Here is a 230686-nt window from a genome sequence, read left to right on the forward strand (position 1 = left end):
CTCGACAACGGCAAAGGCGTCGGCGGCGTAATGATCCATGTCGTGACCGTCGGCCACCTGAGCGGAGCGGCCATGGCCACGCCGGTCATGGGCGATCACGCGAAAACCCTGCGACAGGAGGAACAGCATCTGTGCGTCCCAGTCGTCCGACGACAGCGGCCAGCCGTGATGGAACATGATCGGCTGGGCATCCTTCGGGCCCCAGTCCTTGTAGAAAATCTCGACGCCCTCTTTGGTGGTTACAGTGCTCATGGTCTTGTCTCCGTGTGTCGGGTTGATGGTCGCTGGGGTGGTTGCCGCCATGATCGGGCGGGTGGGAAATGCGGCTGCGGCTGCGATGGCGCCTGCCGACAGCAGGGCGGCGCGGCGGGTCAGCTTCAAGAGATCGTTGTTCATGTCGTGCCTCTCCATGTCCGCCGCTCCGGTTCGAAGCGGCGCCGGTGTTTGTCTGATGAGGAGATATTGGCGGGAAACAACGCTGCCAACAATTGCAACAATATTTGCGATTGAATTGTGATTTATGAAATAATTGAAGCGGAGAGCGATACATCTCCGCTCCCCGCTTCATCATCATGCCTTGCCGGGCCGGTTGATCGTCAGGAAGTGACGGACAACGGGCTTTTCAGAGCCTGTGTGGTAGGCGAGAACCTTGCCTTGCAGGTCGGCGTCAGCATTGGAGACACGCTTGTGTTGTCTCAGATGCTCAGCCCAGGATTCCACCATGAACCATTCCACCATTTTCTGCGGATCAGCCGAGTCTTCCGTTACACCCCAGCCATAAGCTCCGTCCCGGCGACGCTCCTGCGACAGGTCGTCAAGGGCATGCAGGAAGGCAGTACGGTGATGCTTTTCAACATTGTATTCTATCAGGATCAGGACAGGACCACGGTCATGGGCAACGGGTTCTGCGACAAGGGGTTCCGGCCAATGGTTGGACGGCACCATATCCGCATCACCCGTCGGCAGTTTCACACGGTGCATGATGACACCGGCAACCAGCAGTCCGGCAGCGCCGATAAGAAGCGTGGAAGGCACGCCGACAGCTTCACCGACCGCACCCCAACCGAGGCTGCCTGCCGTCATCGCTCCGTTGAAAACAGTCAGGTAAACGGCAAGACCACGGCCACGCACCCAGTTCGGCAACACGGCCTGCGCCGTACCATTGAGTGTGGTGAGCGCGGTGATCCACGCAGCACCGAGAAGCAGCAGGACGAGGATCGCAACCCACTTCGGCGGAGCAAGCGACAGGGTTCCCATGACAAGGGCGGTGATGACAGCCGCCCCCAGAAGCAATCCATCGGCATCGAAACGTTCACGCAGTTTCGGCATCACCAGCGCGCCACCGATGGCACCGGCACCGACCGCACCGAGCAGAATGCCATAGAAGCTGGCGTCTCCACCGAGCAACTGACGGGCGACCAGCGGCAAAAGCGCCCAGACGGCACTTGCGAAAGCGAAGAAGATGGCAGCCCGTAGCAGGACGACATGCAGCGGCTTGCTGGCACGGGTGTAACGAAGACCGGCGCGGAAGGCACCGAAGAAGTTTTCCTGCAACGCGTCGTTCGCATTCTTGGCGCGGGGCCACCAAATGAGCGCCGCGATGACGACGAAGTAACTTGCGACATCGGCACCATAGGTGAAGGCGGCGCCAAACGCCGCCAGCAGCAGGCCACCAGCCGCCGGACCGATGGAGCGGGCGATATTTATGCCCAGCGAGTTGAGGGCCACTGCACTCTTCACATCCTCACGCTTGACCAGCTCCGGCACGATTGCCTGCCAGGTTGGCCCCATCAGGGCGGCGCCGATGCCGCCGAGGAATGTCAGACCGATCAGCGCGCTGACCGACAACATTCCCGTGTGTGCCAGAACCATCAGGGAGATGCTGACCGAGGCAAGCAGCAACTGAACGGCAATCAGGAACTTGCGTCGATCAAGGATGTCCGTCAGCACGCCGGCGGGAATGGCCAGAAGAAAAATCGGCAGGGTGCCAGCGGCCTGCACCATGGCAACGGCCGCGGGCGAGGCTGAGAGATCCGTCATCAGCCAGGAACTGGCGACGTCGCGCATGAAGCTGCCAGTGTTGCCAAGCACTGTCGCCGCCCAGAGGACTGCGAAAACGGGCTGAGCGAGGGGAGCAAAACTGCTCACGGAGGATTTTGCGGCACTCATTTGCCTGCTCCTTTTGCGAGGTCGATAGATGCGACGATGACGAAGGCACCGGCAAGGCCGAGGTGCTCAAAGAACGCGTTTGTCGCCATCATGCGTTCCATGCCAGGCGCGAGCTCCCAGAAGCGAAGTGCGACAAGCGTGGCAAGCAGGGTGAAACCCGCGAGCGCCAAGGCACCTAGCCAGCGCAGGAAGCCGAAAACCACCATGGCGGAGGCTGCAAGCTCAAAGGCGATGACGACGACAGCGAAGACCGCCGCCGGCTGAAGACCGAAATGGTTCATTTCGGCGATTGCACCGGGAAAGTCGAAAATCTTGGTGAGGGGGCCCTGAATATAGGCGGCGCAGAGCGCCAGAAGTGCTAGGGTCTTTGTTGTGGGTGCCGTGACGATGTCCGCGACAAGCACGCGGCTGAGAACTGGTGGAGATGGGTCGGTCATTGTCTGCTCCTGCGATCTGGGCCGGTCCGTTCGAGCGGCTGCTGTTCATCTGATGGAGCGATATTCGCCGGAAACATTCACGACAACAATTGCATCAATTATTCAGATTTAATTGCTTATTTTTGCAATAATTATTGCTGATTAACCGCCGGTTCCTAACTGACGTGAGAACCGGGCAACGGCCAATCGTTGCCCGGGTATTTCGTTTACAGGCAATCCAAGGCTGGCCTAGACAGCCCAGCAAGAGCAGCCCAAGGCGCCAAAGAAACCCTTGAGATCGGAAATCGGCAGCTTCGAGGTCCATGCGCCCGCATGGTCATGTCCGTGAACGCCGCAATCGCTGGCGCAGCCGCAGGAGGTGATGGCGGTGCGGCGCAACGAGCGGGCACCGGCACCTTCCGGCTCACCCCAGGCAGCATAACCACCAAACCTGCGGACAGGCGACCAGTCCGGCATGGCCGGAGGAACGTTGCTCTCATCAAGCGCTTTGAAGTCACCGGCACCGTAGACGATCTTGCCGCCAACCATGGTCAGATCGGAGGTCAGGAAGGAAATTTCGTCCTCTGCGCAGGCAAAGTAGTCCTTGTCCGGCACGACGAGATCCGCGAACTGGCCCTTTTCGATGCGGCCCTTCTTGCCTTCTTCATTGGAGAACCATGTGACCTTCTCTGTCCACATGCGCAGCGCCGTTTCGCGGTCGAGGCAATTGGCACGCGGGTAAAGCTGCATGCCACCGACCGTCTTGCCGGTCACCATCCAGAACAGCGAGACCCAAGGATTGTAGGAGGCAACACGGGTCGCATCCGTACCGGCCGAAACATTGACGCCCTTGTCGAGCATGCGGCGGATCGGTGGTGTGGCTTCAGCGACACCGTGACCATACTGCTCGACGAAATATTCGCCCTGATACGCCATCCGGTGCTGGGTCGCGATACCGCCGCCAAGCGCGGCAATGCGGTCGATGGAGCGCTCAGAGATGGTTTCCGCGTGATCGAAGAACCAGTTGAGACCTTCCAGCGGAATGTCCCGGTTGACCTTTTCGAAAACGTCGAGCGAGCGCGAGATGGTTTCGTCATAGGTGGCGTGCATCCGCCAGGGCCAGCGGTTCTCGGCTAGAACGCGCACCACCTCTTCCAGCTCGCCTTCCATTTCCGGCCCCATTTCCGGGCGCGGCTGACGGAAATCCTCGAAGTCGGCGGCCGAAAACACCAACATCTCGCCAGCGCCATTGTGCCGGAAATAGTCGTTGCCCTGCTTGTATTTGACATTAGCCGTCCAGTTGAGGAAATCTTCCTTTTCCTGCTTCGGCTTCTGGGTGAACAGGTTGTAGGCAAGACGAACCGTCAGCTGGTTCTCGTCCGATAGTTTCTGAATGACCTCGTAGTCATCCGGATAGTTCTGGAAACCACCGCCAGCATCAATGACGCCGGTCACCCCAAGCCGGTTCAGTTCGCGCATGAAATGGCGGGTGGAATTGACCTGATAGTCAAAGGGCAGCTTCGGTCCCTTCGCAAGCGTGGAGTAAAGAATGCCCGCATTCGGCTTGGCGAGCAGCATGCCGGTCGGATTGCCGTGGGCATCACGGGTAATCTCGCCGCCCGGCGGGTTCGGCGTATCGCGGGTGTAGCCGACAGCGCGCAACGCAGCGCCGTTCAGAAGTGCTCGATCATAAAGATGCAACAGGAAGACCGGGGTATCCGGCGCTATTGCATTGATCTCCTCGATGGTCGGCAGACGCTTTTCGACGAACTGATGCTCGGTAAAGCCGCCAACGACGCGGACCCATTGCGGCGCTGGTGTAATCGCCACCTGGCGTTTCAGCATGTCCATCGCATCAGCAAGCGAGCGAACGCCATCCCAGCGCAGTTCCATATTGAAGTTCAACCCGCCGCGAACCACGTGCGTATGGTTGTCGATCAGGCCGGGCAGGACGCGCTTTCCCTTCAGATCGATGATCCTGGTATCTGGCCCGGCATGCGTCATGACATCTTCGTCACTGCCAACGGCCAGAAACTTCCCGTCCTTGATGGCAACGGCACTTGCCGTCGGATTGGCGCGATCGAGCGTGGTGAAAAGACCATGGTGGAGAACGAGGTCGGCGAACATATGTCGGCTCCAGGCTGCTGTTTCGGAATAAAACGGATGTTTTACGGTGGCGATCTGTTGCCACCGCACGTATCAAAGCGAATCTCCCCTTGGGGAATTAGCTATCAGATTTCGCCGGGTTCTGGCGAGCTACCGCAACGTCAGTGCGAGCTTCTCCCTTCGGCATGTGGCCGAACATGTGAGGCTTGATCTGGTTGATCCAGGAGATTGCAGCGGGTTCCTTGCTCCACAGCGTTTTGGCAAAGGGAACGATCTGTTCTCCGACCAGAATGCCAAGCAGACCAATGAGAGCGATGATTGGCGGAGCCGGGGAACGCACGTTCAGCAGGCTGTAGACAATGCCGACCAGCAAGCCAGCACCCAGAGACATGAGATAGAGTTTCATGATGGTGATCCTTGAGTGTTGAGACGACCGCTCCGAAGACGTTTCTGTTCGGAGCGGCGACATCTGCCGGTTACTTCGCGGGGTTTGGTCCGATGCGCTTGCCGTGCTTGACGCGCTCAGCGCCGCCGTGGACGTGGGTGACGGCATAATCGATGCCCATGCCGTAAGCGCCGGAATGTTCCTTCACCAGCGACGTCACCGCATCGTAGGTTTCCTTGCGGGCCCAGTCACGCTGCCACTCGAGCAGAACCTGCTGCCATGTCACCGGAATGACACCGGCCTGAACCATGCGGTCCATCGCGTATTTGTGCGCATCCAGCGACGTGCCGCCGGAAGCATCCGCCACCATGTAGATTTCGTAGTCGGCGACATCATGCAGCGCAGACAGGGCAAACGTGGTGTTGCACACTTCCGTCCAAAGACCGGAGACGACGATCTTCTTGCGGCCATTGGCGGCATTTTTTGCCAGCGCATCGCGGACGTTCTGGTCGTCCCAGGAGTTCATCGAGGTGCGCTCGAGAATGTCGTTCTCCGGGTAGACAGCCAGAAGTTCGGGGAAGGTGTTGCCGGAGAAGCTTTCCGTCTCGACCGTGGTAATGGTGGTCGGGATGTTGAAGATCTTCGCAGCCTTGGCAAGACCGACGACGTTGTTCTTCAGCGTCTGCCGGTCGATCGATTGTACGCCAAACGCCATCTGCGGCTGCTGGTCGATGAAGATGAGCTGGCTGTTGGCGGGGGTCAGGACTTCGAGCTTCGACATGATGGTTCTCCGTAAGATTGATGAGCCGTCGAACTGTTTCTCCAGGATCGTTGCCGCTTGCATCGCAGCCAGGATCGAGGCGATCCGGCCGTGGACCCCGAGTGATGCCAGCTGGTGCCCCGGCGGCTTGCCAATGACGACCTTGCCCCGTTGAAATAATCCATTTTGAAATAAGTTCTGGCCGATTGAGGCGACCAGAGAATGAAGCGCAAGCGTTTCACGGACGAACAGATTATCGGGATATTGAAGAAGCATGAGGCGGGCACGCCCGTCTTGGAGCTTTGCCGCAAGCACGGCGTCAGCGATGCCAGCATCTATAAATGGAAAGCGAAATTCGATGGTATGGAGGTGTCCGAGGCCAAGCGGCTGAAGACGCTTGAGGACGAGAACGCGAAGCTGAAGCGGCTTCTGGAGGATGCCATGCTCGACAATGCTGCTTAAAAAAAAGTCCAATTGGGAAAGAAGTGGTGACGCCCGCAGCAAAGCGGAACGCTGGGGCGTATCCGATGCACTCCCATCAGATGAGTGAAGGGCGGGCGTGTAAAGCCAGCGGCCTTTGCCGAATGACGGTCCGTTACGAAACCAGGCGTAGCGGCGATGATAGTCTTCGGGCGCGGATGAAAGCATTGGCGCATGAACGCTGTCGCTTCGGTTATCGGCGTATCCACGTGCTGCTCAGACGCGAAGGACACCGTGTGAAACACAAGAAGCTCCTCCGGCCGTATCGGGAGGGGAAGCTGACTGTGCGCAAGCGCGGCGGCCGCAAGCGAGCGATTTGCACGCGAGCGCCGATGCTGGTCCCCATGGTGCCCAATGATCGCTGGACTTCGTGTCGGATCAGCTCACCGATGGCCGCACGTTCCGCGTCCTCACGATCGTCGATGATTGCACCAGAGAATGCCTGGGCCTCGTCGCCGATACGTCGCTCTCCGGTCTGCGGGTACGGCGAATGTCAACCGACTCCTCGACTTCGCTAACGAACTGGATCATTGCCTTGATACGAACCAGCGTGGACCCCAATCCTCTCTGGGACTCGATGACAGGGCGCGGTTGCAACCGGCTGGTAGCCTTATTGGCCAACAATCTACGTGGCCTTTTAACAAGCCAACGCCGGTCCGTCATTGAAGGACGTCAGCTATCGGGTGCGACCGGATACTCGCCGATTTTACCTGCATGGGATTAAAGATTGTTGGCCAAGCGCCGTCGTCGGTCTCGGCGGTTAATCGTAAGCCGCACTGACGGGCGTCAGTTGAGGCGGATCGCTGTGCTCCTAAAGTTCCGCGATGAGAGTCCAGGAGACCTGGCGATTCCTCCCTCTGAAGAGGGGAAAAGGCAGGTACACAGACTATCAGTCTGGCGCAGGAGCCCGGCAAACAACCCAAGGCTTGCATAGACGAGCGTTGAGGTGAGCCCTCAAAGCGTGCTCTAGAACGCGGGAGCTTGTTCCCCTGCGCCGGCAAAACGGCTCCCACTGCACACGGAAGAGGTCGCTCACCCAACACAACGATAGAAAGGAACTCGATCATGGCAGAAGACACTCTCAAAGGACTCAATGTGGCCATCCTGGTCACTGACGGATTCGAGGAGGTCGAACTCACCGGACCACGCAAAGCTCTGGACGAAGCCGGCGCCACGACCAAGATAGTATCGCCCAGACGTCAAAACGTACGGGCGTGGAGTTTCACGGACTGGAGCATAGAGTTGCCGGTCGATGTGGAACTCGATCAGGCCAAGCCGGAAGATTTCGACGCTCTGCTGCTGCCGGGCGGTGTTATCAATCCGGATTCGCTTCGCACTCAGCCAAATGCGGTTGCCTTCGCGAAAGCGTTCTTCGATGCCGGAAAGCCGGTTGCAGCCATCTGCCATGGTCCCTGGACCGTGATCGAAACCGGCGCGGCGCGCGGCCGACGCATGACTTCATGGCCCTCGCTCAAAACCGACATCAAGAACGCCGGCGCAGACTGGGTGGACCAGGAAGCGGTCGTGGACAAGGGGTTGGTCCCGAGCCGCAGTCCCGATGATCTTGCGGCATTCAACCGGGAAACGATCAAGCTGTTCCGCAGTGCCCGCGGGCAACGCCATGCCGCATAATGCCAGGCGCAGTGAGCGGACCAGCATCGGGAAGCGGGGGAGATTGCTGACGCACTGGCGTTGGGTCTGCGCCATCCCCAAAACGTCCAGCGTCGAGCATGTCGAAGAGAATGCCGTCGCGTCCGAAATGCAATTCTCGCAGGCCGAGATCGCGCGGATTGATGCCGCCTTGCGTGGTTCGCGACGCCGCGGGCTGCCAATGATTTGACGGTCAAGCCCGAGGTCTCTGGCAACGAGGGACGGGCCGATCCCGCTCTCAGCTCTTCGGGCCAAGCCAACGATCGAATGGCAGTTCCTAACCGTCAGCAAACTTTAGAGGTGGAAGCAATACTGACGACTATCAAGGCTTGCCGATGTCTTCTTCGCTTATTCTGCTTCACCGCAGGGCATCGAATGTTTCAGCGGCAAAACCTCATCGCTCCCAGGGAGATTAGCTATGTCAGTAAGAAATCGTGCGATCACTTTCTTAGAACCCCACAAGATGGAACTCCAGGACACAGAGTACCCGAAGCTTGAGGACCCGCAGGGTAGGAAGATCGAGCACGCAGTCATCCTCAAGATCATCACGACAAATATCTGCGGCAGCGACCTACATATCTATAACGGCCGCTTCGCGGCCCCGAAAGGGATGATGATGGGTCATGAGAACACCGGCGAGGTGGTCGAGGTGGGCTCACATGTTGAGCGCATCAAGGTCGGCGATGTCTGCTCCGTGCCCTTCAACGTGTCTTGCGGCACATGCCAGAACTGCAGGGAACGCCATACGGAAGTATGCCTCAATGCGAATGAGGAACTCGGCTTTTGCGGCGCTTACGGCTTCAATCTCGGCGGTTGGCAGGGCGGGCAAGCCGAATATATGCTGGTACCGTGGGCGGACTTCCAGTTGCTGAAATTTCCCGACAAGGACCAGGCAATCGAAAAGATCCGGGACCTCACGCTGCTCTCCGATATTTTGCCCACCGGGTATCATGGCTGTGTCGTGGCGCGGGTTGGAACGGGTTCCACCGTGTACATTGCAGGCGCCGGGCCGGTCGGTCGCTGTGCGGCTGCGAGCGCGCAGCTTCTTGGGGCGTCTTGCATCATCGTCGGCGACCATAACGCGGCCAGGCGCGATCTGGTGAAAAAAGCCGGCTACGAGGTCGTGGATCCGTCAAGCACCACCCCAGTTGCCGATCAGATTGAGAAAATTCTCGGCACGGGCTCCCGCTGGGTCGACGCGTCTGTTGATTGTGTTGGCCTCGAGTGCCACGGTTACGGGCCCGACGGCAGCTCCAAAAACGTTGAGGAAGCCGTCATCAACACGTTGTTGGAAGTGACCAAGCCTGCCGGCGCCATGGGCATCCCCGGTGTCTACACCAGCATGGATCCCGGTGCTCCTACCGAACTCAACAAGAAAGGCTACATGGCCCTTGGCCTTCCCTCAGCCTGGGTAAAATCGCCGACATTCACAGCCGGTCAATGTCCGGTCATGCACTACAACCAAGATCTGATGAAGGCCATCCTGTGGGACAGGATGCCCTACCTGACGCCACTCATAAACACCGAAGTGATATCGCTGGAACGGGCGGTCGAAGCCTATCAAATCTTCAATGACGGATCTCCCAAGAAATTCGTGATCGATCCGCACAACATGACCAAGCTGATGTCGACCGGTTGAACTGGCGAGCGCGTGAAAGTTCACGCCTCAGCACGCGAACGATAGCGGGACCCGGTCGCTGCGTGCTGTCAATTGCGATGGAGAGCGTGCCCTCCCCATCGCAGGCGATACGGCAGCCGGCAAGAAGATGGTCGGACAATGCCCGGCCTGCCGCGGCCAAGCCGGGATCGACGGGATGTCCGGCGTGCCGAACCTGGCCGGTGAGCGTTGCGGTCGGCGCCGACTGCGTTCGCTTCCATGGCAGCGGTGTCGAAATCTTAAGAAACGGACAGTCATCAAGTTCTTCGAAGCCGTCGCGGTGCTCCGCCGGAATGGCCCGCACACGCGCAGGCAACACGATGGCTCCCGACTGGAAGGCAGCGGGGTTGTTTGTACAAGCCAACGCCTGATCGAATATCTCCTCACAAAACCCTCCAAACGGGAACCCGACCGTCCGCAGATAGCCCCATATCAGCTGTTGCGCAGATGACAAGCCGCCGCACGTCGCTTAGTAATTTCAGCGTGTTAGGTCAAATCAAACGACTAGGCCGAGCGTTCGATTCATTTTAAAGAGCGGTGGAGTTTGGAGCCGAATTTAGAAGCAGTGGAAACACCTCACCAACGCGTTGTCGCGGTGATTCGCCTACGGCATTGTTCTAGGATATGGCCGCAAAGCTTAAACGAAAATGCCTTCGGCAAACCATGCGCGGTTCTCTCTAAATGAATGGCCTTGATGGATCGGCTTGAGGATGCCATCGGCAAACCACAACTTCAAATCCGGCCACAACTAAAAGGCGCAAAAGCTTTTTTCTGAAAATTATAGGTTGACGTCCCGGTCGCGGTCCCCTATATGTCAATCATCGATCTTTTGCTTGTCGAGCTTTGTCTAACGCGTGATTGGCACCGCGTTTTAAGCGAACTTCTCTTTCAAAAATAGTCGGTTTTCGTCTGCGTGGCGCCTGCTTCGCGGCTTCTCAATCTATGCTTTGAAAGGGTTCATCATGACCACTGGCACAGTAAAATGGTTCAATTCCACCAAGGGCTTCGGCTTCATTCAGCCTGACAATGGCGGCGCTGACGCCTTCGTCCATATTTCTGCCGTCGAGCGCGCCGGTATGCGCGAACTCGTCGAGGGCCAGAAGATCGGCTTCGAACTCGAGCGCGACATGAAGTCGGGCAAGATGTCGGCCTGCAATCTGCAGTCCGCTTAATCGATATCTGCTTCCCTTTGACCACGGATGTACTGGCACTGCCGGGAGCAATTATCAGTTTGAGGCCAGGCAGTTCGCCTGGCCTTTTTCGTTTTGCCTCACAGCCAACGTCGAGGAAATTCAATGACAAAGACATATAGTAAATCTCGCCAGCAGGCCGAGGCTGCCTTCGGCAGTCTTCAGACAGCGTTCTTCGCCAAGAACAATGCGGCGGAAGAGCTCGAATCCGTGGCTCAGGCGCGCGATGCCAAGACCGTCAGGCTGCGCGAAGCGCGCCTCGCAAAGGAGGAAGCGGACCGGATCTCTGCGACAGCCGCGCTGCTTGCCAAACGATCGAAGGCCAGCGGATTATCCCAAATGCAAAAGTCAGGATAGAGACTTGAGATACGCCAGAAATAACGACCTTACCAACCGGCGCTCCACCGCTGTAGACGGCAAAGCAGTTCCTCTCACGGCATACCGGGCAGCAAAGACGGCGGGCGAACCATCTCAACCCGCCAGACAGGCAGAGCGCATCTCGCTTGTTGAAGCCCGCGAAGCGCGTCTTGCGCAACGGGAATGACTGAAAGTGCACTCGCCTAGAAATTCTTGCGGCGTAAGATCAGGCAGCCATTGAGGCAGTCGCCGCGGCCGAGATTGCGGCGCGAAAGTCCGGCGAGATCGCCCGGATATCCCGAGTCTTTGACGACGAAGCCGACGGCTTAACGTTGAGACGCTCGGGTGCTAGTGCCGTGGAAAAGATCAACGCATGATTATAGTTGCGGCCAAACTTACTCATTCCTTAGGAGCCTCTTATGGCACAGGACACGAACGAGTTGCAGGCAATCAATACGGCTTGGCAGATAGCGATCCAGGAAATCCTGCGCATGGTTATACGGGACATGTACCATGGTGCTGGCGAAGCGGCCTTCACTTCCCACATCAAGCGGATCGAAGAAGCGGCCGTCGACAGCATCCAGACAGACCTCAGGCTTCGAGGTACCAACGAGTGGACCGAGATGCTTGTCAAGGAAAAGGCCAGCAACTTCGTGACCGCACTTCTGACGTCCTTCACCTACGACCGGGCCTGACGAAGCACGTTAGTGCACGGATTTGCTCACCAGCGGGTAGGGCTGAACTTCCTTGAATCGCGCAATCACCGCCGTCGCCTGTCGCAGTGACGCTTTTCAAGGCGCCCGCAGGCTGAACACCGCTCGCAAGAAGCCGGCGGACTTATTAGGCGCGACCTTCGCTGAGGTCGCGTGACCGCGATACCTCATGTCGCGGCCATGGCCCGCGAAAAGGCTCCCGGCGGCATTCCCACGTGCCGATTGAATGCAACGCTGAAGGCACTTGTCGACCCATAACCGACCCGTTGGGCAATTTCCGCCGTGGCGACATCCTCGCGGATCAACTCTTTCGCCAGTGCCATGCGCCATGCCGTTGCATACTCCATCGGTGCCACGCCAACTTCCTTGCGGAAACGATCGAAGAAGGTTGAACGAGACATGGCGGCTTCGCGAGCAAGTGTCTCCACCGTCATGCTCCGACCCGGATCTGCGTGAATGCGGCGCAAGGTCGGTGCCAGCAGTGGATCGGCCATCCCACGCAGGAGACCGGGCGGCGCCTTGGCAATTGCTGCCGATCGCAGTGCATCGATGAACAATACCTCGAGGAGCCTTTGAAGAACCATCTCGCGGGCGACACGGTCAGCTCTTGTCTCCTCGTTTATCATCCGAACCAGAGCCATCAGCCGCTCTTCACCGTGAACATGGATAACTTCCGGCAGCAGGGACACGAGAAGAGCCTTGTCATCTGAGCCGAACGTACAATGTCCGACCAGTGCCCTGATTTCCGCGGGCGCTTCCGGGTCGCCCAGGCGGAAAACCCCGGGGCTGGTCTCCAGGCGCGGGGCAAGTGTGCTGCGGGGCGGAGGCTCCATGCTGCTCATCGTGAACGAGAAGATCTTCGGGACCAGGACGAAGTCGCCCGCAGTCAGTACCATCGGCTCACGACCGGCAATCGTCATCAGGCAGCGGCCTTCGACCACGGCGCAATAGAAAGGGCTTCCAAGCTCCGCTCGTTCAACCCGCCACCGCCCCCCGCCCGTGACCATCTTTGAGATCGACGGACTTGGTTTCAGCATGGAAACGACTTCAGCGACTGGATCGGTCATGAATTCGGACTCCTGCTAAACAATCTTGGATATTCTCATATAGAAAGTCCGAGGCCGCAAGTCCATCTTCACGCGAGCTAATCGTTAGGAGACAGAACATGCCAAAGATCCTCGTTACCGGCTGCTCTTCCGGTTTCGGCCTCTCAATCGCGCAGAAATTCATGAACGCAGGATGGGACGTGGTCGCCACCATGCGCGTGCCGCGCTACGACCTTCTTCCATCGAACGACAGGCTCGAAATCCTTCCACTTGATGTCACAAGCGTGGACAGCATCGCAAAGGCGGTCGACGCCGCCGGCGCGATCGATGCTCTGGTGAATAATGCCGGCGTCGGCATGCTCAATGTGCTCGAAGGCTCGGAGATGCCGAACATCCGCGAGCTTTTCGAGACGAATGTCTTCGGCGCGATGGCGATGACGAAAGCCGTCCTTCCGCATATGCGGGCCCGCCGCTCAGGCGTCATCGTCAACGTCAGCTCCACTGTCACGGTGAAGCCGCTGCCCGCGCTCTCGATCTACAGCGCGAGCAAGGCAGCACTGAATGCCTTCACCGAGAGTCTGGCTATCGAGGCGGCTCTTTTCGGCGTCCGTGCCAGACTCGTTCTGCCTGGTTCGGCGCCCACGACTGGGTTCGGCAAGAATGCCGTCGCCCGGATGGGGATGGAAATCCCGGAGCCGTACGCAGCCTTCGTCCACCATTACCTGACGAAGTTACGTTCCTCCGCTGAGGTTACGACGGCGGATGAGGTCGCAGAGGCCGTCTGGCGGGCTGTGACAGAGATCGACGCGCCAATGAAGATCCCTGCCGGAGCCGACGCGCAAACCTCGTTCCGTGAGGCGGGCCACTAGCTCGCCTGAACCACGAAATTCAACATCCGAACCATGAACAGTCTCATCAATCTCGCAAAACATATCCCGATACCTGAGGCCTCTCTCACTGTCGCCTATACCCCGATCCCACTGCCGATGCCCGGCCGCCAGCCACTGGAGCTGCGTCTGATCGCGCTCGCAACCGGCAATAGCCTGCCCGTCGTGCTGCTGTCGCATGGGTTCGGCCCCTCTAACTATATATCCCTTCAAAGGACGGCTACGCTCCACTCGCCCAATTCCAGGCTGAGAGAGGGTTCGTCGTCATCCAGCCAACGCATGCGAGTTCGCGGGTCGGCGGCCTTTCCTCGGATGCACTCGGTGCGCCGTTCTTCTGGTGCGAGCGCGTCAAGGAGATGAGGGCGATCCACCACCATCTGACCGAGATCGAGCGGCAGGCTCCAGCCGTCGCGGGCCAGATGGATCATTCACGCCTCGGCTTAGTCTGGTATTCCCTCGGCGGCCATACCGTCGGGTTCCTGCTGGGCGCGCGGTTGAATGGCGAGGATTTCTCAGACCCTCGCATTTCTGCGGGCAGTCGCCTGGCAACGCCGGGGCGCGGCGGCAAGGACATGACCGATGAGAACGCTGCCCGGTTTCCGTTCTTTGATGTTGATTTCTCGACATTGACGACGCGTAACCTGATCGTTTGCGGTGATATGGACAACCCGCGGCCCCGAATGGCATGCGGATGCGTTTCATGATGCGCCCGGCGCGGGGGCTCTATTGATGATGCACGCCGTCGGACACGGTCTTGGTGGGATTGCCGCCCTGGAGGCGAAAGAGACAGAGATCGAAGCACCAGACGTCCTGGAAGCCACACGGCGTCTCAGGCTCGCCTGGCTTCAGACGGCACTGAGCGCGGATGATGGCGCATGGTCGTACGTGTGCCTCGCCCTCAAGGGTGAAGCATTCCCGCTTGCGGATGTCACCCAAAGGGGGCATCGGCGAAGAGATAACCCGATCTCCGTTTTCGAAGATTTGAGCCGGGCGCAAGAAATTCGGCGTCGTGCCCGGCAACTTAAACGGAAGGCTTTCGGGGCCAACGTTCCAACCGGCTCACGAGCGGCGACGCCCAAGGAGCGTCACCACCGGCAGGATGATCGCTAGAGCTGAGAAACAACCAAGGACATCAAATGACCACCAAGTTTGCACTCTTCTCGACGCCATAAGGCATCGTCCCGGCGCTGCTTGCATATCTGAACTCGCCCGACGTCGGGCCATGCTGGGATTCTGCAATCCGGAAGGATTGATCATCGACGCCGCCGGGTTCGCCCATGTCGGCAGGAGGCCATCTGCGAGGAGGTTGCAAAGTACTTCAGCCTAGGCCTCCAGATGGCGTTTACGCAGCGCCATCTGTTCGTCGCGGGCGACGTGTTTAGTCCCACGGTGTGATGGCGTATCATTATCGCGATCACAGAGGGGCACTCTATGGGCCGATTTCTTCATGGCAGGGCCAAGACCACGCACGCCATTCGAGCAGAGTCACAGCGATCGAAAGCTCCAGCCGCGACGCTCGCGCGGCGGTACGGCATCAACGAAAAAACAGTGAGGAAATGGCGATCTCGGCTAGGCGTCGAGGATGACGCGATGGGTCCCAAAGAGCGCAGAAGTACGGTCTTGTCGGCGCTTGAAGAAGCCGCGATTGTTTCATTGAGAGTTCAGGCTCAGTTGCCACTCGACGACGTCTATATGACAGGCGGACAGAACGTGGGTTCGTTGATCACATCTTCGGGGCGATATGCGCAGCAAACGATATAGAGCACCGTCAGACCAAGCCTTATCATCCATGGACCAATCGGCAGGCTGAACGCATGGTCAGAACGATCAAGGATGCGACTGTGAAGTCTTTCCATTACGCCTCGATCGCTGACCTGCGGCGTCATGTCCGGGACTGGCTACTCGCCTGCAAGTACGCCAAACAACTCAAAGCCCTGAGATTCAGAACACTGTTCGAAGCCATCGGGCAACTCAACGATAAAAAGCCGGAAATCTTCATTCGAACCCCAAGCCATGACATGCTGGGACCAAACAACTAGGGGATAAAGCGATGTAACGTCAATAATTGAAAATCTCCAGCTCGCAGGGAGACGGTTCAGATGACTTACAAGATCTTCTGAATGCCGTGAAGCTTGTTCCTCGCACAGCCGCTGTTTCACAGGGTAGCTGACGTCCGGCTTACGCCGTTTCCGTTCGTCGAAAGCGAGATTTTTTGGGTACTATCAGCTGCTTTTGAAGATGCGGACCAGCTCCTGAATGATCGTCCGCTCGGCATCGGAGAGAGCCCGATCTGACGAGAAGATAATCGACAGGGCGCCGGGGACTTCGTCTCTTCTTATAGGCACGGTCGCCAACAGGCCGGCCTCGACGTCCTTGCGCACGGAGGAGGCGGGAAGGACGGTGCACAGGCGCGAACTGCGGACCATGGCGATGGCAAGCGCGAGCGAGCCCACCTCGATGACCGGCGTGATACTGATCTTCCTGGCCTTTGCGGCCTGCGCGAAGATCTGGTGGATGCTCAGCTGCTCGGCTCCTAGGACCAAGGGGAGTCCGCATACCTCTGCAACGCTCATCTCGTGCCGGTTCGGAAGCGAAACGGAGGGATGGGCCACCACTGACAGCGGCTCGCTCCGTCCGAGCGATATGCGCGACGCCTGCGCCTGGGCCGCGCCGACGATCGCGAGGTTGAGTTCGCCGGCCCGGACTTTCTCGTGAAGCGTCAGGTTGGAGCCCTCGCTCACCTGAAGCTTCCAGGTCGGGTAGTTGCAGTGAATGGCGGTGATCGCCCTTGCGATCTTGTCGGTCAGGGCACTGTCGTGGCCGGAACTCGGAAGCGTGCCGATCTTGATGCTTGACTGCGTGTGGGCCGCGATATCCGTAGACTGCCTTATCAACCAAGATAAGCGCTCCTCGATCGCCAGTGTGAAGGGCAGAAGTCTGGAGCCGGAGGCCGACAACGTCTGGCCTTCCTGGCGGCGCTGGAGCAGACGCCCGCCGACCGACGTTTCGAGCTTGTGGATCTGAGCCGAGATTGCTGATTGCGATCCGTGCGCCGCACGCGCCGCCGCGGCTATGCCACCGGTGCGGTGGCTCAGGTTGAAATACTGGGCTTGCCGGATGGTCATCCTTGGATCGAAATCGACGCTGCGCTCTTGCGAGTCGAGCTCTTGTTTCAGGAGTTCTAGGAACAGCTGCCCCTTTCCTGGTTTTGCGTGGTTGAGGAAGCCGTGGAGCGGAGAAACCAGAAAGGGAGAAAGTGGTGCCCAATCCAGCCGCGACAGGCCCATGCGATCGGCGATCAGGCTTGCCGGCATTAGAAAGCGGGTTTGCGGAAACTCCTGGAGCAGACGTCCCAGCTGGCTGGGATCGTCCTCGACAAACTTAAGCCGGCCATTGAGGGAATGCTGTTGCGCATAGGACGAGATCGCCTGCAGCAGGTGCGGCCGCATCCTCATAACGATGATCGGCGCATCCACTTGGGAGAGCCTGATCTCCCGGCTGCCGGTGATGATCCAGGGATCGTTGGCCAGATGAAATGGCTCGCCCGCCGTGCCATCGGGCTGCTGATAGGATATCGAGACGGTTTCGCCGGTGCCCTCGAACACGACGCTCGATTTTTCCGAGAAGATATCGTCCTGAGGACTTTGCTGAAGGCCGACGAAGCGCCATTCCACGAAGGTCTCCGGGTGCCGTTTCGTCAACTCCAGCGTCGCACGCACCAGCGCCTTTGAAAAGCGGCCGATCGCGGGGCTGAGGTCCAAGCAGACGACCAGCCGATCGAGCGCGGAATGCGGCACGGATAGCGTGCCACGCGCGTAGGATTCCAGATAAAGGAGCTGGCAGGCGTTGCGGAACAGCCAGAAGGCAGCCGGCAGCAGCCCGAGGAAGGTTCCCTGGCGCACGAACAGCCGCAGCCCGAAACGTTCCTCCAGATTGTGCAGGGCCGTGCTGAGCGCCGAAGGCGTAAGGCCTAAGGCCAATGCGGCTTCCGAAACCTTGGAATGCTGGCAAGCCGATACGAAATTCGCGAGTAGCCGCAGTTCAACGCTGATCTTGTCCATGCCGGCAAAGATACGCGTTGCCATAGGTCCTCTCAAGTACCGATTTTCCGATTTCGCGTAGTCCTTGCAAGCGGAGCGCATGGAAGCAGGGCTCACCGGTGGGAGAAAGGGGCATGCCGCCCCTTTCGGCTTGGCTCATTCAGCGTAGCGCGCCGATCGCCGCTTCGACCGTGTCTAGGACCTTGCCGTCGGTGACCATCGCGAAGGCTGGCTTGATCTGCTTCTGCATATAGCCATCGCCGTCCTGTAGCGGTATGACCGCGGCAAGCGCGTCGTAAAGGGCCTGAGTGCCCTTGCCGAGCTTGAAGCCGCCGAGCGGCTGGCGGGTCAGGAAAATCGCCTTAGTCGCCAGCAGGCATTCAACGCCGACGATCTTGGGCAGGTTGTCGAGAACCTGCTGGGACTTGCGGCATGACCAAGCCGCCATCGACACATGGTCCTCTTGGCTGCTCTTGGTGGGGATCGTGTCGGCCACGGACGGGAAGGCGAGCGTCTTGTTCTCTGATGCCACGGCTGCGGCGGCGGTCGAGATGATGCCGTAGCCGTAGTTCAGGCCGATCGGCTTGCCGGCAAGGTTCGGCGGCAGGCCGTAGTTAAGCGTGGTGTCGCAGAGCGCGAAAAGCCGGCGCTCGGAGATGTTTCCGATCTCGACAAGCGCGATGGTCAGGAGATCCATCGCAAAAGCGATAGGTTCGCAATGGAAGTTGCCGCCGGAGAGGAACTCAAGCGCGCCCGTTTCATTCCAGAAGACCAACGGGTTGTCGGTGGCCGCGTTCAGCTCGCGGGTAATGATCGTCTTGGCATGCTCGAGCTGGTCGCGGCAGCTCCCGTGGACCTGGGGAAGGCAGCGGAAGGAATACTGGTCTTGCACGCGCGGATGGTAGGTGGGGTGCAGGATATCGTCCTCAAGATGGACAGCGCGTGCCGACTCGGAAGCCCGCCGTGATCCCTCGATGAGACGACGAATATTCTCGGCAGTCAGTATCTGTCCGGGCTGCTTGCGGACCTCGTGGATGCGGGCGTCGAAGGCCGCCTGCTCGCCGCGGATCGCTTCCAGACTGAGCGCGCCGATCGCATCAGCGGTCTTCATCAGCCGCTCGGCGTCGAACAGCGTCAGCGAGGCCATACCGGCGCAGAGGCTGTTACCGTTTATCAGCGCGAGGCAGTCCTTCGCCTTTAGCTCGAAGGCAACCGGCGAGATGCCGGCCAGTTCGAGCGCCTTAGGCGCAGGCATACGCTTGCCCTTGTAGAAGGCTTCGGCTTCCTCATATCCGATCAGGACGGAAACCATATGAGCCAGGGGCGCAAGGTCGCCCGACGCGCCGACCGAACCTTGGATAGGCACGACCGGATGAACGCCCTTGTTCAGCATCTGCACCAGTCGATCGACGACTTCCATGCGAAGGCCCGAAACGCCCACGCAGAATGCGTTGATGCGCACCGCCATCATGGCGCGAACGATTTCCTCCGAAGCCGGCTCGCCGATGCCCGAGCAATGCGAAAGCACGATGTTGAGTTGGAACTGCTCGTTATCAGCCTGATTGATCTTGTAGTCCTTCAGCTTGCCGACGCCGGTGTTGAAGCCATAAGTCGCCGGCGCGTTTTCGGTCAGCCAGTTTTCTTCGATATAGGCGCGTTTCTTGGAGATTTCGGCACGCGCGGCAGGCGCGATCTCGACCTGCGCGTTTTGGCGGGCGATCGTGACGACCTGCTCGATTGTCAGGCTGTCGCCGTCGAGGATGATGGTTTTCATTTTTCGGTGTCCTTTAGATGATGGGGAATCGACGTTGCGCTGTCGAGGGTTTAGGGATGTGTAAGGGCGCATCGGGCTGTGTATCCAGCCACACAAGCGTGTGGGTGAGGAGGTCAGCTGCGAGCGCAATGGCTTCGGTGTCGGTCCACTCCTCCGGAGTATGGCTTTTGCCGTCTTTCGACGGCACGAAAATCATTGCTGCAGGGGCAAGCCGGGCCACGAAGGCGGCGTCATGACCGGCGCCGGATGCGAGCGGCAAAGTGCCAAGCCCAAGGTCGTCGGCGCTGGCTTCTATCACGCTGCGAAGCGTCGGATCACAGGCAACGGCAAAGGTTCGGCTCAATCGCTCGACGGCGATGACTCTGCAGCCTTCCTGTAATGCCGCATTCTCAGCGAGTTTCTCGGCAAGCGCCAGGAAATCGTCCATCGCCTGGTCGTTCTCGGCGCGGATGTCGACGATTGCTTCGGCCGCGCCGGGCACCACGTTGGCGCCACCGGGTTCGAACCTGATGATGCCGATCGTGGCGGTGAAATGGCCTGTGCTTTCGGCGGCTCGCGCGGCATCGCGCAGTTGGACGACCAAGGCCGCCATCGCAATTCCCGCATCGGCGCGCATCGTCATCGGTGCTGTGCCGGCATGGGCTGCCTCACCTTCGATGCGGATACGCAAGCGGGCTATGCCGGCGATAGCGGTAACGACGCCGATCGGCACCCTACTCCGCTCGAGAACAGGCCCCTGCTCGATATGGATTTCGATGAAGCTGCCGATATCCGTTCGCTGACACTGACGGATACGCTCGGGAGCGCCGCCGACGCGGCGGATCGCATCGCCGAGCTCCTCGCCTCCGGGACCCTTCATGCCTAGGTGTTCCGGACCGAGCGCGCCGGCCATGCCGCGGCTGCCGATGCATGACAGGCCCCATTCGCTGGGCTCCTCGGCGAGGAAATCGACCAGTTCGATAGTATGCCGCGGGCGGTATCCTGCCTGGCGCAGCGCCCGAATGGCAGCGAGACCGCAGAGGATGCCGGCTATGCCGTCGAAACGGCCACCGCTCGGAACGGTGTCGCTGTGCGAGCCAGTCATCAGCACCGGTAGGGTCGGGTCCGTGCCCTGCCAACGGCCGATCAGGTTGCCGGATGCGTCGAGCGTGGTGGTTAGGCCTTCCTCGGCGAAACGCTTCTCAAGGTAATCGCGGCCCTTGAGGAACATCTGCGTGAACGACCGCCGGGTCCAGGGGATGCCTGGCTCGGTGATATCAGCCAGCGCATCGAAGTCCTGCTGCAGGCGGTCTCTTTCTGTCTTGTGAAAGGAGGTCATTGGAGTGTCATGCGGCCGGTGTCAGAGCATTGACGCTCGGGCGGATGAAACGGCCGGCGCCAGGCTTTGCCAAGACGTTTGTGCCGTCGAAGATCATGCCGCCGCGCTGGAAGGTTGCGATCGGCGCGTGGCGGATGCGACGGCCTTCATAGGGACTCCAGCCGACGACGTTGTGGCCGCTGGCCGCCGGATCGTAGAGGCGCGGGCGCTCGGCGAACACGGCGATATCTGCATCGAGCCCGATTGCCAGTCCGCCCTTCTGGTCGGTGAGGCGGAACAGGCGAGCCGGGTTGGAGGCAAGCAACCGCGGCGCATGCGTCAGCGGCAGCTTGCGGTCGGTCAGGCCGTCGAGCAGCAGGCTCGGCAGTACTTCGAGGCCCGGCATGCCGGAGGAGTTTTCCAGCATGACGTCGGAGGATTTGGCCGAGAGGCTCCAGGAGACATGGTCGGTGGAAACGATGGTGACGTGACCGGCGGCCAGATGTTCCCAGATCTTCTCGCGCTCCTTGGCCGAGCGGATCGGCGGATTGCACTTGGCGCGACCGATCAGCCGCGAGACATCTTCCTCCTCGCTGCAGACGAGGTAATGAATGCAGGCCTCGATCGTCGCGTCGACGCCCTGCTGGCGATAGGCCTGCGCCATCTCGTAACCGCGGCCCACCGAGCAATGGACAATATGGGCGGAGCAACCAGTGGCTTCGGCAATCTCGTAGACCTCGGCGATAGCGAGCGTCTCGGCGATCGCAGGGCGGGAATCTCCGTGGGTGCGGTAGTCGGTCCGTCCCGTCGCCTTGACGGCCTCGCTCCAGACCTTCACGCATTCGTCGTTTTCGTTGTGCACACCGGCAATAAGCCCGGTTTTGGCGACTTCGGAGAAAGCTGCATGGAGCAGTGGCGTAGGAATCCGGGGGAAGCGGTTTGGATCCGTTTCAAAGGTGGAAAACTTAAAGCCGATGGCGCCGGCCTTTGCCATATCGGCAATATGTAGCGCCCCTTCGGCGGGACGAATGGTGCCGTAGAGCGCGAAATCGACGCGCGCCTGCTCAGCGGCGCTGTCAGCTTTTTCCTTCAGGAGATCAGCCGTGCAGATCAGCTTGCCACCGGCATCATACGGCATGTCGACGATGGTGGTGACGCCACCAGCGGCGGCAGATCGTGTAGACCAGATGAAATCCTCTTGGTCCTTCTGCGAACGCGAATGGACCTGGCCGTCGATGGTGCCTGGTAGTACCAGAGAATCACCGAAATCATGCGTCTCGCGGGCCGCCGGAGGCGTGCCGGCGCCAAGCATGGCGATCTTTCCGTCACTGATGGCAACAAAACCGCCTTCGGTAACTCCGTCCTCGTTGACGAGTGTGCCGCGGATCACTGTGTCGAAATCGCTCATGATGTAGTCGTCTTTCTTACTGGATCGAGATTGGTATGCTGGTGGTCGGGCGGGCAGGCGATCTTCACGAGCCTGGTGATGACCGCGTCGAACAGAGCGAGGCAGTCACGCCGCTGTTCGCTGGGGACACCGCGCTCGGTGAGGTAACGGTCAGCCAGATCAGGCTCGCGTTTTCCCGCAACGGAGCTGACCGGAAACGCTTCCGTCAGGCGAGCGATATGCAGCCGTTCAGCCTGCAGTTCGACACGCTTGATGTCTTCACGCAGGGCGGTCTCGGCGCCGGCGTCGCAACGGCCTTTCATGGCGCGCCGAATGGCTCGCAATGGCCGCACGACAAGCTCGCGCCACGTTGCCGCGTCCGCCAGGAACCTGTCGAAAGCCTCATCCTCGCAAGACATCCCATGTCGGTCGGCAAGCACGAGAAGCAGAAGAACCGGCACGTCGGCGTCGAATTCGTCCTGTAGGGACAGGCAGAGCTGCGCTACCTTGTTGTCCGCGTAAAGCAGGATCATGTTGGGCCAGACATGAGCGGCGAAGCCTGTTTGCTGCATCGAACGCTCCTATGCCGTCTTTGCCGTCATGCCGGGCGCAGCCTCGTCATGCGGAAAGTGACAGGCGACCAACTGGCCGCGAGGCGCCTGGGTCAGGGTCGGCTCTTCGTCTGCACATAGGGCCGCGGCACGCGGGCAACGGGTCCGGAAGGCGCAGCCGGTCGGCGGACGGATGCGCGACGGGATCGCCGCGCGTTCGGCGTCAGGCTCGATCTTGCGGCTGGCATCGACGACCGGAACGGCTTCGAGAAGCTTGCGGGTATAGGGATGCGCCGGGCGATCGTAAATCTCTTCCCCGGTGCCGACCTCGACGATGCGGCCCATGTAAAGCACGGCGACGCGGTCGCTGACGTTCTTCACGACCGCGAGATCATGCGAGATGAAGATTAGCGCGAGATTGCGCGCCTCGCGGATATCCTGCAGCAGGTTGATGACATGCGCCTGCACCGATACGTCGAGCGACGCCACCGGCTCGTCGCAGACGATCAGTTCCGGCTGTACCGCGAGCGCGCGCGCAATGGCGATGCGTTGGCACTGGCCGCCGGAAAACTGGTGCGGCCTGCGGCCGGCGACGTCTGCAAGGGCAAAGCCCACATCGGCAAGCGCCTGCTCGACCCGTGCCCTGCGTTCGGCTCTTGGAACACCCTGGATGACGAGGCCTTCGGCGACGATATCCTCCATCTTGCGGCGTGGATTGAACGACGACACCGGATCCTGGAAGATCATCTGCAAGCGGCCGCGCGTACGACGCATGTCGCGCTTGGAAAGCTTGGCGATATCAGTGCCCTCATATCGGATCGAGCCGTTCCACTGCGTATTGGCATCTGGCAGCAGCCGCAGCACTGCGCGACCGATGGTCGTCTTGCCGCTGCCGCTCTCTCCGACGAGCCCAAGCGTTTCACCGGGTGCCACATGGAGCGAGACATTGTCCACGGCGCGCATCAGCTTGCCGGAGCGGCTGAAGTGCACCGAGAGATGGCTTATATCAAGCAGAGGCGAGGGGACCTCGCTTTCGGTTGTCGTGTTCAGGTTCTCAGCCATGTGCAAGCCCACCCTCTGAAATGACGTCATGCTCGGGTGCCCGGCCAGCGGTTGTTTCCAGCGGGAAATGGCAGGCGAAGCGATGGCGGTCGTCGGTGCCGGTGGCCATCTCGGGCATGGAAACGTGGCATGGCCCCTGGGCAGCGCCGCAGCGTGGCGCAAAGGGACAGCCGGCCGGCTGGTTCGCGAGGCTCGGCGGCTGGCCCGGAATGGTCCTGAGGCGTGTATGTGCCGGCTGGTCCATCTGCGGCATGGCCGAGAGAAGCGCCTCGGTGTAGCGGTGCCGTGGATTGCGGAACACCTCCGAGGTCGGGCCGTATTCGACGATGTGGCCACCATAGAGCACGAGAATCTCGTCGGTGCGCCCGGCGACGACGCCGAGATTGTGCGACACCAGGATCATCGACATCTGCCGCTCCTGCTGGATGGTCTGCAGCAGATCGAGAACTTCCTTCTGTACCGTCACGTCGAGCGCGGTTGTCGCTTCGTCGGCGATCAGAAGATCGGGGTGGCAGATCAGGCCGGCGGCGATCATGATGCGCTGCTTCATACCGCCGGAGAAATGATGCGGGTAATAGTCATAGCAGTCTTCCGGGTCTGCGATGCCGACAACGGTAAGGAGATCGATTGCGCGCTGGCGAGCCTCGCTGCGCGTGAGGCCTATGTGCTGCTGGCAGGCCTCGGATATCTGCCGGCCGATCGGCACATAGGGATTGAGGGAGGTCATCGGGTTCTGGAAGACGATGCCGACCTTGCTGCCGATGAAACTTGCACGCTCACGCGGCTTCATGGCCGATAGGTCTCGCCCGTCCACCGAAATGCGCCCATCGACCTGGACGCTGCCCGGCGCGATGCCCATGATGGACTTGATCAGCATGGATTTCCCGGCGCCGGATTCGCCGACAATGCCGAGCGCGGTGCGACGGTTCACGGAAAAACTGATATTCTGAAGCACCTTCAATGGTTGCGGTCGCGCCATGATCTGGCATGACATGTCGTCGCATGCGAGAATGGGCTGGTCTTGATGTTCGATCATCTCAGTTTCCCCTCTCGCGGCTGTTGAGGCGTTGGGCGAGGTAGTCGCCGACGGTATTGAGGGCATACACTGTGAGCACGATCGCCATCGTTGGCCCGACGATCAACACCGGGAAGCGACTGAGCAGGTCAGTCGAACTGGCGATCATGCCGCCCCAGCTCGGCGCCGGCGCCGGAATGCCATAGCCGAGAAAGCTCAACGATCCCTCGGTGATGATCAGGCCGGCCATCAGCGTCGGCATCACGGCCGTCAGCGCCGGCACGAGGTTCGGCAGGATCTCCTGCGTCATGATGCGGGCGTCCGTGGCGCCCATGGCGCGGGCAGCCAGCACATAGTCGCGGTTGTTCTGCGAGATCACGCCGGCCTTTGCCACGCGGGCGTATGTGCCGATGTCGAGGATACCCAGAATGAGGATTATGGCGCCGACAGACGTGCCGGTGGCGGTGACAAAGGCAAGAACCACCAACACCGAGGGGAGGGCCGACATGGTGTTGGCATAGAGATCGACTATACGCTCGAGCACGCCCCGGTAGTAGCCGGCCAGCATGCCGAGCAGCAGGCCGACGGACACCGAAAGACAGGTGGCGACGCCGACGATCATCAGCGACGCGCGAGCACCATAGAGTACGCGTGACAGGATGCTGCGGCCAATGTCATCGGTGCCGAAGAGGCCGTTTAACGTCAGATCAGGCAGCTGCGAGAAATCGCCATACGGGAATTTCGGGCTGGCGAGACCGGGGATGAAGTCCACGAACAGGGCGATCAGCACGAGAAAGACCAGGAAAGCCGCGGCAAGCATTTCGAAGACGGTGCCGCCGGGCAGTTTGAGCCTGCTGGTGGCCGGCATTGCGGCGCGGGCGATGCCGGCCAGCGTGGCGGCTTCGCTTGCAGGGGATTGGGGCGTAGCAGTCATGATACGGTGACCCTCGGATCGATGATGGCATAGCCGATATCGACGAGCATGAAGACGATGACGAAGATGACGACGGTCAGCGACAGGATCGCCTGGACGAGTGGGATGTCATGGCTCTTGACGGCCGTCAGCACGGTCCAGCCGATGCCGGGCACCGCGAAGTAGCTTTCGACGACGAAGGAACCGGCCAGCATGTAGGTAAGCGACAGACCCATGACGGTGAGGATCTGCGGCATCGCCGGGCGAAGCACGTGGCGGAACATGATGTAGCCGAGCGACAGGCCGCGAGCGCGCGCCACCTGCACGAAATCTTCCTGCAGCGTCGTGATCATCTCGTTTCGCGCGACGCGATAGAGATATGCGGTCTGGTGCAAGCTGAGACAGATGACCGGCAGCGCCACGTACCATAGATTGGCCAGCGGATCGTCGCTGAAGTTGGCCCAGCCCGTGGCAGGCAGCCAGCGCAGTACGATTGCAAAGACGTAGGACAAAAGTACGACGATCACGAAGGTCGGCACGGCGAGCAGGATCGAGGATATCGAGCGCAGGATGCGATCCAAGAGTTTGCCGGGATGGCTTGCCGTATACATCGCCGCCGGAATTCCAATCAGTGACAGGGTCATCGCCACGAAGGCGATCTCGAAGGTCACTGCGGCGCGATCGAACACCACGCTGATGACCGGCTGCTGACTGAAGAGGGTCTGTCCAAGGTCGCCGCGCAGCAAATTGGCGAGCCAGATCAGGTAGCGTTCCCACAAAGGCAGATCATAGCCGTAGGCACTGTTGAGTGCGGCGATCTGTTCGGGGGTAGCGTTATCACCCAGGATCAGCTGCGCGGCGGAGCCTGGCGCCAGGCTGGAGAGAGCCGTAGCGCCGAAGGTGACTAAAATGAAGACAGGGATCCCCGCCAGGATTCGTGTCGAGATGGCCTTCGCATAAGGCTTCAACCCGGTCATCAAGCGCCAAACTCCTTCTTCCGTATGCGTTGATCGATCATGGAGCGCCGGCGGCTATCGCCAGCGCTTTTGTGTGCCCGTAGCCTTAAGAGCCGCGGGCTGATCGGTGTCAGATCTTCTTCCATTCGTCTTCAGCGGCCATCCAGCCGATGTCGCGCTCCAGCAGTTCACGCTGCTCGGCCTTGCTCAGGCCGCCCATCGTATGCTCGTCGGAATAGCGCGTGCTCTGCTCCTTGAAGACGCGATGGCCGAAGTCCATCATGCCCCACATCGAACCCTTTTCGAGGTAATGCATGGTGACGAGGTTGAAGCCGAGGGCCGCGATGTCTTCGAGTTCGACGAAGGCCTTGCCGTCCTGCGTGGCGACATCGCCGAACATCTTCCAACCCGGGAGGACCTTGGCCACCCTCTGGCATTCCTCAAGCGTACGAAGGCCATGCACGTAGGTCATCTCGCAGCCAAGTTCTGCGGCGCGCAGGCAGCGCTCAATGGCGTCGTCTAGGCCGAGTTCCAGCTTGGATTCTGTACGAGCGATGACCACGCAGTCGGTGCCTTCGCAGGCATCGAGGGCCGCCTTGAGTTTGGCCAGCCACAGTTCTTTCGAAATTACGGGGTGCTCGATGTTGCCGTCCAGCTTACCGGCAAGCGTCGCTGCTTCCATGGCGCGGCCGAAGCGGGCATAGCCGCGCTCGTTGGGCGTGTCTTCGAGGAGGATGGCGGCGGCGCCGGCCTTGGCGAGACGTCGGCACGTACGATAGGCCTGCGCCACGTCGCCGAAACAATCGTCGGCGTCGATGATGAGGGGCAGCGGCGAGTAGTCCGAGATTCGGTCAGTCGCCCAGATAAGCTCTTCCTGGTTGTGAAGGCCCATATCAGGAACGCCTGACATGCTGAAGCCGAGCGACGCGCCTGAGAGCAGGATCGCCTTGAACCCCGCCATCTCGGCCGCCTTGGCGGAATAGCAGTCCCAGACGCAGGGCGTGAAGACCTGCCCGGCCGACATGAGGTTGCGGAAGGTGGTTCTGGGCCTTTTGTCAAACATTGAATGTCACCATCGACGAGGTTGTGGGGGGCGGCCGGGACCGCTCGGTGTTTCCGGCCGCAGGTTACGGCCGACGAGGGAGGGTGGCCCCGCTCTCTGGCAGGACCAAGCGGTGTTTACTTCGTCGTGCAGGCGTCCTTGCAGACGAACAGGAACTGTTTCTGCAGGATCCCGCCGTTGGACGGCACGATGCCACCGGTATTGTTGCGGATAAGCAGATTGCGAGATTCCGAGCCGAAGATGTAGAGGGGCAGGTCCTGGACGACCAGCTTCTGAACATCGGCATAGGCCTTCTTCACAGCCTCTGGATCCATGGTCGCATTGGCGGCGGCAAGCGCCCTGTCCATGTCCGGGCTGTTGTACTTGCCCCAGTTGTCGTTGCCCTTGGAGCTCAGGAGGTTGCTGATGATCGGCTCGGCGCCGTTTGCCACCAGCACGCCACCATCGATGCAGAGATCGAAGTTGCCCTGCACCTTGCAGGTGGGCGATAGCATCGCCTGGTCTACGAGTTGGAGATCGACCTTGACGTTTTCGTAGGCGCTCAAGCTCTGCTGGAGATAGGAGCCCATGCGCTTAAGGTCGGAGTTCGAATAGGTGACGATCTTGATGTCGAACGGCTTGCCGTCCTTGGCGAGCGCATCGAACAGCTCCTGAGCGTGCTCCGGATTGTATTCCGGCAGCTTGTAGGTGGCATCGTAATAGGGTGAATCAGCCGTGAAATAGTTCGTCGGCATCACGTAGCCGTCGATCTGCGTGTAAGCCTTCATCAGCCGTGGGCGTTGCAGCGCTTCATAAAAGGCTTCGCGGGCGCGATGGTCGGTGAAAACGCCCCTTGCTTGGTTGAAATAGGCCCGGTAGAGCCCGGACAGCGGAATCTCGTGTGTGGTAACGCCTTCGGCCGTCGCGTTCGAACCGAACTGATACATGTAGCCCGCCATCATCGTGGCGCCACCCTGTACGACTGTCGAAATACGGCTGTTGGTCTCCGGAATGACGACGAACTTGAGCGTGTCGAGATAGGGGCGCGGCTGGTCCCAGTAGCCGGGATTGCGCTTCAGGGTCATCGACACGCCCTGGTTCCAGTTTTCAAGCACGAAGGCGCCGGCGCCGACCGGCTTGATATCCGTCTTCTTTTCGGCTGCCTTCAGTGCGGCGGGCGAGGCGATGAAGGGCGAAAGGTTTGCCAGCGTCGAGCCGAAATTGCGGTCCGGCGTGGCGAGCGTGATCTCGATCGTTAGAGGATCGACGATCTTGATGCTCTTGTTCCAGCCGGACACGAAAACCTGGGCCGGAGAAAGCGTGGCGGGGTCGGCGACGCGATCCCAGTTGAATTTGACGGCTTCCGCATCATAAGCGGCGCCATCCGTGAACTTGACGTTGGGGCGCAGCTTCAGGGTCCATACCTTGGCGTCCGAGCTTGTCAGGCTTTCCGCCATGCCGCCCTGCACCACACCCTTGACGTCGACGTAGACGATGAAGCCGTAGATCGCATCGAGCATGTCCATGGGACCGCCCGGGAAGGTGGAATTGGTGATTGCCGGATCCCAGCTCTTGATGTCGGATCCGTTGATGATGGTGATTTCGCCGCCCTTCACGGGCTGCTCCTCGGCCACCGCCTGAGTTGAGCTCAATGCCGACCCGCACAGCATCGCCAGGGCGAGCGCCGCGGCGCGAACCGTCTTCGGGCTATGTGTCCTTACGGTGAAAAATCTGTCAGTCATGAAAATTTCTCCAGTTTTTGCCGCTGCCTTTGTCAGTCGGCGATCCCCTTTTTTTGTCCGGGCCGAGACTTTCGCCACGACCAGACTGCGCTTCCGCCGGTCTCCCTAGGAAAGATCTCACTTTTTCCAGCGGCGAACGTTCGGATGGTCGATATCGAAGAGATCGAGCGCGCGTCCAACGGTCTGGTTGATTAGGTCGTCTATCGTCTTGGGGTGCGTATAGAAGCCCGGCACCGGCGGCATGATAATGGCGCCGTTCCGCGTCGTCTGATCCATCAGCGCGATATGGCCGGCATGCAGCGGAGTTTCCCTCACCATGAGCACGACGCGACGGCGCTCCTTCAGGCAGACATCGGCCGCGCGCGTGATGAGATCGTTGCTGTAGCAATTGGCAATGCCGCTCAGCGTCTTGACGGAACAGGGCGCCACCAGCATCCCGTCGCATTTGAACGAACCCGAGGCGATGGATGCACCGATGTCCTTGTGGCTGTGATAAACATCGGCAAGTCCGCGGATCTCGTCGGCATCGTAGCCTACGTCTTCCTCGACCGCTGTGCGCAGGCCCGCAGGCGACATGACGAGGTGCGTCTCGAAGCCTCCCACCTCGCGCAGCATCTCGAGCGCGCGAATACCATAGCAGGTGCCGGACGCGCCGGTTATGGCGACGATCAGTCTGCGCATGAGAGAGCTCGAAACATCCGGGCGAGCGATGCGACCGCGGGAGTGAGGCAATCGATCAAAATGACACTCCAGGCACGATTTCGGCAAGCAGCTCCCGCATGCGATCGTAGGAGGCGGCTGGCGGCTGGGCCTTGTCATAGCCCTCTTTTCGATCGCCCGGCTTTCGGGTCGCATCGTATCCGATCTTGGTAACGACGAAGCCGTCTTCCTGTGGCTCCGAACGATCAGCGGGCATGCCGTCGATGATCAGAATATCTCGTTCCGCGCGCATGCGTGTGGACTTCGCCAATTCGACAGAGGCGATATCCCAGGGATCGACATCGGCATCGACTATCGTGACGTTCTTGATGATGCTGACGGCGCCCCAGCAGACCGCCATGGCGCGTCGGGCCTGGCCCGGTCTCGGATTGTTGATCTGCACCACGACATTGTTGCGCCCGCAGCCGGAAGCGGTGACCGCGACTTCGCCGACATTGAGGATGGCGCGCGCAAGCTGCGCTTTCAGGCTCGCGGCGATTGGCACGGCACCGAGATAGATATGCTCGGCATGATAGCCGGGCTCGATGACCTGGAACATTGCATCGGATCTGGATGTCATCGTGTGGAAGGTCGCCAGAACGCCGCTGCCATAGTCCTCGTACATGCCGTGATATTCGGAGACGAGCCCCTCGACGATCGGCTTGTCGGCATGAATATGGCCCTCAAGGACGATCTCCGCTTCCGCCGGTACGAGAATGTCGCTTTTCAGGCAGCGGGCCATGCGGACCGGCTCCTTGAAGAGTGCGCCTGCGCAATGCATTTCGTCGTCGCCGAGGCCAAGGTAAAGGCAGGCGGTCAGCTGGATGATGGGATGGGCTCCAAGCACGACGGCAAAGGGCAGCGGCTTTCCGCTTTCGGCCGCCTTGCGTGCCATGATCGCCAGATGATGATTGGGCGCTATGCCGATTAGAGCCTCGTTGGGGCCTAGAACCTTCAGGCGCGCGTAAGACGCATTGCCGAGGCCCGTTTCCGGATCGCGGGCGATCATCAGGCCGGCGCTGATATAGGGGCCGGTTTCCTTGTCGAAAAAGGTCGGGACCGGCAGGCGCAGCAGGACGTCGTTGTCGAAAACCTCTTCCTGCACCGGTGCCTCGTCGACCACGATAGGTGCTATCGGCTTGCGGATCGACTCGATCAGGGCCGATTGGATGTTTTCCCGTGGCACGTTCATCGCCATGGCGATGCGGTCGAGATCGGAAAGCATGTTTCCGAAGACTGGCAAGTCGTAGCCCTTGATACGGTTCGCCCGAACCGCAAAAGTTTCATGCGTGAGCGACAGCAGGGCCGAAAGATCGTAGACTGGATCGATTTCCTGATCGACGGTCAGCAGCTTGCCTTGGCCGGCAAGCTTTGCAAGCAGCGAACGGCAGGACTGGTCGGTCTCAACAGAAATCGAAGCGGATCCAGACGCGGTTCGTTCGGCCAAGGGTGGGATCTCGCAGGTCAATCAAAGCTCCATAACAACTGTGTGCAGGTGATGGGATCATGGCGATAACTTTCCATCTTGTACACGCGCATAAAATCCAACTAGCACATCGGAAATTTTGAAATCATTTACCATTGATTGTATTGTGCGATAAATTTTAATCTCATAAAGTGCATAACTAGCCGTTCGTTAGATCGGTGAGATATGAAGAAAACGCAATTTTTTCAATTGGTAAGATGGTATTCAGAGTTGCAAACCGGATTTCCGAGGGCGATGTTTGCTTAAAATAATGGCATCGCGGCAGCAACGAGCGCCTACGATGTGTTTGCCCAGGTGCACGATAGCGGAAACTCCTTGCGCGACGTCGGCCAGAGGCAAAGGGTCGAGAATATCGCCCATGACGCCTTCCACGCCCGCAGGGAACTTCTTGCCCGCCCGGAGCAGGACACGGCAAGCATAGCCGGCCTTTACCAATCGGGGCAGGAGTCGCTCGCCGACAAGCCCGGTGGCTCCGGTGATCAATACGGTCATTGGTTCAATCCTTTCGCAACAGGGACTGCAGTCGTTCCGTGGCTGTTTGGAGGACACGGATGGTCGTGGCCACATCGGCCTCGTTGGTCCCGCCGAAGGCAGCATCGTGAATTGAAGAAAGGTCAGGGATCTGGCACCACAGCGCCTCGCCCGCAAGTGTCAGCCTCGGCAGACGTTGCCGCTGATCGCTGCCATCTGCAGTCTGCGCGACCAGATCCTTGCGGACAAGCGTGGTAACGATTCCGCTGAGGGTCGCGCGTTCAAGTTCAAGCGCGTGGCCAAGGTCTCGCTGGAAGGACGGGCCGTTGTTGGCGAGATACCAAAGGACATACCATTGCGTGGATCCGAGATCGAATGGCCGCAAGCGCTCGTCCATGAGAGCCCGCCCGCGAAGTAGCACCGCTTCGTCCATGTACTCACAGTCAGATTTTGGGTGTCCGCATGAAAGAGCATGGAGAAGCCTCGGGCATTTTGTTAGCTACCATACGATAATCGCAAGGTAGCGAACGAATATCTTACCACGATTGGGCTTTGCCGCTCACGACGAATTGGCCAAGGAGAAGGTCGGCGACAACTGTGACGTCTCGGAGGATGGCTCGCCACGTTCATCGCTTCCAATCATAAGCACGACAAATTCTTCTGAACCCATTTGGCAGCGGCGAACCACCCCGGTGCGCCACTTCAGCGTGACCTGCCTATTTCCCGGATAAGGTCGATAAAGGCTCTCAGCGGTGATGGTATGTGACGGCTGCGAGGGTAATAGAGTGCTAAGCCCGCCATTGGCGGGCACCAATCGTCGAGGACGGTTACGAGTTGGCGGGACGCCAGAAATGGCCGTGCGAAATGGTCGGGTACATAGGCTATACCGCGCCCGTCCACCGCCGCCTGGACGAGAAGATCATTGTCATCGAGGGTGAGATTGCCCGGCACGTCAACTGCGATTTCGGCATCTCGTTTTGAGAACTCCCAGCGATAGCGTTTGCCGCTCGGCAGACGCTGGCGGATGCAGCAATGCGCATAAAGGTCGTCAGGTGTCTGCAGTACGGCTTTGCCGTCGAGATAGGACGGCGCCGCCACGGCGATAAAACGGACATCGCCTCCGAACTTCACTGCGATCATGTCTTTCGGGACTGCTTCCAGCAGACGGATGCCTGCGTCGAAACCCTGTTCCACGATATCGACAAGCCGGCCTTCCGATACAAGATCAAGCTCCACGTCGGGATAGAGATCCATAAAGCGCGGCACGACGTCTGCAAGGAGAATGCGGGCGCCGCTTTTGTTGGAATTGATACGCAGTGTGCCGCTGGGAGTGCCGCGTTCCTCCGAAAGCGTATCGATCGCCTGATCGAGATCCTGCAGAACCGGGTCGAGTCGTGCGAGGAGGCGAGCGCCGGCCTGTGTCAGCGATACGCTGCGTGTCGTCCGATTGAAGAGGCGGACGTCCAGCTTTGCTTCCAGTCCAATGATCGCGTGACTGAGGGCTGAGCGCGAGACCCCCATGATGTCAGCCGCCCGACGGAAGCTCATGTGATTTGCGACCGCTGCAAAGGCCGCAAGGTCATTCAGGCTGGGGCGCGTCATTCGTGAATTATCCTCACCACGCTATCTCACATTGCCAATCTTATATCACCAATATTTCAGCTCTACATCCGGAGACGAACAAACGAGGAAAATTACATGACAAAGACATGGTTCATCACTGGCGCATCCTCCGGGCTCGGTTTCGAGATGACGCAGCAACTGCTTGCGCAGGGGCACACCGTGATCGCAACGCTTCGCCGCTCAGGAACGCTGAGGCAACTTGAGCAGGAATATCGCGAGCGCCTAGACGTCGTTCAGCTTGATCTGATCGACCCGGAGAGCATTGTCTCGGCCGTCGAAGGAGCGTTCCAACGGCACGGCCGCTTAGACATGATCGTCAGCAACGCGGCCTACGGCCTGTTCGGCGCTGCGGAAGAGCTCACGAATGAAGACATCGACCGACAGATCGCCACCAATCTTACCGGATCCATCCATCTCATCCGCGCGGCACTGCCTCTTCTTCGAAGGCAAGGCGGCGGACGGATCGTCCAGGTCTCGTCTGAAGGAGGGCAGATCGCCTATCCGGGCTTCAGCCTCTATCACGCGACCAAGTGGGGTATCGAAGGTTTCATCGAAGCCGTCGCACAGGAAGTGTCTCCCTTCGGCATCGACTTCATCATTGCAGAACCGGGGCCGACCGGCACCAACTTCGGATCCAATCTCGTCCGCGCGGAACCCATGGATGCCTATGATGAAACCCCTGCTGGCGCCGTCCGCAGGGCGATCACCGAGGGCAGCTTCAAGATCAAGGGTGACGCGGCGCGCACCGTAGCCGCAATCATATCAGCCGCCGAGAGCGAGACGCCGCCATTGCGACTGGCGCTGGGCAGTACGGCGTATTCCTCCATCTCGCAGGCGCTTTCCGCACGCCTGTCCGCTCTTGAGACGCAGCGGGAGATAGCGAATTCCGCCGATCGGCAGGACCTGTGAACCGCGACAGCGGCCTAAAGACAAAGGTCATGAACAGGAAAGGAAACAACATGTCCATTCGACCAGCTATATTGGCTCTCGCCTTCAGCATTTCGTCGTCTGCCTTGGCACAGACCGCCACGGAAAATCAGGTCGTAGGCACCTGGCGCATGATGTCGGCAACGATTGACCCCGGAGGAAAAAATATCGCTGCCTATGGAGACAAACCCAACGGTCTTCTCGTTTTCACTCCCGACATGCACTTCGTTGAAGTCCTTACCGACGCCGACGTCCCACGGTTTGCTTCAAATGCTCGCGGTGAGGGAACGGACGATGAAAACCGCATGGCGATGTCACGCAGCATCGGGTTCTTCGGCATCTACACCGTCGATGAGAAGGGCGAATTCAGTGGAAATCGTGTCGAGGGATCGACCTTCCCGAACTGGGTTGGCAGCGTACGAACAGGTGATGATTTAATTATGGTTGTTGACGGCGACCGGATGACTGAACAATTCCGCAGGCCGGAAGGCACTGAAATCAGGATCGAATGGCAGCGCGTCAAATAAGGCGCTGTGACGCTGGTTCCTGTAATGTCTCGGGCTTCAGGTTGCGCCGTCAGTCATTCGTCTCCCAGTCGTAGCCTCTCATATGATCGAGAAACGCACGCATCGCCGCACTCGGGAGGCGCCGGCTAGGATAGTATAAAAACCAATGTGGCAGGGTGGGGCTCCAGTCCGGGAGAAGCTCCACCAGCCGGCCGGTTTGGATATGCGGCTTGGCGTAGTCATCCAAGACATGGGCAATCCCTCTGCCTGCCAGCGCAGCTTGCAGTTCGTTGTGCGCCGAGCTGACCGTTAATCGGCCCGTCGGCGTGACGTCAATCTCTTCGTCCCCCTCGTCGAACTGCCAGGTAACGAGCGTGCCCCCAGGGAAACGACGTCTTATACAGTCGTGATCAACGAGTTCGTGCGGTGTCTGCGGCTCTCCGCACCTTTTTACGTAGTCCGGCGAAGCGACGATTGCATAACGAAGCGCGGGGCCAAGCGGGAGCGCGATCATGTCCTGAGCGAGCTGCTTGCCGAACCTGACGCCCGCATCGAAGCCCTGTTCCACGATATCGATAACGGCCGCATCGCTGATGATCTCGATCTTCACCTCCGGGTAAACATCCATGAAGTCGAACACGAGCGGACAAAGAAAATGATCGACGGCCGGAGCTGGCGCGTTGATCCTGAGGGTTCCGGATGGGCTGTCGCGCAATTCATCAACTTCTGCGATGGCGAGCCTGATGTCGCTCAATGCAGGTGCCAGACGCTCAAGAAGGCGCTGTCCAGCCTCCGTTGGAAACACGCTCCTCGTCGTTCGGTTGAGGAGCCGGATGCCCAAAGCCTCCTCAAGAGTATTCATTGTTTGGCTCAGCGCCGATGAAGAGATCCCTCGCTCGAGTGCGGCCGCGCGGAAACCGCCGCAACGCACGATGGCCACGAAAACGTCGAAGCTGTCCAGACGAAGAGGGTTCATTGAGAAGCATTTCTAATCAAGCTGATAAACTTAATGCAGCTTATCAGATCAATTGTCCGATGTCATGGTTGGCGTAGAGTTCAACGCCGCGCTCCATCCGGTTCCTTTGCCGGTCATTTAGGCCCCTGCGTAGCGAAGCCGGGCGTGGCCAATGCGAAAGGGAAGACCGATGAATGCCTTCACCCTCAACAGACGCGCTGTCATGCTGTCCGCCGTCGCAGGCGCCTCAAGCATGCTCATACCCGGCCTGGCCGGTTCCGGTACAGCCAACGCCCAGGCCACGCCCGCCTTCGCCGGCAATGCCGGGCATTACCGCTTTCGCGTCGGGAATATCAGCGCGACAGTGTTGAGCGACGGCGTGATCGGTGGCCCGCCGCGCGTCTATGCAAGCGATGCGCCGGAAGCCGAGCTTCAGGAGGTCCTGCGGCAGGCCTTTCTTCCGGCCGATCACATGACACTCAACCTCAACACGCTGCTGATCGAAACCGGCGGCCGGCGCATTCTGATCGAAGCCGGAGCCGGCAAGACCATGGGCCCGAACGGTGGCCAGATCTTTGATAACCTCGCGGCTGTCGGCCTCGCGCCAGCGGACATCGACGCGATCGTTATCTCCCATACCCACCCTGACCACGTGGGTAATTTGCGAACCGCGGATGGCGGCAAGGCCTTTCCCCGCGCCACGGTCTTCGTCCCGAAGGCGGACTGGGACTTCTTCGTCCGTACCGATCCGGATCTCTCCTATATGCCGGTGCCGGAGGAGTTCCGCCTGCGCTTCGCCGCAAACATCAAGAACAGCCTCGCGCCGTTCATGAACGATGTGGAGCTTTACGAAGCCGGCGCCGAGATCGTGCCGGGCCTGACGACGATCGTCGCATCCGGCCACACGCCGGGCATGGCTACCTTCCTCGTCCATTCCGGAAACGACCAGCTGCTGCTGACGGCGGACCTGGCCTATCACCCCGTCGTCAACGTCGACAGGCCGTGGCTTCCAGGCCCGGACCGCGACAAGGAAACCGCTCTTGCCTCCCGTCGGCGCATCTTTGACAGGGCGGCCGCCGATCGTCTCCCGGTTCTCGGCTTCCATTTTCCCTTCCCAGGCCTCGGCCGGATGCTGAAAACCGACGGCGGTTACGCCTGGGTTCCCGCCAACTGGCAGTTTTGACGATTAAGGAAACAGGAGAACTCTCATGGACCAGTCAAAGATCAACAGGCGCGGTTTCCTCGGCACGATGGGCGCGGCGGCGACAGGGCTGGCACTTGCCAGCCACGCTGCGGCGCAAACCCAGGAAACGAATGCGGCGTCGCCAACCGCAGGATCAAACCCGGACGTCCTTACCCGCACCTTGCCGCGGACCGGCGAAAGGGTCACGGCGCTGGGTCTCGGCACTTTCCTCACCTTCGACCTGAAGCCCGGTGACCGACGCGACGCCTTGCGCCAGGTCTTCGAGCGGTACGTCGCCGCGGGTGGCCGTGTGGTCGATACATCGCCGCTTTACGGCTCGGCCGAGGTCAGCGTCGGCCAGTTCATGGGAGAGTTCGACGGTTCGGACGAGATCTTCCTCGCCAACAAGGTCTGGTCGACGGGAGAATATCTCGGCGACGAAAGCCACGCGATGGAAAGCTTCCGCCAATCGCGCATGCGCACTTGGCGCGACACGATCAATCTCATGCAATGCCACAGCATTACCAATGCGCCGGTCGTCGTCCCGCTCATGAAGGCCTGGAAGAAGGAAGGCCTCATACGCCATGTCGGCGTGACCCACCACGAGTCGGCGGCGCAGGACCAGCTCCTGGCGATCGTCCAGCGTGATGATGTCGACTTCATCCAGACGAACTACTCGATCTTCAACCGCGACGCCGAACGTCGTCTTCTTCCCGCTGCGGCCGACAAGGGCGTCGGCGTTCTGATCAATCTGCCGCTCGAAAAGGCCCGCCTGATGAAGGTGGTCGAGGGCCATGAGCTTCCCGGTTTTGCAGCCGAGTTCGGAGCGACGAGCTGGGCGCAGTTCTTCCTGAAATGGGTCATGGCGCATCCTGCCGTCACGAGCGTCCTCTGCGGCACGTCCAACCCCGACCACATGAGCGACAATGTTCAGGCGATGACAGGGCCGCTTCCCGACGAGCGGATGCGCGGCCGCATGGTCGCCCATATGGAAACGATTCCCGGCTTCGGTTCCATCGGCACGATGCCTTGGTATCCCGGCAAGGAGAACATGTATGCCGGCCTTATCCGGGAGGCGCAGGCGAACGCCGCGCAGCGCCTGCAGTAACGCCGGCTCGATGAACCCGCCATCACGTTGGAACAATCAGTGGGAGACCTGCCTTGCCTACCACCAGACGCTCGCTTCTGACCGCCTTTCTGACGCTGCCTTTCATCGAGGCGGCAAGAATGAGTGCATTTGCGCAGTCCGGTCCTGCCCCAATCCGGATGTCGGCCATGGAAGAAGCGGTGCTGCAGCCAATTTGCGCGATGAAGCTCCGAGGCTAGTGGCACTCCGGCATCCGGAAAGCTCCGGATCGTACCGATAAGTCCTTCGACCATCAGGTAAAAGACCCAGATGCATCCGATCGCACTCCCTGTCGAAGTCTTCGTCGCGTGATGCGATAGACGGCTGCGGGTGGAATATTGGCTAGGGTGCAGCCGACATAGGTTGCTTTCAGGCCCAGGCGGTCGAGCAAGGGTCTGGCGATCGGGCATCGCGGTCCGTAGGTGAATTGGTAGAATGCTCCACCATGGTGAAGATGCGAGAACGCCCCCTCCAGGATCGCATGCACCTTGCGCAACGGCATCGATAGAAGAGGAAGGCCACTCACGACAGCGCCCACGGGCGCTGAGGCGTGAAGCGTTAACTTGCGCAACAGAGCAGCATCCATCCGGACTGTTTTTGCGGCTGGAAAGCGATCGCTGAGTTGGTTCGCAAACTCTGCACCGTACTCGACCAGCACGAGATTTTCTTCGGCAACACCCCGTCGCAGCAATGCCTCTGTAAAGACGCCGGTTCCAGGACCCAACTCGATGACTGTGCCCGTCTGCGTGGATATCTCCGCGGTCATAAGGGAAGACAACGCGCGCCCTGATGGAGTGACGGAGGCGACGCGAAGGGGGGCGCAAAGCCACGCCCGGAAAAACAAAAGCGCATCAGCATTCCTGTTCGTCATCGCTTGCTGGCTCCAGGGTGCATGCGCATCGAATGTCTTCGCTGAAGCCGCCACACCAAGGCCGTGACTATTTCCGCGACAACAAGCAGGACCAATATCTTGAGGGCGAGCACGGATGAATTGATGCCGGGAAACGCCAAGCCAGCCAAATATCCCGCGGCAATGAACAGGCCGTTCCACAGAACGATGCCGACTGCCATGCCGGATACGAACTGCGGCGTATTGGTGCCTAACAGCCCCGCCGCAATGGGCGAGATCAACCGGATCGTGGGAATGAGCTGCGACAGGATCGTGAGCAATCCTTCCCGGGCCTGCAGGGAGGACAATATCCAGTCGATATGAGGGTGCGATAGACCTACCCATCTGCCGACCGCGTAGAGAAGCGTTGCGGATTTCTTTCTCCCGATAGCACGCACGAGAAAATAGAGGTTGAGGGCACCCATAAAACTCCCTAGCGTCGTTGCGATGACGGCGGTGAGGAGGAACCAGATACCATCGGCCGAAACACCTATGGCAACCAGAACCCCATAGGAGGGCAGGGCAGGCAAGAAACGCTCTGCAAGCCCGATCGCGAAGAGACCAAATATGCCGTATATCTCAATCCAGTCGACAAGGTTTCCAAGGGGGTCCATGGCTTACACCCCCCGTTTGATTGTTGCCTCGCCCTGACCGAAAAGCTCAGGATGAGGAACTTGCGCGTTGAACGATATACCTGTCAGCTTTTCTGAAAGCTCCCACAGCCTATGCGCCACATGCTTTTCCATCGCCTGTCGCGGAATCTGTGCCTCTGTCGGGTGTCCACGGGTTTCGGCTAGTCTATCGGGCCCGTAATATCCGCCGCCTCGGGCGTTTGGAGACGTCACCGCAAACAAAGTCGGCAACGCGCCTTGGGCAACGGGCTGAAACAGAAACCATAACACCGTCCTGAGGAGACCTTGAGCACTGTTGCGCCCAGGGGCGTTATGAAGCAGATCGGTGCGCGATACGCCCGGGTGAGCGGCCATGCTAGTGATACCCCAGCCCGCATCGTCACTTCTTCGTTGCAGTTCGAAAGCGAACATTAGACATGCCAGCTTCGACTGAGTGTAGACAGGCATCGGCTTATAATTTCGCTCCGCTTGCAGATCGTCGAAATTGATTGCGGCGCTTGCGCTTCGAACAGCAATGCTGGAAAGCGTGACGACGCGTGGGTTTTTTGCCCGCGTGAGCAACGGCAGGAGCCGACCAGTCAAGGCAAAGTGGCCAAGATAATTGGTGCCGAACTGCAGTTCAAAACCGTCGCTGGTCGTCTGTCGTGTTGGCGGCGTCATCACGCCGGCGTTGTTGATGAGGACGTCGATATGATCACGCGTTTCTTTCAGTCTTTTGGCCAGCCTCTCTATCGATGCGAGGCTGGCGAGGTCGACGATTTCCAGGGTAACTGATGCCTGCGGCGCCCTTTCCTTGATGCGCCGAACGGCTTCGGCGCCTTTCGTCGGATTGCGCCCTGCGATGATCACGTCGCCACCGGCTCGGGCCAGCGCGAGCGCATCTTCGAAGCCCAGGCCGCCGGTTCCGGTGATCAGGATCGTTCGGCCCTTCTGAGGCGGCATATCGTCAAGTGTCCAAGGTTGTGACATTGTCAGTTCCTTCTGTTTCTGCTGGAGCGAGATTGTCTGTCGAAAGACGCCTTGTTCGGAGCACGTCTTCGGTGGACAGAAGGTCGCTTTGGGCGACCTCTCACGGATCCGAAACGGGGCGGTTCCGGGTCCGAGCCGATGCGTTGGCGAGCGGCGGCTTTACCGCCACCTCACGCGTTCGCTGCATCCATGCCGGATATTCGGGGGTGATTTTACTGACGGCTTCCAATTCGGCGACATCATCCGCACTGAGCGTGATTTCTGAAGCCCCGACGCTGTCGTCGAGCTGCGTGACCGTCTTCGCACCGACGATGACGCTTGTGACGTGCGGCTGATGCAGCAGCCAAGCCAGCGCGATCCTCGCAACGCTGACCCCCTTTTCGGCGCCGATGCGTTGCATCACATCGATCACGTCATAAGCTCGATCCATGGCGACCGGCGGAAAATCGAAGGTCGTCCGTCGGCTGCCTTCCTGGCCCTGCTTGTCGCGGCCGAACTTACCGCTGAGCAGCCCGCCGGCAAGCGGGCTCCAAACCAGAAGACCGAGTTTCTCGGCCTTAATGAGCGGAACAATTTCCCTCTCGATATCGCGACCTGCCAGCGTGTAGTAGTTTTGCGAGGTTGCGATCTTCGCGATCTGAAGGTGCTCGCTGTGGCCCAACGCCCTGGCCATCTGCCAGGCCGACCAATTCGACACGCCGACATAACGAACAAGACCTTGCTGCACCAGCGCATCCAATGCCGACAGGCTTTCGTCGATCGGTGTTACGGTGTCGATGTTATGGAGCTGGTATAGATCGATGTGATCGACTTGTAGCCTTCTTAAACTGGCTTTGACGCTGTCGAAGATGTGGCCCCGGGAATTGCCGGCGTCGTTTGGCCCCTGGCCCATAGGCCCGTAGACCTTCGTTGCGATGACGACGTCTTCCCGCCGCACACCAAGATTCTTAATTGAGCGGCCGACCATCTCTTCCGACGCGCCGCTCGAATAGATATCGGCAGTATCGATAAAGTTGATCCCGTGCTCGAGTGCACGGGCGATCAGTGCCTGAGCGTCGTCCTGCTGGACGTTACCCATATTGGACCAGATGCCCTTGCCGCCGAACGTCATCGTGCCGAGGCAGAGCTCGGAGACGAAAAGGCCCGTATTTCCCAATGTGTTGTATTTCATGACGAAGGTGTCCTGCAGGAGTGGTTAGTCGCGAATCCGCTTCGGCGCGTCCATGCCGTAGCGAACATCGATCAGGCGATGCCGCCATTCGCGAAGATGTTTTGACCGTTGATCCACGCCCCATCCTGCGAGCAGAGAAGGCCGATGACATTGGCGATATCTTCGGGTTGGCCCAGCCGACCGAGCGGGGTAGCCTCCGGTATGCCGCGAAGTGCCTCTTCTCCATGCTGTCGCAAGAGTTGGGTATCGACGGCGCCTGGCGATATCGCGTTGACTGAAATGTTGCGGCCACCCAATTCCTTTGCGAGAACGTTTGAATAGATCTCTTGCGCTGCCTTGGTTGCAGCATAGGCTGCCGTTGCGGGAGGGCTCATCTTGATGATGCTTGAGCTGAGGCTGATAATCCGGCCGCCGTCGCGAACGCGGCGCGACGCCTCGCGCAGAACATTGAAGCTTCCTTTGACGTTGGTGGCCATCATCCGGTCAAAGGCTTCGTCGGTCATTTGGGCGAACAGACCGACATTCATGATGCCGGCGTTATTGACGACGATGTCGACGCCGCCGAAGGCTTCGTCATTGGCGTCGAAAAGAGCTTTGACTGCAGCTGGATCCGCAACGTCCCCTTGGCGAACGATGGCGCGACCGCCAGCCGCCTCGATGTCGCCGACGACCGCTTCGGCAAGGTCACGGTTCGTTAGATAGTTCACCGTCACGGCGTACCCGTCCCGCGCGAGGCGTCGGGCTGTCGCGGCCCCGATGCCGCGGGAAGAGCCGGTGATCACTGCGCCGCGCTGGGTGCCGAGTTGAGGGGCGGCATCGGAAGTCTGCGCCGACGCAACGCTTGTCATGGCGAGAGCTGAAGGAACAGCGGCGGCCATGGCGAGGAATGCGCGGCGAGAGTTATCGGTATCGAACATCGTAGTGTCTCCTTTGAGGAAGTTTCAAGGTGCCGCAGACGTCGTCTGCAGCCGCGTTTCGCGCTCAACGCTGGCGAAGGAAATTCGCGATGCGCTGGTTTGCTATCAGGTAGACAATCCCCGCCACGACGCTCGCCAATGGCACGATCAACAAGCCGAGCCCTAGGCCATTGGGAATGTCAGCCGCTGTGGCTGCATCACTGACGACGCCGACGATCAAGGGGCCGAGTGCCGGGCCGGCAAGACCGGAACCAATCATAACGAGGCTGGTCGCCTGTGCCTGACGCCCAGGACCGGCGATAAGATGCGCGGCGCCGAAGCCCCACGGCAGCATGAATGAAAAGGACAGCATCCCCGGCACGAAGAGTGCAATGGACATCCAGCCGGCCGGTGTAAACAGGGCCGCAGTCGTCGTTACACTGGCGATCAGGAACAGAATTGCTGGAGGGCCGAGTACCTTGCCTGTGCCTGAGCGGACGGCGTGATCAAACCATCGTCCGCCACCCAAAGTCCCGATGACCCCCATCAAACCTTGGAGCATCCCGAACGACACACCGACCTCTGTCGCTGTAAAATCGTGGGTGCGGATCAGAAACGGGATGGAGAAGGCATAGAAAGGCGCTCCTGCGAAGCCTAGGAAAATAGTACCCGTGAACAACCAGCGGAACGCCGGGGATGATAATAGGTCAAGGCCGGTTCGCAAAAACGGTTCGCTGCGTGAGGCTGTTGATGGAATAGGCGGCGTGGGCCCGGAAACCAGAATGGTCAACAGACCGATCAAGACGCCTATGGCGCCAGCACCGATCAGAACAATGCGCCAGCCGAGTACATCTGCAATTGCGCCGCCTGCCGCAAATCCCACCATGGTGCCGAGCGGGATGCCCATTGCGAACAGGCCGATTGCGAGACCGCGGCGCTCGGGGTCGATTTTGCGAACAATCAGGGCGTGGCCCGCCGGAACGGCGCCGGCCTCCCCGAATGCGACGCCGAAACGTGTGAGGCCCAGGAACATGAAACTGGCGGCAAAACCGCCCAGGGTCGTCATGACGCTCCAGATCAGGACGCAGGAAATCAGTACAAGCCTGGGAGATCCCCTATCTGCTGCGCGGGCAAGCGGCAGAGAGAGAAGCGCGTAGCAAACCGCGAAGGCGAGGCCCGTGATCAGGCCCATCTCAGTGTCGGTCAGCCGCAGGTCTGCTTTGATCTTCTCCGCCAGGATGAACGGAAGTATCCGATCAATCTGCGATAACGCGTTGATTAGCAGAAGCACGATACATATAGCGGCCATCCGTAGGCCTCTGACGTATTGCCGACTGGAGGCAGCCGGCGGCGCTCGTGTCTCTGAACGGTCTATTGACCGGGCGACAATTTCTGTCATCTTGAGGTCACTCCTCGCTTGGTTGCACCCTTAAGCTAGATGGAGTGACCGATGACCAGAATGCCCGAACCTTCAAGAAACTTGCCTATTCCTGCAGGAGAGGCGATGATGCCGGCGAGAAGCCACGTATTGCCGTGGCCCCTTAAGCAGCCGGAGCCTCGCTTGAATACCCCATTGCTCTCAGCCGTTACCGCCTACATCGAAGAACAGGGTGGGGGGGAAGGCCTGTTCCCGACGGCCATCGAAGGCTTCAACATCGTCCGCTCGTTTCAATCGATGATGCCCATGCGGAACATTTACAGGCCGTCGCTCTGCGTCGTGCTGGAGGGGGCGAAGGAGTTGCAGTTCGGTGATGAACATCTCAACTACCGCAGCATGGAGTGCCTGGTCGTCAGTGTCGGCCTCCCGGCGACCGGAAGGATCGTGGAGGCCAGCACTGCAACGCCTTACGTCGGCGTCATGATCGACTTCGACGTGGCAACTGTGCGGCAAGTTCTCGAACAATTGGATACACCGCCAGCACAATCAGAGGCGACCGGTCCTGGTGCTTTTATCGCCAAAGTGGATCAAGCACTCGCTGATTGCATTCTTCGTCTCGTTCGACTGCTGGCAACGCCGAAGGCAATCCCGATCCTGGCGCCTTCAATCGTGCGCGAGATCTGCTACTGGCTGTTGAGCGGCCCGCATGGCGGCGAGATCTGTAAGCTTGCCTGCCCGGAATCAAACATTGAGCGTGTGGTCAGGGCCGTAGCCCTGTTGCACACCAACTTCGCCGAAACTTTACGCGTTGATCAGTTGGCTGATGTCGCGCGAATGAGCCCGTCTTCGTTTCACCAGCATTTCAAGGCGTTGACCTCGATGACGCCGCTGCAGTTTCAGAAGCAACTCCGCTTATTGGAGGCGCGTCGTCTCATGGTCACGAAGGCTGCCAATGTTGCCGAAGCGGCCTACGAGGTGGGGTATGAGAGCGCGTCGCAATTTAGCCGCGAATATTCCAGAACTTTTGGCATTGCGCCTAAACAGGATGCGTTAAACCACCAGCGCCTGCACAACGAATATGCAAGTCGCACTGTACGCTCCGCGTAATCTCTTCAGGAAGAATTGCAGCTCAGGCCCAATGGCCTCCGGCACACTTGCAGTATGCTTCCAGGAGCCGATCCAAGCGGCGCAAGTTCGTCGTGCAGGGGGGCCGCACGGTCCCCCGACGTCGAACTCTCTCGAGGAATATATGCGGGAAGCCGGGGGCGCGATGAAACAGCCACCGTGGCACGCCAATTCGTTGATTTCCTTGCAGCAGAGTTCTCACAAACGCTATTTCGAATGTTTTCATTTGCAAGCAATACGTCAAACAGCGGGGTCTCGGTTTCCATTCCCATCAAGAGCTTAGCTCTCCGGCCATCCTCCGGCGGCTTTTGCCAGCCGCCGGATCGTCTGCGGAGGTTGTCCATAGTGGCGCATGAACGCATCGCGCATGCGCCGAAGATCAACGAAACCGCTTTCCCGGGCGATGTGATCCATGGGGTGCCGAGTCTCCTCGATCATCAGGCGAGCGGCCTCAATGCGGATTTGCTCGACGGCCTTGGCGGGTGTCTGGCCGGTTTCCGCGTGAAACGCACGGCTGAATTGGCGAGGCGATAGTGCCGCGACCTGAGCCAGTTCTTCGACTGTCAGCGGATTGGTGAGATGTGCCTTGGCATGGATCAGCGTTTTTTGAATCCGATCGCTGCTGGGGGAGAGTTGCAATAGTTCCGAATGCTGCGACTGACCACCCGCGCGGCGATGGTGCATCACCAGCCGTCGGGCGATGGCGCTTGCTACATCACGTCCCAGATCTTTCTCGATCAATGCCACGGCAAGATCCAGGCCCGCGGTGAGGCCGGCCGATGTCCAGACCGGCCCCTCGTTGATGAAGATACGGTCGTCCTCAACCCGTACATTTGGAAAGGCATTGCGCATCTCCTTGGCATAGGACCAATGAGTGGTTGCGCGCCGTCCTTCGAGAAATCCCATCTGCCCAAGTAGAAACGACCCTGTGCAGAGTCCCGCGACCCTTCGCGATGCCTTGGCCATCGCGCGTAAAGTCGCGAGCGTCGTTTCATCCTGCTGCGGAGGGGGTACGAGGCCCGCCAGAAGAAGAAGCGTGTCCACCTGTCCCACGTCGTTGAGCTTGGTCGTCGGCACAGCAAAACCACTGGATGACATGACAGGTCCACCTTCGACCGAGGTGATCGAAAGGGTGTAATAAGTTTCATCCCGCAACAGATTGGCCAGCTCGAAGGCGGCCTGCACGCCGAGCGCCAGAAACTGGAAGCCCGGCGTCAGCACCATGGAAACGTGAGGCATTCAACCCTCCAAACCGTATGTCTGAAAAACGTAGTTTATACGTCATATCGGACAAATGTCATCTGGTCCATAACGTCCTTGTCGAAAGCGATGGCGCTTTCCCGCAAACAAGGAACAGATCAATGACCACCAAGGGAACTGCACTCATCACCGGCGCCTCTACCGGCATCGGCGCGATCTACGCCGACCGTCTTGCCGCGCGCGGTTACGACCTGATCCTCGTTGCCCGCAACAAGGAAAAGCTCCAGTCGCTCGCCTCGGCGATCTCGGACAAGACGAACCGTGCGGTCGAAGTGCTTGCTGCCGATCTGGGCGAGGCGGCCGATCTTGCGGGCGTCGAGAAGGTGCTACGCGAAGACGCCAGCATCACGGCGCTGGTCAACAATGCCGGCATCGGCACCCACACGACGCTGCTGGAAAGCGATGTCGATCGTATGGAGGCCATGGTCCGGCTGAACGTGACAGCCTTGATGCGCCTGACCTACGCGGCAGTGCCCGGCTTCGTGGCGCGCGGCGGCGGCACGGTGATCAATATCGCCTCGATTGTTGCGGTCGCGCCAGAATTGCTCAACGGCGTCTATGGCGGGACAAAGGCTTTCGTTCAGGCGTTCACCACCTCGCTCAACCACGAACTTTCAGACCGCGGCATCCGTGCCCAGGCCGTGCTGCCCGGCGCGACACGGACCGATTTCTGGGCGCTCGGCGGCCTGCCGGTCGAGCATCTCCCCACCGAAATCGTGATGCAGGCTGAGGACATGGTCGATGCCGCCCTTGCCGGGTTCGATCAGGGCGAAACCAGCACCATCCCTGCGCTGCGCGATATCGAGCTGTGGAATGCCTATGAGGCGGCGCGTCTCGCCCTCGGCCCGCAGCTCTCCGCCACCCAGCCAGCTCCGCGCTTTACGACTGCAGCCTGAAAACGTTCCAACCCTCTTAGAATGAAAGGTTCATCCCATGAAACTGACTGGCAACACCATCTTCATCACTGGCGGCACGAGCGGCATCGGGCGAGGCCTTGCGGAAGCCTTCCATCGCCTTGGCAACAAGGTAATCATCTCCGGACGGCGCACTGCACTGCTCGACGAAGTGACCGCAGCCAACCCCGGCATGGCGGCCATCGCGCTCGATGTATCGAGCCTCGACAGCATCCAGTCCGCCGCGAGGGAACTGATCGAAAACCATCCCGATCTGAATGTGGTGTTCAACAACGCCGGATTCATGCCCTTCGATGATGTCTCCGGCCCGGTTGACGACGCTGTCATGCAGGACCTGATCGCCACCAACCTGATTGGGCCCATCCGTGTGACCTCTGCCCTAATTGACCATCTGAAGACGAAACCCGAGGCAACCGTGCTGTACACCAGTAGCGTGCTTGCCTTCGTTCCGATCGCCAGTAATGCGATCTATTCGGCGACCAAGGCGGCGCTTCATTCCTTTGCTCTGTCTCAGCGCTTTCAACTGCGGGACACCAGCGTGCGCGTGCAGGAAATCGCCCCGCCATGGGTGGACACCGATCTGATCTATAAAAGCGGTGATCCGCGCGCCATGCCGTTGCCCGATTTTATCGAGCAGACGCTCGTTGCGCTTGCCACAGAGACCCCCGAAGTGATCGTCGATGCCATCAAGTCCCTACGGGACAATCCGGGCGCGAACGAACACAGCTTCTTCGAAGCCTTCAATCGCAGCATTGTCGACAACCCCATCCCGGTCAGCGCTTGAGACAAAGGCCGATGGCGCTCGATCCGATCGACATCGGCCAAAATCTGTCTGCAGATCATGACTTCACGCAGAATGCTAGGGCCTTAAGGGTTACCTCAGGACGTGACGGGATATGCTTATCCGAAGGATTAGTGCTGGGCGAGCCGTCCGGACGCGTAGTCGCGCGCGAGCGCGATAAAAGCCTGGAAGGCCGCGGAGGAATTTCGCCGATTATAATAATAGAGGCACAGCGGCACGAGCGGCGGCGTCCAGTCTTCAAGAAGGCGCACAAGCCGTCCCTCAGCGATGTCTTCGCGGACGTCGGCTTCCATGAAGTAGCCGATCCCCACGCCGTTAGTCACCGCGATCCGCGCCAGGGAGGCTTCATCAAGAGTGATCGGCCCTTCGACGTCGAGTTGCAGTTTTTCGCCGCCCTTCTCGAACCGCCATCTAAGCAATGTACCATCGGGAAGCCGCCCGCGAACGCAAGGGTAACAGAGCAAATCCTGCGGCACTTGGGGGATAGCCCTGTTTTCGAAAAAGGCAGGCGATGCGGCAATTGCCATGCGTCTCATCTTACCCAGCGGAATGGCGATTGCGTCGCCAGGCACCAGATCGGCGCTGCGCACTCCCAGGTCGAAACCCGCCGCCACCACGTCAACAAGTCGGCCCTCGGTAACGATGTCGATATGAACCTGCGGATAACGCTGCAAATAGCCGAGGACTAGTGGCGCCATGATCTCGCGCGCCGCCGTCGCGAAGGCATTGATGCGCAAGGTGCCGGACGGCGTCTCCTGCTGGGAGCGCGCCGTGTTCATCGCTTTTTGGATGCCCTCAAGCGATGGCTTGATCTGCGCGACGAATATCCGGCCCGCATAGGTGAGCGATACGCTGCGCGTCGTGCGATTGAATAATCGCACGTCGAGCTGACGCTCTAGCTTACCCACCGCGTTGCTGATGGCCGTGGTCGACATGCCGAGATCGGTTGCCGCCGCTCGGAACGAGCCGCACCGAACGATGGCGAGAACCGCCTCAAGCTCGATCAATGAATGGCGCGTCATTATCCCGATTTTCGTGATGCCTCATGGCAGTTTATCTCGCTTATCAGGCGAAAAGTCCATCGCTAACTTAGCTTCATCACTGTTGAGGAGATGAACATGACAATGAACCTACCCAAGCCAATCGCCGCCTATGTCGAGGCTAACGCCCGTCTCGATATCGACGGCATGATGGCCCCGTTTCTGCATGATGCCGTCTTTATCGACAACGGTAAGCGTTACGAGGGAATAGCGCAGATCCGCAAGCTACTTAATGACGAAGCGATCGCGGTACAGGCGATTTTTGAGCCCGACACAGTTCGGGAAGAAGACGGCGATGTCGTGCTTGAAGGTCCCGCTCATGGAGACTTCCCCGGCAGCCCGCTCCGCTTCACCTATCGCTTTACGCTGGCCAACGACGCCATCAAAACCCTGGAGACGACAGTATGAGCATCAAGGCAGATCCCAACGAGTTCGCCGGCAAGTGCGTACTCATCACCGGCGGCACCAAGGGTCTGGGCCGCGCCACGGTCGAGCGCTTCCTCGCCGGCGGAGCCCGTGTTATCACGGCCGCCCGCACGATCAAGGATCCCATAGAGGGCGTCGGATATGTGCAGGCAGACCTGACCACTGCAAAGGGAAGCGAAGCGCTGGCCAAGGCAGCGCTTGAACGGTTGGGCGGCATCGACATCCTTGCCCATGTCATCGGAGGCTCAGCTTCGCCACCGGGAGGCTTCGCCGCGCTGACGGACGATCATTGGCTTGCAGAACTGAACCTCAACCTGCTGGCGACTGTCCGTCTCGATCGCTTGTTGATCCCGCAGATGCTTGAGCGGGGCAAGGGCACCGTGGTCCATGTCACCTCGATTCAGTCCGTCCTGCCGCTGCCCGAATCCACAACAGCATACGCCGCGGCGAAGGCGGCGCTCAGAACCTACAGCAAGTCGATCTCGAAAGAGCTCGGTCCCAAGGGCGTGCGGGTCAATTCCGTCTCGCCCGGCTGGATCATGACCGACGCCACTGGAGACTTTCTCGAAATGCTTCGGACTGCCAATGGTGGCACGATTGAGGACGCGCGTCAGTCCGTGCTCGATGCCTTGGGCGGGATCTCGATCGGGCGTGGCGCCGAGCCTGAAGAAGTAGCCGACCTTATCGCCTACCTGGCTTCCGACCGGGCGGCTGCAATCCACGGCGCCGAGTTTGTCATCGATGGCGGGACTATCCGCACTGTCTAAGGGTGCGACCCGGCATTCGCGCAAGAGCGGATGCCGGGAGCCTGCCTTTGATCATAAAAAAACTCTCGCAGATTGCCGATAGAAACAGTGGGCAGCGGTCGGCGGCAATTGAAAGAGAACCCTCACACCCTCACCATACCTGACATTTTGTCCTGTGAGCGCTGTAGCTGGTCTCAAGACGACCCGCTGATGCGGGACTATCATGATGCCGAATTGGGTCTGCCACAGCGAGACCCGCGGACGCTGAGGGAAATGCTCATGCTGGAGGGGTTCCAGGCAGGGCTTGCCTGGATCACCATCCTGCCCAAGCGTGATGCCTTTCGAGTCGCCTTCGCGGATTTCGGCCCGGGTTAAGGTCGCTGCTTTTGACGAGCGGGACATTGAGCGGTTGATGGCGGATCCTGGCCTCGTGTGCGCACGGGCCAAAATCGAGGCCACGATCAGGGGCGCGCAAATCTATTGTGACATGCAGGATCGCGGCGAGGACTTCTCGGCATTCTGCTGGTCCTTCACGGAAGGGAAGCCGGTCCTTGGTGACGGTGAAAGCTGGGTTGCGAGTACACTGATATCCGAGAAGATTTCGCAGGAGTTGAAGCGACGCGGCTTCAAGTTCGTCGGACCGAACTCTACAGCAAGGCTTTAAAATGGCGGTCAAGTAGCGACATGAAAACCGAATAGCCAAGGGGACCGATGAGCCTCGCCGGCCAATTGTTTTTGTCTCCTATATGCGATCTGCTCCTGCCAGCTGGAAATCTGCAAGCGTGCTGTAGGAGGGCAATGCCCTGTTTGAGAGGATACCCTTGCGGAGAATGACGCGGTCGGAGTGTGGGCGGGCGATGACCTGATCGAGGCTCCACGCCTCCAGGATCATCAGGTCTGCCGGACGACTGATGCCGATCATGCCGGCGTCTATGCCCATGATGCTGGCCGGGACGGGACCGGCAAGTGCAGGCGCATCCGCGTAAGGGTGGTCGAGATGCAAGATGCGCACCGCCTGCCGCCAGGTGTCCAGCATGTCGTGATCGCCATAGGCAAAGAACGGGTCGCGGCAATTGTCTCCGGCCGCAGCCACCGGGATGCCGGCCGCCCGCAACTCCTGAACGGGTGTCACCCCGCGCCAGCGCGGCGTGCGGCCATGTTGACGGTCCTGAAGATACATATTGACGGTTGGCAGCGTGATGATCGAAAGGCCGGCATCGGCGATCAGAGCAATCGTATCTCGCAGTTCCTGCTCGCCGAGAAGGGCCAGCGAACAGCAGTGGCCGCAGGTGACGCGCCCCTCGTAGCCATGGCGGATGGCAGCACGCGCGACATGCGGCAAAGCATCGGCCTGATCGGCCTCGTCGACATGCAGGTCAACATCCAGCTCCCGCTCCTTCGCCAGCACGAACACTTGATCAAGCAGCAGGTCGATATCGTCAAGGCCTGATCCATGGGTGCCCCCTGAGGCGCGGGTGACGCCACCCAGCAGGCCGCCGTGGTAGGCAACGATATCGGCAAGACGCGCGCCATAATCGCCACTGTAGGCATCGAGCGGCACGAGCCCGGCGGCTTGCAAGGCGATGCAGCCTTTCCAGCGTTCGCGCACCTCGGCAAAAGCATTCCAGGTGATTTCCGCCTGCCCCTCATGGCTGTCGAGATGCGTGCGGATAGCGGCCACGCCATGGGCGTCGGCCGTCGCAAGGCCAAATTCCATCCGCCGAAGAAGGTCTTCCGCATTCCAGTGCGCAAGACGATCTGCGGTCGTTGCAGCGCGTGCGCCCGGATGCGTGCCGCCGGAATCGGGCGCTCGTCCCATCGTGTGGCCCTTGTCGAGGTGGGCGTGCGCGTCGATCAGCAGCGGCCAGACGTGGCGGCCGTCGAGCGCGACTGCATCGTCACCGCCATCGGCAAGCGCAGGGGTGATCGCCTCGATCTTGCCGTTCTCAATCAGAATATCGACGAGGGCCGAACCGTTCCGGTCCACCTTCGCACCGTCGGGCACGTCATCGGCAAGCAGGGCAACCGGCACGCACGCCTTGGCAAGACGAATGCGGCCTGGTCTCGCCAGACGGGCGGCAAGGCTGGGAAACGGAGAAAGATCGTTCATGGTGGGTCTCTATCGGATGGTTTGCCGGGCGCTCAGCTCTCGTCCAGCGAAGCAAGCAGACGCTCCTGCGCGAAATGCAGGAAATGGCTGCCGGCGGGCGAAAGCGAGCCGCGGGCGCGGTGGAGGATGTTCAGCCGTTGCAACGAGCCTGTTCCGGTCAGCGGGATAAAAACCAGCTCACCGGTCGCCATTTCTCGGTCGACATCGAGCCGGTTGAGGAAGGTAATGTGCGGGGTGGTCCGGGCGAGGCGCTTCATCAGCTCCATCGAATTGGTTTCGACGACCGGGACGAGGGTGGCACGCGCCGGGGCTGTGGCCTCGACAACCTCGCGCAGCGACAGCGACCGGTCAGCCAGAACCAGAGGATAGAGTAGGCAATCCGACATGCGCACGGTCTTGCGGGTTGCGAGCGGATGGGCGGACGAGACAACCGCTCCCAGGGCATGGCGAAATTCGGCGGCGCGTTGCAGGCGGGTATCGTCCGGCAGATTGTAGGCGATGGCGACATCGGCCTGGCCCAGCGCTACCATCTCCGCCACAGTCGTCCGGTCGCCGACCATGATCCGCAGGCTTACCTGAGGATGTTTGTCGCGGTACTCTGCAACGATCTCCGCGAGCCGGCCGGCGGCAAGTGTCGCCATGGTCGCAATCACCACCTCACCGCGATTGAGTCCTTTGAGGGACTGGATCTGCGCCCGCATCTTCTGATGCGCCTGCAGGGTCTCGCGGATGTGCTGGATAAGGATTTCGCCGGAACTGGTCAGTTTCAGGCCGCGCGGCAGCCGCTCGAAGATAGGCGCCTGCAGCTCTTCTTCAAGCTCCAGTACGTAGCGGTTCACCGCGGAGGCGGCGACATGCAATGTCTTCGCCGCCTTGCGGATGGAGCCCTGTCGGGCCACTTCGTCGATGTAGCGTAGCGCGCGTCCATGAAGCATGATGGGTCCGTTGCCTGACGGGAGTCGGATTGCTTGTTCCACGATGTCATTGCAACGGACCATCTTCAACGTCACTTCTTGGCGAAATTGGCGTTGATGCGGCGGGTCAGATATTCGCCGGCCGTGATCGCCTCGTATTTGCCGAGCGGCCCCTGCATGACGGCATCACGGTTGGCCTGGCAGAAGAAGGGCAGGGAGAGACGGCGACCCATATACTCGCCTTCGCGCGGCATGCGCACACGGTGCAATGTCGATTGCAGCTGGTCGTCCGACCAGCGCATCAGCATGTCGCCGATGTTGCAGGTGATGTAACCCTTGCGTGGCGGAACGTCGGTCCATTGCTTCAGTTCCGCATCCTTGCCTGGGCAAACCTGAAGCCCGCCTTCGCCTTCCTTCTGGTGAAGGATGGTCAGGCAATCGAAGTCCGAATGCGCACCGGCTCGCCAGGACTGGAAATCTTCCGGCTTGGCGTCTTCCATCGACATGTAGTGGATCAGCCGCAATGTCGACTGATATTCTTCCGAGGACGGATCATGAGCCTTCGTGAAGAAATCCTCGGGAAAGCCCATCTTCATCGCGAAGCAGGACAGGATGCGCATACCCAGTTCCCAGTTCTGCCGCTCGAAGCGAAGCATCTTTTCGCGGAAGCCCGGGAGATCCTCTTCGCTTGGCCAAAGATTGAGGCGGATCATGTCCGGCCGGGTAAGCTGGAAGCTTTCCTTGTTATCGGGCGTGCCGGTGGAGGGGCGAACCTGCGCCTTGAATTCCCAGCCGGCATTGACGCCCTTGGGCATGGGGGTTTTCGCCTTGACGTCGGCCGGTAGTTCGAAGAAGGTCCAGGCCGTATCGAAGGCCGCGTCGATGTCTTCCTGGGCGATCCCGTGATTGTAAACCTGGAAGAAGCCGATATCTATCGAAGCCTGCCAAAGCGCATCTGCGATTTCCTGCTTGCGGTTTTCGAAATCGGAGAGGTCGATAACCGGGATTTCCCGGTCCACAGTCGTTCCCATGCCGCCGATCGTCGCCTCCTTGGCGAGTTCGGCAAGATTGTCTGGTTGCATGTTCATAAGCATTCTCCTTGGTAATGGCCGGTGGGCCGGCGGTTGAGGAGCAATGTCCAGGCAAGAGCCCGACTGCTTCTACTCCGGAGGGGATCAGTGGTTCTTCGGCAGGCTCCATGGAAAAAGGTGCTTCTGAGCCCAAACCACAATCTGGAAGAGGAGGAGAGATATCGCCGCGAGCACAAAAAGCCCGGCCCATGCCTGGGGCAACTTGAACAGCGAGGTCGATAACTGGATGAAGTAACCGACACCCGCCTCCGAGGCACAGAACTCCGCAACCACGGCGCCGATGACAGCGAGCGTGATGGAGATTTTAAGGGCCGAGAAGATGTAGGGCACGGCAAACGGCAGACGGATCTGGGTGATCTCGCGCAAGCCGGAAGCACGCAGGCTTCGTGACAACTCGATCAGTTCCGGCGGCGTCGCCGCAAGCCCTGTGGCCGTCGAGACGACAAGCGGGAAGAACGTGATGAGACAGGTGATGACGACACGCGGCGCATCGCCGGCGCCGAGAACCACGATGATGATCGGCGCGATTGCCACAACCGGCGTCGACTGGACAACGACGAGCAGCGGATAAAGTGTCCGAGACAGCAAGGGCGAACGCATCATGATGACGGCGAGCGGAATGGCAATGACGATCGACAGGGCGTAACCGAACAACGCTACCCGCAATGTCGCACCGATATGCCCTGCCCACCGCTCGAAGCCGATGGACGAGAATGAGCCGAGGATCGAACTGGGCGGCGGCAGCAGATAGGTGGGGATCGAGAGAAGCCGGGCCGCGGCTTCCCACAACAGAACGGTGCCGATCAAGGCAATCGCTGTGGTGACGCCCGGCCAGGCAAATGCCCTTTTCAACAGGGCAGGCTGCGTGCGGGACGCTTCACCTTCACGCTGCATGACGGTTGAGGAGGAGATCGCGGAGATAGTCTGAGAGCTCATGGATCGCCTTGTCCTTTGCAGTTTCGGGGCCACGCGGACGCGTAACGGGAACGTTGACTTCTGTCAGAATGGAGCCGGGCCGGCCTGTCATCACCAGTACACGGTCTGACAGAAGCGCTGCTTCGCTGACGGAATGGGTGATGAAGACGACGGTCTTTGGACGCTCGGAGAAGATGCGCAGGAGATCAAAACCCATGACCTCGCGCGTCAGGGCATCCAAAGCGGAAAACGGTTCGTCCATCAGCAGGATATCCGGGTCCATCAGCAATGCGCGGGCAATGCCGACGCGCTGCTGCATGCCGCCGGACAGTTCGTCCGGCAGGCGTTTCTCGAAGCCGGAAAGCCCGACCATTCCCAGGAGTTCACTCGCCCGTTCGCGTTCCTCTGTCGTCACCCGGCCGGTCTTGTGGCGTGCGGGAAACACGACATTGTCTTCGACTGTCGCCCACGGAAGCAGTGTCGGCTTCTGGAAAACGATGCCGATGTCGTCACGCGGGGCTGTCACCTTCAGGCCGAAAACCTCTACCGAACCGGACGTTGGCGTCAGTAGGCCGGCGATCATTCGCAGCAGGGTCGATTTTCCGCAGCCCGAAGGGCCGAGGATCGAGACGAACTCATGCCGGGAAACATCAAAACTGACGCCGTGCAGGGCCTCCGTGCGCCCGGACCGGGTCTCGAAAACCTGTCCCAGACTGTCGAAACGGATAGCGGGGATCGCCATGGGTGTTACTCCGTGACGGCGAAAGTGCGGTTGACCATGGTTTCCGGATCGAGCTTGGCCGGATCGATGTTTTGCGCCTCAGAGACACGACGCCAGGTCTCAGCGAGGCGACCGGTTTCGAAGGTGCCGAGGCCATCCTTCTCCGTCACCTCGTTGAAGATCAGCGGCAGCGTATCCTTGAGCGATCCCTCGACATCTTCCGAGCCGAGTTCCGGAACGATGGCGGTGACAGCCGCGGCAGCCTTCTGCGAATTCTCCTTCGCAAATTCGACGGATTTCCTGTAGGCCGCGATAAAGCGGGCGGCGACCTGGGGACGTTCGGCAAGGAACTTGTCGCTGGCGATCAGCGAGGCGGAGTAAAGATTCAGGCCGGCTGCGGACCAGGGCAGGGCGAGGATCTCTTTGCCGGCCTCCTTACCCTGATTGCTGTAGCGCGTCAGGTCCGTCATCCAGGCGATGATGCCGTCGGCGTTCCCTGTCATCAGCATCGGGCCGAGTGCGCCCGGATCGGCCTTGATGAGCTTGATATCCGCCATGTCGACGCCGGCGTCCTTGAGCACCAGCGGCAGGTAGACATTCGACGACGTGAAGGGAGACGTTGCGATCGTCTTGCCCTTGACGTCGGCGACGCTTGCGATCGAGCCGCCCTTGGCGACGTAGAAGGCATGCGGTCCCTTGTTGAACAGCGACATGACGGCGGTCACCTTCACGCCTTCGTTAGCGCGGGCAGCCATCAGGGCGCCGATATCGGAGACGCCGATGTCAGAGGATGCAGCGGCCAGACGCGAGATGGCGTCGGTCGAGCCGCGACCGGAGGCGATCTCAACCTCGAGGCCGGCTTGCGAACAGAAACCTTCCTGGATGCAGACATAGATCGGCGCCTTGTCGCCGCCGGGCAGCCAGTCGAGCTGAAAGATCACCTTGTCGGTGGCGGATGCGGCACCGGCAGAAAGGGTTGCGGCAAGTGCATAGAAGGCAAGCTTGGTGCGGGACATAGGTCTACCTTTCACGATTAGTGTTCGGTTTTTAAGGACGGAAGGGGATGGGCGATGCGCTCTGGATCGAAACCATTCGCGATGAGCATTGCGGTTGTGCAATCGCGTTTCTCAGGCCGCTTGTTGCTCAGGCATGTAAAACAACGTTTCGCGCAAAGTTGATCACATCCTATGTCGGTTTCTGCGGATTTCAGGACGAAACCACTGATTTTGCCTTGCATTCTAACATCTCCTCAACAGGTTTACCCGTCGAGCAATGTCCAGAACCAAGGCTCAGACCGCTTCTACTCGCAAAATCGTTGTCTCACGCAAAAGCCGCTTTTAGCAAGGGTTTTGATGAAATGTTATGCCTGCTTGAAAAATATGCAATATTGGCCTCGGCGTGGTGCTGCAACAGTCGCGATGCTTATATTATATTGATTTAATGAGAGAATTTTTGCAAAAGCAATTTACCTGACCGCTTAGGAATTAATCGTTCTAATTATTAGGACGGAGAGAGCGGAAATCTCTTTGTGCCGCTCGCTGAAGGACCCCACGCCTTTCGCTAAGGCCCGATTGGAAGTAAGCCCAGACCGATCCACCGTATCCCGTACTGGCTCAAGAATGGCCTGAAGCTTTTCCAACTAGGCTGTGTCACCAGACGTGGTTCATGTCGGTTGCGTTGTGATCGCGTCAGCCAACGTATCCATGGCCTAGTTTGAAACGGGCTTTGATGGGATTGATACCCCCGCGGCTCGTAGGCCGGAAAGTATTTTCTCTTGGTCTTGAGGCCGCGCAATTCTGCCAGAAATCTCCCGCTCAATATTCGGCATCAACGCTGGTGCATTGGTTTTCAGCCATTGAATCTCACGCTGCGCTTGGTTTGTTTTGCCGGACGCACCCAAGATCGCGGCTAAAACCATTCGATGCATAGGATTGTAAGTGAGGTCAGACATTCGAGACCAAAGCTCAGCAGCCTGCAGGTCATCGCGCATAAAGGCGCACAGCGCCATTCCCACCTCGTAATATCCGCCTGGTCCAGCCCCCTGGCTGACCGCTTTGCTCACGAGATCACATCCCGTATCCCATTTTCCGGCCATTGAGAGCCGCAATCCATATTCTCCAGCAACCTCGGTATCGTTTGGATTTAGAGCATATGATGCGGCTCCTGCTTCCAATGCAGCAGGAATGTCATTCGTGAAAAAAGACGCAAGCATGAGTGCCTGTAAAACGCGCGCGTTTTGCGGATCGATTTCGGACGCGCGTTGCGCGAGTTGCAACGCCTTGTCGAGTCCATCTTTGGGTGGTGCTGCGCCCAGCTTGTAGGAAAAGCGGACCTGATCGAGTTTCGTCAGCGACAGCATCGCAAGTGAGGTCGCATCTTGAGGGAATTTGGCGGTGAGCGAAGTGAGACAGTTTTGTGCAGTCGTCAGCGCATCGACAGTCATCAGCCTGCGATAATTGTAATAGGCGAGTGCACAGTCGTAAGCGTCCCAACTCCCAACCATGCTCGCAGCGGATGCAAATAAGACACCGAAAGGCTGTGCGACAGCCGTCGCGATTTTTTCCGCGACCGCAGTCTCCGCCTCCAATGCTGTTTGTACGCTCAGATCAGTATCGTACGTACCAGCCCAGATGACCGCGTTATCTGATTGTCTGATAAGACGAAAACTTGATCGCACTTTTACGCCGTCTTTGCGCAGGTTACCCTCGAGGAGGTATCTTGCACTCAATGACTTCGCGTTGGGCGTTCCGGAGCCCGCGTCGATTACGACTATCTCGTCAAACTTGACGAGCCGTGCAATGATCTCATCGCTGGTGCCTTGTGCGATCCGAGAGAGGTCCTTGTCCTCAGTTGCGTAATCGAACGTACCGACCGCGATTGAAGCGCGACCGTCGCCTGCGGTGGTGGGTGCCGTTTCGAAATTTATGAAAACGGCAAGGGAAGCGATCGCCGCTATCGCGACCGGAACGGACACTATCGCTGTGAGCTTGAGCCAGGGTTTGCTGGTTGCCTTAGGCTTTTCGGCTTCATGCAAGGCAGGAACAAGTTCCCGGTCATCAGGACATACATCAATTGGATCAACTTCACGGCTCGACATGCGACCGCGCTCAAAGATGGGGACGTACCCCCCCTTCGGGATAGAAATGACGACAGGCTCCCCGGCACCCGCCATCAGGTAGTAACGCTCGAGTTCTCGTCTGATACGCCCGGCCTCGATACGAACAGCCGGATCGCTTTGAGCATCGAAATTGCGTCGCCCAAAGACGACGTCTGCGATCGTGTACGCCTTCAGGTACATAGACCGCCCTTCAAGAGTTTCGGTTACGACAAAACGAAGGAATCTTCTTGCGCGTTCGGGAAGGTTCACCCGATCACAGTTCAGTATTCGCAGTAGCTGAGTGCGAACCTCCTCCGCCGATGGTTCAGTTGCGACACTCTCATTCGATCGTGCATTCGCCATCGCCCACCCCCTGGCACTCACTTGGCATCAACACTCAACCACTGGAATATCTATATAAGCACAGGCTTATATTTATGCCAACGGCTGATAGTACGCCCGCACCCGTGCCCTCGCAATCACGTTGAGCATCGGTATGCCATGCTTGTTGGGTGTTGAAAAAAAACGCGGGAGCGCGCGCCCCCACGGTCCTGGTTCTATGAGTAATTACGTGCATTTTTCAGCACTAGTGACCTGACAGGACAAGCGTTTGCACGGGTAGGAAAAGTGCTTGCATACGCAAGATCATCGCATGGACGAGCCCGACGGCATCCACCGCATGCAGGAACAACCATTGACCAAACCCAATGTCTGGACTCGAAAGAGCATCATGGTTGTTGGTGTAGGCATTCGCGATACAACTGCTCCCCGGTGGCACTTTGTCAAGCCCACCTTCATAGAGGGGCTGGAGAAACACCGTGAGTGTACCTGGCTTACTTAACTGCTGAACGTCTACCAGTTGATCCGTCGGACGAAGTTGACCCGCAGCAATGACATCCTGCACATCCGTAACCACCAGGGGGATAATCGTGAATGGCTGACCGATGCACGTTGCCTCTGCGATCATTCCAGGCTTCATCACTTGCGCTTCGATCTGCCCGAAACCTGCAACAAGATTTCCCCGTCCTGCCTCCGTAGGCACGAGGATCCCGGCAGGGCGCAACATTGTATTGACGACATCTCCGACACGCAATGTGAACTGCTGAACCGTTCCGGACACGCCCGCACGCACCAGCGTTTTATCCAACTCTACCTGAGCTTCGGCGAGCGCTGCCTCAGCACTCTTCTTTTGGGCCGGCAGCAGCACGGTAAGTTGTGTTGAAAGCGTCTGTTTTTTGGCTATGGCAGCGCCAACGGTACCTTTGCGGGATTCTACGGTGTTGGCCAGCCTTTGAACCTCGCGCCGAGCAACCGCATCTTTTGTCAGCAGTTGAGATTTCATTTCATATTCATCAACTGCGACCTGCAGGTTGCCTTGCGCTTCCTGGATTTGGGAATCCGCCGTTGTGAGTTCGGTTTGGGCGACGTTGATCTGGGCATCGATCTCTTCAACCTGGCGCATGGCCGTCTCCACCGCAGCTTTCTGCTTGGCGTCGTCCAGACGGAAAAGTGGCGCTCCAGCCGCGACTTTCTCGTTTATACCCACATAGACCTCGTCAACGCGACCCGATGTTTCAGGCAGAATCGTAACTGTGCGAAAAACCGCTGTGACGCTTTTGGTCGAGGGGTGGAAATAGAATATCAACGTGATGAGCGACAATGTGAGCAGCAGACAGGCAGAAATGCCCCAACGCAGCTCGTACCACATCGTGTAGAGAGTTATCTCGCGCCCAATGCGCTTGTCTTGAACATAGCGGCGATAGAGGTAGTCTGGAAAAATGGTCAGGATGGAGCAGAGCAAAAGTTCCAGCATTTTTACGCTCCCTCTTGACCGTTAACGACTTTCGTGTCGCCGTGTTGCGGGTTTGAAACATCTTCTTTTGAGGTGTCATCGAGTTCCATGTGGACCTCGCGTCCAGACAACTTTCCGAGTGATTCCGCGATCGAATACAGCGGCGTGGAAAAGTCAGGGATCTGGACGAAGGCCAGCAGGAGACCCGCGATCCAGAAGAGGTGATTGTGCGTAAACAGTGAGATCAGAGCAAGAACGGCCACGACCTCCATCTGCACCTTGCTGGTGCGATGCGCCAGGCGTTCGGGTACGGCATGCAGCTGAAAGTACAGATTGCCCACGATCAGGATGGCCAAGATTACGAAAATCACGACACCGACAAAGAGATAATCTGTATGACCTGGTTCGGTTATAAATGCGGGTATGTGATCGATCGCTGAGGGATGCGTGCCTTGAGCCATCGCTATGTTCCTTTCAGAATAGCTCGCCAATCGAACCGGCCTCGCCGCTCATCGACACAGCGCGGAGATCAGCTCAGCAAGCAAAGTCTTTCTGCGACTTCGTTGCCAGAATACCCGGCATGCGCGCGTTCGTGCTCGTATCATCGTGTAGTTTACGGAGGATTCCGTTCGGTACTCCTGGTCTGTCAGGGTTCTATTCGGCGTGTTTGACGCCCAATCTTCGGATCTCGCACGGGTGAGCATTCTTCCTGTCGATGCCAAAGCCGTAGTGTGAGTATGTAGGTCAAAGCACTTCTTGCCTCTTCATTTCAACTATCGACCAGCAGCAATCTATGTTTCGTCCAAGACGGGCGCGTCATGGCTGCTTTGCGTTTCCTGCCTGGTAGGATCGCGTAAACTACGCCCCTGAGCCCCGACGCGGAGTTATATGTCTCTAAGGGCTGCCGCGTCGTTTATGCGCGTTGATCGGCGTCGAGACCGAGCGTTCCGCCATATGACCGATGAGATTTCCAGCAAATACGGCCTTTTCAGCCCGCGCGTTGTTCTATGAAACAGAATGAGGTAGAGCGGTGATGAAATCCAAAACCCTCAAAGTTGTCGCCGGATTGTCCGCCTTGTCACTCATGGCGGTATTCTCGGGCTCACCTGCATTTTCCCAAGTTCCAACACCCGCGCCGAACCCTACCGTAGCGCCTGAGCGAGCTCCCGCGCAAAACCCGCTGTTATCGGAAGACGAGATGGAAATCTTGGTTGCGAGGATTGCGCTTTATCCGGACGAGCTCGTGGCAGCGATTTCTGCAGCTTCATTGAACCCGCTGCAACTCGTCGAAGCCGACCGTTTTTTGCAGGCAAAACAAAAAAACAAGGAGCTCAAGCCTAAGGATGATTGGGATGGCAGCGTGATATCGCTCCTGAATTACCCCGACGTCGTCAAAATGATGAGCGATGACCTGACGTGGACCCAAGCCCTTGCCAATGCGCTGACCTACCAGCAGAAAGATGTTCTCGTCGCGATACAGCAACTGCGGGATGAGGCCATGGCCAAGAACCTCATCAAGACCGACGATAAAATCACGGTGGTCGTGGAAAATGAGAATGTCATCATTCGCCCTACCGATCCCGAAAAAATCTATATCCCCCAGTACCAGCCACAAATGCTCTACGAGCCGGGTTATGTGGCACAGCCGGTCTCCTATTCCAGCGCTTATCACGACAACTACTATTACCCCGGTGCGGCATTCTTTGCGGGAGCGGTAACGGGTGTTGCCTTTGCTGCCATTGTCAACTGGGATGATTGGGGCGTCTGGGGTGGCCGATGGAGGGGTGATGTCGACATCGACTGCAACAATTGTTTCAACGACCGTGACTTTAACGGAAAACTGAAGTGGAACGATGTCGACTGGACCAATGTGGACCGCAGCAAGCTCAGTATCGCGAAAGGTCAGTTCGCAAATCTTGATCGTACTGCGATAAGGGCTGGCCTCGTTTCAGACAATCGGAACGCTCTCAAAAATCAGGTTCAGGACCGCAAGGTTGGCGGTGACCTCAACAGGCAGAACATCTCCCGCCCCGAAGATATCCGCCGAAAGACATCCGATGGCTTAAAACAGTCCTTTCGGCCGACTTCAAGCAAGATGGGTGAAAATAGGCCAGCGGTAGACCGCGGAAGCCAGCCTGCCATGAGGTCGTCTGGCGAAGCGCGTCGTGAGGCTCAAACAGGCACCGCAGTGAAGAAAAAACCGAGTGCTCCCAAAATGGCAGCGCGACCGGACAACCGCTCCAAACAGCCGAACGCGCTTGGCAATGTCCAGTCTGGTCGCAGAGAGGCTGTCGCTTCGAAGCGTGGGGGTCACAGCTTGGGTGGTGGTCAGCGTGGGGCTCCTCGTGCAATCGCATCTGGTGGCGGGCGACCTATCCATCACGGGGGCGGTCGCGGCGGTCGCCGATAACATTCAGATCGGATGGGAGTGAGATTATGAGAGAAACGATTAGATTTGCATCGTGCTTGGCGCTCGTGCTCGCCGCTGTTTCAACTCCCGTAATGAGCCAAGTCCAGACCAATCTCATAGAGTTCAAAGGTGAAACACCGCGTTCCTTTCCGGACCCGTCGGCGGCTGTGAAGGAGTTTGCAGACGTTTTGAAGGCTCGTAATGTTGAGGGCCTGGCAGCTTTGCTCGGTCTCAATGTCGCAAAGTTGCGCGACAGCACAGAAGCCATGGTGAGCTTTGACGTGATCCGGGAGGGTGCGGCTAAACAATTGCGGCTTCAGGACGTCAATGAGTTCAAGGTCGTTACCGTCGGGGATACACTCTGGCCGCTACCTTTCCCTCTTGCCAGGCAGCCCGACGGCAAGTGGTCATTCGACACGGAGGTCGGACTGCAAGAGATCGTCAACCGGCGTATCGGTGAAAACGAACTCATTACGATCGAAACGATGCGCAACTATGTCGATGCCCAACGCGAATATGCGTGGATCGATGCCGATGGGGATCTGGTTTTCGAGTTCGCCCAGCGGCTTATCAGCACGCCCGGCCGACGCGACGGGCTGTATTGGCAAGCAACCGGAGACGAAGAAGAAAGCCCGGCAGGACCAATGCTTGAGCTTGCGGCTTTCAGCAAGGCCAAACAGGGCCAAGGGTATTATGGATACAGGTTTCGTATTCTCACGGCACAGGGGCCAAACGTGCAGGGAGGCGAACATAGTTACGTCGTTGACGGGAACATGATCAAAGGCCATGCGCTGATCGCCTGGCCCGTGACGTACGGCGTCACAGGTGTTCAAACCTTTCTCATCAATAATAGTGGCATCGTCTACGAATCTGATCTCGGACAGCAGACGGAAAAGAAAGCAGCGCAAATCCAGTGGTTCAATCCTGATCAGAACTGGAACGTAACGGAGGACTGACTTCTGTTTGCTTCTTTAAGGAAAATCTAGCTTTATCAGGCGCTTGATGTGGTCGTTGTAGCTCAGGAAGAGGCCGCGCCTTTTTCTGTTTGGGGGGATTCCGCTGACCAACTCCGTTACACATTTTGTTGGCGGTGCTGGAACCAAGTGACGTTGCGCGAGTTTTTGTGCGAACTAAATCAAGGCCGTTAGCATGCATTCTCGCAACGTCCGACGTGGGCGAAACAAACTCATGTTGAAATTGCCGGAGCTTCGCCAACAACTCCGTGGTCACATAGGCGACACAATAGCCGAAATCTGTGAATCGTATGATCTAGCTACTATAGCGCTCGACCAACTCCGCCGGGGTCCGTCAGTCGACCTGAACAAAGTCCACGAGTACGAAGAGCTTTGCGCTGACATAGAGCGAGAGCTCGGGCGTTACTTCGCGGAAATGAACGAAAGCACCGTTAAACTTTAAAATCAGGAGGGGGCTGGACTTCCATCGGGTTGATCGTCGTGGTCCTCTAATGAGGTCGGCGGCCAGATCCAGGCGACGAGCAATTCATAGAAAACGCCAAGAATAACAGGGCCGATAAAAAGGACCGACTAATCCGTACGTCAGGGTCCCCCCTATGACGCCAATGAGAATAACGGGCATCGGTGTCGTCAGCCCACGTGAGATGAGGACCGGCTTTAAAATGTTATCAACCAGCATTACCGGTACGATCAGCACGGAGAATAAGGCGGCGAAGTTAAACGGCCAAGAAAACCACGTCCAGATCAGCAATGGCAACAGTATGAGCCCTGGTCCAATCTGAATCAGGCAAAGAATGAAAATGCCATAGATCAAAGCGCCGCGTGCGGGCACGTCAAATGCCACGAAGATAAAGCCGCATAAGATTGCCTGTAGAAGTGCCACGCCGATAACCCCGCGTGAAACGTTTCTGACCGTTATCCCCGCGAGCCTGGCATAGCCAACTCCTCTATCCCCAGCGATGCGGCTTGCTACTGTCTGGACGGTGAGCGACAGGCGTGGTGCGACGGTGAGCAGAACGCCGCAGAGCAGAGCAGACGCGACGAAGCTCAAAATTCCGCCGCCGATGGATAATGCCTTGGTAAGAATAAATGTACCGGCTTCTCGTAGTGGTTCCTTGAACGAAATGAGTGCAGCGGTAAGGTTGCTGGCAGCCTCGTTCCACGCAGCGTAAAGCGACGCTCCGATAACCGGAACACCAATTAACTGTTCGGGCGCCTTTGGCACCGCCAAAATTCCAGCATCAGCAAATACTCCCTGTAAGGTGTCAACGAAGTTGACGGCTGCAATGGCAAGTGGGGTGATGATCACGAACAGAAAGATGGAAACAATTATAATAGCCGCCAGCCATTTTCGCCCGCCGAGCAGCCTGGCGAGCCCATTTTGCAGGGGGTAAAGCGCTACCGTCATGATAGTAGCCCACACCATGATCAAGGCGAAGGGGGCCACCAGTTGAAATGCCCAGTAGGCAAAGGCGACGATGATCCCAAGCCTGATAAAGTCGCTGATGCGAGCGTCACTGCCAGTGATCTCGAAGGCGGGTTTGCCTTTGTCCTGTACAACGGTGGCCATGGCACGAACCTCGGGTATTCGAGAACAGATCAATCACTGCTGTGCGCCGCCTTACTGACATCGGGCACGATCCGTCGAGGACTACTATCCTCGACAAAGTCACTCGGCCTCCTCTGTCTCTTGCCAAGGTCAGGAGATTTGTACGCTATGTGTTCGTAAGGAATGGACGAGAGAATATGACTGATACAGTTCACGCGCGCCCGCTTTTTATCGTTTGATGGCACAATCCACCAAGGTGCATGCTTTGAATCTGTCATTCGTAGCATATCATCGTAGACCTGAGTGTAGTCCCACCAGCGTCGATAGGATTCGATGTCCATCGGGCTCAGTTTCCATTGACGCAACGGATCCTCAATGCGCTTCTTGAACCGTCGCTCTTGTTCTTCTTCACTAACATCTAGGAAGTATTTCAGAAGCAGAACGCCGCTCTCGACGATCGCGGCCTCAAAACGCGGAGCAAGCTCCAAAAAACGTCGGGCTTTCTTTTCACTGGCAAAGCCCATGATGCGATCTACGCCGGCCCTGTTGTATCAACTGCGGTCGAAGATCACGATTTCGCCGGCAGCCGGAAGATGCGCAATGTATCGTTGCATATAAATCTGTGATTTTTCTCTCTCAGTCGGGGCGGGGAGTGCGATCACTCGAAAGACTCTCGGGCTCACTCTTTCGACAATCCTCTTGATGATGCCGCCTTTGCCTGCCGCGTCACGCCCCTCGAAGATGATCACAATGCGCGCGCCCGATTCTTTGACCCAGGCTTGAAGATGGGCCAGCTCCACTTGAAGCCTCTTCATTTCCTTGTCGTAATTCCAGGACTTCTTGTCCTTCTTTTCTTTTTCAGCACTCTCATCATTTGACCCGGTCATCCTGTCCTCCTGAATCATTGCAGATACCGATCCTCGAGGTTGTCGTGTCACAGGCCGAAACGCTTTTTCGACAGCAAAGCAACACGTCGACATCAATCCACGAAGCCTAATGCAACGCTGATGCCGGGGATCGTAATATCCTGTATCCTCTGTGTTATGGGTGAGGGGCTGAGGTGCGCGCACGACCGCATGCGGATATCTGTTTTTGGATCGATCGAGATAAAACCGTTGATACGACATGGCATTGATGGCTGTTCCCCATCTGACCTTCTGGCTGCTCGGTAAAATCGAGTAAAATACGCTGACCTGCCGCGAACCGCGCTATGATCTTCAATATCTGAACATTGAAGAATTCTCGGGAGCGTGATGGTGGGATCTGGCTCTGACAAATCGTCGAACTCACGCGGGCTATCCGCCGCGCTATCGCGTTTCCCAGGGCTGCCAAGACACATAGAGAACCTTTTTGCGGTCAACGAGGATTTCCGCGGGCTATGCGAGGATCTCGCCGACGCCGAGGCGGCGCTGCATCGATGCAAGACCTTGCCTGCCGACATAAGAGATGCGCGAAGGGTGGAATATGAGGAGCTTGTCGACAGTCTTCTGAGTGAGATTAAGCAGGCTCTATCCCGGGCAAATGTTATTCTTTTGAGACCTAAGGGACATTAGGTCGCGTGTAATTTACTCAGACATGGCAATGGCTGGGTAAACTACAGTATCTTACTTCGCTTTGGCGACCAGTTGAGAGACCCTTCAGATCGTCTTGCGGATCGATCCCGGAATACTCGGCGCTGCGTTTGGTGAAAGCACGTTCCAAGTTCGAGGCAGGTCAATTATCGCGGCACGACAGGTCGATGATCTGAAATGGGACTTGACGATGAGTGTAAACGCAACTGACGATGCCACCACATTTCGCTCGCAGGCAGTAAAAAAGGATGTGGTCGCCGGATTGGTGGCGGCCGCAGTCGTTCTCCCTAAAGCCATGGCATATGCGACCGTGGCTGGTCTGCCTGTGACCGTCGGGTTTTACACCGCATTTCTTCCTATGATCATTTACGCTTGTCTCGGCTCATCACGCGTGCTGAGTGTAAGTTCCACGACCACGATAGCGATATTGACCGCTGCGGAATTGCAAGCTGTCGTGCCCGATGGTGATCCACAAAAGCTCATCGTCGCGACTGCGACATTCACCGCTCTTACAAGTCTTCTTTTGTTGATCGCATCGGGCTTGCGTTTGGGGTTCGTCGCGAATTTAATATCAGTCCCGGTGCTGACCGGCTTTAAGGCCGGAATTGGGGTTGTGATTATCCTGGATCAGCTGCCCAAGCTGTTTGGGCTGCATATCACAAAGACAGGGTTCTTCCGGGACATTCTCGCTTTTTTGAGTCAGCTTCCCGAAACATCAATGATTACGGCAGTTGTCGGTCTGCTCGCCCTTTTCCTGTTGCTGTTGGTGGAAAAATTGCGCCCGCATTCGCCTGCCCCACTTGCTGTCGTCGCAGGTGCCATTCTCGCGTCGTGGGTTATGAACCTGGATGATCGAGGCGTTGCTATCGTCGGCGAGATACCACAATCACTGCCGACACTGACTTTACCCGATCTTGATCTGATCATGGTGTTGTTGCCGGCAGCAATCGGCGTAGCACTGATGAGTTTTACCGAAACAGTCGCGGCAGGACGGGCTTTTGCCATTGCATCCGATCCGCCCATCCGCCCCAATCGTGAGTTGCTCGCCGTTGGCGCGTCAAATCTGGGTGGGGCATTTTTGGGTGCCATGCCGTCTGGAGGCGGCACGTCGCAAACGGCTGTTGTACGTGCTGTGGGCGGGCTTACTCAGCTGGCATCTCTCGTGACGGCCGCCGTTTCGGTTGCGACGATGATCGTACTGGCTCCATTTCTCGGCCTCCTCCCGCAGGCTGCTCTTGCAGCCGTCGTTATCTCCTATTCCGTTGGCTTGATACAACCAGGAGAGTTCTGGGCAATACGCAACGTTCGCCGTATGGAATTCCGGTGGGCTATGGCCGCTTTTCTAGGGGTACTGTTCTTTGGAACTTTGCAAGGCATCATCGTTGCAATCGTAGTGTCGTTACTTGGTCTGTCTAGTCAGGCAGCGAACCCGAGAATCCACGTGATCGGCCGTGATCGACAAAGCAAAACTCTTCGCCCCGTTTCGGAAATCGATGATGAAACGATTGACGGTCTCCTCATTCTGCGCCCCGAAGGACGCTTGTTCTTTGCAAACGTGCAGCAGGTTGCAGACCGCATCAGAGTCATCGTGACCGAGAAGAAACCTGATGTCCTGCTCCCGGATCTGAGCAGGGTCTTCGATATTGAATACTCAGCGATTCAAATGCTGATCGTGAGCGACCAAAACCTTGCGACACGAGGCGTAACTCTTTGGCTTGCGAACCTCAATCCAGACGTACTCGATTATGTTCGGGCGTCGGGTCTCGCGTCGCAACTTGGGGATGGGCGAATGTTTGAGCTGGTGGATGATGGTGTCCGTCATTTTCAGAATGGCGTCGGCTTCGTTGCTCCGATCGGCTCCAACCCAAACAATTCCTGAACCGGAATTGGATCGAGTGAGGCTCTCCATCGCAACCTTGAAATCCCTTGAGAGAATGAGGTCTTTCAATGCTTTTAGTCATTCTGGTTGCCGCTGGCGTACTTTTTCTCACCATCGTCATCCACGGTTTGGTTGTGATGTGTCTTTATCACCTCTCGATTGGAAAATTTAGAAACGCGCGCGAATTATCAGGTTTTGCGAGGCTTTGCCTGAGCTACGTGTTTGTTGTGGGTTTTGTTCTGGCCCATTTCGGCGAGATTATAATCTGGGCCGCTGCTTATAGAGCCTTCGGAGCCCTCGACAGTATGGAGGAGGCGGTATACTTTTCTGCCATCACCTTCGCGACCATCGGCTACGGCGATGTCACGCTCTCGGGCGAATGGAGGATCGCGAGCGCCTTTGAAGGTGTCAACGGCATCCTCCTTTTCGGCTGGACAACTGCATTTCTGTTCAAAGTATCCGGTACCCTCTGGTTCGCAGATGGAAATTCGAATGCTAATGTTGACGGGACAAAGGAGACTATGCCGCTATGAGCGTTCGGGCCTGTCTGTAGATTACGGTATTCTACCTATACACCCGAAACGACCCAGATATCATCAGGTTACGGTTCCCGATTGCTCATCAGGAAATACCTATAATGAAAAGGCTGCTGCTCTCCCTATTCCTTCTTATAAGTGTTTTACCCGCGGGCGCTCAACCGGCGGCACCTCCCACAGAAAAGATCGAAGCACTGACCCGGTTGCTTCAGGATCCTGAGATCCAAGCATGGATCAGGCGTGCGGATGATGTGGCAAAAACTGCCCCTGCGCCAGATGACCTGACTGGAACAACAATTTCGACATGGGAAGCCGCCGTGCGCGATCGCTTGAGCCAGATCGTTTCCAGTGTACCACGGATCCCAACGGAGGTGGCAGGTGCAGTTCGCAGAGTACGAGCGGAAGCCACTTCGAGCGTATACGCTCCGGTATTGATGATCTTTACCGGTTTGGTGCTGGTTGGCATGTTCGCGGAACGACTTTACCTGACCTTGCGTGCGGTTCCGAACGACGGTGTCTCGAGAATTGTCTCCGTCCTGATATTTGCCTTCGCGATGGCTGCTCTTTTCCTTGCCATCGACTGGCCGCCCTTGGTCCGAACCGTCTTACTCATTTATCTCATCGCATTCGTGGCGTTCCGTTTTGTCTCATCATTCTTGGCAATCAGCGATATTCGCGAAGGTGTGATGAAGTGGCGCTTCTTTGCAGGCATTGCGATCTTTGCAATCGCAAATGCGGTTGCTGGCCCGCTGATAGGGATTGATCGAGGCGTTGTTGATGCTCTCTCTTACCTCAGTTCACTTGTTTTGCTCGCGTTTTTGCTCGTGATGATCTGGTCGGTGCGAGCGCAAAGTGTTCGGCGAAGACTTATGCTGACGATCGCAGTCGTATTCGTTTGGTCGTTGTGGAGCTTCGGTTTCAAGGGGCTGTTCTGGCTTGGAGTGTATTCACTCATTCTTCCGGCCACACTTCGGGCGGTTGGGCGCAGCGCTCTGCTCATCGCGCCTGATGCAAAAGGAATTCGCAGCGTGCTTCTCGTACGTGGAGCAAGAGCGATAGTTATCGCCTTGGCACTAGGATGGCTCGCCGTCGTCTGGCAGATGAATCCGGAAGGGCTTGCTCAGAGGGACCCACTCCTGTCGGCGTTCTTCTACGGCTTGCTCAAAAGCGTCGTGGTTGTGCTTATCGCGGACCTTCTGTGGCATATGGCAAAAAGCTGGATCGACAGCATGCTCGTCACAGAGGGGAACGAGGGTCTGACACCGCAGGACATCGCTCGACGTAGCCGACTACGCACTTTGCTGCCGATCGTGCGTAACGGTCTGGCAGCCGTCGGCCTCACTATTACGGCTCTTCTTGTTCTGGCCGAACTCGGTGTGGAAATCGGCCCGCTGATCGCCGGTGCTGGTGTATTCGGCGTAGCGATCGGCTTCGGCTCACAAACGTTGGTGAAGGATGTCATCAGTGGCGTTTTCTACATGCTCGATGATGCTTTCAGAGTGGGAGAATACATTCAGGCGAAGAACTACAAAGGAACCGTTGAGGGTTTCAGTCTCCGATCGGTTCGTCTGCGTCATCATCGCGGGCCCATATTTACGGTTCCGTTCGGTGAGCTCGGGGCGGTTGAAAATATGAGCCGCGACTGGGGGGTCGTGAAATTCAGAATCTCTGTTGGGTTCGACACCGACGTAGAAAAAGCCAGGAAGCTCACGAAAAAAATTGGTGCAACGATGCTCGAAGACCCGGAGTTTGGTCCTCTGTTCATCGAACCCCTTAAAATGAAAGGCGTCGAAGAATTCGGCGACTATGGAATGGTTTTGAGTTTCGGAATGACGCTCAAACCATCACCGATGCAATCCTTCATTCGTCGGCGGGCAAATCTTTTGCTCCGTGAGGCATTTATCGCAAACGGCATACAGTTCGCCCAGCCGATGGTAAATGTCGGAGGCGAAAACGCTGGCGGCGGTACGACCGCGGCAGCACTTCAGACGATTACCAGAGCGCATGCGATGGCAGCTCCGGAAACGGGAGGTGCGTGATACTCGCCATGATTTGGCGATGGAGGAACCATGGACACGCCCCCAATTATCAACGAATACGCCGAAATAATACAGACGTCTCTGGCACCGGTTTTTCTTTTAGCTGGGACCGCGGCGTTTGTTGGAATCTACAATCTGCGACTTGGCCGGGTCGCCGACAGGCTGAACGAGGTCGGTGATAAAGAGGTGCCGGGAGAAAGGGGCGAACAGTGGCTCAGTTACCTCCGACGACGCACCCTTATCCTCGAGACTGCTGTCATTCTGGGCGTTCTCGCTGGCATCTGTACTTGTGCCGCCATCCTCAATCTTCTTGCAGGAGCGCTCCATGTTCGTCTCAAGCCAGAGAACCTGCCATGGTTTTTCGGGGGAGCAATCGTATGCCTAATGCTTTCATTGCTCGCGTTCCTGACCGAACTCACCTACGCGGGACGCAGTATGTTGCGGCAGATCCGGACCCGGTCGCCACCCCCTTAATAAACGGCTTTCGTAGCACCATTCTGATTGGGAAAAATTTTGCTGCAACGCGTGAAAGCCCGCCTTTGTCCGATGCCGAAGTGCCACATCAGCTCAATTTCCCCGAGCAATCACATTGGAAGCCATCACCCGCCAGTCCCCCTCCGGCCATACCCGCCGTTCCGCGGGGACAAACTGACGTCTGCCGCTGAGCAGTTTCAGCTCGTAAGCTCAATTCACGTAACAGGGGCGAAGGTTCTAACCTGTTCATGAGCAATCCGCTCCCATTGGCTCTGCCAGTCAAGACGGATCGATTTCGACTGCTAGACAGCTATAGAACTTTAAGAGATCGCACATAGTCAGCGGATTGATGGGCATGCACGCGCGTAAACCGGATCAACTCATCGAAGTGGCGCTGCATCTTGCGGATGGATTCCGCGTTGTTGAGGACGAGATACATGCCGCCCACGAAAATGGCCGCGCGTTGTGATCCGAAGATCGTGTAAGGTACGGAAAAGCGTTCCTTTTCGTGAAACAGGAACAGGCGAAAGGATGGATAAAGTTCGTTGATGAGATCGGACATGTAACTCAGTTGTGCGGCTCTCACCTCTTTCGTCAGTCCGCTCCACATGCCATGTCCCTTCGCAAAGGCTTCCAGCGTTTCACATGGCATGCAGACCTCCATGTCGGTGCCCGGCTGTCGATTGTAATCAAGCCGAAAAGCCGTTTCACTGGCTTGCGGTCCGACGTTCTGATGCGCGCTCTCGGCTTCAAATGCGATGATTTGCGGTGTACGGAGCAAGTCCGGAATCCGCGCGGGGACGTAGCGGATCTTCGAACCGGCCGCTTCGGCGTGCCACTTCATAAGCAGCGTTTCGGTATAATCCTCACCGCCTTCCTCGATTTCGAAGCTCGGTCGCAACTCGCCCGTCAGTCCCGGATCATGCGAGATTCCGAGAAGCCAATCCAACGACACGGCATGGCGCTCGGCGATACTAAGCAGGGTTTCCACCCGCGGAAGACGGGCCGAATCACCCGACAGAAGCTGAGAAAGCGCCGACCGATCGATGCCAATCCCGGTTGCGAAGGCCGAATGGCTGGCGCCGGACCGCGTCACGAGCTCCAGTAGCCGGATGCGAAAGAGGTCCGCTAGTGCGCGCTTGTCCATAATTTACTCCATTGTTTACTAAAGTGAACATATTCTATTTTTTGTTATCAAAATCAACATTCGGTCACCATACTCTCATTGTGCGCTGCGGTGCTTGGTGAAACTCTGTCCCGGGGCATGCATCAGGGGACACGATGAACGACACTTCATTTGACAGACACGACCAGAATTCCAATCAACGCCGACAAAGGGCTCTCAAAATTGAGTGGCCGACAGTCGCTCTGCTGACCGCGTGCTACAGTCTCTGGGGAGCGGCCGGCTACCTTCTTTATCCAGCCTATCCGATTGTCGCGCTGATTCTGATGGGGGTGGCGGTGGCACTCCACTCGTCCCTCCAGCATGAGGTGCTGCACGGACATCCTACAAGAAGCGCAAGGGTGAACGAGGCGCTGGTCTTTGCGCCGCTTGGCGTCTTCTACCCTTACCGCAGTTACAAGCGGACTCATCTCCAGCACCATGCGGATGAGCGCCTGACGGATCCCTTCGATGATCCTGAAAGCTATTACCGCGGCATGAGCGATTGGGAGAAGATGCCGGCGCCAATCAAATGCCTGCTCGCATGGAACAACACGTTGATCGGACGTGTTCTGCTCGGTCCGCCGCTGATGGTAGTCGGCTTTACCGCCTCCGAATGGCGCAAGATCGTCAAGGGTGATCGCAAGGTTGCGGTCGCCTGGATCCTCCATCTCGCCGGGCTCATCCCGACACTGATGGTGGTCTCTCAAGTGTTTGCCATTCCGCTCTGGCTCTATGTCGGGGTCTCCGCCTATCTCGGCGTTTCCCTCATTGCCATTCGTTCCTATTGCGAGCACCAGTGGGCAGAGCAGCCGGACGGACGGACGATCATCGTCGAAAATTCGCTTCTTGCGCCGCTCTTCCTGTATAATAACCTGCACTTCGTGCACCATAAACTGCCCACCGTGGCATGGTATAAGCTGCCATCGCTCTATCGTGCCGGGCGCACGGAATGGCAAAGGATGAATGAGGGCTACGTATTCGCCAACTATTTCGAGGTGTTCCGCGGTTTTGCCTTCAAGGCGAAGGAGCCAGTGGTGCATCCTGTATGGCGACGCAACGAACCGGTCGCAGCCAACGATGTCTTTGTGAATGATCAGCGCGATGTCGCGGGCTATCATGCAGCCAGCGGTGCGGCAAACCCGGATCTGCCGGCGTGAGGTGGATTGCAGCCCTGCCGATGTACGACTGGCCTGAAGTGCGTGCCGAAACGGACGCAACCTGGGGGAGGATGCGTACCCGCTTCATCGCAAACGGTATCGATGCGCCGCAATATCTCGTTCGACGCAATGCCGATATGCCACCGGTGCCAGGCGGTATTCGTGGCGAGGATGGATCAATCATCGCACCGGACCCTGCAACGCTCGATCCTGATGCTTTCGATCTTGATGTCCTGTGGCGCCATCCAGCTCTCCTCATCTCCACCACCTGTTGGGGGCCGATGGAATTTGGCTTGCATGGTCAGGTCCAGGTCATCGGGCAAAGCCATTACGACGATGTCGCAGGCGGAGCAGGGGTTCTCTATTCGAGCGCTATTGTTGCCCGGAAGGAGGATGGCGCAAGCGTCATGAAGCCTGCGACTGGCGAACCGGTGTTGCTGCTCAGCCTGTTGAGAGGAAGAAAGCTCGCTTTCAACGAGTACCGTTCGATGTCCGGTCATCTTGCCTTGAAGCGCGATCTGGAAGCCATAGGCGAAAGTCTCGACCTGTTTTCCGGATTGATCGAAACCGGTGCTCATCGCGCTTCGGTCATAACCGTTGCGCGGGGCGAGGCCGACTTTGCGGCAATCGATTGCCGGTCATGGAGGCTCGCAGAACGATTCGAACCTGCGGCAAGGCATCTTCATGTCGTTGGCTGGACGGGGCAGCGCAAGGGGCTGCCCTTCATCCGGGCCAAGTCCATCCATCTCGACTTCCTGATGTAGCCGCTGTGTGATCTGACGTGGATCAATATGGAGGGACGGTCGTCGACAGGAGCGCTCTTGCCTTTTCCATGTCGGACGAGATCGGCCGATCGTCCGAATAATGGCTGAGTTGCGCGCGGAGAAGGCCATAGAGTGCGTCCGTGCAGGGTGCTCTGCGAGCCACGGTATCCAGAAAATCATGAGCCTGCGTTGCAGCCAGCCACTCGATCGCCAGGATGTACTCCGCATTGTCGATAACGGCGAGAAGCTTGTTGGCCGCAGCGGTCGGATGCGCGAGGAAATCCTCCTGCAGCGCGGAGGTCAGGCCACCATCGGTGGAGGCAGGCGCTGCGAGCCGCCGGTTCTCGTTTGCAAGAGCCGCTGCCGTATATTGCGCGATCATGAAGCCGGAATGACTTCCCGGATCGGAAGCGAGGAATGGCGGAAGCCCACTTACCAGCGGGTTGACCAGCCTGTCGATCCGGCGCTCGCTCATGGCCGCGATCTGTGCGATGGCGATGGCAAGGGCGTCAGCGGCCTGGCCCAGCGCGGGCGCGACCGCATGGGCTTCCGACCAGACGAGCGGTTCCTCCGGCGTGCCGGCCACCGCCGGGTTGTCTGTGACCGAGGCGAGTTCTCGGTTGACGGTAGCGGCACAGGTTTCGAAAAGATCGCGCGCAGCACCATGAGCATGAGGGATGGAGCGGAGGCTCAGCGCATCCTGCGTGCGTCGGCCTTTAGCGGCTTCGATAAGGCCGCTGCCCGCAAGGCGCGCGCGCAAGCTCGCTCCAACCTTGGCGATGCCATCAGAAACGCGCAGCGAAAGAACGGGCTCGCTGAAAGCAGGCATCTGGCATCCAGCAGCTTCGAGTGTCATCGCAGCGATGGCATCGGCCCAGTCTAGCAATTGCGCGGCGCGATCCAGCGCCACGCTGGAAAGGCCGGTAGCGCAGGCCGTCCCGTTGACGAGGCTGAGGCCTTCCTTGGCGCCGAGAACCAGCGGTTCAAGGCCGATCTTGGCCAATGCATCTTTGCCCTTGAAAGCTCGCCCGCCGATATGGGCAGAGCCTTCTCCGATCAGTACGAGTGCCGTATGGGCGTTATGGGTGAGATAACCCGCCGATCCGCGAGAGGGGACGTCCGGGATGCAGTCACGTTCAAGGAAGGTGCTCAGATGGTTGACGATCTGCCAGCTGACGCCGGAATATCCATGGCCGAAATTCGCGATTTGCGCCGCGATGATTGCGCGCACTTCACGAGGTGGCAGAAGCGGACCAACGCCGCAGGCGTGGCTGAGAACGATACTACGCGAAAGCTTACCCTGGGCGGCACGATCCACCACCGTGTCCGATAAGGCGCCGACGCCGGTATTGATGCCATAGGCACGGATTCCGCGCTCGATGATGGTCTCCACGATCAGTTGAGCTTTTCCGATGCGCTGAAGGGCAGCCTCCGAAAGGGCTAATGTCTGTCCCTTGCTGACCTTTGCCACGTCCTGCCAAGTCAGCCTGTCATCGAGCAACACGGTCATTCGAGGTTCCTGATATTCGTTGGGGAAAAGGAGTGTTCGTTCGGGTGCAAGGTGGAATTCATCCCCGAACGCAGGATCACGTGCTGTAGAGACGATAGCGACTGCCCGGGTAAAGCAGACGAACAGAGGAAATCACGCCGGCCTGCGACCAGGTGCGCCGGCGAACCAGAAGGCAGGGTTCCGTCTTGGAAATTGCCAGCAGCTTACACTCCCAGGGCTGGGCCGTCACCGCTTCGATATGCTGTTCGGCCCTGACGATGGGTGCCACCGATGTGAGATATCCATTCGGTGTGTTTCTGGCAAAGTCCTGGTCGATATATTGCGGGACGATCGCGTGGTTGACGAAGCGATCCTCGATCTGCATCGGAACGGAATCTTCTGCATGCATTATGATCGAGTGGGACACCGGGCTGCCGATTTCGACTGCGAGCGCCTCTGCCAGTTCGGCATCGCAAGCCTCCATGCGCAGCATGATGACATTGGCAGTGTGGACCCCGCCATTGCGTGTGATCTCGTCGGCAATGTTGGGAACGCTCTGAAACTGCGACGTCCGCTTCTTGCTTGCGACGAAGGAACCCTTGCCCTGCACGCGAACGACGAAGCCTTCATCGGCCAGTTCGCGCAGTGCGCGGTTTGCGGTCATGCGGCTGACGCCAAGCAGTTCGACCAGTTCGTTTTCCGACGGCACCCTTTGCCCGACCGACCATTCGCCGGTTTCGACACGGCTTCGAACATAATCCTTGAGCGTGACATATAGCGGTTTGTCGGATGTCTGGTCGTCCCGCCTCTTCTCGACCTGTTTCTCTACCGTTTGCATGAGGCTCCAAAAGACGAACCACAACGGTTCGGTATCTGACGCGTTCTTGGGCGCGTATGCGGGTATGGTGAGTGCCATACCCGCAAACAGCAGTCAGTTCAACTTGTGTGTCGTCAGCCAGTCTTCGGCAACCACATCGAAGCTGTCGTGATTGGCAAGACGACCGTTCATGACGATCAGGTCCTTGGTCGTCAAGGCAGCCGAAACCGCATCCAGCGTCTTCGTGACCGTGTCGTTGACCTTGGCCTTGGTCATAACGGGCACGATGTTCTGAGCGGGGAACAGGTTTTTGACGTCTTCAAGAATGATCAGGTCGTTGGCGGCAATCGCCGGATCCGTCGAGAACAGGTTTGCCACCTGAACCTGGTCGTTCAGGAGTGCCGACAGGGTCAGCGGGCCGCCCACATCGAGGGACTTGAACGACTTGAACTCAAGGCCGTAAAGATCCTTCAAGCCGATGATGCCTTCCTTGCGGGTCTTCCACTCCGGCGGTCCGCCGAGCACCAGTCCGGACGCGACCGGTTTAAGATCGGCGATCGTCTTCAGCTTGTACTTCTCGGCCGTCGCGCGCGTCACCGCAACGCCATCGGAATCCTGCGCCTGGGACGGTGTCAGCATGGTGACGCCTTCCGGCAGGGCGGCCTTCAGAGCCTTCGCAACATCGTCCGGTGAGTGGGCAGTGGCGTTCTTGTCCAGATAGCTCAACGTCGCACCGGCATATTCCGGCAGGAGGTCGATCGAGCCGTCGAGAAGCGCCGGCAGATAGACCTCGCGGCTGCCGATGCTGAGCTTCGTTTCAGCTTTGACGCCCTTTGCAGCAAGCGCCTTCGCATAGATGGTGGCCAAGAGCTGGCTCTCAGGAAAGTCCGCCGAGCCGACGATGATGGTGGTGGTGTCCGCGCGCTGAGCCGGAGCAGCCCCGAGGGGATCGGTCTGGGCAAGCGTCGTGGTGGCGGAAAGCGCGATCAGCGCAAATGCGCCAGCAGCCTTTAAGATACTGAATGCCATGCAAGCTACTCCTTTAGGTTTAACGTCTTCAGAATGAAAATGCAGTTGCGGTTAATGGCCCGCCTATAGCCGACGGGTCAGTCCAGGTGAGACCGTAAGTCTCGATATGATGCCGATCACCAAGTCGACCATGAGTGCAAGCGCGCCGACCAGAACAGCGCCGGCCGCCATCTGGTAGTAGTCGTTCTGCGCGCGGCCATCGATGATGAGGCGTCCAAGCCCGCCAAGCGAGACGTAGGCAGCAATGGTTGCCGTGGAGATGATCTGCAGGGTGGCGCTGCGCAGCCCGGAGAAAATCAGCGGCAGGGCGCAGGGAAGTTCAACGTCAAAGAGAACGTCGAGCGGGCGTTTGCCCATGCCACGCGCTGCGTCCACCGCTGCCGGATCCACCGCAGCAACACCGGCATAGGTCGCGCTCATGATGGGCGGAACGGCCAGCAGCACGAGAACGATGATACTGGGCACGATGAACGCCAAATCCGACGCAAAGATCGGTCCGAAGAGAATGACGAGCAGGACGATGAGACCGAGGCTCGGCAGGGCGCGCAGCGCATTTGCCAGACCGGCGATAAGGACCACGCCGCGGCCTGTGTGTCCGACATACAGGCCGACCGGCAAGCCGATCAGGCAGGAAAAGAAGAGGGCAACGCCGCTATAGATCAGATGCTGGATGAGGAGCGAAAAGACGCCATCGGTACCTGTCCAGTGTGCCGGGTCGGAAAACCATGCGATCATCGTTCGGCACCTCCCGGCTGCCATGGGGTGAGGCGTCGCGTTGCAAAGAGCACGAGCCCGTCTAGCAGTGCAGCGAGCAGCACGCAAAGAACGATGCCAGCGATGATAGGCGTCAGGAACCGCAATTGAAGCCCTTGCGTGAACATAAGGCCGAGCTGCGGCGTGCCGACGAGCGCTGCGACGGAGACGATGCTGACGTTGGAAACCACCGCGACACGCAGGCCCGCAGCAATCACCGGGACGGCAAGCGGAAGCTCCACGAGAAGAAGTTTCGGCAGCGTGCGATAGCCCATGGCATTGGCGGCCTGAATGACATCGGGTGGCACTGAGTCGAGACCGTCATTGACGGTGCGGACCAGAAGCGCCAGCGCATAGATCGTCAGCGCGACGACGACATTGAGCGGGTCGAGAATGCGCGTGCCGAGAACGAGCGGAAGAAGCACGAAGAGAGCGAGAGACGGAATGGTGTAAAGCAATCCGGCGGCGCCGAGCATGGCGGAGCGAAAGAAGCCGGCACGCTGCGCGAGCCAGCCGAGAGGCAGGGCAAGCAGTAACCCTATGACCACGGGGATCACGGAAAGCCAAAGGTGCCAGAGAAAGAGTTCGGCAATACGGCCGGACTCGCGGTACAGCCAGTCGAACCTCATGCTTGGGCCCCCAGACGACCCGTCCGCGCCGCCTCAATGGCTGCCGCGACATGGGACAAGGTAACAGTGCCCACCAATCCGCCTGCCTGCCCGACGATCACGCCGCGGCCCGATGGCGAACTGAGTGCGGCATCGAGGACATGCCGCAGACTGCTGCCTTCTACGGCGAGCGTGCCGCTGAGATTGAGGTCCCCGTCCCGCAAGGGGCTTTTGACGCTTTCGACATCGACCCAGCCGAGAGGACGGTTCTGGGCGTCCGCGACGAGCACCCATCTGTCGGTTGCGATCTGACGAAGGGAATCTGGCGTCGCGCCCAGCGCGGCTGTCGGCTCCTTGCCGAGCGGAACGCCGTCATTGTTGAATTCCGCAAAGCCCAAGATGCGATAACCGCGGTCGCGTCCGATAAAATCGGCGACGAAGTCGTCGGCGGGTCGTGCCAGAAGTTCCTGGGGCGTAGCGATCTGTGCCAGCGTACCGCCTGTGCGCAGGACTGCCACCTGATCTCCAAGCTTCAGAGCCTCATCGATATCATGCGTCACCATGATAATGGTCTTGCCAATTTCGCGCTGGAGGCGGAGGAACTCGTCCTGCAACTGGGCCCGGACGACCGGATCGACGGCGCTAAACGGTTCATCCATGAGCATGAATTTCGGGTCTGACGCAAGCGCTCGGGCAACTCCGACGCGCTGCTGCTGACCACCGGAAAGTTGCCACGGATAGCGCGTGGCGAAGGCGGACGAGAGTCCGACACGTTCCAGGAGATCATGGGCGGTGCGAAGCGCCTGTTCCTTTGGCGTTCCGTTCAACCGCGCCGTAGTTGCAATGTTCTGCACCACCGTGCGATGCGGGAAGAGCCCCGCGTTTTGGATAACGTAGCCGATCTTGCGGCGCAACAGGGCGACGTCCATCTTGTCTGTCGGCTCGCCATCGAGAAGAATTTTGCCCGAGGAGGGCGTGATCAGCCGGTTTACCATGCGTAGCGATGTCGTCTTACCGCAGCCCGAAGGGCCGACGAAGATCGTCAGTTTGCCGCTGGGAGCTGTCAAAGAGAGATTGTCTACAGCCGTTGTCGGGCCTCGATAGTGCTTGCTAACGTGGTCGAATGTTATCATGGCGCAGTCCCCTGTTCTTAGACTTCGGTATCGGCGCTAATCCGACGTCTTGGTTGTCTATACAAGCATGGGGATCACGGGAGCGCAAGCAGGGGTGCTTAAAAAAAATGCGGCGCTAGTTTGCGATTAAATCTTCTCCAACACTGTCAATGGGGTGGTGTCCGGGCTTTGTATTGACGGTATCGCTGCCCGTACCAAAGGTCCGGTCATCTGGCGCCAGACGTGGCCGGATTTTTTCCGACGCTTGCCGAGGCTGGGCCAAATCCGGACCGCGTCATTTTTGTGGACCCGGACAAGGAAGAGGTTGTTCTGGCAAACATGGAGGAAGGACTTTCTTTCCGGTGATTTAACACCGATGCTTGCGGCAAGGCCCCGAGGCCGGCGGCCCGCCTCGCTCTTCTTACGAATACCGATAATCGGTTCGTCCGTAAAAACGGCTGCGAGAAGTTTGCCTATTCCGAGTGGTTCTATCCCCTTGTGGGGGGAAAGCCTTTCCTCACATTCGGAATGTCAAGAGATGTTTTCATCCCAATGGCAGGTGTCGCCGAATTCACCATGGGTTTCGGGCTTTTATGGACACCCCTCGTGCGGCGACTGTCGGCCCCATCGCCCTGCTTGTCATCTTTACCGCCGCGGTCTGGCCCTTCGGCCGGATCGACCTCATCGGGCACGGCCTGATCATGGCGTTCCTTGTCGCCGTTGCCTGTGACCCAATGCCGACGAACTCGTTTTTTGCCGGCGCTGAAGATCCATGTTGCCGCTATTCCAAGCGGCATCGCCACCGCGCTTGTGGTTTTTGCGGTCTCCTACTGGGGCCTCCACCTGACGTTCTATGGCGATGACTACAGCTGATACACCGAGGCGAGTGACCGCGCGACGCATTCCTACAGCCCGGATCATCCGCATGGCCCGAGGGCCGCAACCGGTATAGGAGCGCCGCCAACCAGATAGCATGTCCGAAAAGATATCTGGCGTCCCCTCCAACACCTCTTGCATTTAAATAGGACTCCTATATATATGGCGCATGGAAACACCGAATAACCCAACTCCTATCTATCACCGCATTCGCGAAGGCTTGGCGCGCGTCGCGATGGTGATGCGTGCCGACGACTGGACCCGGGCAAAGCGGACGGGTATCAACCCGGCCCAACTGTCGATCCTTGAGTTGCTGGAAGGGCGCGAGGGCGGTTTGGGTGTGAAGGATATCGCTGTTCATCTCGGGGTCTCGCAGCCGACAGCAACGGACTCGATTTCCGCCCTTGAACGCAAGGGCTATGTTGAGAAAAGGGCAGACAAGCATGACAAGCGCGGCATCAAGGTCGCGCTTTCGGATGTCGGGCTCTCTGCGCTTCGCGCGGCAGACACCACGAAAGGCGCTGCTGATCATGCGACACGCGCGCTTGGTGACCTCGAGCAGGAAGAACTGCTTGTCATGCTGGTCAAGTTGATCCGGCACCTACAGGAACAGGATGCGATACCGATACAGCGCATGTGCGTAACATGTCGGTACTTTGCACCATTCGCCTATCCCGATGCGGCTCAACCGCATCATTGTAAATTTGTGGATGCGGCTTTCGGTCAGCGGGATCTCCGCATCGACTGCCGTGACCATGAAGCCGCCGATGCGCCATCTCAGGCTGCCACTTGGGATGCTTTCGTCGAAAAGTAGATAACACCTCCAGGCAAACAGAAAAGGAAGGAGATATTCATGATCTGCAAATCTGTCATCGGCACATTGGTCGCCGGGGTGGCCGCGCTGTGGCTGGGCGATGCGACGGCGCATTCCATAGAAGCCGCGCCTTCGCAGGCCGTACAGGCTGCGTTCGACATCATCGAAACCACCATCGTCACCAAGGGTGACGCTGCGGTATTCACGACGCGGGTGCGTGGAGAGGCAGGCAGAGATAAACCCGATGCCACGGGCAAGTTCGAGGGCTCGGATGTTTACGCATATGTCTGGCCAACGAGTCTCAACAGTGGCGAAATCGGGTTCGAAAAGGATAAGGGTATCGTCGCGCTTGCGGTGACATTTCACCCGGACTTCGATGATGCCGCTTTCGGCGGCAAGAATCGGCACATCTGGCATCCGCATTGGGTCGTGCTTGCCGAAGACAAGGCCTGCGGCGCAGGCTTGAAGGTTGTCGACATCCCCAAGGGCAGCAAGCCAACGGTTCCGGAAACCTGGCCGGGTGTTCCGCTTCTGATCGATAGTCCGGAATATCCAACCAACTTCAAGGGAGAGACAGTTGATGTGGAAATCCCTCTGTCTCTGATTGGCGGTATCAAAGGTGCGTCCTTCGATGGCGTCACCGCTGGCCTCAAGGTCAACGGTAATCTGCACGCACCACTGCTTTGTGTCAGCAACGTCTTCAAGGTTGCATCTGGAAATCTCAGTCTGCCCGGCAAAGTGACCGCGGCTGACTGATGACGTCGGTCCGGCGACTGCCATCGCCAGACCGACAAATCTCCCCCTCCAGGCAAATGAAAGGAAAGAACATGACAAGGATTACCCTCATAGACCCGCCCAATGCAACAGGAACTACGGGTGAACAGCTTTCGCAGATCAAGACCGCCTTCGGCATGGTGCCCAATATGTTCAAGACGGCTGCGAACTCGCCAGCAGCACTTTCCAGCATGTGGGGCTCGTTCCGGGCGCTGGGCAACGGCCGCCTCGGCGCCAAGCTCGGCGAGCAGATAGCCGTCGCCATCGCTGATCGCAACAACTGCAATTATTGCCTCGCAGCACACACCGGTCTTGGCCGCAAGGCCGGGGCGAGCGCGCAGGAAATGGCGGAGGCCCAGGCGGGCCGTTCGGCCGATGCACGAACGGCTGCGGCCCTGCGCTTCGCGATCAAGGTGGTGAACGACCGGGCCGATATTCAGGCCACCGATGTCGATGCTCTCAGAGGAGCAGGATTTGATGACGGGGAAATCGTCGAGATCATCGCCCACATCGCTCTCAACCTCTTCACCAACTACCTGAATGTCGCGCTCGATGTTCCGGTCGATTTTCCAGGGGTAAAACTCACGCGGGCCGCCGCCGCGTAAGTTCCTGGAGGGGGGACCGTTTCCTCTCCGGTCCGCCCATAACGTAAGGATCAAAAATTATGTCCAGCTCCACAACAACACTTGCGCCTGAACTGGCGGTGAGTGAATGGTTCAACACGCCAACCCCGTTGACCCTCGCAGGGCTCCGTGGTCGGCCGGTGTTTCTTCATACCTTTCAGGTTCTATGCCCCGGCTGTGTGGCCGAAGCCATTCCGCAGGTGCAGCGCATCGAGCGCATCTTCGCCAGCACCGACCTTCAGGTCATCGGGATCCATACGGTCTTCGAGCATCATGCGGCGATGTCGCCAGTAACCTTGCAGGCGTTTCTGCACGAATACCGGTTGAAATCACCTGTGGCAGTCGATCTTGCTGAAGAGGGCTCAGACATTCCGGCAACGATGCGGCGATACGGGCTGCGCGGTACCCCTTCATCGGTTCTGGTGGGGCGTGACGGATCCATCCTTCACCACGCGTTCGGTGTGGAAGATGACATCGTGGTTGGTGCGAGGATTGCAATGGCGATTTCTGCGCCTGTTCCTGAGATTACACCAGATACCGAGATGCATGCCGGCGGTGCGTGCACCGATGGGCGATGCTCCGTTTCTTAGACGCCGGCAGCGGACGCGCGCCGCCATGAATAAGGCCGCGTGCGTTCATTTTCAAAGACCAGCGTCTTTGCAGGCCTCCATGCAGAAAAGGCCCCGGAAATCCGGGGCCTTCTCCTGTGCTCGTCAGTTTTTTTCGGGAAGTGCGTACCCGATGACATAATCGCCGCGTTCGGGGGAGTTGCGTCCTCCTCCTGCGGAGATGACGACATATTGCTTGCCATCGCGCGCCACGTAGCTGATCGGCGTACCCTGACTGCCGACGGGAAGGCGTGCCTTCCAAGCCTCGGCACCCGTCGCACTGTCGATTGCGCGCAGGTAGAAGTCCTGTGTTGCCGCGAAGAAGACGAGACCGCCCTTTGTTGCCAGCGATCCGCCGATCGTCGGCATACCAATCGGTATCGGCGCATGCATCTTGATGCCGAGAGGGCCAGTGTCCTGAACCGTACCCATCGGAATCTGCCAGGCAATCTTCTGGGTTTTCATGTCAACCGCGGTCATCGTTCCAAAAGGAGGCTTTTGGCAAGGAATGCCTAGCGGCGACATGAAGCGGTTCTTGGCGGTGATGGCGTAAGGTGTGCCAACCAGCGGCTGGACGCTTGAAGCCGACACTTGCGCATTCTCGTCGCCGTTGCTGGCCTTTGCGTCGCCGTCGTAGGGAACGAGCTGCACTTCAAGACCAAGGCGCATATCGTTGAAGAAGGCGTAATTGCTCGTCGGATCATACGAAACACCACCCCAGTTCAAACCACCGAGCGATCCCGGCAGGTTTAACGAAGCGTCGGTGCCGGGCGGTGTGAACAGGCCCGTGTGACGCATCGACTTGAACTTGACGCGGCATACGAGCTGGTCAAAAGGCGTCGCCCCCCACATGTCCGATTCAGTAAGCGTATCTGCGCCGATCTGCGGCATGCCGACGGAAAAGGGCTGTGTGGGAGAATAAGTCTCACCGGGCATGTCGCCTGCCGGGACGGGACGCTCCTCGACCTTCGTCAGCGGCTGACCTGTGAGGCGATCCAGAACAAAAATCTGGCCGGCTTTTGTTCCGAACACCATCGCCGGACGGCCATCGAATTCGATGAGTGTCGGCTGCATCGGCACATCGAAGTCCCACAGGTCATCGTGCACAGTCTGGTAACGCCACTTTTCCTGACCCGTCGTTGCGTCGACGGCGAGCATGGTCGCGCCATATTGGCGGTCAAGTGGACGGCGCTTCACGCCCCACAGGTCAATGGCTGCGGAGCCAACCGGCATGAATACCGTGTTCGACAGGGAATCCCACGACATGGGCGCCCAGACATTCGGGGTAGAGCGCGTCCAGATCTGCCCTTCCGGGAGCTGCTTCATACCCGGTTCACCCGGATCGAAGGCCCAGCGCAATGCGCCAGTCATTACGTCGAAACCGCGGACCACACCGCCTGGCATATCGATCGAAACGTTGTCACCGACACGGCCACCCACGACGATCGTCGTGCCGGCGAGTGTTGGTGCCGACGTCGGATAGTAGTCTCCGGTCGCAGCGCCCGGTCCCATTCCGACATTCAGGTCGACAATGCCGTTGGCTCCGAAATCGGCGCAGGCAAGTCCGGTGTCTGCATCGATTGCAACAAGCTGACCCTTCGTCGAATTCATCAGCACGCGGCGGGTGCAGATTCCGCTTGCAGGTACTGATGCCTGAATGATGGGGCTGGACCCTGCTGCCGTCGGTTCGGTAACGGGCTTCGACGCATCGAAGTAAGCGAGGCCACGGCAACGCTGCCAGTCGTCGTTCGTGACGCCGGACTTGAATTCCCATTTCTTCTCACCCGTTACCGGATCGAGAGAGACGACATTGTTATGCGGAGTGCAAACATAGACAGAATCGTTGACCATCAGTGGCGTCGTCTGGTCTTCCGCACCGCCGCCGTCACTGACGGGAAGGTCGCCAGTCTTGGCTGTCCATGCGACAGTCAGATTGCCCACCGTCTCGCGATTGATCTGGTCGGCCGCGGCAAAGCGATCATGATTGTCATTGCCACCGTAACTCGTCCAATCCTGGGGGCGGGAAACGTCTGCCGCTACCTGCGGTGATGTTTCGTTCCGGATGACGCCATGCGGCTGGAACATTCCCCAGACACCAACAGCGCAACCGAGAGCGACGATAGCGGCCGTCGCCACGTAGCTGGCGCTTGAGGCGAGTTTGCCTCTCGCCCTGTTCATGAGCGGCAGGCTCAGCAGTACCACGACAGCACCGACGGAAAGTGCGAAATTGCGGGAAACAAGCGGCCAGAACTCAAAGCCTGCATCGAAAATTGACCAAGGCAGGGTAGCCAGCCACACGAGCAGGAAAAGCACGCCGCCGAGCGGGCGGGCTATCGCTGTCGCTATGCCGGACATTACCAGCGCAACACCAGCGAGTACGAAGTACCAGCTTCCGCCGAGCATCGCGAGCTTGGAACCAAGCGTGACAAAAAACAGTCCTGCGGCGCTGATCACCAACCCCAGCAAAACCAAATAAAGCCGTCCGATCATGCCGACCGGTGAAAGGCTCGAATTGTTCATGAGTGTATCCTTATTTTCAGTGGCGTCGGGTCGTGGAAACCCTGCGCCCACTTGTCGCAGGACTTACGGCGCTCACATCTATAAGACAAATCGAAATTTTGGAGATATCGATAAGGAAATCAAAACAATGAGTTTGCCTCCGATCCGTCATCTTGAGGCGTTCATGGCCGTGGCGCAGGCACGTTCGTTCAGGGTCGCGTCGGAACGGATGGGGTTATCGCAGCCTGCGCTCAGCCAGAATATCGCACTGCTGGAGAGTTCGCTTGGCGTCACATTGTTCACACGCAGTACGCGAAGCGTGAGTCTCACCAGCGATGGCGCGGGACTGCACGAGCGCCTCGCGCCACTGCTCCCGGCGCTGCGCGATGCCATCGAACTTACGCGTCGTCGGGCGGATTCGAGCAAAATGCTCCGGGTCGGCATTCTCGCCTCCGCTGCGGTCAAGTACCTGCCTGAGGCCCTGGTGAGATTTCGAGAGAAACATGCAGATGTGGCGGTTTCTGTTCGGGATGGAAGCGCAGATCAACTGTTCGAGATGGTTCATGAAGGCAAGCTGGATCTGGCTGTGGCGAGCTTCCTTCCGCATGACGACAAGGATGTTCACTTCAGGAAAATCATCGCAGATCCATTCAGGGCAGTCTTTCGCCGTGATCATCCGCTTGCGGGGAGGGCGGCCATTTCCTGGTCCGACCTTCTGGCCTACGATTTTATCGGAGCCAATGCAGGTAGCGGCACCCGATATGCCGTCGATGCAGCGATGAAAGCCCGCAGCATCACGGTGAAGGCGGTGATGGAGTTCGGCCACTATTCCGCCGTCGCGGGGATGGTGGAGGCGGAGATGGGGGTCAGTGCGCTTCCACGCATGAACTGCCCACCATCGGACGACCCGCTTCTATGTTCGGTTGAACTGGTCGAACCGCTCGTGTTTCGTGACCTGGGGATCCTTACAAACAGCCGTGACGGAGGAATCTCGCACTACGCAAAGCTCTTCCACGACGAGGTTGTCAATGCGGCAAGCCAGCTGACTGCTGATCTTGACGCAGATCGCATTTAAGGAAAACCGCTCCCAGCAGTCGGGGCGCAGCACGATCTCTGGCTGTAGGTCATCGCTGGCGAATTTCTGTCCGGCATCAAGCATCTGGTCCGTCGCGGCCCGACGATTTTCCTTGTACAATTTTTCGGAGAAAATGCGCCTCTTGCGTGACTGTGTGGGCATTCGACGACTTCACGAGGAGCGGTGTCGATGATGTGCCAACCGCCGTCTGCTTGGTTTTTGAAAGCGATGGCCATGTTCTCCACAAAAGCAAGTTTTTGATAGCCGTCGCATTCGTCCTGGAATAGTCGGTGGCGGTCGGGGTGCCTTTTCGGTGCACTACATCGTATCGCAGCCCGATTGGCTGATCGCTATGCTCTCGTGGCAGGCGCTCTTTCCTCCAACCCGGCGCGGGCCAGCGCATCGGCGGTGTCGCTTGGCATTTCGCCAGAGCGATCCCATGCGTCATTCGAGGAAATCGCGGCTGCCGAAGCTGCCCGTAAAGACGGGATCGAAGCGGTCGCCGCCATTACCGCCTTCCCAACGAGATCTATCAGGCGCCCGAGAGCTGGGGCAGGCACGCCTGCCCGAGGCTCACCTGATACAATCAGGTAAGAAAACATGGACATTCCGCCGCTTGGAAGCAGTCGACGATCGTTATGGAAAAACTGAAATATTCTTTTAAAGTCAGTAGATTAGTGCGTCGTGCCTGGTTGGCTCCGGCGATATCCTGCCGGAACATCACTTGTTCCCTCGAAATTGAACATAAGCAGTGGGATACCTTGACGTCGGGCGGGCACCAGCGGACACGTTTTGCAACACGTTTTGCAACACGTTTGGCGGCGCAAATGCAGCATGCCGGATGGCTTGAGTCGCGCCGGAAGCCTTGATTTCAGGATGAACTCACAAATTATTGTGGTTGCACTTTCGAGAAATATGTCCTTGTTTGCCCGTTCGCAATTATTACGGGAACACAAAAATGATGTCGATAAAAACAACAACGTGCGCCGCGATGCTGGTTGGCTCGCTTCTAATTGGCACCAGTTCGGCACTTGCAGAAACAGTTCTGCACCGTGGCAATTCCGGGGAGCCGCAAACGCTCGATCAGGCACAGACCTCGATCAACATCGAAGCCTTTATCCTGAAAGACCTTTATGAAGGTCTGACCATCTACGATGCTGCGGGCAAGATCGTCCCCGGTACAGCCGAAAGCTGGACGCTGTCTGAGGATGGCACTGTCTATACGTTCAAGCTGCGCGCTGATGCGAAGTGGTCGGATGGCACGCCGGTAACGGCTGGAGATTTCGTTTTCTCCTACCAGCGCGTCGAAGACCCCAAGACAGCGGCGAAATACGCCAATATTCTCTATCCGATCAAAAATGCCGAGAAGATCAACAAGGGCGAGCTGCCCGTTGACCAGCTGGGCGTGAAGGCGGTGGATGACAAAACGCTCGAGATCACACTCGAGCGCTCGACACCGTTCTTCCTTGAGCTCCTCGCTCACCAGACGGCTCTGCCGATCTCCAAGGCCAGCTACGACAAGAACGGCACGAACTTCGTGAAGCCGGGCGTCATGGTCTCGAACGGTGCCTACAAGCTCGAAGCTCATGTTCCCAATGACAGCCTGACCGTCGTCAAGAACACCAATTTCTGGGATGCAGCCAACACCAAGATCGACAAGGTTATCTTCTACCCGATCGATGACCAGGCCGCATCCGTCCGTCGTTTCGAAGCGAAGGAAATGGACCTCGCCTACAACTTCTCGGCTGACCAGATCGACCGTCTGCGCAAGTCCCATGGCGAACAGGTACACGTTTCCCCGACGCTCGCCACCTACTACTACACCTTCGACACACGCGAAGCGCCCTATAACGATGTCCGCGTCCGCCGTGCCCTCTCTATGGCCGTCGACCGCGATTTCCTCGCCAAGGAAATCTACAGCGGCTCGCAGGTTCCAGCCTATTCCATGGTTCCGCCCGGTATGGACAGCTACGGTGAGCCTGCGAAAGCCGATTTTGCGACGCTGTCGCAGCTCGACCGTGAAGACGAAGCCGTCAAGCTGATGAAAGAAGCCGGGTACGGTGAGGGCGGGAAGCCGCTTTCCGTCGAAATCCGCTACAACACCAATCCGAACCATGAGCGCGTTGCCACTGCCATTGCGGACATGTGGAAGAACACCTTTGGCGCCACCGTGTCGCTGGTGAACCTCGACGTCGCTTCGCACTACGGCTACCTGCAGGAAGGCGGCAAGTACAATGTCGCGCGTGCAGGCTGGGTTGCCGACTATGCGGATGCGGAAAACTTCCTTGCGCTTTCGGTATCCTCCAACAAGACCTTCAATTATTCGAAGTTCAACAATGCTGAATTTGATGCGCTGATGCAGAAGTCCTACGATGAGAAGGATCCTGCTGCCCGCTCCAAGTTGCTGCATGCGGCAGAAACCATCCTCATGAAGGAACAGCCGGTTGCCCCGCTTCTGACGCAGGCCGATCTCTGGCTGGTTTCCGACCGCGTGAAAGGCTGGGAAGACAATGCTGCCAATGAGCACCTTAGCCGCTTCCTGAGCGTTTCAGAATAAGCAGTGCTGGCACGGTGGCCTAAACCACCGTGCCATGCTGGAGCCTTAAAAATCATGATTTCATTTATCCTGCGCCGTTTGGCAAGCGCCGTGCCGACGCTGTTTATCGTCGTCACGATTTCTTTTTTCCTGATGCGTTTCGCACCGGGTGGTCCGTTCAACCTTGAACGCCCCCTGCCACCGCAGACTATGGAAAACCTGATGAGAACCTATCATCTGGACGAGCCATTGTGGCGCCAGTATCTCATCTATCTCGGCAACGCCGTCACCGGCGATTTCGGCCCGAGTTACATCTACAAGGACAACACCGTCGCCCAGCTGATCGGCAAGGGTCTGCCTTATTCGCTGGAACTCGGCTGCTATTCGCTGTTACTGGCGCTGGTGGGCGGCGTTCTTGCTGGCACCTTTGCAGCGCTCAGGCAGAACAGTGCCATAGATTTCTCGATCATGTCCATTTCGACGGTCGGCGTCACAGTGCCGAATTTCGTTGTCGCGCCCGTACTTACGCTTGTCTTTGCCGTCATGCTTGGGCTTCTGCCAGCTGGCAGCTGGGGCGACGGATCGCTGCGATATCTCGTTCTTCCGATGATAGCGCTCGCTTTGCCGCAGCTTGCGGTCATCGCGCGTCTGACACGCGGCGCAATGATCGAAGCTCTACGGATGGACCATATCCGCACCGCAAAGGCTTACGGCCTTCCAGCGCGTAGCGTGGTTGTGTTCCACGCCATGCGCGCGGCGATGCTCCCGGTGGTTTCCTATCTCGCTCCCTGTGCCGCAGCGCTACTGACGGGCTCGGCCGTCATCGAAACGATTTTCACCATTCCCGGTGTCGGCCGCTACTTCGTTCTTGGCGCCATCAACCGTGACTACACGCTGGTCATGGGAACCGTCGTTCTCGTCGCCATTTTCGTCATCGTGTTCAATCTCGTGGTCGATATTCTCTACGGCCTGCTCGATCCGAGGGTCAGACATGACTGATATCTCCGGCAATATAGCTCCTCAGCCAGTTGTGAAAAGCCGAAGCCTGTTCCAGCTTGCCGCCCTGCGTTTCAGGCGGAACAAGGCCGCCATGGCTGGCTCCGTCATGCTGGTTCTGATCACGCTTTTCTCGTTCATCGGCCCGCACTTCCTCTCGCACACCTATGATCAGGTGTTTTCGTCCTATGTTTCCGTCTCGCCGAGCCTTGAACCGCGCCCGGATGTGAACAATCTGCAGGGTGTCATGGAAGGGGTAGCCAGCCGTGCCCGCGTCGAACTCAAGGAATTCGCCGTCGAAGGGCAGACCTTCGCCGCAACCGTCACCTCCAGCAGCCAGATCGATCCGCGCACGACGCGCTATTTCGACCGTGCCAACGAATTCGAAAACACGAAGGTCGTTGCAACGGAGGATGATGGCCGAACGCTGAAGCTGGAGGGCGATGTCAATCGCGAATACTTCTTCTTCGGCACGGATTCCAACGGTCGCGATATGCTGGCCCGCGTGATGCTGGGCGGGCAAATCTCCATCGCCGTCGGCGTTCTCGCCAGCCTTGTTTCGCTTGGCATAGGTGTTCTCTACGGTGCAACGGCGGGTTACATCGGCGGGCGCGTCGATAATGTGATGATGCGCTTCGTCGAAATCCTCTATTCGCTGCCCTTCGTCTTTCTGGTGGTTGTTCTGGTGGTTTTCTTTGGACGCAGCTTCATCTTGATCTTCCTCGTCATCGGCGCGGTGGAGTGGCTGGATATGGCGCGTATCGTGCGTGGCCAGACACTCGCCCTGAAACGGCGGGAATTCGTTGGTGCCGCGCAGGCTCTGGGTTTGAGCGACTGGCAGATCATCCGCCGTCACATCATCCCCAATACCATTGGACCGGTGGTCGTGTTCGTTACGGTCGTTGTACCCAAGGTCATTCTTCTGGAAAGCTTTCTCTCCTTCCTCGGGCTTGGCGTTCAGGCGCCACTCACCAGTTGGGGTGCGTTGATCTCCGAAGGGGCCAACAATATCCAGTCCGCCCCCTGGCTGCTGGTCTTCCCGGCAATCTTCTTCGTGCTGACGCTGTTTTCCCTGAACTTCGTGGGCGACGGGTTGCGTGACGCACTCGATCCCAAGGATCGTTGACATGAATACGACATCTGAAACCATTCTCGCCGTCCGCGATCTCAAGGTTGAGTTCACCACGCCTGACGGTATCGTGAATGCCGTCAAGGGCATCGATCTTGATGTCAAGCAGGGTGAAACGCTTGCTGTCGTCGGCGAATCCGGCTCAGGTAAAAGCCAGACCATGATGGGCATCATGGGCCTGCTGGCATCCAACGGTGTTATCGAGGGATCGGCAAAATATCGTGGACGCGAGCTGATCGGCCTGCCGGTCAATGAACTTAACAACATTCGCGGCGCGAAAATCACCATGATTTTCCAGGAGCCGATGACATCCCTCGATCCGCTCTACAGGATCGGCGCACAGATCGCGGAACCTATCGTCCATCATCGGGGCGGCAGCAAGAAGGAGGCGCGTGCACGCGTTCTCGAACTTCTGAAGCTTGTCGGTATTCCTGACCCGGAACGCCGTATCGACAGCTACCCGCACGAGCTTTCCGGCGGTCAGCGCCAGCGAGTCATGATCGCCATGGCGTTGGCAAACGAGCCGGACATTCTGATCGCGGATGAGCCGACCACTGCGCTTGACGTGACGATCCAGGCGCAAATCCTCGATCTTCTGAAGTCGTTGCAGCAGCGCTTTGGTATGGCCGTGGTTCTGATCACGCACGATCTCGGCGTGGTTCGCCATTTCGCCAATCGAGTCGCGGTCATGCGGCGCGGGGAGATTGTTGAAACCGGTACTACGGAAGATATCTTCGATCGCCCACAGGCGGACTATACGAAGATGCTTCTCGATGCCGAACCTCGTGGGCATAAGGAGGCAGTTGGTGAAAACTCGCCTGTCGTCCTCTCCGGCCAGAACGTTACGGTCGACTATCAAATTCCGGGTGGCTTCTTGTCGAAGTCGAGCGAGTTTCGGGCTGTGGACGGCGTCAATGTCAGCCTACGCCAGGGGCAGACCATCGGCATCGTCGGTGAATCAGGATCGGGCAAATCGACGCTTGGCCGTGCGCTCCTGCGGCTTGCACCGGCAAAAGGTCGTATTTTCTTTGGCAAGACGGAAATCACCGGCCTTGATCGAAAGGCAATGCGGCCCTTGCGCCGGCAGTTGCAGCTCGTGTTCCAGGATCCCTACGGCTCGCTTTCACCAAGGCAGACGGTTGGTGAGATCATCACCGAAGGTCTTTTCGTGCATGAGCCACAGCTCAGCCGTGCCGAGCGGGACAAGCGGGCAATCGAGGCGCTGAAGGAAGTCGGTCTCGATCCCGGCGCGCGCAACCGTTACCCGCATGAATTTTCTGGCGGGCAGCGGCAGCGTATCGCTATCGCCCGCGCGATCATTCTCAAGCCGGATGTCGTCATTCTCGACGAACCGACATCCGCCCTCGACCGTTCGGTGCAGGGACAGGTGATCGATCTGCTGCGCGAACTGCAAAAGGCACATGGCCTTTCCTACGTCTTCATCAGCCATGACCTCTCCGTCATCAAGGCGATTTCGGACTACGTCATCGTAATGAAGGACGGCAAGATCGTGGAGGAAGGCGAAACCGACGCGATCTTCAACAGGCCGTCGGCTGAATATACGGAAACGCTTATCAAATCCGCGTTTTCCACGGAAGTGGCACCATAAGACAGCGCCCGGTTTTGCCGGGCGTTTTCCTGCTTACCCGCAGATCGATGAGCCCGTGTTAATTCGCGGCCACACAGGATTTGCGGGCAAATCTCGCGCTGCGTGACGCTTCAGGGGCGAATGTTTTCATGGTTTGCTATGATGGATCCGGGATCGCATTGCAGACGAAGCTGTTCATTATCCCTGGTCTCGTTGCTGAAAGCATCGAGGGATTTATAAACGCGGACCTCGGCTTCACGGATCTTTCCGTCAAGTTTCTTGTCTTCAGTCACGAAGAACGAGTAGACGTAATTCTTGTTCGTCAGACCTACGCCCATTGTGAGGTCGGTTGGATGGTCGACCACCGTGTCCTTGGTCGAGAAATAGTAGCCATCCGCTTCAAAATAGAGTTCTGCCGGCTTCGTTCCGACTACATAGGTATAATAATGGCTCTTGAGGCTCTTGTGGCTTTCAGGATCTGCGATTTCACAGAACTCCGCGCGAGCGCTCGACCGCGCTATGTCGCAAGCAAACAATGTCTGCCACGGCGGTAAGCAGTTGGCCTTGGCCGTAAAAGGAAAAAGGGCCAAAACAACAACAACGAGCAGTCGACGGTTCATAAGCGGTCCTTCTAACCTGACTATGTCCACGCATAACGAACGATATGGAAAAATACGGGCGCGGCAAAAACCAGGCTGTCGGCCCGGTCCAGCATGCCGCCATGGCCTTCGATCATGTGGCCCCAGTCCTTGACGCCGCGGTCCCGCTTGATGGCGGAGGCGACGAGGCCGCCGAAAAAGCCCATGACGCAGGAGAGAGCTGCCAACACTCCGGCTTCCAGCGGCGAGAAAGGTGTGAGCCAATAAAGCCCCGCGCCCATCAGCGACGCGCTGGCAATCCCGCCGATCAGGCCTTCCCAGGTCTTGGAAGGCGAGATGCTGGGAGCGACCTTGTGACGGCCAAAGAGCTTACCGAAGACATATTGCAGCACATCGCTGCCCTGCACCGTCGCTATCAGGAAGGCGATCAACAGCAAACCGCGCCCCTCGTTACCGGGGATCGGCAGGGTTACAAGCGCAGGTACATGGCTGATGCAGTATACGGAGAGCATGATGCCCCACTGCTGCTCGCTGACGCGCTCGAGAAACCGGGAGGTGTCGCCGCGCATTGCCGTCAGCGCGGGCATGGCTAAAAAGCAGTAGACCGGGATGAAAATCGAATAGAGCCCGTACCAATCGATCCAGATCAGATAATATTGCACCGGTATAACGATCAGGAACATGCCAAGCAATGTCCAGCGGTCCGCGTGGCGCGTATTTGTCAGCGTCGCATATTCCCTGAGGGCAGCAAAGGAAACGAAGGCGAAAAGCAGGATCACTCCGCCCGTACCGAACAGGAACGCGAAGCTGATGCCCGTCACCATGATCCACCACGCCTTGATGCGTGCGTTGAGATTGTCGAGCGTCGACGGTAACGGTTTAGGACTGCGCCAGGACAGCACGCCCGCCACGACGCTTGCTGTCACAAGCACGCTGACCAGACCGACGAAAAGGCGGGTGATGTCGTCATTCATCAGCTGGCTCTTCCTTTCTGGGTGCAAGCGCAAGAAGGGCCTGCCGAGCGCGGTTCAAGAAGTCCTTGCGGTCCTCCCCTTTGCTGAGTGCCACAGGCGCACCGAAAACGACGCGGCACAGCAGAGGTATGGGCAACAGGGCGCCCTTCGGCAAAACACGGGACATGTTCTCGATCCAGCAGGGGACCAGCTCGACATCCGGCCGGGCAACCGCGAGATTGTAGAGGCCGGAACGAAACCGCAGCAACGGCTCCTCCGTCATGTTGCGCGTGCCTTCCGGAAAGAAGATGAGCGATTGACCGGCGTCGAGCGCATCGAGCATGACCTGCATCGGATCAGCCGTCCGCTCCACCCAGTTGCGTTCGACAAGGACGGTGCGCAGTAGCCGCCGGGAGATGAACTGGCGCACGTGGCCAGCTCCCCAATAATCCGCGCCGGCAACGGCTGCCGTCCGGCTGCGCTCGACGGGAGTCAGGCAAGTCGAGACGAGAATGAAATCGCCATGGCTGGCGTGATTGGCAAAATAAATGCGCTGGCCGCCATTCGGAGCCGATCCTGCCCATATGGGACGCACCCCTGTCACCGCCCGCGCCAGAACGGCAAGTGCAGAACCGGATAAAGTCTGAAGCACGGAGGCCTTGCCCGTCATATCGAACCTCCGTTCATCGCATCCAGCAGAAGAATGCCGTAAAGCACTATGCCGACGGAAAGGGCTGACCATTGTACCAGAACAAGTCGACGGCACCCTGAAAAGCGTTGCGAAAGAGCCGCAGGGGCAGCAGGCTTCTCCCGAAGCCCCATGCGTGCCAACACGTCGTCAATCGCCATCAGGCCTGCCTCTTCGGTGTCGAAAGAAAGGCCGATGCGAAAGAGCAATGCATCGAACATGAGGTGAGCTGCGAGCGCGAGAGCCACAAGGCAGAAGGCGAGCAGCAGCCACCAACCCAGTGCCGAGGTGAAACCATGTGCCCCCGCCGTCAACGGGGCGATGGCGAGCAAAAGGAGAGCGATCAGACCACCGCCTATGCTGTTACAAAGTAATCTTTGTGCCATTCGCGCCGTTTCCGTTTTCCAGTCGCTCATCGCGCGGCCTCGTCAATTGCTGCATAGGCCGTAGATTTGAGGTGAACCGGACGACCAAGTGCCTGTAGCTGCTCGGCCGCCGCAGCAGCGTTTGGCGCACGACCGGAATACACCAGCCAACATGCTGCAACAGCCGCGCTTCGCTGGAAGCCCAGAGCGCAGCAGATAAGAAGTGGTCCGCGGACACGGCCATCGTCAATCGCGAGTGCCCCTTCACGAAGGCTCGCCGGAGAGAGCGTCAACAGGTCGAGTGATGGTATCGCTCGCCAGTCGACGCGCGGATCGCGAAGCGCCAGAAATTCCGCAGTCATGTCGACGACCCCGGCATAGGCTGACAACTCATTTCGCTTTGGAACTCGCCCGAGAAAGACGCCACCACCGATGTCGACTGCGGCTGGAAGATGGCGGGTCCACCACCAGCGGTTCAACTTCGCACCGAAACAGTATGGCAAGAGCAGCCAACGGCTTGCAAGGCTCGATGTACCGTCACTTTCCTTCTGAAAGACCTGCGGTCCCGCGCCAGCATAACCGACTGCCACCAGAGCAAGCGCCAAGCTCGGCCACAACCATAAAAGACCTGCGCCGGTATTGCGCACTGAAACCGCCGCGATCAGGAAGAAGGCTGCGGCACCGGCCATATAGATGAGTGCCAACCGCCACGCCCTTCGATCTTGCGTGAGGGAAAAGGCCGAAAGCGGCGATGCCTTATCTGCCGGAAACAGCCAGAGCGCAAACAGGCCGAGCAGCACTCCGGTCGGAATGTCTATGAAATGGTGCTGCCATGTGGTCAGCACTGAAAGCCCGATCAGAAGGCACCAGACATGCCAGCACCCGCGTAGCAAACCTTTCAGGCGGTTGCGCCAATGATCCCAGATGATCACCAGCAAGGCGATGTGCAACGATGGCGCCTGATTGAACGGTTTGTCGAAACCGCCGAGAACATCGAACATGAAGCCTGGCAGGCCATGGGTTTCCGGCCGGGCGAAAATCGCCTGCAAGGGAAATGCGATAAAGCAGAAGACCGCCACGATCTGTGCCGTCAGATAACGACGCGCCAGACGACCGACATTTTGTGGCGTGTCGTTGACGAAGAGAGACAGCGCATAAAAGGCGTTGATCGACCAATAGGGAATGATCGTCCAGGCCCAGAAAGGAATGTGCTTTTCCCAGGAGAAGGCAAGGTCCGGCACATCGGCCCGGAGCGAGGCCAGCCAGTTCGCCACGCCATAGGTAAGATAGAAGAACGGAGCAAGCAAAAGCAGCCAGAGCGCAGCGGTTCGCACGACAGCGCCGCGCGTACCAACCGGAACGGATGTCATTCCTTCCCTCATGCCTGCCCTCAGATACGCTCTGCCATCGAAACGGTGAAAATGCCCCATTTGTCGATGCGCTGTTCGATCTTGCGAAAGCCGGCAGCTGCGACCAGCTGATCCATTTCCTGCTGGGTGCGTCGACGCATGATCCAGGCCTCACCCCCACGGTGAGAGGTCAGCGCCCGTGCGATCATCTCGAGCTGAGGGTGCCATGGCTGACCGGTATAGAGCAGCAACGATCCCGGCTCCAACGCTTGTGACAGACCGCGAAGCGATGCCTCGATGGCGGCGTTGTCCGGGAACAACTCGTAAAGGCCGGAAACAACGGCAAGGGTGGGCTTGGGCTCGATCGAAGCCAGCCCCGCGGTATCGAAGGCATCGGCGCGATGGAACGTCGCGATATCTTTCAGGCCGCGCTCGGCAATGAGTGCAGTGCCTTTTTCGACATTGATCGGCGAGTAGTCCTGCAGCCGGATACTTTCCGGTTTCACATCGGATTTTGCCACGGCATCAAGGATATATCGCCCATGGCCAGCGGCAATATCGAGCACACGTAACGGTTTGCCTTCAGCCTTCAGATGCGTGAATGCCTTGCCTATCATCTCTTCCAGATGGACCTTGCGCTGCCGTATGCCGCGCCAGCCGATAGCATCCAGAAACTGCCGGTCGATTAGCCGGCCACCGGGACCGAAACCTCTGGCCTCGTCTTCATAGACATAATCGAGCGTCGAACCGGAATCGAAGCCTGTGCGCACGCCCGTTCTGATGCCATTGGAAAAAAGACCGCCGAACCGGATAGACGCGCGCGTGAGAGCCCAGTAGAGCCCGCGCGGCGAGGTGATCGGCAAGGGGGTCGCCAGCCGATCTGCCTCGTCGCGGCTGTGACCGGTTAGATGTGCCTGCCGAAGGTCGGCGACGACCGGCGCCTCCTCAAAGCGTGCCGTGATGAACGAACGTATCTTGTCCAGCGCCTTCACGCGGTCCCGTTCACCCAGCGTGTCGTGGTAGAAACCGGGCAACACATGACGCTCCTTGATCGTGCTGCCGAGGTTCTCGAAGAAGCGATGCTGTGGCGCGTGACGCACGACGAAATCGCTGCCGGAAATCAGCAACTGTGTCGGTACGGTGATCGCGCGGGCGTCGGTAACAACCCTGTCTGCGGCTTCGTAAAGCTCCAGAAGGATGTTGGATGCGATGGGCCGGGTGATCAGCGGATCACTTTCGAAGGATGCGATACGCTCCGGATCATGGGTCAGGAAACGCGCCTTTACGTAGGAGTTGACGAAGAACGTGCCTTTAAGCTTCTGCCAGAGGGCAATGCCTTCTTTGGCGAAAGGTACGTAGAGCTTGACGTCGAAAGCCGGGGACGCAAGCACCAGGGCGCGTATGTCCGGAGCGTAGTCATGCACCCAGGTGGAGGCGAGCACGGCGCCAACGCTCTGGGCCACGATGACCACCTGATCCATGGCGAAACCGCCGGTTTCGCGAATATGGCGGACGAAGCAATCGAGATCCCGCGCCGAATGCGCAAAAGAAGGCGAGTGGCCACGTTCGCCCGGAGAGCGGCCGTGACCGCGTGCGTCCCAGGCGTAGAAGGCAAAATCATCGAGACCGAGTTCTTCGACGATATGCGCTACCCTGCCACCATGCTCGTGGCCACGATGCAGAAGCACGATCGCACCTTTTGCCGTACCGGAACGGGCGGGCCAGGCGCGGTAGAACAGTTCTACTCCGTCATGACTCGCAAACGCGGATTCGATCATGCCTTCGTCACTCCCGTTGACTGTTATTTAGTCTATACAGACGCGCTCCCGGTTTTGCAGTTGATTTCCTCAACTTGCGTCTGCATGTGTGGATGCAATCAACCGGATTCGAGCTTTCATGTCGATCTACAAACTGAAATCGTCTTTTCAAGCCGTTCTTCGCCCGTTGGTCGGTAAGCTGGCGACAATGGGCGTGACCGCCAATCAGGTGACTTTGGCTGCTGCGCTCATCTCGGTGGCGATCGGCGTTGTGCTGGTTATCAGGCCGGTGCCGGAACTGTTTGCGCTGATACCGGTGTGGATGTTTCTCCGCATGGCCTTCAACGCCGTGGATGGAATGCTCGCGCGAGAGCATGGCCAGAAATCTGCGCTTGGCGGCTATCTGAACGAAATCACCGATGTCGTGTCAGACGCCGCACTTTATGTACCCTTCGCCCTGATCGCGCCGTTCTCACTGCCATGGATCGCCACCATCGTCTTCCTCGCGGTCCTTACGGAATTTGCCGGCGTCCTCGGTGTCGCCCATGGCAAGGGCCGGAACTATGAAGGGCCGATGGGCAAGAGCGACCGTGCCGCGCTCTTCGGAGCCCTGGGTTTGCTCGTAGCTATGTTCGAGACGCTACCGGATTGGACGTGGCACATCCAGCCGATGGCGTGTGTCCTGCTGATCTGGACGGTCGTCAACCGGGTGCGAGCGGGTCTGGACGATCCGGGCTGATCTGCGTCTGCAAATCGCCAACGATTCCTCAACCGTCACCTGCATCTGTCATCGCCGGGCGGCCTCACTTCCTGTTGACGATTGAACGGGCAATGATGACCCGCATGATCTCGTTGGTTCCTTCCAGAATCTGGTGAACCCTGAGATCGCGGACGATCTTTTCGATCCCGTATTCCGCAAGATAGCCGTAGCCGCCGTGAAGCTGCAGCGCCTGGTTCGCAACGTCGAAGCAGCTGTCGGTTACCACGCGCTTGGCCATCGCGCATAGCCGGGTTGTGTCGGGTGACGCCCCCTGATCGAGCGCGCGTGCTGCCTTTCGGAGGAAGGTTCGAGACACCTCCAGCGCCGTTGCCATGTCGGCGAGCCGGAACTGCAAGGCCTGGAAGCCGTCGAGGGTCTGGCCGAAAGCCCTGCGTTGCGCCATGTACGCGACGGTCCTGTCGAATGCCGCCTGTGCCCCGCCCAGCGACGCCGCCGCGATGTTCAGGCGTCCGCCATCCAGTCCGGCCATCGCGATCTTGAAGCCTTCACCCTCATTTGCAAGGAGGTCTTCCGCCGGTATACGAACATTGTCGAAAACGACGGCCCGGGTCGGCTGGGCGCTCCATCCCATCTTCTTTTCGTTGGCGCCGAAGGAAAGCCCTGCTGCTTCGCGAGGGACGATGAATGCGGATATCCCGCGCGGCCCGTTTTCGCCCGTACGTGCCATGACGATGTAAACGTTCGATGCCCCGGCCCCGGAAATGAATTGCTTCTGACCATTCAGAATGTAATGGTCGCCCTCTCGCCGGGCTCGCGTGGTGAGCGCGGATGCGTCGGACCCCGCACCCGGCTCCGTAAGGCAGTAGCTCGAAAGCTTTTCCATGCTTGTCATGGCGGGCAGCCACCGTGCGCGCTGGTCGGTGGTGCCGTAGTGATCGATCATGCCCGCACACATGTTGTGTATCGAAACATAGGAGGCAATCGATGGGCAACCGGTCGCGAGCGCCTCGATGATCAGCGTGCCGTCCAGCCTGGAAAGCCCGGAGCCACCGAACTCTTCCCGAACATAGATGCCGCCCAGTCCGAGCGTGGCCGCTTTCTGCAAGGTTGCGATGGGAAAGGTCTTTTCCTGATCCCACTCCTGCGCGAAAGGCGACAGTTCGGCAGCAGCGAAGCTTGTCGCCATCTCGTAGATGGCCGATTGCTCCTCGGTCAATTCAAAGTCCATGCGTTCCCTCCCTCAGCAACATCATACTCGTATGCTTCTTTGATCGGCATACTTTGCAAATCCAACTCTGGCTGTGCGGGAGTTCGCATGCAAGTTCTGTTTGAGTGGGTTGGTCCCGGTGAGCTCAGATGATGCCGGCGCTTACTCACCGTCTGGAGCAGTAAGCGCGCCATCCTCCGTAGTCGGTAATATCGATGCTACCGGCTTCAACCGCGATTTGCTCGCTCAGGAAGCCTTTGGCGGACGTGCCGTCCGCGAGCGCAATGGTGCCGATGCCCAGAGGTGCCGGGATGGCGGCAACGAACCGACCGAAGGCGGCCGGGGTCAGGCGCCAGATCTCAACCTCGATCCCCTTACCCTGCCCATGCCGGACCCTCACCATGCCGGGTTTGGGCGGGATCGTGCCGTCGAGGGCATGCAACCGGTAATCCGCGGAGGTTTGTGCGATGCGGGAAAACTGCGCTCCAAGTTCTATGAGTTGATGATTGAGCGGCATGCCGGAGAGATGCGCGCCTACCACGACCAGATCGATCAGTTCGTCCGGAACGGTGGATGGCTGCTGTTCCGTGGGTACAGGCAGTTTCCACCCGGTGGCGCCGAGCGTAACGCCGCTTGCGGCGTGAAGATCTCGGCCGAGCGTTGCCGTCAGCCCGTCCTTTCCGGCTGGGGCAAGCAGGGTTACGCTGGCGGGCAGTCCATCCTGTCGCGTGCCGGTCGGAACGGCGATGCCGCACAGATCCAGCAGATTGACGAAGTTGGTGTAGGTGCCGAGGCGCGAGTTCTCGCGGACCGGTTCGGCCGCCAGTTCGGAAACCGTATAGTGCCGTGGTGCCGTTGGCACACAGAAGAGATCGACGGAAGCGATGACCGGTGCGAGCTTCTTCTTCAATGCCTGCAGAGCATAGAAGCCGTTAAATGCATCGGCTGCCGAGAGCGCCTTCGCCCCGCCATAAATCTTGCGTGTTACCGGGTGAAACTTGTCTTCATGCGTGTCGAAGAAGTTCTTCACCGCTGCGTAGCGTTCGGCCACCCATGCGCCTTCATAGAGCAGATCCGCGACCGCGTAGAAATCCGCAAAGGGAATTTCGACCAGCCGATGGCCGAGTTTCTCCAGCGAGGTAAGCGCCTGTCCATACGCCGCTTCCATTGCGTCATCGCCGAAGAACCGGAGATCCGCCTGGGCGGGGACCCCGATGGTCAGTGCCGGTGGCACGGCGCCGAAACCTGTCGAGGGGATGGTTCTCGAATAGGCGTCCCGATCGTCAGGCCGGGCGGCAACTGAAAACACGGTCCAGGCGTCCTCCACCGTGAGTGCGAAAATGGAGACGCAGTCCAAAGTCCGGCAGGCAGGGATGACTCCGGTCGTGGACAATGCGCCGAGGCTGGGCTTCAGGCCGACGATATTGTTGAGCCCGGCCGGAATGCGGCCGGAACCCGCCGTGTCCGTACCAAGAGCGAAGGAAACGATGCCCTGCGCCGTGGCAACCGCCGAACCGGAGGACGAACCGCCCGGCACAAGTGCTGGATCGATGGCGTTTCTCGGAATAGGGTAGGGTGATCGGACGCCGACAAGGCCGGTCGCGAACTGGTCGAGATTGGTTTTGCCGATAACGAGCGCGCCAGCCTCCTTCAGCAGGCGGACAACCTCCGCATCCTTTTCCGGCACATAAGCGTAATCGGGGCAGGCGGCAGTGGTGGGCATGCCCGCGACATCGATATTGTCCTTCACTGCGAAAGGGATTCCATAGAGCGGTTTGGCCGGATCGAAAGCGCCGAGGCGCGTCGCTTCCGACAGGACGGCTGTCTTGTCGGCAAGGTGTATGAAGATGCCAGGGTCGTTCACCTCTGCAATGCGGGAAAAGACGGTATCGATAACCGCCTCGACGCTTCCACCTTGACGATAGAAGGCCTGCAGCGAAGCGATATCGAAGGCGGGTGTCGCGTTCGATGATGCGAAGGTCATGCCATTTCCTCTTCGAGAATTTTCACGGGTCGGTCCCACTGGATCAGCACCACGCAACCGGTGTCGCTCCAGACCGAATGTACTGTCCCGGGTGCGTTGACGATGTAGCTGCCGCGGCCATAGTCGCCAGCCTCGTCGGACTGCACGCCATCCAGTACCAGGATGGTTTCCAGCCCTTCATGCAGATGGCGCGGCACGGCAGCACCCGCCTCGTATTTCAGGAGCGCCACACCCGGATGATCGCCTTCGAAGGGGCGGATCCAGTGAATGGTGACGTCCTTGCGGAAGGGGCCGAATTCAAGCTCCTTCCAGCCACCCAGCGTCAGGAGTTCGCGGGTCGTTTCAGGCATGGGACAGTCCTTCCAGTATGTCATCGATATGGGCCGTCCAGCCGACGATTGCGCCCTGAGCGCGGATCATCGCGATGGCGGCGGCCTTGAATTCCGGGAAATAGCTTTCCGTGGCTTCTTCGCAGAGCAGGCATTCGTAACCGCGGTCGTTTGCTTCTCGCATGGTCGTCTGCACGCAGACCTCCGTTGTGACGCCAGCAAAGACCAGCTGCCTGATGCCGCGCTCCTTCAGCACGTCGCCAAGCTCGGTGGCGTAGAAAGCGCCCTTGCCGGGTTTTTCAATAACCACTTCTCCATCCACAGGTGCCAGCTCGGCGATGATTGCCGTACCCGGCTCTCCGGCAACAAGCACGCGACCCATGGGGCCGACATCACCGATGCGGAGCGTCGGATTGCCCCGGTCGCGTTTGGCGGGAGGCAGGTCGGAGAGGTCCGGCCGGTGGCATTCCATCGTGTGGATGACCGGCAGGTCCGCCTTGCGGAAGCCTTCGATCAGCCTTTTGACATCCGGCACGATTTTCGTGATGCGGGAGACGTCGTTGCCAAGACTTGCGCCGAAACCGCCGGGTTCGGCGAAATCGCGCTGCATGTCGATGACGATGAGCGCCAACGCCTCCGGTCTTGCCGGAAACGGGAAGGGTTCCGCGTTGATATCGATCGTTTCCGCAGCCATCAGTGATGACCTGCCATATGTGCACCGATCACGCCGACATCCGCCCCGCGCGCCGGAGTTTCGTAGATTAGCTTGCCTTCCGAGATCACCATGATGCGGTCTGACATCTCGAGCAGTTCGTCGAGATCTTCGGATAGCAGCAACACGGCAGTCCCGGAGTTGCGGGCTCGCATGATGCGTGCGCGGATTTCGGCGACGGCAGAAAAATCGAGGCCGAAGCACGGGTTGGAGACAATCAGCAGATCGACGTCGCCGGTCAGTTCACGGGCGAGCACGGCGCGCTGGACGTTGCCGCCGGACAGCGCCGCGATCGGCGAGGAAGAGGAGGCGGTCTTCACCTTGAAATCGGAAATCAGCGCCGTTGCCTGCTTCCTCATGCCTGCCCTGGAAAGCCAGATCGCATCACGCCCGTCCGGCTTCAGATCGAAGGTGCGAAAAGAAAGGTTCTCGCTCACCGTCATCTTTGGCGCGCAGGCATTCTGCAACGGTTCTTCGGGAATGAAGCGTACATTGTTCTTCCGCGTTTCGGCGCGTGTGGCGGCATAGGCGGCGCCGTTAACGGTAACACTCCCGGCATCCGTTTGACGCTGGCCCGCAAGGATTTCCGTCAGTTCTTTCTGGCCGTTGCCGGAAATGCCGGCGATGCCGACGATTTCGCCAGCGCGGACACTGAGATCATCGATCTCGATTGTCTTGAGGCCGGAGCGGTCCGGCGCCCTGACGCCCTGAATGTTCAGCACCGTATCGGCCGCTTCGCAGACTGGCGCGCGGCTGTCGAGTTCCGCAAGCTTCACGTCACCGATCATCATGGCGGCCATGGCGGCTGTCGAAAGCTCTCCAACCTTGCCGGTGCCGACAAGCTTGCCGCGGCGAAGAATGGACACGGCGTCGGCGAATTTGGTGATCTCGTGAAACTTGTGGGAGATCATCAGCACGGTCAGTTCACCGCGCTCGGTCATGCCGCGCACGAGCCCGAGCATCTCGTCCGCCTCGGCTGGTGTCAGCACCGATGTCGGCTCGTCGAGGACTAGGAAAGAGCGGCCGAGATAGAGCTGCTTGACGATTTCAAGTTTCTGTTTCTCGCCCGCCGCAAGCTCGCTTACCTGCCGGTCCAGCGGAATCCTGAAGGGCATGCGCTCCATGAACTGGGCGAGGTCCCGACGTTCCTTTGCCCAGTTGATCACGGTCGGCACTTCAGCGCGGCTGATGACAAGATTTTCCGCGCCGGTCAGGGACGGTACAAGGGTGAAATGCTGGTAGACCATGCCGAGGCCATAGGTTGCGGCATCCTTTGGCGAGGCGATGGCGACCTCGCGGCCATCGACAGAGAGCGAACCTGCGGTGGCGTGGTGGAAACCCATGATGCATTTGACGAGCGTCGATTTGCCCGCGCCGTTTTCGCCAAGCAACGCATGAAAGGAGCCGGCGGGCACGCTGATCGAGACATCGTCGAGCGCGGTGAAACCACCAAAGCGCATGGTCATGGCAAGCGTCTCTATGCCGACTGCCTTGCCAGCCTGTGGAAGAGGGGTATCGCGAACAATGCTCACTTCAGCTCTCCTTTTCAACGATGATGGCAACCGGGCCGCCGCCCGGCGGTCCCTGGTGCTCGGCTCCGCCCGAGACGTATAGATCGGTCATGCCAAAGACGCCGGCGAGGACGCCGCCGACAAAGGCACGCGCGTGGCGGGTACCCGCCACGTCGGAATCATCAAGCATGGTGTGACGACGGCCACCCACCTTTCCCGAAGGATCAGGCTCGGCCTTGGCAAGCACTGCAGACAGTCGCGCCCTTTGCGGCAGACGTGCGCGTGCAGCGTGGACGGCTGCCGCATCGATGGCACTTTCCATCACGGCGTGATCTATGGCGAGAGGCCCGTTCCAGGCCGTGCTCATGCCGAGCACGACGATTTCGTGGTCGGTCAGTTCCACCCCGGCTGATGTGGAGGCGCAGCGGGAGAACAGATCGTGGCGAGAACCGATAACGTCATCCGTGATTACAGCCTCGTTCACTTCGCCGAGCGCCACGGCAACGCCGAGTGCGGATGCGCCACGCGATAGTCCCATGGATTTCAGCGTGTCGCGGGTGGTAACGCTTTCTCCGGCATTCAGCGCCTCGCCAATGCGCGCCAGCGTCAGAAGCGGGCATTTGATCTGGACGAAATGCACGTCTTTCGGATCGTCTATTCCTGCATCGGCCATTGCCGCCCGGACGCCTTCGGCGACAAGTAGAACCTGTTCCCGCCTTCCGAGATGCTGGAAGGGTAGGTGAGGCGTTCTGGACACTCCGATGGCAAGCGCGGCTTCTTTTTCGGTGGTTGCGCAATGGCTCGTCGCCTCACGGGCGAAAACCGTCCAGTGCGGCGACAACGCGCCTTCCGTGCCGCCTGACATGACAAGGCAGACGTCTTTCACGCCGTGTTTGGAAAACAGCGCCTCGAAACTCGCCGTGGCATAACCGCGGGTGAAATCGTTGACGCAGCCATTCCCCTCGGTCTTGCCGAGGATGGCAACCACGTTCTGTGGATCAAGACCGGCGGCAAAGAGGGCTTCGACACCTGAGACATCGGCAGGGCCATCCGCCGGCACGCGGTGAACATGCGCTCGCATGGATGAAGCATTTCCCAAGGGCATCAGGGTAGTGCCTCGATCAGCATTTTCGAGTTCGAAACCGCGCCGAAGACGCCACCCTGCATTTTCACCATCTTGATGGCCGCCAGATGATTTCCGTAATCGGTCGCGCCGCAGCAATCCTCCAGAAGAAGGCATTCGTAGCCGCGGTCATTCGCCTCGCGCATGGTGGTGGAGACGCAGACGTCGGTGGTGATGCCTGTCAGGATGATGTTTTCGATGCGCTTCTGGTTGAGGATCAGTTCCAGATCCGTTGCGCAAAAAGAGCCTTTGCCAGGCTTGTCGATGATCGTTTCGCCTTCAATCGGATAAAGCTCGGGAATGATGTCCCAGCCCGGTTCGCCTCGGGTCAGGATGCGCCCGCACGGTCCCGGGTCGCCGATGCCGGCGCCGATACGCTGGGAGCGCCAGCGCTTGTTGGGAGGCAGGTCGGCGAGATCGGGACGATGGCCTTCACGGGTGTGGATGATGTGATAGCCCTTGGCCCGCATGGCAGCGAGGACGGCCTTGATCGGTTCGATGGGAGCCTGCACGAGTGAAAGGTCGTAGCCCATATGATCGACATAGCCGCCCGTCCCGCAGAAATCGGTCTGCATGTCGATGATTATAAGGGCGGTGTTATCGGGCCTCAGCTTGCCGTTATAGGGCCAGTGATAGGGATCGGCGTCGATGTAATGGGTCTTGGCCTCGGTCATAATGTCCATGGTTTCTTCTCCTATTCCGCAGCCGGCTTCAGGCTTTCGCCATAGCGTCGTGACGGCTTGTCGAAGCCGCAGGACGTACCGTCCGTCACCTTGATCTCGTCTTCCCACGGCAAGCGATACCTGCCGGCCGCCAGATCGTGCATGTAGCTGTAGGGCGCGTCACGGGCGCCGCCTTCGACGGCGACATAACCGCGATGGCCGAACTGGTAGATATTGTTTTCCACGCCCCAGCCGAGACGGGCCTCGCGCACGAGGTCGGGGCGGACCTCGGCGGTGATGATCTCGTTCGGCCTGCCGGAGGTGCCGTGCGCGATGATTGAGCCATCGAAATTGCAGATCATGCCTTCGCCCATGCTGTCGAACGTACCGTCCGAACCGGACATGCAGACATTGGCGGTTACCATCAGGTTGCAGAAGGCATTTGACTGGTTGGTGAAGCGCCATGCGTCGCGGATCGGGGCGGTGTAACCCGCCGTTCGGATCATGATTTCGGCACCCTTATAGGCGCATTCGCGGGCCATTTCGGGGAACATGCCGTCATGGCAGATGATCAGCGCAAGCTTCGCTCCCTTGGGGCCGTTGATTACCGGAATTCCGAGATCGCCTGGTTCCCATGGCTCCACCGGCACCCACGGGTGCATCTTGCGATAATAGAGTTTCAGTTCTCCCTGATCGTCGATGACGATGCCGGAGTTATATGGCATGCCGCCCGGGTTCAGTTCCATGATTGAGAAGCAGCCCCAGATCGCATTTTCCCTGCAGGCTTTGCGGAAAGCAGCGACTTCAGGCCCATCCAGTGTGCACATGATCTCCGGATTGATGTCCATCGAAAGCCCATGCAGGGCGTATTCCGGGAAAACGACAATATCCATGCCCGGCTGGTTGCGTCGCGCCTTGGCGACCAGATCGACGATCACCTGCGTCTGTTGTGCCAGATCCGCTTTGGTGACGGTTATCGGCAGTTGCAGTTGCACGAGGCCAATGCCGACTCCGTGTTCCGATTTGTTGAGGCCACCCAGACCGTTCATGGAAAACTCCTCTCATTTCGTCAGTGAAAGCTCGCCCGGGGCGCCAGCAAGGGCGCGGTTGGGCGAGGATGTGGCAATCAGGATGGCAAGCGTGAGCACGTAGGGTGCCGCATAGAAAAGATAGTAGCCCTGGGTGACGCCGACCGACTGCAGCGCCGGGCCGAGCGCTCCGGCACCTCCGAAAAGAAGTGCTGCAAGGAAGCAGTTGACCGGATTCCATCGGGCGAAAATCACGAGTGCTACGGCCATCAGGCCTTGGCCTGAGGAAATACCCTCGTTCCACGAGCCGGGATAATAGAGCGACAGATAAGCGCCGCCGACGGCTGCCATTGATCCCCCGAGCGCGGTTGCCAGCATTCGTACGCGGTCGGGGCTGATGCCCATTGCACGCGCCGCATCGGTGCTGTCGCCCACGACGCGCAGGATAAGACCCTGACGGGTATTACGGAACGCCCAGAACAGGAAGAGCGCCAGAGCAAGGCCGATGAAGAACAGGACGTTGATATTGAGCGCAGCCTGTATCTGGGGTACGGAAGACCAGCCGCCAAGCGGTATGGACGGAAGCTTGGGCGCGGAGGGCTGGATGAACGGCTTGCCAAGAAAGAAGGCGAAGCCGAGCCCGAACTGCATCATGGCAATGCCGATCGCTATGTCGTTAACCCGTGGGAACTTGCAGATGAAACCATGGATAAGGCCGAAGACGCAGCCGGCTGCCATTGCCGCCAGCACGCCGAGCCATGGAGAACCGGTCATGACGGCGACGGCATAGGCTGTCATCGCGCCGAAGACGAGGGTGCCTTCGAGCCCGAGATTGATGCGTCCCGAGCGCTCGGTGATCGCTTCACCGAGTGAAACGAAGATGAAGGGGGTGGAGACGCGGATTGCACCAGCGAGGATTGCCAGCGGTACGCCCCAGAAACCGATACCCGTCTCGTCCATCATTGGCTCCTTTTCCAGAGATCCGGGTTGAAGACCCTGAAGCGGCCGTAGAGGGTCTCGCAAAAGAGGATCACGAGGAAGAGCGTGCCCTGCAGGGCAAGAACCGTAGCGTCGGGTAGGCCCATACGTCGCTGGATAAGGCCGCCGGAGGCCTCGATCCCGCCGAGCAGGAAGGCGATGGGGATGATCGCCAGCGGATTGTGGCGGGCAAGGAATGCCACGAGGATGCCGGTATAGCCGTAGCCGGCGGCAAGTGCGCCATTGGCGCTACCCTGGACTGCGGCGATCTCGAGCATGCCCGCAAGGCCCGCAAACGTGCCGGCAATCGCGGTGAAACCAACGATCAGGCGACCTACCGGCAGTCCCTGTATCTGCGCTGCACGGACATTACCGCCAGCCATGCGCGCGGCGAAACCGTAGCTCGTCGTTTCAATCAGCACCCATGAGCCGATACAGGCGAAGATACCGATGGCGAGGCCCCAATGGACATCCATCCCCGGTATCGAACCGATCATGTAGTCGGCCGGCAACGGCAGCGTCGAGGGTTTGTTGAGGCTTGCCGGGTCACGAAGCAGGCCCTCGACGAGCTGGTTCATCAGGGCGATCGCGATATAGGCAAGCAGCAGGGAGGAAATCGTCTCGTTGACCCCACGATAATGGCGCAGGAATCCCACAAACCCGATCCACAGGCCGCCAACGATCATCGCGGCAAGCGCCATGAGAGCAAGGGCGGGGAAGGGGTGCAGGAGCCCGGTCAAAGGCGTGGCGACCGCCGCGGCCGCCACGCCTCCGAGGACGAGCGCGCCCTCGCCACCGATGATGACGAGGCCGAGCCTTGCCGGCAGTGCGACACAGAGCGCGGTCAGCAGGAGAGGTGCGGCACGGGAAAGACTGTTCTGGATCGAAAACCAGCTGCCGAAACCGCCGGCATACATGATCTGGAAGAGCGCGATCGGCGACTTGCCGATCGCGAGGATAAAGATGGAGAACAGTGCGAGGCCCGCCAGAATGGCGGCAAGTCCGATAACGACAGGCTCGGCGCGGCGTGCCAGCCATTCGAGAAGCGGACGGAAGCTCCGGCCGCGGGTTTCCAAACCTAGTGCGGGGCTGTTTGCCTCGACTGTCATGACGCGTCTCCCTTCAGCTGATGTCAGGATGTGGAGCCAACAACGCCTTCGACGAGATAAGCCATGCTCTCAAGGTCGACAGCATCCTCGGCATAGGCCTTGTCAGCCGCAATGACCGTATTTCCCTTGTTGTCCTTCAGCGGACCCTTGAACACGGAGAGCTTGCCGGTCATGGCCTCGGCCAGAGTTGCATCGAATTTCGTGCGGGCTTCCTGAGACACGCCCGGTCCGAGGGGGCTCATCTTGACGAAGCCGTCCTTCAGGCCGCCGCGGACAAAGTTCCCGAGCTTTTCACCCGCCTGCGCCTTCTTGATGAAGTCCGTATAGATTTTGCCCCATGCCCATTCGGCGCCGGTCAGGTATTTCTCCGGGGCAAGTGGGCTCTGGTTGGCGTGATAACCGCAGACGAAAGCACCGCGCCCGGCAGCCGTTTCGACGACCACCTTAGGACTGTCGACATGGCAGGTGACGACATCGACACCCTGATCGACCAGGGCGTTAGTCGCTTCGGCCTCCTTGATCGCGAGTGACCATTCGCCGGTGAAGATCACCTGGCACGTGATGGTCGGATCAACGGAGCGGGCGCCGAGAAGGAAGGCGTTGACGTTCTGCAACACCTGCGGGATGGGCTTGGCGGCAACGAAGCCGATTTTTTTGCTCTTTGTCGCATAGCCTGCGGCGACACCGTTCAGATATTGGCCCTGGTGGATATAACCGAAATACGAGCCGGTGTTCGCCGGGTGCTTGCCCTCCTGCCACAGGCCGCCGCAATGGCGGAACTGCGTGTCGGGGTATTTCGCGGCCATGGCCAGCATATGGGGATCGAAATAGCCGAAGGACGTCGGGAAGACGAGCGTGGCGCCGTCGAGATTGATCATCGACTCCATCGTCTTTTGTACGTCGACCGTCTCGGGAACGTTTTCTTCCTCGACAAGCGTCACGCCCGGCAGCGCCTTGATGGCTGCGGCACCCTCGGCGTGGGCCTGATTATAACCATAATCGTCCTTGGGTCCTACATAGATAAAGCCAACCGTAAGGTCGGCCTGTGCCCATGCGGGGGAAGATATGAAACCGGGTGCTGCGCTGGCCGCGAGGCCAGCGGCGGAGGCCTGCAGAAAATTGCGTCGGGTAATCGAAAGCAGTTTGGTCATCTTCATGCTCCCTCGGGGGCTGTAGCCCCATCGTTATTGGACATGAAAGTGTATGCAATGCGCGTGCCACATTTTATCACTATGTTTTTATTGTATTTTTCTTTGTCATTTTTTCTGCGTGACAAAAGTGTATGCAGTTTTTGAAGGTTACGTCTATTTTCTAGCCATTGCATTTATGAAGGCGGAGTGTGGCCGCCGGGATCGATGTTCTGCGAAGGGAATCGTTGAATTAAACGTATAAATTCAATATTTTATATGTTTTGTTGACTTGATGTGGAATGACGGGCATGTGTATGCAATGTATATTATGTTCTCGAGAGTATCGTGACACAGGCCAGACAACGAAAGGTCGTCCGTACTGGAACGACGGTGGAGCAGATGGTCCGCGCCATCGCCGATATGATTGTGACCGGAGCCATGCTGCCGGGTGAGAAACTCGACGAGCTTTCGCTTGCCGCCCGTTTTGAAGTGTCTCGAACCCCGGTGAGAGAGGCATTGCGTGAGCTTGGCGCAATGGGTCTTGTTGGCAGAGAGCCCAATCGCAGCGCGGTTGTCACCGAGGTCACCGAAGCCCACCTTCATTCCATGTTCGAAGCGATGGCGGAACTGGAAGGAATCTGCGCGAAGTTGTCGGCGGTTCGCATGACGGTGGACGAACGGCGCGGGCTCGATGTTGAACACCGGGCGTCGGTGCGACTTGTCCATTCCGGTTCGTCGGAAGATTACGCTGCCTACAATACCGAATTCCACAACCGGCTCTATTGCGGAGCCCATAATGATCATCTTCGCGAGTTGGCGATACAAACAAGGGCGAGATTGGCGCCGTTTCGTCGTGCGCAGTTCAGGCTTTCAGGTCGGCTCTCCAAGTCATATGAAGAGCACGACCGGATCGTCACCGCGATCCTTCGTGCCGATCCTGTGGCGGCCGGTCAGGCCGCCTTCGATCACGTTTCGATCGTCAGTAATGCAAGTACGGTGTTTGCTGCCCCAAATGCCCGACAATAAAGCCCGCCATGAGGATCCAGGTTTATCGGGACACGTCCTAGAGGCGTAAACGTGGACGCCGCACCAGACGCCTGAGTACGTTACGTTTTTTATGAGACCGGATGAGGTCTATATCGCTGACGAGTTTTGCGCCACCCTCGCGTCGCTCAAGCGTGATCTTTCTGCTGTGAAAGGCCTCAAGCTCTGCCCGGTGTGCCACACTCAGAATTGTGGCATCCGGTAATTCGTCGATGAGACGTTCCATGATCCTGTCCTGGCTCTTGTCGTCAAGTGCCGAGGTTGCCTCATCAAGTACCACGATGTCGGGCTTGTGCAACAGGAGACGCGCGAATGCAAGCCGCTGTTTCTCTCCACCTGACAGGGTCTGGTCCCATGGCGCTTCTTCTTCCATTTTTCCGGTCAGATGGCCAAGTCCGACCTTTTCAAGAGCTGTCTTCACCTCCTCCGGTGACCAGTCGTCCGCTGCACCCGGATAGGTGACGGCGCGGCCGAGTGTGCCGAGCGGGATGTAGGGTCGTTGCGGCAGCATGAACAGGCGTTTGTCTGGATGCAGATCGACGCTTCCGTCGCCCCATGGCCAAAGGCCTGCAATGGTCCTTACAAGCGTGCTTTTTCCCGACCCGGATTCACCAGAGACCAAGACCCGCTCGCCTTGTCCTATCTCTACCCGCGTTTCTGTCAGTACAGCTGTGCCGTCATTCAACGATACCGAAAGATCGTTCAGGCTGAGGATCGTGTCACCGTCTACTTCGCCGTGTTTGACGCGGCCGACCGCATCGCTTTTTTCCGTTTGCTCGAGCCCGTCGAGTGACACCATGAGAGAGGCGACGCGCCGCGCACAGGCATTCCAGTCGGCAAGACGGGGATAGTTGTCTACGAGCCAGCCAAAAGCGCCCTGAACGATGGCGAAGGCAGATGCTGCCTGCATCACCTGCCCCAGAGACATGCTGCCATCAAGAAATTTTGGAGCGCAGAGCAAAAGCGGGACGACCGGCGCCAGGAGACTGGAAATCTGCGATACCAGCGTTGTGCGCATATATTGTCTCGCCAGCCTTGCCCATTGGTGCAAGGCGGCCGAAAACGTCTTGTTGAGGTCATTGCGTTCTTCCTCTTCACCGCCAAGCAAGGCAATGCTTTCGCCGTTCTCTCGCACACGTGTCAGAGTGTAGCGAAATTCTGCTTCCGCCTGGTTCTTGAGTTCGGAGATGCGGACGAAATTCCGGCCGATCACCACCATCGACGTTGAGGTGATAGTTGCATACAGCAGCGCGGTGATGACGAGGAAGCCGGGAATGGTGAATGTCGTTCCACCTGTGGTGATGGTGAGCGATCCGCCGATCGTCCAGAGCACGACGATAAAGGTCGACGCGGACAGGAACGCAGACGTAACACCGGCAACAAAGTCGACGGGCGCTTCCGTTGCGATCCGCAGATCTTCCGAGATGCGTGCTTCCGGGTTTTTGTGATCTCCACCGATCAGGTTCAACTGATAATAGCGGCCGTTTGCAAGCCAGCGCGCTATGAGATCGGTCGTCAGCCAGGAGCGCCAGCGACGTTGTATCATCATGCGAAAGAAGACCTGGATCACGACGAGCGACATGCTGCCAATCACCAGAGGAAGAAATATCGCGCTGAGGAAGTAGACGGTACCGGCGTCCCGCTGCTCTATCGCGTCGAAGAGATTGCGGTTCCAGATATTGATGCCGTACTGGAAAACGACGTTGGTGCAGAGCAGCGCCACCAAGGCAATTGATAACGGCCAGGCGAGCCTTGGTCCGCGGCGGCTCCAGAACCCGCGCGCAGTTTTCCAGAACCGCGATAGCAGATATTTTCTGCGCGCCCGTTCGGCTTCCTCGGGTGTTAGCTCGGGTTCTGAAAGGGTGTCTTTCGGTGTTGGCGCGGCCTCAGTTTTCATTGTTGCGATCCGCCTTTGATGTACGAGCCTCGATTGCTAACCTGCTCAGATCGTGACCCGGTGGCATTGGCAACGGAAACGCGCTCAACCGTCCATTGAGTGCCAGGAACCTCGCCATCCCCTATATCAACCTTGCCGTCCGCAGTTCATGGCGCGCATGCATTTCAGAATGAATATCTAACGCTTGCTCCCGCACGTCGTTCCATGAGCACTCGTGACACGGGAAATTTCGCTTTTGCACACCTGTATGCCTGTCTGGAGGCATACGGCCCAGATTGATACTTCGAGATACCTTTATGATGTGGGCAAATCGACAGGCCGGCGGCTCATCGGGTGGCTTAACCGCCGGAAATCATGAGAGGCTGCGTAACAAAATCGGCTTTCGTGCGTTTGTAGTCGACATGGCTAACAACAGCACGGGAGAGATGCGAATGGCGCGTGGCGCATACATGGAGAAGGCTCGCTACGCAGCGTTTGTCAGCGATGGTGGCACGTTCGAGAAAACGCTGATTTCTCCCCCGGTTGAAGCGCGTGCCCTATGGAGTATCGGACGTGGGCAGTCGCCAATCGTTGCGACAGCCATCCATGAAGGGCACGCCATCAGGGACGATCTTCTCGACCTCTACGCAATCGACCACGATGAGCGCCTTCGAGAAGAAGATCCTTATACGGAATTCACCATGCGCGATGTGCCCAACCGCATCGTGTTCCATCGTTCGCGCTTCGAAGTGGACATCAATCGTGCGCGCGATGGTGCAGTCTACCTGACGCCAGAGCAGGCGTGGGGTCTGAGGGTGTGGACAGATGCGCTCTCACATGAGCAGGTCGACACGTCTCTGCAAGTGCATGATGCCTATTACGACATGCTGCGCAACGTTCTGCGCGGTATCGAGCGCGAGCATGGGCATTTCGTTCTGCTCGACATCCACAGCTATAATCACCGCCGAGATGGGCCGGACGCCGCACCCACACCAGAGGCGCAGGCACCGGACATCAACATCGGCACCTTTTCCATGGACCGGGCGCGCTGGGCACCGATCATCGATACCCTTATCGACCATTTCCGCTCGTTCGACATCGACGGTCGCCGGCTTGATGTGCGGGAGAACGTCGCCTTTCAGGGGAAGGGGGAACAGACGCGATTTATCCATGAACATTTTCCCCTGACCGGCTGCGCGATTGCCATCGAGTTCAAGAAGTTCTTCATGGACGAGTGGACGGGCGAGCCTGACATGCATGTGCTTTCCCAACTCAGGAACATTGTCGCGACGGCAGTTCCCGTCCTTGAAAAAGCACTGATGGACCGCTGATGAAGCAGGCTCCACTCGAAAAGCCGCACGACGACGACTGGCTGGAAGACATCGTTGCCTATCTTTCAACCGGTAAATCGATCCGACGAGATCTGCCGGGAGGCGGTCGCCTGCATATAGACCGGCCGCTCCCCTTCCTCTGTGTGCATATCGCCGAAGACGGCGGGGAGCCGGTTGCCCGCGACATTGCTCGTGCCAATGCCTCCTATCTGATCGCGCCTCACGCCGCTCCAGCAATGGTTGTTATAGAGGCCATCTCTGCCGTTCTGCGTCAGCGTTTCGGCGCTTTTGTTCTGTTCGACATAGGTGAGTTGACGCAGGACAGGTTCCTGACAGACGACGCGCCTTTTCTGCCGCCGTTCGAAATTGCCCTTTGGGCGAGCGGTGACATGGCGGATTCAGCGGAAATCTTCACCAAAGTCATCAGTGACAGCGAAGCAAAATTTCGAACGCCACGCGTGAAGCGGACTGAAACCCCACCGCTAAGGGAAGACAAGGTTCTGGGGCGGGATCTGCACTGTTCCACACTGGCTGTCAGATTTGCCCCGGTCTATCGCCAGCCTGGCAGCGCTGAGATTTATCCCGAACTGCGTGAACAGCTTGTCTCGTTGCTGTTTGACGCTGGCTTGCGGGCGATCTCCCGTTTCCTCGAAGGTCAGAAGATCCTCAAGCCCAAAACGCACAGGGCGCTGGGTCGAAAGACATTCGTTGATACGGTAACACGCGTCGACCGCAGCATAGACGAGGTTGCTTCGACCTTTGATTTTCTGTTGGCCGTGACGCCAATCAACTCTGAGGCCGCGTTTCAGGCGTTCAAGTCAGATGGGCGGCAACCGACCTTTCTTTATCGTCCTCTCGCGTTTCAGGTCGAGGCAACCAAACGAAAGCTTTTTTCGATTTCCTTCGATCACCTCGAAGACCCTGTGCTTTATCAGCTCTATCGAGAGAAGCAGCGCGAGCTCGACATTCAGCTTTCTCTTCTGTCGTCCCGTCAGAAACCACAGTTCGTCGAATTTGGACGCGCGCTCTACGGTCCCGTCGAACCATCGCTTCTCGATGAGGCGAAAACCATTCTGGCACATTCGAGCAATGTGTCGAATGACGATGACGATGATGCTCCGGAAGACAGGATTGCAGACTGTTTTCACGTCGAGCGGCGAGCCAGGACGATGATTGCGGCGTACCGCCGTCAACTGAACGAATTCGAAGTCGCGGTGGAACTGCGTGACGACCTGCCATCCGGCCTGATGGTGTCCGGTCATCGCCTGCTGATTGCCCGCTCCACGCTCATGGATAAACGCCGTGTCGAACCCCTGCTGGCACATGAGATCGGCGTGCATCTCCTGACCTATTTCAACGGATCGGTGCAAGGCCTGCGGCTGTTCCGGTCCGGCCTGGCTGGCTACGAGGGCATGCAGGAGGGGCTGGCTGTCTTTGCCGAATACCTGGCAGGAGGCATGACGACGGCACGCCTCAGGCTGATTGCAGGGAGGGTCGTCGGATGTGCGGCCATGCTCGATGGCGCAACATTCTTCGAAACATATTCCCTGCTGGTGGATGACCATGATTTCACGCCGCGGGCGGCATTCAACTTGGCGCTTAGACTCTACCGCGGCGGCGGGCTCGCCAAAGACGCGATCTATCTGCGCGGACTGCTAGCATTGTTGGGTCATCTTCGGTCTGGAGGAGCGCTCGAACCGTTTTGGATGGGTAAGATCGCTGCTTCACATTTCGAGGTGATGCAGGAACTCGCGGATCGGGGGCTGCTGCGGTTGCCATCTGTGCGTCCGCTGTTCCTGGAAACGGATGAAGGGAGAGCCCGCCTGGCACGTGCCAAAAATGGATTACGCCCGATAGAAATGATTCAACGGCAGGAGACTTGAATGCGGATTGCTTTTTTCGTGAACTCGATCGCGGATGAAACGGATTTTTACACGACGACGTCATTGGCGCTCGCTGCGATCGCGCGTGGTCATGACGTCTGTTATCTGACGCCCGGTGATTTCGTCTTGCGGCCTGACGACAGCCTCATGGTCCGTGTGACCCTTGCCAAAGGCGGGAAGGTGAAAAAAGCCGACGCCTTCGTTTCTGCCCTGCAGCACAAGGACGCCGAGATACAGACCATACCGGTCGAAGACATCGATGTTCTGTTCTTGCGCAATGATCCATCGCTGGATGCTGACGAGCGGCCCTGGGCGGCACAGGCGGGTATCATTTTCGGTCGTCTTGCCGCGGAACGTGGCGTTCTAACGGTCAATGATCCCGATGGATTGGCCAGTGCGCAGAACAAACTTTATTTTCAGGGCTTTCCGGAGGCCGTTCGTCCGACGACGCTCATCTCCAAAAGCATTGAGGAAATCCGGGCCTTTATCGACAAGCAGAAGCAGGGCGCGATCCTGAAACCGCTTCAGGGTTCAGGCGGCAAGAATGTCTTCAAGATCAACTCGAGCAAGGAAGCCAATCTCAACCAGATTTTTGAGGCCGTGAGTGGAGAGGGGTACCTGATCGCGCAGGGCTATCTTCCCGATGCGACGGCCGGCGATATTCGCCTTTTTCTGATGAATGGTCGCCCGCTTCAACGCGATGGCGCTTATGCCGCCTTTCGCCGCGTTCCCGCCAAGGGCGAAGTGCGTTCCAACATGCATGTTGCTGGCACCGCTGCTGCGGTGGAGATCACGCCCAAGATACTTGCCGTCGCCGAGATGGTGCGCCCCAAACTGGTTCAGGACGGCATGTTTCTCGTCGGTCTGGATATCGTAGGGGACAAGATACTCGAGATCAACGTTTTCACACCCGGTGGGCTGCCGAACATAGCGGAACTGCATGGCGTCGATCTGTCTGTCGATGTGATCGCCTCCCTCGAACAAAAGGTGGAGATGCGGAAAAACTATGGTGGGCAAATTTCCAACAGGGCTTTGGCGACACTCTAGGTGCTGGGAAAGCTTGAGGAAAGCAGGGAACGGAAAGCGGCTGGTCGAGTTACCTTGATGTAGCCAAAACGAGGAGTGTTGAAAATGGATCATACCAATCATGTACGTCTCACCGAACGAGAACTGACGCCTTCTGTGCTGGAAGGTGCCACCGTTTACGGAGCAGACGATCACAAGGTCGGTAAGGTAGACCACGTTCACGGTGCGGGAAGTGCCAGTACAGCAATCATCGATGTCGGCGGTTTTCTGGGAATTGGCGCCAAGCCGGTGGCGGTGCCTTTGACGGATCTGGACTTCATGCGGGATGAATCGGGTGATGTCCATGCTCGGACGACATGGACGAAGGATCAGCTCAAGCAAATGCCCGAGCATCGTCACTGATGATTGCGAGAGCCCGGCCTAACGGTCGGGTTTCTTTTTGGAGTGCGCGCGGAGGGGACATGTCCAGATCACACCTGACAAAAGAACGCGACCTTAGAGAATCTCGTCCGGTCTGGCTGGATAGCCCACGCATCTCCGTTCGCACGAAAAACAGGGCGTCATTCCAGAAATACGATGTCATCATCATTGGAGCGGGCATCAGTGGCGCGCTTGTTGCGCACGCTGTCGCACAATCGGGTAGGTCGGTGCTGATCGTCGACAAAGGCGATCCTGTCCGAGGCAGCAGCATCGCTTCGACAGCGATGATACAGCATGAGATAGATGTGCCGCTTCATCAATTACAAAGGACGATCGGAAAAGCCGACGCCAACCGGGTGTGGCGGAGATCGGCGCAGGCCGTTTTGCGTCTTGAGGACATTGTCAAATCTATGGACATTCCTTGCGGCATGCATCGCAAGAAAGCGCTCTATCTGGCAGGTAATGACTATGGCTCACGTGCTCTCAAAGTCGAGGCAGAGGCCAGAATAGAGGCGGGTGTCGACGCGCAGTATCTCGATGCACGACAGTTGCGCGAACGGTTCAATATCGAACGGACGGGCGCAATTCTCAGTAATATTTCTGCGTCCGCCAATCCCGGGCAACTGACCGCCGGCATTCTGCGACACCTTGCGAGACACAAGGTGGAGATCGTCTCCGGCGTCGAAATCACCGATATGAAGGGCTTTTCTGACGAGGTTGTCCTGGCCACCGGCAGCGGCAAGCTCCTCGTCGCCAATCATGCCGTCTTTTGTACGGGTTATGAGTTTCTCAAGGTGCTTGAGAGCAAGCGGCACGAAATCATTTCGACGTGGGCGCTGGCGAGTGGCGTTGACGTACGTCTTCCCGGTTGGCTACGCGACCACATCGTATGGGAGGCGTCCGACCCATATCTCTATTTGCGAATGGATCAATCCGGTCGGCTGATCGCCGGTGGGGAGGACGAGCACGATCCTGTCGCGTTCCAGGATAGCAAGCGGCTCCAGGCCAAGACCGATTCCATTCGGGTCAAACTTCTCGAGCTTCTCGGAAGCGATATCGGTCAACCAGCGTACCGGTGGGCTGCAGCCTTCGGCTCGACAACAACCGGCCTTCCGCTGATCGGGAAAGTCCCGGGGGAAACAAATGTCTATTCCGTGATGGGGTTCGGCGGGAACGGTATCACCTTCAGCCAGATTGCTGCCGACATCGTCGCGGCCTCGATCAATGGTGTTCGGGATCCGGATAGCCACCTCTTCGATATCGTCTGAGAAGACGTTATCATTTTTTGGTTTGCTGCTCCTGAGACATTCAATGGCTTTCAAGCCATCGCATGACGCGAATTTCGTCGGCCTCCATCCAACGATTTAGTCGCACGCTTCGGCTTGGTCGGATTTTAAGCAGAGAGCGGAGATCTCCATCCGCGAACGCATCGATAATCTTCGGGTGGATGTAGGAGTTCCGGCATACGGCGCGGGTGTTTACAAGCGTGCTCGCGACGTTATCGATGACGGAATTGATCATGCGCTTGCATTCCGTCGAACTCTGACACGGTTCAAGCTGTGCGAGTTGGATTGCTGCCATTCTTGACGCACCCCAGGTTCGAAACTGCCGTGAGCTGAAATTGCCACCGCATGCGGACCGGATATAGTCGTTGACGTCCTGGGACCTTACCGGGTGGCGTTGTCCATCTTCATCAAGGTATTGGAAAAGCTGCTGGCCCGGCAATTCCTGAAGCGTCCGTATGGCGTTTGTTATACGCCTGTCGTGGTGGCTGAGACGCCATTCCTTGCCCGATTTTCCCTTGAAGTTGAAGTGGACCGTCGAGCCGTCGATTTTGACATGGCGATTTCTTAACGTTGTCAGACCGAAAGACCCGTTTTCCTTTGCGTAGGTCGCATTGCCAACCCGGATGAAAAGTTTGTCCAGCAGCCAGACCACCGTCGCCAGGGCTTTTTCGGGGCCGGGTTTGCGCAAGCGAAGATCAGAATCCACCCTCTCGCGAATATCCGGTAACGCGGCTGCGAATTCGACCAGCTGAGAAAACTTGGTGTTGCCGCGCCCTTCGGACCAATCCGGATGATATCTGTATTGCTTTCGTCCTTTGGCGTCACGCCCGGTTGCCTGGAGATGGGATCGGGGGTCGGGCGATATGATGACGTCGACATAGGCAGGCGGAATGCCCAGGCTGGCAATCCTGTCCAGAACCGGCTTTTGCGTCACGCGGCGGCCAGCTTCGTCGTAATAAAGAAAACCGTTCTTTCCCTGCCTGCGCGAGATGCCTGTCTCAAGGCTGGAAACATAGACAAGATCGGCAAAAGCACCATCTTCGCCAGACGTGTGGTCTGTAGGGGATTTGATCTCGTTGATGTGGGTGACGATATGGTCCATTTGCCGCAGAACTCGAGATGATGGTTTTGGTTCCAGATCGTTGGTCGCTGTGGACGGAGATGGAGAGAACCTTAGCGGCGCGATGATCCCGGCATGTCTGCGGACTGGCAATGTTTTTTCTACGATAACTGTGCGCAACGCTCGGTCTTGGAAATGGTTCCCGCCAAAAACAGAAAGAAATCATTCGCTTCGGTGGCGGGCATGCTCTAGTTTGCGCACTCATTAGCTGCCTGCCGGGAATGTTGTTACTGTGATTAATTTTTCGCCGTTTGCTCAGCGAAGTCTGTTGATGCTTGCTGTGGGTGTCGCAATCCTGACCGGTATGGTCGCCATGTCGCTGTGGCTGGTACAGGTCAATAACCGGTATTCTCAGGAGACCGCCGAGTTTAGACGTGTCCGTGCGGCAATTCTCGATACTCTGACATCCATGCAAGACATCGAAACGGGGCAGAGAGGCTATCTGCTGACCAACAATGTCGATTATCTGGTGCCTTATGAGGAGGCCCTGAGCCGCCTGCCGCAGCGTCAGGCCAGGCTTTTCGATCTTTTGAAAGACCAGCCGCAATACGGGCAGGATCTCGCCAGTCTCGAGGCGGCCATCAATGACAAGCTGAAAGAAACCCGCGAAACGATTGATCTTCAGAAGACCGGACGTATTACAGAGGCGGTCGCCATCGTTCGTGACAACGATGGCAAGCGCTTCATGAATGACATTCGTGTTATTCTCGGGAAGTTTCAGGCCGATACCGATGAACGGCTGCGGGTGATTGTTCGCGATCAGCTGGATGCTGCCAATACGCTTCGTTGGGTAACGGTGGGCGGCGCATTTGCGATCCTGCTGGTGGTTGGCGGATCGATCTTTCTGGTCTTTACCTATATTCGCGCCCTGAACAGGTCGCGGGAGGATGTCTACGAGCTCAATCGCAGTCTGGAAGAGCGCGTAGAGGAGAGAACGCGTGACCTTCGCCGCGCCAATCAGGAAATCCAGCGTTTCGCCTATATCGTCACTCACGATCTGCGTGCGCCGCTCGTCAATATCATGGGGTTCCTGTCCGAGTTCGATACCTCACTGAAACCGGTCAGTGCCTACGTGCTTGCCGATGGTAAACCGCTCGCCGAGGATGTCGTCCGAGAGGCCAGGTTGGCAATCGAGGAGGAACTGCCCGAGGCCATCGGGTTCATCCGCTCTTCGACCCGCAAGATGGATCAGTTGATCAACGCGATCCTGAAGATATCCCGTGACGGGCAGCGAAAGCTGCAACCCGAGAAGATCGATATAGAGACGTTGCTGTCGTCGCTATCAGAAACGGTTCGTCATCAGATCACTGCCAACGGCGGGGAGATCAATGTCGAAACACCGAAGCTGACGGTTGTAACCGACCGTATCTCGCTCGATCAGATCCTTGGCAACCTCCTCGACAATGCCGTGAAATACCAGGCGAAGGAGCGACCGCTGCGACTGACTGCGCGCGCCTATCCTGCCGGGCGGGGCGCCATCTGCATCGAGGTGAGCGATAATGGTCGCGGCATCGGTGAACAGGATCTTGAGCGGGTGTTCGAGCTCTTCCGGCGCGCCGGTAATCAGGATCAGCCCGGCGAAGGTATCGGGCTTGCGCATGTTCGTTCGCTAATCAGAAATTTAGGAGGTGACATTAGGGTGGCTTCTGAGCTCGGCAAGGGGAGTACATTTACCTTGCTGTTGCCGAGCGACCTTAGAAAAGTGACGAAAGAAGGCGAAAAATGAAGGCTACAGGTCAAGAAGTCACGATTGTTATGATCGAGGACGACGAAGGTCATGCGCGTCTGATTGAAAAAAATGTGCGCCGTGCAGGCGTGAACAACGAGATCGTGCCATTCGCGCTTGGCGAAAAGGCTCTCGACTATATCCTTGGCGAAAGCCGGGACGGCCTTGTCAGCAAGGACCGCTATCTTCTCGTTCTACTTGATCTCAATCTTCCCGACATGTCCGGTATTCGTATTCTTGAGCAGATCAAGAGCAATGAACATACGCGCCGGCTACCTGTCGTCGTGCTGACGACAACGGATGACGAGACCGAGATCCAGAAATGCTATGACCTCGGCGCGAACGTCTATATCACGAAGCCTGTCGATTACGACGGCTTTGCCAGTGCAATCAAGAATCTGGGGCTGTTTTTCTCCGTGATTCAGATACCGTGAAGGCATGACCATTTTGCGCGTTCTATATGTCGATGACGATCCGGCTCTCGTGCGGCTTTCCAGCCGCGTTCTGGGACGTCACGGCATGGACGTCGTGCATGCCGCTTCCGTGGCTGCGGGGCTCGAAATCTTCGAGAGCGAGACTTTCGATGTCGTTGTGCTCGATCATTACTTCCAGACGACGACCGGAATGGAGTTTCTCGCTGCAAGCCGGTCGATGACTGCCCGCGCGCCTGTCCTTTATGTGACGGGCTCTAATGAGGCGCAGATCGCTATCGATGCGATAAAAGCCGGAGCTGCCGATTACGTGATAAAGAATGTGGGGGATGATTTTTTCCCGCTTCTGGTCACTGCCATAAATCAGGCTCTGGAAAATCATCGGTTGCGGCAGACCAAGGAAGAAGCCGACCGTTTGCTTGTGAAGGCCAAGGAACACGCGGAAATGATGGTCAAGGAGATGAACCATCGTGTCGCCAACAGTCTGTCCCTCGTATCGGCCATGATCCGTTTGCAGATCAACACCCTCAAGTCAGAGGAAGCCGAGACGGCACTGCTGGAAACGCAGAGCAGAATAGCCGCGATTGCCGGCGTTCACCGCAGCCTCTACAGCACCGACAATATCGGTCTTGTCTCGCTTAACGCATACCTGAGTTCCATCATCAGCGATCTGTTCCAGGCCGTTCCCGGATCTTCCGCGATCACGGTCGAAACCTCGCTCTGCGATGTCAGCCTCAAGGCAGACCACGCCGTTGCGCTTGGCGTCATCATCACCGAGTTGCTGACCAATGCGTTGAAATATGCTTATCCCGATCAGGCTGGAACGGTTCGCGTTCAGCTATCGGCAGAGGACAGAAAATATGTCCTGATTGTTGAAGACGACGGGATTGGATCCAAAGCCGGTGCGTCCCCGCGGGGAACAGGCCTCGGCACGAAGCTGATCATGGCCATGGCGCAGAACATCAATGCGCGTGTCGAGCAGACACATACCCATCCGGAACAGAGCAAGGGAACACGTTACACAATGACGTGGAATGAAGAGCACTGACGCCCAAAACGTCGAACCGTGAAAAAAGCAGGTCTGCTCAAAGTTCTTCCAGTCCCTCGTTCAGCGTCTCTATTCGTCTGAGGCGCCTGCTTCCGGCCGTCCCCGCCTTCTCGAAGCAGCGTGTGATCAGCACATGGCAGAGCGCCATGACCGCCGTGTGATTGAACAACGGGCCGGGAGCGAGCGTCTGGCACTGGAAATGCCAGGTGGCGCCGCTATCGAAAGGCGCACCCTCATCGGTCACGTAGAGCAGCCGCGCGTTCGATTTCTTGATCTGATCGAGAATGGCATCCATCTGGGCAATGCGGCGGCGCATTGCGAAGAACACCACCATATCGGTTTCCTGTATGCTGGCGAGATGTTCTCCCAGCGTCTGACCAGGGCCGGGTATGGCAACGATGTTTTCGATGACCTGGGTCAACTGCCACTGAAGATAGACCGCAAACGGCTGACTGCTACGGAATCCGATGACCCAAACTTTGCGCGCCTGCAGCATGCATTCGGCAGCAGTTTCGATCTGTCTGTCCGAGATTGAAAGGAAGGTTGCTTCGATATTCGCGATGCCCTGAGCTGCATGCGCTTTGACCGACTGCATGGTTGACGTATCGGCGGAGCGTTCCAGAAACAGGCGGGAGCCGGTCTGTTTCTCGGCACGTGCATGACGGCGGGCCTCCTCGTAGTTCTCGTAACCAAGCCGCTGGATAAACCGGGTAACGGTGGCCTTCGACACATGCGCCAGCGCTGCAAGTTCCTGGGCGGAATAGCTCGCAAGCTCGCCGGGAAAATCGCAGACAAATTCCCCGATCCGCTTTTCTGCGGGGTGGAGATCCGGCAGGGCTTCCCTGACGCGAAACAGGAACGATTTTTCCTTAGGCACGGGATGCTCCGCCGAAATATCACTACGGCATCTTTCAGCCGCTCGTTTATGGCTTGCAACAGAAAAAGCGACGGGTTGCAAGGTCTGCCTCCGGCTCTCCTTTACCCTCGGGCGACGGATATGTCGCTTTCGGTTTCCAGTGTCCGGACCAGCCACTCTACGGCTGAGCGGATCGGGGCTATGATCGGCGCGGATAGGACGCGTTGAAGGTCATCGGCAGCTTGCCCGAGCGGTCCACCGCCGATGATGACAACCTCGGCGCCGTCCTGCTCGAAGCATTCCCGAGCTGCGATCTCCAGTGCGGTAAGAAGGGATTTTGGATCTGAAGCAAGTCGCAACGGATCTCCCGTCGTCAAGCGTGTTCCGGTAAACAGCGACGCCAGGCCAAAGGTCTTTGCTTTCGCCGCAAAGCTTCCCACAAGATCCGGCGTTACCGTCGCGATCCCAAAATGCCGTCCGCCGGCGGAGGCCTCCAGCATGCTTGCCTGACAGATGCCAATTGAGGGGATGCCGGATACCGCCGCAAGCTGCTCCAGTCCCGGATCGCCGAAAGCGCAGACGATCAGGCCGTCGCTCTGGCCAGCCAGCTCCAGCCCCATCTCCACGACACCATCGGCCGCAGCGGCCAGCTCGACATCGTTGAGGATCATGGGTACGCCACGCACCGCCGTCCGTCCCTCGATCACAAAACCGTCGGGCAGATAGCCACTGGCGATAGTTGTCATCATCTGTGTTGTGGCCTTTGAGGTGTTCGGGTTGATCAGTCCTATGCGTTTCATGATTTTCGGGGCGTCAAGTCGATGCACCCGCCTTGTCTGTCTGGTTGCAAGGGTCAAAAACCTCTTATTAAAGCGCTTTCAATTCGCCGCTAGGCACGCGACACCCGCTCCGTTGGAAAGTGGTACGAGCGGCGGTATCGTTGTGCGGCAGATATCGGTAACCTGCGTGCATCGCGGTGCGAAAGCGCAGCCGGGCGGCATGGCTGCCAGATCGGGTGGCGCGCCGGGGATGGTGATCAGCCGGTCGCGTCCTTCGGCCAGCTCGACGCGTGCGCCGAGCAGGCCTCGGGTGTAGGGATGACGCGGATTACGGATGATATCGCCAACCGATCCCTCTTCCACGATGCGACCCGCATACATCACCGCGATACGGTCTGCCACCTCGGCCGCGACGCCGATATCATGGGTGACGAAGATAACCGATAGCCCGTATTCTCTCTGCAATTCACGGATGAGCAGCAATATCTGAATCTGGACTGTGGCATCGAGTGCCGTCGTTGGTTCATCGGCCAGCAAAACCTTGGGATTGCAGGCAAGCGCCATGGCGATCATGGCGCGCTGGAGCATGCCGCCCGACATTTCGTGCGGATAATTGGCAAGGCGCCGCTCTGGCGACGGAATGCGAACTTTCTGGAAGAGTGCAAGGGCCCGTTCGGCCGCGACCGAGCGGGACACCTTTTCGTGCCGCATGATGGTTTCCTCGATTTGGCTGCCAACCGTGTAGACTGGATCGAGTGCCAGACGTGGTTCCTGAAACACCATGGAGACGACAGCGCCTCTAAGATCGGAAAGGACGCGATTGGAAAGCTCCATCACATCGCGGCCATCGACCGACATGTCTCCCTCGATCAGAGTTCCCTTGGGATGGAGCCGCAGCAAGGATCGCATCGTCACGCTCTTGCCAGAGCCGGATTCGCCAAGCAGTGCGACTACCTCGCCCGGCTTCACGGACAGGCTCACGCCGTTGACGGCCTTTATCGCCTTGCCACCGCGCCTAAACGTCACCGAGAGATCGCGGATATCAATCATCGCGTCGTTCTGCATTGTCATGCCTCCATCACTGCTGGCGCGCGGCTGTGGCCGGAGCCGGGCGTCGCCATCAGGCAGGCTGCTGCCTGATCGCTCGAAATATCGGTCAATGGCGGTATCGTGCGCTGACAGACATCCTCCGCGAAACTGCAGCGTGTGTGGAACCGGCATCCGGAAGGCGGATCGATCGGGTTGGGCGGATCGCCCGTCAACGGCGGCTCTTCGGTTCGCTCGGCGGGGTCCATCTTCGGCATGGACGCCAGCAATGCAGCCGAATAGGGATGGCTCGTGTTACCGTAAATGGCTTCACGGCTGCCCACCTCAGCCACCTTGCCGAGATACATGACCATCACCCTGTCGCACATGAAGCGAACAACGTTCAGATCGTGCGAGATGAACAAATAGGTCAGTCCGAAATCACGCTTGAGGTCCAGAAGCAGGTTCAGGACCTGTGCCTCCACTGACTTGTCGAGAGCCGAGACCGCTTCGTCCAGAATGACAAGACGGGGTTCGAGTGCCAGTGCACGGGCAATATTGACGCGCTGACGCTGGCCTCCGGACAGTTCATGAGGATAGCGTCCGGCAAAACGCGACGGCTCAAGACCTACGCGGTGCAGCAGGTCATGCGCCGTTGCAATCGCCTTTGCGGCTGGTGTCCCGTGAACCTGCGGAGCGAAAGCGATGGATTCCTCGATCGTCAGTCGCGGATTGAGGGAGGCGTAGCTATCCTGAAAGACCATCTGGACCTGACGGCGATAGGCCGAAAGCGGTAGGGTACCTCCAACTGTTTCGCCATCGAACAGGACTTCCCCCTGATCCGGCGCGATCAATTGCATGAGAAGCCGGGCCGTCGTGGACTTGCCGCAGCCGCTTTCCCCGACCACGCCGAGTGTCTCGCCCTTGAGAATATCGAAGTCCACGCCATCTACGGCGCGTACCACCTTTTTCGGCTTGAGGAAGCCGCTACCCTTGACGGGAAAGTGCTTGAGAAGACCGCGAACGGAAATCAACGGCTGGGCGGGGCCACCCCTTTCACCCACGGGCACTTCGAAAGCCGGTTTTCCAACGATGCTGATCATGACTTCACGTCCATGGCTGAGCGCAGCCCGTCTGAGAAAAGGTTGAAGCAGATCGAGGTGATGAAGATCATCACGCCGGGAAGTGCCGCGACGAAGGGATTGGTGTAGATGGCGGTGCGCAGCGTGTTCAGCATCAGCCCCCATTCGGCATCCGGCGGGCGCACGCCAAGCCCGAGAAAAGAAAGGCCAGATGCGAGGATCATCGAAACCGAAATCAGGCTTGTGGCGAAGACAAAGATCGGTCCCAGCACGTTTCCAAGAATGTGAACACGGATGATGGTGAAGGCGGGAGCGCCGGATGCGCGGGCGGCATCGACGTAATCCAGCTTGCGCACCTGCGTTGTCACGCTTTCGGCAACGCGGGCGATCTGCGGAATGAACACGACCGTCAAAGACACGAGCGCATTGGTGATTCCCGAACCGAGCGCACCTGACAGTGCGACGGCGAGCAACACCGACGGAAAGGCATAAAACACATCGACCGTTCGCATGATGAGCGTATTGGTCAGTCCCCCGGCATAACCGGCAACGATGCCGATCGCCGAACCGATCACGAATGCAATCGGAACAGGCACGACGCCCATGATCAGTGACAGCCTTGCGCCATGGATCAGACGCGAGAGCATGTCGCGGCCCAGTTCATCGGTGCCGAGAATGTAACCTTCCGTTCCAATCGGTTTCAGACGGCGGATCACGCTACCCTTGGCTGGATCGTAGGGTGCCAGATAAGGAGCGAAGATGGCGATCAGAACCAGAAGAACAAGAATTGCCAGCGCCGTCATCGCGACCGGATCGCGACAGAGGCGACTGAGAACGCCGCTCCAGAAGCCGGGCGATTTTGCGATTTTCTCGGCGGAAATGTCAGATGCTGCGGTAATGGCGACCATTGTCAGCTCCTCTGGATGCGGGGATCGATGGCGCTTTGCAACACGTCGACCATGAGATTGAGGACGACGAAAAACATTGCCAGCACGAGGATGGTCCCTTGCAGGATCGGTAGATCGCGGGTGAAGATCGCGCCGTTGAGCAGGAAGCCGGTGCCAGGCCAGGAAAACACCGTCTCGATCAGGATCGATCCACCAAGAAGATATCCGAGTTGCAGCCCCATGACCGAGAGTGCGGTGGGCGCGGCATTGCGCACCACATGGCGCAGGATACGCCCCCGCATCAGTCCCTTGGCCGCGAGCGCCTGAGTGAAATCCTGTGCGAGGATGTCCGCCACGAGCGAGCGGATCGTACGGGCGATGATGCCCATCGGAATGACCGACATGGTGATTGCCGGCAATACAAGGTACTGAAGATAGTCCCAGCTGAAGCTTCGGCCGGATGAGCCGCCGGGCCCGCCCCCCATCGCCGGTAACCAGCCCAGCGTCACGGAGAAGGTGATGACCAGCACCATGCCGAGCCAGTAGTGCGGCACACTGACACCGAGCATGGATATGCCCGACGACAGGCGATCAACCCAGCCGCCGCGAAAGACGCCAGCCAGAAAGCCGAGTGTCGCTCCGCCTATGAAGCCGATAACCGCTGCCGTGACGGCGAGGATGATCGAGTTGATCGACGCATCGATGATGTCGGCAAGCACCGGTCGGCCAGTGGCGATTGAGGTGCCGAGATCGCCTTGCAGCGCATGCCATGCCCAAAGCGCATATTGCACAGGCAAAGGCCGGTCCAGACCGTAAAATGTGCGCATCTGCGCCTGCATCTCGGCGGAGGCGTCCGAGGGCAGGATCGCGGCAAGCGGATCGCCGGGTGCAATGTGGATCAGCATGAAGCAGACGATGCTCACGCCGATGGTGACCGGAATGACATGCAACAGTCGTTTTAATGCGTAGAGCAGCATGATGTCCTCGTGAGGGTCAGATCAGGCATCGGAAATGGCAGGGCGAGTTCGTTTTCCGCCCTGCCGCTGTGCAGGATCACGGATCCATCGAGATCGTCGAGAAATCCTGGAACCAGTTCTGTGCCTGTACGAAACCCTTGACCTTGGTGGACATCGCACGAGGATTGACGTCGTGCGTCACCATGAGGAACAGCGCGTCATCGACATATTTCTCGTGGATTTTCTGGAGCACCTTGTCCTGCTCTGCCGCATCGAATGTGGTGCGCACCTGATTGAACAGGGCATCCATATCCGGATCGCAGTAGTAACCCCAGTTGGTGCCGTTCGGTGGCGCCAGATTGCACTGCGACTGGCGGATCAAGGCCGTGAAGGGATCCTGGATGAAGTAGCTGTAGTTGACGGCCGTGGCACCCTTCGCGCTCGCATCCTTGGCGCCAGCGCGCCAGATGTTGATGACCGTGTTCCAGTCGGCGACTTCATATTCGACATTGATGCCGATTTCCGAGAGGGTCTGCTGGATATATTCGTTCATGGCAAGCGGCAACATCTGGCCGGAACCGGAGGAAGATATGACAACCTTCGTGGTGATGGGCTTATCCGGGCCGTAGCCGGCTTCTGCCATAAGCTTCTTGGCTTCCTCCACGTTGTATTCCAGCTTGAAGGTCGGCTTGCCGAACCATTGATGGCCGGGTGGCAGGTAACCCTGGGCCGGAACCGACAGGCCACCGAGCAATTCGTTGAGGCCCTCGCGGTCGACAGCGAGGTTTGCGGCCTTGCGAACGCGGACGTCATTCCATGGAGATCCTTCGACGCGCGACAGGTGCCAGGTCCAGTTGTGCGGATAGGAATTCGTGACGATGTTGAAATCGGCATCTTTCAGCGATTTGACCGAGTCCGGTGCCGGAGCCTCGATCCAGTCGACCTGCCCGGAGCGTAATGCGGCGACGCGGGTGTTCGGCTCGGGAAGCGGGACAAGCACGAGCTTGTCGAGTTTTGGCACGCGTGCCTTGTCCCAATAGTCCATGTTGGGTGTCAGTTCAGCGCGCTCGCGTGGCGTGAAGCCGCTTTCCATCTTCCATGGTCCCGTGCCCGACGGTTTCTGGGCAACAGCATCCCAGTTCTTGCCCTGAGCTTCCCAGTTCGCCGGCGAGGACATGAGAACCCAGCTCAACTGATAGGGCAGCGTCGCGTCAGGCGTCTTGGTGACGATTTCGACGGTCTGCGGATCGATGACCTTGTAGGAGGCGACGGCCGGAATGCGTGACTTGCCCTGTGCCGATTGACGCTTGTCGAATTGCGGCGCATCGGTCACCAGTAGCTTGTCGAGGTTCCAGACGACTGCTGCAGCGTCGAATGTGCTGCCATCGTGAAACTTCACGCCCTCGCGCAGCTTGAATGTCCATTTTGTCTTGTCAGCGGGATCGACCTCCCAGGAGGTCGCAAGTGCCGGGATCAGTGCGGACGGCTTTTCAGCGCTTGAAAGGTCCCACTCGATGAGGGCGTTGTAGAGCGTGTACCCCATGAAGCGCTGGCCTTCGCCACCCTGGTCGGTCTGTCCGGTGGTGAGCGGTATGTCGGAGGCGGTCATGCCAATACGAAGTGTCCCAGCTGCCAGTGTTTCGCCTGTGCTGATGGCCAGAAACATCAATGCAGCGGAGCTTAGAAGCCTTGCAGAGCGCAACCTTTCGAAAATGCCGAGAGCGGAGGACGTGTTTCTGAAATCATGTGTCATGCGTTCCCTCTTTTTTGATTGTGCTGAGCGCTTGCTCAGTCGGGATGTGCAATGCACGTTTCATGCCAGTTTTTATGAAACTGCAGTTTCATATTTATTATCAGTTATTTGGTTCGTATTCATGCGGGAGGTAGACGCGATTATCATTTCAACGGTGATGAAATTCAGTGCGTGAGGTAATGATTTTGCCTAAAATTTGCCTAAGCACGTTTATTGGTAAAAAAATAGGCGAATAAGCGATCCGTATGATGCCTGGCCATGAAAATCGCATCCGATGCGGAGGCGAAACCTGTTTAGGGTTGATGGGAACCACCATTCAATAAACGGCTCTGTGATATCGCAGTCGCAGCCGGCACATAGCTGCCGTATCCTCGTTGGCGAATTTGACGCGGGCTTTCGGCTTTGATGTGCCTGCTCTGGCAACGTAGGCGGAAACATCCCTCGGCGCGCGAAAATAGAGGTCGGTGAATTCCGTGGCGCGGGCTTTCGCCGCAGGCGAATATGCTGACCCATGCAACATACCCGCTGTGCCACCTATGAAGTGAAACGAGGCAGATATTTCAATGCCTTGTAAACTCGCGACTATGATGTTCGTAGAAGGAAATGTGGCTCCTTCAGGATGTGGTCAACGCCTTTTTGGATATGGCCCTTTATTATTTGCTTTGCACCATCCGCGTCTCTCGCAAGCGCCCGTTCAAAGAGAAGCTTGTGGTCATCGACAACTGCATTGCCTCGAAAACTTCCGGCTAGCATATGATATCGAAGGAAGCGGTCGAATACCGACGACAAATTTTGCAGAAGCGTTGTGGAATTGCTTGCCGCAACTATCGCCTTGTGGAATTCCCAATCACATTGGACCCAGTCGATCGTGCGGGCAACATCACCGGCGAGCAGCCTGCGCTCTACCGCAGCCAGTCGATGATGCGCAGCCACGATCGAGCCTTCCCACTCAAGATCCCCTGCCGCGAATGAAAGGCCAATCGCATGACATTCCAGCACAATTCGAAGGTCAGCAAGTTCCGTCAGTTCTTGCCTGGATACGGGGCTGACCTCGAAGCCACGCTGGCCTTCCGCAAGCACCAGATTCTCAGCTGATAATCTGCAAAGGATCTCCCTCAGTGAGGAAATGCTGATCGAATATCGTTCGCGAGCCTTCTCAAGCTTGATCTTGGAGCCGGGTGGCAGGATTCCAAGAATAATATCTTGGCGCAGCCTCCGGAAGACCGCATCGGTGACGCTTTCGCTGACGCCATTCACGTGTTTGTGCTCACCTGATCTTTCTTCGCTCATGATCAATCCTGAAGCGGCGACTTTCTCGCCAATGCATGCTCGACCCCGCCCTGGATATGCAAGCCAAGGATTTTCTTTGCCTTCTCCTGGTCTCGCTCGAGGGCGGCATTGAGGAGTTGCCTGTGTTCATCTGCAGCAATCTCGCCACGATAGGAGAGGGCAACCATCTGGTAGCGGAGGTATTTGTCGAAGACGGCGGCATGGGTTTCCATGAGCAGCCTAGACCCGCAAGCGGAAATCAGGGCCTGATGAAATTCCCAATCGTACCGTTTCCAATCTTCTGTCTGACTGGTATCGCCGCTGGCCATGATGCTTTCCATGCGAGCGAGTTTGTAATGCGCCGAGACGAGCCGGGCCTCCCAGTCGACGTCACCCCTTTCGAATGACTGTTCCAATGCATGTGTTTCCAACAGCAGGCGCAGGGCGGCGATCTCTTTCAGATCCGTCGATGACATCGGCGCCACGTTGAAGCCGCGTTGACCCTCCGCCGCAACAAGACCCTCGGAGGCCAGGCGATTGAGAATTTCCCTCAGCGTGCTGACGCTGGTGTCATAGGTCTCTTTGAGTTTTTCGAGTTTCAACTTTTGCCCGGGGGCAAGGCGTCCGAATATAATGTCGGCCCGAATTCTCTTGTAACTGTTTTCGGCAACTGTTTCGGTTGGTAATTCGGGTAGCATTTGCACATCTCATAGATTTTCTTGATCCTCATACATCTTTTGTTTGCTTTTTTAAACCCGTGCGATCGCAGGTAAGCAGACGCGGACAACATGTCGCCACCATTGATCAAAGTCTTGGTAAGCCATCGGGCCTGAGAGCCTTCTTCAACGCTGCAATACGGAATATGGCGTTGGCCGCTCCGTATCCGCGATATCCACTCCGCTGCACGATCTCGAAAAAGAAGCCTTCGCCAAAAGTCGTGCTGTAAAGCTGGAAATATTCGCCATGATCGTCCCGGTCATAGAGGATATTGTCGGCCTTCAATCGCTCGGTCAGGGCGGGATCGAGGCCAAAGCGAGCCTCTATATCTTCGTAATAATTCGGAGATATCGGCAGAGGTTGGAAGCCGTTGATGCGCAGTGCCGCGACTGTCGCAAATATATCGTCGGTATGGAACGCTATATGCTGTATGCCCGAACCGAACCTCTCTGCGATGAAATGGCCGGCCAGCGTGCGGCGATTTTCCGCTCCGTTCAATGTCAACCGCAGAGTGCCTGTGCCGTTTTCCACGACCTGACTGCGCACCACTCCGGAGGGGTCGATGATATCGACCACCGGCGTCTTGGCGGCCTCGAAGATGGATGTATAAAACAATAGCCAGGTCAGCATCTCTTCGTAGGCAACCGTCTGGGCGACGTGGTCGATATGGGTGAGATGGGCTGAGGCGATGCGTGCGTCGTCGGGAGCCGGTGTGAAGTCGATCTCCATGAACCGGCCGAGGTCGCTTTTATCATCTATGAAATAGATCAGTCCGCCCCCCACACCGTGGATCGCCGGAATTTGTGCTTCTCCCTGGCCTACAGGCTGCTCGAAGGGCTCAGCGCCGAGCGCGCGAGCGCGCGCATATGCCTGCCCGGCATCATCGACAATCAGAGCGACTGCATAGGCTGACGTGCCATGAACGGCGAAAGACGCATTCGTGAAGCCTTGCTCGTCAGTATTCAGCAAAAGGCGGATCTTACCCTGTTCGAAAATCTGGACTTTCTTGGAGCGATGAACGGCAGTCCTGCGAAAGCCGAGCGTCCTGAGAATGGCGGCAAGTGTTTCAGCATCCTTCTCGTCGGTTGAAAACTCGATGAAACCTACACCGTTGACAGCAGCGCGATCTGGCATGCTCGCAACGGTTAACGTCGAGGCGTCGGGTTTTCGACGAACCTGGTCCCCCAGATAGATCAACGAGCGATGACCGTCCGCTGCAATCGTTCTTGGGGAGCCACCCCGGAACTGGTCATTGAAGATTTCCAACGACAGATAGCCGTCATAGCCGGTGGCGGCGACAGCTTCTGTAAACGCCGTGACCGGCAGGTCGCCTTCGCCCGGCATGTTGCGGAAATGCCGTGACCAATAGAGCAGATCCATTTCAATCAGCGGCGCGTCTGCCATCTGCACTATGAAGATTTTGTCCTTCGGGATTGAACGGATCGAATTGACGTCTATCCGTCGCGACAGGGTATGAAAACTGTCCAGTATGAGGCCGATATTGGGATGGTCTGCACGCCGCACGATCTCCCACGCGTCGCGGTGATCATTGATATGCCGCCCCCAGGCCAGTGCCTCGTAGCCCACCCGAAGTCCACGCCTTGCCGCGCGCTCGCCGAGTTCGTGAAAATCCGATGCAGCCCGATCGATGCCGCCGAGCGAGGCAGGCGAAACGTTGGAGCAAACGAGCACGAGGTCGGTGCCGAGCTGTTGCATGATATCAAACTTGCGTTCGGCGCGGTCGAAAGTGCGGCTTCGTAACGGCTCCGGCATGCCTTCGAAATCCCGGAAGGGCTGGAAAAGCGTGATTTCCAACCCGTGGTCGCGAACCATTCGGCCGACATCGACCGGGCTGCCGTCGAAGGCCAGGAAATCATTCTCGAAGATTTCCACGCCGTCGAAGCCGGCTGCCGCAATCGCTGCGAGTTTCTCGGGAAAATCTCCGCTGATCGACACCGTGGCAATCGATGTTTTCATTATTTCCTCCTCCTGGAACAATCCGCCTTTTGTAATGCAGAAAAATCGTAATTCGATTATCGACATAAATGCCGAAACAAATTTTATCAGACATTATAGAAAAACTATGTTGATTTGAAAATGGTCTTATGCCAATTTTGGCGCGTTATCAGCTGGAGGAGAGCTGGTGGGCCTATTTGGCTATTTGAGGAGGAGCCCCTAATGTTTGAATTCAAATTGAATAGACGTCGCGCCTTGTTGGGCGCCGCGGCAATTGTTGCCGCAGCATCGCTATCTTACCCTGCCGCAGCGGTTACCCCGGCCGAGATCAAGGCCAAGGGTAAGCTGGTCGTCGGTATCCAGGGGGACAACCCGCCTTGGGGCTTCGTAACGAGTGCAGGCAAGCAGGACGGCTTTGATGCCGAAATGGGCGCTCTATTCGCCAAGGAACTCGGTGTCGACGTGGAATTCGTCCCGCTCGAGGTCAACAACCGCATTCCTGCGCTGACGTCGGGTCGTGTAGACATTCTTTTCGCAACGATGGCGATGCTGCCGGACCGCGCAAAAGCCGTGCAGTTCAGCCAGCCCTATAATGCGAATGCAATCGTCCTGATCGGCCCCAAAGACAAGGTCATCAAGACGAACGAGGATATGGCCGGCCTGACGATCAGTGTTGCGAAGGGGGCAGCTCAGGATACCCAGGTCACGAAGAATGCGCCATCGACCGCGACCATTCGGCGATATGACGGGGACGCGGCTAGCGTCCAGGCGCTAGCTTCCGGTCAGGTCGACGCACTCGGCGGCAACATCTTCTATCTCGATCGCGTCGAGAAGGCTGTGCCGGGTAAATTCGAGAACAAGCTCGAATTCCAGAAGCTCTACAACGGAGCCTGCACCCGCCTGGGCGAAAAAGAGATCAACGTCGCGGTGAACGAGTTCATCGACAAGATCAAGGCGAATGGCGAACTGAAGAAAATCTACGACAAGTGGATGAAGGTGCCAGTACCGGAATTCCCGACGAGCCTCGAAGGCATTTCATTCACCGCGAACTGAGCTTTGGCTCTTCGCACGCCCTGAATTGGCGAGGCGGCACCCGGTTGGGGTGCCAGCATCGGCGCTTGGTTATCACCAGCGTCGGTGCTGCCGGGAGTTTTTCATGCGCAAGACGATTTTTGTTCTCAATGGACCAAATCTCAACCTTCTGGGCGAGCGGGAGCCATCCATATATGGCACGACAACCCTTGGCGATATTCGGGAAAGATGCGAGGCGAAAGCCGCGTCTTTGGGTTTTTCTGTCGATTTTCGCCAGACGAATTTCGAGGGTGAACTGGTGGAATCCGTTCATCAGGCGCGGAAAGATGCCTGCGGCATCATCATCAATCCGGCAGGATATACCTTTACGTCGATAGCCTTGCTGGACGCCCTGAAGACTTTCGACGGCGCGAAGATAGAGCTGCACATATCCAACGTGCACGCACGCGAAAGCATCTATCACAATTCACTGATTTCGCGCACCGCGACCGGCATCATGATCGGCTTTGGTGCCCGCGGTTATGAACTGGCGATCGAAGCCATGGCCGGCATGGTCGAGCTTTCCTGAGAACGCACCGCAGGAGATATCATGAACTACACCCTTGATTTCACTCCGGTCATCGAAGGCCTGCCGAACCTCTTATGGGCCTGTCTCGGGACTTTTACGCTCGCGATATGCGGCATGCTTCTGGCGATCGTGATCGGCATCGGTGGTGTTATCCTGCGCCAATCGCCGTTCAAGCCGCTGCGCTGGCTCGTTATTGCTTTCGTTGAGCTGATCCGAAATACACCTTTTCTGGTCCAGATCTTCTTCATCTATTTCGCGTTGCCGCTGGCTGGCATCAGGCTTGATCCGACGCCAACCGCGATCATAGCGCTCGGCATCAATGGCGGTGCCTATGCCATCGAGATCATCAGGGGGGGCGTGCAGTCCATTTCCAAGGGGCAGATGGAGGCAGGGCTGGCTCTCGGGCTGCACAAGGCTCAGGTCTTCCGCCTCATCATTCTCAAGCCTGCCCTGCGAGCGATTTATCCCTCCCTGACGAGCCAGTTCATCCTGTTGACTCTGACGACCAGCATCGCATCTGCAATTTCGGCCTATGAACTGACTTCGGTATCGCAGCGGATCGAGTCCGACACTTTCCGCAGCTTTGAGGTCTATTTCACCGTGACGGCGTTCTACCTCGTCATTTCGTGGGTGATGATGCGTATCTTCGCGCTCTTTTCCGCACGCTATTTCAGCTACCCGGTCAGATAAGGAGGAAATCGAATGGGACACGAAGAATTTCTTTTCCTTCTGGCAGGCCTCAAATGGACGGTCGCTCTTTCGGTGGTCGCCTTCGTATGCGGCTGCATCGCCGGGCTGGTGGTGGCCTTGGCGCGCACGTCGGGTATCGGTTTCGTTGAAAAACTGACAGCGGGTTACATCGCAATCTTCCAGGGCACACCGCTGCTGATGCAGCTTTTCGTGGTTTATTACGGACTTGCCTTGATCGGTATCCAGATGGATGCATGGGCGGCGGTCTCAGTCGGCCTGACGCTGCATGCGAGCGCCTTTCTCGGAGAAATCTGGCGTGGTTCGATCGAAGCTGTCCCGCGTGGCCAGACGGAAGCCGCGAAGGCTTTGAGCCTCGGTTACGTGTCGCGGATGAAGGACGTGGTCCTTCCTCAGGCGATACGCATCTCACTTCCGGCAACGATCGGCTTCCTGGTGCAGCTCATCAAGGGCACCTCGCTCGCCTCGATCGTCGGCTTCACCGAGCTTACCCGGGCCGGCAACATCATCTCGAACCAGATCTTCCAGCCATTGACCGTCTTCGGTGTGGTCGGAGCTCTCTATTTCCTGATGTGCTGCCCCCTGACCATCTACGGCGCCCATCTCGAGCGCAAGTTCCTGACCGCCAGCCGCTAGGCTTTGCGGGTCGAGAAATCCGGAGTTTCATTGATGAACCAGACAGTCACAACCAGCGAAAATTCCACCGAACCCATGATCAGCCTGTCCGGTGTCGGCAAATGGTATGGTGCATTTCAGGCCCTTGACAATATCAACATGACTGTGGCGAAGGGCGAGAAGATCGTGCTCTGCGGTCCTTCGGGAAGCGGAAAATCGACGCTGATACGCTGCATCAACCATCTCGAGGCCTATCAGAAGGGCGAGATTCATGTCGGCGGCATCATGCTCGGGCATGGATCCAAGACGATCGATGCCGTTCGTCGCGAAGTCGGCATGGTCTTCCAGCAGTTCAATCTCTTTCCTCATCTGACCGTGCTGCAAAACTGCATGCTGGCACCGATGAGGGCGCTCGGCCTTGACAAGGCACAAGCCGAGGATCGCGCCCGCCAGTTGCTGGAGCGGGTCAAGATATCCGAACAGGCGGAAAAATACCCGGCGCAGCTCTCAGGCGGGCAACAGCAACGCGTCGCCATCGCACGTGCCCTCTGCATGCGGCCGAAGGCCATGCTTTTCGACGAGCCGACCTCGGCGCTCGACCCGGAAATGGTCAAGGAAGTGCTCGATACGATGATTGCACTGGCCGAAGAGGGGATGACGATGATCTGTGTGACCCATGAAATGGGTTTCGCCCGCCAGGTGGCTGATCGCGTCATCTTCATGGCGAGTGGCGCGATCGTTGAGGAAGCGCCTCCCGCCGAGTTCTTTTCAAATCCTACACATGAACGCACCCGGAAGTTCCTTGGCGAAATTCTCGGGCGACATTGATGAGATGCGGGCGCATAGCCGGAAGGTAAGGCCGATGATAAACGGCAACACAAAACTCATCGCACATCTCGGTTTCCCGACGCACTCGTTCAAGGCACCGTTAATCTACAATCCCTATTTTGAGAAAAACGGCATCGACGCGGTCGTGGTGCCTATGGGATGCCGACCCGAAGACTACCAGGCCTTTCTCAAACTGATCTTTCGCCTTTCCAATATCCACGGCGCCCTGATCACGATGCCGCACAAGATTACGACCATGGGATTGCTGGACGAGATTTCCACCAATGCGCAGGTGGCGGGAGCGTGCAATGCGGTTCGGATCGGATCGGGTGGTCGCCTCGTCGGCGACATGTTCGATGGTGAAGGGTTTGTTCGCGGTATGCTGCGCAGGGGACGGGAGATCGCCGGAAAAAAGGCGATCATGGCTGGAGCCGGGGGCGTGGGCTCGGCGATCGCCGCATCGCTGGCCAACGCGGGATTGGCGGAACTGGCGCTATCCGATGCTTCCATCCCCATGATGCAGGGCCTCGTGGACCGGCTGCACCAGCATTATCCGACGCTGCGTGTGGAGGGCGCGACAACCGATCCGAACGGATATGACATAGTCATCAACGCAACACCGCTTGGTATGAATGACGATGACCCGTTGCCTTTTGATGTCGCCCGGATCGCGCCGTCTGCCTTCGTTGGCGAGGTGGTGTTGAGCAGGGAAATAACCCCGTTTCTGGCTGCGGCCCGCGCTCGGGGCTGCGAGTATCAGGTCGGAACCGATATGTTGTTCGAGCAGATCCCGGCCTATCTCGAATTCTTCGATCTTCCCACGACTTCGGCGGAAGAACTTCGCGCCGTCGCCAAGATCTGAGGGAGGTGTTGCTTATGGGGAGCTGGCCTGATCGGACGTGAACGTACTACCCCTGACCCCGACTACCGATCAGCCCGCATCAAGGGCTCGTGCAAAGGGTCGTTTGAGGAAAGGTCGGCAACCCCGAATAGGTGAGCTCCGGCGATATCGTTCCGAGAAGCAAAGCCGCATATGACCTGACGCGCAGATGTCGGCTTGATGTTGCCGACGGGCCAGAGGAGTTTTTCAAGCTTTGCCTGGATATGGGGCTAGGTCTCAGCACGGCCGAAAGTGGGATGCAATCGTTCAGCCAGGTGTATTAGCCGGCCAATCGCGATAAATGCGAGTACGGCAATGGCACCAATCCCGGCGGCAACCGTCAGTGACCACGACACCCCGATGTTCTTCATCATGAACGCCAGAATAAATGGCGCGGTTGATGAAATCACCAGCCTGATCGCCAGCACCTGTCCCTGTCGTTTCCCGTAACCCTCGCTGCCAAACAGCGCGAGCGGCAGGGTTCCCTGCACGATACTGCTCAAGCCCGAGCCGAGCCCGAAAACGACGGCGAACACCAGCGCGCCGGCTACGGACGGCGCCGTCAGAATGAGAAGGGCCAGTCCCGCGGGCAGGAGTACGGCGGAGATCAGCGCCAGCGTCAACTGCGACAGCCCGCCTCCGAACACCATGTTGGTGAGGCGGCTCAAGACCTGTGAAGGACCAAACAGGGTGCCGACCATCACGGCCATGGCTCCAAGCCCCAGTCCCGACAGCACGGGAACCATGTGAACGAGGAGTGCGGCATTGACGAAGCTTTCCAAGGCAAAGCCGGTCACCATCAACGCGAAGGCTGGCGTGCGGATCGACGGCGGCAGGCTGGCCTCGACAAGTTTCGCTGGGTGGTCCGGGGCCTGCTTACGGGTCTTGCTGACGCTGGATGACAGCCAGGCATGGATCGGCAGGCAAATCGCGACGTTGAGCCCCGCGAAGACCAGATAGACTGCCTGCCACGACAGATGCGCGTGCAGTGCCGTCGTGATCGGCCAGAAGATTGTCGAAGCGAACCCCGCGATCAGTGTCAGATAGGTAATGCTACGCTGTGCGACCTTCGGATTGATCTGCACGAGCAGTGCGAAGGCCGCACCATATTGCACCAGATTGGATGCCGTCTCGATCGCGATCAGCGCTGCGACGAAGGTGACGTTTCCGGATGAGAAAGCGCAGGCGACCAGTGCGGCGGCGGCGATTGCGGAGCCACCCGTCATCACGCGGCCCGCCCCGAAGCGATCGATCCATTTTCCCATTGTCGGGGCGGCTAGGCCGCCGATCAGGAGCGCAGCCGACAATGCCCCGAAAATCCATTCCGACGACCAGTTCAGATCCCGCGCCATGGCGGGTGCGAGAATGCTGAAGCTGTAATAGAGCGTTCCGTAGCCGATGATCTGCGTGAGACCGAGGGCAAGGATCGCGGCGACAGGCGGCCGTTCGATGTTGATCTTCGTCATATGGATTTGAGGCTCACGCGCTGTTCAAGTTTCTCTGCTTCCTCTTTCCGTTCGCTGTCGCGATCGGCCACATAGGCCGATGCGTTACACGTCAGCCGCGTAAACTTCACGAACTCCTCGCAGACGTCGACGACACGGTCATAATAGGATGAGGGTTTTATGCGGCCGTCGGCGTCGACCTCCTGGAAGGCCTTAGCCACCGACGACTGGTTCTGAATGGTGATCATTCGCATCCAACGGCCGAGGATGCGCATCTGGCATAGTGCATTGAAGGACTGTGAACCGCCCAAAACCTGCATGATCGCCAGCGTTTTGTCTTGCGTCGGGCGGACCGGACCGACCGAGAGCGGGACCCAGTCGATCAGCGATGTCATGATCCGGGTCATCGCGCCGTGTCGTTCCGGGCTGACGCAGACCTGGCCCACTCAGCGGACCGGCACATCGCGCAGTTATTGTGGCTTTGGGTAGCGGACCGGAGCGTTTTCGGCGAAGCGGCTGGCAGATCAGACAAGGCGCTTGCCTCCGTCATCGAGCACTTTCTCGTCATCTTCTTTGGTGGAGGCGTCTCTGTGCGTATCCGGAAGGATGTCGAGTTCGGCTTCCGATGGGCGTGCGAGCGGCGTGATGACAAACGGCCGATTGATCAGGATCGGGTCCTTCAGAAGGCTCCGCACCATCAGCGCAGCGGATGCCGCGCACAGGCTTGCGGCTTGGCGCGTGGCTAGGATTTCGGCCGGCGCTTTGTTGCGAGCGATCGGACGAAAGCCGAGCGATTGAAAAAAAGGCGCGGCCGATTCCGTTAGCAGATAGGCTTTGCCCGCACCCTTCCTATAAGCCTCATCAAGCAGGCCAATGGTGATCGCATGGCCAAACCCGAAGCCTCTCTGCGCGGGCAGCACGACAATGGATCGTAGCAGTGCGGCCTCGCCATGGAGTTCCAGCCCGCCGAAGCCGACCGTCTCGCTGTCACGTGAAAACCGATAGAAGCTTCGGCCAGCATCTGTGAGATCATCAACGGGAAGCCCCGCGGCGGCTAGTGCCGCACGCAAGCTCTCCTCGTGGCTTTCCACCACCTGTCGATGAAGGGCAACAGCCATCAGCCTACCCTCGGTTGTTCGATGCTGGCGCCTTCCATCGTGCCGATCCGGCGCAAATGCGTTTCAAGCGCCAGCTTGTCGATTGAGGACAAAGTCAGGCTGATGAAGGACATGATACGACTTTTGAGGAAGTGGGCACCTTGAGCAAAAGCACGGCCGATCTCCACTTCGCTGCCTTCAACCGCGGCAGGGTCTTCGACGCCCCAATGAGCCGTCATCGGATCACCGATCCAGACCGGACAAGCCTCGCCGACAGCGCTGTCGCAGACCGTGAAAATGAAATCCATTTCCAGTGCACCGGGAGTTGCGAATTCATCCCAGCTCTTCGAACGAAAACCTTCTGTCGGATAGCTGAGCACGGCAAGCTCTTTCGGGCTGTGTGGATTGACTTCGCTCTTCGGCTGGCTGCCGGCGGAGTAGGCCTGGAAGCGGCCCTTGCCTTCCGCATTCAGGATCGACTCCACCAGAATAGACCGGGCCGAGTTGCCGGTGCAGAGGAAGAGAACGTTGTAAACGCGGTCGGTCGTCATTGCAGTTTCTCCTCCATCTTAGGTGTGCAGCAGGCCGCTACCTCCGCCGCCGGAGCGAGGATTTCCGGGTGACCGGAACAGCAGTCTTCCATCAGGAAGCGGACGAGGCCGCCAAGCGCTTCATAGTTCGCCGTGTAGATGATCGAACGGGATTCGCGTTCCTGCGCGATCAGGCCGGAGCGTTCAAGCTCCTTCAGGTGGAATGAGACGTTCGACGGCGACACCTCGGCTTTTTCGGCAATAGCGCCTGCAGCCATGCCGTCGGGACCGGCAATCACGAGCATGCGGATGATGTGCAAACGGGTCTCTTGGGACAGCGCGCCGAATGCGATGAGGGCTTGACGTTGATCCATATTTCAATAATCCTTGAATTATTTAAGCAAGGAATAGCGCAGATGAATGCGATCGACAACAGCAAAATGCAGAAGGACGATATCTCCCTCGGGGAGCTCATGAGCGTGCTTGCAGCCAACAGGGATTCGCCGCTGGTATTCCATTACGATGGGCGACAGGTGAAGCCCGGCTATCACGTGACAGAGGTCAAGGCCGGGAAGTTCTCGGCGCTCGACTGCGGCGCCAATCCAGAAACCTGGAACGAGATTTTCATTCAGCTCTGGGATGTCGAGGAAGGCGACCGCACGCATATGCTGGCGGGTAAGTTCTACGCGATCATCCGCAAAGTCACGGAACATGTCCAACTCGACGACACGGCCAAGTTGACGTTCGAAGTCAGTGACGGTGTACAGCCGATGCAGCTTTATTGCGCTTCGATGCCGACACTTCACGGCGATGCGGTCCATGTCGAGCTCTCGCCACGCCCAGCGAGCTGCAAACCTCGCGATCGGTGGTTGGCGGAGCAGCAGACCCAAGCTCAACCGTGCTGTGGCCCATCGACCGGAAAAAGCGCCTGCTGCGGCTAAGGTATGCTGCCGCTCCCCGCAGCGCCTCAGGCCCGAACCCCACCATCTCGTCGCGGCATATGTAGGAGCGGATCACGCCTTACGGCAGCCGCTCCCGAACACTCCCAGCCGCTACCTCCAGTACCCGAAGCAGGGACGTGCCGCCGCGTGTCTTATCGTAGAGCTCGACCGTCCAGACGCCCTAGCCGTTATTGTCGAGGTTGCGTTTCAGCACTCAGGGGGCGTTCGTCGTAAGTATCACCGGAAACGACTGGCGGAATTCTGCCACCGAGCGATAGATCGGCGTGTCCATGCCCCAGCCCATATGTCTCGTCGAGCACCGCAGGCTCCGGCGTGAACCCCGCAGTCTCCAGTTCATCGACGATCCTGTAGTAGCGACCGCTGGTCTTGATCGCCGCGCCAGACGATTGCGACGTTTGGAGCGGTCCCATTCATGGATGAACTCCAAATGCCAGTCCATAGGCAAGTCCGGCAAGGGCACATGCCGCCAGCACCTTCAGCATGCCCATCTTGAAACGGAAGACGGCAATGACAGCGGCAAGTGTCAACACGAGCGCCGGCAGGTTGACCGAACTCAGCACGGGAACGTCGGCGGACATCCCAAAGCCGTCGACCTTTCTGACCTCGGAAAATAGAACGTGAAGGGCAAACCAGAGCGCCAGATTGAGGATGATGCCTACGACCGCGGCGGTGATCGCCGACAGAGCTGATGACAGCGCCTTGTTGCGGCGGAGCGTCTCCATGAATGGCCCGCCGAGCAGGATCCAAAGGAAACACGGGACGAAGGTGATCCACGTCGTCAATAGGCCACCGAGCGTGCCGGCAAGCAGGGGAGACATGCCGCCCGGCGACCGGTAGGCGCCCAGGAAGCCGACGAACTGCGTGACCATGATCAGCGGGCCGGGCGTCGTTTCGGCCAGACCCAGACCGTCCAGCATCTCGCCCGGCTTCAGCCAGCCATAGTGGTTGACCGCTTCTTGCGCCACGTAGGACAGCACCGCATAAGCGCCGCCGAACGTCACCATCGCCATTTTCGAAAAGAAGACGGAGATATCGGAGAAGACATTGTGCTGGCCGAGGAAGATGAACAGAAGCAGGATGGGTCCGAACCAGGCGATCCCACCGACGACGGCGACCTTCGTAAGCCACCGCGTGTTCGGATGGGTGTGTTCGGGAATTCCTTCGCCGAGCAGGCTGTCGGCGTCGGCGAGGTGTTTGCCACCGGCCTTGCCATGACCACCCCCTGCGGCGAAGGCCTTCCAGCCTGCCTTGCTGCCGATGAAGCCGATCAACCCCGCGACGATGACGACCAGAGGGAACGGCGCCTGGAACAATGCCAGAGCCAAGAAGGCGGCCGCTGCCAGCGCGATCATAACGTTGTTCTTCAGCGATCTGCTGCCGATGCGGAGGACGGCACCTAGCACAATGGCGAGAACGGCCGCCTTCAGCCCGAAGAACAGCGCCTGCACGGCCCCGACGTTGCCGAAGATCGCATAGATCCAGCTCAGGCCCATGATCGCGACCGCGCCCGGCAGAACGAACAGCGTTCCCGCCACCAGAGCCCCCTTCGTCTTGTGAAGGAGCCAGCCGATGTAGATAGCAAGTTGCTGCGCCTCGGGGCCGGGCAGCAGCGTGCAATAGTTCAGGGCATGCAGAAAACGGTCGTCGCCGATCCAACGCTTTTCCTCCACGATGATCCGGTGCATGACTGCGATCTGTCCAGCTGGGCCACCGAAGCTTAGAGCGGCGACACGTGCCCAGACCTTCACCGCCTCAGAGAACGGCAGGTCGTGTCCGGTCGCTGCATCTGGTCTGCTTTCTTCGCTCAATATCGTCGCCATGTTATTGCCCCGCCCTTGCGTTCGGCCAGTTATGCGTTTCGTCGGTCGCATCCCGGCACCATCGGTAGAAGGCGTCGTAGAGTATCATTCCCGCTTCCAGCTGTTCGAGATCGTCGTTGTACATCCGCGACAGACCGAGCGATGCAGCAAGAAACCCCGGTACCTCCGGCGCAAGATCCGGGCGATCGGTGTCCGCGCCCCGGACGATCTTGGCGAGGTGGAGGAGAGGATCGGACCTCAGTCCGAACTCCTCGATCATCACGTCGAAGGTGCAGAGTTCGCCGCGGTGGGACCAGAACACGCCCTCGATGTCGAAGGGCGTCGCTCCGAAGCGGTCGCCGATAAGCGAGACCTCGGATTGCGGAACGAATAGGAAGACGGCAGCGGGATCCACGAAACGGCGGATCAGCCAGGGGCACGCGATCCGGTCTATCTTCGGGCGCGAGCGCGTCACCCAGACCGTGCGGCCCTGCTCGTCGCGCGGCGGCGTTCTGTCATCTGGGACAAGCATGCCACCGGCCTTCCTCCAGGCATCGAAGCCGCCTTCGAGAACCTCGGCATGTCTGCCGGCGTGCCTCAGATAAGCAGCGACGCCGTGGCTGAGCTTCTTTCCCTGCTGGCAGACGATCACCACCGGTCCGGTGATCCCGGAAGCCCATGCGGAGACGTTGCGGTAGTCCTGCCGGATCGACCCGGGGAGAAGCCTTGGGTCTGCGGCGAAGTCTTCGTCTATACGAACGTCGATCAGCGTCGGCGCACCCGGTGTTCCGACGATTCGGCTAAGCTTGTCTGGGTTGATTTCAAGAAATGACGGCATGGCAGCGCGTCCTCCGTTCAAGCGGGTTAAAGGACGCGATTCTTCGGCCGTGGCCTCGTGGGGCGATCGCAGCCCCATGACGCAAGGGTCGCAAAGCACGGCCGCTATGTCAAGCTGCCCATCAGCAGGTCTTCGCTTGCGGGCGTGCTTGCCCAGATCGTGTGATGACCTCGAACAATGGCAACGAACCGGCATCGACGACGGAACGGCAGACGATTGGAAGGGAAAAGAGCGCGCTCTTGCCCGCGGAGATTCATTTATCAATCAAATGATGCGGGATGCCGTATTCCGTCAGCCATTGACTGCAATATATTTTATAATATATCTCAGTGTATATTTTGAGAGGTGCCGCTTTTGCTACCACTTGACAAGACGGATCGACGAATTCTGACCATCCTGCAATCCGAAGGCCGGATCACTAACAGTGAGCTGGCGCAAAGGCTTGGTATTCCGCAGACTTCCATGAGTGACCGGTTTCGACGCCTCCAGCGTGATGGTTTCATCACCGGCTTTGGCTGCCGCCTCAATCCGGGCCTCATCGGTTACGATCTGCTGGTCTTCATCGAGGTTCTGCTGGACAAAACGACACCAGATGTTTTTGAGAAGTTTGCGCTTGCCGTAAAACGGGCGCCGGAAGTGCTGGAATGCCACATGGTCGCCGGCGGTTTTGATTATCTGGTAAAAACCCGGTTGACGAACATGAATGCTTACAGGCGTTTCCTTGGTGAGATTGTGCTCAGTTGGCCAGGTGTTTGCGAAACCCGTACCTATGCGGTGATGGAAGAGATCAAGAACGATGGAGCGCTGCCACTTTTCCTTTAAGCAGACTGTTGCAAGGCGCTAAGCCGCCTTGCAACAGTTCCGATTGTCGATGTCTAGGCCGCCTCGATCTCAGCACCGAGATAGAGTTTGCGCATGGCCGGGTCCTGCAGCAATTCGGATGCATTGGCCGTCAACGCGACATGTCCCAATGACAGCACATAAGCACGATCTGCAATGCCAAGCGCCTCAAAGGCGTTCTGCTCGACCATAAGGATGCACATGTCCTCGCTGTCGCGGATCGATGCGATGGCGTCGAAGACGTCATGCATCATCAGTGGTGACAGACCCGCCGAGGGCTCATCGAGAAGCAGAATTTCCGGCCCAGAGATCAGCGCCCGTGCCAGGGAGAGAATTTGCCTTTCACCGCCGGAAAGGGCCGAGGCCTTCCGGTTCTTCTTCGTCGCGAGTGCCGGATATTGCTGCATCAGCCCGTCGAAACGCTTTTCTTTCTCTTGCTTTTCAAGCAGACGAGCCCCCAGCATGATGTTTTCAACCACCGTCAAGGTGCCGAATACGTTGTCCGTCTGCGGTACATAACCGACCTTGTGGTAACGGACCTTTTCGTGGATCGGAACGTTGCTGACCTCCTGACCCTTGAAGGTGATACTGCCTGCGCGCGGGCGGACGTAGCCTGCTATCGTCTTCAGAAGGGTCGACTTGCCACAGCCGTTTGGGCCCAGGATGGTCACGATTTCCCGAGGATTTGCTGTCAGCGAGATACCTGTAAGAATGTCGGCGCCGTCGCCATAACCGGCGCGAATGTCCTTGGCTTCGATCATAGCGTGGTCTTTCCCTTTTCAACGGCTTTGCCGAGATATGCCTCGACCACGCGCGGATTGTCTTCAAGTTCTCTGGGTGTGCAGTCAGCGATGATTTCGCCGCGGTCGAGAACAACGCAGCGCGAACAAAGGTCGCGAATGAACAGCATGTCGTGTTCCACCACCAGAATGGCGACACCGGCATCCCGGTAGCGCTTGAGGATCGCCACCATATCCGCCCTCAGATTGGGGTGAACACCCGCGGTCGGTTCATCAAGGCACAGCAGGTGCGGTTTACTGCGCAAAGTGGTTGCCACCGACAGGAGTTTCTTCTGGCCGCCAGACAGCGCGCTGGCCGGAAGATCGGCCACGTGCGTCAGCCGGAATGCCTCCAGCAGCGTTTCCAACTCATCGTCGAAGCTGAAACGGCTGAAGATGGAGCGAAGGCCGGCCTTGCGACTTGCCCCGGCCTGCAGCACTTCCCGAACCGTCATCTTGTGCGGCATTGCGGGAAGCTGGAACGTTCGTACCAGACCCTGCATCGTCACGCGTTGAGGCGACGCATTGACGATCTCTGCATTGGCGAGGCGGATGCTGCCGCTGTCGGCCGGCAGGAAGCCGGAGATAACATTGAGTGCCGTGCTTTTGCCAGAACCGTTTGGCCCGAGCAAACCGACAATCTCTCCCTCCGCGACGTTGAAATTGACGGCTTCCAGGACACGGTGAGCACCGAATGCCTTTGAAACGCCCTCAAGTTCCAGAAGTTTAACGGTCATGATTTCCTCCCACTCTTTCAGGGAAAAGTCCATTCGGACGCCAGAGGAGAAAGGCGAGCAGGCCACCGCCGACGATGACGAGCCGGGCGGCGGCTACGAAATCGGTCGGCAGATTCAGCGCGTCCTTGACGAAGGGGACGTAGGCCATGGCAAATTGCATGACGATGGCGCCGGCGACCACACCCCAGTTGTTGCCGATGCCGCCAATGATAACCATCGACCAGATAAGGAAGGTTTCGGGCGAGAACAATTGATCCGGGCCGACGAACGTCAGGTAGTGCGCGTAAAGAAAGCCGGAAAATGCGGCGATGGCGGCACTGATAAGCATAACGATACGGCGGATTGCATCGAGGTCATATCCAAGCGAGCGGGCGAGTTGCGGTTCTTCACGCATCAGCTTCATGGCCAGGCCGAATGAACTTTTGACGATCCTCTGGCAGATGAACCAGACGAGCGCCAGAACGATGACATAAAGCGCCAGTCGAGCCATTCCATCGTAAGGTTTGAATTCGGCGAAAAGGAGCGATAAGCCAGATATTCCCTGTGCACCACCTGTCAGTGACTGCTCGTTGGTAATGGAGATGCGTAGGATTTCTGCGATCGACAGCGTGGCGATGCCCCAATAGTCGCTCGACAGTTTTCGTCCGAGACGAGCGTAAAAGAGGGCAAGAAGCGCTGCAAAAACAAGACCGACAGGCAGGCCGACGAGTGGATGCCAACCCATGCCTTTTGCAAGGGCCGCGCCATATGTGCCGCAACCGAAAAGCGCGATAAGACCAAAATTGACGAGCCCCGTAAAACCCGCCTGCAGGTTGAGACTGAGCGCCAATATGCCGTAAAGGCAGGCGATCGAAGCGACATGGATAAAGAAATCAAACACGGTTCACCTCGCTGGTAAACAGGCCGCGCGGGCGAAAAAGCAGAAAGACGACGAGGATGGCAAAGGACGCCACAGGCGCGTAGCTTGCAGGAAGAAAATAGAAATCCTCACCGACAAAGGGGCCGATGTTGGTATTGGTGATGGCGGTTTCGGCGGCGGCGATGACGATTGCGCCGACGATCGCGCCAAGCGCATTGCCGAGCCCGCCGAGAATGGCGGCGGCAAAGACCGGAAGCATCATGTTGGTGCCGAGATCGATGCTGACGCTGCCGCGCATGGCAAGGGTGATGCCGCCAAGGGCTGCAAGAATTCCGGAGAGAAAAACGACGATGTTGGTAACGCGGCGTGTGTCGATCCCTGTGGCGGCGGCGAGAACACCGTTCGTTGCCGTTGCGCGCATTTCCCGACCGAGACCAGTCTTGAAAAGAATAAGTGCGAAAAGGCCGAGCGCGATCGCCGTTACCACCAGCGTGGTGACCTGGTGATCGGTGATGCGGGCACCAAGAATGCGCATTGCAGGTGAAACCTGCAATTTGAAGCGGTAGGCCGTCGGGCCATAAGTCAGCAGAAAGACCGCCGAGAGGATCATGCTGAGCGCCAGCGAGCCGATCAATGCAATGGCGGAATCAGACTTCAGCAAGCGTTCGAAGATCAGAATATTGAAGATGACGGCGAGAAGTCCAACGACGAGCGCCGAGGCAAGGCCAGCCACGAACAGGGGCAGGCCGATGGCATGCAGTGACATCGCCACGAAAGCGCCTACCACGGCATATTGCACAAGTGCGACATTGGGGAATTTGATCAGGGAGTAAACGGCACTCAATGCAACGGCGATGAGAGCCAGATCGACGGACCTGATCAGGAGGTCGAAAAGGAATTGAAACATGGACACGTCCGTCTGGGCAACTCCGGACGAGGCTGCAGTCGTCAGTCCGGAATGTGTGAAAGGGAAGGCGACTGGCCGTTATTCCTGCCATCGGGCAGGCTGTCGGCCCAGATGAAAATGCCCGTAGCAATCGCAACGGGCATTGCTGACATCAGTCGTATGCGACGAGCTTTTCGCCATCGACCTTGAACTTGAGATAGGGCTGATGCGTCCGCTGGCCGTCCGCATCAAGCTTGATCTCACCGGTTGCGCCCTTGACGCCTTCCTTGCCCAGATCGTCGATCGCTTTGATAACGGCAGCTTTATCGGTGCCTCCGGCCTTGTTCAGTGCGGCCGCCGCGAACAGAACGGCATCATGTGCGTAACCACCATAGGCGGAGAGGAAGCCCTCACCGTAGGTCTTTTCGTATTCGGTTTTGTAGGTGTCACCGCCATCGCCGATATAGCCGACGTCCATGCCAATGAGGCCCGCCTTGAAGTCGGCCGGCGTATCCTTGTTCATCATGGTGATTAGGATCGAATACCAGGGCTTGCCTTCCTGAAGACCAAGTTCGAAGGCTTCCTGCATGATGAGCGCCCCTTCGGTGCCGTAGGCCGTGAAGACATAGGCGTCGGGTGCGGAGGCTTCCACCTGCTGCAGTTCGCGGCGATAGGTGGACTGGCCGATGGTATACATGACCGTGGTGGCGATTTCACCGCCCTTCGCAGTGAAATGCTTCTTGAACTCTTCGGCAACACCCTGACCGAACGCGTTGTTCATTGCCAGGACAGCAACCTTCTTCCAGCCATGATCGATGACGTCCTGCGCGGCGAATTCGGTCGATACGTTGTCGAGGCCGACTACGCTGTAGGAGGTTGCGCCGATACCGCGAACCAGGCCGCTGGTGGAGGCCGGGTTGATATGGGGCATGCCTTCCTGAACCAGATATTGGCCTAGCGGAATGGTGTTGCCGGAAGAATACTCGCCGATGACGATCGGCACCTTGTCCACGGAGACAAGTTTTTTGGCGGCGTCGATGGCGGTCTGCGGTTTGCCGCCGGAATCTTCGACTATGACCTTCAGTTGTTTGCCCAGGACACCGCCGTTGGCGTTGATCTGCTTGACGGCAAGCTCGATACCGCGGCTCTGGTCCTTGCCGGTGGTGGCACTCGCACCTGAGAGCGGAATGACTGCACCGATTGTGATATCGTCAGCCTTGGCGGGAGCCATGCTCGACAGTCCAGCCAGCATGGCGGCGACAGTTGCGCTGATTGCGATCTTCTTCATTTTACCCCTCTTTCCGTTCTTTAACGGGACAGGGAAACTCTAGGGGCAGGCGCGCCGTAGCTATAGAAGATATATCGAACGATATACGTAGAGATCACGGTATAATTTGCATTCTTCCGCTAAATTCCCGGGTTTATTCGGCTCTGAACGTCACGAGGGCGGTGCGGTGAGTCAGCAACCGTATCCTACTTTTTCGGGTCATATCGCTGTTTAATGCGCCATCGATCAGGGCCGAGGCTGACCAGTATCCATGATTTTTGTGCAATCGCCGTGCCCTTCGATGTTGTGTAGCTATTGATCGTCATGATGATCTGATCGTTGCGAATGCTGTCTATGCTGGCTTCCGCCACGATACCGTCGCTGAATTGCACATGGGTTGGCCCGGCCGCGATGTCACGATCCGTAGAAACCAGGCAGCCGGGATAGGCGTGGCTGTCCATCATGGTGATCATCTTTCCATTCCTCAAAAATCAGGTCCAAAAGTCAAGTTGACGCCATATGCATCTTCGTATACGAAGAAATATATGAAGAACGGGCCGGCCGCAATCTTCAGCCTATCGCAACAATAACGGGTGCGGCTTTGCCGGCCCATGGAAGAGGTTTCATGTACTACTTCGCCTATTGCACTTGGCTGCACGACATTGAGATCGCCCGGTTCATGCCGGAAGCGAAAGCGGTGACAAAGGGATTTGCAGCCAATCACGCCCTCCGTTTCCACGCTGCCGGTGACCGCACGGATCGGGGCTGGTGCCATTTTCTCAACACGGCTGACGCCTGGGGTGAAAAGGCGTTCGGCGTTGTCTTCGAACATGACGAGAAGCATTTCGAAGAAGACTATGACGATTTTGAACGCTGCTGCGTGACTGTTTATGGCGATGATGGCAAGCAGTATGATTGCTGGACCTATCGTCTGATTACCCCCGGCATCGCGATGCGCCCGCCGAATTTCTATTTCGAGCACATTCCTGTCGGATTGAAGCAGTGGGGCTTCTCAGAGGACTATATCGCGAAGGTCCAATCGGTTTTCGACAATGCTGCCGAGTGCCCGCGCGCTGACCGTCCCAACCCTTCCAAGATACCGGGTCGCGGGGCGGATACCCGATAACAAAGCTATCCGGCGGTGGCTTCTATGTGTGGGTCACCGCCGCTATAGAGTGAAAGAAAAGCAAAACATCAATCAAAGATGAAACTGGGGTAACGACATGAAAATTGGGAAGAGTGGTGCCGCCGTCATGGCTGGATTTGCGGCTGTCTTGTTCAGTTGCGCGGCTTTCGCGGGGGAGGGATCCAAGCTCGTGCCGCAGGCGATCCGCGCAGCGGGCAAGATCACCGTGGGGTCGCAGCAGACATTTCCGCCGATTGAATTTCGCGAGCCGGGAGCGACCGAAGTGACGGGCGCCAGTGCCGATCTGCTTCGCGAAATTGCCAAACGCCTCGACCTCAAACTGGAGTATGTGCAGGCAGAATATGCCGCCCTTATCCCCGGTATTGAGGCCAAGCGCTTCAACATGGCCTCCGGCGGGATCAGTGATACCGAAGAGCGTGAGCAGAAGCTCGACTTTGTCAACTACATGCTTTCGGGTGGCTCCGCGATGGTGCGTGCGGAAGATGTCAGCCAATACAAGACCATTGCCGATTTCTGCGGCAAGTCTGTCGCCACCTTGCTTGGTAGCCGTGTCATCATGGCCAAGGTCGAGGAAGCGTCTGCCGCCTGCAAGGCCAAGGGTGCGGCCGAAATCCGTGCAGAGCAGCTTCCATCCGCACCTGATGCCAGGATGCAGCTCGATCTGAAGCGTGTCGACGCCTATCTCGGCGACTTCCCTGCACTCGTCTACATGGGCGCTCAGTTCCCCGGAAAATACGCCATTGTCGGCGGCAATTACATGCTCACGCCGTACATCACGTCATGGGGATTTGCGAAGGACAACAGCGGTCTGCGTGACGCGGTGAAGGTTACCCTGTCAGAAATGCTGGCCGACGGTACCTACAAGTCGATCATGGACAAGTGGGGTGTCGGCGGCGCGCTGCTTTCGGAAATCACCGTCAATCTTCCCGCCAGCAAGCGCTAATGAAATCGGACAGGGCAATGGCCGTTACAGATCATCTTCACTCTTCCGAACTTCCGATCGTACATCGACGCCGTTGGGGCGCATGGATTTTCGGAGCCATTGCCCTGCTCATCGTTGTGACGATTGTCCAGGCTGCCTTTCAGTCACGCATCATCAATGTCGGGGTCTTCGCCAATTACATCTTCAGTCCGCTGATCGTCATGGGAGCAGTCAACGCGCTGATCCTCGGTACGCTCGCACTGTTCATCGCAAGTGTTATTGGTTTCGTGGCAGCATTGATGCGGGTCAGCGGCAATCCCATACTTGTAGCGATTTCCGCGACGTACGTGTATCTGTTTCGTGGCACGCCGATGCTGATCCAGCTCATCTTCTGGTTCAACGCCGTGCCGATCATGTTCCCCTCGATCACCATCAGCCTGCCGTTCATGGCGGAACCGCTGGTGAGTGCGCCGACGACAACCATCGTCACCCCATTCCTCGCGGCGCTGGCGGGTCTCAGTCTGGCGGAAGGCGCTTATATGAGCGAGATTATCCGTGCTGGCATTCTTGCCGTGGACAAGGGGCAGAGGGCGGCTGCAACCGCCCTTGGTATGACCCAGCGTCAGGTGCTGGTTCAGGTGGTTATTCCGCAAGCGGGACGGATCATTATTCCGGCTGCCGGCAATCAATACATCATGCTGCTGAAGTCATCGTCACTCGCATCGGCAATCGGTTACCTCGAACTGCTGCGTGTTGCGACCGACATCTATTCTTCTAACTTCCATGTCGTGGAACTGCTTGCCGTAGCGGCATTCTGGTACCTTGTCATGACCGCATTCGCCACCGCCATTCAGACCATTCTCGAGAAGGTATTCCCCCAAAGATGAGCGACCTGGACATTCAGAAACACGCCGTCTCCATGGTTGGCGTTTCCAAGAAATGGGGCACGGTCTCCGCATTTTCCGATGTCAGTTTCGATGTCCCGCAGGGCGAGGTTGTCGCTTTGCTCGGTCCGTCCGGTGCCGGAAAATCGACGCTGCTGCGTTGCGTGAACCATCTGGAGACAATTTCCGCGGGACGGATCTACGTCCACGGCGAACTGATTGGCTACCGCATCGGGGAACGTGCGCTTCATGAACTCTCCGATGTCGAGATAAGCCGTCAACGTCAGAAAATCGGCATGGTGTTCCAGCATTTCAACCTGTTCAAACACATGACGGCCTTGCAGAATGTCATGTGTGGCCCGGTGCAGGTGCTGCGTCGCCCCAAGGCTGAATCCATGAAACTTGCTCTGGAATTGCTCGACAAGGTCGGGCTCAAGGCAAAGCAGGATGCTTATCCTTCAGAACTATCCGGCGGGCAACAACAACGTGTGGCAATTGCCCGCGCATTGGCCATGCAGCCACGTGTTCTTTTGTTGGACGAGCCAACCTCGGCGCTCGACCCCGAACTTGCGCAGGAGGTGGTCGAGACGATCCGCAAGCTTGCCGAGGAAGGTCAAACCATGATGATCGCCACGCATGACATGGGTATCGCCCGCGACGTTGCTGACAGGGTGATCTTCATGGAAGGGGGGCGTCTCGCAGAAGATGCCCGCTCGAAGCAATTCTTCACGGCGCCGAAAAGTGATCGGGCCCGGCAGTTCCTCGCCCGGCTGCTGCCAGCGTAACCAAGCCATTCACCAGATCAGAAACAGACAGCGCGCGTCTTCCCCCGTGCGGGGGAAGACCTTTGCGTCCTGCTCACAAGGAATGTGTCATGTCCCAAATCTTCCAGCATCTTCACCACGTTTGCATTGTCGTTCACGACCTTGCGAAAACGGTCGCCTACTATGAAAGTCTGGGGGTAGGCCCGTGGTTCGATTACCCGAAAAAGGGCACCTACATTGAATTTGAGGTGCCCAACAAAGCGGCCTCTGATGCGATGCGTTACAAGTGTTGTGACCTTGAAAACGTCCAGATCCAGCTCTGCGATCCGGGTGACCTGGACTCTCCTCAAAAACGCTTCCTCGATGAACGTGGTGAGGGTGTATATCATCTCGGTTTCGAGGTTCCTGATCGCGATGCGGCGGAAGCACAGGGACGGGCGCTCGACCTCGGTGTTATCGCTCGCGGCAAGCGGATGGACGGCTCCGGCTTCTGCTATTTCGACACTCGGGAAAATGCCGGTATCGTTCTTGAAATCCGCAAGTCATGAGCCTGTGATGTCGAGGATTTTCTCTCGTGCAGGCGCGGGTCTTGATCTGGGCACCGCCTGGCGTGGACAAGAAAGTGTTCTGCTTTGCCTCGCCGCCATGGTCCTTTTTGCTGCGTCCGACGTCATCGCCAAACATCTGTCAGTGACCTATCACCCATTCCAGATTGCCTGGTTTCGTTATCTGGCCGCATCGATCCTGCTGGTCGTCGTCTGCCTGCGATTTGGCAGGCCATCGCGGAGCGTGGCGGCTGTCGATCAGGTTATTCGCGGCATTGGAATGGCTGGCGCGACTATTCTTTTGATCGCGGCGCTTAGTCTGCAACCGCTTGCCGAGGCGACGGCGCTTGTCTTCATCTCGCCGTGCATCGTGACGCTCCTGTGTGTGCTGATCCTCAAGGAATCGGTGCCGGGCCTGCGCTGGGTTGGGGTTTTGGGTGGTTTGATCGGCGTCTTGGTGATCCTGCGTCCGGGGTTCGCCCACTACAATCCTGCAGCATTGTTTTCGATTGCATCCGCAGCCTGCTGGGCCACGGCTCTGGTGATGACACGCCGGGCGGTTCTGGCTGACAGTCTCGTGACGACACTCGCTTATTCGTCGCTCACGGGATTTACGCTTCTAAGCGCAGCGATGCCCTTTTTCTTTCGGCAGTTGACGGCAATTGATGTGGTCTTGTCTGTTGCCACCGCCGTGTTGTGGCTCGCGGCACATGTTGCCATTGCCTACGCCTATCGTCGACCCGACGCGCAGGTGTCTCGTCTTGCACCGGTCTCATACACGCACCTCATCTGGGCGACCGGCTTTGGGTATCTGGTTTTCGGGACGGTCCCTGATGGCATGACGATTGTCGGGGCGGTTTTGATTGTTTCGTCCGGGCTGCTGGCTCGCAAATGATGACGTACCGCGGTGAGACATCGCAGATTGAAGGAGTTATGCCATGACAAATGTTCTGTTGATCGGGGCCGGTAATATGGGATTTGCCATGCTGCGAAGCTGGACAGGCTTGGCAGGTCACCGGTTCGTGGTCGTGGAAGTTAACGACGCTCTGCAAAAGCGTGCGCAAGACGTTGGGGCGAGCAGCTATGCCGACCTTTCTGATCTACCGCCAGACTACCGCGCCGATATCCTGGTGATTGCAACCAAACCACAAGGGGTTGCAGACGCAATTGCCGCAGGTAGTGAGCGCCTGACATCGGGTGGTTTGATTATTTCTATCGCGGCTGGCGTTACCCTCGACGGCATGCGCCAAAAGGCCGGCGAGAATGCAGTCGTCATCCGCGCCATGCCAAACACGCCGGCCGCTATCGGTGAAGGCATGATTGTCTGCTGTACCAGCGGAAACGCGGATGTAGCGGACCGTAGGCGTGCGGAAACCCTGCTTTCTGCCATCGGGCGCGTCGTTTTCGTTGGAGACGAGTGTTTGATGGATGCGGTGACGGCTGTTTCAGGGTCGGGGCCTGCTTATCTTTTCTATTTTCTTGAAGCCTTCAGTGCGGCGGGTGTGTCTGCTGGGCTGCCGCCGGACATTGCGATGCTGCTTGCGAAACAGACACTCTACGGTTCAGCAAAGATGGCGTTGGACCCGATGGCCGATCCCTCCGCATTACGGGTACAGGTGACGAGTCCAAACGGAACGACCGCCGCCGCGCTTTCGGTTCTCATGGATGCCGACGATGGTCTCGCACCGCTGTTGCGAAATGCGGTCGAAGCTGCGCGGCTACGTTCCGGGGAATTGGGGAGGCTGGCCTGATGGCATTTTGATATCACACACAGCCGGTTTTCCCATTCTTGAGTGTGGGAAGACCTAGCTTATACACGAGAGAATATATCAAAATCGATAGTTTGGCGGTAAGGCTTACTGAAGGGCCGGAAAAGGAAAAAAAGTAATGGCATCTAGAAAAGCCGCGGCAGGCGAATTCCTCGCATCCGACGTCAGAAACCGCTTGCGCAGCATGATCCTCGGTGCCGAACTCAAGCCCGGGCAAAGGCTGGTGGAAGACGATTTGTGCGAGCGCCTGAATGTCGGCCGCACGCCCGTACGGGAAGCGCTTCTGTTGCTTCAGGGCGAAGGCTTTCTTAGCCGGCAGCGGGGCTGGGTCGTAGAAACGATCGACCGAAGCCAGGTGCACGCCATTTTCGAAAGTCGCGCTGCAATCGAGGCGGCGACTGCCAGACTTGCGGCGCGGCATGCCGAACAGGCCGAACTCGACGCGCTTGCAAACCTCATCGAAGCGATGGAGCCGGCTGAAACCCTGACCCGTGCAGACTTGAACAGTCTGAACACGCAGTTCCACAAGCTTATCGTAACGGCATCGAAAAATATCCTGCTCGCGCAGTTCCATGAGCGGACGCAGTTCCACTATTGGATGCTGCGAGTGCCGATCCTGTTTTCGGAATCGGAAGTGAAAGAAACCAATATTCAGCATCGAAAAATCTTGGATGCACTGGTCAGCCGCAATGAAGACGATGCCGAACGTGCGGCTCGCCATCACGTCGAGTCAACAATGGCGATTGTGGAGCCGGCCATCGACATATGAGAAAGCCGGCGGCATTGGGTGTAGGTGTTACGCAACGGCCTAGATCTACGATCTAGCCAATCGTGTGCCGTCACGTTGGTCGATATCCATGATATTCAGATTGCAACGCGTAATCTGGTCGAGAACGTTGTCAGGGATAGCGGCAGGGGAACCGGCGTGGAATTCCCTGGAGGCGAAGATCCCCTCTCAACCTGGCTGCGCGTCGATAAAAGTGGGCCGGGATTAGCGATCGTGAAATCGATTGGCTAAAAGTGGGGTGGATCGGTTTCTCCTGAAACCGCTGAAAATTGCACGGTCCTTCAGTTGTTGTGCAGTGCCCAAAACCTAAGTGGGGCGGGAAAGACATTTCTGTAGCCTCGAGAAAGCGATCAGATGGTCAATCGGCTGATAGCTATACTGGTCATCTCCCGCGATATATTTGTCGTCTGACCGAAGGGACATCTGTTGGTATCGAATACCAACCCGAACAAGATACGTGCCGGCATGCACATCACTTAGATCGGGTCGGTTAGAAAGGCAGCATTGTCTGAAGAGTGATGAAATGCTTTTAGACCGCACAACCTAGTTTGGTCAGAGCAGCATCTACCCACGTGCGGTCATTTTTCCCGGCACGAATGTTCTCCATCTGCTTGCTCTCAGCTTCATGTTTCTTGGTCGCAGCAAGGAAAACCTGTTCCGCGTCATCGAGCGGAACGCTCAAGAGACCGTCCGCATCACCGCAGATGAGATCGCCCGGATTGATGACCATTCCCGCAATCGAGATCGGGACATTCACTTCGCCGGGGCCATCTTTGTATGGGCCACGATGGGTGACGCCAGCGGCAAACACGGGGAACGATCCAGCACTCAACTCAGCGCTATCGCGGATTGCACCATTTATAACGATGCCGCCCAGCCCCCGGTGTTGCGCATGGGCGACCATGAGCTCGCCAATGATGGCGTTGGACAAATCGCCTCCAGCGTCCACAACCACGATGTCGCCGGGCTCTGCGATGTCGAGTGCCTTATGAACCATCAGGTTGTCGCCGGGACGAGCCTTGACGGTCACGGCAGGTCCAACCATGGTGCCGCCCTTGTAGTATGGGCGCAGTGTTGCGCCGCCGGACGTCATTCGGCTCATGACGTCACTGACGTTTGCGACCGGAAGCGAGCGAAACGCCTCGACCCATTTTGTCTCAACCTTGCGTTCGCGCTTGCAAATGCGAAAACCAATCATGTCATTCCTCCTGTTGAATTATTCACCGTTTAAGCTGCGGCGATCAGATCTCGGTTGGCCAGGGCGTGGTGATCGAAATTGCGACCTTCCAGGACATCGATGATGTGCTGGGCGCTTTGTACCGCCATGTTGCGCAGTGCCGATCGGCTGGCTCCACCGACATGGGGAGTTGCAATGACATTCGGTAATGACCACAACGGGTTATCGGCGGCGGGCGGTTCAACCTCAAAGCTGTCCAGTGCAGCCCCAGCGATCGTTTCGGCTTTCAAGGCGTCAATGAGTGCTGTCTCGTCGACAACCGCGCCACGTGCGGTGTTGATCAGGAATGCCGTCGGCCTCATCAAGGCCAATCTTTCCGCGTTGATGAGGTGACGTGTCTGCGGCATCAGCGGGCAATGGAGACTGACGACATCCGCGATTTTCAAGACGGTTTCCAGATCTCTGCTCACCGATACTCCGCCGGCGTCCAGAGCAAACGGATCATACGCAGCAACCTGCATGCCCAGGCCCTTTGCAAGCGAAGCCGCACGCTGGCCGATCTCACCGTAACCGATGACACCGAAGACTGCGCCGGCCAAATCACGGCCTACATACTTGGTCTTCGGCCAACTGCCGCCCTTCACCGCTGAATTCAGTGGTACGACGTCCTTCATCAAGCTGACTGTCAGGCTAATTGCGAGTTCCGCTACGGACTGAGCATTTGCGGCCAGTGCACGTAGAACCGGAACACCTCGATCCGAAGCTGCCGCGAGATCGATATTGTCGACGCCGCTGCCATGTTTGGCGATAACGCGAAGGCGCGGGGACGATTCGATCACGGTCCGGTTGATCTGACCCTGGCGGACGAGGATTGCGTCAACCTCCTGATCCCGAGCAATTGCGGCGAGATCTTCCGGGGTGGAATAGGCCGGCGCATAGATCGTTTCCATGCTATGAGAAGTTAGCAAATCTCTAGCTTCTTCAACCAGTTGAGCACCGGTTACCATGACCCGGGCCGTCCGGCTTCCTCCCGGTGGGTTTGTCGCGTTCATATACTCCTCCATGCGATCCAATCGACAGTTCATTGCTGGCGGGCCGTTGCCCGTTGACGAATGTTATTTATCGCGTATTGTACTAAATGAAAAGGTGTTGTACTGAGTACAACAAGCAAGATGAACAACACCTTTTTGGGAGGAAGTCCATGCCTGGAAATTCAGCCGGCGTTGCTGCTGTCGAGCGCGCCGCATCATTGCTGGAAGCATTCACCGACCGTGACTACACGCTGTCGCTGGGCGAGCTTGCGCGTCGCGTTGAGCTCGATAAGTCGACGGTTCTCCGAATTGCCCGCTCCCTCGCAAAACATCAGCTTCTTGTCCGCAACGATGATGCGAGCTGGCGTCTCGGCCCCAAATTGATGAAGCTGGGAAACATCTATCAGTCGACGTTCCGCCCTTCCGATATCATCGAGCCTCTTCTCGCCGACCTCGTGACACAGACGGGTGAGAGTGCAGCTGTGTATGTTCGCGAAGGCGACGAACGCGTCTGTCTTTTCCGACACGACTCTCACCAGTCAATCCGTCACTCGGCACGCGTTGGCAGCACTTACCCACTTGATCGCGGCGCACCCGGCCGTGTGATTCTCGCGTTTATGGGTCGGTCCGGCGCGATCTACGATGATATTCGCAAGGCAGGATTTCATGCCACGGCAGGAGAGCGCGATCCTCAGGTCGCCAGCCTCGCCGTGCCGATCTTCCGTGAAGGCCAGGTCCTGTTTGGGTCGCTCACGCTGACCGGTCCACCGGCGCGCTTTTCCGAAGACGCTATCAAGAAAAATCTCGAAATTCTCCGAGTGGCCGCGCGGAAACTCTCCGTGGCCATGGGGGGAGAACCCGGAACATAACGCGGGAGCCGGGCCCGCCACTATCCAATGGAGGATTGGACATGAAGGATCGCAAGACCCAGATCATTCTCGCAGTAGCAGCTCTTGCGGCGTCTGCCAGTTATGCCCACGCCGAATGGCCAAATGACCGCCCGATCCAGATGATCGTGGCATTTGCTCCCGGTGGCAGCACGGACGTCATGGCGCGTGCCATAGAGCCGTTCCTCGAAAAGGAACTCGGGGCCGATATCGTTATTGAAAATCGACCGGGTGCATCCGGCGAGATTGCCTACACGGCACTCTCCAAGGCGAAGCCGGACGGTTATACCTTCTCCTACATCAACACGCCGGGCTACCTGTCGATGCAGGTACAGCGCAAGCTCGGTTACGATCCGAAGACCATCAAGCCGATCGTTCGTATTGTTGATGATCCGACCGCAATCGTCGTTCCGGATGCCTCCGAGATCAAGACGCTCAAGGATTTCGTTGAAGCTGCCAAGGCAAAGCCGGGTGCTGTGTCCTATGGCTCGTCGGGTGTTGGTACGGACGACCATCTCGCCATCATCCTGCTCGGTGCTTCGACTGGAACGACCTTTACCCATATTCCCTTTTCTGGCGCAGGCGAGACCCGTACCGCGATCCTTGGCTCGCAGGTTTCAGGGGGCGGCCTGAATATTAGCGAGTTTGCCGGGAACGACACGTCCGGGCTTCGGATGATCGGACATTTCGGGACCGAACGTTCCGCGCAATTGCCAGATGTCCCTACCGCCAAGGAACAGGGGTTCGACGTGGAAATGACGTCCGAGCGGGGTATCGCCGCGCCGCGCGAAGTGCCTGAGGAAATCACTCAAAAATTCGGCGAGGCCATGAAGAGGGTCCTCGACAATCCCGATTTCCAGAAGCAAGCTCAGCAGCTTGCGCTCCCGCTTGCATATCTGTCGGGCCCGGACTGGGAAAAGCAGATGCCTGATCGCCTCGCACGGTTCCAGAAGATCTGGAACGAAACGCCTTGGGTGAAGTGATGAGCGGCTCCTCCACAGCAAAGCGGGATTATCCCGATATCTTGGCGGGAGCGGTGATGATTGGACTGGGAGCGCTTGGCCTATGGGCCGGGCGTGACCTCCAGTTCGGCTCGGCTGCGATGATGGGGGCGGGATTTCTGCCGGATGTCATCTGCGGGTTGCTGATCGCTTTTGGCGGGTTCGTTCTAATAAAGGCGTTTGGTAAATCCTACGAGCCAATCGGCGATTCCAACGTCAAGCCCCTGATCGTGCTTGTTATTGCCATCGCCGGCTTCGCGTTCATGTCGGAAACCTTGGGCTTCGTCGTATCCACCATCTGGCTTCTGGTCATCGGCAGTCTGGCCGATCAGGAATCTCGCTGGCGTGAGATCGCGATCTCAACCGTCCTACTGACAATCTTTGGTGCTCTTGTCTTCATCTACGGTCTCGGTGTTCAAATGCCGATCCTGCCGTTCTGATCGAGGGTGGAAGGAATACCCATGGCATTTCTTGATGTCCTTATGCTCGGCTTTTCGGAAGCCTTTACACCGACGAACCTCCTGTTCTGTTTCATCGGCGCCCTGCTCGGAACCTTGATAGGTGTTTTGCCGGGCATCGGTCCGACCGCTACCGTCGCTATTCTGCTCCCGGTCACTTTTTTTCTGCCACCACTTGGTGCGCTTATCATGCTCGCCGGCATCTTTTACGGCGCACAGTATGGTGGATCGACAACTGCGATCCTGGTCAATCTTCCCGGTGAGGCATCGGCGGTCGTCACAGCAATAGATGGATATCAGATGGCCCGAAAAGGAAGGGCAGGGGCAGCACTTGCTGTCGCCGCACTCGGCTCTTTCTTTGCTGGCACGGTTGCAACCGTCGGCCTCGCGGTTGCTGGTCCGACGCTCTCGTCATTTGCGTTGTCATTTGGCCCAGCGGAATACGTCGCGCTCTGTATCTTCGGCCTTCTCGCAGCGACGATCCTGGCGCATGGCTCTGTCATCAAGGCCATCGGAATGGTTTGCCTGGGGCTCGTGCTCGGCATGGTCGGGATCGATGTCAACAGTGGGTCGACCCGCCTGACATTCGGCTCGACGGAACTCTACGACGGCATCGACTTCGTGGTCATCGCGGTAGGTCTTTTTGGCGTGGCCGAGATTGCCAGCAACCTGGAATTCAAGGAAGCACGCGGAATACTTCAAAGCACGATCGGACGTCTGTGGCCGACGAAGCAGGAATTCAAGGAAAGCTGGGCTGCCGTCGTGCGTGGCACGGCGGTCGGTACCATCCTCGGCGTGCTGCCGGGTGGCGGCGCCACACTGAGTGCTTTTAGCGCGTATTCGGTAGAGAAGAAAATCTCGAAGACCCCTGAGAAGTTTGGTCACGGAGCCATCGCAGGTGTTGCGGGACCTGAAGCCGCCAACAATGCGGGTGCTCAATCTTCGTTCATCCCGCTTCTCACACTGGGCATTCCATCGAATTCGATCATGGCAATGATGCTTGGTGCGATGACGATCCACGGGATTACACCCGGTCCCTCGGTCATTCAGAATCAGCCGGAGCTTTTCTGGGGTCTGGTCGCATCGATGTGGATCGGCAACGCGATGCTGCTGGTGATCAATCTTCCGCTCATCGGTGTCTGGGTGCGTTTGCTGAAGGTACCTTACCGTCTTCTGTATCCGGCGATCCTGCTGTTTTGCTGCATTGGCGTCTACAGTGTCAACAATCGCGGCTTCGACGTCGCATTGGTCATTCTGTTCGGGGTGCTTGGCTACGTTCTGCGCAAGGCGCAGTGCGAAGCGGGACCTTTGCTCCTCGGCTTCGTTCTGGGTCCGCTTCTGGAAACGAACTTGCGGCGCGCGCTGCTCCTGTCTCAAGGGGATCCGCTTGTATTCGTCGAGCGTCCGATCAGCGCGGTCCTCTTGCTGATTACGGCAGGAATGCTGCTCACCCTGATCCTCCCAGCGATCCGGAAGGGTCGAAAGGAAGCGTTCGAGGCCAGCGAGGATTGATTCAAACGACCCACATTGCGGCCCGATACTGCGGGCCGCAATTGCCAACGCCGAAATGAAGAGACGAAAAAGTGGTCGGATCAAAACAAACCGCAGGCGGCGGTATGTCACGCTTCCTCAGCCTTGACGATTTCGAACAACAGGCGCGGAGACACCTTCCCAGCCCCCTGTTCGGATATATTGCTGGCGCCAGCGAGACGAACTCATCCCTCCGGCGGAATTCAGAGAGCTTCCAACGCTACGCATTCAGGCCAAGGGTCTTGCGCAACACGTCCGCCCGCACGACCGAAACGACGCTCTTTGGTGTGCGATATAACGCTCCTTTCGGCATTGCCCCCATGGGCATAAGTGCGTTGATGGCCTACCGGGGCGACATCGTCCTTGCTGAAGGTGCCGCAAAATGCGGGGTTGCTGCGATCATGAGCGGTTCCTCGCTTATCCGGATGGAAGATGTCATAGCGGTCGCTCCCGACACATGGTTTCAGGCCTATCTGCCGGGTGAACCGGATCGAATCGACGCGCTCGTGGATCGCGTGGCGACTGCGGGCTTCAAAACACTCGTCCTGACGGTGGATACGGCAGCACTGGCCAATCGGGAAAACAACATTCGAGCCGGTTTCTCGACACCGCTCCGCCCGAGCTTGCGGCTCGCGTGGCAGGGCGTTACCCATCCATGTTGGACATTGGGGACATTGCTCAAGACAATCGCCCGGCACGGTATCCCACATTTCGAGAACTCCTACGCCACTCGCGGTGCACCCATCATATCGTCCAACGTGATGCGGGATTTTGGAAAGAAGGATCATCTTGATTGGAGCCATCTCGAGAGGATTCGCACCCGCTGGAGCGGTAATCTCGTTGTAAAGGGTATCATGCACCCTGAAGATGCAGTTCATGCGGCCAACATGGGTGCGGACGGCATCATCCTCTCTAACCATGGCGGCCGGCAGCTGGACGGTACGGCCTCGCCGTTGGAGGTGCTACCGGACATCGTTGGCAGGATCGAAGGCCGAATCCCTGTCATGATAGATGGTGGTTTCCGCCGTGGTACCGACATTATAAAGGCTCTGAGCCTTGGGGCGAGTTTCGTGTTCGTGGGAAGACCTTTTCTTTACGCAGCCGCCGTCGCCGGGCCGCAGGGAGTTATCGTTGCGTCTGAAATCCTCAAGTCTGAAATCAACCGAAATTTGGCTCTATTGGGTGCGGCAAAGCTGGCCGAACTTTCGCGCGACGTTCTTATCGATAACTATCAATAGTCAACCTATGGCGCAGATAAATGCTTTCATCGCAGTTGGTCCGCCCTGCTTGATTTTCAATGAAACCTCGCCGTTTCAGTCGCCTAAGCATTTATTGACACCCGTCCCGCATCTGCGAGTCTCTGGTTCAGCTCCCGTGAAGAGCTCAAAATCAAACAAGCGCATATGGTGTTAGGGCGCGGCTTTGACGAGACTGAGCTTTTGAAGAACTTCCCGAGGTGCCGGCATGCGCCACACGGTTTGGAAACATTCAACGACATTGGCGGAGGTTACAGCCAGGCCAGGGAGAGCGATCCAGGCGGGTGGTAGTCGATCGAGGAGGGTGCTCACGACAATGGAGGCGGCTGTCTCTCCCTGGCGGAATGGTTGCTGGGCGGCGATGGCTACGATCGGTTCGTGCGCTGCAAGCGCGATCGCCACGTCGTGACCGAGATCGACCGTGACCATCGGGATAAGGCGATCCACTGTGCGAAGTGACTCGATAGCGGCGATGGCAGGCGTGTCCCATACGACGAAGAGACCTGCGAGGTCGGGGTGGTCCCTGAGAAGCGCGTGGGCGGTGTCGCCAGCCTCCGTCAAGGTCGAAAACCGCCGGATGCGCAGTTTCAAGTCCGGGCGGTTGATCTGCATCCATTTCACGAAAGCAATCTCGCGCTCGTTCGTCGCGAAGAAGTCGGTATCGTAGCCTAGAACGCCAACCTCGGTGCCGTGGGGCAGATGCTGAGAAAGCCCCTCGGCTGCGATCTTGCCAAGGCCGAAATTGTCTGCCGAAACGAGCGAAACATAGTCCTTGCCCGGCAGGAGGCCTGTTGGCACATTGTCGAGGAGGATGAGTTTGATACCAGCGGCCGCGACGCGGGCGTGGGCTGCGGCGACCTTCGAATTGGCGACCGGCAGCGAGATGATGGCGTCCGGAGCCTCGCCGATCAACCGGTCAAGCGCTTCAATCTGCACCTCCGGCGCGAAAGCGCAGTCAACGACCTCGATGACGGCGATGCCGCAATCGCCGAGTGTTCCGACGATGCCGGAAAGCTGCTGCTTCGCCCAGTCGCTCGCCACCGTATGCAGTACCACCGCCACCCGAAAGCCGCTGGCCCGCGCCCGAGCCATATCCTCGGGCAAAAGCAGGACCCGTTCGGGCGCCGAGGCCCGCTCTCCATGCGGTCCGAGACCGGTTATGGCCATTGCATCCTCCTCACATGTCCGGGGGGCGGACAATCTTTCCCTCAAGTTTCCTGCGGTCCGCAATATGCGCCTTCATCTGCTGGAACAGCGGATGGGCCTGCGGCTTGCCTGCCATGATCCAGTCACGCAGTAGCGATGGTGTAAAAAGGCCTTCGGCGGCCAGGATGGCGGCACCCACAAGACCCGACGAACTGCCCATCTGGGAGCGTACGATCTGCAGGTCGCGGCTCACCAGCGGGTGGCAGGCACCGTAGATTGCCTCGCGGGTCGAGGCGAGCAGGATGTCGTTGGTCTGCGCGATCGAGCCCGAAAGCACGATGAGTTCGGGATTGAGCATGTTGGCAAGCGTAGCGACGACCTGGCCGATCAGCCGCCCGCTCTGTGAGAGAATGTCGATTGCTGCGGCGTCGCCCATCTGGGCGGCCTGCGCGACTTCGAGTGCGGTGACGGGGCCTGTTCGCCGAAGGTGATCGGCAAGGATAGTGCTGAGGCCGCGCTCGGCGGCAAGCCTGCCCTCCTGCGCGATATGGTCCGATCCGGCCATGGCCTCCAGAGTGCCGCTCCGCTCTCCCACCGTCACGGGCACGGAGCCGATCAGACCGACCGCGCCCTGCGCACCGCGGAAAAGTACTCCGTTGCTGGCAAGGCCTGCGCCGATGCGTTTGCCGACCTTGACGAATAGCATGGTGCGGTGGCCGTCGCCTGCCCCAGCGTGGAGCTCGCCCATTGTCATCGTCTCGACACTGGAGCGCAACCAGACCGGCGCATCGAAGGCGCTGACGAGCGTTTCGACCAAGGGGAAACTCTCCCAACCCGGCAATACAGCGGGCGTGGTGCGCTGGAAAAACACTTCCCCCCCATCCGGTACGGCACCTGGAACAGAGATGGAGATGCCATAGAGCTGCGGGTTGGCCTGCCGCTCCAGAATCCAGCGAAAAAGCGTCACGAGACGTTCCGCGAGGGCGGGCGCTGGCTGGGTGAGTTCGGTAGCCTCGTGGTGTTCCATGATGAGGGAGCCGTCAAGATCGGCAATGCCTACGCCAAGCGCCGTCTGATCGAGGGTGGCAACGAGAATTCGGCCGCGTTCGGCGGCGAAGCGCACAAGGCGCGGCGCGCGGCCTCCCGTGGCGGTGCCGAGTTCGCTTTCGTCGATAAGCCCGAGTTCACCGAGTGTGCCGAGCCGGTCCGCGACCACAGCGCGGCCGAGTTCGCTTTGCCGTTCGATCTCCTGGCGGGTCGTCGCGTGGCCCGTCCTGACGAGATTGAGAATGTCAACCAGGCTTGGGGCGGCAGTTTCCGAGATGCTGGGGCGTCCCTTGCGTCGAGGGCGGATCTCCGCCTCCACTGGTGCCATCCTTGGCATGACCGCATCCTTTCGCCGCGATTCCGTTCCCGTCTGATGTGATAGCCATCCAGCTTTCGACTGGCAACTCCAATCTTTTGTATTAAATATGCAAAAGTTTGCTTAGATATGATCTTAAATTATTGACATATATTTTTTGACGCCGTAAGACGGGATCATTGAAATCGAGACGGTCACTGGGAGGAGGCGCCGATGTCAGAGTTCAAGCTCGCCTATCATGCGAATTGCTGGGGCAGCCTCGGCGGGGAGGCCGTTGGTGTTACGTCGATCACCAATCTTGCCTATCGGACCTTCGGCGACATGCATCGCGCTTTTGCCGATATCGCGGCGGCCGGTTACGAAGGTGTCGAACTGTTCGACGGCAATCTGCTGGATTTCAGCGCCGCCGAGATGCGGGCTCTGCTTGACGACAACGGCCTGATGCTGGTCGCCGCCTATGCCGGCGGCAACTTCATCTTCGATGACATCCTTCCCGAGGAGCTGGCGCGCGTCGTCCGTGCGGCGGATCGCGCTGCCGAAATCGGCGCGCCGCATCTCGTCGTAGGTGGTGGCGCCAAGCGCTTCGACGGCATTCGCGAGGCGGACTATCACAAGCTTGCAGCCGCGCTAGATCGGGTAAAAGAGATAGCCGAGGCGCGGGGCCTCACCGCCCACTACCACCCGCATCTTTCGACCATCGTCGAGGGGCCGTCGGAGGTGCGCAAGATCTTCGCGCTCACCGGCATCCATTTCTGCCCGGACACGGCCCATCTCGCTGCCGCAGGCGCTGATCCGGCCATGCTGATCCGCGAGCATGCCGCACGCATCTCCTATGTCCATCTCAAGGGTTTCCAGAAGGAGCCCTTCGCCTTCACGCCCATCGACCGTGGCGACATTCCGACGGATGGGATCATCGCGGCCCTTCGGGAGACGGGCTTTGGCGGCTGGATTTGTACCGAACTCGATTCCTGGCCTGATCCGCTTGAGGGAGCGAAAGCAAGCATGGCCTATCTCAAATCGGCCTGACGGCCACGACCGGGGCGCTTGCCCTACTTTCGGGAGGAGAAAGTGATGATGAAGAGAAGAACCCTGTTGGGTACTGCCGCCGCGTTGGCGCTTGCCTGTACCTATTCAGCGCCGACCTTGGCCGATCCTGACAGCGCCCTGGCCGCGCTCCAGCAGACGGTCCTGTCCAAGGGACCGTCGGGCGAAGATCCCTCGCCAGCCGCCGATGTCACCTTGACCGACGAGGAACTGGCGAAGATCAAGGCGATGAATGCGACGGCCGCGATCGTCATGCATTATGGTGGCAACGACTGGTCCCGCGCCCAGATCAACGGCCTTCAGACCCAGTTCGCCGCCATGGGCATCAAGGTGCTTGCGGTGACCGATGCCGGCTTCAAGCCGGAAAAACAGGTCTCCGACATCGAAACAATCATGGCGCAGAAGCCAAACATCATCGTCTCGATCCCGACGGATCCGACAGCGACGGCCGCGGCCTACAAGGCAGCCGCAGAGGCTGGCACCAAGCTCGTCTTCATGGACAACGTGCCGACCGGCTTTGAAGCCGGCAAGGACTATGTGTCGGTCGTCTCTGCCGACAACTACGGCAATGGCGTTGCCTCTGCGCATTTGATGGCAAAGGCACTGAATGGAGAGGGCGATATCGGGCTCGTGTTCCATGCCGCCGATTTCTTCGTCACGAAGCAACGCTACGATGCCTTCAAGGCGACTATTGCCTCCGACTACCCCAACATCAAGATTGTGGCCGAGCAGGGCATCGGCGGACCTGATTTCTCGGGCGATGCGGAAAAGGCGGCCTCCGCGATCCTCACCTCCAATCCGACCATCAAGGGCATCTGGGCGGTCTGGGATGTGCCGGCCGAAGGCGTGATTTCGGCGGCGCGTGTTGCGGGTCGCGACGATCTCGTCATTACCACGATCGACCTCGGGGAAAACGTGGCGATCTCGATGGCCCAAGGCGGCTTCGTCAAGGGGCTCGGTGCGCAGCGGCCTTACGATGCCGGTGTCGTCGAAGCCAAGCTGGCTGGCTATGCGCTGCTCGGCAAGGAAGCGCCGGCCTTCGTCGCTCTGCCGGCCCTTCCGGTGACGCGCGACACCCTGCTTGACGGCTGGAAGGCGGTCTATTCCACCGAGGCGACCGACAACATCAAGACCAGCCTCGGACAGTGATCCGCAGGATACGGGGCGCCTCTCGCGCCCCGTATCCGACACGATCCGGCTTTTGCCGGTAATCGAACTTGGCGCCCAAAGGGCGAGCTTTTTCAGGAGAAAACCGATGACCAAAGTGATGAACGTCGCCATGATCGGTGGCGGCTTCATGGGCAAGGCGCATGCCATGGCCTATGCTTCCATGCCGATGTTCTTCTGGCCCGCACCGGCCATTCCCCACCGCAAGGTCGTGGTCGATGTGACTGACGGCATGGCCGAGGAAGCGCGCCTTCGCTACGGTTTCGAGGAAGCGTCGTCGGACTGGCGCGCCATCGTCAACCGACCGGATATCGACGTCGTCGATATCTGCACGCCGAACAACGTCCATGCCGAGATCGCTATTGCGGCGGCCAAGGCCGGCAAGCACATCATCTGCGAAAAGCCGCTCGCGCGCACCGTCGAGGAGGCGAGGGCGATGCATGAGGCGGTGAAGGCCGCCGGCGTCATTCACATGGTCGCCTTCAATTATCGCCGCACGCCGGCCGTGGCGCTTGCCAAGAAGTACATCGACGAGGGGCGCATCGGCCGGATCTTGAATTTCCGCGGCACCTATCTGCAAGACTGGTCCGCCGATCCGGATTCACCTCTGTCCTGGCGCTTTCAGAAGAAGATCGCGGGATCCGGCACGGTCGGCGACATCGCCACCCATGTCGTCGATCTCGCCCATTATCTCGTCGGCCCGATCGCCGAGGTCAACGCGATCACGACGACCTACAACAAGACGCGGCCGCTGCAGCAGGGCGGCGTCGACAAGCTCGGTGCGGCGGAAAAGGCCGCGGACGCAGAGCGCGGCGAGGTGGATGTCGACGACGAGGTCATCTCGATGCTGAGGTTCGAAGGCGGCGCGATCGGCAGCCTGGAAGCGACCCGCAACGCCTATGGCCGCAACAATTTCATCACGCTGGAAATCCACGGAACCAAGGGCTCGATCAACTTCAACTACGAACGCCGCGACGAGCTTCAGGTCATGTTCGCCGACGACCCGGCGGATGCGCGCGGCTTCCGCACCGTCTATACGGGCCCTGCCCATCCCTATGGCAACGGTCTCTGGCCGATCCCCGGTCTCGGCATCGGCTATTCTGAAACGAAGATCGTCGAATGCTATGATTTCTTCTCGGCCATCGCGAAGAACCGGCAGCCGAGCCCGAACTTCGAGGACGGCTTGCTGACGGAACTCGTCGCGGACGCCCTCATTCGCTCTGGCGAGACCGGACTGTGGGAGAAGGTGAGATGAGTGCAAGCGCCGCTGCGGTCCGCATGACTGGCATATCCAAGACCTTCGGCGGCGTGCGTGCGCTCGACAACGTGTCCTTCGAGGTCATGCCCGGCGAGGTCCATGCGCTGCTGGGCGGCAACGGCGCCGGCAAGTCGACGATCCTCAAGGTGCTGAACGGGGTTCATCGCCCAGACAAGGGGACGATCGAGGTCGGTGGCGCGCCTCTGTCTACCCATTCACCTGAGGCGTCCCGGGCTGCCGGCATCGCCATGAACTACCAGGAAATGAGCCTCGTCCCGACGCTGACGGTGGCGCAGAACATCTTCCTTGCACGGGAATACCGCGCCGGCACGGGGCTCATCGACGACCAAGAGGCGGAGAAGCGTGCGGCAGACATTTTCGCAATGCTCGACGTCGTTGTCGATCCGAAGGCCCTGGTCGGCGATCTCGGTGCAGGTCAGAAGCAACTGACGGAGATCGCCAAGGCGATCTCCCAGGATGCGACCGTGCTGGTACTGGACGAACCTTCGACGGCGCTCGCCGTCTCCGATGTCGAGCGACTTTTCGTCTTCCTGCGTAAGCTGAAGGCAAAGGGCGTGGCGATCATCTATGTCAGCCACCGCATGGACGAGATCGCCCGGATCGCCGACCGCGCGACGATCCTGCGCGATGGCCGGCATGTCATCACGGCTCCGCTCAGCGAATTGCCGATCGACACGATGATCGAGCACATCGTCGGTCGGCGCTCCAAGGGACTGTCGGACGTCGAGCGCGGCGTGGCCGTGAAGGGCGACGTTCTGCTGGAACTCGACAATGTCAGCGGCCGACACAAGCCGGAGAACGTGTCCCTGACGCTGCATCGTGGCGAAGTGGTGGGGCTCGCGGGCCTGCTCGGCTCGGGCCGCTCGTCGCTGGCGCGGGTCATGGCCGGGATCGACCCGGTGGCCAAGGGCGAAATCCGGATAAAGGGTCGCGCCGTCTCGATCCGCAAGCCAGGCGATGCGATTGACGCCGGTGTCGCGCTGGTGCCGGAAGCGCGCGCCACGCAGGGCATCATCCCTGACCATTCGGTCGCGTCCAACATGATCCTTGCCGTCATCGACAGGCTGTCCAAGGGTGGCCTCGTCGATACCAAGGCAGCGAACGACCTGACGGACGCGCAAATCGAGCGCCTGCGCGTGAAGACGGCGAGCCGTGACCATGCGGTCTCGACGCTTTCGGGCGGCAACCAGCAGAAGGTCGTCATCGGCAAGTGGCTTGCCACCGACCCCGACATCCTCATCCTCGACGAGCCGACCGCAGGCATCGATATCGGCTCGAAGTCCGAAATCATTCGTCTGGTGCGGGAACTCGCAGCCGACGGCAAAGGCATCATCATGATCTCGTCCGAGCTGTCCGAACTGCTGACCGCCTGCGACCGCATTCTCGTCATGGCTGACGGGCGCGTGCACCAGGATTTGCCGCGCGAGGCGCTGGAAGATCCGTCCGTGCCCGCCGATGACCTTGCCCACCGTCTCCAGGCCGCAGAGCAGCGGCTTCAGATCGAAATCCAAAAGGCCCTTGCGGTTCAGGAGGTTTCCCATGGCTAACGCCTTCTTCGCCAACTGGCGCCAGAACATCATCTATATCGGCTTCATCGTCATCTTCCTCGTCTTCGCCGTGACACTAGCAGACAAGGGGTTCCTCAATCCAAACAACCTGCTCAACATCGTGCGGCAGACCGCGATGATCGCCGTCATGGCGATCGCCATGACCTTCGTGCTCTCGGCCGGCGAAATCGACCTTTCGGTCGGCGCGGTCGCAGGCCTTGCGACGGTGACTGTCGCGATGGGCATCGCCGCGGGCGGGCCGATCGTCGGCGTCGGTGCCGGCATCGCCACGGGTCTTGCCGTCGGCATGTTCAACGGCTGGCTCACCACCCGCATCGGCATTCCGTCCTTCCTGACCACACTGGCCATGATGGGCATCGCCAAGGGCGTCGCCATGTGGATATCGGCGACGGCCGCCGTGCCGATCCTGTCGCCCGGCTATTCCTGGCTCTTCGGCGGCGGCAATCTCGGGCCGGTCCCGGTGCTGCTTCTGTGGATGGCAGTCCTCGGTGGTATGGGACATATCGTTCTGCGTCGCTCGGGCTTCGGCCGGCGCGTGCTGGCAACCGGCGGCGGCGAGACGGCGGCGCGCTATTCCGGCATCGACACAAAGGCGATCAAGTTCAAGGTACTGGTCCTCTCGTCGCTCGCAGCAGCGCTTGCCGGCATGCTCTATGCGGGGCGCCTGCAGTCCGGTCGATTCCAGCTCGGCGAAGGCGACGAGCTTTCGGTCATCGCGGCGGCTGTGCTCGGCGGCACGAGCCTCTTCGGCGGCAGGGGAACCGTCATCGGCACCATCGTCGGCGCCCTGATGATCGGCCTCATCAACAACGGCCTCATCCTGATGGGTCTCGAATTCAGCCAGCAGCTGATTGCTCGCGGTGGCATCATCATTCTCGCCGTCGCGCTCAGCCAGAAGCGGAGCTGAGGCCATGATCGTTTCCCTGATTGCAACGCTGACGGCCCTCCCGGAAACCCGGGAGGAGCTTTACCGCCTTCTCGTCGATCAGGTCGGGCCCACGCGTGCCGAACATGGCTGCATCGACTACAATCTTCACGTGGATGCCAGCGATCCCTGCATCTTCGTGTTCTATGAGAACTGGGAGAGCCAGGCGGACCTCGATGCTCACATGAAAATGCCGCACCTCGAGCCTCTGCTGAGCCAGATCGACCGCCTGCTGGCAAAACCGATCGAGATGTGGCGGCTGCACCTGTCGGAGCGATAGGATTGCGGGCGCGCCTCAATCGCTGCGCGAAACGTCGATGGCCTCCCTCAATGCATCCGCGAGCTGTCGTCGCGTATAGGGTTTTGCGAGTGGACGGAACCGCGAGGCCGCAGCGATGTGTTCTATATCGGCGTAGCCGGTCGCCAGAACAACCGGAACCGTCGGAAAGTGCGTATTAATCTCGCTCGCCAGGGCGCGGCCGTCGAGCGGGCCGGGCATGACCACATCGGAGAAGACCAGATCGAACGGGCCGTCTGTGTTCAGTACTCGCAACGCTTCCGTGGCATCACCCGCGCAGAGAACGGTATAGCCCAGCGCAACCAGTGTGTCGGCGGCGAAATCGCGGACCATCGCATCGTCCTCAACGACGAGAATGCGTTCATTGCCTCCCTCCAGCAGCCTGCTTCCCAAGGACTCGGCAGAAATGTCCGTGGCGCCCAACCTGGGAAATGAAAGCGAAATGGTGGTTCCCTTGCCCGGCTCCGATTCAATGTCGATCCGGCCTCCAGATTGTCGCACGAAGCCGTAGACCGTGCTGAGGCCCAGGCCGCTTCCCTTGCCAAAGGGCTTTGTCGTGAAGAATGGCTCGAAGGCCTTTGCACGCGTCTCGGCGTCCATACCGAAGCCGTCGTCGGAAATTTGGATTACGGCATCGTCGCCGTTTCGAATGGTCGAGATTTCTACCCTGCCACCGTCGGGCATTGCGTCGCGCGCATTGATGCAAAGGTTTATGATGGCGGCTTCCAGTTGCGCTGCATCCGCTCTCACCTGACCTGCTTCCGGATCAAGTGCGAATTGCAGGGTGATGGTTTCGCCAAGTGCAGTGGAAAGCAACCCTTCCATGGCGCTTATCGAGCCGTTGATATTCAGTGCCGTTGGTTCGAGCGGTTGTCGGCCCGCAAAGGTGAGAAGCTGGCGCGTAAGGGCTGCGCCTTGCCGGGAGGCCTTGTGGTTTAACTGCGCAATCGCGGAAAGCCGCGGATCGGAGATTTCCTCCGCCAGGGTCTCTGCCGTTCCGATGATGACCGTCAGGAGGTTGTTGAAGTCATGGGCCACACCTCCGGTCAACTGGCCGATGGCTTCCAGACGCTGCGCCTGCAACCGTTTGGCCTCATTCAGTCGCGTCTCGGTGATATCGCGGACGCCACCGACCATTCTGGTTGCCTGGCCTGCGGCGTTTCGTATGATGTAACCCTGATCGAGAACCTCTGCATAGGTTCCCGTTCCCCGGCGGAAGCGGTATTCTTCCAGCCATGTGTCGGCGTTTCCTTCGATGGCGGCAAGCACGCTCGACGTGACGCGCGCGCGGTCGTCCGCGTGAATCTTGGCTTCCCACTCCCGAAAGCCGCCCTCGACCGGCACGTCGTCATGTCCGAAGACGGATTTGATGTTGCTGTTCCATTGCACACGCCCGGTCGCGATGTCCCAGTCCCATATTGCATCCGTCGTCATCATCGCGACGATCGAGAAACGCTCTTCGCTTTCTGCCAGTCTTTCTGCTGCCTTCTTCTTCTCCGTTATGTCGCGCCCGGTCGCGACGAAATGGGTGGCTCGTCCATCGGGGCCGGCAATCGGTGCGATGCTCATGTCCACCCAATAGTCGCGGCCATCCTTGGCATAGTTCAGAATTTCGGCTCGAATTGCCCTCGGCGCACTGATCGCACGATTTATTTTTTCAACGGTCGCGACCTCCGTCCGCTCTCCCTGCAGAAAGCCGGGAGAGCGGCCGAGTGCGTCCTGCGGCGAATAGCCCGTAATCCGGATGAAGGCTTCGTTGACGTAGACGATTGATTGGCGCCCCTCCGGTTGCGTTGCGGACTTCGTAATGATCACGAAGTCCTCGATTCTCGAGATCGCCATTTCCAGAAGGTGCAAATGTTGATCGGCCGCATGCCGCTTTGTCACATCACGGAAATAGACGGTCAGCCCACTGGGGCCTGGATAGGCGGTGACCGAGAACCATGCGTCCAGCGACTCGTAAAACACTTCGAAGTCCGCAGTTCTGTTCTCGCTGACGGCACGCTCGTATTGTTGCCGGATAATGCCCAGCGAGGCTTCGGGAAACTCCTCCCAGATCATATGACCCAGAAGCGTCGAACGCGGTCGCTGCAGCAGACGTTCGGCCTGACGGTTGAGATATGCGAAGCGCCAGTCGGTATCGAGCTGGAAAAAGGCATCGCTGATATTTTCCATGGATTCGGCGAAACGCCGCTCGAGCTCCCTTGCCGTATCTTCCAGCCGCTTACGCTCATCGATGTCCTGGAGTGCGCCCTGGATTCGGACGATGCTGCCGATTTCATCACGGATTGCGACCCCTATGGCGCGAACCCATTTCCGCCGGCCCGCGCCATCGATGATCTCCACCTCGATATCGTAGGGCAGGCCGGTCGCGATGCATGTTTCGAAGTGCTGGATGATCGTGTCGCGCCATTCCTGCGCGAAATAGCCGATGCCCTCTTCGAACGTGACAGTCTTGCCTTTTGGCTTCTCATGGATCGCCCAGGTTTCATCCGACCATTCGATGCGCCGGTCGGACAGATGCACCACCCATCCGCCCAGCTTTGCGATCTTGCCAGCGATTTCGAGAAGAGCCTCGTTCCCGTAGACATCGTGCTGCCTGGACCAAGCCTCGTCGTGACGAAGCCGCCAGGCAATGAAGAGAGCGGCTCCGATGAACCAGAGCCAGCCAGGCATCGCCGGCAATGTCAGAACGAGAGCCGAGATTCCCCCTGCAAGCAATCCGACGGAAAACCGATCCGCTGCACATTGCCTGAGTGCAGTCACAAGAATGCGCAAGACTTTGCCAGCGATTGTGTGTCCCGGTCGCATGGTCTGCCTCGTCCTCAATCGTTATGGATTTCAACCTTTCGATAATCTCCAAAGCCGATGCAATCCATGGGGGATTTCAGCATTTTAACCTTTTTTAAATTTGGCGCCGCAGTCGCTTAAGGGCGGGCCGGTCTAATCGGTGCAACCAACTGCCTTGTTTCCATCTCCCGAATACGGGGCGGATCCCTGCAAGCATCGAGGTCATCCCGTGAAACACACCAAGAGAACGACTTATCTCAGCCGCGTCCAATCCGAATTTTTCAGCCGCAAATGGTATTGCCGCAGCGTCACGCTCTTTTGCAATCTTATGTTTACCGGACAGTGGATGCGCAAAGCGCAGATCGTTCGTTGTCTCGTCGTTGAAATCAGCGAGGGCGGAGCGACGGTGCGAATAGGAAAGTCGCAAGTTCCGGATCATCTATATCTGGTCATCGGCAGGTTTGACATCTTGGTCGGAAGTATCATCGTCCAGCGTGACCCTGGACACCTGCATATTTGTTTCCTTAAGGAGCTGAGGCCGGACGTCGTCAATCGCCTCGCTCGCATGACGTCACCCTTTGCCACCTTGGAAAGCCTCGGCCGCAGCACCATATCAGGGCTTGAAAACGTGCAGCCAACGCTGCCGCCGGAGCCCGCTGCGCCTCGAGGCGCTGACGAGAGGCGAATGGGCCAAGCTAACAAGCATCTGAAATCACCATGAACATAATGATCATCGAAGATCAGCGAGATGTCGTTGAAATGTTGCGGCTGAACTGGTCGGATTCCCGGGACCGGCTCGATTATCTTGCGACCGCAAAGCAGGCCAATCGACTTATTCACTCCAACGAACTTGCGTCCTATGACTGCATCCTCATCGATATCAACCTTACTGACGGGTGCGGCCTGGAGTTGCTTCGCAATGTGCGCGCTCGTTCCGACGTTCCGATCATCATGATCTCGGGAGCTGGCAACGCCGATAGCCGGGCGGATGCCATCAGTGTCGGCGCAGACGATTATGTGATGAAGCCATTCAGCGTCAAGGAATTGCGCGCGCGCGTCCATCGACTTCACGAGGCACGTTTGGGCCGCAATGTTCCGCGGCAAAACTCTGCCTTCAAGATCGGCAATGTTGATTGTGACATCGCGCGACTTTCCCTGGATTTCGATGGCGCCAGCCAGCCGCTGACGGCCCTCGAAGGACGGATATTGCAGGTGCTTCACGCTGGCGCCGGAGAGGACTGTCCGAAGTCGTGTATTGCACGCCAGGCGCTCTTTCGCGAATACGACCCTCGCGACAAGACGATCGACGTCTACATCAACCGGCTGCGCGGCAAGATCGGAGAATTGGATGTCGCGAGTTGCGATGCCATCAAGACGATCCGAGGCGTGGGCTATCGCCTGACAGATGTGCAACAATAGCAAGAGTAAAATGCCATGCTCCAGTGTGTCGATCGTCATATGATTCCAGCTGATGCGGTCGAACCTTATGAGTTCCCCCCGGAAGAAGCAGCTCGTCTCAAACGTCTAAGGGAGTTGTCCGTCGTTTCATCCGGTCCGGATCCCGTGCTCGATGCCTTGGTCGACGCCGCCTGTCTCGCGGCCGATACGCCAATCGGCCTCATTACCTTGCTCGACAGCCAACAACAGTGGTTCAAGTCAAAGCGGGGAATCACAGGGATCGGGTCCCGCAGGACGGACGCTTTCTGCGATTACACGATACGATCATCGCGTCCCTTCGTCGTGCCGGATGCCGCTCGAGATGTTCGCTTCGCAAATAACCCTTTCGTCAACGGGAGCGATGCGATCCGTTTCTATGCCGGGGTGCCGCTGGAAATCGAGCCAGGCATTCGGCTAGGCTCGCTCTGTGTTCTCGACCGAGTGCCAAGGCGCCTTGGAGTTGACGTGCGCGGCTTGTTGGATCGGCTGGCGCGTTGTGCCGTGGAGCGTTTGCTACAATCCGAGGACCGGTATCTCTTGTCTCGGATCGATCCTCGCAGGCTCGATCGCGCTATAGCCGACAAGGCCGCGTTGACGCTTGCGGAAGAGGCCTTGGCGCAGGATCGGTTCGTCCTTCATTACCAGCCGAAAATAACCCTCGATACGGGACAGCGTGTCGGCTTCGAAGCACTGCTAAGGCTCAGGAAAGCCGATGGCTCAGTGCTCGGTCCGGCGGCCTTCGCAACGGCTCTTGACGAGCCGACACTCTCCCGGCGCATCGGTAGCCATGTGCTGCGCAGCGCCGTGGCCCAGGCGAGGGCCTGGGCTGACGCGGGCGTCGATTTCGGACACATCGCCATCAACGTCTCGTCTTCGCAGTTCATCTCTTTTCCCGATCACCCCGGCCTCGTTGATGAGGTTCTGGATGCCGTCCAGGGGGCCGGACTGTTGCCACGTCATATCCAGATCGAAGTCACGGAAGGGGTCATGCTGTCGCAGCAGGCGGGCAATATCGGAGCGCAGCTCGAGGCTCTACGGGCGGCGGGCTTCATCGTTGCCTTCGACGATTTCGGCACCGGCTTTGCGTCACTCGTGCACCTGAAGGAGCTTGCCTACGATCAGATCAAGATAGACGGTACTTTCGTGCGGGCGATGACCCGCTCCAGCGCCGATCATGCCATAGTCAAGGCGATTGTCGACATGGCGAGGGCAATGGGGAAGCACGTCGTCGCCGAAGGCGTGGAAACCGCGGGGCAACACCATGCCCTGCAAGAACTCGGCTGTTCCTACTGTCAGGGCTACTTGTTCGGCCGGCCAGCGGGTGCATCCGAATGGCAGTTGTGACCTACATGAAGACAGGTCACTACGAAGTGCAAGTAGCTAAGTGGCCAAGGAAATTTCTTGCAGTGCAGCCGCGTAAAACGGGGCTGGGGTTTCACGTCCATTCCAGAGCATTGAAATGAAACTCATAAACCACTGCGCGACGGACAGTGGCATGATCCCCTCGTTCCCCTCGACAATCGCCGTCCGAAGACGTGCCGACTGGTTTCCGTCATTCGATGCCAGCGCTGGCCGCCAGATGACCGGGCACGGACTTTTGTAAAGGTTCGCTTGCTCTTTGCTGCGCTGGTAACAATCATCAAATACCGCAGGGTGAAAGCGCATGGTGGCTATCGCGTGACTGTGAATGGCGTAACATGCGATCTCAGATGCATAATTCGGGCAGTGAACCATCGAGTGGTTCGGAGGCTTGTGGAATGTCCAGTGATCTGCATCCGGAGGGAAAAGTTGATTAACGATCCGACACGGGATGTACCGCGGTACAGCCGAATGACAAGGATCCTGCACTGGATCGTGGCGCTGCTTGTTTTCCTGACCTGGCCATTGGGCCTGATGATTGGCTTCGTGAAGGATGAGGTGAAGCTGGACTTCTATCTCGTGCACGAAAGCCTTGGATTTCTGGTGTTTTGGTTCATGCTGTTGAGGATTGGAGCCAGGTTGTCTCAGTCAGCGCCTCCAATAGTGGGGACAGCGTTGGAACGCGTGGCCGCGCATACGGTGCACGGATTGATCTACATTTTTTTGATCATCATGCCCGTCTCCGGCTTTTTGGCCACAAACGCACATGGGTTTCCTTTGCAATGGTTCGGGGTAATGCCGATCTGGAGTCCAATGGGCAAATCGCCGGAGATCGCTCCGACCTTATCTGCGATCCACGAGTGGAGCGCATGGATCGTTTTGGCGCTGTTCGCGTTACATATACTGGCAGTGATCTTCCATCATCTGATCCGCCGAGACTCCACGCTTTACCGAATTCTTTAGACAGGGACATCGATGCGCAATCTCAATGTAACTGACAGGCTTTGGACGCGGCTCCTTTCCATGCGCGAGGGAAAAGATGCGCTTCGCAGAAGAGAGGCCGATCCGGCTTTGTCGCTCTACGGCCCTATCGCCTCGGCAAGAGACCGTTTTGTCCTTGCGCAGGTCGGTCAGTCCCTTGATGGACGTGTCGCAACTCCAAGCGGTGATGCTCGGGACATTTCCGGACCCGACGGACTTGTACACCTGCACCGTTGCCGTGCCCTTGTCGATGCGGTGATCGTTGGTGTTGGAACCGTACGGAATGACAATCCACGACTTTCAGTGCGGAAAGTTAAGGGCCCCAATCCTACAAGGGTCGTTATCGACTGTCGAAGCGAATTGACCGGAAAGGAAGGCCTGTTTCATGATGGCGGAGCGCCGGTTATCCTCATTCAGGGCGACGATGCGCGGAACTCAGACTATCCCGCCGATGTCATAAGGCTGACACGCGGTCCGCGTGGCCTGGATCCACATGATGTCCTCGACTGTCTCGCCGAGCGCGGATTGAAGCGTGTACTCGTGGAGGGGGGCGCAAAAACAATTGCCCGTTTCATCGACGCCAATCTTGTCGATCATCTTCACGTTGCCATAGCGCCCTTAATCATAGGGTCCGGGCCATGCGGCATATCCTTGACGCCGATTGCGGAACTCTGCAACGCCCATCGGCCTGCGGCGGATATCTATGCGCTGGGAAGCGACGTGCTTTTTGACTGCCGCCTCAAGGCGGGTGCTTCTTCAATGACGGGGAAGAGCAAGGAAGTCCGTGTGCCCGACGATGCAGAGGCTGCCATTCACGCCAATTTTTGAAAGTCGAAATTCGAGCCACTCGTTGAACTCGGCGTCATCGACGTTGCCGATTTCGCCGATTGGTCGTACCAGCCCTGACAGAAATTCTTTCTGCAGTTCGGCTGATGAAGGGCCGAGGTACCAGCGGCTTTTGGCGGTATCGACCCGGAATTCGGATGCTTCGCATAGAGTGGAGAGATGAGCGGAGGCTTCCGGTCCGAGGGCTGGGCCAAACCCCTTGTCTGATCGCTGATGCCGGTTGAAATCTCCAGCCACCTGCGCATCCAGCCGGTGCTTAATCGACCATTCCATGACACCATCATAGTTGAGAGCAGCATATAGTCCGATCTGTCTGCGGGCCAGTCGCTCCACGAATCGGCCGCAAAAATCGGCTGAACACAGGTCGAACAGGGCCGAAGCTGTGACCATTGTGACCCCATCCATAAGCGTTTCATCGAGGCGGTTCAGGTCATGGCAATGGAACTCAATGTTTTCACTGGCACCGATCTGACGCTGCGCCTCCTCCAGCAGGGCGGCCTCATAATCGACAAGCCTCCAACTGGTTGTTGGAAGTATGGGGGAAAGCGTGCGATAAGTTGATCCTGTGCCGCACCCTATGTCCATAATGATATTCGGCTGTGGAAGCGCGTCCAGATACTGGCGTACTCTTTCAAGCATCGGCTGCGCTCTAGCCGCGCGGTCTGCAGGTTCCCGAAGTTTCAGCCATTCCTTGTCAAAGCCGCTCATGCCAACGCCTTCAATGTTTGCGATATGATTTGCGACGTGTCCGCCCATCCGGGCAGCAATTTTCCGGCGCGTGTGGCGGCTTCCGAGCGACGAACGCGCGCCTGGGGATCGCTCAACAATGACCTCAGTCCGGATGCCGTTGCGTCAACATCGTCCACAGGAACCAGGATACCGGCGTCGCTGGGAACAACGTCCGGCACCGCTCCTGCCTTGCAGGCAATGATCGGCAGGCCGTACGAAAGGGCTTCTGCAAAGACCATGCCGTAACCCTCGTAACGGCTAGCAAGTGCAAAGATATCAGCTTTTTCGTAAGCCGAGGCTAGATCATCGGACTCGCCGGCCAGGGTAACGCGATCGGAAAGCTTCAGTTTTTTGATTTGCTCTGCAAGTGCATCCGCGATGGCACAGTCCAAACGGGGATTTCCGATGATCGTGGTATGCCACGGAAGATCAAGGACCTTTGCAAGCGCAGCAATCAGAATGTCATGTCCTTTGCGCCTGGTAAGGGAGCCGACGGATAAAATTTTCGGGATGTCGTTATGCACCTTGCGCCATGGCGATGGCCTGGCCGTTCCTGGTATGGCTACGGTTATCTTGTGAGGCGGCACGCTGAAATTTTCCGTAAGTTCGGCAGCAGTCATGGTCGAGGTCACGATGATATGCCGTGTTGCGGTCAACGCTGCCCTTTCGCTTTGCCGCAGCAGTGCGTTCCGTTCCTCGTTCAGCCCGGTCTCGAGTGCCAGCGGATGGTGAACCAGAGCGACGATCCTCAGACGTTCGGCCTCGCGCATCGCCCAGGTATCCATGACACCGAAGGCGAGGCCGTCGATCAGCACGAGTTCACCGTCCTGAAGGGCGGAAAGCTGCCTCTCCGCGTCTCTCAAGGTCTGATCGGCGGGCGATGGAAAACCGTCTCCAAGCGGAAGGAGGTCGACATCCCAGTCGAGTTGTCTCAAGCCCTTGATGATTTCCCGGTCATAACCGTATCCCCCTGTCCTCAGTTCAAGGTTTCCTGGGTAAGCGAAGGTAAGGCTTGCTTTCAAAGGTCTGCCTCATACCATCCACGCGCCGCGTGAGATTCATGCAAAGTCACTTTGAGGCGCGAGATCCGGTGGCTGCCGGGGCCGAGATGCTTTGCTGCGATCGCCGCCGCAAGCGCATCAAAAATATATTTCGCGATGACCTCCGTCGTGCTGACCCTGCCTTTGAAAACATCGAGTTCATCCAGGTTCTGATAGTTCAGAGGTTTCAGCACCTGCGCGAGAACGGTGGTCGCCGCGCCTATATCGACTGCCAGACCGTCCTCGTCCACGTCCTTGGTGAAAAAGGCTGCGTCCACGACGAATGTTGCGCCGTGCATGCCCTGGGCCGGACCGAAGACCGGGCGGGGGAGGCTGTGGGCGATCATGATGTGATCTCGGACTTCGACTGCGAACATGGTTTCTCTTTCGTTAGTAGCGGATGCGATGGCAAAGCGTGTGCTGTGATGCGAGAATGCGGGGATAATCGTTTACGAGATCATCGAATCCCGTCTCGCCGGAAATCAAGTGATCGAGGTGATCGCTCTGCAAAAGCTCCAGAGCCTTCGTCAGCCTCCTCCCAAATGTCCAGCGCGCTCTACGAGATGTCGGAATGGAGCCGACCTGCGAGCTTATGAGGGAGAGCCGCCTGGAATGAAATGCGCCGCCGAGCGGAACCGAAACCGTTTTGTCGCCGTACCAGCTCGCCTCCACGATCCTTGCTTCCATTCCTGCGTGATCAATGGCTTCTGCGAGAGCTTCGCTGGATGCGGAGGCGTTGATGAGCACGTCAAACTCGCCGTCCAGATCGCCGGCCCGAACAAAGGGAATGTTCATGGCCTGTGCGTGCTCGCTTCGATCGTGATTGTTGTCCACAAGAATGGTTTCTGTTCCCGCAATGCGACCGGACAGGCTGGCAACGAGTGTTCCAATGACACCGCCACCGAAGACAGCAATGCGGTCGCCCGGAAGAATGAGGGCATCCCACACGATATTGAGGGCGGTTTCCATATTTGCGGCAAGCACGGCGCGCTCCGGCGGAAGACCTTCGGGAAGCGGATAAACCATGTCCTTACGGGCGATGAAAAAATCCTGATGAGGATGAAGGCAGAAAACGGTTTTACCGAGCAATTCGGCTGGCCCTCCGTCAACGATGCCAACACAGGAATATCCATATTTTACTGGGAACGGGAAATCACCTCCCATTAGAGGCCCGCGCATTCGCTCGAATTCGCCCGGTGGCACAGCGCCATTGAAAATCAGGGATTCGGTTCCGCGGCTTATGCCGCTGTAGAGGTTGCGGACCAGAACCTCATCGGCATTGATCGTGTTGAGGATTTCCTCCCTGATCCCACATCGCCCTTTGTGCTCTATCCAGAGTGCACGGGATGATCTCGAAGCAGTTATTGGTGTATTTCCATGAGCAGATGCCAAAAGAGTGATCCCGGTAAGTGCATATCGAATGGAGCGTATTGCCCAGACGCGCGTTTTGTTCCGTCGATAACACCAAATAATTTTTCGACCGCACTGAAACCTGCTCGTGATCTTCTTCGTAAAATACAAAAACGTCTAGGGAGAGTATGCAAGATGTCCTATGTCGCCGACACAAAGTTGCAGTTCAGTACACCGGAGGTAAAAGTCGAGCGCGCCGTTGCGGAGCTTCGGTATGGTCGTCCCATTCTTCTGTCTTCGAGTAAAAGGAAGATGGCAGCTCTTGCTCTGGATGCCGTCACGCCTTCTCTTTATGATCAATTCGCGGTTGCCACCGAGAATCGGCACTCGCTGCTCCTGACAGGGCCACGCGCCACTCGCCTTGGTATCGTCGGTCGGGGAGACATACTGGCGCCGCTTGCAGGTGTGAGCTTTGAGGACGCTTCGCGTTTGTCCTATGGTCTTGGCACCGAGCATCCTTCAAAGTGGTTTGAAGCAGATGACTTGGCGTCGCAGACGGCAGAACTGGCCCGGATTGCTCTTCTCCTTCCTGCCATGGTGCTTTCGGATGTCGCTGAGACGAGCACAGAATTTACGGGATGCTGTGAATTGTCTGCCACCGATCTGAAGGGGGCGGATATTGCCCGCCAGCGCTTTGAAAAGGTTGTCTGCACCCGTGTTCCCCTCAAGGATCTTGGCGATTCTGATTTCGTCGTTTTTCGTGGCGGGCTCGCACAGAAGGACCAGGTCGCGATTGTTGTCGGCAAGCCGGACGTATCGCGTACCGTTCCAATCCGCATTCATTCATCCTGCATTACCGGCGATCTCTGCGGCTCTCTTAAATGCGACTGTGGCGATCAGCTTCGCAACGGGCTCGCTCTGCTAAAGCAGGCAGGGGGCGGCGTTCTGCTTTATCTCGATCAGGAGGGGCGGGGCACAGGCATCGGTGCAAAAATGCGGGCATACGGATATCAGCATCTTGGTCTCGATACGATCGATGCTGATGCAGAACTTGGCCTTGCGGCAGATCACCGCCGTTATGAGGCAGCCGTTGCAATGCTTCGGCACATGAACATCGATAAAGTTGCAGTCTATACCAACAATCCCACAAAGATCAGCGCTCTGAGGGCAGGTGGCATAGAGGTTGATGCGCGTGCTCCGGTTACAGGAACGGTCACTGCCGAAAACCAGAATTATCTACGCACCAAAACCCTTCGCGCGGGGCATCTCATGGACCTCAAGGCGCTGGTTGCGGCAGAGTGAAGTTGGCTGCAGGGAGGATCGAATGGCACTTATCCGTGGCGATGCGCCAAGCAGATTGAAAGACCGAAAGCCACTCATTCGGAACACGCTGACGAACATGGCGTTCCTTATGCTGGGCACGATCATCGTCGCCATATTGGTGCGTCGGGAAATGTCCCTGGGCTGGGATTTCGTGGCAGCCGCAATCTTGTCGCTTTCCATTATCTTCGGCTTCGTGGTCTATCTCCTGCCGAGCTATCCCCATCGCGATTTCGGCTATGCAAACATGGTCACGGCGTTTCGGGCTTCGCTTGTCAGCCTGACGGCGGCGACAGTGCTTTGTTTCGATACCCTTCATCAGGCCGATACGGCGCTCTGGATACTGGCGGGAGTCGTTGTCTTTGCCCTGGCTCTCGATGGTATCGATGGTTATCTCGCCCGCAGATACGGATGTGAGTCTGAGCTTGGAGCGCGCTTTGACATGGAGGTGGATGCGTTTCTCGTCCTCATCCTGTCGGTGGCAGCCGCCATGCTCGACAAGGCCGGAGCCTGGGTGCTTGTAATCGGTCTTATGCGTTACGGCTTCGTGGCTGCGGGATGGTTCGTTCCGGCTTTGGGCGCCGAGTTGCCTTCATCGCTAAGGCGCAAGCTCATTTGTGTGGTTCAGGTTTCAACGCTGTGCCTGATCCTCGTTCCGGCTGTTAACGTCCCGGTATCGAGCTATCTTGCGGCTATTTCGCTCGCCATGCTGACAATCTCTTTCGCGATCGACATCGTTTTTCTCATGCGCAATCGGGTGACCGAATAACCAATGCTACCCTGTTATCGCCTATCGATCTCGCGCGTTCTCTCGTCGTTGGCCGTTTGTTTCAGAAATGATGCGATCAAACAGGCAATGGATCGTTGTGGATTTCGACGAAAGCTCTGTAACGGACGCATTTTCAGGGCTGACGTTGCCTGCAAATCCGGCCGCTTCCGCATACATCCAGAGCGTACCACTGGAAGACCGGAGATGATACGCTTAGGGAAGCGAAAGGATATGTCCCGGAAAGCGCCGCACGGCGATGATTATGTGCGAAACGGCCTCACGGATATCCGGGTCATGCCACGCTAGGCCGTTTTCTAAGAGCGGTAAGGACAAGGAAAATTATGCCGGGCGCTGCGCCGACGAGGGAGAGCCAGCCATATGTGATGCTTGCGGCGAGGCCATCGACCGAGGAAATACCCAGCGTCGGCCACAGGGCCATCGCTGCAGCTTCGCGTGTACCCCAGCCGCCAAATCCGGTCGGTATCAGCATCGCCAGCAAACAGAAGGGAATGATTGTCATACCCGCGATCCATGGCAGATTGGAGCCCGTTGCCTGTGCTGCTATAAAAAATGTCGCGACATACGAGAAGAGAATAGCGGCGCTCATCGATGCGTGGAGCAGCCATGCATTGTGCCGGACGAAGACGTTGAGGAGGTCCTCACGAAGGGCGCTCTCGGCTGCCTTCTGCCTTGTGATCCAGACGATGATGAGCGCCATGGCTGCAATCACCATGATCGCGAGGATGAAGTGATGTCGGGCATGTGTGCCAAGATCTGCGCTCGTGATGGAGGGCCAAATAGACAGGCCGATCATGGCCACAAGCATGAGGGCGATCTGGCCGGAAAGCCTTTCGAAAATGACGGCCTTGGCGGGCTGTTTCCATCCGCCAGGCTCGTTGCCGCGCATTCTCCAGGCTCTAAGGGCATCGCCGCCCATGCCGCCGGGCAGGGTCTGATTCAGCAGGCTGGCCACATAGTATTCGCGTATGGCTTTGAAAGGCGTGATATCCTGGCCAAGACGCCGGGAGGTGAAGCGCCACCGCAGCGCCGACAGCACGATTTGCACCTGCACCAGCGCAAGGCAGCATATGGTCGCGGTCCACGAGATGCGGGACAGCGCTTGCTCAAGCGCTGTCAGGTCCGTTCTAAGGATGATGGTGGAAAGGAACGCCAAGGTAATGACGGACACCAGTATTCGCAGTTTTTTCAAGCGTGGATGGCTCTGTGTCTTACCTGTTTTTCCCATAAATTCATCCCTGCGGTCGATGGGAGCGGATTGCATTGGTTGGAATAGGTCGGGCAGATTTCAGACATGTTAACTTGAAAGCCGTGGTCGGCGCAGGGCTTTTCTCCGTCATTGCCTTTTTCGCTTTCACGTTGCCTGATCATCCTGACGCGCTTGTACCAGGCACGTTTGCGCGCTTGCCACTGGAATGGCCGATTATCGCTGTTCTCGTGCTCATGACGCGCGGTTCGCTAAGGCGTCACATCATCTTTCTTTGCGGTTTTCTGGTCTTTCTGGTGCTGTTACTGAAAATGGCGGATATCGGCGTGCAGACGGCGTTCCAGCGGCAGTTCAATCCCTATCTTGATCTGAAAATGCTGGGCGATGGCTGGCACCTGATATCCGGCGCGATGGGAACGTTCTATGCCTCCGGCGCTCTGGTCGGCGGCATTATCCTCATCTTGCTGAGCCTGGCGATTTTTCTCAAGTCGCTTCAGCAGATGGCCGAAGCCCGTGGAATACTGCGTGGACTGCTACTCGGTGTTTTTACGGGCGTTATCGCGGTCGCTGGAAGCCTTATGTGGTTCGACAAGGCAACAGCAGACTTGCGAACACCCACCTATCTCGCCGGCAGACTCAGTCTCGTGATCAGTTCGGTTAGGGATATGCATGCATTCGAAAAAGAACTCAGAACTGGCCTTGGTCCCCGGGATGGAAAGGGTCTCTTCCAGGCCGTAAAAGGCAAGGATGTGATCCTTGTATTCGTGGAGTCCTATGGACGTTCCGCAGTTGAGGACCATCGATACTCTGAAGTCACCTTGCCCCGGCTCTCGACGATCCAGAGCCAGCTCCAAGCGACGGGTATGTATGCGGCGAGCGGCTGGGTCGTATCACCTACTGTCGGCGGCTTGAGCTGGCTGGCCCACGGCACATTGCTTTCCGGCATATGGGTCGACAGTCAGGCGCGCTACGATCGTCTTATGATCAGCCATCAGCCGAGCTTGAACCGGCTTTTTTCGCAGGCTGGGTGGCACACGGTCGCGGTAATGCCCGCCATCACCATGGCATGGCCTGAGGCGAGTTATTTCGGCTACAACCAGATCCTTGCAGCCTCTGGTCTCGAATATCGCGGAGAGCCGTTCAACTGGGTGACGATGCCGGATCAGTACACTTTATCCGCCTTTGATCGACTGGCGCTGAAACCTGCCCATGTCCGCGGACAAAACGTAATGGCTGAAATCGCCCTCATCTCAAGCCACGCTCCTTGGACGCCTGTACCCAAACTCGTCGACTGGAACGATATAGGGGATGGGTCGGTTTTCAACGTGCAGGCTACCAGCGGCGATTCTCCCTCCGTCGTTTGGTCCAATCCTGAGCGTGTGCGTGGCCAGTACATTCAAACCATCAACTATTCTCTGGCGACGTTGGGCGACTTCATGGCCCGTCAGGGGAAGGGCGCGATCTATATAATCCTAGGTGATCACCAGCCCGCGTCCATCATTACTGGACCGGGTGTCTCGAGAGCTGTCCCGGTGCATGTCGTCACAGAAGATGCACAGCTCCTTACACACTTTTATAAGCACGGTTTTGCTGAGGGAATGGTACCCGCTACCTCCGCGCAGGCGTTGCCGATGAACGAGCTGCGCGAGATTTTGATCGAAGCTTTCAGTAAATAGGGCCATTCCCGGCGAGATCGAAGGAAATTTTCTTGATGCCTCCACTTGACTTGCGGTGGTGTCGCTGCCGACGTGTTGTCGTGGGCAATCGAGAGATGAGCAAGGAAGACAATCGCACGCACGGCGTGAAAATTATCGGAAGCGGTCTAGTGGCATGCTAGCGGAGCTCGGCTAGAAATCTCGTGGCGTGTCGTTTGACGCTTTTACGGGTCTCGTCGTCCATTTTTCCCCAAGTCGCGTATGCTTGAGCTAACCGACGGTTTGTTTTCAGTTTCGCATGGTTTCGATCCAGAAAATCCCAGTATAGCGCGTTGAAGGGACAGGCCTTGTCGCCAACCCGCTGCTTCGGATCGTATCGGCATCCCGTGCAGTAATCAGACATCCGATTGATGTAGTTCCCGCTCGCTGCATAGGGCTTGGTTCCGAGAAAACCGCCATCGGCAAACTGGCTCATACCGACCACGTTTGGAAGTTCCACCCACTCATAAGCATCTGCATAGACTTCAAGATACCACTGATGCACGGCTCTGGGATCAATACCTGAAAGCAATGCGAAATTGCCTGTGATCATGAGGCGCTGGATATGATGGGCGTAGGCGTTATCAATCGTCTCCCTGATAACCGTTGCAAGACAGCGCATCTCCGTTTCACCCGACCAGTAGAATGCGGGCAGCGGGCGAATGTTCTCGAAGAAGTTGCTGTTGACGTATTCAGGTCCGGCCAGCCAATAGATTCCGCGCATGTATTCTCGCCAGCCGATAATCTGGCGGATGAAGCCTTCCACGGCATTGAGTGGTGCGTTGCCCTCCAGATAGGCGCGCTCTGCGGCGCGACAGACGGACAGCGCATCGAGAAGGCCGATATTGATATAGAACGACAGGAGGGAGTGGTTGAGGTTTGGGTCGTCCTGCAGCATTGCGTCCTGCGTCGCTCCGAAGTTTGGCAGAAAATCCGCCACAAACGCTGTTAAAACCTGCTCGGCGGCTGATCGCGTAACCGCAAAACCGAAATTATCGAGCTTGCCGAAATTATCCGGAAAAAGCCGGGCAACCGTCTCGATGACCTCCTGCGTCGCATCATCGGGCGGAAAAGTCATGTGCCTCGGCCGAAGCAGGTCCGGCTTTGCCGGTTGGCGGTTTTCAGCGTCAAAGTTCCATCGTCCGCCAATGGGCTCGTCCCCGTGCATCAGCAACCCTGTCTTGCGTCGCACGTCGCGATAGAAGTACTCCATCGTCAGCACCTTCCGACCATCGGCCCAGTTCTTGAATTCATCATGGGAGACGATGAAGCGGCGGTCAGGACGAACATCGACTGTGACCTCGAACAAGGATGCCCAACTTTCGATTTCTGCCTTCACGCGCCACTCGCCCGCCTCCGTGACGCAGATCGTTGACGGAGACAGTTCATCGACCACGCGTTTCATCTCGCCACTGAACGAGCCGCCGTTATCGCGATCATCGATCCTGGTATAACGGACGTGATATCCATCGGCTCGCAACTCCTCCGCAAAGTGACGCATAGCCGAGAAAATGAATGCGATCTTCTTCTTGTGATGCCGCACATAGGTCGCCTCGGCCATGACCTCGCAAATCAGAATGGTGTCGTGCTCTTTGTCGGCACCGTCGAGGGACGATATGTCTGATGTCAGTTGGTCACCGAGGATGAGGATAAGCTTGGGCATTTCGGCTCCTGCAGAAGGTGACTGTGTTGACGCCTGTGCATCTGTAATGGCTCTTTTCTTACTACGCCGAGCGAAGGCGGCGTGACGCGCCAAAGATTTAGGTGCGCCGCAACGGTCATGGCCTCTATTTCCAGCTTTTCATAATCCCGCCCATGACCGTTGTTTTTTCGCCAGTAGAACAGACCTCTCGGCGCTCTTCCGACCAGACAACGAAGAGCAATTTGACATCCATCTCCCGTTGAAACTCGGCCCGTGCGTACTGCAGCAAGCATCCGCGTTGATCGCGCAGTTCATATCGGCCTACCCGCATCGTGTTGTCAGTCGATCCGTCCATTGAGTGCATGACGAATCGAATTCGCTACATTTTTTTTCGTATCAGGTCTTGAATAAGAAAATCTGCCAAACCAAATCGTTTGCCGCCAGCCGCCAAAATCGGGGCTGGCCTTGCTGGGAGCGCCGCTTTCGGCGCTTCCGTACCCATGTTGCTTCAAGGAGGATATGGCTATGGCAACATCTTACGACTACGCACCTCTCTTCCGCTCGAGCGTCGGCTTCGACCGGGTCTTCAATCTTCTTGAGAACGCCCAGCGCGCCCGCTCGATCAGCGATTGGCCGCCCTATGATATCGTCAAGACCGGCGACGACAGTTACCGAATTTCGGTGGCCGTGGCAGGGTTCGAGCAAAACGATCTCGACATCACCTTCCAGTCCAATCTTCTGATCGTCTCCGGCAAGAAGCAGGAGGTTGCCAGTGACGGCTACCTGCATCGTGGCATCGCCGGGCGTCCGTTCGAGCATCGCTTCGAGCTTGCCGACCACGTGCGGGTCAACGGCGCAGATCTGAAGAACGGTCTGCTGTCGATCGATCTCGTGCGCGAGATCCCGGAAGCGCTGAAGCCGCGTAAGATTTCGATCCAGAGTACACCGACGTTGGCATCGTCCGTTCAAGCGCAGATTGAAGCGCAGAAGGCAGCTTGATCTCAAAGTCTGTTTGAAACAGGGCGCCGCCTTGGCGGCGCCTCTCCACATTCCAGGTTGATTAAGGAGAGAGCGATGAAACCCGATATGTTCACAAAACCCGTTACCATTCTTGTCGGTTTGGGATTCCCTGTCGACGTTCGCGGTGTCATGGACGCCTACAGATACCTTGTCGATTGGCCAACCTCACTGAGAGATAACGCGCATACAATCGCTGTTAAATCATGTCAGGCGGCGCTCCGTGGCGAAATCGAAGCGGACACGGCGCGTGGTCTGTTCATGGCATTCGCGGAAAAGCATGATCTCCTTTCGCCAGACACGACAGCGCTCCTGGCCTCTCGTTTGCGTAGCAACAGTGACCCCCATGTAGAGTGAGGTTGTTCCACGAGAGACGGCGCATGCAGCAGTTGGCCAACACGTCCGGTAACCATGGGGACGGTTTCTGATGCAAGGTATGCAGCTGCGACGACCGACCGATGTGGTCAGAACGCCGTCTCTGTTACTCTACGACGAACGGGCGATCTTGGCAGGCTGGTCGTCCGAGTTTCACGGCGCCTTATCAAACCGGCGGCGACTTAGGGCGCATTAACAGGAAGCGAGACCGGGGTCTATCGCATCATCTCGCAGGTTGGCCTCTGCTCAGACGAAAGCGGATGCGCCGTGACAGAAGATTTGAAATTCTGAGCATGAACCAGAGTCGAGAGACCCTCGCCGATCTCAGTTTCAGGCAGCCCCGATCTGTTTGATGTTGCCGAGCATCTCGCGTGCCAAGCGAAGTGAGACGGAGGCTGTCATGGTCATCTGCGGCAATATCAGCCATTCGAGTGTCCATGCGGCGCCAGATCGCTCCTGTTCGTGAACAAGCGCATGGTGCAGGCCGGAAATTTGAACGGCGTTGAACCTCGCGAGCGCCACCAGCGTTTCCGCCGCGACGGGATTCTGCTTGTGCGCCATCGCGGATGACTTCCCCCCACCTTGAAGGGCAATTTCGTTGCCAGCCTGCGCCATCAGCGCGATATCCTGCCCGATCTTGCCCAGAGCGCCGGTGATGATCGATAGCTGCTGGCCAATTTCGACAATCGGATCACGCTGACTTTGCCACTGGCACCAGTCTGCAAGTTCCAACTCAGCTGCAAGTGCCGCCCGCACGGCTGGCCCATGTTCTGCCAGTTTGTCGAGAGAGCCCGCCGCTCCACCGAACTGCACGGGGAACTCCAAGGCCGTCAGTGACGCTTTCAATCGATCGAGAGGGAGGCGCCAGCTATGGAGGCGATCCGAGACGGTGATTGGAATGGCTGCCTGCATGCGGGTATGCCCCATGAGGGCTCGGCGGCCGAAACTCTCGTCAAGTCCATGCAGCAAAGTCGATATCGCCTCGATCCGTGCTGCAAGGATAGACATGATGGTTTTCATCCGAAGCATCAGGCTCGTGTCAATCACATCCTGACTGGTCGAGCCAAAATGGACATGGCCGGCGGCGTCACCGCCTACGGCCTGCCGCAATTGCCTTACGAGTTCCGGCACGACAACGGCATCCATCGCCACGGCCGTTTTCAGCTTGCCGACATCAGGAATGAATGTGTCGCGGACTGAAGCAATGCTTGCGGCAGCCTCGGCAGGAATGATGCCAAGGCCCGCCTGAGCATGGGCCAGTGCAGCTTCGAAGGCGAGCATCGCCCTGATATCGGCCTCGGCCGAAAGATGGCTCTCTATTTCCTCATCACCGAGAAGTCCCGAAAGGAAGGGATGATCAAAGGGGGAGAGGGCCATCATATATCCTGTTTAAGCGTTGGTAGGCGATGTGTCGACGAACTCAGATATCCAGGAAGACTGTCTCTTTCGGACCCTGAAGATAGATATCGAGCGAATAGATGCTGCCATCTCGCTTCGCGATCATCGTCTCTACCCGCTCACGATGCTCGATACGCAGCAGAAGCGGATCCGTGGAATTCGCCTCTGCCTCGTCGGAGAAGTAGATCCTCGTGTGCAGGCCGATATTGATACCGCGGGCAACAATCCAGAGTGTGACATGCGGTGCCATCCAGCGGCCATCTTTGAACGGAACCTTGCCGGGTTTCACGGTTTCGAACTGGAAGTAGCCATCTTCACTACGGGTCGGACACCGGCCCCAACCTGTAAAATTGGGATCAGCGGTACCCCGCATCTCCGAGGGACTGTTATATAGTCCGACGCTGTCGGCCTGCCAGATTTCAACAATTGCGTCCCGGACCAGGGCGTCGCTGCCGTCGAAGATGCGCCCGCGAATTGTGATGCGTTCACCAAGTGTCTCTCCATTGACCATGGAAGTGCCAAGATCACTCTCATAGACGCCCGTGATGTCGCAGAAATTCGGGGCCAGTCCGATGTGGACATAGGGTCCTGCAGTCTGTGACGGCGTTTCCTTTAGCCTGTAAAGCTCCTGGACCATTTAGTTGCCCTCCAGCCGGTTTTCAAAAAGTGTCGATCTGCGCCCGCGCAGGATAATATCGAACTTGTAGGCGAGGGCATCCATGGGAATTGTCTGGCCCCAGTCAAGCGGAGCAATCAGTTGCTCGATCGCAGTCCGGTCCGGTATCGTGTTGACGATCGGACATTTCCAGATCATCGGGTCGCCCTCGAAATACATCTGGGTGATGAGCCGCTGCACAAATCCGTGGCCGAAAACCGAGAAGTGAATGTGGGCGGGGCGCCAGTCATTGACGCCGTTCGGCCATGGATAAGGGCCGGGCTTGATCGTGCGGAAGGCATAGCGCCCGTCGTCGTCGGTTATGGCACGACCGCAACCACCGAAATTGGGGTCGACCGCGGCCAGGTAGCTTTCCTTCTTGTGCCGGTATCGGCCTCCTGCGTTGGCCTGCCAGAACTCGACCAGAGCACCGCGAACGGGTCTGCCTCGTTCGTCCAGGACCCGGCCGTGGACGATAATGCGTTCGCCGATGGCGCTTTCACCTGGTCTGGCGTAGTTGTAGATCAGGTCATTGTCGAGTTCGCCGATCATTGAATGGCCAAAAACCGGCCCGGTAATCTCGGAAATCGTACCATCGAGCGACAACAGAGCGCGCTGGGGCGAGCGTAGTATCGACGTCTTGTATCCCGGTGTGAAGGCTGGCGAGTGCCAGTCGCGATCACGCGCGAAAAATGCTCCGGTCTCGGGTTTCAAATTTGAATTCTCGGACATCCCTAGGTCTCCTCCCTCGATGTCTGTTCGCTATCCATCTGGTCATAGACACGCTTGGCTATCTTGATGGCATGATTTGCAGCCGGCACACCGGCATAAATGGCAACATGCAGCAGAGCCTCTCGAACATCTTCGCGGGAAGCGCCGGTATTGGCGGTTGCGCGCACATGCATGGCCACTTCGTCGTCCTGACCGAGTGCAGCCAGAAGCGCTATCGTAACGATCGAGCGTTCACGCTTGGTGAAGTTGGGACGCGACCATACATGCCCCCATGCGGCTTCTGTAATCAGCGACTGGAACGGCTTGTCGAATTCCGTCGAGGCTGCGGATGCCCGATCGACATGCTCGTTACCCAGCACGGCGCGGCGTGTAACCATGCCAGCGCGGTATCGATCTGTCTCAGCTTCAGTCATGGCGTTTTTCTCCACTAATGACGGTGCCTACAAATGACCTGATCAAATGGGTCATTGTCTCGGGTTGCTCGACGCAGGGAATGTGACCGGCATCCTTGATGATCTCGAAGCGGGCGTCAGATATGCGGTCTGCCGTCGCCTTGACGAGGTCTGGCGGAGTCGAGCCATCCTGATCTCCAACGATGCAGAGGGTCGGAACGGCGATCCGTGTTGCCGCTTCGGTATAGTCGGCATCGCGGATGGCGGCGCAGGTCGCGGTATAACCTTCGCTTGGCTGGCGCTCCAGCATGTTGCGGTACCCGTGATATGCGATGTTCTGCGGATTACGGAAGCTCTCTGTGAACCATCGCTCCATCACCGCATCTATGATGCTTGCCAATCCGTTCTTCTCAACAGTGGAAATACGGGTGTCCCACATCGCCTCGGTTCCGATCTTGCTTGCCGTGTCGCAGAGTATGAGAGCTTTCACGAGATCTGGTCGGGTCTTGTAGATGGCCTGGGCAATAAGTCCGCCAACGGAGAGACCGCAGATGATCGCGTTGGTGACATTGAGCAGGTCCAGAAGGCCTGCGAGATCAGCCGCATGATCTTCGACAGAATATGGCGTTTTACCGACGTCGGACAGACCATGACCACGTTTGTCATAGAGCACGATCGGGAAATCGCCAGCAAGCCGCACGATGACATCACGCCAGATGCGGAAATCCGTGCCGAGGGAATTGGCGAAAACGATGACCGGCTTGTCAGCCGGGCCGCCTATCACCTGGTAATGGATTGTGACGTCGTTGATACGTGCAAATTGCATTGAAAATTTCTCCCACGGCTATCTTGGTATATTGAGACGGTTAGGTAAAATGACTTATTGATCGATTTTCATATCCGTTTGGTTATCGTTGGATGAACACATCGAGGGTAAAGTTTCGTCATCTTCAGGCCTTCATGGAGGTAGCGCGCCACAAGAGTGTGGTGAAGGCCGCCGGCTTTCTCAATATCAGCCAGCCTGCAGTCACCAAAACGATCCGGGAACTTGAGGATACGCTTGGTGTTGCCCTTGTGGAGCGTGACGGGCGCGGCATCCGGATCACGCGATATGGCGAAGCCTTTCTGAGACATGCCGGTGCCGCTGTGGCGGCTCTCAGGCAGGGGCTCGATTCCGTGTCTCAAGAGCGCATTGGAGAGGCGCCCTTATTGCGGGTGGGCGCCCTGCCCACCGTTGCAAGCCACATCATGCCGCACGCAGTGAACCTTTTTCTGAAAGAAGGAGCCTGGAGCCGCATCAAGATTGTGACGGGAGAAAATGCGGTGCTTCTGGAACAACTGCGGTTCGGAGAACTGGATCTCGTCGTCGGGCGACTGGCAGGTGCGGACAAGATGGTAGGTTTTCTTTTTGAACACCTCTATTCGGAACGTGTGGTGTTTGCTGTCCGTGATGGGCATCCACTCCTGACATCACGCCGTTCGCCGTTCTCCGAGCTTGGCGATTACCCGATCCTGATGCCCACAGCGTCGTCGATCATACGACCATTCGTCGATCAGCTTCTCATCACCAACGGGATTTCCAGCCTGCCGACCCAGATCGAAACCGTTTCGGATTCATTCGGTCGTGCCTTTGTGTCTGCCAGCGACGCAATCTGGATCATATCCGCAGGGGTCGTGATCCGCGACGTCGAGGCCGGACGGCTTCATATTCTGGACATCGACACGAGTGACACTCAGGGACCGGTAGGGCTGACGATGCGGACAGATGCCGTTCCTTCCATCGCGATGTCTCTTCTGATGCAGACCATACGCGAGGCAGCGGCTTTACGCGTTCTTATCTAGTTTGTCGCTCAGACGTATTTCAGGAAAGAACCCCTTGCAGTTCCCGGCTGACTTGCCGGAGCGCGGGAAGATATGCCTCCACGACGTCAGCTATCGGCTCCGGTGACGTTGCCAGACCGATATTGAGGGCTGCGATCACCAGACCGCGCGCATTTTTGACAGGCACCGCCAGTGATCGAAGACCCAGTTCTACCTCCTGGTCGACTGCCGCGTAACCTTGGATTTGAACAAGCCGGAGTTCCGACATGATCGCGTCCACATCGGTGAGCGTGTGCATGGTTCTGGCTTGAATGGGGTGGCTTTCCAGAAGCTCTCGCGCCTTTTGCTCGGGAAGTGTCGCCAGCATGATGCGTCCCATGGAGGTACAATAGGCCGGAAGTCGGGATCCCGGCATCAGGGCGATCGACATGACCTTTCGCTGTGCTGCCCTCGCGACATAGACGATTTCCGCGCCGTCGAGGATGGCCACGGATGTGCTCTGGCCGACCCGTTCAGACAATTGGTCAAGCCAAGGCTGGACGATCCGGGGCAATGGCATGGAGGCCAGGCATCCCGTGCCGAGCCGAAGTACGCGCGGGGTGACCGTGAAGAACTTACCGTCATAGGCGCAGTAACCGTGTTCGGCGAGCGTCAGGAGACAGCGGCGGGTTGTCGCCCGGTCCAGGCCTGCAATCTCGGCCGCTTCGGAAATGCTCAAACGCGGCGTTTCGGCCGTAAAAGCCTCGATGACGCGCAGACCCTTGGCCAGTCCCCCCATCATGTCGTTTTGCTTGATGCTCAAATCGTCACCTCAAATTTGTGCGATAATGTAACAAATAATCTATATCGCACAAAACGATTGAGGGCGAGTGGCGAGCGCATTAAAAAGCTGGCAGGCGAAGTCCACATCTTCAGGAGGTAGCGGATGGACAAGACGAACCCCAGCCTTGCAGAGGCTGTATCGGGGATCGATGATGGAGCGACAGTGATGATCGGCGGCTTCGGCGGATCCGGTGCGCCGATTGAGCTTATTCACGCTTTGATCGATAAAGGACCGAAAAATCTCACCGTCATCAACAACAATGCCGGAAATGGCCGGATCGGAATTGCCGCCATGATCGACGCGGGCATGGTCCGCAAGATGATCTGCTCATTTCCGAAATCGTCTGATCCGCGGGCTTTTACTGACAGATACCTTGCCGGTGAAATCGAGCTCGAGTTGGTTCCGCAGGGAACACTCGCGGAACGCATTCGCGCCGGCGGCGCCGGAATTCCAGCCTTTTACACGCCGACAGCCTATGGCACCGAGCTTGCCGACGGCAAGCCGATCGGCGAGTTCGACGGAAAGCAATACGTGCAGGAGCGTTGGCTCAAGGCCGACTTTGCTCTTATCAAGGCTCACCTCGGCGATCGCCATGGCAACCTGACCTACAATAAGGCGGCACGCAACTTCAATCCATTGATGTGCATGGCCGCCACCGAGACAATCGTTCAGGTATCGAAGATTGTTGCGCCCGGGCAGATTGACCCCGAACATGTCGTAACGCCCGGGATTTTTGTCGACCGCCTTATCGAGGTGTCGCAGCCGCAACAGGAAGAGGAACTCATTCGAGCCGGAGTGACCTACGCATGACCACCATCGCGCACGAAGATATCAAACTCACCAACGCACAGATTGCCTGGCGTGCCGCTCAGGACATCTTTGACGGTGCCTACGTCAATCTGGGCATCGGCTTTCCTGAAATGGTCGCTCGCTATCAGCCTCCTGGCCGCGAGGCTATCTTTCATACGGAGAACGGGATTCTGGATTTCGGCGAGGCGCCGCGGGCAGGGGAAGAGGACTGGGACCTGATCAATGCTGGCAAGAAAGCGGTGACTTTGAAGCCTGGTGCTGCCTTCTTTCATCATGCAGACAGTTTCGCCATGGTGCGCGGCGGCCATCTTGATGTTGCAATTCTGGGCGCGCTGCAGGTAGCGCAAAACGGAGATCTTGCCAACTGGCGGGTCGGCTCCAAGGGCGTACCGGCCGTGGGCGGCGCAATGGATCTGGTGCATGGTGCGCGCCAAGTCTTCGTCATTACCGAGCATGTCACCAAGAATGGCGATCCGAAGCTGGTGGAAAAATGCACTTTCCCGCTGACCGGCGTCGCCTGCGTAACCCGTATCTACACCAGCCATGCCGTTATCGACGTCGCGGACGGACGCTTCGTTCTGCGCGAAAAACTTCCGGCCATGAGCATCGATGATTTGCAGGCCATAACCGGCGCCCCGCTTCTGGTCCGTGAGCCGGTTGTGGATCTCATCGTTCCTGAATTGTAAGGAGTCTCCCCAATGGCTGAAGCCTTTATCTGTGATTATATCCGGACACCGATCGGTCGCTTCGGCGGCTCGTTGTCTTCTGTTCGGGCGGACGACCTTGGGGCGGTGCCGCTCAAGGCGCTTGTCGAGCGAAATGCCGACATCGACTGGGAAGCCGTCGACGATGTGATCTATGGTTGCGCTAACCAGGCGGGTGAAGACAATCGAAATGTCGCTCGCATGTCGCTCCTCCTTGCAGGATTGCCGGTTTCGGTGACGGGTACGACCATGAATCGACTGTGTGGCTCAGGTATGGACGCCGTTATCGCCGCTGCCCGCGCCATCCGGTCGGACGAGGCGGAGCTGATGATTGCAGGCGGCGTCGAAAGCATGAGCCGCGCCCCTTTTGTCATGCCCAAGGCGGACACTGCTTTTTCGCGCAACGCCGAGATCTACGATACGACAATCGGCTGGCGTTTCATCAACCCGCTGATGAAGAAGCAATACGGTGTCGATTCCATGCCGGAAACAGGTGAGAATGTTGCCGCCGACTACGGTATTTCACGGGAAGATCAGGATGTCTTCGCGCTTCGCAGCCAGGCAAAAGCTGCTGCTGCCCAGGAAAACGGGCGCCTGGCGCGGGAAATCACTCCGGTCGTCATTCCGCAGCGCAAGGGCGACGCCGTTACCGTGACGAGGGACGAGCATCCCCGTACGACCACGATAGAGGCGCTCGCCAAACTTGGCACGCCTTTCAAGAAGGAGGGCGGCACGGTGACTGCCGGTAATGCCTCTGGCGTCAACGATGGCGCGGCAGCTCTGGTCATTGCATCTGAAGCGGCTGCCAGAAAATACGGACTGACGCCAATCGCGCGCATTCTCGGTGGCGCGACTGCCGGTGTGCCGCCACGCGTCATGGGGATCGGTCCGGCGCCGGCCTCCCAGAAACTGATGGCGAGGCTTGGTCTGACGCAGGATCGCTTCGACGTGGTCGAACTCAATGAGGCGTTTGCGTCCCAGGGGCTGGCGACGTTGCGAGAGCTGGGCATTGCCGATGACGATCCTCGTGTCAATCCGAATGGGGGCGCGATCGCGCTCGGTCATCCCCTGGGAATGTCCGGTGCCCGAATTGCCGGAACGGCAGCTCTGGAGCTTGCTTCGGGTGCAGGAAAGCACGCGCTTGCCACAATGTGCATCGGCGTAGGGCAGGGTATTGCCATCGCGTTGGAGCGGGTTTGACGCCGTGTTCCAACTCAACTGGTAGATTGTTTCGGTTTGGGGGGTGGCCTCAGTTGAGGCCACCAACGCCTAACAGACGTTCCACCGCGTCCCTGTCTTTAGAAAGTGCTGCAGGGGTTCCTGTCCACGCCACGCGGCCACGCTCGAGGACAATGACTTCATCCGCGAAATCGAGCGCGCTCTGTATCCGCTGTTCGACCAGGAGGATCGTCATGTCGCCAGAGGCTGCCAGTTCTGAGAAGGCCGCCATCAGTTCCTCACAGATGACTGGCGCCAGGCCTTCGAGTGGTTCGTCAAGAAGCAGAACAGACGGCCTGCCCAGAATGGTACGCGCAGTGGTCAGCATTTGCTGCTCTCCGCCGGAGAGTTGACTGCCGAGGTTTCGCCGCCGCTCCTTCAATCGTGGAAACATCGCATAGGCTTCCTCGATTGCATCCTTTTTTCGGCTCTTCAGGCCAACGGTGAGATTTTCCTCGACATCGAGACTAGGAAAGACGTCCCGCGTCTGTGGTACATAACCGAGCCCGGCATGAGCGCGCGCAGCGCTGGGTGCGGAGCTGATGTCTGTATTTCCCAGTAATATTTTCCCGTCATAACGCCTTGTCTGGCCTGCGAGCGTTGCAAACAGCGTCGTTTTACCCATTCCGTTTCGGCCAAGGACAGCGAGACGACGACCTGCAGACACGGAAAACGAGATCGATTCGAGAATGCGGGTAGGACCGTACCCTGCCGACAGGTTCTGGACGTTAAGCGTTGTGGCTGGCATTGGCATAGCTCCCGAGATAAGCCTCGCGAACGCGAGCATCCTTGGTGACGTCGGACGGAAGGCCGTCGAAAATTATCGTTCCGGCAGCAAGTACAACGACGCGCTTGGCAAACCTGAATACAAGATCCATGTCGTGTTCGATCATCAGAACGGCGAGGTCTGGTGGCAAATCAGCAAGGGCTTCCTCGATGCGACCTGTATCACTCTGCGGGACGCCGGCAGCCGGCTCATCCAGCAAGAGGACGCTTGGCTTCAATGCCAACGCGATTGCCAGCTCAAGCAGACGTTGCTGGCCGTAGGCGATCTCGCGAACCTTTCGATGTGCCAGAGACGCAAGGCCAAGCTTTTCCAGCAACTCGTCGACTTCGAGCATAACGTCCGGATGGCTCAGGAAATTGCCGATCAGACGGCCAGCCCTTCCCGTTCTCTGAAGCACTGCCAGGCCAACATGTTCGGCTGGCGTCATGTCCTGGAAAAGTCGGGTTACTTGAAACGAGCGAACAAGACCGCGTTGAACCCTGCCAGCAGGATTGATTTTGGTCACGGTTTCATTGGAAAGCCGCACCTCGCCTGAACTTGGCTTAAGGGCGCCCGTAACCAGATTCACGAAAGTTGTCTTACCCGCTCCGTTGGGGCCTATCAGGGCAACCCGATCACCCGGCTGCATGGAGAGCGAGACGTCGTTCGTAACGACAAGGCCTCCGAAGGCTTTTTTCAAATTGATGACCTCGAACACGGCGCTCATGCCTGGGACTCCCCGTCATGTCTGTTTCGTCTTCTGGCGTAAGCATCCTCGATCGTTCCGTAGATGCCTTTGGGTGCAAAGAGCACAACGGCGATGAGAAGCGCGCCGACCATCGTCAACCAGTGGAAGGGGTTTGCTGCCGAAACGAAATCTTCGAAGAGCATGAATATGACAGTCCCGGCCAGAGCACCGAAGAGCGACCCTGTTCCTCCCACAACGAGCATGACAAGTGCTTCGGCAGATTGCGTGAAGGACAGTGAGTCCAGCGCCACGACCTGGGTTGAAATGGCGCTCAGTGCTCCGCCTGCTCCGGCGACTGCACCAGATATGACGTACATCTTGATCAGTGCCCGGTGAGGAGAGGCGCCAAGTGCCTTGACCCTGACCGGGTCTTCCTTGATCCCGCGACACAGCATGCCAAAGGGCGACCGGACAAGGATACGCAGCAGGATGAATGTCAGCAGGAGGAGTGCGACCCCGAAGAAATACGCAGTATGCCCGAAAAGATCGAACTCGAAGGTGCCAAACAGGGGATCAAGCATGATGCCCGATAGACCGTCGCTGCCGCCGGTCCATGAGGATGCTTTATTCGCGAACTCATGGAACAAATAGACCAGCGCGATCGATAACACGAGCTGTGGAAGACCATGCGCGCGGAGCATCACGACCGAACACAGTAGACCGGCAACGGCCCCGGCCGCGATGCCTCCAAATGTCATCAGCAGGGGATCGGCTATCCCGTAGCGCGCCGACAGAATTCCCGCTGCGTAGGCACCCGCGCCGTACAACGCTGCCTGACCGAGCGTTGCGACACCGCAGTAACCTGTCACAAGGTCAAGCGACAGGACCAGCAACGCGATCGCAAGGATGCGGGTCAGCAGAGCGAGATTGTCCGGAAAAAGAAAGTACCCGATGGCCGCGACAATAATGATGGCGGCAACGCCAATCAGGTCGCGCTTAAGGAAACCCGCCTTGGGATGCCTTGTTTTCCGGTTGTTGGTGTCGGTAACAGTCACATTGATATCCCCACTCATTTCGCTCGTCCTGCAAGACCGCGGGGAAAGATGCATATGACTGCTATAACCGCGAGATAGAAGAAAAACTCCCCGAATTCGGGCATTAGATATCTGCCGGTGGTATCGATGGCCCCGAGAAGGAGACAGGCGGCGAGCGCACCGGGAATGGATCCCGCTCCACCGACAGACACGACCACGAGGAACGTCACCATATAGCGAAGCGCATAATATGGTTCCACCGGCAGAAACTCGGCGCCTACGACGCCGCCCAACGCTGCGAGTCCAACGGCTGCGGCAAAGCTGACAGCATAGACGATCTCTGTCCGTACACCCAGCGCCGCAGCCATGGCGGAATTATCGACCGATGCACGAAGCTTGATTCCGAAATTCGTCTTCTCGATCGCGTACCAGAGGCCGAGCGCCACGACGACGCCGCAGACGATCGCGAAAAGACGATGAACTGGTATGGTGCGAAAGCCAATGTCCGCCGAGCCCTGTAGTGCGGGAGCGAGTGGAATGGTCTTGAGAGTCGGGCCCATTGTGAAATTGGCTATGCCAATGATGCAGAACGTGATGCCGATGGTCATCAGTACCTGGGTGAGTTCGGGCTGGCCATATATCCGACGGTAGAGGAGGCGCTCGATTGGGATCGCGATCAGGATAGTGAATATGACCGCGGCAATGATCGCGAACGCGTATCCCATTCCCAGATCCCGCGCGACGTAAGATGCTATGTAGCCTCCGATCATCGCGAAGCCTCCATGCGCCAGGTTTACAACGCGCATCAGGCCCATAGTCACCGAAAGACCGATGGATATGACGAACAACACCATGCCATAGGCAAGTGCGTCGACAGCTATGCTAAAGACTGTCTGCATCAAATATTCCGTTGAAAAGTGGCAGGCCATGCAGGCCTGCCTCGTTACAGAGCATGCATTATTTACTTGGCAGCGGCCAGACCCGGATCGCCTTGCTTCTCGAAGGTTTTAACTTCCTTGTTGAAGTACGTGCCATCCGCATCCTTGGCCACTTCGCGCAGATAGATGTTCTGCGTGATGTGGCGGCTTTCGGCATCGATGGACACAGGCCCGCGCGGGCTGATCCAACTCAGGCCCTTGACCGCATCGACCGCTTTCTGGGCATCCCGCACGCCGCCAGTCGCCTCGATCATCTTGTAAATGACGTGCATGCCGTCATAAGCGCCGACAGAGGGGAAGGAGAGTTCCGCCTTGTTGCCGATCGCCTTGGTCGCCGCCTCGACAAAAGCCTTGTTCTCGGGCGAATCGTGAGAAACGGAATAATGGAACGTGGTCTGAATTCCGAGGGCGGCATCGCCCAGCGCCGGCAGGTCTGATTCCTGTGTCAGGTCTCCCGGTGCATAGAACTTGGTGCCGGCGGCCTTGAGGCCGTTGTCATTGAATGCCTTGACGAAACCGAGCGTTGTTGGCCCGGATGGCAGGAAGGCGAAAACGCCTTCGGCGCCTGAATCTTTTATACGCTGCATGATCGGACTGAAATCATTGGTCGAAAGCGGCATTCGAATGGCTTCGACAACCTGTCCTCCTGTCTTCTCGAAAGCCGCCTTGAACGCGTTCTCTGCATCGACGCCCGGGCCATAATCGCTGACAACCGAAATGATCTTCTTTACGCCAGCATCAGCGGCCACCTGGGCGATCGGGGTAGAGGTCTGCCAGGTCGTAAACGAGGTGCGAACCACCAGTGGACTGGTTTTCACGATCGCCGATGTCGCAGCGTTCATGATGACCATCGGCACGTTGCCCTGCTTGAGGATCGGTGTAACGGCCATCGCATCGGGGGTAAAGTAAAAGCCGGCTAGAAACTGGACCTTTTCCTTGACGATCAGTTCCTGCCCGAGGGCTTTGGCCTGGGCCGGGTCTGCGGCAGGAATATCACGGTAGACGATCTCGATGGTATCGTCGCCAACAGTATTGCCATGCAAAGCGATATAGGCGTCTATCCCGGCCTTGAAGTTCTTGCCCTGAAGGGCGAACGGGCCAGAGAAGGGGCCAACGACGCCGACCTTTATGACGTCAGCAAATGCAGTTCCAGACAATGCCAACACCGCAAGCGCGGTAAGTGCAGCCTTTTTCATGTTCATTCCTCCCAGTTAAACATGGTGCACACCTCCAACATATTGTGCACCGGCTTCAATCATGTGATCTGCTGCAACACGTTCCCGCGTGTTGCGAACTTTTCTTAAAACGGCAAGCCCACGTAGTTCTCGGCTAAAGCCGTCGAGGCAGCTCGAGAGTGGGTCAGGTAGTCGAGTTCCGCTTCCTGAATTTTCTGATCGAACTCGCCGGTGTCGGGAAAGCGATGCAACATCGTGGTCATCCACCATGAAAAGCGCACTGCTTTCCATACCCGTGCGAGTGCTCGCTGCGAATAGCAATCTATTCCTGCGGTGGATCGCTCCTGATAGTAGCCGCGAAGCCCGTCAAAGAGATAGTGCACATCGCTGGCAGCGAGATTCAATCCCTTCGCTCCGGTGGGGGGGACGATGTGAGCAGCATCCCCGACAAGGAACATACGGCCGAAGCGCATAGGTTCCGCAACGAAGGAACGCAGTGGCGCAATCGATTTTTCGAATGACGGAGCAGTGACCAGCGCCTCTGCGTGAGAAGGCGGAAGCCGCCGACGCAATTCGTCCCAGAACCTATCGTCGCTCCAGTCCTCTGGACGCTGATCGAGAGAACACTGGATGTAGTAGCGGCTTCGGGTCGCGGATCGCATCGAACAGAGAGCAAAGCCACGGGGATGATTGGCATATACAAGTTCGTGGCTTACGGGCTGCACGTCTGCAAGAATGCCGAGCCAGCCAAACGGATAGACTTTTTCGTACAGGCTGATCGCCGACCCGGAGACGGCTTTACGGCTGGCTCCATGAAAGCCGTCACAGCCCGCGATGAAATCGCAGTCGATGCGATGTGTCACTCCATCTTTCTGATAGGTGACATAAGGAGACGATCCCGAGAAATCGTGCGGCTGGACATTTTCAACTTCATATATCGTCGTCGCACCGCTTTTTTCACGAGCGTCCATAAGGTCGCGCGTCACTTCGGTCTGGCCGTAGACCATTACCCGTTTTCCGCCAGTCAATCCGTAAAGATCGATCCGGTGATCTCTGCCGTCGAATGCAAGATCAAACCCATCATGAGGCAACCCTTCGGAAGCCATACGTTCGCCGACGCCGGCAAGATTCAGAAGATTGACGGTACCTTCCTCAAGTACACCAGCACGGACGCGACCGAGAATATATTCCCTGGCAACTCGATCAAGGATGATATTGTCAATTCCCGCTTCAGTTAGAAGCTGACCAAGCAACAGGCCTGATGGTCCTGCACCAATAACGACGACCTGTGTTCGCAATCGCGCCTCCCAACGAAATTGATATTTGCATATTTCATGATTGCGAGTTGCCAAAAAAGAGATGCTCTGTTCTTTTAATTGGACTTTTGGAACATCAATCAGGAATAGTCGTTGTGCAGCGGATTCCCACCTACGCCCTGTATGGAGAGTCGGATATCGGCGAGCCAGGTTTCTGGCTGCATCATGAGACAATTCATGCGAGGAGCAGTCAACACGACTGGGAAATCCAGCCTCATCGCCATACGGCGTTTTTTCAGATCCTGCATGTTGCAGCTGGAAACGGCGATGTCATCATCGGCGACGAGACTTTGGTACTTGGGCCAAACAAGGTCGTCACCATTCCTCCGGGGGTTAGCCATGGTTTCCGGTTCTCCAAGGACATCATCGGATCGGTGATTACCATCCTTTCATCTCATCTTGACCATGGTCCAGGAGATCGAAGTGAACTCGGCCAGTGGCTTGCGCGCTCCCATAGGATCGATCTTGCTCGTCAAACTCAAGATGCCGAGGAAGTCGTCCGGATTTTCGGGCGAATTGGGACTGAGTTCGAACGCCCAAATCCCGGCCGAAATGAAATACTGAGATCGTATATTGCCATTTTGCTGCATTTATTATTGCGCATCGCTCCAGGCGAGGAGCCGTTGCCGGACGCGGCAACCGATGCACGGGTGAAAGCTTTAATCAGCCACATCAATCGTCATTTTCGGACGCAGCGGTCGTTACCGTTTTATGCCGCTCTGATTGGCGTATCCCCGACGCACTTAAATCGTCTCGTGCGCTCGCAATTGGGCTGTTCAGGACACGAATTAATAGAGCGAAAGATCCTTGAAGAAGCGAAGAGGCAACTTCTTTTCTCAATGAATTCCATACAGGAAATATCATATCGCCTCGGATTCAGCGATGCAGCATATTTCTCGCGCTTCTTTCTTCGGGAAACCGGCGAAACACCCAAACGCTGGCGATCTGTCGAGCGCGCCCGCGTGGAGTACTGATACTGCCTGGCGGAAGGGGCGTTGACTGAGTAAGAATGACGCTCACCCAGCGCAGCGATGTTCGCAACCTCGCGCTCAGAGAACCAGGGTGCCTTATCACTTCTTATACGGGAGCCCTTTTACGCCGAACGATTCAGTGTGCACGTCGACGTTGCCGATCAGTCCGCACAATGCGGCGCATGCATTGACGACGGCTTTGCGTAACAACTCGATCTTTTCCGATGAAAACCAGCGGCTTCAGTTCCTCCCGCGACGGCGACAGGTGCAGCCCTGCAAAGTCCGGTCGGAATGCTATTCTATGGTGATTGGCCTGCAGGCCTGCTACCGGTTCGTACGCTGAAAACGCTGTCTTCCGGACTGGTCGCCTGGCGCGCAAAATTTCAATAGTGACCTTTTTGATTGGAAGAGTGGAGAGTCGGTGGAGGTCGAGCGAACGTAGGTCTTACGTGTGCCTATTGCGATTTGACCCAACCTTTGATCGCTGCGTTTCCCTCTCAGGAAAGGCGTTGATGAAAATTCACCTGTGGTAGCGGTCTGCAGTTATTTTGACACGTTTAGTTGGATTTTTTGAACATTCCTGATCATCACTGCCGGACCGGGATGGAATCTCGCAATAATATCACAAGATCAAGAGTAGCCTTTGAACTATTGATTCTATTGTTGCGCGGGATGTTTTGAACTGTTGGTGTACTCTCGTAGCGTCTGCGAGTATTTGTGTGCTGTGACGCAATGCGCAGTGCCGTGCCAGTAAGCGATAGGCGATGTGACGATGATCAATAATCGCGATATGGCATAAATGACTACACTCGTGATCTTGCCGCATGATGGACGAGACGAACATAGCGCATCAAATTCATCCGAGGCAGGTTTCCGAAGAGAGACATCACTCTGCCCTCCGAGGTCTCGGCTCCCGCTGTCATTACTTGCGTCATTGGCACGTCACAACCGAAGTCAATTGGAAGATGATGCTCGCCCGCGATATACGAATTCCGGTGGTGTCGCGGCACCATCAATTTCCGCCTGCTGTACCAGAAGTTCTCTCTTCGGTGAGCGGGTGCATACGGGATCGGTTGCTGATGCGTCACCGGCCAGAGCCATGGCCTGACAACGGCAGCCGCCGAAATCGATCGCCTTGCGGTCGCAACTGCGACACAGCTCCGGCATCCAGCTGTCACCGCGATAGGCGTTGAAAGCGTTGCTTTCGTACCAGATGTCGGCAAGCGACATGTCCCGTACGGTCTCGAAATTCAGCGACGGGATACTCTCCGCCGCATGGCAGGGGATGACCTTGCCGGATGGGGTGATGTTGAGGCCGGTGCGGCCCCAGCCGCCCATGCAGGCTTTCGGATAGGTCGAATGATGGTCGGCGGGGACATAGTCGATGACAATGATGCCTTCGAGCCGTTTGCGGGCTTCGACGACAAAAGCGTTTGTTCGCAGAACCTGCTCCCGTGTCGGCATAAGCGCTTTACGGTTTTTCTCGGCCCAGCCATGGAACTGTACGGTTGCGATCTCTATGCGTCGTGCTCCGAGTTTGATCGCGAGATCGAGCATGTCGCCGATCTGCTCCATGTTCTGCTTGTGGCATACAGCATTGACGGTAAGCGGAATGCCAGCGGCGTGGGTCCATTCGGCAACCGCTATCTTGCGGTCGTATCCGCCCTTGTAACCGCCCACCTTGTCGGCCAGCGCCGGTGTCGCGCCCTGGATGGAAAGCTGCAGATGGTCAAGACCGGCGTCAGACAGTTCCGCGATGCGCTTTTCGGTAAGCCCGATTCCTGAGGTGATCAGATTTGTATAGAGCCCGGCCTTGGCGGCGGCGCTCGTCAGTTCCACCAGATCGCGCCGTGCCGCAGGCTCGCCGCCGGAAAGATGCAGGTGCAGAACGCCAAGTGCGGCCGCCTGCTGGAATACCGATATCCATTCCTCGGTGGAAAGTTCCTTCTTGACGCCTTCCAGCTCCAGCGGGTTCGAACAATAAGGACAGGCGAGCGGGCAGCGATGCGTCAGTTCGGCAAGCATGGCGATTGGCGCGGGGATACGAATGCGTCCCCCGTTCCATTCGCTCGTGCGCGCAATGCTGACATGCTCGTTCACGACTTCAGCTCCAGCATCCGGCGTTTGGAGAACTCGTCCACGAAGGCGACGATGTCGGCGAGGATCTGGTCCTTGGGGGCTTCGAACTTCACCGAGAATTCTTCCGCGATCGTGTCGATGCTACGTTCGCCATCCAGTGCGTTTACGATCATCACTGCAATCTCGTCGAGCGCCAGCGCTCGCTCGGGCGCCAGCAGAACCGTCTGGCCGCGAACGGGATCTTCGCGCAGCCGAACGCCGCGCGCAAGTTTGGCAACGGTAGCAGCTGTGACGGTGACTGCGGAGGGCTCACTCATTCGGTCGCTCCCTTGACGTTTTGTTTCAGTGCCGGCTGGTCGAGATCGCCGATGACACCTTCCTTGCCGTCCCAGCCACCGGGCGGCAGAAGGGAAGGGGAAACATAGGCATGATGCAGCGCATCGAGCTGCGCCCAGAGCACGTCGGTCTTGAAGGTCAACGCTGCCGCGGCCGCATCCTGCTTTTCCTTCGTATCGGCATGATCAAGAACGTAATTGAGTCCGAAGGCGACATCCACCGGCGCCTCGTCGAGACGCTTGCGGAAGTAGGAAAGCGCATCGTCATTGGCAAAAGCATAATGCTCGATCAGTCCAGCGATACGGTTCTTATGGATGGTCGGCGCAAAAAGCTCGGTCAGCGAGGCTGCCACCGCATCCAGCATCGGCATGTCGCGCACAAAACGCACATAGGCATCGCAGGCAAAGCGGGTTCCAGACAATACGCCCCGGTTTGAGGCAACGTAGTCCGGATCTAGACCGACCGCTTCGGCCAGCTTCAGCCAGCGACGGATGCCGCCACCTTCCTCGCGGCCGCCATCGTGGTCTTCGATGCGCTTGCGCCAGGCGCGGCGGATGGCGACGTCCTCGCAACGCGACATGAAAGCTGCGTCCTTGAGAGGAATGCGGCTCTGGTAATAGAAGCGGTTGATGACCCAGGCACGTACCTGGGTAATCGTGCAATGACCACCATGCAGCATGCCGTGGAAAGGGTGTTTGTCGTGATAGCGGGCGTCGCCGATGGCGCGCAGCCGGGCTTCGAAATCTGCTCTGTTCTGTGCCGCTTTGTGAATGTCAGACAAGGTGTATCTCCATTCCGTCATGGCCGACCTCGAAACCGGCGGCGGTGATGGCATCCCGCTCTGCGCCATCGCGCCAGATCGGGTTCGTATTGTTGATGTGCACATAGACCATCCGGCCTATGCCGAGCTTCGACAGCGCCTCAAGGCTGCCGCCATGGCCCGTGATGGGCATATGCCCCATTCTCTGGCCGGTCTTGACGCCCGTGCCCGCACGGACCATTTCGTCATCGGTGAAGACCGTGCCATCGAAGAATACCAGATCTGCGCCGCGGATGCGTTCGCAAAGCCAGTCCGGCAGCGTCGCGCAGCCCGGAATGTAATAGGCGCGCTTGCCTCCGGCAACGAACTCGACCCCAATGGTCTGCTCGCCTTCGAGGCCAAGTTCCGGCTCCCCCTCTTCGAGAAACAGCGCTACCTTTCCGGGAACAGCGAAAATGCGGGCCTCAAGCCCTTCGAGCGGCGAGAATTCCTCGTCGAGGCGGATAGCATGGCGCGCAACAAATGCCGGATCGAGTACCCGGAACACCGGATTGGCATCTATGACTGCTCCGATCGCCGACGTCGAGAAAAGGTCGAAAGCCTGCTTTTCGCGGATCGTCAGAAGCCCGCCGATATGGTCAACATCGGCATTGGTGATGACGACGCTCCTGATCGGGCTGTGTCGAAGTGCCTTCGGATGAAGCTGCGGCGTCTGCTGGATCTGCTGGCGAATGTCGGGCGACGCATTGAAGATCGCCCAGTTCTCACCATCAACGCTGATGGCGAGAGATGACTGCGTTTGTGCAGAAAGTCCCGAGGAGGGGTCGCGGGCGGCGGCGCAATTGGAACAATTGCAGTTCCATTGTGGCAGTCCGCCGCCGGCGGCAGCGCCGAGCACGAGAAACCGGAGACCGGTCATAGATCCCGTGCCCTTCACAATTAGAACAGAACCGGTTCGTCGCCGTCTGCCGGTGCGTAGCGGTTGATTTCCATACCGCACGATACTTCAACAAACTTGGGTGCAGTCCATTTCATGTTCTTACTCCTTATTTCAAAGAACGGCCGAAACCGCTCGTCTAAGATATGAGGACCGGTCAACAGATTGAACCGGTCTTCACGAACCCGTCATGTGCTCACAAATGACAAGTGTCAATGACAGCTGTGCCGATGACACGCCGAAGTGATGCCCCGTATGTCGAGTGTCCTTAGTTGTGATATGGCAGGCTGAGAGATGTGCATATCCATTCGACGAGCGGGGGGCATGGTTTTGTAACGCCATGCACTCGATCTAGAATGCGGGTAGCGCTTCGTCGAGCCAAAAGCAATCCTGGCGCTGCTCGCTGCCGCGCTGCTCCTAGAGTAGAGACACATGACCAAAGATGAACTGGTTATTCTGGTGGACGAAAACAACCAGGAAATCGGCTATGAGCGTAAACTGGAGGTCCACCGGAAAGGACTGCGCCACCGCGCGGTATCGGGCTTCGTGTTTTCGAGAGATGGTCGCCTTTTGATTCAGAGGCGCGCGTTTTCGAAGTACCATTGCGGTGGTCTCTGGGCGAACTCCTGCTGCTCTCACCCCAGACCCGGCGAAGACCCGCGCAACTGCATGGAACGGCGCCTTCATGAAGAACTCGGGCTTCGTCTTTCCATGGTGTATTTTGGAGACTTCTCATACCGGGCCGATCTTGACGGCGGCATGATCGAAAACGAGTACGTGCACGGCTTCGTCGGGGTCGGGGAATATGTGCTCGACCTTAACCCGGAAGAAGTGCAGGACGTGGACTGGGTTGCGATGGAGACGCTGCCTGCACTGCCGGAGCAGCAACTCGCGCCATGGTTCAAGAAGTACATAAATCAAGGATTTGTCGAAGCCGCCAGCAAGGCGCTCGGCAATCCTGATGTCGCTGCCGGGTAGTGCCATAGGCGATGCGTCATTTGCCGGACTGAAGGACGGTGCCACTCTTCTTGCGCGGGGAAGCGCTTTCTGGTCCCAAAGGTCGCCGATGGCATGTTTCTGCAACCTGTGCGGCGTTAGACTTCCTGATGCGGTATCAGGATTGCTTTTTTACCATGCGCCAGGCTGCGGACATTTCACTGTAACTCCTGTGGTTGCGAGTTTACAGGGGTTGGCGTAAATCACGCAATTGAAAGTGGCGCTCACAAGGGTCGGTTACTGCCAGCACTTTAAATGTCTACTTGGCGCGACGGAAAAAATTAGAGAAAACGAATAATCCCGGCACACGGTGTAGAAAAAATTACTTGCTGGGTGTGGTGTCGCCTGAGTTAGACTCGCAATTGCGGCCTCGCCGGCTTTTTTACTTTCCCAACATGAGAACTGTAAACGGACGTTAACCATTTGTTAACTCCTGTCGAACTACGTTCCTTATTGAGCCTGACGAGTCGATGTGGGGGCATGCGCAGAGGCATCTAGCCGATATGTGCGCCATGTTCTGGCCAGCTTTTCAGTGCGGCGCGGGAAATCGAAGCTGTTACGCTTCGGATGCATGATGTCCTTCCAGTGCGCGGGCTCAAACGAGCCATGTCTCTCAATACGTTCGGTGTTTTTGCTCAGTCTTCCGGGTTGTCGTGACAGCCCCCGCGTGATCTCCGCGCTTGGAACTGGAATGGGCAAGGATGTGGTTCGCTTCGTGAATGACGGCGTCGCCTGGAAGATTTGCTTATGACAACAACGATCCCATCCCTCTCCGTCACTCAGATCCGTTCTCTTTCCACTGCCCAGATTGCAGTCTGGACCTCCGAGGACGTCGCAGCGCTTGTCAGCACCCAGATCAATGCGCTGAACGCAAGACAGGTCGCGGCCATTTCGACCGCGAACGTCAATGCCCTGTCGACGCAGCAAATGAGCGCCGTTTCCGCGAGCGCCATCACCGGGCTGACGATCGACCAGCTGGCTGTCCTGTCCTCGAACCAGATATCGAACCTGACGACCGGGCAGGTCGTTGCCTTCTACAGCAAGCAGATCGATGCATTCAGCACGGCGCAAATGGCGGCTTTCACCGGCACGCAGATCGCTGATTTCACGCTGAACCAAATCCGCGCCCTTGATGCGGACGATATCGCGACATTCACGACTGACGAGATTGCGTCCATCAGCAGCAAAGTCATCAGCGGCTTGGCGACCGATGTCGTCGCATCGCTGTCGAACACCCAGTTGCAGGCGCTGACGCCGGCACAGATCTCCGGCCTCAGCAGCGTACAGGTTGCCGCACTTCAGGATACCCAGATCTCCATCTTGAACACCAGCCAGATCTCGGCCTTGAAGTCCAGCCAGATCGGCGGTCTTGATGTCGGCTATCTTTCCACGGCTCAGGTGGCAGCACTTTCCACCAGCGCGATCAGCGGGCTTAGGAGCACTCAGGTTGCTGCTCTGTCCGCGGATCAGGCAACCGCACTGACCAGCACACAGGCCGCTGTCATCAGCGCCGCCAGCATACGCGGACTTACGTCCGAAAATCTGGCCACCTTCACGACAAGCGAAATAGCCGCAATCGCGACCGTTGCATTACGCGCTTTGGCGAGCGACGCGCTTTCCCGCTTGAACAGCAGTCAGATTCAGGCCCTGTCGACGGCGCACATCGCTGCCCTTACCACTGCGCAGCTTTCGAATTTGTCGGAAGACCAGATTTCCGCTCTATCGACCGCTCAGGTCAGCGTTCTGACGTCGAAGCACGTCGCGGGAATCGACACGTCGACCCTGTCGACGGCGCAGTTCGCGGCTCTTTCAAACAGCCTGTTATCCGCGCTGAGGAGCGATCAGATCGCGGCCCTGTCGAGTGAGCAGATCGCGGCACTGGGTGTCAATCAGATCGGCGCTCTGGGTTCTGCCGCGATGTCCGGCCTTGAGGCTGAGGATATCGCGACATTCACAACCGCAGAAATTGCAGCTATCGGTTCGGTAGCGCTGCGGGGTCTCTCGTCCGGCACGATTTCGGCGTTGACCAGCGCGCAATTGCAGGCGCTGACCACCGTCCAGGTTGGGGCGCTGTCCACCGATTTCCTGAAGGCGCTGTCTTCTGACCAGGTCGCGGCCCTGAGCACAGCTCAGATCGGTGCGCTTACCTCACGCCAGTCTTCCGGTATTGATTTCTCCGCTCTGTCGACCGCGCAGGTCTCCGCTTTGTCGAGCGGCCTGCTGGGTGTGCTGAAGAGCGAGCAGGTCGCCGCAATGTCAAGCGAGCAGATCGCGGCGCTGACCTCAAACCAGATCAATGCGCTCAAGGCTGGCGGTCTGTCGGGATTGGACGCTGACACCATTGGTGCTCTGTCCACGGCCGACATTGCGGCCATAAGCACAGCCGCGTTGCTGGGTCTTTCCAGCGGTGCGGTCGGCGCACTGTCCAGCGCCCAGATCCAGTCGCTGACGACGGCGCAGATGGGTCGACTGAGTCAGGCCCAGATGGAGGCCCTTTCGTCCGAGCAGCTGCAGGCGATGAGCAGCAGCCAGATCACAGCACTTTCCGCGGCGCAGGCGCGCGGTACAGACCTGACGGCACTGTCCACGCTGCAGGTCGCAGCTTTGTCGTCCACCTTCCTCGGCGCCTTGACGAGTGCGCAGGTTGCCAGCCTCAGCAGCGAACAAGCCGCTGCGCTGACGAGCGGTCAGATCGCCGCGCTGAAGGCTACCGCAGTTTCCGGTTTCGAGGCTGAGGATCTACGATCCTTCACCACCGACGAAATCGCTGCCATCAGCACCAATAGCGTACGCAGCCTTAGCACAGCCAGCCTCAGCGGGTTGACCAGCGCTCAGGTGCAGGCACTCACAACGGCCCAGTTGGCGAAGCTTGGCACGAACCAGCTTTCGGCCCTTTCGTCGGAACAGATCTCTGCCTTCAATACCTCGCAGATCGCGGCTCTTACCGCGGTGCAGGTCAATGGCTTCGATCTTACCCTGCTGTCGACGGCACAAACGGCTGCGCTCTCCTCCAACGCACTCAAAGGCCTCAGCAGCGCCCAGATCGCCGCGCTCAGCAGCGAACAGACGGCAGCGTTCACCCGCGATCAGATTGCCGCACTCGGTGCTGCGGCGCTTTCCGGTTTGGAAGCAGAAGATGTTTCCACTTTCACCACCGACGAGATTGCAGCTATCACGGCCGCTTCCGTAAGCCGGATCTCCACGGCAGCGCTCGCTGGCCTGAGCAGCACCCAGATGCAGGCTCTCACGACTGCACAGATCGGACGGCTTGGAACAGACCAGCTCGCGGCGTTTTCTTCGGCTCAGATCCAGGCCATGACGACGCAGCAGCTTGCTGCGCTGACGATGCGCCAGGTGTCGGGGCTTGATGTAACGGCGTTGACGACCGGTCAGATCGCTTCCTTGCCGACGTCTCTTTTTGGTGGTCTGAAGAGCGATCAGGTTGCCGCTCTTTCCACGGAACAGACTGCCGCCATGACCTCCGGCCAGATCGCCGCCATGCAGTCGGCGGCGCTGTCGGGTCTGGAAGCCGAGGATCTTCAGACTTTCACGCCTGATGAAATCGCTGCCATCGGTTCACGCGCGCTGCAAGGACTTTCCACCACCGCCGTCGCGGCGCTGTCGAGCAACCAGCTTGAAGCTCTCACATCAGCGCAGATTGCAGCGCTGACACTCAGCCAGATTGCCGCACTTTCTTCTGCGCAGATAGAGGTCCTCGATTCCGAACAGATCGGCGTGCTGTCCAGCGGGCAGATTGCCGCCATGCTCCTGGAGGACATCAAAACCTTCACCACGGACGAGATCGCGGCGATCAATACCAAGGCTCTCGCTGGTCTATCATCGGAGCATCTTTCTGGTCTTGGCGAGCAGCAACTTGGCGCATTTACGTCAGAACAGGTTCTGGCTCTCAAGCCAGGGCAGGTTGATGCAATTGTTGCGGCGTACGAGCAGTTTTAAATAAAACAACTGCTGTCGATAAATATAAATCAAGGTGAAATGGGAAGAGGTAGAATCGTTAAAACAAAATTTACTTGTGTAACTTAGATATCTTCATGGGTGCGGCGAGTCGTTCAGGTTCAGTAAGCAGGATGCTTCGGGCCTGACGCGGGCGGATTAGACCATCTGCCAAACTTCCGTGTTCACAGGCGTGGGACCAGAGTTCATTCCTCTGGATGCATGATGCCATTCCGATGCGCTGGCTCGCACGAGCCATGTTTCAGCAAGTTAATCTTCTGCCAATCTTTGTTGCTGCCGGTATCCGAGAGGGGGCTTGGGAGCGGCGAAACCACTGCGCGTCTTCCTTCTTATCCGGAATGACGCTGGTCGGGGTGCGGCGGTTGCTACCAATCGTTCAATTCAGCTAGGGGTCCATCATGTCGCTCTCCACCTTCGTCGGGATGCTTTCTACCACTCAAGTGTCGAAGCTCTCCACCCAGTCGATCAAGAACCTTGATTCCGCCTCCATTGCCGCTCTCGATAGCGCAAAGGTCGCAGCTCTTTCCTCCGCGCAGGTTTCTGCTATCGAAACCACCGACATCGCAGGTCTTTCCTCCACTCTGACCAGCCTTTCCAGCCGTGCGATTGCTGGTATTTCCACGCTGCAGCTGGCCGCTCTGACCACCACGGTCACCGCCGGCATCAGCGCGTTCTCCTCCACGCAGATCAGCGGTTTCACCACGGATATCATTGCCGGTCTTGATAGCACCGCCATCGATCTCCTGAGCTCCGACAAGCTTCAGGCTCTGAGCTCCACGCAGCTTTCCGCGCTGTCCATGGACGAACTGTCTTCCACGTCCGTCGTCAAGCTTTCGACGGCGCAGGTTGCCAAGCTCACCTCCACCCAGGTGACTGCGCTTACGGATGGAGCTGTTGCAGCCCTGACGTCCACGCAGATTGGTTCCTTGAGCGCAACTGCCATTGCCGGCCTCGAAACGCAGGACATGGCGATCTTCAACGCTTCTTCCGACAAGGTTGGTGCGCTGAATGCCAAGCAGATCGCTGCTCTCGAAACCGCCGACCTCGCACAACTCGACAGCGTCGGCGCTGGCTTCCTCTCCAGCACGCAGATCGCCGCTCTGACGTCTGCTCAGGTTGGCGTTCTCTCGTCTGACGAATTGGCCGGCTGGAATGCGGCTCAGGTTGGTGCACTGGGCTCCAAGCAGATCGCTGCCCTCGATCTGACGCAACTCAGCTCCACTCAGGTTGGTACGCTGACCTCGACGCAGATCGCTGGCATCACCAGCACCCAGCTCGGCTCGATCTCCAGCGACGGTTTCGCACTGCTGACGACAGACAAGCTGGCTGCCATCTCCTCGACGGCCATCGGCGGTCTGACCTCCGACCAGCTGGCGACGCTGAACACCGCAGACCTCAATGCTCTCGCAGTCAAGACACTGGCAAGCATTGCAAGCCCGATGTTCAGCACGCTCGGCACGGCACTCATCGCTGGTCTCGATACCGCACACATCGCCGGCCTGTCGTCCGATCAGCTCGCCGCAATGACGACCGATCAGGCCACTGCTCTGACCTCTGCACAGATCGCTGTTCTGTCTTCGGCTCAGATCGATGCACTCGGCGCCGCCAACATCGCGACCTTCGCTACGGATGAAATCGCAGCCATCGCTACCGGCGCCCTCAAGGGCCTCAACTCTGACGACGTCCTGCAGCTCACCGATGCGCAGCTCGGCGCCTTCAGCAGCACTCAGGTCGGCGCCATGAGCCAGACGCTGGTCGACGCTGTTATCGCGGCTTACGAAGAGACAGCTATCGCTCAGTAACTTCGAGGCGGGGAAACCTGTTCGCAGAACACTCGAGGACGGCGCTTCGGCGCCGTCCTTTTTTGTACTTGGTAAGTGATGGTTTGACTTTCTCCAGCCAGCTCCGCGCAAGTTAACTGCGGCAAAAGATGCCAACTTTAACTTGAAGGTCGTTTACGGCCGTGAGTCCGTCTTTGGAGGAAAATCGTTGAACGCCAATACCCCTGTGGCCCCAGTCTCAGCCTCTCCGCTCGCGGATGTATTTGATCGTGCGCGCAGGCAGGAGGTGTCGCTCGGCGACGTGATGAAGCTTGCTGAAAGTCTGTTGGCTGCGGGCCTGAAGGCTCAGGTGTGCGAGCTTTACAAGACCTGGATCGCCTTCAACGACAAGAATCCGCTCGTTCATCTGGCCGCGTTCAACTATTCGGTCGTCCTGCGGGAATTGGGTGATGTGGCAGGCTGCATTCAGGTATTGCGCGGCTGCCTGGCAAAAGATCCAAAGTTCGGTCCTGCACATATCAATCTCGGGCGCGCGCTCGAGGATAGCGGCCTGCTCGATCAGGCGGTCCTTCAGTGGAAGGAGTATTCGGAACTCGTTGGCGAAGTGACGCCTGACGCACTGTCTCACCGTCTTATGGCGCTCCAGCATTCCGGACGCGTGCTTGAGGGTGCTGCGCGGCTGGAAGGTGCGGAGTCGATGCTCTGGCAGGCGATAGAACTGCAGCCAATGAAGCCGGAAGCGGCGCAGCACTGGATTTCGATTCGCCAGCACCTTTGCAAATGGCCAGTCCTTACGCCATCCCACCATGTTTCGATGCGCCAGCTTCTCGATTCGATTTCGCCGTTGCCGCTTGGCTGTTATTCTGACGATCCGTTTTTCCAGCTGGCAAAAGGCTATCGCTATTACAAGTCCCTGGTCGGTCGACCGGATGTCAGTCAGCTGACGCCGAGTGTCCCGAAAAAGAAAATGGGAACGGGACAGAAGCTGCGGATCGGTTATGTTTCTTCGGACCTCCGGCAGCATGCGGTCGGCTTCGCGCTAAGCGAGGTCTTTGAACTGCACGACAAGCAAAACGTAGAGGTCTATGCCTACTATTGCGGCGAGGCGCGTCAGGGCGACGCTGTGCAGGAGCGGTTCAAGGCGTCCGTCGATTGCTGGCGTGATATCACCGCGCTCGACGATCTTGGTGCAGCCCGACAGATCCAGGCGGATGAGATCGACGTCTTGATCGACGTCAACGGTTACACGAAGAGCGCCCGGACACGGATATTCTCGTATCGTCCGGCGCCCGTCATCATCAACTTCTGCGGCTATCCGGGCTCGATGGCGACCCCGTTCCATCAGTATATCATCTCGGATAACTACATTATCCCGCCTGAGAACGAGCTGTATTACACCGAGAAGGTGCTTCGCATTCCCTGCGATCAGCCGATCGACCGGAAGCGCCCTGTAGCCGTCACGCCGACGCGGGAGGAGGCGGGGTTGCCAGAGGACGCCTTTGTTTATGTCTGCTTCAACGGTATGCAGAAAATCACCGAAGCCTGCTTCACGCGTTGGCTTGCAATACTTTCGGCGACGTCGGGCAGTGTTCTCTGGCTGCTTTCGGGCGACGAAAGCGCCAATGAGCGCCTTCGCCAGCGGGCGATGGCGGCAGGCGTAGATGCCAGCCGTCTTATCTTCGCCCCAAAGGTTCCCAATCACGTCCATCTCGCGCGCATCGCTCTTGGCGACCTGTTCCTGGATACGTTCCCCTACGGTGCGCACTCTACCGCAGCGGATGCAATTGGCGTGGGCTTGCCGGTACTGACGGTTCCAGGCAAAAGCTTCCCGTCCCGTTTCTGTGCCAGCATCGTTTCGGCAGCAGGAATTCCCGAGATGATCTGTGAAACCGCAGATCATTACGTTGCGCGAGCCGTCGCATTTGCGAATGATCGGGCAGGCCTTGCGGCTGTGCGGGAGTCGCTCGCGAAACAGCGTGAGACGTGCGCCCTGCGCGACATGCCTGCTCTGGCTCGGCGGCTGGAAGAGCTTTACTGGCAGGTGCAGGGTGAAGCGGAGAGGGGAGAAACGCCGGTTCCGGATCTTCGCAACCTCGATGTCTACTACGAAATCGGAGCGGAACTCATTCAGATGGGACCCGAATTTGAAACCGAGGAAGCTTATCGCGCTCGCTATCGCGAAAAGCTGGCCGAGTGGAACGCTTTTGAGCCGATTGGCTTTGACGCGCGCCTTTGGCCTGAGGTGAAGGCCTGAGGCAAGTCCATTCAGGTGTCGGCGTCATGCATGAGAGGTTGGAAATGGTATCGGGAAAAAAGATAGGCATCGTGGGTGCGGGCCTGTCGGGTGCGGTGGTGGGACGTGAGCTCGCCGAAGCGGGTTATCAGGTCGAGATCATAGACAGTCGCAGTCATATCGCCGGTAATTGTTATACCGAACGGGACGAAGATACCGGTGTCATGGTTCATGTCTACGGCCCGCATATCTTCCACACGGATGACAGCGAAGTCTGGGACTACGTCAATCGTTTCACTCGTTTTCTGCCGTACAAGAACCGCGTAAAAACGACGAGCGGCGGGCAGGTCTATTCCCTGCCGGTAAACCTGCACACAATCAACCAGTTCTTCGGCAAGACCCTGAGGCCGGACGAGGCGAGGTCATTTCTTGAAGGTCAGGCGGATCAGTCGATTGCTGATCCGCAGACTTTTGAAGAGCAGGCTCTGCGTTTTGTCGGCAAGGATCTCTACGACGCCTTTTTCAAAGGCTATACCCAGAAACAGTGGGGTTGCTCCCCTGTCGATCTTCCAGCATCCATTCTGAAGCGCCTTCCGGTTCGCTTCAACTATGATGACAATTACTTCTTTCACAAGTTTCAGGGAATGCCCGAAAACGGCTATACTGAAATGGTCGCTGGCATCCTCGATCACGACAACATCACGGTGAAGCTCGATACACGCTTCCAGCGAAACCCGGTGACTGACTTCGATCATATTTTCTACTCCGGCGCGCTGGACGAATATTTCGACTATGAATTCGGCCGTCTGGGCTATCGTACTCTGGACTTCGAGCGTTTCACCTATGACGGCGACTATCAGGGATGCGCGGTGATGAACTACGGAGACGTTTCCGTCCCCTATACCCGCATCACGGAACACAAGCATTTCTCTCCCTGGGAGGAACATGCGGGGTCCGTCTGTTACAGGGAGTTCGCGCGGGAGTGCGGCCCTGACGACATCCCGTATTACCCCATCCGGCTGGTGAAGGAAAAGCAGCAGCTGGCGGAATACAGCGCACGTGCGTCACAGGAAACGGCTGTTACCTTTGTAGGGAGGCTTGGAACATATCGATACCTCGACATGGATGTTACGATCCGTGAGGCTCTTGATACGGCTCGCTTGTACCTGACGGCAAAGGCTTCGGGCACGGCCATGCCCGCCTTCCTGCATTCCCCGGTCTAACGTACTTTACCAATGGCCTGTTTACCGGTTTTCTGTGCATTCGGTCAGTTTGTGCTCAGCCGTTTGAACAGAGCCAGGGTTTAAAAGCCTGCGGGAAAAAGCGACGGTGATGGATAAAGCCTCTCCTTATGAAATCCACGATGAGCGTTTCCGCTTTCTGATCGTCGGGCGGGACCTGAAGGGCTGACTGCCGGTCTTCCGCCAGAGGTTCTCACGGTGCATTCGGAAAATCCGGGTTGAACGGCATTGCCTGCGCGTCTCGTCATGTCTGAAATGACCGGATCGGATATGCTGCTGCATTGTGAAAGTCCTGCCGGACGATTGACCGTTACGTCCGCCCGGCGGGACGTGCCAGAGAATGCGGAGAGCTTTTGGATTTCCTGCGATCTTGACCGCACGCTGTTTTTCGATAGCCACACCGGCAATCGTGTCGATATCGACAAGAGCGGTCGGACCGTTGCCGCGACCTGAGGCTGAGGACAATATGGAAAAACAGGATGCGCCGCTGGCGCTGAGTGATCTCATCAACCGGCATTCGACCCGACTGACGGATGCGGATGCACGCCTTCTGGATGTCCTCATACAGGATCCAATCCGTGCCGCTGTGGAAAATGGCAAGGATGTTTCCTCGCGAGTAGGGGTGCATCCCGCCTCTGCCGTCAGATTGGCCAGACGCCTGGGCTTCAAGGGCTATCCCAAGTTTCGCAGTTTTCTGCAAGCCAGCCTGACGGACGGCGGCATTGATTTCGAAAGTCCTGCCGCGCGCATGGCGGCCCGTCTTGTGCGTGCTGAGGATAACGGTTTGCTGGCATCTGTGCTCGATAGCGAGATTGCGGCTCTTCAGCAGGTTCGCAACAGCGTTTCTGATGCCGACATGCGCGCATTCTCGGAGGCTTTAAGGGATGCCAGAAGGATTTTCATTTTCGGGCGCGGGCATTTCGCGGCACTCTCTTCCCTGATCGCGCTGCGCCTCAACCGTTCGGGCTATGAGGCCATCGACCTTGCAGATCAGATTCATCAACTTCCGGAAGTCTTGATGAGGCTCTCCTCTCGCGATGTCGTCTGGCTTCTGTCTTTCCGCAAGGCACCACCCCTTCTTCAGGAAGTGCGCGACCTGGCGGCAAAACGTGGGGCCAGGACCCTGGCAGTGACAGATGTCGGGGGAACCCGCATCGATCCAGCTCCGGATCACCATATACGCGTGTCTCGAGAAGATCCGGGTGAATCGCAATCGCTTGTCGTGCCGATGACGATTGCCAATGCGATCATTCTCGACCTCGCATCGATCGACAACGGCCGTTCGATCAACTCTCTCAACGAGTTCCGGTCGTCAGGGCATCGACGGGTCTGAGCACCGGGTGAAGGGAAAAGACGGTTTATCTCCGTCGTCACTGCATAGCTGCATTGCACAAAAAATAGGTGCGGCGAGGCTAATAATTCGGCATATTGCATATAGCTGATGCACATGGCGGTCTCCTCCCAGTTCCGCTGCACCAGCTGTTCCCCTCTGGAGGTTTGATATCTCCACACTTTATGGGCCGCGGTTTTCCGTCGGCCCTTTTTTCTTTTTATCCTCGGATATGATGGGATTTACCTTGTGCAGATCGGGATATTTGTCCGCAGCTTGCAACGCCGATCGTCGGAATTCTCTGTTTAACTTTTGCAGCTGGCGGTGCTTACGTTTCCAGCGGCTGGGGTTTTCCGAGAGGAAACAGATGTTTGCAGAAATGCGATCGTCGCAGCGTCCTCCGGGGCCGCTGTGGGTCGCCATTTTGGGGTTCCGCGAATCGCGTGCCGCCTGCGACATGCGTTCTGCGCGGAGACACGAGATCGTGTTGATGAGCGTTACCTTGTTCAGTCCGATGAACAATCTGTCACAAACGCTCGCAACACTTGAGCACCGGTCAACTTTTGATGTCGTGGCCGGTCTTGGCAACAGCCATTGTCTGATCGGAAATGCGCCGACAACTCTGGCACGTGCCGACGAGAAGGCAGCCGCCTGCACGTTCTCTGTGGTCGATGGTTGTGGGGACTACGTGTCTGCAAAGCCGAACGGGGCTGCTGTCCGGCGGTAGTCGTCGATCAGGATCTGCCGGCCGATGGGCGGCTCAGCGCGCGAAGTGCACGTCGCGCGCTGACAGAGCCGACAGGCGACGCCTACCGGGACTGGGGTGCGGTCGCTCTCCGGGCGAACATAAACAAGACGATCCGCATGCTGCGCGTCGCAGACCAGCGCGACCGCGCGGTCCACTCTGGGAGCGCTGTAAGCGCCGCCACCCGTGCTGACGGTGCGGGCAATCGAGAAAAAACGCTGACCATCCGGAAATTCCAGCCATTGGGTGATGATTTCGCCGGGCGTGCGAAAAACCTGATGCACGTTCCAGAGAGGACACCCTCCACCATAGGCCGAAAACGGAAACTGCGCGCCGTCCAGTCGTTTGGAGACGTTTCCGGCGGAATCCAGCCTTATGAAGAAAAACGGTATGCGCTCCTGTCCCGGTTTTTGCAGGGTCGTCAGCCTATGAGCTGTCTGCTCGAAGCTCGTTCCGAACTGTCGGGCGAGTGCGGCAAGATCATAGCGTTTTACGTCGACAGCTTTGGCGAATGCACTGTAAGGCATCAGCAAAGCTGCCGCGCAGTAGCTGGCAAGAGCCCGATGCGTCAGCCGTGCACTCGCCTCCGACTGAAAATTACCCTCCCGGACAGCTGCGGTGATTTCCGCACCGAACTCCAGATAGGCCAATTGTTGGGCAAGCTGGAACTGCTGGCTTGCCATGTCCAGTGTTTCATCGAGGAGGATCTGCTTGCGATGCAGATCGTGCCGCCGCACCATGTCCGACATTGCTGACGTCGGCAGCCGACGGACCCTCAGTCCGTGTTTTTCGGCCAAGTAGCTGGCTATGCCGTTTTTCTCCGAGACGAGGGCCGCAAGCCGTTCGGCGGCTGTATCGAGCGCAGGGAAACTGTTGCGTCTGGCGGCCAGAAAGCGCCTCGTGGCGGCCACCGGGTCGGAGGCTTCCGAGGTGGTGCCGCGCTGGCCGGGCCGATAGTCGGCAAATGCCAACTGCTCTTCACGATAGGCCGTGTAAAGGCGCAGAAGCGCTTCGCTGAAGGCGGGGAAGCTGCTGGCGATGTCGGAAATTTCCGTGGCTGCGAAATCGATATCGCCGAAGATCGGGTCTTTCATCACCGTTTGCAGGCGCGCGGCATGGTCCGCGCCCCCATCACCGGCGAGATCGGCCATGTCAATCTTGTAGGAGCGCGCCAATCGGAGAAGAACTTCCGCAGTGATCGGTCGCTGGTTCCGCTCCATCAAGGCAATGTATGACGGCGAGATATCAAGGTCAGCGGCCATGTCTGCCTGTGTCAGGCCAAGATCGCGTCGGAGCCTGCGCAGACGCGTGCCGAGATATACCCCCTGTTTCTCCGACATGAAAAGTCCTCCAACTTTACAATATTACAATCAAATTTTGTAAAGTTTGACAAGTGCACAGCAAAGTCCGTGCCTTGTCTTACGTTGCTGCGATATCGATTGTTCACGCCATCGGAGGAGCGCTCATGACCTATGCAAACGACCGCCAACAGATTGAAGACCTGATCGCAAAGAACGCGGGCTGGAGCGGCATCACTGCCGAAGCGGTCGCCAGGATGCGGTTGCAGAACCGTTTCAAGACCGGCCTCGACATTGCCCGTTATACAGCCGACATCATGCGTCGTGACATGGCGGCCTATGACGCAGATCCGGCCAACTACACCCAGTCTCTCGGGTGCTGGCACGGCTTCATCGGTCAGCAGAAGATGATTTCGATTAAGAAACACTTTGGAAGCACCAAGGGCCGCTACCTGTATCTTTCCGGCTGGATGGTTGCTGCTCTTCGTTCGGAATTTGGTCCGCTGCCGGATCAGTCGATGCACGAGAAGACCAGCGTTCCGGCTCTTATCGAAGAGCTTTACACCTTTCTGCGGCAGGCGGATGCCCGCGAGCTTGGCATGCTGTTTCGCGATATCGATGCCGCGCGCGACGCCGGAGACGTTGCGCGCGAAAAACAGCTTCAGCAGGCAGTCGATAACTACCAGACGCATGTCGTCCCCATCATCGCCGATATCGATGCAGGATTCGGCAATGCCGAGGCTACCTATCTCCTTGCCAAGAGGATGATCGAGGCTGGCGCGTGCGCCTTGCAGATCGAAAACCAGGTGTCGGATGAAAAGCAGTGCGGCCATCAGGATGGCAAGGTTACCGTGCCGCACGAAGACTTTATCGCAAAAATCCGTGCTTGCCGGTATGCATTCCTGGAAATGGGTGTAGACAATGGCATCATCGTTGCCCGGACCGACTCGCTCGGTGCCGGACTGACCAAGCAGATTGCCTTCAGCAAGGAACCCGGTGATATCGGCGACCTCTACAACGCTTTCCTGGATTGCGAAGAGGTTTCCGACGTCAGCAGCATCAACGGGGACGTCATCATCAATCGCGATGGCAAACTGATGCGCCCGAAACGCCTGCCGTCCAACCTTTATCAGTTCCGAGAAGGGACAGGTGCGGATCGCTGCGTTCTCGATTGCATCACGTCGTTGAATAACGGTGCCGACCTTTTGTGGATCGAGACGGAGAAGCCACATATCGAGCAGATCGCCGGAATGGTTGATCGTGTTCGCGAGGTCATTCCGAACGCGAAGCTGGTTTACAACAACTCTCCATCCTTCAACTGGACGCTGAATTTCCGGCAGCAGGTTTTCGACGCCTGGGCGA

General features: G+C 58.1%; 219 protein-coding genes and 9 pseudogenes (1 of these 228 only partly in view). 103 read left to right on the plus strand and 125 right to left on the minus strand.

Annotated elements, in window-relative coordinates:
- The 6 genes from N7578_RS01885 to N7578_RS01910 form a co-directional block, all read right to left on the minus strand.
- Positions 1-396 (minus strand): alpha/beta hydrolase (locus tag N7578_RS01885; RefSeq protein ID WP_311108621.1); only part of this gene is annotated, 396 nt, incomplete at its 3' end.
- 174 nt (positions 397-570) lie between these two features.
- Positions 571-2169, minus strand: a complete 1599-nt coding sequence (locus tag N7578_RS01890) for an MFS transporter (protein ID WP_311108622.1) — start codon at positions 2167-2169, stop codon at positions 571-573.
- A complete protein-coding gene (locus N7578_RS01895) occupies positions 2166-2606 on the minus strand; it encodes a DoxX family protein (RefSeq protein WP_311108623.1) in 441 nt (146 codons plus the stop codon). The genes N7578_RS01890 and N7578_RS01895 overlap by 4 nt, the downstream gene beginning before the upstream one ends.
- Before the next feature lie 228 nt (positions 2607-2834).
- Complete coding sequence (locus N7578_RS01900) at positions 2835-4712, minus strand: amidohydrolase (RefSeq protein ID WP_311108624.1); 1878 nt, start codon at positions 4710-4712, stop codon at positions 2835-2837.
- Positions 4713-4809: 97 nt separating this feature from the next.
- Complete coding sequence (locus N7578_RS01905) at positions 4810-5097, minus strand: XapX domain-containing protein (protein ID WP_311108625.1); 288 nt, start codon at positions 5095-5097, stop codon at positions 4810-4812.
- 70 nt (positions 5098-5167) lie between these two features.
- Entirely contained in the window at positions 5168-5857 is a 690-nt protein-coding gene (locus N7578_RS01910; RefSeq protein WP_311108626.1) for a hydrolase, read from the minus strand.
- 201 nt (positions 5858-6058) lie between these two features.
- On the opposite strand from N7578_RS01910, the pseudogene N7578_RS01915 reads away from it, so the two are divergent.
- The 8 genes and pseudogenes from N7578_RS01915 to N7578_RS01950 all read left to right on the plus strand — a co-directional run.
- Positions 6059-6806: pseudogene (locus N7578_RS01915) on the plus strand (transposase); the annotation flags it as partial.
- Between the two features lie 575 nt (positions 6807-7381).
- On the plus strand, positions 7382-7948 hold the full coding sequence (locus N7578_RS01920; RefSeq protein WP_311108627.1) for a type 1 glutamine amidotransferase domain-containing protein: 567 nt from the start codon (positions 7382-7384) through the stop codon (positions 7946-7948).
- A 43-nt stretch (positions 7949-7991) separates the two neighbouring features.
- Positions 7992-8156: a hypothetical protein gene (locus tag N7578_RS01925; protein ID WP_311108628.1), complete on the plus strand. Its 165-nt coding sequence runs from the start codon at positions 7992-7994 to the stop codon at positions 8154-8156.
- Positions 8157-8384: 228 nt separating this feature from the next.
- On the plus strand, positions 8385-9605 hold the full coding sequence (locus N7578_RS01930; protein ID WP_311108629.1) for a glutathione-independent formaldehyde dehydrogenase: 1221 nt from the start codon (positions 8385-8387) through the stop codon (positions 9603-9605).
- Positions 9606-10585: 980 nt separating this feature from the next.
- On the plus strand, positions 10586-10795 hold the full coding sequence (locus tag N7578_RS01935) for a cold-shock protein (protein ID WP_018902430.1): 210 nt from the start codon (positions 10586-10588) through the stop codon (positions 10793-10795).
- A 123-nt stretch (positions 10796-10918) separates the two neighbouring features.
- Positions 10919-11170, plus strand: a complete 252-nt coding sequence (locus tag N7578_RS01940; RefSeq protein ID WP_311108630.1) for a hypothetical protein — start codon at positions 10919-10921, stop codon at positions 11168-11170.
- A 4-nt stretch (positions 11171-11174) separates the two neighbouring features.
- Positions 11175-11357, plus strand: a complete 183-nt coding sequence (locus N7578_RS01945) for a hypothetical protein (RefSeq protein ID WP_311108631.1) — start codon at positions 11175-11177, stop codon at positions 11355-11357.
- A gap of 232 nt (positions 11358-11589) precedes the next feature.
- Positions 11590-11865 carry a hypothetical protein gene (locus N7578_RS01950; RefSeq protein ID WP_311108632.1) on the plus strand — a complete coding sequence of 92 codons (276 nt, stop codon included), beginning with the start codon at positions 11590-11592 and terminating at the stop codon, positions 11863-11865.
- Between the two features lie 185 nt (positions 11866-12050).
- On the opposite strand, the gene N7578_RS01955 is transcribed toward N7578_RS01950, so the two are convergent.
- The gene (locus tag N7578_RS01955; RefSeq protein WP_311108633.1) at positions 12051-12950 is read right to left on the minus strand and encodes an AraC family transcriptional regulator; all 900 of its coding nucleotides are present in this window, start codon (positions 12948-12950) and stop codon (positions 12051-12053) included.
- Positions 12951-13048: 98 nt separating this feature from the next.
- On the opposite strand from N7578_RS01955, the gene N7578_RS01960 reads away from it, so the two are divergent.
- From N7578_RS01960 to N7578_RS01970, 3 genes and pseudogenes are all read left to right on the plus strand, one after another.
- Positions 13049-13798, plus strand: coding sequence for an SDR family oxidoreductase (locus N7578_RS01960; protein ID WP_311108634.1), 750 nt, complete (start codon positions 13049-13051; stop codon positions 13796-13798).
- A gap of 33 nt (positions 13799-13831) precedes the next feature.
- A pseudogene (locus N7578_RS01965) lies at positions 13832-14755 on the plus strand (alpha/beta hydrolase family protein); the annotation flags it as partial.
- Between the two features lie 492 nt (positions 14756-15247).
- Positions 15248-15855 (plus strand): annotated as a pseudogene (locus tag N7578_RS01970) (integrase core domain-containing protein).
- 183 nt (positions 15856-16038) lie between these two features.
- On the opposite strand, the gene N7578_RS01975 reads toward N7578_RS01970, so the two are convergent.
- The 16 genes from N7578_RS01975 to N7578_RS02050 form a co-directional block, all read right to left on the minus strand.
- The gene (locus N7578_RS01975; RefSeq protein WP_311108635.1) at positions 16039-17901 is read right to left on the minus strand and encodes a LysR family transcriptional regulator; all 1863 of its coding nucleotides are present in this window, start codon (positions 17899-17901) and stop codon (positions 16039-16041) included.
- A 115-nt stretch (positions 17902-18016) separates the two neighbouring features.
- Positions 18017-19630 (minus strand): histidine ammonia-lyase, encoded by a 1614-nt coding sequence (gene hutH, locus N7578_RS01980; protein ID WP_311108636.1) that lies wholly within the window; start codon positions 19628-19630, stop codon positions 18017-18019.
- A 13-nt stretch (positions 19631-19643) separates the two neighbouring features.
- Positions 19644-20948, minus strand: coding sequence for a Zn-dependent hydrolase (locus N7578_RS01985; protein WP_311108637.1), 1305 nt, complete (start codon positions 20946-20948; stop codon positions 19644-19646).
- 7 nt (positions 20949-20955) lie between these two features.
- Positions 20956-22335 carry an amidohydrolase family protein gene (locus tag N7578_RS01990; protein WP_311108638.1) on the minus strand — a complete coding sequence of 460 codons (1380 nt, stop codon included), beginning with the start codon at positions 22333-22335 and terminating at the stop codon, positions 20956-20958.
- A complete protein-coding gene (locus N7578_RS01995) occupies positions 22332-22886 on the minus strand; it encodes a TIGR02444 family protein (protein WP_311108639.1) in 555 nt (184 codons plus the stop codon). The genes N7578_RS01990 and N7578_RS01995 overlap by 4 nt, the downstream gene beginning before the upstream one ends.
- A 9-nt stretch (positions 22887-22895) precedes the next feature.
- Positions 22896-23927 carry an ABC transporter ATP-binding protein gene (locus N7578_RS02000; protein WP_311108640.1) on the minus strand — a complete coding sequence of 344 codons (1032 nt, stop codon included), beginning with the start codon at positions 23925-23927 and terminating at the stop codon, positions 22896-22898.
- Complete coding sequence (locus tag N7578_RS02005; RefSeq protein WP_311108641.1) at positions 23920-24963, minus strand: ABC transporter ATP-binding protein; 1044 nt, start codon at positions 24961-24963, stop codon at positions 23920-23922. The genes N7578_RS02000 and N7578_RS02005 overlap by 8 nt, the downstream gene beginning before the upstream one ends.
- A 1-nt stretch (position 24964) precedes the next feature.
- Entirely contained in the window at positions 24965-25876 is a 912-nt protein-coding gene (locus tag N7578_RS02010; RefSeq protein WP_311108642.1) for an ABC transporter permease, read from the minus strand.
- On the minus strand, positions 25873-26832 hold the full coding sequence (locus N7578_RS02015) for an ABC transporter permease (protein WP_311108643.1): 960 nt from the start codon (positions 26830-26832) through the stop codon (positions 25873-25875). The genes N7578_RS02010 and N7578_RS02015 overlap by 4 nt, the downstream gene beginning before the upstream one ends.
- A 109-nt stretch (positions 26833-26941) precedes the next feature.
- On the minus strand, positions 26942-27874 hold the full coding sequence (locus tag N7578_RS02020; RefSeq protein WP_311108644.1) for an isocitrate lyase/PEP mutase family protein: 933 nt from the start codon (positions 27872-27874) through the stop codon (positions 26942-26944).
- 116 nt (positions 27875-27990) lie between these two features.
- The gene (locus tag N7578_RS02025) at positions 27991-29595 is read right to left on the minus strand and encodes an ABC transporter substrate-binding protein (protein WP_311108645.1); all 1605 of its coding nucleotides are present in this window, start codon (positions 29593-29595) and stop codon (positions 27991-27993) included.
- A gap of 117 nt (positions 29596-29712) precedes the next feature.
- The gene (locus N7578_RS02030; RefSeq protein ID WP_311108646.1) at positions 29713-30276 is read right to left on the minus strand and encodes a UbiX family flavin prenyltransferase; all 564 of its coding nucleotides are present in this window, start codon (positions 30274-30276) and stop codon (positions 29713-29715) included.
- 55 nt (positions 30277-30331) lie between these two features.
- The gene (locus tag N7578_RS02035; RefSeq protein WP_311108647.1) at positions 30332-31762 is read right to left on the minus strand and encodes a UbiD family decarboxylase; all 1431 of its coding nucleotides are present in this window, start codon (positions 31760-31762) and stop codon (positions 30332-30334) included.
- Between the two features lie 222 nt (positions 31763-31984).
- Positions 31985-32272 carry an NAD-dependent epimerase/dehydratase family protein gene (locus tag N7578_RS02040; RefSeq protein ID WP_311108648.1) on the minus strand — a complete coding sequence of 96 codons (288 nt, stop codon included), beginning with the start codon at positions 32270-32272 and terminating at the stop codon, positions 31985-31987.
- A 4-nt stretch (positions 32273-32276) separates the two neighbouring features.
- On the minus strand, positions 32277-32648 hold the full coding sequence (locus N7578_RS02045) for a MarR family transcriptional regulator (RefSeq protein ID WP_311108649.1): 372 nt from the start codon (positions 32646-32648) through the stop codon (positions 32277-32279).
- A gap of 305 nt (positions 32649-32953) precedes the next feature.
- A complete protein-coding gene (locus tag N7578_RS02050) occupies positions 32954-33853 on the minus strand; it encodes a LysR family transcriptional regulator (RefSeq protein ID WP_311108650.1) in 900 nt (299 codons plus the stop codon).
- A 96-nt stretch (positions 33854-33949) separates the two neighbouring features.
- Between N7578_RS02050 and N7578_RS02055 the strand changes: the two genes are divergently transcribed.
- A complete protein-coding gene (locus tag N7578_RS02055) occupies positions 33950-34783 on the plus strand; it encodes an SDR family oxidoreductase (RefSeq protein ID WP_311108651.1) in 834 nt (277 codons plus the stop codon).
- Positions 34780-35328 carry a lipocalin-like domain-containing protein gene (locus tag N7578_RS02060; protein ID WP_311108652.1) on the plus strand — a complete coding sequence of 183 codons (549 nt, stop codon included), beginning with the start codon at positions 34780-34782 and terminating at the stop codon, positions 35326-35328. The genes N7578_RS02055 and N7578_RS02060 overlap by 4 nt, the downstream gene beginning before the upstream one ends.
- Positions 35329-35377: 49 nt before the next feature.
- Here N7578_RS02060 and N7578_RS02065 read toward each other — a convergent pair whose 3' ends face one another.
- Positions 35378-36283 carry a LysR family transcriptional regulator gene (locus N7578_RS02065; RefSeq protein ID WP_311108653.1) on the minus strand — a complete coding sequence of 302 codons (906 nt, stop codon included), beginning with the start codon at positions 36281-36283 and terminating at the stop codon, positions 35378-35380.
- Positions 36284-36452: 169 nt separating this feature from the next.
- Here N7578_RS02065 and N7578_RS02070 point away from each other — a divergent pair, with 169 nt between their 5' ends.
- The 3 genes from N7578_RS02070 to N7578_RS02080 are packed head-to-tail and all read left to right on the plus strand — an operon-like array spanning position 36453 to position 38771.
- On the plus strand, positions 36453-37445 hold the full coding sequence (locus N7578_RS02070) for an MBL fold metallo-hydrolase (RefSeq protein WP_311108654.1): 993 nt from the start codon (positions 36453-36455) through the stop codon (positions 37443-37445).
- Between the two features lie 25 nt (positions 37446-37470).
- Positions 37471-38553, plus strand: coding sequence for an aldo/keto reductase (locus N7578_RS02075; protein ID WP_311108655.1), 1083 nt, complete (start codon positions 37471-37473; stop codon positions 38551-38553).
- A gap of 53 nt (positions 38554-38606) precedes the next feature.
- Positions 38607-38771 (plus strand): hypothetical protein, encoded by a 165-nt coding sequence (locus N7578_RS02080; RefSeq protein WP_311108656.1) that lies wholly within the window; start codon positions 38607-38609, stop codon positions 38769-38771.
- A gap of 53 nt (positions 38772-38824) precedes the next feature.
- On the opposite strand, the gene N7578_RS02085 is transcribed toward N7578_RS02080, so the two are convergent.
- The 6 genes from N7578_RS02085 to N7578_RS02110 form a co-directional block, all read right to left on the minus strand.
- Positions 38825-39442, minus strand: coding sequence for a phospholipid methyltransferase (locus tag N7578_RS02085; RefSeq protein ID WP_311108657.1), 618 nt, complete (start codon positions 39440-39442; stop codon positions 38825-38827).
- A complete protein-coding gene (locus N7578_RS02090; protein WP_311108658.1) occupies positions 39439-40074 on the minus strand; it encodes a VTT domain-containing protein in 636 nt (211 codons plus the stop codon). The genes N7578_RS02085 and N7578_RS02090 overlap by 4 nt, the downstream gene beginning before the upstream one ends.
- A 3-nt stretch (positions 40075-40077) precedes the next feature.
- Complete coding sequence (locus N7578_RS02095) at positions 40078-41061, minus strand: oxidoreductase (RefSeq protein ID WP_311108659.1); 984 nt, start codon at positions 41059-41061, stop codon at positions 40078-40080.
- 100 nt (positions 41062-41161) lie between these two features.
- Positions 41162-42232 (minus strand): aldo/keto reductase, encoded by a 1071-nt coding sequence (locus N7578_RS02100; protein WP_311108660.1) that lies wholly within the window; start codon positions 42230-42232, stop codon positions 41162-41164.
- A gap of 71 nt (positions 42233-42303) precedes the next feature.
- The gene (locus N7578_RS02105) at positions 42304-43149 is read right to left on the minus strand and encodes an SDR family oxidoreductase (protein ID WP_311108661.1); all 846 of its coding nucleotides are present in this window, start codon (positions 43147-43149) and stop codon (positions 42304-42306) included.
- 64 nt (positions 43150-43213) lie between these two features.
- Positions 43214-44527, minus strand: coding sequence for an MFS transporter (locus N7578_RS02110; protein ID WP_311108662.1), 1314 nt, complete (start codon positions 44525-44527; stop codon positions 43214-43216).
- A gap of 162 nt (positions 44528-44689) precedes the next feature.
- Between N7578_RS02110 and N7578_RS02115 the strand changes: the two genes are divergently transcribed.
- Complete coding sequence (locus N7578_RS02115; protein ID WP_311110025.1) at positions 44690-45613, plus strand: AraC family transcriptional regulator; 924 nt, start codon at positions 44690-44692, stop codon at positions 45611-45613.
- 297 nt (positions 45614-45910) lie between these two features.
- On the opposite strand, the gene N7578_RS02120 is transcribed toward N7578_RS02115, so the two are convergent.
- Positions 45911-46870, minus strand: a complete 960-nt coding sequence (locus tag N7578_RS02120) for a GlxA family transcriptional regulator (RefSeq protein ID WP_311108663.1) — start codon at positions 46868-46870, stop codon at positions 45911-45913.
- A gap of 122 nt (positions 46871-46992) precedes the next feature.
- Between N7578_RS02120 and N7578_RS02125 the strand changes: the two genes are divergently transcribed.
- Both N7578_RS02125 and N7578_RS02130 read left to right on the plus strand, forming a co-directional pair.
- Positions 46993-47787, plus strand: a complete 795-nt coding sequence (locus tag N7578_RS02125) for an SDR family oxidoreductase (protein ID WP_311108664.1) — start codon at positions 46993-46995, stop codon at positions 47785-47787.
- 37 nt (positions 47788-47824) lie between these two features.
- On the plus strand, positions 47825-48589 hold the full coding sequence (locus tag N7578_RS02130; RefSeq protein WP_311108665.1) for an SDR family NAD(P)-dependent oxidoreductase: 765 nt from the start codon (positions 47825-47827) through the stop codon (positions 48587-48589).
- Positions 48590-48717: 128 nt separating this feature from the next.
- Here N7578_RS02130 and N7578_RS02135 read toward each other — a convergent pair whose 3' ends face one another.
- A complete protein-coding gene (locus N7578_RS02135; protein WP_311108666.1) occupies positions 48718-49629 on the minus strand; it encodes a LysR family transcriptional regulator in 912 nt (303 codons plus the stop codon).
- Between the two features lie 96 nt (positions 49630-49725).
- Between N7578_RS02135 and N7578_RS02140 the strand changes: the two genes are divergently transcribed.
- The 4 genes from N7578_RS02140 (at position 49726) to N7578_RS02155 (ending at position 51483) form a co-directional block, all read left to right on the plus strand.
- Positions 49726-50055 (plus strand): nuclear transport factor 2 family protein, encoded by a 330-nt coding sequence (locus N7578_RS02140; RefSeq protein ID WP_311108667.1) that lies wholly within the window; start codon positions 49726-49728, stop codon positions 50053-50055.
- On the plus strand, positions 50052-50840 hold the full coding sequence (locus N7578_RS02145; RefSeq protein WP_311108668.1) for an SDR family oxidoreductase: 789 nt from the start codon (positions 50052-50054) through the stop codon (positions 50838-50840). Before N7578_RS02140 ends, N7578_RS02145 begins: the two co-directional genes overlap by 4 nt.
- Positions 50841-50927: 87 nt before the next feature.
- Positions 50928-51194, plus strand: coding sequence for a DNA-3-methyladenine glycosylase I (locus N7578_RS02150; protein WP_311108669.1), 267 nt, complete (start codon positions 50928-50930; stop codon positions 51192-51194).
- On the plus strand, positions 51154-51483 hold the full coding sequence (locus N7578_RS02155; protein WP_311108670.1) for a DNA-3-methyladenine glycosylase I: 330 nt from the start codon (positions 51154-51156) through the stop codon (positions 51481-51483). Before N7578_RS02150 ends, N7578_RS02155 begins: the two co-directional genes overlap by 41 nt.
- Before the next feature lie 78 nt (positions 51484-51561).
- Here the strand turns inward: N7578_RS02155 and N7578_RS02160 are convergent, their stop codons facing one another.
- The 6 genes from N7578_RS02160 to N7578_RS02185 all read right to left on the minus strand — a co-directional run bounded on the left by N7578_RS02160 (position 51562) and on the right by N7578_RS02185 (position 57586).
- On the minus strand, positions 51562-52929 hold the full coding sequence (locus N7578_RS02160) for a cytosine deaminase (RefSeq protein WP_311108671.1): 1368 nt from the start codon (positions 52927-52929) through the stop codon (positions 51562-51564).
- 32 nt (positions 52930-52961) lie between these two features.
- On the minus strand, positions 52962-53933 hold the full coding sequence (locus N7578_RS02165) for a LysR family transcriptional regulator (protein WP_422646655.1): 972 nt from the start codon (positions 53931-53933) through the stop codon (positions 52962-52964).
- Between the two features lie 2 nt (positions 53934-53935).
- The gene (locus tag N7578_RS02170) at positions 53936-54931 is read right to left on the minus strand and encodes a 2-oxoglutarate and iron-dependent oxygenase domain-containing protein (RefSeq protein WP_311108673.1); all 996 of its coding nucleotides are present in this window, start codon (positions 54929-54931) and stop codon (positions 53936-53938) included.
- Between the two features lie 87 nt (positions 54932-55018).
- Positions 55019-55828 (minus strand): ABC transporter permease, encoded by an 810-nt coding sequence (locus tag N7578_RS02175; RefSeq protein WP_311110026.1) that lies wholly within the window; start codon positions 55826-55828, stop codon positions 55019-55021.
- On the minus strand, positions 55818-56591 hold the full coding sequence (locus tag N7578_RS02180; RefSeq protein ID WP_311108674.1) for an ABC transporter ATP-binding protein: 774 nt from the start codon (positions 56589-56591) through the stop codon (positions 55818-55820). Before N7578_RS02180 ends, N7578_RS02175 begins: the two co-directional genes overlap by 11 nt.
- A 5-nt stretch (positions 56592-56596) precedes the next feature.
- Positions 56597-57586, minus strand: coding sequence for an ABC transporter substrate-binding protein (locus N7578_RS02185; RefSeq protein ID WP_311108675.1), 990 nt, complete (start codon positions 57584-57586; stop codon positions 56597-56599).
- 47 nt (positions 57587-57633) lie between these two features.
- On the opposite strand from N7578_RS02185, the gene N7578_RS02190 reads away from it, so the two are divergent.
- Positions 57634-58011 carry a hypothetical protein gene (locus tag N7578_RS02190; RefSeq protein ID WP_311108676.1) on the plus strand — a complete coding sequence of 126 codons (378 nt, stop codon included), beginning with the start codon at positions 57634-57636 and terminating at the stop codon, positions 58009-58011.
- 267 nt (positions 58012-58278) lie between these two features.
- On the opposite strand, the gene N7578_RS02195 is transcribed toward N7578_RS02190, so the two are convergent.
- The 3 genes from N7578_RS02195 to N7578_RS02205 all read right to left on the minus strand — a co-directional run bounded on the left by N7578_RS02195 (position 58279) and on the right by N7578_RS02205 (position 61920).
- The gene (locus N7578_RS02195) at positions 58279-60030 is read right to left on the minus strand and encodes a hypothetical protein (RefSeq protein ID WP_422646656.1); all 1752 of its coding nucleotides are present in this window, start codon (positions 60028-60030) and stop codon (positions 58279-58281) included.
- A gap of 223 nt (positions 60031-60253) precedes the next feature.
- Entirely contained in the window at positions 60254-61480 is a 1227-nt protein-coding gene (locus N7578_RS02200; RefSeq protein ID WP_311108678.1) for an HlyD family secretion protein, read from the minus strand.
- Between the two features lie 2 nt (positions 61481-61482).
- Positions 61483-61920, minus strand: coding sequence for a hypothetical protein (locus N7578_RS02205; RefSeq protein ID WP_311108679.1), 438 nt, complete (start codon positions 61918-61920; stop codon positions 61483-61485).
- Positions 61921-62492: 572 nt separating this feature from the next.
- Between N7578_RS02205 and N7578_RS02210 the strand changes: the two genes are divergently transcribed.
- Together N7578_RS02210 and N7578_RS02215 are read left to right on the plus strand one after the other, a co-directional pair.
- Entirely contained in the window at positions 62493-63869 is a 1377-nt protein-coding gene (locus N7578_RS02210; protein ID WP_311108680.1) for a DUF3300 domain-containing protein, read from the plus strand.
- A gap of 26 nt (positions 63870-63895) precedes the next feature.
- Positions 63896-64825, plus strand: a complete 930-nt coding sequence (locus tag N7578_RS02215; RefSeq protein WP_311108681.1) for a DUF2950 family protein — start codon at positions 63896-63898, stop codon at positions 64823-64825.
- Positions 64826-65369: 544 nt separating this feature from the next.
- Here N7578_RS02215 and N7578_RS02220 read toward each other — a convergent pair.
- Entirely contained in the window at positions 65370-66413 is a 1044-nt protein-coding gene (locus tag N7578_RS02220) for an AI-2E family transporter (protein ID WP_311108682.1), read from the minus strand.
- 29 nt (positions 66414-66442) lie between these two features.
- Positions 66443-67279: pseudogene (ppk2, locus tag N7578_RS02225) on the minus strand (polyphosphate kinase 2).
- Between the two features lie 874 nt (positions 67280-68153).
- Between ppk2 and N7578_RS02230 the strand changes: the two are divergent.
- From N7578_RS02230 to N7578_RS02245, 4 genes are all read left to right on the plus strand, one after another.
- A complete protein-coding gene (locus N7578_RS02230) occupies positions 68154-69842 on the plus strand; it encodes a SulP family inorganic anion transporter (RefSeq protein ID WP_311108683.1) in 1689 nt (562 codons plus the stop codon).
- 68 nt (positions 69843-69910) lie between these two features.
- A complete protein-coding gene (locus N7578_RS02235; protein WP_311108684.1) occupies positions 69911-70375 on the plus strand; it encodes a potassium channel family protein in 465 nt (154 codons plus the stop codon).
- 104 nt (positions 70376-70479) lie between these two features.
- On the plus strand, positions 70480-72417 hold the full coding sequence (locus N7578_RS02240; protein ID WP_311108685.1) for a mechanosensitive ion channel family protein: 1938 nt from the start codon (positions 70480-70482) through the stop codon (positions 72415-72417).
- 30 nt (positions 72418-72447) lie between these two features.
- Complete coding sequence (locus N7578_RS02245) at positions 72448-72891, plus strand: DUF2721 domain-containing protein (protein WP_311108686.1); 444 nt, start codon at positions 72448-72450, stop codon at positions 72889-72891.
- 310 nt (positions 72892-73201) lie between these two features.
- Here N7578_RS02245 and N7578_RS02250 read toward each other — a convergent pair whose 3' ends face one another.
- Positions 73202-74038, minus strand: a complete 837-nt coding sequence (locus N7578_RS02250; protein WP_311108687.1) for a helix-turn-helix transcriptional regulator — start codon at positions 74036-74038, stop codon at positions 73202-73204.
- 134 nt (positions 74039-74172) lie between these two features.
- Here N7578_RS02250 and N7578_RS02255 point away from each other — a divergent pair, with 134 nt between their 5' ends.
- Together N7578_RS02255 and N7578_RS02260 are read left to right on the plus strand one after the other, a co-directional pair.
- Complete coding sequence (locus tag N7578_RS02255) at positions 74173-75213, plus strand: fatty acid desaturase (RefSeq protein ID WP_311108688.1); 1041 nt, start codon at positions 74173-74175, stop codon at positions 75211-75213.
- Positions 75214-75233: 20 nt separating this feature from the next.
- Positions 75234-75977: a PhnD/SsuA/transferrin family substrate-binding protein gene (locus tag N7578_RS02260; protein ID WP_311110027.1), complete on the plus strand. Its 744-nt coding sequence runs from the start codon at positions 75234-75236 to the stop codon at positions 75975-75977.
- Between the two features lie 22 nt (positions 75978-75999).
- On the opposite strand, the gene hutH (N7578_RS02265) is transcribed toward N7578_RS02260, so the two are convergent.
- The 6 genes from hutH (N7578_RS02265) to N7578_RS02290 form a co-directional block, all read right to left on the minus strand.
- Positions 76000-77487 carry a histidine ammonia-lyase gene (hutH, locus tag N7578_RS02265; protein WP_311108689.1) on the minus strand — a complete coding sequence of 496 codons (1488 nt, stop codon included), beginning with the start codon at positions 77485-77487 and terminating at the stop codon, positions 76000-76002.
- A gap of 76 nt (positions 77488-77563) precedes the next feature.
- Positions 77564-78304 (minus strand): histidine utilization repressor, encoded by a 741-nt coding sequence (hutC, locus tag N7578_RS02270; RefSeq protein ID WP_311108690.1) that lies wholly within the window; start codon positions 78302-78304, stop codon positions 77564-77566.
- A gap of 93 nt (positions 78305-78397) precedes the next feature.
- Positions 78398-79312 (minus strand): ABC transporter substrate-binding protein, encoded by a 915-nt coding sequence (locus N7578_RS02275; RefSeq protein ID WP_311108691.1) that lies wholly within the window; start codon positions 79310-79312, stop codon positions 78398-78400.
- Between the two features lie 63 nt (positions 79313-79375).
- Positions 79376-80047: an ABC transporter permease subunit gene (locus N7578_RS02280; protein ID WP_311108692.1), complete on the minus strand. Its 672-nt coding sequence runs from the start codon at positions 80045-80047 to the stop codon at positions 79376-79378.
- Positions 80044-80694, minus strand: coding sequence for an ABC transporter permease subunit (locus N7578_RS02285; RefSeq protein WP_311108693.1), 651 nt, complete (start codon positions 80692-80694; stop codon positions 80044-80046). Before N7578_RS02285 ends, N7578_RS02280 begins: the two co-directional genes overlap by 4 nt.
- Positions 80691-81806, minus strand: a complete 1116-nt coding sequence (locus tag N7578_RS02290; protein WP_311108694.1) for an ABC transporter ATP-binding protein — start codon at positions 81804-81806, stop codon at positions 80691-80693. Before N7578_RS02290 ends, N7578_RS02285 begins: the two co-directional genes overlap by 4 nt.
- Positions 81807-81942: 136 nt before the next feature.
- Between N7578_RS02290 and N7578_RS02295 the strand changes: the two are divergent.
- The 5 genes and pseudogenes from N7578_RS02295 to N7578_RS02315 all read left to right on the plus strand — a co-directional run.
- Positions 81943-82145: pseudogene (locus N7578_RS02295) on the plus strand (damage-inducible mutagenesis protein); the annotation flags it as partial.
- A 685-nt stretch (positions 82146-82830) separates the two neighbouring features.
- Complete coding sequence (locus N7578_RS02300; RefSeq protein ID WP_311108695.1) at positions 82831-83475, plus strand: MarR family winged helix-turn-helix transcriptional regulator; 645 nt, start codon at positions 82831-82833, stop codon at positions 83473-83475.
- 39 nt (positions 83476-83514) lie between these two features.
- Positions 83515-84231 (plus strand): hypothetical protein, encoded by a 717-nt coding sequence (locus N7578_RS02305; RefSeq protein WP_311108696.1) that lies wholly within the window; start codon positions 83515-83517, stop codon positions 84229-84231.
- Positions 84232-84302: 71 nt separating this feature from the next.
- On the plus strand, positions 84303-84854 hold the full coding sequence (locus N7578_RS02310; RefSeq protein ID WP_311108697.1) for a peroxidase-related enzyme: 552 nt from the start codon (positions 84303-84305) through the stop codon (positions 84852-84854).
- 59 nt (positions 84855-84913) lie between these two features.
- Positions 84914-85462, plus strand: a complete 549-nt coding sequence (locus N7578_RS02315; protein ID WP_311108698.1) for a redoxin family protein — start codon at positions 84914-84916, stop codon at positions 85460-85462.
- 123 nt (positions 85463-85585) lie between these two features.
- On the opposite strand, the gene N7578_RS02320 is transcribed toward N7578_RS02315, so the two are convergent.
- Positions 85586-88000, minus strand: coding sequence for a membrane-bound PQQ-dependent dehydrogenase, glucose/quinate/shikimate family (locus N7578_RS02320; protein WP_311108699.1), 2415 nt, complete (start codon positions 87998-88000; stop codon positions 85586-85588).
- A 127-nt stretch (positions 88001-88127) separates the two neighbouring features.
- Here N7578_RS02320 and N7578_RS02325 point away from each other — a divergent pair, with 127 nt between their 5' ends.
- From N7578_RS02325 to N7578_RS02350, 6 genes and pseudogenes are all read left to right on the plus strand, one after another.
- On the plus strand, positions 88128-89054 hold the full coding sequence (locus N7578_RS02325; protein ID WP_311110028.1) for a LysR family transcriptional regulator: 927 nt from the start codon (positions 88128-88130) through the stop codon (positions 89052-89054).
- A 271-nt stretch (positions 89055-89325) separates the two neighbouring features.
- Positions 89326-89567 (plus strand): annotated as a pseudogene (locus N7578_RS02330) (gfo/Idh/MocA family oxidoreductase); the annotation flags it as partial.
- Positions 89568-90015: 448 nt separating this feature from the next.
- Positions 90016-91611 (plus strand): peptide ABC transporter substrate-binding protein, encoded by a 1596-nt coding sequence (locus N7578_RS02335; protein ID WP_311110029.1) that lies wholly within the window; start codon positions 90016-90018, stop codon positions 91609-91611.
- Between the two features lie 54 nt (positions 91612-91665).
- Positions 91666-92589 (plus strand): oligopeptide ABC transporter permease OppB, encoded by a 924-nt coding sequence (gene oppB / locus N7578_RS02340; RefSeq protein WP_311108700.1) that lies wholly within the window; start codon positions 91666-91668, stop codon positions 92587-92589.
- The gene (locus N7578_RS02345; protein ID WP_311108701.1) at positions 92582-93712 is read left to right on the plus strand and encodes an ABC transporter permease subunit; all 1131 of its coding nucleotides are present in this window, start codon (positions 92582-92584) and stop codon (positions 93710-93712) included. The genes oppB and N7578_RS02345 overlap by 8 nt, the downstream gene beginning before the upstream one ends.
- 1 nt (position 93713) lies before the next feature.
- The gene (locus tag N7578_RS02350) at positions 93714-95324 is read left to right on the plus strand and encodes an ABC transporter ATP-binding protein (protein ID WP_311108702.1); all 1611 of its coding nucleotides are present in this window, start codon (positions 93714-93716) and stop codon (positions 95322-95324) included.
- A 110-nt stretch (positions 95325-95434) separates the two neighbouring features.
- On the opposite strand, the gene N7578_RS02355 is transcribed toward N7578_RS02350, so the two are convergent.
- Genes N7578_RS02355 through N7578_RS02380 form a run of 6 tightly spaced genes read right to left on the minus strand, consistent with a single transcriptional unit; the run spans position 95435 to position 101035 of the window.
- A complete protein-coding gene (locus N7578_RS02355; RefSeq protein WP_311108703.1) occupies positions 95435-95923 on the minus strand; it encodes a hypothetical protein in 489 nt (162 codons plus the stop codon).
- A gap of 20 nt (positions 95924-95943) precedes the next feature.
- Entirely contained in the window at positions 95944-96876 is a 933-nt protein-coding gene (locus tag N7578_RS02360) for a phosphatidate cytidylyltransferase (protein WP_311108704.1), read from the minus strand.
- Positions 96869-97525 carry a lysophospholipid acyltransferase family protein gene (locus N7578_RS02365; protein WP_311108705.1) on the minus strand — a complete coding sequence of 219 codons (657 nt, stop codon included), beginning with the start codon at positions 97523-97525 and terminating at the stop codon, positions 96869-96871. Before N7578_RS02365 ends, N7578_RS02360 begins: the two co-directional genes overlap by 8 nt.
- A complete protein-coding gene (locus tag N7578_RS02370; RefSeq protein ID WP_311108706.1) occupies positions 97522-97929 on the minus strand; it encodes a hypothetical protein in 408 nt (135 codons plus the stop codon). Before N7578_RS02370 ends, N7578_RS02365 begins: the two co-directional genes overlap by 4 nt.
- A 26-nt stretch (positions 97930-97955) precedes the next feature.
- Entirely contained in the window at positions 97956-99278 is a 1323-nt protein-coding gene (locus tag N7578_RS02375; protein ID WP_311108707.1) for a serine/threonine protein phosphatase, read from the minus strand.
- Positions 99279-99298: 20 nt separating this feature from the next.
- On the minus strand, positions 99299-101035 hold the full coding sequence (locus N7578_RS02380; protein ID WP_311108708.1) for a bifunctional alpha/beta hydrolase/class I SAM-dependent methyltransferase: 1737 nt from the start codon (positions 101033-101035) through the stop codon (positions 99299-99301).
- A 118-nt stretch (positions 101036-101153) separates the two neighbouring features.
- Between N7578_RS02380 and N7578_RS02385 the strand changes: the two genes are divergently transcribed.
- The gene (locus N7578_RS02385) at positions 101154-101753 is read left to right on the plus strand and encodes a CDP-alcohol phosphatidyltransferase family protein (RefSeq protein WP_311108709.1); all 600 of its coding nucleotides are present in this window, start codon (positions 101154-101156) and stop codon (positions 101751-101753) included.
- Between the two features lie 64 nt (positions 101754-101817).
- On the opposite strand, the gene N7578_RS02390 is transcribed toward N7578_RS02385, so the two are convergent.
- The 11 genes from N7578_RS02390 to N7578_RS02440 form a co-directional block, all read right to left on the minus strand.
- Positions 101818-102963, minus strand: a complete 1146-nt coding sequence (locus N7578_RS02390; protein WP_311108710.1) for an acyl-CoA dehydrogenase family protein — start codon at positions 102961-102963, stop codon at positions 101818-101820.
- Between the two features lie 145 nt (positions 102964-103108).
- Positions 103109-104926 (minus strand): allophanate hydrolase, encoded by a 1818-nt coding sequence (gene atzF, locus N7578_RS02395; protein ID WP_311108711.1) that lies wholly within the window; start codon positions 104924-104926, stop codon positions 103109-103111.
- Complete coding sequence (locus tag N7578_RS02400) at positions 104923-105276, minus strand: cupin domain-containing protein (RefSeq protein WP_311108712.1); 354 nt, start codon at positions 105274-105276, stop codon at positions 104923-104925. Before N7578_RS02400 ends, atzF begins: the two co-directional genes overlap by 4 nt.
- The gene (locus tag N7578_RS02405) at positions 105269-105949 is read right to left on the minus strand and encodes an isochorismatase family cysteine hydrolase (RefSeq protein WP_311108713.1); all 681 of its coding nucleotides are present in this window, start codon (positions 105947-105949) and stop codon (positions 105269-105271) included. The genes N7578_RS02400 and N7578_RS02405 overlap by 8 nt, the downstream gene beginning before the upstream one ends.
- Positions 105949-107499: an ABC transporter ATP-binding protein gene (locus N7578_RS02410; RefSeq protein WP_311108714.1), complete on the minus strand. Its 1551-nt coding sequence runs from the start codon at positions 107497-107499 to the stop codon at positions 105949-105951. The genes N7578_RS02405 and N7578_RS02410 overlap by 1 nt, the downstream gene beginning before the upstream one ends.
- A 1-nt stretch (position 107500) precedes the next feature.
- Complete coding sequence (locus N7578_RS02415) at positions 107501-108559, minus strand: ring-opening amidohydrolase (RefSeq protein ID WP_311108715.1); 1059 nt, start codon at positions 108557-108559, stop codon at positions 107501-107503.
- A gap of 23 nt (positions 108560-108582) precedes the next feature.
- Positions 108583-109284 carry an isochorismatase family cysteine hydrolase gene (locus N7578_RS02420; RefSeq protein ID WP_311108716.1) on the minus strand — a complete coding sequence of 234 codons (702 nt, stop codon included), beginning with the start codon at positions 109282-109284 and terminating at the stop codon, positions 108583-108585.
- Between the two features lie 11 nt (positions 109285-109295).
- On the minus strand, positions 109296-110312 hold the full coding sequence (locus tag N7578_RS02425) for a formamidase (RefSeq protein WP_311108717.1): 1017 nt from the start codon (positions 110310-110312) through the stop codon (positions 109296-109298).
- 12 nt (positions 110313-110324) lie between these two features.
- Entirely contained in the window at positions 110325-111251 is a 927-nt protein-coding gene (locus tag N7578_RS02430; protein WP_311110030.1) for an ABC transporter permease, read from the minus strand.
- On the minus strand, positions 111251-112378 hold the full coding sequence (locus N7578_RS02435; RefSeq protein ID WP_311108718.1) for an ABC transporter permease: 1128 nt from the start codon (positions 112376-112378) through the stop codon (positions 111251-111253). The genes N7578_RS02430 and N7578_RS02435 overlap by 1 nt, the downstream gene beginning before the upstream one ends.
- A gap of 23 nt (positions 112379-112401) precedes the next feature.
- The gene (locus N7578_RS02440) at positions 112402-113529 is read right to left on the minus strand and encodes a BMP family ABC transporter substrate-binding protein (protein ID WP_311108719.1); all 1128 of its coding nucleotides are present in this window, start codon (positions 113527-113529) and stop codon (positions 112402-112404) included.
- Between the two features lie 324 nt (positions 113530-113853).
- Here N7578_RS02440 and N7578_RS02445 point away from each other — a divergent pair, with 324 nt between their 5' ends.
- The gene (locus tag N7578_RS02445; protein WP_311108720.1) at positions 113854-114534 is read left to right on the plus strand and encodes a GntR family transcriptional regulator; all 681 of its coding nucleotides are present in this window, start codon (positions 113854-113856) and stop codon (positions 114532-114534) included.
- Between the two features lie 37 nt (positions 114535-114571).
- On the opposite strand, the gene N7578_RS02450 is transcribed toward N7578_RS02445, so the two are convergent.
- Entirely contained in the window at positions 114572-116449 is a 1878-nt protein-coding gene (locus N7578_RS02450; RefSeq protein WP_311108721.1) for an ABC transporter ATP-binding protein/permease, read from the minus strand.
- Between the two features lie 449 nt (positions 116450-116898).
- Here N7578_RS02450 and N7578_RS02455 point away from each other — a divergent pair, with 449 nt between their 5' ends.
- The 5 genes from N7578_RS02455 (at position 116899) to N7578_RS02475 (ending at position 122356) form a co-directional block, all read left to right on the plus strand.
- Positions 116899-117759: an N-formylglutamate amidohydrolase gene (locus N7578_RS02455; RefSeq protein ID WP_422646685.1), complete on the plus strand. Its 861-nt coding sequence runs from the start codon at positions 116899-116901 to the stop codon at positions 117757-117759.
- A complete protein-coding gene (locus tag N7578_RS02460; RefSeq protein ID WP_311108723.1) occupies positions 117759-119642 on the plus strand; it encodes a flavohemoglobin expression-modulating QEGLA motif protein in 1884 nt (627 codons plus the stop codon). Before N7578_RS02455 ends, N7578_RS02460 begins: the two co-directional genes overlap by 1 nt.
- Positions 119643-120689 (plus strand): glutathione synthase, encoded by a 1047-nt coding sequence (locus N7578_RS02465; protein ID WP_311108724.1) that lies wholly within the window; start codon positions 119643-119645, stop codon positions 120687-120689. It begins immediately after the preceding gene.
- Between the two features lie 84 nt (positions 120690-120773).
- Positions 120774-121070, plus strand: coding sequence for a PRC-barrel domain-containing protein (locus N7578_RS02470; RefSeq protein WP_311108725.1), 297 nt, complete (start codon positions 120774-120776; stop codon positions 121068-121070).
- 59 nt (positions 121071-121129) lie between these two features.
- Positions 121130-122356 (plus strand): FAD-dependent oxidoreductase, encoded by a 1227-nt coding sequence (locus N7578_RS02475; protein ID WP_311108726.1) that lies wholly within the window; start codon positions 121130-121132, stop codon positions 122354-122356.
- 40 nt (positions 122357-122396) lie between these two features.
- On the opposite strand, the gene N7578_RS02480 is transcribed toward N7578_RS02475, so the two are convergent.
- On the minus strand, positions 122397-123476 hold the full coding sequence (locus N7578_RS02480; RefSeq protein WP_311108727.1) for a DNA topoisomerase IB: 1080 nt from the start codon (positions 123474-123476) through the stop codon (positions 122397-122399).
- Positions 123477-123765: 289 nt separating this feature from the next.
- Between N7578_RS02480 and N7578_RS02485 the strand changes: the two genes are divergently transcribed.
- The 3 genes from N7578_RS02485 to N7578_RS02495 are packed head-to-tail and all read left to right on the plus strand — an operon-like array spanning position 123766 to position 126699.
- Complete coding sequence (locus N7578_RS02485) at positions 123766-125220, plus strand: CHASE3 domain-containing protein (protein ID WP_311108728.1); 1455 nt, start codon at positions 123766-123768, stop codon at positions 125218-125220.
- Positions 125217-125654 (plus strand): response regulator, encoded by a 438-nt coding sequence (locus N7578_RS02490; protein ID WP_311108729.1) that lies wholly within the window; start codon positions 125217-125219, stop codon positions 125652-125654. The genes N7578_RS02485 and N7578_RS02490 overlap by 4 nt, the downstream gene beginning before the upstream one ends.
- Positions 125655-125658: 4 nt before the next feature.
- Positions 125659-126699 carry a histidine kinase dimerization/phosphoacceptor domain -containing protein gene (locus N7578_RS02495; RefSeq protein ID WP_311108730.1) on the plus strand — a complete coding sequence of 347 codons (1041 nt, stop codon included), beginning with the start codon at positions 125659-125661 and terminating at the stop codon, positions 126697-126699.
- Positions 126700-126736: 37 nt separating this feature from the next.
- On the opposite strand, the gene N7578_RS02500 is transcribed toward N7578_RS02495, so the two are convergent.
- The 10 genes from N7578_RS02500 to N7578_RS02545 form a co-directional block, all read right to left on the minus strand.
- The gene (locus N7578_RS02500; RefSeq protein WP_311108731.1) at positions 126737-127576 is read right to left on the minus strand and encodes a MurR/RpiR family transcriptional regulator; all 840 of its coding nucleotides are present in this window, start codon (positions 127574-127576) and stop codon (positions 126737-126739) included.
- A gap of 101 nt (positions 127577-127677) precedes the next feature.
- Complete coding sequence (locus N7578_RS02505; RefSeq protein WP_311108732.1) at positions 127678-128355, minus strand: aspartate/glutamate racemase family protein; 678 nt, start codon at positions 128353-128355, stop codon at positions 127678-127680.
- A gap of 78 nt (positions 128356-128433) precedes the next feature.
- Positions 128434-129399: an ABC transporter ATP-binding protein gene (locus tag N7578_RS02510; protein WP_422646657.1), complete on the minus strand. Its 966-nt coding sequence runs from the start codon at positions 129397-129399 to the stop codon at positions 128434-128436.
- Between the two features lie 2 nt (positions 129400-129401).
- Positions 129402-130463 carry an ABC transporter ATP-binding protein gene (locus tag N7578_RS02515; protein ID WP_311108734.1) on the minus strand — a complete coding sequence of 354 codons (1062 nt, stop codon included), beginning with the start codon at positions 130461-130463 and terminating at the stop codon, positions 129402-129404.
- Positions 130460-131350 carry an ABC transporter permease gene (locus N7578_RS02520; RefSeq protein WP_311108735.1) on the minus strand — a complete coding sequence of 297 codons (891 nt, stop codon included), beginning with the start codon at positions 131348-131350 and terminating at the stop codon, positions 130460-130462. Before N7578_RS02520 ends, N7578_RS02515 begins: the two co-directional genes overlap by 4 nt.
- A 2-nt stretch (positions 131351-131352) precedes the next feature.
- Positions 131353-132306 (minus strand): ABC transporter permease, encoded by a 954-nt coding sequence (locus N7578_RS02525; RefSeq protein ID WP_311108736.1) that lies wholly within the window; start codon positions 132304-132306, stop codon positions 131353-131355.
- Between the two features lie 76 nt (positions 132307-132382).
- Positions 132383-133951, minus strand: coding sequence for an ABC transporter substrate-binding protein (locus N7578_RS02530; RefSeq protein WP_311110031.1), 1569 nt, complete (start codon positions 133949-133951; stop codon positions 132383-132385).
- Positions 133952-134620: 669 nt separating this feature from the next.
- On the minus strand, positions 134621-135328 hold the full coding sequence (locus N7578_RS02535) for a GntR family transcriptional regulator (RefSeq protein WP_311108737.1): 708 nt from the start codon (positions 135326-135328) through the stop codon (positions 134621-134623).
- Positions 135329-135330: 2 nt separating this feature from the next.
- Positions 135331-136005, minus strand: a complete 675-nt coding sequence (locus tag N7578_RS02540) for a GntR family transcriptional regulator (protein WP_311108738.1) — start codon at positions 136003-136005, stop codon at positions 135331-135333.
- Between the two features lie 106 nt (positions 136006-136111).
- Entirely contained in the window at positions 136112-138001 is a 1890-nt protein-coding gene (locus N7578_RS02545; protein ID WP_311108739.1) for a TIM barrel protein, read from the minus strand.
- 201 nt (positions 138002-138202) lie between these two features.
- Here N7578_RS02545 and N7578_RS02550 point away from each other — a divergent pair, with 201 nt between their 5' ends.
- The 6 genes from N7578_RS02550 (at position 138203) to N7578_RS02575 (ending at position 142593) form a co-directional block, all read left to right on the plus strand.
- Positions 138203-139033 (plus strand): transporter substrate-binding domain-containing protein, encoded by an 831-nt coding sequence (locus N7578_RS02550; protein ID WP_311108740.1) that lies wholly within the window; start codon positions 138203-138205, stop codon positions 139031-139033.
- Between the two features lie 103 nt (positions 139034-139136).
- The gene (locus N7578_RS02555; protein ID WP_311108741.1) at positions 139137-139580 is read left to right on the plus strand and encodes a type II 3-dehydroquinate dehydratase; all 444 of its coding nucleotides are present in this window, start codon (positions 139137-139139) and stop codon (positions 139578-139580) included.
- A gap of 21 nt (positions 139581-139601) precedes the next feature.
- Positions 139602-140270, plus strand: a complete 669-nt coding sequence (locus N7578_RS02560) for an amino acid ABC transporter permease (protein WP_311108742.1) — start codon at positions 139602-139604, stop codon at positions 140268-140270.
- Between the two features lie 12 nt (positions 140271-140282).
- The gene (locus N7578_RS02565) at positions 140283-140924 is read left to right on the plus strand and encodes an amino acid ABC transporter permease (RefSeq protein WP_311108743.1); all 642 of its coding nucleotides are present in this window, start codon (positions 140283-140285) and stop codon (positions 140922-140924) included.
- Positions 140925-140957: 33 nt separating this feature from the next.
- Positions 140958-141731 (plus strand): amino acid ABC transporter ATP-binding protein, encoded by a 774-nt coding sequence (locus tag N7578_RS02570; protein ID WP_311108744.1) that lies wholly within the window; start codon positions 140958-140960, stop codon positions 141729-141731.
- 34 nt (positions 141732-141765) lie between these two features.
- Positions 141766-142593 carry a shikimate dehydrogenase gene (locus tag N7578_RS02575; RefSeq protein WP_311108745.1) on the plus strand — a complete coding sequence of 276 codons (828 nt, stop codon included), beginning with the start codon at positions 141766-141768 and terminating at the stop codon, positions 142591-142593.
- 248 nt (positions 142594-142841) lie between these two features.
- Here N7578_RS02575 and arsK read toward each other — a convergent pair whose 3' ends face one another.
- The 6 genes and pseudogenes from arsK to N7578_RS02600 form a co-directional block, all read right to left on the minus strand.
- Positions 142842-144077: an arsenite efflux MFS transporter ArsK gene (gene arsK, locus N7578_RS02580; protein ID WP_311108746.1), complete on the minus strand. Its 1236-nt coding sequence runs from the start codon at positions 144075-144077 to the stop codon at positions 142842-142844.
- Positions 144074-144499 (minus strand): annotated as a pseudogene (locus N7578_RS02585) (NAD(P)H-dependent oxidoreductase); the annotation flags it as partial. The gene arsK and the pseudogene N7578_RS02585, both read right to left, overlap by 4 nt.
- Positions 144500-144580: 81 nt before the next feature.
- A pseudogene (locus tag N7578_RS23745) lies at positions 144581-144739 on the minus strand (arsenate reductase (glutaredoxin)); the annotation flags it as partial.
- A pseudogene (arsN2, locus tag N7578_RS02590) lies at positions 144740-145174 on the minus strand (arsenic resistance N-acetyltransferase ArsN2); the annotation flags it as partial.
- Positions 145174-145704: an arsenate reductase ArsC gene (locus N7578_RS02595; protein ID WP_311108748.1), complete on the minus strand. Its 531-nt coding sequence runs from the start codon at positions 145702-145704 to the stop codon at positions 145174-145176. The gene N7578_RS02595 and the pseudogene arsN2, both read right to left, overlap by 1 nt.
- Positions 145701-146057, minus strand: coding sequence for a metalloregulator ArsR/SmtB family transcription factor (locus N7578_RS02600; protein WP_311108749.1), 357 nt, complete (start codon positions 146055-146057; stop codon positions 145701-145703). Before N7578_RS02600 ends, N7578_RS02595 begins: the two co-directional genes overlap by 4 nt.
- Positions 146058-146099: 42 nt before the next feature.
- On the opposite strand from N7578_RS02600, the gene N7578_RS02605 reads away from it, so the two are divergent.
- Positions 146100-146624: a DUF6428 family protein gene (locus tag N7578_RS02605; RefSeq protein ID WP_311108750.1), complete on the plus strand. Its 525-nt coding sequence runs from the start codon at positions 146100-146102 to the stop codon at positions 146622-146624.
- Positions 146625-146812: 188 nt separating this feature from the next.
- On the opposite strand, the gene N7578_RS02610 is transcribed toward N7578_RS02605, so the two are convergent.
- From N7578_RS02610 to N7578_RS02620, 3 genes are read right to left on the minus strand one after another with little or no spacing between them, the layout of a single operon-like run.
- On the minus strand, positions 146813-147055 hold the full coding sequence (locus N7578_RS02610) for a hypothetical protein (RefSeq protein ID WP_311108751.1): 243 nt from the start codon (positions 147053-147055) through the stop codon (positions 146813-146815).
- The gene (gene chrA, locus N7578_RS02615) at positions 147056-148465 is read right to left on the minus strand and encodes a chromate efflux transporter (RefSeq protein WP_311108752.1); all 1410 of its coding nucleotides are present in this window, start codon (positions 148463-148465) and stop codon (positions 147056-147058) included.
- 1 nt (position 148466) lies between these two features.
- The gene (locus N7578_RS02620; RefSeq protein WP_311108753.1) at positions 148467-149282 is read right to left on the minus strand and encodes a sulfurtransferase/chromate resistance protein; all 816 of its coding nucleotides are present in this window, start codon (positions 149280-149282) and stop codon (positions 148467-148469) included.
- 354 nt (positions 149283-149636) lie between these two features.
- Here N7578_RS02620 and N7578_RS02625 point away from each other — a divergent pair, with 354 nt between their 5' ends.
- Positions 149637-150104, plus strand: a complete 468-nt coding sequence (locus N7578_RS02625) for an Lrp/AsnC ligand binding domain-containing protein (RefSeq protein WP_311108754.1) — start codon at positions 149637-149639, stop codon at positions 150102-150104.
- A gap of 53 nt (positions 150105-150157) precedes the next feature.
- Here the strand turns inward: N7578_RS02625 and N7578_RS02630 are convergent, their stop codons facing one another.
- From N7578_RS02630 to N7578_RS02655, 6 genes are all read right to left on the minus strand, one after another.
- Positions 150158-150883, minus strand: a complete 726-nt coding sequence (locus N7578_RS02630; RefSeq protein WP_311108755.1) for an ABC transporter ATP-binding protein — start codon at positions 150881-150883, stop codon at positions 150158-150160.
- Positions 150880-151638: an ABC transporter ATP-binding protein gene (locus tag N7578_RS02635; protein WP_311108756.1), complete on the minus strand. Its 759-nt coding sequence runs from the start codon at positions 151636-151638 to the stop codon at positions 150880-150882. The genes N7578_RS02630 and N7578_RS02635 overlap by 4 nt, the downstream gene beginning before the upstream one ends.
- Positions 151628-152518, minus strand: a complete 891-nt coding sequence (locus tag N7578_RS02640; RefSeq protein WP_311108757.1) for a branched-chain amino acid ABC transporter permease — start codon at positions 152516-152518, stop codon at positions 151628-151630. Before N7578_RS02640 ends, N7578_RS02635 begins: the two co-directional genes overlap by 11 nt.
- Positions 152511-153404, minus strand: a complete 894-nt coding sequence (locus N7578_RS02645; protein ID WP_311108758.1) for a branched-chain amino acid ABC transporter permease — start codon at positions 153402-153404, stop codon at positions 152511-152513. The genes N7578_RS02640 and N7578_RS02645 overlap by 8 nt, the downstream gene beginning before the upstream one ends.
- A 151-nt stretch (positions 153405-153555) precedes the next feature.
- Positions 153556-154671 (minus strand): ABC transporter substrate-binding protein, encoded by a 1116-nt coding sequence (locus tag N7578_RS02650; protein WP_311108759.1) that lies wholly within the window; start codon positions 154669-154671, stop codon positions 153556-153558.
- 185 nt (positions 154672-154856) lie between these two features.
- Positions 154857-155123 (minus strand): hypothetical protein, encoded by a 267-nt coding sequence (locus tag N7578_RS02655; protein WP_311108760.1) that lies wholly within the window; start codon positions 155121-155123, stop codon positions 154857-154859.
- 152 nt (positions 155124-155275) lie between these two features.
- On the opposite strand from N7578_RS02655, the gene N7578_RS02660 reads away from it, so the two are divergent.
- From N7578_RS02660 to N7578_RS02695, 8 genes are all read left to right on the plus strand, one after another.
- On the plus strand, positions 155276-155776 hold the full coding sequence (locus tag N7578_RS02660) for a gamma-glutamylcyclotransferase family protein (protein ID WP_311108761.1): 501 nt from the start codon (positions 155276-155278) through the stop codon (positions 155774-155776).
- 97 nt (positions 155777-155873) lie between these two features.
- Positions 155874-156740: an ABC transporter substrate-binding protein gene (locus tag N7578_RS02665; RefSeq protein ID WP_311108762.1), complete on the plus strand. Its 867-nt coding sequence runs from the start codon at positions 155874-155876 to the stop codon at positions 156738-156740.
- Positions 156741-156757: 17 nt separating this feature from the next.
- A complete protein-coding gene (locus N7578_RS02670) occupies positions 156758-157606 on the plus strand; it encodes an amino acid ABC transporter permease (RefSeq protein ID WP_138791891.1) in 849 nt (282 codons plus the stop codon).
- Complete coding sequence (locus N7578_RS02675; RefSeq protein ID WP_311108763.1) at positions 157603-158388, plus strand: amino acid ABC transporter ATP-binding protein; 786 nt, start codon at positions 157603-157605, stop codon at positions 158386-158388. The genes N7578_RS02670 and N7578_RS02675 overlap by 4 nt, the downstream gene beginning before the upstream one ends.
- Positions 158389-158477: 89 nt before the next feature.
- Positions 158478-158915: a VOC family protein gene (locus N7578_RS02680; RefSeq protein WP_311108764.1), complete on the plus strand. Its 438-nt coding sequence runs from the start codon at positions 158478-158480 to the stop codon at positions 158913-158915.
- A gap of 7 nt (positions 158916-158922) precedes the next feature.
- Positions 158923-159807: a DMT family transporter gene (locus N7578_RS02685; protein WP_311108765.1), complete on the plus strand. Its 885-nt coding sequence runs from the start codon at positions 158923-158925 to the stop codon at positions 159805-159807.
- 43 nt (positions 159808-159850) lie between these two features.
- Positions 159851-160663: a pyrroline-5-carboxylate reductase gene (gene proC / locus N7578_RS02690; RefSeq protein WP_311108766.1), complete on the plus strand. Its 813-nt coding sequence runs from the start codon at positions 159851-159853 to the stop codon at positions 160661-160663.
- A 136-nt stretch (positions 160664-160799) separates the two neighbouring features.
- The gene (locus tag N7578_RS02695) at positions 160800-161450 is read left to right on the plus strand and encodes a GntR family transcriptional regulator (protein ID WP_311108767.1); all 651 of its coding nucleotides are present in this window, start codon (positions 160800-160802) and stop codon (positions 161448-161450) included.
- 547 nt (positions 161451-161997) lie between these two features.
- Here the strand turns inward: N7578_RS02695 and N7578_RS02700 are convergent.
- Positions 161998-162666: an RraA family protein gene (locus N7578_RS02700; protein WP_311108768.1), complete on the minus strand. Its 669-nt coding sequence runs from the start codon at positions 162664-162666 to the stop codon at positions 161998-162000.
- A 29-nt stretch (positions 162667-162695) separates the two neighbouring features.
- On the minus strand, positions 162696-163709 hold the full coding sequence (locus tag N7578_RS02705; RefSeq protein WP_311110032.1) for a hydroxyacid dehydrogenase: 1014 nt from the start codon (positions 163707-163709) through the stop codon (positions 162696-162698).
- 137 nt (positions 163710-163846) lie between these two features.
- On the opposite strand from N7578_RS02705, the gene N7578_RS02710 reads away from it, so the two are divergent.
- The 5 genes from N7578_RS02710 (at position 163847) to N7578_RS02730 (ending at position 168790) form a co-directional block, all read left to right on the plus strand.
- Entirely contained in the window at positions 163847-164545 is a 699-nt protein-coding gene (locus N7578_RS02710) for an IclR family transcriptional regulator (RefSeq protein ID WP_311108769.1), read from the plus strand.
- Positions 164546-164586: 41 nt separating this feature from the next.
- Positions 164587-165546, plus strand: coding sequence for a tripartite tricarboxylate transporter substrate binding protein (locus N7578_RS02715; protein ID WP_311108770.1), 960 nt, complete (start codon positions 164587-164589; stop codon positions 165544-165546).
- Entirely contained in the window at positions 165546-166004 is a 459-nt protein-coding gene (locus N7578_RS02720) for a tripartite tricarboxylate transporter TctB family protein (protein ID WP_311108771.1), read from the plus strand. Before N7578_RS02715 ends, N7578_RS02720 begins: the two co-directional genes overlap by 1 nt.
- A 21-nt stretch (positions 166005-166025) precedes the next feature.
- Positions 166026-167534 carry a tripartite tricarboxylate transporter permease gene (locus N7578_RS02725; RefSeq protein ID WP_311108772.1) on the plus strand — a complete coding sequence of 503 codons (1509 nt, stop codon included), beginning with the start codon at positions 166026-166028 and terminating at the stop codon, positions 167532-167534.
- Positions 167535-167638: 104 nt separating this feature from the next.
- Entirely contained in the window at positions 167639-168790 is a 1152-nt protein-coding gene (locus tag N7578_RS02730; protein WP_311108773.1) for an alpha-hydroxy acid oxidase, read from the plus strand.
- A 171-nt stretch (positions 168791-168961) separates the two neighbouring features.
- On the opposite strand, the gene N7578_RS02735 is transcribed toward N7578_RS02730, so the two are convergent.
- Positions 168962-169975 (minus strand): substrate-binding domain-containing protein, encoded by a 1014-nt coding sequence (locus N7578_RS02735; RefSeq protein WP_311108774.1) that lies wholly within the window; start codon positions 169973-169975, stop codon positions 168962-168964.
- Positions 169976-169985: 10 nt separating this feature from the next.
- A complete protein-coding gene (locus tag N7578_RS02740; protein ID WP_311108775.1) occupies positions 169986-171338 on the minus strand; it encodes an ROK family protein in 1353 nt (450 codons plus the stop codon).
- A gap of 192 nt (positions 171339-171530) precedes the next feature.
- Between N7578_RS02740 and N7578_RS02745 the strand changes: the two genes are divergently transcribed.
- The 6 genes from N7578_RS02745 (at position 171531) to N7578_RS02770 (ending at position 177580) form a co-directional block, all read left to right on the plus strand.
- The gene (locus tag N7578_RS02745; protein WP_311108776.1) at positions 171531-172343 is read left to right on the plus strand and encodes a sugar phosphate isomerase/epimerase family protein; all 813 of its coding nucleotides are present in this window, start codon (positions 171531-171533) and stop codon (positions 172341-172343) included.
- A 45-nt stretch (positions 172344-172388) separates the two neighbouring features.
- Positions 172389-173510 carry a substrate-binding domain-containing protein gene (locus N7578_RS02750; protein ID WP_422646658.1) on the plus strand — a complete coding sequence of 374 codons (1122 nt, stop codon included), beginning with the start codon at positions 172389-172391 and terminating at the stop codon, positions 173508-173510.
- A gap of 106 nt (positions 173511-173616) precedes the next feature.
- The gene (locus N7578_RS02755) at positions 173617-174783 is read left to right on the plus strand and encodes a Gfo/Idh/MocA family oxidoreductase (protein WP_311108777.1); all 1167 of its coding nucleotides are present in this window, start codon (positions 173617-173619) and stop codon (positions 174781-174783) included.
- Positions 174780-176354, plus strand: a complete 1575-nt coding sequence (locus N7578_RS02760) for a sugar ABC transporter ATP-binding protein (RefSeq protein ID WP_311108778.1) — start codon at positions 174780-174782, stop codon at positions 176352-176354. The genes N7578_RS02755 and N7578_RS02760 overlap by 4 nt, the downstream gene beginning before the upstream one ends.
- Positions 176347-177282: an ABC transporter permease gene (locus tag N7578_RS02765; protein WP_311108779.1), complete on the plus strand. Its 936-nt coding sequence runs from the start codon at positions 176347-176349 to the stop codon at positions 177280-177282. Before N7578_RS02760 ends, N7578_RS02765 begins: the two co-directional genes overlap by 8 nt.
- 4 nt (positions 177283-177286) lie before the next feature.
- Complete coding sequence (locus N7578_RS02770; protein ID WP_311108780.1) at positions 177287-177580, plus strand: putative quinol monooxygenase; 294 nt, start codon at positions 177287-177289, stop codon at positions 177578-177580.
- Between the two features lie 15 nt (positions 177581-177595).
- Here the strand turns inward: N7578_RS02770 and N7578_RS02775 are convergent, their stop codons facing one another.
- A complete protein-coding gene (locus N7578_RS02775) occupies positions 177596-180409 on the minus strand; it encodes a PAS domain S-box protein (protein ID WP_311108781.1) in 2814 nt (937 codons plus the stop codon).
- Between the two features lie 208 nt (positions 180410-180617).
- Between N7578_RS02775 and N7578_RS02780 the strand changes: the two genes are divergently transcribed.
- The 5 genes from N7578_RS02780 (at position 180618) to N7578_RS02800 (ending at position 184993) form a co-directional block, all read left to right on the plus strand.
- On the plus strand, positions 180618-181109 hold the full coding sequence (locus N7578_RS02780) for a hypothetical protein (RefSeq protein ID WP_311108782.1): 492 nt from the start codon (positions 180618-180620) through the stop codon (positions 181107-181109).
- On the plus strand, positions 181106-181807 hold the full coding sequence (locus N7578_RS02785; protein WP_311108783.1) for a response regulator transcription factor: 702 nt from the start codon (positions 181106-181108) through the stop codon (positions 181805-181807). The genes N7578_RS02780 and N7578_RS02785 overlap by 4 nt, the downstream gene beginning before the upstream one ends.
- A gap of 39 nt (positions 181808-181846) precedes the next feature.
- Entirely contained in the window at positions 181847-183169 is a 1323-nt protein-coding gene (locus N7578_RS02790) for an EAL domain-containing protein (RefSeq protein ID WP_311108784.1), read from the plus strand.
- A 486-nt stretch (positions 183170-183655) separates the two neighbouring features.
- Positions 183656-184147: a cytochrome b gene (locus N7578_RS02795; protein WP_311108785.1), complete on the plus strand. Its 492-nt coding sequence runs from the start codon at positions 183656-183658 to the stop codon at positions 184145-184147.
- 60 nt (positions 184148-184207) lie between these two features.
- Positions 184208-184993 carry a RibD family protein gene (locus N7578_RS02800; RefSeq protein WP_311108786.1) on the plus strand — a complete coding sequence of 262 codons (786 nt, stop codon included), beginning with the start codon at positions 184208-184210 and terminating at the stop codon, positions 184991-184993.
- On the opposite strand, the gene N7578_RS02805 is transcribed toward N7578_RS02800, so the two are convergent.
- The 4 genes from N7578_RS02805 to N7578_RS02820 are packed head-to-tail and all read right to left on the minus strand — an operon-like array spanning position 184922 to position 187869.
- Complete coding sequence (locus N7578_RS02805; protein WP_311108787.1) at positions 184922-185719, minus strand: class I SAM-dependent methyltransferase; 798 nt, start codon at positions 185717-185719, stop codon at positions 184922-184924. The two genes, N7578_RS02800 and N7578_RS02805, sit on opposite strands and share 72 nt — an antisense overlap.
- Positions 185716-186762, minus strand: coding sequence for a glycosyltransferase family 4 protein (locus N7578_RS02810; RefSeq protein WP_311108788.1), 1047 nt, complete (start codon positions 186760-186762; stop codon positions 185716-185718). Before N7578_RS02810 ends, N7578_RS02805 begins: the two co-directional genes overlap by 4 nt.
- Positions 186759-187157: a 6-carboxytetrahydropterin synthase gene (locus tag N7578_RS02815; protein WP_311108789.1), complete on the minus strand. Its 399-nt coding sequence runs from the start codon at positions 187155-187157 to the stop codon at positions 186759-186761. The genes N7578_RS02810 and N7578_RS02815 overlap by 4 nt, the downstream gene beginning before the upstream one ends.
- 13 nt (positions 187158-187170) lie before the next feature.
- Positions 187171-187869 carry a zinc-binding alcohol dehydrogenase gene (locus N7578_RS02820; protein ID WP_311108790.1) on the minus strand — a complete coding sequence of 233 codons (699 nt, stop codon included), beginning with the start codon at positions 187867-187869 and terminating at the stop codon, positions 187171-187173.
- Positions 187870-188325: 456 nt separating this feature from the next.
- On the opposite strand from N7578_RS02820, the gene ribA reads away from it, so the two are divergent.
- Together ribA and N7578_RS02830 are read left to right on the plus strand one after the other, a co-directional pair.
- Positions 188326-189432, plus strand: coding sequence for a GTP cyclohydrolase II RibA (gene ribA / locus N7578_RS02825; RefSeq protein ID WP_311108791.1), 1107 nt, complete (start codon positions 188326-188328; stop codon positions 189430-189432).
- A gap of 22 nt (positions 189433-189454) precedes the next feature.
- Positions 189455-190219: a CDP-alcohol phosphatidyltransferase family protein gene (locus N7578_RS02830; RefSeq protein WP_311108792.1), complete on the plus strand. Its 765-nt coding sequence runs from the start codon at positions 189455-189457 to the stop codon at positions 190217-190219.
- A 292-nt stretch (positions 190220-190511) separates the two neighbouring features.
- On the opposite strand, the gene N7578_RS02835 is transcribed toward N7578_RS02830, so the two are convergent.
- Entirely contained in the window at positions 190512-191465 is a 954-nt protein-coding gene (locus N7578_RS02835; protein ID WP_311108793.1) for a lysylphosphatidylglycerol synthase transmembrane domain-containing protein, read from the minus strand.
- A gap of 83 nt (positions 191466-191548) precedes the next feature.
- On the opposite strand from N7578_RS02835, the gene N7578_RS02840 reads away from it, so the two are divergent.
- Positions 191549-193120, plus strand: a complete 1572-nt coding sequence (locus N7578_RS02840) for a sulfatase (RefSeq protein WP_311110034.1) — start codon at positions 191549-191551, stop codon at positions 193118-193120.
- Between the two features lie 157 nt (positions 193121-193277).
- Here the strand turns inward: N7578_RS02840 and phrB are convergent, their stop codons facing one another.
- Complete coding sequence (gene phrB, locus N7578_RS02845) at positions 193278-194801, minus strand: (6-4)DNA photolyase (RefSeq protein WP_311108794.1); 1524 nt, start codon at positions 194799-194801, stop codon at positions 193278-193280.
- A 504-nt stretch (positions 194802-195305) separates the two neighbouring features.
- Here phrB and N7578_RS02850 point away from each other — a divergent pair.
- Complete coding sequence (locus N7578_RS02850; protein ID WP_311108795.1) at positions 195306-195779, plus strand: Hsp20 family protein; 474 nt, start codon at positions 195306-195308, stop codon at positions 195777-195779.
- Between the two features lie 75 nt (positions 195780-195854).
- A complete protein-coding gene (locus N7578_RS02855) occupies positions 195855-196154 on the plus strand; it encodes a DUF982 domain-containing protein (RefSeq protein WP_311108796.1) in 300 nt (99 codons plus the stop codon).
- Between the two features lie 348 nt (positions 196155-196502).
- Here the strand turns inward: N7578_RS02855 and N7578_RS02860 are convergent, their stop codons facing one another.
- The 5 genes from N7578_RS02860 to pcaD are packed head-to-tail and all read right to left on the minus strand — an operon-like array spanning position 196503 to position 200175.
- Complete coding sequence (locus N7578_RS02860; protein ID WP_311108797.1) at positions 196503-197549, minus strand: 3-carboxy-cis,cis-muconate cycloisomerase; 1047 nt, start codon at positions 197547-197549, stop codon at positions 196503-196505.
- Positions 197550-197592: 43 nt separating this feature from the next.
- A complete protein-coding gene (pcaG, locus tag N7578_RS02865) occupies positions 197593-198207 on the minus strand; it encodes a protocatechuate 3,4-dioxygenase subunit alpha (RefSeq protein ID WP_311108798.1) in 615 nt (204 codons plus the stop codon).
- Positions 198208-198957, minus strand: coding sequence for a protocatechuate 3,4-dioxygenase subunit beta (pcaH, locus tag N7578_RS02870; RefSeq protein WP_311108799.1), 750 nt, complete (start codon positions 198955-198957; stop codon positions 198208-198210).
- A gap of 2 nt (positions 198958-198959) precedes the next feature.
- Positions 198960-199370: a 4-carboxymuconolactone decarboxylase gene (gene pcaC / locus N7578_RS02875; protein WP_311108800.1), complete on the minus strand. Its 411-nt coding sequence runs from the start codon at positions 199368-199370 to the stop codon at positions 198960-198962.
- The gene (gene pcaD / locus N7578_RS02880; RefSeq protein WP_311108801.1) at positions 199363-200175 is read right to left on the minus strand and encodes a 3-oxoadipate enol-lactonase; all 813 of its coding nucleotides are present in this window, start codon (positions 200173-200175) and stop codon (positions 199363-199365) included. Before pcaD ends, pcaC begins: the two co-directional genes overlap by 8 nt.
- A 92-nt stretch (positions 200176-200267) precedes the next feature.
- Here pcaD and pcaQ point away from each other — a divergent pair, with 92 nt between their 5' ends.
- Entirely contained in the window at positions 200268-201191 is a 924-nt protein-coding gene (gene pcaQ, locus N7578_RS02885) for a pca operon transcription factor PcaQ (RefSeq protein ID WP_311108802.1), read from the plus strand.
- A 19-nt stretch (positions 201192-201210) separates the two neighbouring features.
- Here the strand turns inward: pcaQ and N7578_RS02890 are convergent, their stop codons facing one another.
- Positions 201211-201972 carry an IclR family transcriptional regulator domain-containing protein gene (locus N7578_RS02890; protein WP_311108803.1) on the minus strand — a complete coding sequence of 254 codons (762 nt, stop codon included), beginning with the start codon at positions 201970-201972 and terminating at the stop codon, positions 201211-201213.
- A gap of 123 nt (positions 201973-202095) precedes the next feature.
- Here N7578_RS02890 and N7578_RS02895 point away from each other — a divergent pair, with 123 nt between their 5' ends.
- From N7578_RS02895 to pcaF, 3 genes are read left to right on the plus strand one after another with little or no spacing between them, the layout of a single operon-like run.
- Complete coding sequence (locus N7578_RS02895; RefSeq protein WP_311108804.1) at positions 202096-202803, plus strand: 3-oxoacid CoA-transferase subunit A; 708 nt, start codon at positions 202096-202098, stop codon at positions 202801-202803.
- Positions 202800-203489, plus strand: a complete 690-nt coding sequence (locus N7578_RS02900) for a CoA transferase subunit B (protein WP_311108805.1) — start codon at positions 202800-202802, stop codon at positions 203487-203489. Before N7578_RS02895 ends, N7578_RS02900 begins: the two co-directional genes overlap by 4 nt.
- Positions 203490-203501: 12 nt before the next feature.
- Positions 203502-204707: a 3-oxoadipyl-CoA thiolase gene (pcaF, locus tag N7578_RS02905; protein ID WP_311108806.1), complete on the plus strand. Its 1206-nt coding sequence runs from the start codon at positions 203502-203504 to the stop codon at positions 204705-204707.
- A 49-nt stretch (positions 204708-204756) separates the two neighbouring features.
- Here pcaF and N7578_RS02910 read toward each other — a convergent pair whose 3' ends face one another.
- The 6 genes from N7578_RS02910 to pobA all read right to left on the minus strand — a co-directional run bounded on the left by N7578_RS02910 (position 204757) and on the right by pobA (position 210624).
- Entirely contained in the window at positions 204757-205473 is a 717-nt protein-coding gene (locus tag N7578_RS02910) for an ABC transporter ATP-binding protein (protein WP_311108807.1), read from the minus strand.
- The gene (locus tag N7578_RS02915; protein WP_311108808.1) at positions 205454-206218 is read right to left on the minus strand and encodes an ABC transporter ATP-binding protein; all 765 of its coding nucleotides are present in this window, start codon (positions 206216-206218) and stop codon (positions 205454-205456) included. The genes N7578_RS02910 and N7578_RS02915 overlap by 20 nt, the downstream gene beginning before the upstream one ends.
- Positions 206215-207252, minus strand: coding sequence for a branched-chain amino acid ABC transporter permease (locus tag N7578_RS02920; RefSeq protein WP_311108809.1), 1038 nt, complete (start codon positions 207250-207252; stop codon positions 206215-206217). Before N7578_RS02920 ends, N7578_RS02915 begins: the two co-directional genes overlap by 4 nt.
- The gene (locus tag N7578_RS02925; RefSeq protein ID WP_311108810.1) at positions 207249-208112 is read right to left on the minus strand and encodes a branched-chain amino acid ABC transporter permease; all 864 of its coding nucleotides are present in this window, start codon (positions 208110-208112) and stop codon (positions 207249-207251) included. The genes N7578_RS02920 and N7578_RS02925 overlap by 4 nt, the downstream gene beginning before the upstream one ends.
- 62 nt (positions 208113-208174) lie before the next feature.
- The gene (locus N7578_RS02930) at positions 208175-209347 is read right to left on the minus strand and encodes an ABC transporter substrate-binding protein (protein ID WP_311108811.1); all 1173 of its coding nucleotides are present in this window, start codon (positions 209345-209347) and stop codon (positions 208175-208177) included.
- Between the two features lie 104 nt (positions 209348-209451).
- Positions 209452-210624 carry a 4-hydroxybenzoate 3-monooxygenase gene (pobA, locus tag N7578_RS02935; RefSeq protein ID WP_311108812.1) on the minus strand — a complete coding sequence of 391 codons (1173 nt, stop codon included), beginning with the start codon at positions 210622-210624 and terminating at the stop codon, positions 209452-209454.
- Between the two features lie 113 nt (positions 210625-210737).
- On the opposite strand from pobA, the gene N7578_RS02940 reads away from it, so the two are divergent.
- The gene (locus N7578_RS02940; protein WP_422646659.1) at positions 210738-211616 is read left to right on the plus strand and encodes a helix-turn-helix domain-containing protein; all 879 of its coding nucleotides are present in this window, start codon (positions 210738-210740) and stop codon (positions 211614-211616) included.
- 951 nt (positions 211617-212567) lie between these two features.
- Here N7578_RS02940 and pqqE read toward each other — a convergent pair.
- From pqqE to pqqA, 5 genes are read right to left on the minus strand one after another with little or no spacing between them, the layout of a single operon-like run.
- A complete protein-coding gene (gene pqqE, locus N7578_RS02945; RefSeq protein ID WP_311108813.1) occupies positions 212568-213713 on the minus strand; it encodes a pyrroloquinoline quinone biosynthesis protein PqqE in 1146 nt (381 codons plus the stop codon).
- Positions 213710-214009, minus strand: a complete 300-nt coding sequence (pqqD, locus tag N7578_RS02950) for a pyrroloquinoline quinone biosynthesis peptide chaperone PqqD (protein WP_311108814.1) — start codon at positions 214007-214009, stop codon at positions 213710-213712. Before pqqD ends, pqqE begins: the two co-directional genes overlap by 4 nt.
- Positions 214006-214830 (minus strand): pyrroloquinoline-quinone synthase PqqC, encoded by an 825-nt coding sequence (gene pqqC / locus N7578_RS02955; RefSeq protein WP_422646660.1) that lies wholly within the window; start codon positions 214828-214830, stop codon positions 214006-214008. The genes pqqD and pqqC overlap by 4 nt, the downstream gene beginning before the upstream one ends.
- On the minus strand, positions 214802-215707 hold the full coding sequence (gene pqqB / locus N7578_RS02960) for a pyrroloquinoline quinone biosynthesis protein PqqB (protein WP_311108815.1): 906 nt from the start codon (positions 215705-215707) through the stop codon (positions 214802-214804). Before pqqB ends, pqqC begins: the two co-directional genes overlap by 29 nt.
- Before the next feature lie 20 nt (positions 215708-215727).
- The gene (gene pqqA / locus N7578_RS02965) at positions 215728-215823 is read right to left on the minus strand and encodes a pyrroloquinoline quinone precursor peptide PqqA (protein WP_206828940.1); all 96 of its coding nucleotides are present in this window, start codon (positions 215821-215823) and stop codon (positions 215728-215730) included.
- Between the two features lie 334 nt (positions 215824-216157).
- Between pqqA and idi the strand changes: the two genes are divergently transcribed.
- The 7 genes from idi to N7578_RS03000 all read left to right on the plus strand — a co-directional run bounded on the left by idi (position 216158) and on the right by N7578_RS03000 (position 227284).
- Positions 216158-216703, plus strand: a complete 546-nt coding sequence (gene idi / locus N7578_RS02970) for an isopentenyl-diphosphate Delta-isomerase (protein ID WP_311108816.1) — start codon at positions 216158-216160, stop codon at positions 216701-216703.
- 765 nt (positions 216704-217468) lie between these two features.
- Positions 217469-220678, plus strand: coding sequence for a hypothetical protein (locus tag N7578_RS02975; RefSeq protein ID WP_311108817.1), 3210 nt, complete (start codon positions 217469-217471; stop codon positions 220676-220678).
- A gap of 416 nt (positions 220679-221094) precedes the next feature.
- Positions 221095-222498, plus strand: coding sequence for a hypothetical protein (locus N7578_RS02980; protein ID WP_311108818.1), 1404 nt, complete (start codon positions 221095-221097; stop codon positions 222496-222498).
- Between the two features lie 187 nt (positions 222499-222685).
- The gene (locus N7578_RS02985; protein WP_422646661.1) at positions 222686-224731 is read left to right on the plus strand and encodes a glycosyl transferase; all 2046 of its coding nucleotides are present in this window, start codon (positions 222686-222688) and stop codon (positions 224729-224731) included.
- A 44-nt stretch (positions 224732-224775) separates the two neighbouring features.
- Entirely contained in the window at positions 224776-225933 is a 1158-nt protein-coding gene (glf, locus tag N7578_RS02990; protein ID WP_311108819.1) for a UDP-galactopyranose mutase, read from the plus strand.
- Positions 225934-226197: 264 nt separating this feature from the next.
- Entirely contained in the window at positions 226198-226404 is a 207-nt protein-coding gene (locus tag N7578_RS02995; RefSeq protein WP_311108820.1) for a hypothetical protein, read from the plus strand.
- A gap of 13 nt (positions 226405-226417) precedes the next feature.
- Positions 226418-227284 carry a MurR/RpiR family transcriptional regulator gene (locus tag N7578_RS03000; protein WP_311108821.1) on the plus strand — a complete coding sequence of 289 codons (867 nt, stop codon included), beginning with the start codon at positions 226418-226420 and terminating at the stop codon, positions 227282-227284.
- A 180-nt stretch (positions 227285-227464) separates the two neighbouring features.
- Here N7578_RS03000 and N7578_RS03005 read toward each other — a convergent pair whose 3' ends face one another.
- Both N7578_RS03005 and N7578_RS03010 read right to left on the minus strand, forming a co-directional pair.
- A complete protein-coding gene (locus N7578_RS03005; protein WP_311108822.1) occupies positions 227465-227704 on the minus strand; it encodes a hypothetical protein in 240 nt (79 codons plus the stop codon).
- A gap of 261 nt (positions 227705-227965) precedes the next feature.
- Positions 227966-229366: a short-chain fatty acyl-CoA regulator family protein gene (locus N7578_RS03010; RefSeq protein ID WP_311108823.1), complete on the minus strand. Its 1401-nt coding sequence runs from the start codon at positions 229364-229366 to the stop codon at positions 227966-227968.
- Positions 229367-229491: 125 nt separating this feature from the next.
- Between N7578_RS03010 and N7578_RS03015 the strand changes: the two genes are divergently transcribed.
- Positions 229492-230686 carry the 5' portion of an isocitrate lyase gene (locus tag N7578_RS03015; protein ID WP_311108824.1) on the plus strand. 398 nt of this gene lie beyond the right edge of the window, so only the first 1195 of its 1593 coding nucleotides appear in the window; it begins with the start codon at positions 229492-229494; the stop codon falls past the right edge of the window.

Origin of the sequence: Agrobacterium tumefaciens, assembly GCF_031801495.1 — a bacterium.
GTDB classification, from domain to species: domain Bacteria; phylum Pseudomonadota; class Alphaproteobacteria; order Rhizobiales; family Rhizobiaceae; genus Agrobacterium; species Agrobacterium tumefaciens_K.

Bases quoted from the DNA above. Each gene is read 5' to 3' on its own strand.
- N7578_RS01890 (WP_311108622.1), bottom strand. From the start codon at position 2,169: ATGAGTGCCGCAAAATCCTCCGTGAGCAGTTTTGCTCCCCTCGCTCAG.
- N7578_RS01895 (WP_311108623.1), bottom strand. From the start codon at position 2,606: ATGACCGACCCATCTCCACCAGTTCTCAGCCGCGTGCTTGTCGCGGAC.
- N7578_RS01900 (WP_311108624.1), bottom strand. From the start codon at position 4,712: ATGTTCGCCGACCTCGTTCTCCACCATGGTCTTTTCACCACGCTCGAT.
- N7578_RS01905 (WP_311108625.1), bottom strand. From the start codon at position 5,097: ATGAAACTCTATCTCATGTCTCTGGGTGCTGGCTTGCTGGTCGGCATT.
- N7578_RS01910 (WP_311108626.1), bottom strand. From the start codon at position 5,857: ATGTCGAAGCTCGAAGTCCTGACCCCCGCCAACAGCCAGCTCATCTTC.
- N7578_RS01920 (WP_311108627.1), top strand. From the start codon at position 7,382: ATGGCAGAAGACACTCTCAAAGGACTCAATGTGGCCATCCTGGTCACT.
- N7578_RS01930 (WP_311108629.1), top strand. From the start codon at position 8,385: ATGTCAGTAAGAAATCGTGCGATCACTTTCTTAGAACCCCACAAGATG.
- N7578_RS01935 (WP_018902430.1), top strand. From the start codon at position 10,586: ATGACCACTGGCACAGTAAAATGGTTCAATTCCACCAAGGGCTTCGGC.
- N7578_RS01940 (WP_311108630.1), top strand. From the start codon at position 10,919: ATGACAAAGACATATAGTAAATCTCGCCAGCAGGCCGAGGCTGCCTTC.
- N7578_RS01950 (WP_311108632.1), top strand. From the start codon at position 11,590: ATGGCACAGGACACGAACGAGTTGCAGGCAATCAATACGGCTTGGCAG.
- N7578_RS01955 (WP_311108633.1), bottom strand. From the start codon at position 12,950: ATGACCGATCCAGTCGCTGAAGTCGTTTCCATGCTGAAACCAAGTCCG.
- N7578_RS01960 (WP_311108634.1), top strand. From the start codon at position 13,049: ATGCCAAAGATCCTCGTTACCGGCTGCTCTTCCGGTTTCGGCCTCTCA.
- N7578_RS01975 (WP_311108635.1), bottom strand. From the start codon at position 17,901: ATGGCAACGCGTATCTTTGCCGGCATGGACAAGATCAGCGTTGAACTG.
- hutH (WP_311108636.1), bottom strand. From the start codon at position 19,630: ATGAAAACCATCATCCTCGACGGCGACAGCCTGACAATCGAGCAGGTC.
- N7578_RS01985 (WP_311108637.1), bottom strand. From the start codon at position 20,948: ATGACCTCCTTTCACAAGACAGAAAGAGACCGCCTGCAGCAGGACTTC.
- N7578_RS01990 (WP_311108638.1), bottom strand. From the start codon at position 22,335: ATGAGCGATTTCGACACAGTGATCCGCGGCACACTCGTCAACGAGGAC.
- N7578_RS01995 (WP_311108639.1), bottom strand. From the start codon at position 22,886: ATGCAGCAAACAGGCTTCGCCGCTCATGTCTGGCCCAACATGATCCTG.
- N7578_RS02000 (WP_311108640.1), bottom strand. From the start codon at position 23,927: ATGGCTGAGAACCTGAACACGACAACCGAAAGCGAGGTCCCCTCGCCT.
- N7578_RS02005 (WP_311108641.1), bottom strand. From the start codon at position 24,963: ATGATCGAACATCAAGACCAGCCCATTCTCGCATGCGACGACATGTCA.
- N7578_RS02010 (WP_311108642.1), bottom strand. From the start codon at position 25,876: ATGACTGCTACGCCCCAATCCCCTGCAAGCGAAGCCGCCACGCTGGCC.
- N7578_RS02015 (WP_311108643.1), bottom strand. From the start codon at position 26,832: ATGACCGGGTTGAAGCCTTATGCGAAGGCCATCTCGACACGAATCCTG.
- N7578_RS02020 (WP_311108644.1), bottom strand. From the start codon at position 27,874: ATGTTTGACAAAAGGCCCAGAACCACCTTCCGCAACCTCATGTCGGCC.
- N7578_RS02025 (WP_311108645.1), bottom strand. From the start codon at position 29,595: ATGACTGACAGATTTTTCACCGTAAGGACACATAGCCCGAAGACGGTT.
- N7578_RS02030 (WP_311108646.1), bottom strand. From the start codon at position 30,276: ATGCGCAGACTGATCGTCGCCATAACCGGCGCGTCCGGCACCTGCTAT.
- N7578_RS02040 (WP_311108648.1), bottom strand. From the start codon at position 32,272: ATGACCGTATTGATCACCGGAGCCACCGGGCTTGTCGGCGAGCGACTC.
- N7578_RS02045 (WP_311108649.1), bottom strand. From the start codon at position 32,648: ATGGACGAGCGCTTGCGGCCATTCGATCTCGGATCCACGCAATGGTAT.
- N7578_RS02050 (WP_311108650.1), bottom strand. From the start codon at position 33,853: ATGACGCGCCCCAGCCTGAATGACCTTGCGGCCTTTGCAGCGGTCGCA.
- N7578_RS02055 (WP_311108651.1), top strand. From the start codon at position 33,950: ATGACAAAGACATGGTTCATCACTGGCGCATCCTCCGGGCTCGGTTTC.
- N7578_RS02065 (WP_311108653.1), bottom strand. From the start codon at position 36,283: ATGAACCCTCTTCGTCTGGACAGCTTCGACGTTTTCGTGGCCATCGTG.
- N7578_RS02070 (WP_311108654.1), top strand. From the start codon at position 36,453: ATGAATGCCTTCACCCTCAACAGACGCGCTGTCATGCTGTCCGCCGTC.
- N7578_RS02075 (WP_311108655.1), top strand. From the start codon at position 37,471: ATGGACCAGTCAAAGATCAACAGGCGCGGTTTCCTCGGCACGATGGGC.
- N7578_RS02085 (WP_311108657.1), bottom strand. From the start codon at position 39,442: ATGACGAACAGGAATGCTGATGCGCTTTTGTTTTTCCGGGCGTGGCTT.
- N7578_RS02090 (WP_311108658.1), bottom strand. From the start codon at position 40,074: ATGGACCCCCTTGGAAACCTTGTCGACTGGATTGAGATATACGGCATA.
- N7578_RS02095 (WP_311108659.1), bottom strand. From the start codon at position 41,061: ATGTCACAACCTTGGACACTTGACGATATGCCGCCTCAGAAGGGCCGA.
- N7578_RS02100 (WP_311108660.1), bottom strand. From the start codon at position 42,232: ATGAAATACAACACATTGGGAAATACGGGCCTTTTCGTCTCCGAGCTC.
- N7578_RS02105 (WP_311108661.1), bottom strand. From the start codon at position 43,149: ATGTTCGATACCGATAACTCTCGCCGCGCATTCCTCGCCATGGCCGCC.
- N7578_RS02110 (WP_311108662.1), bottom strand. From the start codon at position 44,527: ATGACAGAAATTGTCGCCCGGTCAATAGACCGTTCAGAGACACGAGCG.
- N7578_RS02120 (WP_311108663.1), bottom strand. From the start codon at position 46,870: ATGCCTCACGTTTCCATGGTGCTGACGCCGGGCTTCCAGTTTCTGGCG.
- N7578_RS02125 (WP_311108664.1), top strand. From the start codon at position 46,993: ATGACCACCAAGGGAACTGCACTCATCACCGGCGCCTCTACCGGCATC.
- N7578_RS02130 (WP_311108665.1), top strand. From the start codon at position 47,825: ATGAAACTGACTGGCAACACCATCTTCATCACTGGCGGCACGAGCGGC.
- N7578_RS02135 (WP_311108666.1), bottom strand. From the start codon at position 49,629: ATGACGCGCCATTCATTGATCGAGCTTGAGGCGGTTCTCGCCATCGTT.
- N7578_RS02140 (WP_311108667.1), top strand. From the start codon at position 49,726: ATGACAATGAACCTACCCAAGCCAATCGCCGCCTATGTCGAGGCTAAC.
- N7578_RS02145 (WP_311108668.1), top strand. From the start codon at position 50,052: ATGAGCATCAAGGCAGATCCCAACGAGTTCGCCGGCAAGTGCGTACTC.
- N7578_RS02155 (WP_311108670.1), top strand. From the start codon at position 51,154: ATGCCTTTCGAGTCGCCTTCGCGGATTTCGGCCCGGGTTAAGGTCGCT.
- N7578_RS02160 (WP_311108671.1), bottom strand. From the start codon at position 52,929: ATGAACGATCTTTCTCCGTTTCCCAGCCTTGCCGCCCGTCTGGCGAGA.
- N7578_RS02170 (WP_311108673.1), bottom strand. From the start codon at position 54,931: ATGAACATGCAACCAGACAATCTTGCCGAACTCGCCAAGGAGGCGACG.
- N7578_RS02175 (WP_311110026.1), bottom strand. From the start codon at position 55,828: ATGCAGCGTGAAGGTGAAGCGTCCCGCACGCAGCCTGCCCTGTTGAAA.
- N7578_RS02180 (WP_311108674.1), bottom strand. From the start codon at position 56,591: ATGGCGATCCCCGCTATCCGTTTCGACAGTCTGGGACAGGTTTTCGAG.
- N7578_RS02185 (WP_311108675.1), bottom strand. From the start codon at position 57,586: ATGTCCCGCACCAAGCTTGCCTTCTATGCACTTGCCGCAACCCTTTCT.
- N7578_RS02190 (WP_311108676.1), top strand. From the start codon at position 57,634: ATGGGCGATGCGCTCTGGATCGAAACCATTCGCGATGAGCATTGCGGT.
- N7578_RS02195 (WP_422646656.1), bottom strand. From the start codon at position 60,030: ATGGCGAATGCACGATCGAATGAGAGTGTCGCAACTGAACCATCGGCG.
- N7578_RS02200 (WP_311108678.1), bottom strand. From the start codon at position 61,480: ATGCTGGAACTTTTGCTCTGCTCCATCCTGACCATTTTTCCAGACTAC.
- N7578_RS02205 (WP_311108679.1), bottom strand. From the start codon at position 61,920: ATGGCTCAAGGCACGCATCCCTCAGCGATCGATCACATACCCGCATTT.
- N7578_RS02210 (WP_311108680.1), top strand. From the start codon at position 62,493: ATGAAATCCAAAACCCTCAAAGTTGTCGCCGGATTGTCCGCCTTGTCA.
- N7578_RS02215 (WP_311108681.1), top strand. From the start codon at position 63,896: ATGAGAGAAACGATTAGATTTGCATCGTGCTTGGCGCTCGTGCTCGCC.
- N7578_RS02220 (WP_311108682.1), bottom strand. From the start codon at position 66,413: ATGGCCACCGTTGTACAGGACAAAGGCAAACCCGCCTTCGAGATCACT.
- N7578_RS02230 (WP_311108683.1), top strand. From the start codon at position 68,154: ATGAGTGTAAACGCAACTGACGATGCCACCACATTTCGCTCGCAGGCA.
- N7578_RS02235 (WP_311108684.1), top strand. From the start codon at position 69,911: ATGCTTTTAGTCATTCTGGTTGCCGCTGGCGTACTTTTTCTCACCATC.
- N7578_RS02240 (WP_311108685.1), top strand. From the start codon at position 70,480: ATGAAAAGGCTGCTGCTCTCCCTATTCCTTCTTATAAGTGTTTTACCC.
- N7578_RS02245 (WP_311108686.1), top strand. From the start codon at position 72,448: ATGGACACGCCCCCAATTATCAACGAATACGCCGAAATAATACAGACG.
- N7578_RS02250 (WP_311108687.1), bottom strand. From the start codon at position 74,038: ATGGACAAGCGCGCACTAGCGGACCTCTTTCGCATCCGGCTACTGGAG.
- N7578_RS02255 (WP_311108688.1), top strand. From the start codon at position 74,173: ATGAACGACACTTCATTTGACAGACACGACCAGAATTCCAATCAACGC.
- N7578_RS02260 (WP_311110027.1), top strand. From the start codon at position 75,234: ATGTACGACTGGCCTGAAGTGCGTGCCGAAACGGACGCAACCTGGGGG.
- hutH (WP_311108689.1), bottom strand. From the start codon at position 77,487: ATGACCGTGTTGCTCGATGACAGGCTGACTTGGCAGGACGTGGCAAAG.
- hutC (WP_311108690.1), bottom strand. From the start codon at position 78,304: ATGCAAACGGTAGAGAAACAGGTCGAGAAGAGGCGGGACGACCAGACA.
- N7578_RS02275 (WP_311108691.1), bottom strand. From the start codon at position 79,312: ATGGCATTCAGTATCTTAAAGGCTGCTGGCGCATTTGCGCTGATCGCG.
- N7578_RS02280 (WP_311108692.1), bottom strand. From the start codon at position 80,047: ATGATCGCATGGTTTTCCGACCCGGCACACTGGACAGGTACCGATGGC.
- N7578_RS02285 (WP_311108693.1), bottom strand. From the start codon at position 80,694: ATGAGGTTCGACTGGCTGTACCGCGAGTCCGGCCGTATTGCCGAACTC.
- N7578_RS02290 (WP_311108694.1), bottom strand. From the start codon at position 81,806: ATGATAACATTCGACCACGTTAGCAAGCACTATCGAGGCCCGACAACG.
- N7578_RS02300 (WP_311108695.1), top strand. From the start codon at position 82,831: ATGGAAACACCGAATAACCCAACTCCTATCTATCACCGCATTCGCGAA.
- N7578_RS02305 (WP_311108696.1), top strand. From the start codon at position 83,515: ATGATCTGCAAATCTGTCATCGGCACATTGGTCGCCGGGGTGGCCGCG.
- N7578_RS02310 (WP_311108697.1), top strand. From the start codon at position 84,303: ATGACAAGGATTACCCTCATAGACCCGCCCAATGCAACAGGAACTACG.
- N7578_RS02315 (WP_311108698.1), top strand. From the start codon at position 84,914: ATGTCCAGCTCCACAACAACACTTGCGCCTGAACTGGCGGTGAGTGAA.
- N7578_RS02320 (WP_311108699.1), bottom strand. From the start codon at position 88,000: ATGAACAATTCGAGCCTTTCACCGGTCGGCATGATCGGACGGCTTTAT.
- N7578_RS02325 (WP_311110028.1), top strand. From the start codon at position 88,128: ATGAGTTTGCCTCCGATCCGTCATCTTGAGGCGTTCATGGCCGTGGCG.
- N7578_RS02335 (WP_311110029.1), top strand. From the start codon at position 90,016: ATGTCGATAAAAACAACAACGTGCGCCGCGATGCTGGTTGGCTCGCTT.
- oppB (WP_311108700.1), top strand. From the start codon at position 91,666: ATGATTTCATTTATCCTGCGCCGTTTGGCAAGCGCCGTGCCGACGCTG.
- N7578_RS02345 (WP_311108701.1), top strand. From the start codon at position 92,582: ATGACTGATATCTCCGGCAATATAGCTCCTCAGCCAGTTGTGAAAAGC.
- N7578_RS02350 (WP_311108702.1), top strand. From the start codon at position 93,714: ATGAATACGACATCTGAAACCATTCTCGCCGTCCGCGATCTCAAGGTT.
- N7578_RS02355 (WP_311108703.1), bottom strand. From the start codon at position 95,923: ATGAACCGTCGACTGCTCGTTGTTGTTGTTTTGGCCCTTTTTCCTTTT.
- N7578_RS02360 (WP_311108704.1), bottom strand. From the start codon at position 96,876: ATGAATGACGACATCACCCGCCTTTTCGTCGGTCTGGTCAGCGTGCTT.
- N7578_RS02365 (WP_311108705.1), bottom strand. From the start codon at position 97,525: ATGACGGGCAAGGCCTCCGTGCTTCAGACTTTATCCGGTTCTGCACTT.
- N7578_RS02370 (WP_311108706.1), bottom strand. From the start codon at position 97,929: ATGGCACAAAGATTACTTTGTAACAGCATAGGCGGTGGTCTGATCGCT.
- N7578_RS02375 (WP_311108707.1), bottom strand. From the start codon at position 99,278: ATGACATCCGTTCCGGTTGGTACGCGCGGCGCTGTCGTGCGAACCGCT.
- N7578_RS02380 (WP_311108708.1), bottom strand. From the start codon at position 101,035: ATGATCGAATCCGCGTTTGCGAGTCATGACGGAGTAGAACTGTTCTAC.
- N7578_RS02385 (WP_311108709.1), top strand. From the start codon at position 101,154: ATGTCGATCTACAAACTGAAATCGTCTTTTCAAGCCGTTCTTCGCCCG.
- N7578_RS02390 (WP_311108710.1), bottom strand. From the start codon at position 102,963: ATGGACTTTGAATTGACCGAGGAGCAATCGGCCATCTACGAGATGGCG.
- atzF (WP_311108711.1), bottom strand. From the start codon at position 104,926: ATGACCTTCGCATCATCGAACGCGACACCCGCCTTCGATATCGCTTCG.
- N7578_RS02400 (WP_311108712.1), bottom strand. From the start codon at position 105,276: ATGCCTGAAACGACCCGCGAACTCCTGACGCTGGGTGGCTGGAAGGAG.
- N7578_RS02405 (WP_311108713.1), bottom strand. From the start codon at position 105,949: ATGGCTGCGGAAACGATCGATATCAACGCGGAACCCTTCCCGTTTCCG.
- N7578_RS02415 (WP_311108715.1), bottom strand. From the start codon at position 108,559: ATGCGAGCGCATGTTCACCGCGTGCCGGCGGATGGCCCTGCCGATGTC.
- N7578_RS02420 (WP_311108716.1), bottom strand. From the start codon at position 109,284: ATGGACATTATGACCGAGGCCAAGACCCATTACATCGACGCCGATCCC.
- N7578_RS02425 (WP_311108717.1), bottom strand. From the start codon at position 110,312: ATGAACGGTCTGGGTGGCCTCAACAAATCGGAACACGGAGTCGGCATT.
- N7578_RS02430 (WP_311110030.1), bottom strand. From the start codon at position 111,251: ATGGACGAGACGGGTATCGGTTTCTGGGGCGTACCGCTGGCAATCCTC.
- N7578_RS02435 (WP_311108718.1), bottom strand. From the start codon at position 112,378: ATGACAGTCGAGGCAAACAGCCCCGCACTAGGTTTGGAAACCCGCGGC.
- N7578_RS02440 (WP_311108719.1), bottom strand. From the start codon at position 113,529: ATGACCAAACTGCTTTCGATTACCCGACGCAATTTTCTGCAGGCCTCC.
- N7578_RS02450 (WP_311108721.1), bottom strand. From the start codon at position 116,449: ATGAAAACTGAGGCCGCGCCAACACCGAAAGACACCCTTTCAGAACCC.
- N7578_RS02455 (WP_422646685.1), top strand. From the start codon at position 116,899: ATGGAGAAGGCTCGCTACGCAGCGTTTGTCAGCGATGGTGGCACGTTC.
- N7578_RS02460 (WP_311108723.1), top strand. From the start codon at position 117,759: ATGAAGCAGGCTCCACTCGAAAAGCCGCACGACGACGACTGGCTGGAA.
- N7578_RS02465 (WP_311108724.1), top strand. From the start codon at position 119,643: ATGCGGATTGCTTTTTTCGTGAACTCGATCGCGGATGAAACGGATTTT.
- N7578_RS02470 (WP_311108725.1), top strand. From the start codon at position 120,774: ATGGATCATACCAATCATGTACGTCTCACCGAACGAGAACTGACGCCT.
- N7578_RS02475 (WP_311108726.1), top strand. From the start codon at position 121,130: ATGTCCAGATCACACCTGACAAAAGAACGCGACCTTAGAGAATCTCGT.
- N7578_RS02480 (WP_311108727.1), bottom strand. From the start codon at position 123,476: ATGGACCATATCGTCACCCACATCAACGAGATCAAATCCCCTACAGAC.
- N7578_RS02485 (WP_311108728.1), top strand. From the start codon at position 123,766: ATGCTTGCTGTGGGTGTCGCAATCCTGACCGGTATGGTCGCCATGTCG.
- N7578_RS02490 (WP_311108729.1), top strand. From the start codon at position 125,217: ATGAAGGCTACAGGTCAAGAAGTCACGATTGTTATGATCGAGGACGAC.
- N7578_RS02495 (WP_311108730.1), top strand. From the start codon at position 125,659: ATGACCATTTTGCGCGTTCTATATGTCGATGACGATCCGGCTCTCGTG.
- N7578_RS02505 (WP_311108732.1), bottom strand. From the start codon at position 128,355: ATGAAACGCATAGGACTGATCAACCCGAACACCTCAAAGGCCACAACA.
- N7578_RS02510 (WP_422646657.1), bottom strand. From the start codon at position 129,399: ATGCAGAACGACGCGATGATTGATATCCGCGATCTCTCGGTGACGTTT.
- N7578_RS02515 (WP_311108734.1), bottom strand. From the start codon at position 130,463: ATGATCAGCATCGTTGGAAAACCGGCTTTCGAAGTGCCCGTGGGTGAA.
- N7578_RS02520 (WP_311108735.1), bottom strand. From the start codon at position 131,350: ATGGTCGCCATTACCGCAGCATCTGACATTTCCGCCGAGAAAATCGCA.
- N7578_RS02525 (WP_311108736.1), bottom strand. From the start codon at position 132,306: ATGCTGCTCTACGCATTAAAACGACTGTTGCATGTCATTCCGGTCACC.
- N7578_RS02530 (WP_311110031.1), bottom strand. From the start codon at position 133,951: ATGTTTCTGGCCATCAGCACAGGCGAAACACTGGCAGCTGGGACACTT.
- N7578_RS02535 (WP_311108737.1), bottom strand. From the start codon at position 135,328: ATGAGCGAAGAAAGATCAGGTGAGCACAAACACGTGAATGGCGTCAGC.
- N7578_RS02540 (WP_311108738.1), bottom strand. From the start codon at position 136,005: ATGCTACCCGAATTACCAACCGAAACAGTTGCCGAAAACAGTTACAAG.
- N7578_RS02545 (WP_311108739.1), bottom strand. From the start codon at position 138,001: ATGAAAACATCGATTGCCACGGTGTCGATCAGCGGAGATTTTCCCGAG.
- N7578_RS02550 (WP_311108740.1), top strand. From the start codon at position 138,203: ATGTTTGAATTCAAATTGAATAGACGTCGCGCCTTGTTGGGCGCCGCG.
- N7578_RS02555 (WP_311108741.1), top strand. From the start codon at position 139,137: ATGCGCAAGACGATTTTTGTTCTCAATGGACCAAATCTCAACCTTCTG.
- N7578_RS02560 (WP_311108742.1), top strand. From the start codon at position 139,602: ATGAACTACACCCTTGATTTCACTCCGGTCATCGAAGGCCTGCCGAAC.
- N7578_RS02565 (WP_311108743.1), top strand. From the start codon at position 140,283: ATGGGACACGAAGAATTTCTTTTCCTTCTGGCAGGCCTCAAATGGACG.
- N7578_RS02570 (WP_311108744.1), top strand. From the start codon at position 140,958: ATGAACCAGACAGTCACAACCAGCGAAAATTCCACCGAACCCATGATC.
- N7578_RS02575 (WP_311108745.1), top strand. From the start codon at position 141,766: ATGATAAACGGCAACACAAAACTCATCGCACATCTCGGTTTCCCGACG.
- arsK (WP_311108746.1), bottom strand. From the start codon at position 144,077: ATGACGAAGATCAACATCGAACGGCCGCCTGTCGCCGCGATCCTTGCC.
- N7578_RS02595 (WP_311108748.1), bottom strand. From the start codon at position 145,704: ATGACGACCGACCGCGTTTACAACGTTCTCTTCCTCTGCACCGGCAAC.
- N7578_RS02600 (WP_311108749.1), bottom strand. From the start codon at position 146,057: ATGGATCAACGTCAAGCCCTCATCGCATTCGGCGCGCTGTCCCAAGAG.
- N7578_RS02605 (WP_311108750.1), top strand. From the start codon at position 146,100: ATGAATGCGATCGACAACAGCAAAATGCAGAAGGACGATATCTCCCTC.
- N7578_RS02610 (WP_311108751.1), bottom strand. From the start codon at position 147,055: ATGGGACCGCTCCAAACGTCGCAATCGTCTGGCGCGGCGATCAAGACC.
- chrA (WP_311108752.1), bottom strand. From the start codon at position 148,465: ATGGCGACGATATTGAGCGAAGAAAGCAGACCAGATGCAGCGACCGGA.
- N7578_RS02620 (WP_311108753.1), bottom strand. From the start codon at position 149,282: ATGCCGTCATTTCTTGAAATCAACCCAGACAAGCTTAGCCGAATCGTC.
- N7578_RS02630 (WP_311108755.1), bottom strand. From the start codon at position 150,883: ATGATCGAAGCCAAGGACATTCGCGCCGGTTATGGCGACGGCGCCGAC.
- N7578_RS02635 (WP_311108756.1), bottom strand. From the start codon at position 151,638: ATGACCGTTAAACTTCTGGAACTTGAGGGCGTTTCAAAGGCATTCGGT.
- N7578_RS02645 (WP_311108758.1), bottom strand. From the start codon at position 153,404: ATGTTTCAATTCCTTTTCGACCTCCTGATCAGGTCCGTCGATCTGGCT.
- N7578_RS02650 (WP_311108759.1), bottom strand. From the start codon at position 154,671: ATGAAGAAGATCGCAATCAGCGCAACTGTCGCCGCCATGCTGGCTGGA.
- N7578_RS02655 (WP_311108760.1), bottom strand. From the start codon at position 155,123: ATGATCACCATGATGGACAGCCACGCCTATCCCGGCTGCCTGGTTTCT.
- N7578_RS02660 (WP_311108761.1), top strand. From the start codon at position 155,276: ATGTACTACTTCGCCTATTGCACTTGGCTGCACGACATTGAGATCGCC.
- N7578_RS02665 (WP_311108762.1), top strand. From the start codon at position 155,874: ATGAAAATTGGGAAGAGTGGTGCCGCCGTCATGGCTGGATTTGCGGCT.
- N7578_RS02670 (WP_138791891.1), top strand. From the start codon at position 156,758: ATGGCCGTTACAGATCATCTTCACTCTTCCGAACTTCCGATCGTACAT.
- N7578_RS02675 (WP_311108763.1), top strand. From the start codon at position 157,603: ATGAGCGACCTGGACATTCAGAAACACGCCGTCTCCATGGTTGGCGTT.
- N7578_RS02680 (WP_311108764.1), top strand. From the start codon at position 158,478: ATGTCCCAAATCTTCCAGCATCTTCACCACGTTTGCATTGTCGTTCAC.
- N7578_RS02685 (WP_311108765.1), top strand. From the start codon at position 158,923: ATGTCGAGGATTTTCTCTCGTGCAGGCGCGGGTCTTGATCTGGGCACC.
- proC (WP_311108766.1), top strand. From the start codon at position 159,851: ATGACAAATGTTCTGTTGATCGGGGCCGGTAATATGGGATTTGCCATG.
- N7578_RS02695 (WP_311108767.1), top strand. From the start codon at position 160,800: ATGGCATCTAGAAAAGCCGCGGCAGGCGAATTCCTCGCATCCGACGTC.
- N7578_RS02700 (WP_311108768.1), bottom strand. From the start codon at position 162,666: ATGATTGGTTTTCGCATTTGCAAGCGCGAACGCAAGGTTGAGACAAAA.
- N7578_RS02705 (WP_311110032.1), bottom strand. From the start codon at position 163,709: ATGGAGGAGTATATGAACGCGACAAACCCACCGGGAGGAAGCCGGACG.
- N7578_RS02710 (WP_311108769.1), top strand. From the start codon at position 163,847: ATGCCTGGAAATTCAGCCGGCGTTGCTGCTGTCGAGCGCGCCGCATCA.
- N7578_RS02715 (WP_311108770.1), top strand. From the start codon at position 164,587: ATGAAGGATCGCAAGACCCAGATCATTCTCGCAGTAGCAGCTCTTGCG.
- N7578_RS02720 (WP_311108771.1), top strand. From the start codon at position 165,546: ATGAGCGGCTCCTCCACAGCAAAGCGGGATTATCCCGATATCTTGGCG.
- N7578_RS02725 (WP_311108772.1), top strand. From the start codon at position 166,026: ATGGCATTTCTTGATGTCCTTATGCTCGGCTTTTCGGAAGCCTTTACA.
- N7578_RS02730 (WP_311108773.1), top strand. From the start codon at position 167,639: ATGTCACGCTTCCTCAGCCTTGACGATTTCGAACAACAGGCGCGGAGA.
- N7578_RS02735 (WP_311108774.1), bottom strand. From the start codon at position 169,975: ATGGCCATAACCGGTCTCGGACCGCATGGAGAGCGGGCCTCGGCGCCC.
- N7578_RS02740 (WP_311108775.1), bottom strand. From the start codon at position 171,338: ATGCCAAGGATGGCACCAGTGGAGGCGGAGATCCGCCCTCGACGCAAG.
- N7578_RS02745 (WP_311108776.1), top strand. From the start codon at position 171,531: ATGTCAGAGTTCAAGCTCGCCTATCATGCGAATTGCTGGGGCAGCCTC.
- N7578_RS02750 (WP_422646658.1), top strand. From the start codon at position 172,389: ATGATGAAGAGAAGAACCCTGTTGGGTACTGCCGCCGCGTTGGCGCTT.
- N7578_RS02755 (WP_311108777.1), top strand. From the start codon at position 173,617: ATGACCAAAGTGATGAACGTCGCCATGATCGGTGGCGGCTTCATGGGC.
- N7578_RS02760 (WP_311108778.1), top strand. From the start codon at position 174,780: ATGAGTGCAAGCGCCGCTGCGGTCCGCATGACTGGCATATCCAAGACC.
- N7578_RS02765 (WP_311108779.1), top strand. From the start codon at position 176,347: ATGGCTAACGCCTTCTTCGCCAACTGGCGCCAGAACATCATCTATATC.
- N7578_RS02770 (WP_311108780.1), top strand. From the start codon at position 177,287: ATGATCGTTTCCCTGATTGCAACGCTGACGGCCCTCCCGGAAACCCGG.
- N7578_RS02775 (WP_311108781.1), bottom strand. From the start codon at position 180,409: ATGCGACCGGGACACACAATCGCTGGCAAAGTCTTGCGCATTCTTGTG.
- N7578_RS02785 (WP_311108783.1), top strand. From the start codon at position 181,106: ATGAACATAATGATCATCGAAGATCAGCGAGATGTCGTTGAAATGTTG.
- N7578_RS02790 (WP_311108784.1), top strand. From the start codon at position 181,847: ATGATTCCAGCTGATGCGGTCGAACCTTATGAGTTCCCCCCGGAAGAA.
- N7578_RS02795 (WP_311108785.1), top strand. From the start codon at position 183,656: ATGACAAGGATCCTGCACTGGATCGTGGCGCTGCTTGTTTTCCTGACC.
- N7578_RS02800 (WP_311108786.1), top strand. From the start codon at position 184,208: ATGCGCGAGGGAAAAGATGCGCTTCGCAGAAGAGAGGCCGATCCGGCT.
- N7578_RS02805 (WP_311108787.1), bottom strand. From the start codon at position 185,719: ATGAGCGGCTTTGACAAGGAATGGCTGAAACTTCGGGAACCTGCAGAC.
- N7578_RS02815 (WP_311108789.1), bottom strand. From the start codon at position 187,157: ATGTTCGCAGTCGAAGTCCGAGATCACATCATGATCGCCCACAGCCTC.
- ribA (WP_311108791.1), top strand. From the start codon at position 188,326: ATGTCCTATGTCGCCGACACAAAGTTGCAGTTCAGTACACCGGAGGTA.
- N7578_RS02830 (WP_311108792.1), top strand. From the start codon at position 189,455: ATGGCACTTATCCGTGGCGATGCGCCAAGCAGATTGAAAGACCGAAAG.
- N7578_RS02835 (WP_311108793.1), bottom strand. From the start codon at position 191,465: ATGGGAAAAACAGGTAAGACACAGAGCCATCCACGCTTGAAAAAACTG.
- phrB (WP_311108794.1), bottom strand. From the start codon at position 194,801: ATGCCCAAGCTTATCCTCATCCTCGGTGACCAACTGACATCAGACATA.
- N7578_RS02850 (WP_311108795.1), top strand. From the start codon at position 195,306: ATGGCAACATCTTACGACTACGCACCTCTCTTCCGCTCGAGCGTCGGC.
- N7578_RS02855 (WP_311108796.1), top strand. From the start codon at position 195,855: ATGAAACCCGATATGTTCACAAAACCCGTTACCATTCTTGTCGGTTTG.
- N7578_RS02860 (WP_311108797.1), bottom strand. From the start codon at position 197,549: ATGGCCCTCTCCCCCTTTGATCATCCCTTCCTTTCGGGACTTCTCGGT.
- pcaG (WP_311108798.1), bottom strand. From the start codon at position 198,207: ATGGTCCAGGAGCTTTACAGGCTAAAGGAAACGCCGTCACAGACTGCA.
- pcaH (WP_311108799.1), bottom strand. From the start codon at position 198,957: ATGTCCGAGAATTCAAATTTGAAACCCGAGACCGGAGCATTTTTCGCG.
- pcaC (WP_311108800.1), bottom strand. From the start codon at position 199,370: ATGACTGAAGCTGAGACAGATCGATACCGCGCTGGCATGGTTACACGC.
- pcaD (WP_311108801.1), bottom strand. From the start codon at position 200,175: ATGCAATTTGCACGTATCAACGACGTCACAATCCATTACCAGGTGATA.
- pcaQ (WP_311108802.1), top strand. From the start codon at position 200,268: ATGAACACATCGAGGGTAAAGTTTCGTCATCTTCAGGCCTTCATGGAG.
- N7578_RS02895 (WP_311108804.1), top strand. From the start codon at position 202,096: ATGGACAAGACGAACCCCAGCCTTGCAGAGGCTGTATCGGGGATCGAT.
- N7578_RS02900 (WP_311108805.1), top strand. From the start codon at position 202,800: ATGACCACCATCGCGCACGAAGATATCAAACTCACCAACGCACAGATT.
- pcaF (WP_311108806.1), top strand. From the start codon at position 203,502: ATGGCTGAAGCCTTTATCTGTGATTATATCCGGACACCGATCGGTCGC.
- N7578_RS02910 (WP_311108807.1), bottom strand. From the start codon at position 205,473: ATGCCAGCCACAACGCTTAACGTCCAGAACCTGTCGGCAGGGTACGGT.
- N7578_RS02915 (WP_311108808.1), bottom strand. From the start codon at position 206,218: ATGAGCGCCGTGTTCGAGGTCATCAATTTGAAAAAAGCCTTCGGAGGC.
- N7578_RS02920 (WP_311108809.1), bottom strand. From the start codon at position 207,252: ATGAGTGGGGATATCAATGTGACTGTTACCGACACCAACAACCGGAAA.
- N7578_RS02925 (WP_311108810.1), bottom strand. From the start codon at position 208,112: ATGCAGACAGTCTTTAGCATAGCTGTCGACGCACTTGCCTATGGCATG.
- N7578_RS02930 (WP_311108811.1), bottom strand. From the start codon at position 209,347: ATGAAAAAGGCTGCACTTACCGCGCTTGCGGTGTTGGCATTGTCTGGA.
- pqqD (WP_311108814.1), bottom strand. From the start codon at position 214,009: ATGAGTGAGCCCTCCGCAGTCACCGTCACAGCTGCTACCGTTGCCAAA.
- pqqC (WP_422646660.1), bottom strand. From the start codon at position 214,830: ATGACGGAATGGAGATACACCTTGTCTGACATTCACAAAGCGGCACAG.
- pqqB (WP_311108815.1), bottom strand. From the start codon at position 215,707: ATGACCGGTCTCCGGTTTCTCGTGCTCGGCGCTGCCGCCGGCGGCGGA.
- pqqA (WP_206828940.1), bottom strand. From the start codon at position 215,823: ATGAAATGGACTGCACCCAAGTTTGTTGAAGTATCGTGCGGTATGGAA.
- idi (WP_311108816.1), top strand. From the start codon at position 216,158: ATGACCAAAGATGAACTGGTTATTCTGGTGGACGAAAACAACCAGGAA.
- N7578_RS02975 (WP_311108817.1), top strand. From the start codon at position 217,469: ATGACAACAACGATCCCATCCCTCTCCGTCACTCAGATCCGTTCTCTT.
- N7578_RS02980 (WP_311108818.1), top strand. From the start codon at position 221,095: ATGTCGCTCTCCACCTTCGTCGGGATGCTTTCTACCACTCAAGTGTCG.
- glf (WP_311108819.1), top strand. From the start codon at position 224,776: ATGGTATCGGGAAAAAAGATAGGCATCGTGGGTGCGGGCCTGTCGGGT.
- N7578_RS02995 (WP_311108820.1), top strand. From the start codon at position 226,198: ATGTCTGAAATGACCGGATCGGATATGCTGCTGCATTGTGAAAGTCCT.
- N7578_RS03000 (WP_311108821.1), top strand. From the start codon at position 226,418: ATGGAAAAACAGGATGCGCCGCTGGCGCTGAGTGATCTCATCAACCGG.
- N7578_RS03005 (WP_311108822.1), bottom strand. From the start codon at position 227,704: ATGGCGACCCACAGCGGCCCCGGAGGACGCTGCGACGATCGCATTTCT.
- N7578_RS03010 (WP_311108823.1), bottom strand. From the start codon at position 229,366: ATGTCGGAGAAACAGGGGGTATATCTCGGCACGCGTCTGCGCAGGCTC.